Raw genomic sequence first — 224,068 nt, 5'->3', positions numbered from 1 at the left:
CGCGCACCAGCGCGCGGGCGCGGTCATGCCGCCCCAACTGCCGTAATGCCGCCGCCGACTGCAGTTGCAGGAATGGCACGCGCCGCGTGCGTCCGCGCTGCCGGCACAGTGCCGCGAGCGCATCGAGCCGGGTCAGCGCCAGTTCGAGGTCGCCGGTCCGGAGCCAGAGGCAGATGCGGGCGCGCTCCGCCGCCACGCGGATTTCCGCGAGCGTTCCGGTCTCCACGCCGGCGTGGCGGGCATCCAGCGCCTCGAGCGGCTCCAGCACGCTGCGCGCCAGCGCGAGTTCCCCCTGGCGCAGCCGCCACTGCAATTGCTCCAGCAGCGAATACGCCAGCATGCGATCGAGCCCCATGCGCTCGGCATGGTCCTGCAGTTGCTCCAGGTAATCGAACGCATCCAGTGGCCGCCCCGTCAGCCAGCGCGCCCGCGCCAGCACCAGCATCATGCGCAGCCGTGTATCCGGGATGGAAACCTGCTCCATCACGTCCAGGCGAGGCTCCAGCAGCGCGAGCGCCGCCGCCGCCTCATTCAGTTCATACAGCACCTCGCTCAGCAGGGCCGCGGCCAGGGTGCCCGCGTCGGCGCAGTGCGGGCCACGGCGCTCCGCTTCAAACAAGACGTCGCGATAGATCCGCTCGGCCTGGATCATCTGCCCCTGCACCGCGTGGGTCAGGCCGACCAGGCAGCGGCCCGCGAGCAGGCCGATGGCGGTGCCGTGGATGGGCTGGCCATCGACCAGCGGAACGGCCTCTTCGAGCTGGACGCGCCGCGCCTGTTCGTAGTCGCCGCGATACAGATGGAACCACGTCAACAGGCTGCGGCGGCCGGTCAGCGCGATGCCATCCGCATCCGGCGGCGGTGCCAGCAGATCGGGCAGCACCGCCATGGCCGCGGCCGTGTCATCGCACTGCACGGCGTACAGGCCGCGCAGCAGCGTAAGCCGGTAGCGCACCACCGGTGGCGCGTCGGCCAGCTCGGCCTGTAACCGTGCCAGGCTCTGCGCACACTCCGGCAGGCGCTGCTGATAAAGCTGCGCCCAGGCCAGCCACAGCCGCAAGCCCGGGCGCTGCTGCACGGCGGTCTCCGGCAGCAGGCGCACCAGGCTGACCAGGCGCCGCAGTTCGCCGCCAACGAACAGGCGCGTGGCGCAGGACTCAACCAGTTCGGCGGCCTCATGCCCGGCATCCGCTTGCAGCGCGTGCTGCACGGCCTCGTGCGGCATGTTCCGTTCGGCGAAGAAGCGCCAGGCGATCGCATGCAAGGCATGGCGCTGTGCCTCGGGCAGCGCCTCCAGCCGCGCCACGAGCACGCTGCGCAGCAACGGATGCAGACGCCACCAGCCATCCGGGTAATGCGGGCCGGCCGGCATGATGAACAGGCCCTGGCTTTCCATGGTTTGCAGCCGCTGCGCGGATTCGGCGACATCGGCCGGCCGCCCCAGCAGGGCCGCGCAGAGTTCGGCGTTGAACGGTTCCGACAAGGCGCAGTGCAACAGGAACTCGGCCGCGTGCGGCGGCAGTTGCCCCAGCACCTCGTGTTCGAAATAGCGGGCAAAGGCCTGCGGATCGCGCACCGGTTCGCCGCGGCGGCCGTGGCGCAGATCCAGGCAAACCAGCTTCAGTCCGGCGATCCAGCCGTCGGTCTGCTCGTGCAAGGCGCGTGCCTCACGCTCATCGATCTTTCCGAGCTGGCTGGCAATGAACTGCGCCGATTCCTCGGGCGTGAAGCGCAGCTCATCCAGGCCCAGCTCCATCAGCTGCTGCTGGGCACGCCAGCGGCCGAGCGCAACCAACGGAACACTGCGCGTGGCGAGCGCGCATTGCAGGTTCCCCGGGCCATACTCGAGCAGCAGTTCCACGCCCTTCAGCACCCCGGCGTGCCAGAGATGATGCGCGTCATCGAGGATGATCACGAGTTCTCTCGGGTGCACGGCAATCGCCCGCACCAGCGAGATCACCAGGGCCTCGACCGACCCTTCCTGGCTGCTGCGGCTCGCAAGCACGGCGGCGTTGGTCACCAGCCCGGGATCCACCTTCTTCAGCGAGGTCAGCAGGACATCGAAGAAGTGCGCCGGATCGTCGTCATCCGGGGCCAGCGCAACCCAGGCAACGTCGACGCCCGCGGCCACCAGTTCGCGCCGCCAGGCAATCAGCAGGCTGGTCTTTCCGCTTCCCGCGGGACTTTGCAGCACGACGCAGCGTCGACCGCGTGCCTGCGCCAGGCGCTGCAACAGCCGCGTGCGCGGAACAGCAGGCCCTGGGGTTTTCGCGGGGGCGCGGGGTCTGTCTTGCATCGATCGATCTATGGTGTGAAACCGCCCCTGCCCGTTGGGGGTGGGGGTTCAACGCAGCGAACACTGCTGTACTGAGCGTACCCAACCTGACTCCCGCGCAATGATAACGACTTCCTCTCTGTTGCAGCAATTGCGCCCGCGCGTGGTCGCAGCGCCGAACGTGCGGCGCACGCAAGCCGGGAACCGTGCTTTCTTCGTAGTCCAGCAAGGATTGAGCGGGAGGAACGGCTCCGTCACGCATGACGATGCGTGAGCCGTACGTTGTACCGAGTGGAAGCCTGTGTGCAGGATGCTCGCACTGCCATGCCGGGTCACGGCTGCGCGCAGGAATGCCGCGGCCGTTTCACCGAGGCGGGCATTTCGGGCTGCGTTGGGCTCACCGACCAGCGCGGCGGCAACGATGGCCTGGAAATGCATGGCGTTGTACGTTGCCGCCTTGATCGCCAGTTCGGCGCGCGGCTTGCGCTCGGCCGGATAGGTATCCAGCAAATCCGCGCTAGCCGTGCCCGCACCACCAGAGCGAGCTTCCACGCGAGGTTGTTGGCATCCTGAACGCTGATGTTGGCGCCAAAGCCCCCCAAGGGGAATGCCAGTGCGCGGCGTCGCCGGCAAACAGCACTCGCCCAGCGCGCCAGTCGCGCAGCCAGTGGTGTAGTCGAAGCGATAAGTCTCGACGATCTCCACGGGCAACTCGGGCATGCCTAGTGCGCCACGAATGCGTGCCTTGACGTCATCCGGCGTTGGCAGACTCTCTTCATCGTGCCGGAAGCTATAGCGCCACAACCCGGAGCCGGGATGCTGGCTGCCGAACCAGCCCGCATGGCGCGGATCCAGGATGACGCTATGGAAGTAGGCGTCGCGGCCGAGCGTATCGTCCAGATCCGCGCGTAACCCCGTGAGAGTCTGGTTACCGAAGGTCGGTCCGTGGTCTTCGCCTGCGCCGAGCTGGCTACGCACGAAACTTCGGGCGCCGTCGCAAGCCACAAGATAGCGACAGGCAATCCGCTGTGTATCGCCAGTGGGGCCGCGTACAGCCAGTGTCACCTTCTCTCCGTCTTGAGCCACACCAGCAACGGTAGCGCTGAAGTGCAGCTTCACCGTCGGCCAGCTCAAGGCCTGCCGGCGCAGTGCCGCCTCGTAATCGGACGCCGGCACCTTGCGCGGCGCCACCAGCGAGAGCGCCTGCCACTTGCGCGCGTAAGCTTCGTCCGATTCCACGGACTGGCGGACCTCCGCCACAGCCCCGTCGGCCACGCCAGATAGTAGCCCTGGCCGTTTGACCGGCTCACCGGCCAGCCCGCCCCGTCCAACTGCTGCCAAACGCCCCATTGGCGATACAGCTCCGCCGTGGACCCATGGACGGATTGCCCCTTCGGCAGCAGCGTCGTGCCGGGCCGTTTGTCGAATAACGCCACGCGAATGCCGGCCCTGCCCAGAAGGTGGGCCATCGCGAGCCCTACCGGCCCCGACCGCAAATGGCAACTTCGCAGGAATCACCGGCCGGCAAGTCATCGTTCATGCGGGCCGCGGTCATGCCAGAGCTGGAGTCGGGCCGTAGACGACAACTTCGGTATCGGCGTCCACGCCCCACGTGGCAAGCGTCCGAGTCAGGTCCGCCAGATCGGGCAGGGGAAGATTGCCGCTCGAGGAAGTAGCCGTTCGCCCGCTTCGGTCGGTGAAACGCTGCGCGTCGTCCGGGTCAGCAGCGCATTGCCCAGAGGATCGGACTCTGCCCTCGTGGTCTGCCAGCGCCGCCAAGCTCGAGGATACCTTGCGCGCAAGACGCTCAGCCATCGTTTCTTCGTGCCCAAGCTCCGAATAATCTCGCGCTTGCCGCTGTGCTGCTCGATGAGGTCTAGGGGGGTTTTGCGGTGGAAGTAGCAGACGCTGCCGCGAAACTGGATGGTCGTTGCCATTCGGGTTCTCACAGGTATCGGTGTAACACCTGCGCGGCATAGGGTGCCGCCTGAACCCCGCCCAGAAAAAACAAAACCCCGGAAGACCGCGATCTTCCGGGGTTCGCCGCCAATACAGATGTAGTGGCGGAGACGGAGGGATTCGAACCCTCGATCCAGGTTTTGGCCCAGATGCTCCCTTAGCAGGGGAGTGCCTTCGACCTCTCGGCCACGTCTCCCAAACTTGCGTTGTCCGAGGGAGCCGAACAACGAAGCGCAAATTCTAGCGATGCCTTCGTGATTGGTCAACGAAAAATCGATAACTCAACACAAAAAATTTCGGCGCCGCCAGAAATAACTAACGAACGGATCAGGCTTGTTCCAGTTCGAATGCCTTGTGCAGCGCGCGCACGGCGAGTTCCATGTACTTCTCGTCGATCAGCACAGAGATCTTGATCTCCGAAGTGGAGATCATCTGGATGTTGATGCCCTCTTCCGACAGCGTGCGGAACATCTTGCTGGCGACGCCGACGTGCGAGCGCATGCCCACGCCGACCACCGAGACCTTCGACACCTTCGGGTCGCCCGACACGCTGGCCGCGCCAACGTGCGGCTTGACGCTGTCGGTCAGCAGCGTCAGCGTGCGCTGGTAGTCGCCGCGCGGCACGGTGAAGGTGAAGTCGGTCTTGCCGTCCACCGACTGGTTCTGGATGATCATGTCGACGTCGATATTGGCGTCGGCGACCGGGCCCAGGATCTGGTATGCAATGCCCGGCTTATCCGGCACGCCCAGGACGGTGATCTTGGCTTCATCGCGGGCAAACGCGATGCCGGAGATGACTGCGGCTTCCATGTTGGAATCTTCCTCAAAAGTGATCAGCGTGCCCGAGTTGATTTCGTTCTCGAGCGGCATGAGCGGGTCGGTCAGCGACGACAGCACGCGGGTCTTCACGCGGTACTTGCCTGCGAACTCCACCGAGCGGATTTGCAGCACCTTGGAGCCCAGGCTGGCCATTTCCAGCATTTCCTCGAAGGTGATCTTGTCCAGGCGGCGGGCGTCCTCGACCACGCGCGGATCGGTCGTGTACACGCCATCCACGTCGGTGTAGATCAGGCATTCGTCAGCCTCGATGGCGGCGGCAATGGCCACGGCCGAGGTGTCCGAGCCGCCACGGCCGAGCGTCGTGATGTTGCCGTTGTCGTCGATCCCCTGGAAACCGGTGATCACCACCACGCGGCCGGCATCCAGGTCGCCGAGGATACGCTCGTCGTCGATGGATTCGATGCGCGCCTTGGTGTGCGACGAATCGGTCTTCACCGGCACCTGCCAGCCCGTGTAGCTGACCGCGTCGATGTTCTCGCCGTGCAGCGCAATGGCGAGCAGCGCGACGCTGGCCTGTTCGCCAGTCGAGGCGAGCATGTCCAGCTCACGCGGATTCGGCTCGGCCGAAATCTCCTTGGCGAGTCCAAGCAGGCGATTGGTTTCGCCCGACATGGCCGAAGGCACCACGACTACGCGGTGACCGGCGCGGTGCCACTTGGCAACGCGCTTGGCGACATTCTTGATGCGTTCCGTGGAACCCATCGAAGTGCCGCCGTATTTGTGAACGATGAGAGCCATCTTCTTGTCGACGCCAGCGATTGTGCAAAGCTTTCGAAAATACACGAACCGAGCGCATCAGGCAAGGCAAAACGGCGCGGGCTCAGGAAGGAAAGTGATGTGGGCGGCCAGCGTCGGGCTGCTCTCTGCCTTCGCCGCCTGCCGACTGCACCCACTCGACACGCCAGCGCGGCGCGTGCGGCGCTTCGCCCCAGCGGCGATGCATGCCAAGCCCCCCTGCCATGACCAGCACGTCGCCGGCCCACAGCAGCGGCAGCCAGCTCCGTCGCCAGCGCGGCACGCCAGCCTCCTGGTAGGCCTGCTTGAGCGCACGCGCGGGACCGCCGGGTCGAAGCACGATGCGTTCGCCGCCATGGCGCGCAGCGAGCCGCAGGGGCTGCCGCAGCACGGCTTCGGGCACGCCGAAGGTATCGTCGCGCGTGAAATGCAGTTCGCCGCGCCAGGCCGGCACCACGATGCGCGCCTCGCCAGACCATGAGAACGCCTGCGGCACGGGCAGCGTCTCGGGCTCGGGCCTGCAGGCCAGGACCCTGCCCTGGAACCTGCGCAGCACCAGGCCATCATGCGCAATCGCCGGCTCGCCGCCACCGTGGTCGAGCAATTGCCCGCGCATGGCGGCCAGCCGGGCGGTCGACGGCGCACGGGTGCCGAGATCGCGCAGCCAGAGACGCAGCACGGCATCGGCATGGGAAGCGGGCAAGGCGCGCAGGCCTTGCAGGTCCAGTTCGGCCAGCGTGTCGGCATCGCGCGCTGGCACCACCAGGCGCGCCAGCGCGGCGCCCGCCAGGTCGTCGAGCATGCTGGCGGCCTGTGCAAAATGGACAGCAGCCTGCGCGACGTTTGCGCGCAGCCCGGGGAAGGCCTGCTCCAACAGCGGCAATTGCGCGCGCAGCGCGTTGCGCGCAAAGCGCGTGCTGTCGTTGGATGGGTCATCGATCCACGCCAGATCATGCGCGGCGCAATAGCCATCGATGTCAGCGCGCGGCACGTCCAGCCATGGCCGCAGCAATACGATGTCAGCGTCTTCGTCCAGCCGCCGCATGGCGGGCATACCGGCCATGCCCGCCACCCCCGCACCGCGAAACAGCCGGAGCAGTACGGTCTCGACCTGGTCATCAAGATGGTGGGCAAACAGCAGCAGCCCCGCACCGCTGGCGCGGCACATCTCGCCGAGCGCCTGGTAGCGTGCGCGGCGCGCGGCGGCCTCGATGCCCTCGCCCGTGCCGGCCTGTACCGAGACACGCCTGACGAAATAGCCCAGTTGCCATTGCGCGCACAGCTGCGCGCAGAAGTTATCCCAGTCGTCCGCCTGCGACTGCAGGCCGTGATGCACGTGCAGGGCCACCACACGGGCCGGCAGGCTCCATGCGGACACTGCGTCCTGCGCGGCATGGAGCAGCGCTACCGAATCGCGGCCGCCCGACAACGCCACGGCCACCACCATTTCCGCAGGACCGGACGCCGCGCCACCAGAAACAACAAAGGCCGCACTGGCCTGGAGGGCCTGTGCGACCTTGTCGGTCAGGCGGTCGGACAGGTCAGTCCTGGACGCCGGTTTCCTTGAACTTGCCATAGGCGAGCAGGCGTTCGTAGCGGCGCGCTTGCAGCTCCTTCACGCTCACGCCCTGGAACTGGCGCAGCGATTCGGCCAGCGAACGCTTGAGCATGGCAGCCATGCCCTTGACATCGCGGTGCGCGCCGCCCAGCGGCTCGCTGACGATCTTGTCGATCAGGCCCAGCGCCTTCAGGCGGTGGGCGGTCAGGCCCAGGGCTTCCGCGGCTTCCGGCGCCTTCTCTGCCGTCTTCCACAGGATCGAGGCGCAGCCTTCCGGCGAGATCACCGCGTAAGTCGCGAATTGCAGCATCTGCACGACATCGCCGACGGCAATGGCCAGCGCACCACCCGAACCGCCTTCGCCGATGATCGTGGCGATCAGGGGCACCTTCAGGCCGGCCATGACGTAGAGGTTATGGCCGATCGCTTCGGACTGGCCACGCTCTTCCGCATCGATGCCCGGGAACGCGCCCGGCGTGTCCACGAACGTGAAAATCGGCAGGCCGAATTTGTCGGCCAGTTCCATCAGGCGCTTGGCCTTGCGATAGCCCTCAGGCTTGGGCATGCCGAAATTGCGCAGCGCGCGCTCTTTCGTGTCACGGCCCTTCTGGTGGCCGATGACCATGCACGCCTGGCCATTGAACCGAGCCAGGCCGCCGACGATGGAAAGATCGTCGGCAAAGGTGCGGTCGCCATGCAGCTCGTGGAAATCGGTGAAGATTTCACGCACGTAGTCGAGCGTGTACGGGCGCTGCGGATGGCGGGCGATCTGCGCAACCTGCCATGGAGTCAGGTTGGCGTAGATGTCCTTGGTGAGCTGCTGGCTCTTGCCGGCCAGCCGCGAAATCTCTTCGGAAATATCGACAGCCGAATCGTCCTGCACAAAACGCAGTTCTTCGATCTTTGCCTCGAGTTCGGCAATGGGCTGCTCAAAATCCAGGAAGGTGGTTTTCATAAAATCACACGTACCTGTCTGTGAAGGGGCGCATTCTACCGGAATTTAGCCGCTATCTTTGCGCCGGGCAGATAGCCTTTACTGCACCTGCAGCTACTTTTTCTTACGGCTATGCCTAATACGTCACTGGCAACGGGTCGAGACTACGCCACATGTACCAGGTAGCCACTGTCCGCCAGGGTTCCCAGTTTGCCGCGACTTCACGCGCCTCGCTACGGGTCACCGGCTCGCCGCTGAAGTAATTGGCCGAGATGGCGTTGATCAGCCCGACGTCATCGAGGGGCAGCACGTTGGGCCGCATCAGATTGAACATCAGGAACATCTCGGACGTCCAGCGGCCGATGCCGCGAATCTGCGTCAGCTCTGCAATGACGGCTTCGTCGTCCATCACCGCCCATTCGCTCACGTGGACGCGGCCAGCCTTGAAGTGGTCCGCCAGGTCGGTAATGTATTCGGCCTTGCGACGCGACAGCCCGCATGCGGCCAGCTTTTCCGGCCCGGCGCGCAGGAACTGCGCGGGCGTCAGCTTCGGACAGGCGGCGACCAGCCGCTCCCAGACCGATTGCGCCGCCTTGACGGAGATCTGCTGCCCCACCACCGAGCGCGCCAGCGTGATGAACGGATCGCCGCGCGACACCAGGTGCGCCGGGCCGTACGTCGGGATCATCTTGCGCAGGATGCGGTCGCGCTTCATCAGGTCGGCACAGGCCTCATCCCAGTACGCCGGGCGTACGGCATCGACGACGGTCTCGACCGGCAACGGCAACGCCTCCGCTTCCGGCAGCACGACCTTGCCATCCTTCGCGCTGCCCTTGGCGGCACGCGAAGTGGCGGTCCTGGCCGGCGTGGCGGGCTTGCGCGCGGCAGCGTTCAAGCACGCCTCCATTCGGTCGCACCGCCCGGCTTGTCTTCCAGCACGATGCCCGCGGCGAGCAGTTCCGCGCGGATGCGGTCGGCTTCGGCGAAGTCGCGCCCGGCCTTTGCGGCCTTGCGCGCAGCGATCAGTGCCTCGATCTCGTCGGGCGCGGGGCCGTCGGCCTGATTGCCGCGCTGCAGGAAGGTGTGCGGGTCGCGCTCGAGCAGGCCGAGCGTGCCGGCCAGTCCCTTGAGCTGGCGGGCCGCCACGGAGGAGCCGGTCCGGTTGATCTCGCTGGCGAGGTCGAACAGCACCGACACGGCGATCGGCGTGTTGAAGTCGTCGCCCATGGCCTCGGCAAAGCGCTTCGCGTGCGGCTCGTCCCAGTCCACGGCATAGCCGCCGGGCTGGGTGTCCTTGAGCGCCGTGTAAAGGCGGGTCAGCGCGTGGCGGGCGTCGTCCAGATGGGCATCGCTGTAGTTCAGCGGGCTGCGGTAGTGGGCACGCAGGATAAAGAAACGCACGACTTCCGGGTCGTACGCTTTCAGCACCTCGCGGATGGTGAAGAAGTTGCCGAGCGATTTCGACATCTTCTCGTCATTCACGCGCACAAAGCCGTTGTGCATCCACACGTTGACGAACGGCTTGCCGCTCGCGCCTTCGGACTGGGCGATCTCGTTCTCGTGGTGCGGGAACTGCAGGTCGGCGCCGCCGCCGTGGATATCGAAATGCTCGCCAAGCAGCGTGCAGGCCATGGCCGAGCATTCGATATGCCAGCCCGGGCGGCCCATGCCCCACCGCGAGTCCCACTTGCTCTCGGGCGGCTCGCTGGCCTTGGCCGATTTCCACAGCACGAAGTCCAGCGGATCCTGCTTGGCATCATTGGCCGTCACGCGTTCGCCGGCGCGCAGGTCTTCCAGCGACTTGCCGGACAGCTTGCCGTAGCCATCGAACTTGCGCACCGAATAGTTCACGTCGCCATCGGCCGCCTGATAGGCAAGGCCTTTCGCTTCGAGCTTGCCGATCAGGTCGAGCATCTGCGGCACGTAGTCGGTCGCGCGCGGCTCATGGTCCGGGCGGACAATGCCCAGTGCGTCGGCATCCTCGTGCATGTACTGGATAAAACGCGTCGTCAGCTGGCCGATCGTCTCGCCATTCTCGGCCGCGCGCCGGATGATCTTGTCGTCGATATCCGTGATGTTCTGGACGAAAGTCACCTCGTAGCCCGCAGCGCGCAGCCAGCGGTGCACCATGTCGAACACCACCATCACGCGCGCGTGGCCGACGTGACAATAGTCGTACACGGTCATGCCGCAGACATACATGCGGACCTTGCCGGGTTCGATGGGCACGAATGGCTGTTTCTCACGCGCGAGCGTGTTGTAGATGTTCAGAAGCTGCATGAAGCAATGAGTGTGATGTGAGGTGCCTGCCGGCACGCTGTCGTCCGGCCCCTGGACTGCGTCATCGGGGGCCGGCGCGATGGTGCACGCGCAAACACCGGAGCCCCGTATCTTACCGGAAGCGTCATGCCGCCACGCACTGCGAACGCAGCCGCTGGCGCCGCCCCGGTGCGCCCGCATGCACGTGCTTCGTGCCAGCGGTGCCGCTTTGCTAGAATGCCGCGGAGTATAACGGACCCTCCTTCAATGAGCCTGACCCTGCCCACCGAGCGCCTCGCCCCAGCGCGCCGCGCCATGACTGCACTGGCCGTCCTTGCCGCGCTGGCGGGGGCCGCCCATGCGCAGAACGGCCCGCTGTCGCTGGCCGCCCCTACCGCGCCGCCATCGGGCCCGCGCTCGGCCGATCCGGGCATGGACAAGGCCGAACGCGCCGCCGCCGGCAAGCGCTACGACGAAGCCATTTCCGGCTACGACCGCGTGCTGGCCGCCAACCCGCGCAATGCGCAGGCCCGGTTCGAGCGCGCCTGGGCCATGGCCAAGGCCGGCCGCGAGGACGAGGCGATCCAGGCCTTCGCCGAAATGGCGCAGGACTTCCCCGAACTGCCGGAGCCGCACAACAACCTGGCGCTGCTCTACGCGAAGCGCGGTGACCTGAAACGGGCAGAAGCGGAGTTGCTGCTTGCCACCGAGGTCAAACCCGGCTTCGCCATCGGCTATACCAACCTGGGCGACGTCTATCGCCGACTGGCCGAAGAGGCTTATGCCGAGGCCCTGCGCCGCAACCCCGGCGACACCCGCGCCGGCACGGCGCTGCGTCAGTTGCGGCCGGCCGCAAATGCGACAAACCCGGCAAGCCCGGTGTCTCCGGCTCCGATGCACGCGCCCGCGAGCGCTCCCGCCGCTCGCTGATACCGCGACCGTCCACTTTCTGTTCCGTCGCCGGGACACCAACGCCCGGCGCAATTCTCAAGACTACCGGAGCCGCAGTCATGATCCGTTCCCGCCGCATCCTCCTGGCCGGCCTGAGCGCCGCCGCGCTGGCCCTGTCCGCACTGCCGTCGATGGCGCAGCAGGCGCAGAAGGCCGAACGTGTGCAGTTCGTCACCAGCCAGGGCAAGTTCACCGTCGAAGTCTATCCCGACGCGGCGCCCAAGACCGTCGCCAACTTCATGGAATACGTGAAGAGCGGCTTCTACACCGGCACCATCTTCCACCGCGTGATCAACGGTTTCATGGTGCAGGGCGGCGGTTTCGACCGCGAGATGAAGCAGAAGCCGACGCGCGCGCCGATCCCGCTGGAAGCCCAGAACGGGCTGAAGAACAAGGCCGGCACGGTGGCCATGGCACGCACCGGCGACCCGAACTCGGCCACGGCCCAGTTCTTCGTCAATGTGGTAGATAATCCGAATCTCGACTACCCGCAGCCGGACGGCAACGGCTACGCAGTATTCGGCAAGGTGGTGGACGGCATGGATACGATCGAGAAGATCAAGAACGCGCCCACCACGGCCTACGGCCCCATGCGCAATGTGCCGGCCACGCCCATCGTGATCGAGTCGGCCAGCGTCATCCAATAAACACTACCGAACAGAGGAAAGCCCATGTCCAAGGTCCAGCTTCACACCAACCAGGGTGTCATCACTATCGAACTCGACGCCGAGAAGGCTCCGAAGTCGGTCGAGAACTTCCTGTCGTATGTCCGCAAGGGCCACTATGACAACACCGTCTTCCACCGCGTGATCAAGAACTTCATGATCCAGGGCGGCGGCTTCGAACCCGGCATGAAGCAAAAGGGCACCGACGCGCCGATCGAGAACGAAGCCGGCAACGGCCTGAAGAACGACAAGTACACCGTGGCCATGGCACGCACCAATGCGCCCCACTCCGCCACCGCCCAATTCTTCATCAACGTGGTCGACAACGACTTCCTGAACTTCAGCTCGCCGACGCCGCAGGGCTTCGGCTATGCCGTGTTCGGCAAGGTCGTTGATGGCACCGACGTGGTCGAGAAGATCAAGGGCGTGCGCACCGGCAGCTCGGGCTTCCACCAGGACGTGCCGCTGGAAGACGTCGTGATCGAAAAGGCCGTGGTCGTCGAGTAAGCACGCGACCATGCCTCACGATTGCGGCTTCATGCAACCTCTCCTGCCGGCAACCCTACCCTTCAGGCCGCGCGCATGACCGCAATCCCCACCACGCCGGTGGCCGGTCCCCTCGAGGTACAGGCGCCGGCGTGGTTCATTTCCGACCTGCACCTGACGCCGGGCATGCCCCGCACGCTGGCCGCGTTCGAGCGCGTGCTGGAGCGCGCCGCCAATGAGGCCCGCACGCTTTTCATCCTGGGCGACTTCTTCGAGTTCTGGGTCGGTGACGAAGAGACCGACTCGCCGTTTGCCACGCAGGTGGCAATGGCGCTGCGCACGCTGGCCGGGCGCGGCGTGCCGGTCTACCTGATGCACGGCAACCGCGACTTCCTGCTGGGCAAGCGCTTTGCCGACGCCGCGGGCGTAACTTTGCTGCCCGACCCGTCCGTCATTCTCTGCGCCGGCCAGCGCGTCGTGCTGAGCCACGGCGACATGCTGTGCACCGACGACGAGCGCTACAACCGCTTTCGACGCTGGACCCGCAAGCCCTGGGTGCAGCGCCTGTTCCTGGCCCTGCCGCAGTCGGCACGGCTGGCCGTGGCGCGGCGCCTGCGCGCCGACAGCGAGGCCGGACGCCTGCGCCAGCTTCAGCAAGGCCTGCCGACCCAGGTCGTGTACGGCGATGCCACGCCGGCCGCGGTCACGGCACTGCTGGAAGCCTGCAACGCACGGCTGCTCGTGCATGGCCACACGCACCGCCCCGCCCGGCACCAGGACGTCTCGGGCGTGCGCTGGGTGCTTACCGACTGGGATCTCGATGGCAGCCATCCGCGCGCCGCGGTGCTGCAACTGGACGACGGCGGCTTTCATTTGCTGCCGCAGACGGCATAAGGGGCAGCCCAGGCTGCCCCTCTTTGTTTTCCCGATTCCTCGCTTACTTCATCAGCCTGCGCAGTTCGCTCGCGTCGAAGCGGTCGTTCGGCGTGTTCTCGAGATGCTCGCCGAGGCGATCCAGCGCGGCCAGCACGGCCTCGATGCGATCGTTCTGTTTGGCCGCATTGTCGATCAGCCCCTTGAGCGCGAGCGAGACCGGATCATCCGCATTGGGCGTGATGCCATACGCGGAGAACTCCTGCTTGGCGCCTTGCTGCGATGATGGCGCATCGGCCAGGATGATGCGGGCCGGCACGCCCACGGCAGTCGCGCCAGGCGGCACGGGTTTAAGCACGACGGCATTGGAGCCAACACGCGCGCCGTCGCCCACCTCGAAGCCGCCGAGCACCTTGGCACCTGCGCTCACCACGACATTGGCGCCCAGCGTCGGATGGCGCTTCTGCCCCTTGTACAACGATGTGCCGCCGAGTGTCACACCCTGGTAGATCGTGCAGTCGTCTCCGATCTCCGCGGTTTCTCCGATCACCACGCCCATGCCGTGGTCGATGAAGACGCGCCGGCCGAGCTTGACCGCGGGGTGAATCTCGATACCGGTGAGAAAGCGTGACCAGTGCGAAATCCAGCGCCCCAGCCAATGGAACCCGGCATGCCAGCAGGCGTGGGCGAAGCGGTGGAACACCACGGCGTGCAAGCCGGGATAGCAGGTCAGGACTTCCAGGCGGCTGCGCGCGGCGGGATCGCGCAGCATGATGGTGTCGATATCTTCCTTCAGGCGAGAGAACATCTTGGTCGTGTCGTGTTGCCGCGCCGTGCGCCGGCCACGACGGCATCTGCCGTGGGCGCGGTCGCCGGCGTGGTCATTGGCCGGTGAAAACGGGATCAGGGAGTGTAAGAGATTTGCTGCCCCGATGCCGTGAGGGTCATTGGCTTCGACGCGTGTTCAACATCGCTCCGAGAGGTGTGCGCGGCCGGCCCCAGGACAGCGCGCGCCATGGGGCATCGCTGCGGGGAAATGCGGGATTTGGGCCGGGTTGTGCGCCACTGTTCAGTGTTCCTCTTGGCGGGTCGGCGCGGCCGGCCCGGGTTGTTCTGGCTTGCTGATACTCGTACCACTTCGCACCGCCACCAGCATGTGCTTGGCGATACCGCGCACGATATTCACTTCCTCGCGCTCCAGCCCCGCACGGGCCAGCAGACGCCGCAGGCGCGTCATGAGCTTGCGTGGATTGCCGGGATCGAGAAAGCCGATCGCTTCGAGCCCCTGCTGCAAGTGCCCGAACATCGATTCCACCTGTTCCGCCGTGGCGGGCTCACCAGCATAGCCGATATTGCCACCGTCGTCCGGCGTGCCCTCGGCGCGATCCAGCAACGCCAGGCGCATCTCGTACGCGATCAGTTGCACCGCCTGGGCCAGGTTGAGCGAGCTATAGGCAGGATTGGCGGGGATATGCGTCACCGCCGCGCAGCGCTCGACGACTTCGTTGGGCAGGCCATAGCGCTCGTTGCCGAACACGAACGCAATCTCATCTTCGGCGCGCGCCCCGAGTGCCTTCGCGCCGCGCGCAGCGGCGTCACGCGGCAGCACGCGCGGCGGCCCAAACTCACGCAGCCGCGCGGTCATGGCGATGGTTTGCGTGGCGCCCGACAGCGCGGCCTCGATGCTGTCGACGATCACCGCGCCGGCCAGCACGTCATCGGCGCCGCTGGCCATGGCAACCGCGTCGGGATGCTCGCGCACGGCCGGCTCGCGTGGTGAAACCAGCACCAGGCTGCCAAAGCCCATGGTCTTGATGGCGCGCGCCACCGAGCCCACATTGCCCGGGTGGCTGGTCTCCACCAGCACAAAGCGCACGCGGGCGAACATGGCGTCCGCGGTGGTGGTCGGTGCGGCCGCTCCGACGGCCTGGCTCGTCTCGTTTGCCGGGTTCATATACAATTCAGCTTCTTCTTCGGCGCGGCGCCGATATTTTGCTTGCTCGCGAGACGCTTGCAGCACATATGGCGACGCCCCACGTTCTTCTACAATTCGTTGTGTTGTCAGCTGCCGGGCTCGGCGCGCGCATCCGTTCGCGCTGCCGCAAGGTTCCGGCCGGCCTGGAGAGATTCATGCATCCGATGCTCAATATCGCCATCAAGGCGGCCCGCAAGGCGGGTTCCATCATCAACCGCGCGTCGATCGACGTCGATCTGGTGCGCGTTTCGCGCAAGCAACACAACGATTTCGTGACCGAGGTCGACAAGGCTGCCGAAGCGGCCATCATCGAGATCATCCGCACGGCCTACCCCGAGCACGCCATTCTAGCGGAAGAGTCCGGCCAATCCTGGGCCGAGGGCGAAGACAACCACGAATACACCTGGGTCATCGATCCGCTCGACGGCACCACCAACTTCATCCATGGCTTCCCGCAGTACGCGGTATCGATTGCCCAGCTGCATCGCGGCGTGCCGTCGCAGGCAGTGGTCTATGACCCGACCCGCGACGAACTGTTCACCGCCTCCAAGGGCGCGGGCGCATTCCTGAACAACCGCCGCATCCGCGTGACGCGCCGCGACAAGCTGGCCGACTGCCTGATCGGCACCGGCTTCCCGTTCCGCGACATGGAAGGCGTGGAACAATACCTGGAAATCTTCTCGCTGATGACGCGCAGCTGCGCCGGCCTGCGCCGCCCGGGTGCCGCCGCGCTGGACCTGGCCTACGTGGCCTGCGGCCGCCTGGATGGCTTCTTCGAAAGCGGCCTGAAGCCATGGGACATGGCCGCCGGCATGCTGCTGATCTCGGAATCGGGCGGCCTGGTCGGCAACTATGCCGGCGAAGCGCGCCAGATGGAACAAGGCGAAGTGCTGGCCGGCAACCCGAAGGCGTTTGCCCAGATGGTCCGCCTGCTGTCCCCGTACTCGCTGGACAACGCGAAGCCCGCGACGATCTGATCGTTTTCGTTTGCGCGCAAGACGCCCGCCAACCGGCGGGCGTTTTTGTTTTGCGCCCTGCCGGCGACGTCCGGGCCACGATGATCCAGATCAAGACCACCGCACCCTGGGTTACTCAGAATAGGTAATTCGATGCACCTGTTTGAGGAGGCCCCATATGTTCCCCGAGTACCGCGACCAGATTTCCTTGCTGAAGACGCAGGACGCCCATTTCGCACGGCTGTTCAACCTGCACAATCAGCTCGACCACGAAATCAGCAACATGGAAGCCGGCATCGTGCGCGGCACGCCGCTGGAGATCGAACGCCTCAAGAAGGAAAAACTCCAGCTCAAGGACCAGCTCTACGCCATCCTGCGCAAGGCGCAAGCCTGACATGGCAGGAACCCTCCACGACGACACCTCGCCCGGCACGGTTCGCGCCGCCGCACGCGGCGACGTGCTGCCCACCAATACGGCCCGCTCGGCCGAACGCAATGAAGTGAACGATGCCGTCGACGCGGCCGTGCAGCTCGCGGCCAGCAGCCTGCAAGACATCATGTCCCGGCAGGACAACGACGGCGTGCTCGACGCCATCCGCACGCTGATGGATGGCCTGTCGCCGGACGAGGCCGGGCAGTTGCGCAGCCTGATCCTCGAAGGCGACCCGGGCGCCTGGCAAGCCGGCAGGAAGCGGCACCCCGACGAAGAACTGTCGGCCGGCTGGCGCGAAGGCGCCTATCCGTACCAGAACCTGATGTCGCGCCGCAATTACGAGAAGCAGAAGTACCGCCTGCAGGTGGAACTCCTGAAGCTGCAGGCCTGGGTGCGCGAGACCGGCCAGCGTGTGGTGATCCTGTTCGAAGGCCGCGACGCGGCCGGCAAGGGCGGCACCATCAAACGCTTCATGGAACACATGAATCCGCGCGGCGCGCGCGTGGTGGCGCTCGAGAAGCCCACCGATTCTGAGCGCGGCCAGTGGTACTTCCAGCGCTACGTCCAGCACCTGCCCTCGGCCGGCGAAATCGTCCTGTTCGACCGCTCCTGGTACAACCGCGCCGGCGTCGAGCATGTGATGGGCTTCTGCACGCCGCAGCAGTACCAGGACTTCCTGCAGCAGGCACCCGAATTCGAGCGCCACCTGGTCCGCAGCGGCATCCACCTGTTCAAGTTCTGGTTCTCCGTCAGCCGGCAAGAGCAGCGGCGACGCTTCAAGGAGCGCGAAATCCATCCGCTCAAGCAATGGAAGCTCAGCCCGGTCGACATCGCCTCGCTCGACAAGTGGGAAGCCTACACCCGCGCCAAGGAAGCGATGTTCGCCCACACGGACACAGCCGACGCACCGTGGACCGTGATCCGTTCCGATTGCAAGAAGCGCGCGCGGCTGAACGCGTTGCGATTCATCCTGTCGCGCTTTCCCTATGCCAACCGCGACACCACCGCGATCGGACAGGCCGACCCGCTGATCGTCGGACGCGCGATCGCAAACTGATCCCCATCCCTCTCACTCTTCCGTCATAGAAAAAAAAAGGCAATCCATGTTCAAGCACGTCCTGCTCCCGGTTGATGGCTCCGAGCTTTCGCACAAGGCTGTTTCCGCCGCCATCGAATTCGCACGCGCGACCGGCGCCCGGCTGACGCCATATATGTGCGTGGAAGAATATCCCTACGTCCTGTCGACCGATTCCAGCCACGAAAAGCGGGACGTATTCAAGCAACGCGTGGAAGCGGCTGCCAGGCAGGAACTGTCGCGCATCGAGGCCACGGCAGCACTGGCCGGCGTGCCTTGCACCGGCCACGTCTCCACGGCGGCCGCACCATTCCGCGGGATCATCAACAGTGCAGAGGATCTCGGCTGCGACGTCATCTTCATGGCCTCGCATGGCCGCAGCGGCATTGCCGGCCTGCTGCTCGGCAGCGAGACACAGAAGGTACTGACGCACAGTGCGGTCCCCGTGCTGGTGTTCCGCTGATACGGCCGCCGCGCTCTTGACGGCACCGGCTTCCATGGCCGCGCCCGGCATAGCGGTTGCCATGCCGGGCCTCACCACGATTTCCCGACCTCGCCCAATGCGGCCACAAGCCCGCCTGCGGTAAACTCCCTGCTTTGGCCGCCCGCACACAATGCGGGCCACATCCGCACGCCACGGAACCCCATGCCGACGAAGAGACGGCAACGACCCGCAACGCCGTACGCCACGGGTTGCCCGCGTTGCCGCGCGGCCACGCCAGACAAGGGAATGCAGGAGAAAATCGAATTGAATCAGGAAGTTGCAAAACCCCTTGCGGAGAAGCACACCCCCATGATGGCGCAATACCTGCGCATCAAGGCGGACCATCCGGAAACCCTCCTCTTCTACCGGATGGGGGATTTTTATGAGCTGTTCCACGACGATGCCGAAAAGGCGGCGCGACTGCTCGACATCACGCTGACCGCGCGCGGCAGCTCCAACGGGGTGCCGATCCGCATGGCCGGCATTCCGTTCCACTCGGCGGACCAGTACCTCGCCAAGCTGGTCAAGCTCGGCGAATCCGTGGCCATCTGCGAACAGATCGGCGATCCGGCCGCGAGCAAGGGGCCGGTGGAGCGCAAGGTGGTGCGCATCGTCACCCCTGGCACGCTGACCGATGCCGCGCTGCTGCCGGACAAGATCGATACCTTCCTGATGGCCGTGCACCAGCAGACCACGCGCCGCGGCGTCAGCAAGACCGGCCTGGCCTGGCTCAACCTGGCGAGCGGCGAATTGCGGCTGATGGAATGCGAAGCGGCGCAACTGGCGCGCGAACTCGAACGCATCCGCCCTGCCGAGCTGCTCTATGCGGATGGCATCGACCTGCCGGTCGTTGCGTGCGCACGCACGCGCCTGCCGGAGTGGCACTTCGACCAGGATGCCGCCACGCGCCGCTTGCTGGAGCAGCTTGGCGTGGCCAGCCTGGAACCGTTCGGCTGCGCCGGCCTGGGCGCCGCGATCGGCGCGGCCGGCGCGCTGCTGAACTATGCGGCCACCACGCAAGGCCAGTCGCTGCGCCATGTACGTGAAATCAAGGTCGAACGCGAATCGGAATTCGTCGGACTGGACTCCGCCACGCGCCGCAACCTGGAGTTGACCGAAACCCTGCGCGGCGGCGAATCGCCCACGCTGTTCTCGCTGCTCGACACCTGCGCCACCACCATGGGCAGCCGCGCGCTGCGCCATTGGCTGCATCATCCGCTGCGCGACCCCGCCCTGCCGCGCGCGCGCCAGCAGGCTATCGGCGCACTGATCGACCACGGTATCGAGGACCTGCGCAGCGGGCTACGCAAGCTGGCCGACGTGGAGCGCATCACTTCGCGCCTGGCGCTGCTGAACGCGCGCCCGCGCGACCTGTCGTCACTGCGCGATACGCTGCGCGCGCTGCCCCACGTGAGTGCCTGCCTCCCCGTCGAACCCGACAGCTCGCTGCTGTCGCTGACGCTGGCCGAACTTGGCGTGCCCCAGGCCTGCCTGGACCTGCTCGCCGCCGCTGTCACAGAGGAGCCTGCCACGGTCATCCGCGACGGCGGCGTGATCGCGCGCGGCTACGACGCCGAACTGGACGAGTTGCGCGATATCTCGGAAAACTGCGGCCAGTTCCTGGTGGATCTGGAAGCGCGCGAGCGCACGCGCACGGGCATCGCCAACCTGCGCGTGGAATACAACCGCGTGCATGGTTTCTACATCGAAGTCACCAACGGCCAGGCCGACAAGGTGCCGGACGACTACCGCCGCCGGCAGACGCTGAAAAATGCCGAGCGCTACATCACGCCCGAGCTGAAGGCCTTCGAGGACAAGGCGCTGTCGGCCCAGGACCGTGCGCTGGCACGCGAGAAGCTGCTCTATGACGGCCTGCTCCAGGCGCTGCTGCCGCATATCGGCGAACTGCAGCGCGTGGCCGGCGCGCTGGCGCGCCTTGACGTGCTCGCGGCGCTGGCCGAGCGCGCCCAGACGCTGGACTGGTCCTGCCCCGAGCGCGTTGCCGAAAACGTGATCGATATCGTGCAGGGTCGCCACCCGGTCGTGGAAGGCCAGCTTGCCGCCGAATCGGTACCCTTTATCGCCAACGACTGCCAGCTCAACGAGGCGCGCAAGCTCCTGCTGATCACCGGTCCGAACATGGGCGGCAAGTCGACCTTCATGCGCCAGACCGCGCTGATCGTGCTGCTCGCCTGCGTGGGTGCCTACGTGCCGGCGCGGCGTGCCGTGATCGGCCCGGTGGACCGGATCTTCACGCGCATCGGCGCGGCGGACGACCTGGCCGGCGGACGCTCCACGTTCATGGTCGAAATGACCGAGGCGGCGGGCATCCTGCACCACGCCACGCCTGCCAGCCTGGTGCTGATGGACGAGATCGGCCGCGGCACCTCGACCTTCGACGGGCTCGCGCTGGCATGGGCCATCGCCCGCCACCTGCTGTCGCACAACCGCAGCCACACGCTGTTTGCCACCCACTATTTCGAGCTCACGCAGCTGCCGCAGGAATTTCCGCAGGCGGCCAACGTGCATCTCTCGGCCGTGGAACATGGCGACGGCATCGTCTTCCTGCATGCGGTGCAGGACGGCCCGGCCAGCCAGAGCTATGGCCTGCAGGTCGCGCAACTCGCCGGCGTGCCCCAACCCGTGATCCGCGCGGCGCGCAAGCACCTGGCATGGCTCGAGCAGCAATCTGCCGAGGCTACGCCCACGCCGCAACTGGACCTGTTTGCGCCGCCGCCGACCCCGGAGCTCGACGATGACGACGACTACGCCGAGGCTGCAAGCACAGTGCGCGCTGGCACGCTGGCCCCGGAGCAGGCCGCCGTGCTGGATGCACTCGCAGACCTCGATCCGGACAGCCTGACGCCCCGTGCTGCCCTGGACGCGCTCTACCGGCTCAAGCTGCTGGCGGACGAGGCTGTCGACGCCGCATGAACGCTTCGGGCAGCCGGCCTCGCGGCCGGTCTTTCCTGCTTGCCGCCCTGCTGCCTTTGCTGGCGGCGATGTCGGTGTCCGCTGCGCAACCGGCGCGCCGCACGGCCAGGCCCGCGCCTCAGCCCGCGACCATCCGCATCGCATTGCTGTCGGACCTGCCGCAGTGGCCGGCCGCCGAAGAGCGCGTCACCGCCTTGCTCGACCTGCTGGCCGAGCGCAAGCTCGACCTGGTGGTCCACGCGGGCGGCATCAAGGGTGATACGGAATCTTGCGGCGATACGGTGCTGCAGGCCAGGCAACACCTGCTCGACCAGTCGCCGCTGCCGCTGGTGTATGTGCCCGGCGAAACCGACTGGGCGGAATGCCACCATCCGGTCAATGGCAACTTCGATGCCGTGGAACGGCTCAACCGCCTGCGCGAACTGTTCTTCCCGGAAGATGCCACGCTCGGCAAGCATCCACGCGCCGTGGTGCGGCAGTCGGACCAGGCCATGTTCCGCAGTTTCCGCGAGAACGTGCGGCTCAGCATCGACAACGTCCTGCTGGTGGGGCTGAACCTTCCCGGCGACAACAACCACTACCGCAGCGAAGGTGGGCGCAATGGCGAATTCGAGGACCGGCGCGAAGCCAACCACCAGTGGCTCGCACGCGCGTTCTCGCTCGCACAGCAGCGGGGCATGGCCGGCATCGTCATCATCGCGCATGCCGATCCGCAGTTCGGCAACGGCTGGGAAAAGCGCGGCAAGCCGACGCTTCTGGACGGCTTCATGCGCCGCCGCCCGCGCGACGGCTACCTGGAGTTCAAGCGGCAATTGCGCGAACTAGCCGGGCGTTATCGCGGACCGGTGCTGCTCGTTCATGCCGGCAGCAATGGCTTCCACATCGACAAGCCGCTGCGCGATGCGGCAGGCAAGCCAATGCCGAACTTCACGCGTGTCGCATTGCCGCCCGGCTCGGCTGCGCAATGGACCGAGCTGATCGTGACGCCCCAGGCATCGTCGCCATTCACCGTGGTGCTGAAGGACGGCGTCAGCAACTAGCGGTAGCCGCTGAAACGCAAAAGAGCCGGAATATCCGGCTCTTTTGCTGAGATCAAGACGCTCGAAGCGTCAGTGCAGCGTGTGCGGCGTGTCGTCGTCATCTTCGTCGACCACCTCGACACCCGAGGCGCCGTGCGCGTGGCCGTGCTCCACTTCCTCGGCCGTGGCTTCACGCACTTCCGACACCTTCAACCAGAAACGCAGCGCCATGCCGGCCAGCGGATGGTTGCCGTCGAGCACTACCTTGTCTTCGGCCACGTCGGTCACGGTGTAGATGACGGAGTCTTCTTCATCGCCATCTTCGGGCATGCCTTCGAACTGCATGCCGACTTCGAGCGGCTCGGGGAAACGGTCGCGCGGCTCGACCTTGACGAGGTCGGCGTCATAGTCGCCGAACGCGTCTTCGGGTTCCAGCTGCAACTGGGTTTCGAAGCCACTGTCGTGGCCGTCGAGTGCTTCCTCGATCTTGGGGAACGTGCCATCATAGCCGCCGTGCAAGTAGACCATGGCCTCATCCGATTCCTCGATCAGATTGCCTTGCGCATCCGACAGCTTGTACATCACGGACACCACCGTGTTCTTAGCGATTTTCAATTCTTGACTCCATGAACGATTCCGCATTATACGCGCACGCCCTGCCACCTGGCCCCGTCGATCCAGATGCACCGCTCGGCCTTCTCGGTGGCATGACGCCCGCTGCATTCATGCGTGATATCTGGCAACGCAAACCGCTTCTGATTCGACAGGCGTTCCCTGGAATCGTGCCGCCTGTGTCGCGCGAAGCGCTTTTGTCACTGGCCGACCGGACCGAAGTCGAATCGCGCCTGGTGACGCACTTTCGCAACAGATGGAAGCTCGAGCAAGGCCCCTTTGCCGCCGAAAACCTGCCGTCCCTCAAGGCGAAACAGTGGACCCTCCTGGTGCAAGGTGTCAACCTCCACGACACGGCCGCGGCCGACCTGATGGGCCAGTTCCGGTTCGTGCCTGACGCCCGGCTGGACGACCTGATGATCAGCTACGCCACCGATGGCGGCGGCGTGGGTCCCCACTTTGACTCGTACGACGTGTTCCTCCTGCAGGTTTCGGGCCGGCGCCGCTGGCGCATCTCGTCGCAGACCAGGCTTGACCTGCTGCCGAACCTGCCGCTGAAAATCCTGGCCGACTTCAGCGCCGAAGAGGAATGGGTACTGGAACCCGGCGACATGCTGTACCTGCCGCCGCAGTATGCCCACGATGGCATTGCCGAGGGCGAATGCATGACCTGCTCGATCGGCTTCCGCGCCCCCGCCTATCGCGAGCTCGCCGGCCATTTCCTGGCGTGGCTTTCGGAAACGGTGGAAGACAACGAAGACCTGGGCGGCCGCTATGCGGACGCCGGCGAACGCGCGGCAAAGCATCCGGCCCAATTGCCCGCGGGCATGGCAAAGGCTGTCGCGCAGCGTCTGAAGGCCCTGCAATGGAACAGCGCGATGGTGTCGGAATTCATCGGCACCTACCTGTCCGAACCCAAGCCGACAGTCGAGTTCGCGGAAGTGCCCGATATTCCAATGCGCCAGTACGCAAAGCTCGCACGCATGCACGGGGTCGTATTGGCCCCGGGTTCGATTGCGCTCTATGACGGTACGCATTTCTTCCTGAACGGCGAAGCTTATGAGCCTCCGCCCGATCTGGCACGTTGGTTGCACAAGTTGGCCGATTATCGGCAACTCACCGCTGCGGAAATCAAGGCATGCGCGGAACTGCCGGACCTGCTCGACACATTCCATCATTGGACGCTGGAGGGCTGGTTGCAGTTGTCACCTGCCGCACTGTAATAATGCGTAACATTGCAATTCCGCAAATTTCGACGCTACACAAGCCGGGAAAACGCGGATATAATCGTCGGCTGGCTAGTACTGTGTACCACTGCATTTGTCGGCACCGGGAGAGCCTCTATTTTGCAGTTCAAGAGCGATAATTACCGGTAATTATTCATCGCCTGTTTTTTTGGTTATTACAAGTTAAAGGACGAACAATGAAGAAGTCTCTCCTGATCGCATCGCTGCTGGCCGCTGTTGCTCTCGCCGCTTGCGGCAAGAAGGAAGAAGCCGCCGCTCCGGCCGCTGACACCGCTGCTCCGGCTGCTGCGGCTCCCGCCGCTGAAGCTTCGGCTCCTGCTGCTGAAGCCCCGGCCGCTCCGGCTGCTGAAGCTTCGGCTCCGGCTGCTGACGCATCGGCTCCGGCCGCTGACGCTTCGGCCCCGGCTGCCAAGCAGTAATTGGTTCGTACCAACGAAAAAACCGACCTTCGGGTCGGTTTTTTCGTTTCTGCGCCGCTCGCAGCGGCACCCTCAACTCATCACCCTCACCTCATCCGCGGACTGATTGCCAGTCCAGCCCGGCCTCCTGGTCCGCCACCAGCACATCCGTCGGCAAGGCGCCAAGTGCCGATGCCAATGCGGCCCTGGCCAACTCCACCGTGTTGTTCTGCTTGCTGAGATGCGCCGCGACTACGCGGTTTAGTCCGCCATGGACAACCTGCGCAAGAATGCTGGCCGCCACCTCGTTCGCCAGATGACCGAAGTCGCCGCCAATGCGCCGCTTCAGTGACGCCGGGTAGACCGAGTTGCGCAGCAGCTCGCGGTCGTGGTTGCATTCAAGCACCAGCGCGTCGACGCCCGACAGGCGCGCCGTCACATAAGGCGTTTCCATGCCGATATCGGTAAGCACACCCAGACGCGCGTCTCCGTTCGAGAGCACGAACTGCAAGGGCTCGCGCGCATCGTGTGGCACCGTGTACGGCAACACCTGCAGGCCTCCGATGCTGAAGACGTGATCGGCAGCACAGACGCGCACGTCGGCCGCGTTGGCGCCTCGCAAATGGCAGGTCGCCAGCCATGTGCCGTGGCTGGTGTGTACGGTCAGGCCATGACGCGCCGCGAAGGCGTAGGCCGAGCCGACATGATCGCCGTGCTCGTGCGTCACCAGCACGGCGTCGAGCTGGTCCGGCGTGACGCCCAGGCGCTCGAGGCGCCTGGCGGTCTCGCGGATGCCGAAGCCGCAGTCCAGCAGGATGCGGGTGGTGGTGGTTCCCTCGCGGGATTCGACCAGCAGCGAGTTGCCCTCGCTGCCGCTGCCAAGAAAGGCAAAGCGCATCATGCTTGCGCCCGTCTCATTGCATGCGGTGCAAAGCGGGCCGGGCGGCCCGTTCGATTTCCCTGCACGCCAACGATCAGTGGAGTTGCTCGTCGAGCAGCGAGAGGATGCGCTTGCCGACTTCGCCGTTTTCCGGCTGGCCAGCTTCGTTGAGCACCGTCACGAGCGTGCCCGACCCGGTGCCCTTGAGCGCCACGCGGTATTTCTTTGCGGTCTTCGGATCATCCGGCTTGGTGAACAGCTTCGAGAAGAAGCCACGGCTGTCAACGCTGGTCCGCGGATCGACATAGCGCACGTAGTACAGTCCCTGCGCGCGGTCGCGGTCTTCCACGGTGAAGTTCACGCGATCAAGCGACAGGCCGACCGAGCGCCAGGCGCGGTCGAACGGCTCGGGCAACTGCAGCGCCGGAGCGCCGTTGACTTGCGCCAGGTAGGACTTGCCTGCGGCCGAGGACGTATCGCCCGCGGTTGCCGCGGCGCCGGTAGCTGCCGCTGCGGCACCGGCCGCTGCGCTGTTGCCAGCCGGCGTCGGGTTCTTGGCCATCTGGTCGGCCTGCTCCTTCTGCACGCCCAGGCGTTGTGCCAGGCGCGAGAGGAATTCGGCTTCCAGCTCCGGATCAGCCGGACGCGGCGTCCAGACCGTGGTCGACTTGTCGACACCGGTCAGCTGCTCCTGCGCGCCACGATGGCTGATGAAGACTTCGAGCGTGCCGTTCTGCGCGCGCTCGACGCGCGTGCGGAACTTGTCGCGCTCCGACGTCGAGTACAGGCCATCGAACACCTTGCCGATGGTATTGCGGATGATGTCCTGCGGAATCTTGGCGCGGTTTTCCGCCCAGTCGGTTTCCATGATGCCGGTCTCAGGCGAATCCTGGACCAGCAGGAAACCGCTTTCCTGCCAGAAGCCACGCAGCGACTGCCACAGCTGGTCGGCGCGCATGCCGTTGCTGATCACCAGCCAGCGCTGGTTGCCATCACGCTCCATGCGCACGCCCTGCGCCGAAGGCAGGACATTTTCGGTCGGCGAGGCTTCGCGGGTCTTGGTCGACTGGCTGTAGTTCGACAGCGTCGACGTGCCGTTCTGGTCGGGCACCGAGTAGCGGCGATCGCCGTCGAGCTTGGTCAGGTCCGGCGGGATATCGAGCGACGGCGTCCGCTTGGAGGCCGACGACTTGTAGTCGATCTTGTCCGGCTGCATCGCTTCATTGATGCTGCTGCAGCCCGTGATGACGCCTGCGGCAAGCACGGGCACAACCAGTGCGGCGCGGCGGACTTGCATCGCGCCACGGCGGTTAAGCTTGAGTTTCATTGACACGCAATCCTAATTGATAGAGCGGCACGGGTGCGCCGGAAATCAGCCCAGCAGGCCGGTGGCGGCCAGTGCCTTGCGCACGGTCTCGTGGTTGGACTCGGACAGCGGCGTGAGCGGGAGGCGGATGCCGCCTTCCATCTTGCCCATCTGCTGCAGGGCCCACTTGACCGGAATCGGGTTGGCCTCGATGAACATGGCCTTGTTCAGCTCGATCAGTTCCATGTGCAGCCGGCGCGCGGTAACTACGTCGCCCTTGAGTGCGGCCGCGCACATCTCGTGCATCTTGCGCGGCGCCACGTTGGCCGTGACCGAGATATTGCCCTGGCCGCCCAGCAGGATCAGCGCCACGGCGGTCGGGTCGTCGCCGCTGTAGATCGCAAAGCCTTCGGGCGCGTCCTTGATCAATTGCGCGGCGCGATCGATGTTGCCGGTCGCTTCCTTCACCCCGACGATGCCAGGCACCTGCGCCAGGCGCAGGATGGTGTCGTTGTTCATGTCCGCAACCGTGCGGCCCGGCACGTTGTACAGCATCACGGGCAGGTCGACCGCCTCGGCGATGGTGCGGAAATGCCGGTACATGCCTTCCTGGGTCGGCTTGTTGTAGTACGGCACGACCTGCAGCGAGGCATCGGCACCGACCTTCTTGGCGAAAGCCGTCAGTTCGATGGCTTCATTGGTCGAGTTGCCGCCGGTACCGGCGATGATGGGAATCCGCTTGCCAGCCTGCTCCACCGCCACGCGAATCAGCTCGCAGTGCTCGTCCACCGTCACGGTGGGCGATTCGCCGGTGGTGCCAACGATCACGATGGCATCGGTGCCCTCGGCCACGTGCCAGTCGACGAGGGCCCGCAGTGCCGGATAGTCCAGGCTGCCGTCCTCATGCATCGGGGTGACGATGGCAACAATGCTGCCGGTAATCTGTGTCATAACGTTAGGGAATTCGGGATGCGAATAACAGGATTGTACCGGAACCGCCGGCCGCTCCGACCGATGTTCCGACAAGCGGTTACATCAAGCGTATCAACTTGTGAAGCCGCATTCTCGCGGACCGGCGAGGCGTCACTTCATGCCGGCAGCCGGTAGCGTGGCGGGGCGCTGCCAGCCGCCGTTTCCGGCACCTCGCGCACGGCACACAGGCGTTGCACAAACGCTGTTTTGGGCACTTCAAGAAAGCCATCCTCATACCCGATCACACGCAGCCCGCGCGTGCGGGCTACTTCCAGCAATTCGCCGGGCTGAAGCAGGAAATCGGGCCGGGAAGGCTTGCCGACGGTCTCATTGCCGCTGGCAAAGGTTTCGTACAGCAGCACGCCGCCGGGCGCCAGTGCATCGACAAGAGCGGGCCATAACGGGCGGTGCAGGTAATTGGTGACGATGACCGCATCGAACGGTGCCTCGTCGGCGAGCGGCCAGGCGCCCTGTTCGAGGTCTTCCACGCGGCCGGCAACAGACGCAGGAAGCGCCGCAACGGCTTCGATATCGCGATCGACACCGACCACGGCATGGCCTCGTCCGGCAAACCAGCGCGCATGCCGGCCACTGCCGCAGGCAAGGTCGAGCACCCGGCCAGCCGGGCGCACGAGATGGGCCCAGCGCGTGACCCATTCAGACGGAGCGCCGGTCGGCGCGTGAGCGAACATGGACCGCGCTCCTACTGCAGCAGCATGATGATCGGCCGCAGCATCAGCTCCACTACCGAGCTGAGCAGGTTGATCACCGGCCGCATCCAGACCGAGGTGATCACGCCGGCGGCCACGAGGGCCATGACGACGAAAATGCCGTACGGCTCGATGCGCGACACCGAGTAGGCCACGCGCGGCGGCAGCAGCGCGGTCAGCACGCGGCCGCCATCGAGCGGCGGAATCGGGAACAGGTTGAATGCGGCTACCACCAGGTTGACCAGCACGCCCGCGCGCGCCATTTCGCTGACGAACGGCTCGGACACATGCGCCCACGCCAGCCCGATCGCGATCAGCGCCCACAGGAAGGCCTGCACCACATTGCTGGCCGGCCCGGCCAGCGCCACCCACATGCCGTGCCAGCGCGGATTGCGCAGCCGGCCGAAGTCGACCGGTACCGGCTTGGCATAGCCGAACACGAACTGTCCGTTGGTCAGCAGGTACAGCAGCAACGGCACGGCAATGGTGCCGATCGGATCGATGTGCCGCGCCGGGTTCAGGCTGACGCGCCCCAGCGCGTAGGCCGTGGTATCGCCGAAGTGCTTGGCCACGTAGCCGTGCGACGCCTCGTGCAGCGTGATCGCGAACAGCACCGGCAGGGCGTAGACCGCAAAGGTCTGAATCAGGGAAGAATCCATGGGGCTTATTGTACCGGGCGGGCTGACTGGCAGATCACTCGGCGGCGGGAATTCAGAGTCCGAACCGTGCGATATCGCCCCTGCCTGCGCGCACCAGCTCCGGCTCCCCGCTGGTCAGGTCGATCACGGTCGTGGGCTGGGCCGGCGCCGGTCCACCGTCGACGACGAGGTCCACCATTTTTTCGAGCCGGGTCCGGATCTCCGACGGATCGTTCAGCGGCTCGTCGTCGCCCGGCAACTGCAGCGTCGCCGTCAGCAGCGGTTCGCCGGCTTCGGCCAGCAGCGCGAGCGGAATGGCGTGATCGGGCACGCGCACGCCGATGGTCTTGCGGGCTGGGTGCGACAGCCGGCGCGGCACTTCCTTGGTCGCCTCGAGGATGAAGACGTACGGCCCCGGCGTGGCACCCTTGATCCAGCGGTACTGCCGGTTGTCGACGCGCGCAAAGCTGCCCAGTTCGGACAGGTCGCTGCACATCAGCGTGAGGTGGTGCTTGTCGTCGATGCCGCGCAGCCGGCGCAGGCGCTCCACGGCTGCCTTGTCGTCAAGCTGGCAGCCCAGCGCGTAGCTGGAATCGGTCGGCAACGCGATCAGGCCGCCCTGGCGGATGATCTGCACGGCCTGCTTGATGAGTCGCGGCTGCGGGTTAAGCGGGTGGATCTCGAAGTACTGTGACATGGCCGGGCTCAGGTGCGTGTTCGGACAGGATTCGCGGCCGGCGGCCAGGCATCTTCGCCCGCGCCAGCCCGGCGGTCTGGGCCGGCTACCAGTCGTGCCATACCGGCGTGACCGTGGACGGCAACGGTGGCAGCGCACCCAGTTCCACGCGCCCTTCCCCGGGGCCGTGGAAGTCCGAGCCGCGCGATGCCAGCAAGCCGTAGTGCCGGGCCACCGTGGCGTAGCGCTGGTACTGGTCCGGCGTATGGCTGCCGGTCACCACCTCGACCGCGCCGCCGCCCAGCGCCGTGAACTCGTCGAACAGCGCGTCGTGCTGGGTGTCGGTGTAGTTGTAGCGGCCCGGGTGGGCCATCACGGCAATGCCGCCAGCCGCGCGGATCCAGCCAACGGCCTCGGACAGGTTTGCCCAGCGGTGCCCCACGTAGCCAGGCCGCCCTTCGGACAGGTACTGGCTGAAGACGTCGCTGATCGTGGCGCAGTAGCCCTGGTCCACGAGCCAGCGGGCGAAATGCGTGCGCGAGATCAGGTCCGGGTTGCCGACATGCTTAAGCGCGCCCTGATAGGCGCCTTCGATGCCGATCTTCGCCAGAGCGTCGCCGATATCGCGGGCCCGCCGCGCGCGGCCAGAGCGCGTGTCGGCAAGGCCGTCGATCAGCTCCGGACAGAACGGGTCGATCTGCAGGCCGACGATATGCACGGTCTGCCCGGCCCACGTCACGGAGATCTCGACGCCCGGGACATAGCGCATGCCCAGGGCCTCGGCGGTAGCGCGCGCCACCGCCTGGCCACCGACCTCGTCATGGTCCGTGAGCGACCACAACCGCACACCGCCGGCATGCGCGCGTTCGGCAATGGCGCGTGGCGACAATGTGCCGTCGGACACGGTGGAATGGCAGTGCAGGTCTGCGTTGAGTGTATGGGGGTCGGGCATGGAGTCATTCTACTCCCGTATGTGCGTTCGGGCTGGCTCGATCCCAGCCACGCAAAGCCCTTGCCAGCAACGCTGGCGTCGGCGGCGTGGCGCCAGCGGCGCGGTATAGTCGGGTTTTGGATTCCCGCCGCACCCAGCCAATGTCCACCGACAACACCACCGCCCAGCCCGGCACCGCCGACACCATCATCACCGACGTGCTGATCGTCGGCGCAGGCCCGGTCGGCCTGTTCGCCGCATTCCAGGCCGGTGTGCTCGGCCTGAAATGCGAACTGATCGACGTCCTGGATCGCGCGGGCGGCCAATGCACCGAGCTGTACCCCGAAAAGCCGATCTACGACATCCCGGCCGTGCCGGGCTGCCTGGCCCAGGACCTGGTCGATCGCCTGCTGGAGCAGTGCGCGCCCTTTGCCTTCCCGATGCACTTCAACCAGCGCGCCGAAAGCGTGGCCGAGGTGCCGCCCGTTCAGGGCGACGGCCACGCCCGCCTGCTGGTGACGACCGACGCCGGAAAGCGCTTCGACGTTGCCGCCGTGCTGGTCTGCGCCGGCGCCGGCGCCTTTGCGCCGCAGCGCGTGTCGCTGCCGGAGGCGCCGGCACTGGAAGACCGCCATGTGCACTACGCGGTGCGCGATGTATCGCGCTTCGCGGGCAAGCGCGTGGTCGTCGCAGGCGGCGGCGATTCCGCGCTCGATTGGGCGCTCGCGCTGCGCAAGGTGGCGGCTCGCGTCACCCTGCTGCACCGGCGCGAAGGCTTCCGCGCCGCCGACGGCACGGTGGCCGAGATGCGCGCCGCCGTAGCGGACGGCGAGATGGATTTCGTCGTCGGCATGCTTGGCGCCCTCAAGACGACGGGCGAAGGCAACGCTGCCGCCCTCACGGAGATCGAGGTGCGCAGCCGCGATGGCGTCCAGACGCTGCCCGTGGACGAACTGGTGGCGCTCTACGGACTGGTCTCCGAGCCCGGCCCGATCGCGCAGTGGGACATGGACATGCGCGCCGGCCGCATCCTGGTGGATACCACCACCTACGAAAGCTCGCGGCGCGGCATCTTCGCCGCCGGCGACATTGCCTACTACGCCAACAAGCAGAAGCTGATCCTGTCAGGCTTCCACGAAGCGGCGCTGGCCCTGCGCAAGGCCTATCACTACGCGTTTCCCGAGAAGTCGCTGGTGCACGTGCACACCAGCAACAACGCCGCGCTCAAGGAAAAGCTCACGCACGCCTGAGGGTTACGCGTTCAGGTGCAGAACGACTCGATCAGCGCCGCCACTGCGGCGGGCTGGTCATGGTGCAGCATGTGGCCCGCATCATCGATCACCGCCTCGCGGAAATCGCGGAACGCGCGGAAACGCTCGCGGAATTCCTCAAGCGACTGCTTGTGGGCGATATGGCGCAGCGTTTCCGAATCGCGGGCTTCCACGTGAAGCACCGGCGCGCTCACCTGCGCCCAGATCGCCATGATTTCCTCGAGCCGGTACAGCACCGGATTCACCAGCTTGTGCGCGGGATCGCCGAGGATTTCCCATTGCCCGGCTTCGTTGCGGCGCGACCAGTGCTCGGCAAGGAACGCGGCGCGATCGTCCGGCAGGCGCGGATTGGTCTTCTGCAGCCGCGCCGCCACGCCGGCGACATCTTCGTAGGCGCGCAGCTCCGGCCGTTCGCGCAGTTCATCGAGCCAGCGCGCATAGCGTTTCGGCGCCTGCTCGGGGCGCGTCTGCGTCATGCCAAACCCTTCGAGATCGACCACGCGGCGCACGCGCTCGGGCCGGATGCCGGCGTACAGGCAAGCCACGTTGGCGCCCATGCTATGCCCCACCAGGTCCACCTGCCCTTCGGGCTGGTAGTGGTCGAGCAGCGCTTCCAGGTCGGCAAGGTAGTCGGCAAACCAGTAGGAATGCGTGCCCGGATAGCGCGTGGGCCAGTCGCTTTCGCCAAAGCCGCGCCAGTCGGGCGCGATCACGTGCCAGTCGCGCTCCAGGCAGTCGACCAGGAACTGGAACGATGCCGCCACGTCCATCCAGCCATGCAGCATGAACAGCTTGGGCGCGCCAGGTGTACCCCACTCGCGCACGTGGCAGCGCAGCCCACGCAACGTGATAAATTCAGAACGCGAGGTTTCCTTGATTGTCATTTGTCTCCCCTGGTTGCGGACGTTCCCAGCCTTGCCCGGACCCGGGAGCCGGCGCGGAAGCCCGCTTAGAATCGAACGATCGTTCGCAGAATTATAACGAGACTGACAAGGAGACAGCAGCATGGCAGCAGCGGCCCTGCCGGCAAGCCGGCGCGACGACTACCAGGCGCTCTACGACACCTTCCGCTGGGCGGTGCCCGCGCACTTCAACCTGGCCGAAGCGTGCTGTGGCCGCTGGGCACGGGACCCGGCCACGGCCGACCGCATCGCGGTCTATACCGAGCATGAAGATGGGCGGCGCGACGCGTTCAGCTTTGCGCATCTCCAGGCGGAAGCCAACCGGCTATCGGGGGCATTGCGCGAACTGGGCGTGCAGCGCGGCGACCGCATCGCCATCGTGATGCCGCAGCGCATCGAGACAGCCATCGCCTACATGGCGATCCCCCAGCTCGGCGCCATCGCCACGCCGCTGTCCATGCTGTTCGGGCCCGAGGCGCTGGCTTACCGCATCGGCCACAGCGAGTCCGTGGTGGCAATCGCCGACGAGACCTCGATCGACAACGTGCTCGCGGCGCGGCCGGAATGCCCGACACTCGCCACCGTGATCGCCGCCGGCGAAGCGCTCGGGCGCGGCGACCACGACTGGGACGTCCTGCTGGCCGCGCAATTGCCGACGTTCACCGCTGAGCAAACCAAGGCAGACGAAGCCGCCGTGCTGATCTACACCAGCGGCACCACGGGTCCGCCCAAAGGCGCGCTGATTCCGCACCGGGCGCTGATCGGCAACCTCCCTGGCTTTGTCTGCTCGCAGAACTGGTATCCGCAGGACGACGACGTGTTCTGGAGCCCTGCCGACTGGGCCTGGACCGGCGGACTCTGGGATGCGCTGATGCCGGCGCTCTACTTCGGCAAGCCGATCGTGGGCTACCAGGGCCGGTTCTCGGCCGAGCGCGCGTTCGAGCTGCTGGAACGCTACGGCGTCACCAACACCTTCCTGTTTCCCACTGCGTTGAAGCAGATGATGAAGGCCTGTCCCGAGCCGCGGCAGCGCTATACGCTGAAGTTGCGCGCACTGATGAGTGCGGGTGAAGCCGTCGGCGAAACCGTCTTCAGCTGGTGCCGCGATGCCATGGGCGTGGTCGTCAACGAGATGTTCGGCCAGACCGAAATCAACTACATCGTCGGCAACTGCACGGCCCAGCATGACGACGCGTGCCTGGGCTGGCCAGCGCGGCCGGGCTCGATGGGGCGGCCCTACCCCGGCCATCGCGTACAGGTCATCGATGACGAAGGCCGGCCGTGCGCACCCGGCGAGGACGGCGAGGTGGCGGTCTGCACTACGGACATCCACGGCCATACCGACCCCGTCTTCTTCCTTGGCTACTGGAAGAATGAAGCGGCCACGGCGGCGAGATATGTCGAGCGCGACGGTCTGCGCTGGTGCCGCACCGGCGACCTGGCCCGCATCGATGCCGACGGCTACCTCTGGTACCAGGGCCGGGCCGACGACGTGTTCAAGTCGTCGGGCTACCGCATCGGCCCGAGCGAGATCGAGAACTGCCTGCTCAAGCATCCTGCCGTGTCGAACTGCGCGGTGGTGCCTTCGCCGGACACCGAGCGCGGCGCCGTGGTCAAGGCCTTCATCGTGCTGACGCCTTCGGTCGCGCGCTCGTTCGACAGCGACGCGGCGCTGGTGACCGCGCTGCAGGAACACGTGCGCGGCCAGCTCGCGCCTTACGAGTATCCCAAGAAGATCGAGTTCATCGACCAGTTGCCGATGACGACTACGGGGAAGGTTCAGCGGCGGGTGTTGAGATTGCTGGAGCAGGAGCGTGCGGCCGGCAAAGGCTAACCCGCCGAAGCCTCCAGCCACGCCAGCTCATCCTCGTCGAAACCCGCGGCGCGGCGCGCATCAAGGTTGAACGGACCGCGCAGCTTTGGCGCGCGATGCTGCTGTGCCAGCGCGGCATAGGTCGATACCGGATCGAGCCCGCGTTGCGCACACAGCCATCGGTACCAATGGTTGCCGATGGCCACGTGCCCGACTTCATCGCGCAGGATGATGTCGATGATGGCGGCGGCCGCATGGTCGCCCACCCCGGCCAGCTTGGCGCGCACCGGTGGCGAGGCATCGAGGCCGCGCGCCTCGAGCGTGCGCGGCACCAGCGCCATGCGCGCCAGCACGTCGCCGGCGGTGCGGTCGCACATCTCCCACAGGCTGTTGTGGGCGGGGAAATCGCCGTAGCCAAATCCCAGCGTGCCGAGGTGGTCCGCCAGCAAGGTGAAATGCAGCGCCTCTTCGTCGGCCACGCGAAGCCAGTCGCGGTAGTAGTCCGCCGGCATGCCGGGAAAGCGCCAGACCGCATCGAGCGCCAGATTGATGGCGTTGAATTCGATGTGGCATAGCGCGTGGATCATGGCGGCGCGCCCCTCGTCGGTATGCAGCGAGCGGCGGCGCTGGACTTGTTGCGGCGGCACCAGTTCGGGTCGTGGCGGGCGGCCCGGAATGCCGAGCGTCGCGTCCGCGGCGATGTGATCTTCCGCCCCCAGACGAGCGGCATCGGCCTGAGTGAAGTCCCGGAACAGCGCGCGGGCGGCATTGGCCTTGTCGCGCGCATCGGTCAGGCAAAGCACGCCGAGTGCCCACAGGCGCAGCGTTTGTGCGGGATCAGGCAGTCGGGCGGCGGGTGAAATTTCTGGCATAGGCGTAAAATCCGGTCTGCCGCCATTGTAGAGCCCCGCCGGTCACCTCCCGGCCGTGCATGCGGCGTGCCGGCACAAGGCCGGACGCGGCCATTCCCCTGGCTCTTTAAAGGCCGGCGGCAATCCCCAGATAACAACCTTCGTGCAGGAGACTCCATGGCGCTGTACCAGCTCGGCGAACTCGTTCCCAATATCGACCAGGACGCCTACGTGGCCCCCGAAGCCACCATCATCGGCAACGTGACCATGAAGTCGCGCGCCAGTGCCTGGCCGGGCGTCGTGATCCGGGGCGACAACGAACCGATCGTGGTCGGCGTGGACACCAACATCCAGGAAGGCTCCGTGCTGCACGTCGATCCGGGCTGCCCTCTGACGCTGGGCGACAAGGTCTCCATCGGCCACCAGGCCATGCTGCACGGCTGCACGGTCGGCGAAGGCTCGCTGATCGGCATCCAGGCCGTGATCCTGAACCGCGCGGTGATCGGCAAGGAATGCCTCGTCGGCGCGGGTGCCGTGGTGACCGAAGGCAAGGTATTCCCGGACCGCTCGCTGATCCTTGGCGCGCCGGCCAAGGTCGTGCGCGAACTGACCGACCAGGACGTGGCCAATCTCTACCGCAATGCCGAGACCTACGCCACGCGCCAGGCCATGTACAAGCAACAGCTCAAGCGGATCGACTGATCGACAGACAAGCGCCGCGCGAGCTACAACCGATTGACAGACAGATTATTGTGACCGATACGACCACCCCCGACACCCTGCAGAAGTTCCTGTTCGACGCGGCCCCCGTGCGCGGCGAACTGGTGCGCATGGAAGCCACCTGGCGCGAAGTGCTGAGCCGCCACGCCTATCCCGCGCCCGTGCGGCGCGTGCTGGGCGAGATGATGGCTGCCGCCGCGCTGCTGTCGGCCAACCTCAAGTTCAACGGCGCGCTCGTCATGCAGCTGCATGGCGACGGCCCGGTGCGCATGCTGGTGGTGGAGTGCCTGTCCGACCTGTCGATGCGCGCCACGGCCAAGCTGGCCGAAGGCGCGCAGATCGCCGACGACGCCACGCTGACCGATCTCGTCAATGTCCACGGCCATGGCCGCTTTGCCATCACGCTCGACCCGAAGGACAAGCTGCCGGGCCAGCAGCCGTATCAGGGCATCGTGCCGCTGGCTGACGCCCATGGCCCGCTGGCCAGCATGAGCGCCGTGCTGGAGCACTACATGCAGGCCTCCGAGCAGCTCGACACGCGCCTGTGGCTGGCCGCCGATGACCATGCCGCTGCCGGCATGCTGCTGCAGAAGCTGCCGTCGTACGGCGGCACGCAGGAAGTCGGCGAAACCGGCTCCGCGCTTGGCGAGCACGGCCGCGCGCAAGATCTGGACACCTGGGACCGCGCGTGCCAGCTCGGCAACACGCTGAAGGCCGACGAGCTGCTGGCCGAAACGCCGGACACGCTGCTGCGCCGCCTGTTCTGGGAAGACCTGCAAGCGGCCGGCCTGCGCGTCTTCGAACCGCTCACGCCGCACTTCCAGTGCTCGTGCTCGCGCGCCAAGGTGGCGGGCATGCTGCACTCGCTGGGCCAGGAAGAGATCGAAAGCATCGTCGCCGAGCGCGGCGATGTGGAAATCCACTGCGATTTCTGCGGCCAGCGCTACGAATTCGATGCGGTGGACTGCGCCCAGCTGTTCACGCCGTCGCACGTCGCCACCGGCGCCGGTGAGGGCGCGCATCACCATCATTGATCCGGAACCGGCCCGCGGGCCGGACCTGCAGCGGGCATGTCGGCTGCGAACCACGCTGCAAGGCGCAAGTCCAACAGCTAAGCTGTTATCGATGGCGCCGTCTCCGCCGAGCCGGCGCGACACTCCGACCCGCCAGTCCTCGCCGCCATGCCCGCCGCCCGCATTCCCTGCTCCCTGCCTGTCCTGCCAGCGTTGCTGGCTGCCGCGCTGCTGGCCGGCGGCTGTGCCGCGCCGGTGCCGCGCGATATCAATGGCACGCCCGCGACTGCCCGCCTGGCCCCGGATGCGGCTTCAGGCGCCCCGCTCAGCGTCGAACAGTTGCAGCAGCTCGACGCCCTGAACCAGCAGATCCTGCACGACCAGGAGGCGGCCATCGGCCGCCAGCAGGCCGCCGAGGCGGCCTACCGCGCGTACGCCTATCCGACGACAAGCTGGAATCTGTTCTATGGAGGCTGGGGCGGCGGCCACTGGGGCGGTGGCGTGGGCATCAGTTCGCCCGGCTACTGGGGCGGCTACCCGTACGGGTGGTAATCCTCGTTGGCAAAACCGCCCGGCGAGGCGGGCGGTCAACAAGCCGGCGCTCAGTGGCGGCCTGTGGCGGCAGTCGAATTCGGCGGCGGCGGCAGCGGCGGCGTGGCGCTGACCTTTGGCGCCGGTGCAACGAACTGCACGAACACCTCGCCGTCCTTCACCATGCCCAGTTCATAGCGGGCGCGCTCTTCGATGGCGCCCGTGCCGTCCTGCAGGTCCTTCACTTCTCCTTCCAGCTTGGCATTGCGCAGCTTCAGCGTCTGGTTGCGGGTGGCCTGCTCCTGCACCTGCCGGTTGAGTTCCCAGACCCGCAGCCAGCCGCCCTTGCCGAGCCAGAGCGGATACTGGATGGCCAGCAGCAGTACGAACAACAGCAAAGAAATCAGGCGCATGAGGCGTGGCGGACGGAAATTTCCGCACAATGATGTGCGAACTCGGGCCGGAAGGCAATGGCAGCCAGATTTCGATACAAATCCGGATACAAAAAACGGCGGCGGCACGGGTAAATCCGTGCCGCCGCCGTCAGGGCGCATCAAGCGCCCGCCAGGGTTCAGCGCAGGTTGTAGAACGCGCTCTTGCCCGGGTAGCTGGCGATATCGCCGAGGTCTTCCTCGATGCGCAGCAGCTGGTTGTACTTCGAGATACGGTCCGAACGCGACAGCGAACCGGTCTTGATCTGGCCGGCGTTGGTGCCCACGGCGATGTCGGCGATGGTGCTGTCTTCGGTTTCGCCCGAACGGTGCGAGATCACGGCGGTGTAGCCGGCGCGCTTGGCCATCTCGATGGCGGCGAAGGTCTCGGTCAGCGTGCCGATCTGGTTGATCTTGATGAGGATCGAGTTGCCGATGCCCTTCTCGATGCCTTCCTTCAGGATCTTGGTGTTGGTCACGAACAGGTCGTCACCGACCAGCTGGACGCTCTTGCCCAGCTTGTCGGTCAGCGTCTTCCAGCCATCCCAGTCGCCTTCGGCCATGCCGTCCTCGATCGACACGATCGGGAACTTGTCGCACAGGTTGGCCAGGTAGTCGGCGAACTGCGTCGACGACAGCTTCAGGCCTTCGCCTTCCAGCACGTAGACGTCTTCGGCTTCGTGGTAGAACTCGCTGGCGGCGCAGTCCAGCGCCAGCAGCACGTCTTCGCCCATGCGGTAGCCGGCCTTTTCGACGGCCTGGACGATGGTGTTCAGGCACTCCTCGTTCGACGAGAAGTTCGGGGCGAAGCCGCCCTCGTCGCCCACGGCAGTGGACATGCCCTTGTCCGACAGGATCTTCTTCAGCGCGTGGAAGACCTCGGCGCCGCAGCGCAGGGCTTCACGGAAGCTGGTCGCCGACACCGGCATGATCATGAATTCCTGGATGTCCAGGCTGTTGTTGGCGTGCGCGCCGCCGTTGACGATGTTCATCATCGGCACCGGCATCTGCATGGCGCCCGAACCGCCGAAATAGCGGTACAGCGGCAGGCCGGCTTCTTCGGCGGCGGCCTTGGCCACGGCCATCGACACGGCCAGCATGGCGTTGGCGCCCAGGCGGCCCTTGTTCTCGGTGCCGTCCAGGTCGATCAGGGTGCGGTCCAGGAAGGCCTGCTCGGAAGCATCCAGGCCCATGATGGCTTCGGAGATCTCGGTGTTGATGTGCTCGACGGCCTTCAGCACGCCCTTGCCCAGGTAGCGGCCCTTGTCGCCGTCACGCAGTTCGATGGCTTCGCGCGAACCGGTCGATGCGCCCGACGGCACCGCCGCACGGCCCATCACGCCGGATTCCAGCAGCACGTCGCACTCGACGGTGGGGTTGCCACGCGAGTCGAGAACCTCGCGACCGATGATATCTACGATTGCACTCATGAATTCCTCTCTGACTGTTGATTCTTGCTGCTGCGGATTACTGCAACCTGCTTGTGTCCCGGTCGTGTCAGGGCGATGTCACGCGCCCGGAAAAGGCAAAAAGGGCTTGCCGGCTCAGGCCACGCCCTCGACCACGATCATGTTCATGCGCGCCGCGTGCTCGCGTGCCTTGCGGGCCGCGAGGTAGGCCTCTCCGTCATGGAAGGCCCTGGCGGCATCGGTGCTCGGGAATTTCAGCACGACCACTCGGGTCGGCGCCCATTCCCCTTCAAGGTTTTCGGCCTTGCCGCCGCGCACCACTACTTCAGCACCATGGATCTGCATGGCCTTGCTGGAGAGCACCTTGTATTCCTCGTACTGCTGGGGATCGGTTACGTCGACGTACGCGATGATATAGCCCGCGGCCATGCTGTATCTCCGGATGTTTTGTATGGTCTTTCGATACGGCTTGTCACGGCCGGCCCAGCGGCGGTGACAAGCCGGGGCCTGCTCAGGCGCAGGCGGGCCAGCCGAAGTTGTCTTCGAGGAAGCCGGCGCGCTTGGTCAGCGCGTCGAGGTCCCTGAGCACGGCCAGCAGTTCCTTCATGCGCGACAGCGGCACCGCGTTCGGGCCATCGGACATGGCCTTGCTCGGGTCCGGGTGCGTTTCCATGAACAGTCCGGCGATACCGGTGGCCACGGCGGCACGCGACAGCACCGGCACAAACTCGCGCTGGCCGCCGGAACTCGTGCCCTGCCCGCCCGGCAACTGCACCGAGTGGGTGGCGTCGAACACCACGGGCGCGCCGGTCTCGCGCATGATCGCGAGCGAGCGCATGTCCGAGACCAGGTTGTTGTAGCCGAAGGACACACCGCGCTCGCAGGCCATGAAGACGTCGTCCGGCAGGCCGGCTTCGCGTGCGGCGTCGCGGGCCTTGTCGATCACGTTCTTCATGTCGTGCGGCGCCAGGAACTGGCCCTTCTTGATATTCACCGGCTTGCCGCTCTGGGCGCAGGCACGGATGAAATCCGTCTGGCGGCACAGGAAGGCCGGCGTCTGCAGCACGTCGACCACGGCCGCCACCGGCTTGACCTCGTCGATCTCGTGGATGTCGGTCAGCACCGGCACGCCGATCTCGCGCTTCACGGTCGCCAGGATCTCCAGGCCCTTTTCCATCCCCAGGCCGCGGAACGACTTGCCTGATGAACGGTTGGCCTTGTCGAACGACGACTTGTAGATGAACGGGATGCCCAGCTCGCCGGTGATCGCCTTCAGCTCGCCGGCGGTATCCAGCGCCATCTGCTCGGACTCGATCACGCACGGGCCGGCGATCAGGAAGAACGGTTTGTCGAGGCCAGCCTCGAATCCACAGAGTTTCATGACAGTCTCCTGCTCGGCGCCCGGCTTCAGGCGCCCTTGCGCTGCTGACCGGCCAGCGCGGCTTCGACGTAGGCCTTGAACAGCGGATGGCCGTCACGCGGCGTGGAGGTGAATTCCGGGTGGAACTGCACGCCGACGAACCACGGGTGCATCGACTCCGGCAGTTCCATCATCTCGGGCAGGTTCTCGGTCGGGGTGCGCGCGGAGATCACCATGCCGGCGTTTTCGAGCGTCGGCACGTAGTGGTTGTTGACCTCGTAGCGGTGGCGGTGACGCTCGTTGACCTCGGCACCGTAGATCGACGACGCCTTGGTGCCTTCGTTCACCGGCACGCGTTGCGCGCCCAGGCGCATGGTGCCGCCCAGGTCGGAATCCGCCGAACGCTGTTCGACCTTGCCTTCGCGGTCGACCCATTCGGTGATCAGCGCGACCACCGGGTGTTCGGTTTCCAGGTTGAACTCGGTCGAGTTGGCGTCGGCCATGTTGGCTACGTGGCGCGCAAACTCGATCACGGCCAGCTGCATGCCCAGGCAGATGCCCAGGTACGGCACCTTGTTCTCGCGGGCGTACTGGATTGCGCGGATCTTGCCTTCCGTGCCGCGCTTGCCGAAGCCGCCCGGCACCAGGATGGCGTCAAGCGGAGCCAGCACTTCCAGGTGGCCCGATTCCAGTTCCTCGGAATCGATATATTCGATGTTCACGCGCGTGGCAGTGTGCATGCCGGCGTGGCGCAGCGCTTCGATCAGCGACTTGTACGACTCGGTCAGGTCGACGTACTTGCCGACCATGCCGATGGTGATCTCGTGCTGCGGGTTTTCCTGCGCGTTCACCAGCTTCTGCCACATCGACAGGTCGGCCGGCTTCGGATCCAGGCGCAGCTCTTCGCAGATCAGGCGGTCGAGGCCCTGCTCGTTGAGCATCTGCGGGATCTTGTAGATGCTGTCGGCATCCCACACCGAAATCACGGCGTCCTGCGGGATGTTGGCGAACAGCGAAATCTTGGCGCGCTCGTCGTCCGGGATCGGGCGGTCGGCGCGGCACAGCAGCGCCGTCGGCGAGATGCCGATTTCGCGCAGCTTCTGCACCGAGTGCTGGGTCGGCTTGGTCTTCAGCTCGCCGGCGCTGGCGATAAACGGCACCAGCGTCAGGTGCACGAACGCGCAGCGGTTGCGGCCCATGCGCAGGCTCATCTGGCGCGCGGCTTCGAGGAACGGCAGCGATTCGATGTCACCCACGGTGCCGCCGATTTCCACCAGCGCCACGTCGGCCTTGCCGTCGTGCGAGGCCGCAGCGCCCTTCTCGATGAAGGCCTGGATCTCGTTGGTGATATGCGGGATCACCTGCACGGTCTTGCCCAGGTATTCGCCGCGGCGCTCCTTGCGGATCACCGATTCGTAGATCTGGCCCGTGGTGAAGTTGTTCGACTTGCGCATCTTGGCCGAGACGAAGCGCTCGTAGTGGCCGAGATCGAGGTCGGTTTCCGCACCGTCTTCCGTGACAAACACCTCGCCATGCTGGAAGGGGCTCATCGTGCCGGGATCGACGTTGATGTAGGGATCTAGCTTGAGGAGGGTGACTTTGAGGCCGCGCGACTCGAGAATGGCCGCGAGCGAAGCAGCAGCGATGCCCTTGCCGAGAGAAGAGACGACGCCACCGGTGACGAAGACGAATTTGGTCATAAACCGAGCTTGCCGGGGAAATCGGGATTATACATGAGACCCCGTTCCCCGCAGGCCCGGAAATTGTGACACCGGCAGGTCGACAACGCGTCTGCGGCGCATTCGCCGCTTGTGCTCAGCGGCCTTCGCGCCGCATCCCGGCGATCAGTTCGCGGATCAGTTGCGCCGTTTCCCCGGGCCGCTCCATCGGGTAAAGATGGCCGCCCTCGATGAAGCGCAGATTCTCGCCGACCAGCTTGCGCGTGGCGGACAGCCCACATTGCCGCACCTCGCGCGAACGCGTGCCGGCCACGAATCCGACCGGCACCGGCGCGCCGCGCGCCACCTTGCGGCCCAGGCTGGTCGGCAGCGTGCGATAGATCCAATATTCCACCTCGCGGTTGAAGCGCAGTTGCCGCTCGTCGTCCTTGCCGGTGGGCTCGGTCCCATGCAGCGCATAGTCGCGCAGCATGTCCTGGTCCCAGATCGCGAAATTGGGCTTGGCGCGGAAATGCTCCCACACCGCCTCCGTATCCGGCCAGTGCGTGCGCCGGTTCCTGGTCACCGCGGCCGGCCCCGGCTTCTCGTCCATGCCCAGCAGCTGCGCGGTCTTCAACAGCGATGCACGCCAGCCCGCGATGATCGGCGAATCGAGCATCACCACGCCACGCACCCATTCGGGGCGCCGCAGCGCGGCCATCAGCGACAGGAAGCCGCCCAGCGAATGCCCCACCAGCCACACCGGCTCGCGGTACTGGTGCTGCAGCGAATCGAGCAACTCTTCGACAAGATGCGGCCAGCCGCGCGTCACCGGGTACTCGGCCCGGTGGCCGTAGCGCTCCACGGCGCGGAATTCGAAATCGCCTTCCAGCTCGGCGAACAGCTTCCGGTACGTCGGCACCGGAAAGCCATTGGCATGGGAGAAATGAATGATCTCGCGCATTGTCTGGCCCACTCAGTCCTGGGTGCGCGAGCGCTCACGCGTGGCACGCACCGGTTGCCCCCAGAGGTCGGCCTCGCCCGTGCGCGCCAGCGGGAATTCCGCTTCGCGCTTGGCATCCCATTCGGGGTCGCTGATCTCGCCGAACACCTGGCGCAGGCGATGTCCCCAGGTGTCGCGGATCATACGGAAATACGCGTTGCGCTCGTCGATATTGACGAAGTGCGTAACCTGCAGCGTGTCAGCTTCGTAGACCAGCAGATCGAGCGGCAGGCCAACCGAGATATTCGATTTCAGCGTCGAATCCATCGAAATCAGCGCGCACTTCGCCGCCTCGCCAAGCGGCAGCGAAGGGTGCACCACACGGTCGATAATCGGCTTGCCGTACTTGGCTTCACCGATCTGGAAATAGCAGTTCTCGGGCATGGCCTCGACGAAATTGCCGGCCGCGTAGACATTGAACAGCCGCACGCGCTCGCCGCCGATCTGGCCGCCAAAGATCAGGCTGACGTTGAAATCGATGCCGGCATCGCGCAACGCATGGGCATCGCGCTTGTGCACCTGGCGCACGGCATCGCCGACGATGGACGCGGCCTCGAACATATCGCGCGCGGTCCACAGCGAGCGCTTCTCGTCGCGCGCCTCGGCCAGGCACTGGCGCACCGACTGGCTGATGGCCAGGTTGCCGGCAGTCAGCAGCACCATCACGCGGTCGCCGGGCTCTTCGAACACCGTCATCTTGCGCGCGGTGGATATCGCATCGACACCGGCATTGGTGCGCGAATCGGAAAGAAACACCAGGCCGGCGTCGAGCTGCATGGCAACACAATAAGTCATGGTCTTGTCGGGTTCACCTGGAACCGTGCGGGGTAGCAGCGGGAATTCTAGCGCCCCGCGGACGTCCTGCGGCACGGGCGCCGCCAGATTCGAGGCCGTGTTCGGATTTGGGGCGTACCAGCGGACACCGGCGCGCTCAGCCGTCAAACCGGTGCAACCGGTAGGCCAGCGGCGCCACCACGGACAGGTAGCCATGCACCGCGGTGCGCAGCATGCGCTGCATGACCTGAGGATCCGGCGGCAGCATTGAGGTCATCAGCGACTGGGAAACCAGGCTATAGGTCATCGCATGCGCGGCAAACGCGGCCTCGTCCATGGCGGCATCGACCGGCCAGTCGACCCCGGCGCCCAGTGCCCGCGTCCATAGCTGGACGAACTCCACGTAAAGACCCCGGAACGCCTCGACGCCGGACACCTTGCGCTCCAGCAGGAACAAGGCCGCCCACTGTTCGGGTTCGGCCAGCGGCGCCCCGCACTGGGCCTCCAGCAGGGCATTGACCCGATCGGGCAGCGCCTGCCCGCGCGTGGCTTCGATACTCGCGCTCATGGCCAATGCGATGTCCTTGATGCGCAGATGGATGCAAACCGCGGCCAGGGCCTCTTTGCTGGAGAAATATTCGTAGAAGCTCCCGATCCCCACGCCGGCCAAAGCGATCACCTGGCGGATGCTGACGTTGTCATAGCCCTTCTCCACCAGCAACTGCACGAACGCTTCACGGATGGCATGCGCGGTGGCGCGGGCGCGCGACTGCGCGGGCTTGCGGCGCTGCGGACGATCTGGGGCACTTGGGGCACTTGGGGGCGCTGGCTTCATGTCGGCAAAACCCGAACACCGTCGGGCAGGCTCGTTTTTATACTCGTTGGCCATGCTGGCTGCCCTGCCTCAAGGAAGAGATGGGGGCCATCCCATCGGAGACACGCACATGAACCAGGGCACGCACGAAGTCACCAACGTCGTGACAGAGCTGCACGATTATAACGTCTACACCACCGACATCGCCCTGCAGGAAGCCGTGCGGCGTGCCGGCGGCGCGGACCACGAAACCGAGCTGACGGCCTACGGCGCGCGCCTGGGCACTGCCGAAACGCTGCGCCTGGCCGAAGACGCCAATCACTTCAAGCCCGAGCTGCATACCCATGACCGCCAGGGCCGGCGCATCGACAGGATCGAGTTCCATCCGGCCTGGCACGGCGTGATGCGGCTGGCGCGCGAGCAGAACCTCGTGTCGCAGCCGTTCTCCGACCCCCGCCCCGGCGCATGGGCCGCCTATGCCGCGGGCTTTTCGATGCACGGGCAGATCGAAGCCGGCTCGCAATGCCCCAACTCGATGACCTTTGCCTGCATCCCCGTGCTGCAGAAAGAGCCGGAGCTGTTCGCGCAGTTGGCGCCCAAACTCTATTCGCGCCGCTATGATGGGCGCGACATCCCGCTCGAGCAGAAGGACTCCATCCTGGTCGGCATGGGCATGACCGAAAAGCAAGGCGGCTCCGACGTGCGCGCCAACAGCACGCGCGCGGAGCCAGTGCGCGGTGAGGGCCGCGGCGGCGAATACGAGATCACCGGACACAAGTGGTTCTTCTCCGCGCCGATGTGCGACGCGCATCTTGTCGTGGCACGCACCGAGAGCGGCCTGTCCTGCTTCTTCGTACCGCGCTATCGCCCCGACGGCAGCAAGAATGCCATCCACATCCAGCGTCTGAAGGAGAAGATCGGCAACCGGTCCAACTCCAGCAGCGAAGTCGAGTTCCACGGCGCGTGGGGCCGCATGATCGGCGAAGAAGGCCGCGGCGTGCCGACCATCATCGAGATGGCCACCTACACGCGCCTGAACTGCGTGATGGGAAGCGCCGGGCTGATCCGCCAGTGCCTGGTGCAGTCTCTGCACCACGCGCGCGGGCGCAGCGCGTTCGGCAAGCGCCTGGCAGAGCAGCCGCTGATGCGCAACGTGCTGGCCGACATGGCGCTGGAAAGCGAAGCCGCCACGCAGCTCATGATGCGCCTGACCGACGCCTTCGCCCTGGCTGCGCAAGATCCGCTGCAGCGCGCTTACCAGCGCATCGTGACGCCTGCCGCCAAGCTTTGGGTAGCCAAGCGCAGCATCGAATTGTCGGCCGAGGCGATGGAAGTATTTGGCGGCAACGGCTACATGGAGCAAAGCCCGGTGGGCCGGCTCTATCGCGAAGCGCCGGTGATCTCGATCTGGGAAGGCTCGGGCAACGTGATGGCGCTCGACATGCTGCGTGCGGTCAGCCGCGAACCCGATGCCATGCATGCGCTGCTCGCGGACCTGCACGGTGCATTTGCCGATGAAGCGCCATTGCGCGCGCAAGTGGCCGCGCTCGCCGACGCACTCGGCAAACCCGCCGAATCGCTGGAAGCCCAGGCACGCCGCCATGCCCAGCAACTGGTGCTGCTGGTGCAAGCGCGCCTGCTGCGCGAACATGCGCCGCAGGCCATGGCCGATGCTTTTATCGCCAGCCGCTTTGATGCGCAGTGGGGACGCATCTTCGGCATGCTGCCGGAAGGCACTCCGCACGAGTCGATCCTGGCACGCGCCTGGCCGGTATAAATCAACAACGAAAAAAATAGCGGAAGACAAGCCACCATGAATATCGTTGCGCTGTTTGACGGCAATGTCCGCAAGTACCCGGACAAGCCACTGCTGCGGTACGCCGGGCAATCGGTCAGCTACGCGGAAGCCGACGCGCTGTCGCGCCGCGCCGCCGCTGTATTGGCCGGCCAAGGCGTGCGAGCCGGCGACCGCGTCGCCATGATGTGTTTCAACACGCCGGGCTTTGTCGTGGCGATGCTGGGCGCGTGGCGACTGGGTGCGATCGTGGTGCCGGTCAACCACAAGATGCAGGCGCCGGAGGTCGATTACATCCTTGAACACGCCGCCGTGAAGGTATGCGTATTCGACGGTGCATTGGCACCGGTGATGGCACGGTTGCAAACGGCTGTCACGCTGTTGGCCACTGACAGCGTGCCGGAAGGCTATCGCAGCTTAGACGAGTTGATGGCCGCGGCCTTGCCCGCCGACATCAGCCGCGCCGTAGACGATGACATCGCCGAGATCCTCTACACCTCCGGCACGACCGGCAAGCCAAAGGGCTGCGTGCTCAGCCACCGCAACGTGTGCCAGGCCGCGCTGGCCACCGCGCTGGGGTTGTCGATGACGCGCGACGAGCGCACGCTGATGGCCATGCCGCTGTGGCATTCGTCGCCGCTCAACAACTGGTTCCTGGGCACCCTCTACGTGGGCGGCACCGTGATGCTGCTGCGCGAATACCACCCGCTGCATTTCCTGCAGGCCGCGCAGGACGAGCGCGCCACGCTGTATTTCGGCGCCCCGGTGTCCTACCTGCTGCCGCTGCAATCGGGGCTGGATGTCTCGTCATACGATCTTCGCTCGATCCGCGCGTGGATCTACGGCGGCGGCCCCATCGGCGCCGACACCGCGCGCCGGCTTGCCGACGCTTACCGGAGCGACCGCTTCTTCCAGGTCTTTGGCATGACCGAAACCGGTCCGTGCGGTACCGTGCTCTACCCCGAAGAACAGGTAACGAAGGCCGGCTCCATTGGCCGCGTAGCCACGCCCGGCGTCGACCTGCGCGTCGTCTGCGCCGACGGCAGCGAGGCCGGCACGAACGAGGTCGGGGAGATCTGGCTGAAAGCCGACTCGGTCATGCAAGGCTACCTCGGCAACAAGGCCGCCACCGACGCGGTGCTGCGGGACGGCTGGTACCGCAGCGGCGACCTGGCCCGGCGCGACGCCGACGGCTTCCTGTTCATCGTCGACCGCGCCAAAGACATGATCATCACCGGAGGTGAAAACGTCTACTCGAAGGAAGTCGAGGATGTGCTGCTCGCGCACGCCGACATTCAGGATGCCGCCGTGATTGGACGTCCGCATCCGGAATGGGGGGAAACGGTGGTGGGGATGATCGTGCCGAAGGCCGGCGCACAGCCGGACTCCGAAACGCTCAAGGCCTTCGTCGGCGAACGGCTGGCGCGCTACAAGGTGCCGCGCGAATTCCTGCTGTGCGAGCAGTTGCCGCGCACGCCTACCGGCAAGCTGATGAAGCATCTGCTGCGCACCAGCTAGGTGACGGACCGCACCCGCCCGGTGCGGCCCTGATCCCTTCAGTCGGTCAAGGGCGTGATAGCGATGTTCACCTGCAGGGTCTCGCCGCTGCCGCCTTCGAGAATGCCCCGTACCGGCGCAGCGGACTGGTAGTCTCGCCCCACTGCAAGCCGCACGTGCCGGTGATCCGTGACGCAACGATGCGTGACGTCGATGCTGCACCACAGATCCTGCCCTGCATCCAGGCAGACATCCGCCCAGGCGTGGCTGGCCAGTTCGGTGGCCGCCGGATCGTAGAAGTATCCGCTGACATAGCGCGCGGGAATGCCGAACGCGCGGCACGCGGCCACCATCACTTGCGCCTGGTCCTGGCAAACCCCGCTGCCAAGATGGAACGCCTCGGCCGCGGAGGTGCCGACGTGCGTGGTGTTGGCGGCGTAACGCACGTGATCGGCGATGCCGCCGGCCAGCGCCAGCAGCGCCGGCACCTCGTGTCCGGATGCCAGGAACGGCGCGGCGAATGCCTGCATCTCCGGCGGAGCGGCGGTCAGCGGCGTGCCGCCCACGAAGTACAGCGGCGAGACCCGCGCCTCGCCCGCAGCGGCCCCATCGCGGAAGGCATGGTGCCCGTCGCGCCCTGCCTCATCATGCGCCGTCGTGACGTGGACTTCACCGATCGCCGTGATGGCAATGGTATCGGCCGGGCCCTTGACGGTGAAGTTATGGACGATATTGCCGAAGCCATCGCGCGCTTCGGAAAGGTTGCCAGGTGCCTGGAGTTCCCAGCCCTGCACGGCCTGCAGCGGCCCCGAGCGCGGCGCGAGCCGCAATTCGTGCACGCTGCGCCGCACCGGTTCCGCGTAGTGATAGACGGTCTGGTGATGAATCTTGTATTTCACGGTGTTTGGAAGGCCGCCGCGACGACTGCTGCACATGGTGCTCTCCGCGGCATTCGTACCCTACTGGGAATTAGGCCGCCAGCGGCACCAGGAAATCACGGCTGATGCCGTTGCCGAGGTCGCCGATGCGCTCCAGGAAGCTGGTCAGGAAAGCGTGCAGTCCGACAGCAAAAATGTCGTCGATGCGGGCATATTTCAGGTCGGCATGGAGTTTACCAGCCTGGCGCTCGGTCTCTCCCGATTGCTGGTTGCAGACCACCGCCAGGATGGCCACCACCTCATCCATGCTCGACACCAGCGAACGCGGCATGTCCGGGCGCAGGATCAACAGCTCGGCCACGCGCTGCGGCGTGATCACCGCGCGGTAGACCTTGCGGTAGACCTCGAAGCCCGACACCGAGCGCAGCACCGCGGCCCAGTGGTAGAAATCGTTCTGCTCGCGGTTGGAATCGGTGTCGTCCGAGCCCGACGCCTGGAACTTCACGTCGAGGATCCGCGCGGTGTTGTCGGCGCGCTCCAGGAACGTGCCGAGCCGCATGAAGTGGAAGGCGTCGTCCTTCAGCATGGTGCCGAACTGCACCCCGCGCGCCAGGTGCGAGCGGAACTTGACCCACTCGAAGAAGCGCGACGGGTCTTCCTGCAGTTCCCCGTCTGCGATGATGCGCTGCACATCGAGCCAGGTCGTGTTGACGGTTTCCCAGACCTCGGTCGTGAGCGAGCCGCGTACCGCGCGCGCGTTCTCGCGCGCCGCGCGCAGGCAGCTCATGATCGACGAAGGGTTGGTCATGTCGCGCACCATGAAGTCGATCACGTCGTCGCGCGTCAGCAGCCCGTACTTGTGGTCGAAGGCGCGAGTGAGTTCCGAGATGTCTAGCATGGCCCACCAGCCCTGCTCCGCCACTTCCGCGGACTGCGGCAGCAGCGAGGTCTGGTAGTTGACGTCCAGCATGCGCGCGGTATTCTCCGCGCGTTCGGTATAGCGGGCCATCCAGAAAAGATGGTCGGCGGTGCGGCTCAGCATGGAGTTCTCCTCGCAATGCGGTGGCGTGGTAACGAAGGGCTCATCGCTCCAGCACCCAGGTGTCCTTGGTGCCCCCGCCCTGCGAGGAATTCACCACCAGCGAACCTTCGCGCAATGCCACGCGCGTGAGCCCGCCCGGCACCATGCGCACCTCGCGCCCCGACAGCACGAACGGACGCAGGTCGATATGACGCGGTGCGATGCCTGCTTCGACATACGTCGGGCATGTCGACAACGCCAGCGTCGGCTGGGCGATGTACTGCTCGGGGCGCGACTTCACCACCTCGCGGAAGGTATCGATCTCCGCGCGCGTGGCCGCCGGCCCGACCAGCATGCCGTAGCCGCCCGCGCCATGGGTTTCCTTGACCACCAGTTCCGCCATGTTGTCGAGCACGTATTGCAGGTCGTCCGGGCGCCGGCACATATAGGTCGGCACGTTGTTGAGGATGGCCTCCTCGCCCAGGTAGAAGCGGATCATGTCGGGCACGTACGGATAGATCGACTTGTCGTCCGCCACACCGGTGCCGATGGCATTGCAGATGGTCACGTTGCCCGCGCGGTAGACCGACAGCAGCCCGGCCGCGCCGAGCGAGGAATCGTGCCGGAACACGAGCGGATCGAGGAAATCGTCATCCACGCGGCGGTAGATCACGTCGATGCGCTGCGGCCCCTGCGTGGTGCGCATGTAGAGATGGTCGTCCTCGACGAACAGGTCGCTGCCTTCGACCAGTTCGACGCCCATCTGCTGCGCCAGGAAGGCGTGCTCGAAATACGCCGAGTTGTACATGCCCGGTGTCAGCACGACCACGGTCGGATCGGCGATGGCCTGCGGCGAAACCCCGCGCAGCATGTCCAGCAGCAGGTCGGGATAGTGGGCCACCGGCGCGACGCGGTTGCGCGCGAACAGGTCTGGGAACAAGCGCATCATCATCTTGCGGTTTTCGAGCATGTACGACACGCCCGACGGTACGCGCAGGTTGTCTTCCAGCACGTAGAACTCGCCCTCGCCCGCCCGCACGACGTCGATGCCGGCCACGTGCGCGTAGACGTCGTGGGGCACGTCCAGGCCCAGCATCTCGGGGCGGTACTGGGCGTTGTTGTAGATCTGGTCCGGCGGGATCACGCCGGCGCGGATGATGTCCTGCCCGTGGTAGATATCGTGGATGAAGCGGTTCAGCGCCGCCACGCGCTGGCGCAGGCCCTTGTCCAGGGTCGCCCATTCGCTGGCCGGGAAGATGCGCGGGATCACGTCGAACGGAATGGTCCGCTCGGTGCCGCTGTTGGCTTCATCCTTGTCGCCGTAGACCGCGAACGTAATGCCCACGCGCCGGAAGATCAGGTCGGCCTCGGCGCGCTTGTTGGCCATGGTGTTCTCGGACTGCCGCGCGAGCCAGTCGGAGAATTGCCGGTAGTGCGGTCGTACCAGGCCACCCGGCAATGCCTGTCCCGCCTGGATGACGGTATTGCTCTCGCCATCCCGCCAATCCAGCATCTCGTCGAAAAAACGCGCCGCCATGATGACCCTTCCCTCCGTGAAATCGGGGGGCGTCCTGGTCGCCTGGCCTGCCGGTCTCCCACCGGAATCGCCGCCCCTTGTTTTTTGGCTCTACAGACTGTCGAGTGAACTGGCCCTTTCAGCATACTTGTGCCAGCGAAAGCCGCAAGTTTCCGCGATGGCGCGGCACGGAAACGGGTGAAGCAAGATGCCTGCCAGGGTGACTGCAGGCGCGCGTGCGGGAGTGGGTCAGCGCGCGGTGGCGCGGTGGCGTCCGCCGTCGTCGAGGATGGCCTGCACCAGCGCCTCCGGCGTTTGCCGGATATCGAGCACCAGCGCACCTTCGGGTTCTTCGAGGGTATCGAGCTGGCTCTGCAGCAATGCGGGGTTGAAGAAGTGGTCCGTGCGAGCGGACAGGCGCGAGCCGATCACCGACGCGTCGCCCTTCATGTAGACGAAGGTCACGCCGCCGTCCGGCGGCGTCAGCCGGTCGCGATACACCTGGCGCAGCGCGGAGCAGGTGAACACGTGGGTCCGGCCCTCGGCCCGCGCGGCATCGATGGCTGCGCGCATGGCCGCCAGCCACGGCCAGCGGTCCTCGTCGGTTAGCGGGATGCCCGCGTGCATCTTGGCCTTGTTGGCGGCGCTGTGGAATTCGTCCGCGTCATGGAACGCGCAGCCCAGGCGTTGCGCCAGCATTTCGCCAACCGTGGATTTGCCGCTGCCGGAAACGCCCATCAGGATATAGATCATGTCTGCTCCATCGATCATGGTGTCGGATGGTTTGCCCCATCCTTGTCGGTAGCCTGGGCGCCGGCTGGCGGCGCGCAGGTGCCCGGCTGGCGGCTGGCACCGGCCGGGAGGAATCGAGTCAATCGGATGAAACGGGCCTTGGCCCGGCTATTGTGCGACGGAATGCGCCGCCGTGGCAGTTCCGGGCGCGACGGCCGCCGGCATGGCGTCGGCCTCGGACAGGTCGAGTGCGCTGCCGCCCTCTTCCGCCATGCGCGCGTGGCGCCGGAACAGGCCGAACAGGCCGCGGCCCATGCTGAACCGGGCGAAATCATCGGCCGGCGCTGGCGCGACGGGGCGCGCCGCGAATTCGGCCGGATCACCGAGCCAGGCAAGCGTGCCCGCAACGGCGTCCATGCGCACCAGGTCGCCGTCGCGCACGCGCGCCAGCGGTCCGCCGGCCAATGCCTCGGGGCCCATGTGGATCACCGCGGGGACCTTGCCGGACGCGCCGGACATGCGGCCATCCGTGACCAGCGCCACGCGGTGCCCCGCATCCTGCAGCGCACCCAGCACGGGCGTCAGGCGATGCAGTTCTGGCATGCCGTTGGCATTGGGCCCCTGGAAACGGACCACGGCCACCACGTCGCGGTTCAACTCCCCCGCTTCGAAGGCCGCTTGCAGGGCCTCCTGCGAATCGAACACGCGCGCCGGCGCCTCGACCACGCGGTGTTCGGGCGCCACGGCGGACACCTTGATCACGCCGCGGCCCAGGTTGCCCTGCATCAGGCGCAGGCCACCCTCGTCGGAGAACGGCTCGGCCGCCGTGGCGAGGACCTGCGCGTCGCCGCTGGTCTTGGCGCCATCGCGCCACTGCAGGACGCCGTCGACCAGCACCGGCTCCTGCGTGTAGCGCGCCAGGCCAGGGCCGGCCACGGTCTGCACGTCCTCGTGCACCAGTCCGGCCTCCAGCAGCTGGCGAATCACGTAGCCCACGCCGCCCGCGGCGTGGAAGTGGTTCACGTCCGCCGAGCCGTTCGGATAGACGCGCGCCAGCAGCGGCGTGATGCGGGACAGGCGGTCAAAGTCATCCCAGTCGATCAGCACACCCGCCGCGCGCGCCATGGCGACGAGATGGATGGTGTGGTTGGTGGAACCGCCGGTGGCCAGCAGGCCGACCATCGCGTTGACGATGGCGCGCTCGTCGACGATGCGCGCCATCGGCAGGTACTCGCCGCCGCGTGCCGACAGGGCCAGCGCGCGCTGCGCCGCCGCCGCGGTCAGCGCGTCGCGCAGGCCGCTGTCCGGGTGGACGAAGGCCGCGCCGGGCAGGTGCAGGCCCATGATTTCCATCAGGAACTGGTTGCTGTTGGCGGTGCCGTAGAAGGTGCAGGTGCCCGCGCTGTGATAGGCCTCGCACTCGGCTTCGAGCAGCGCGTCGCGGCCGACCTGGCCGGTGGCGTAGAGCTGGCGCACGCGCGCCTTCTCCTTGTTCGGCAGGCCGCTTGCCATCGGCCCGGCCGGCACGAATACGACCGGCAGGTGGCCGAACTGCAGCGCCCCCATCACCAGGCCCGGGACGATCTTGTCGCAAACGCCCAGCATCACGGCGGCGTCGAACGTGTTGTGCGACAGGGCCACCGCCGTGCTCATGGCAATGGCATCGCGCGAAAACAGCGACAGTTCCATGCCGGGGTTGCCCTGCGTGATGCCGTCGCACATCGCCGGCACGCCGCCGGCGACCTGCGCCACGGCGCCGACCGCGCGTGCCGCTTCACGGATCACGCCGGGATAGCGCTCGTATGGCTGGTGCGCGGACAGCATGTCGTTGTAAGCGGTCACGATGCCGAGGTTGGCCGCATGCTCGACGCGCAGCTTGAGCTTGTCGTGCGCCGGCAGCGCAGCAAAGCCGTGGGCCAGGTTGGCGCATGACATGCCGCGCAGCGGGCCCAACTCTGCCTGCGCCCGTTCGCAGCGCGCCAGATAGGCCTGCCGGCTGGCGCGGCTGCGCTCGGCGATGCGCCGGGTCACGGCAAGGATTTCGGCATGGACGGCGTGGGGCATGGCTGGACGTTCCTGTGGGCCTGTAGATTTTCTACATTATAGCGATACAAGAATCACGCAAGCAGCCTCCTTGAGATCACAAATATCATGAAATCCATGAAATACGGGAAATCCCTAGCGCAATTTCACAGCCACCCCTCGGCTCCGCAAAGCCACAACGCTGTAGAATATCTACATTCAGATCCTGCCAGCCACGCTCCGCCACCGTCATGCGCGACCGAATCCTTGCCGTCTACGACACGCTCCGTCCGTCCGAACGCCGCCTGGCCGACTATGTCGCGCGCCACGGCGCCAGCGTGATCCGGCTTTCCATGCCGGAACTGGCCGAGCGCGCCGGCGTGTCGCAACCCACCATCGCGCGCTTCTGCGCGGCGCTGGGCTATGACGGATTCCGCGAATTCAAGCTGCAGTTCGCGCAAAACGTAGGCGGCGGCACGCCCTTCGTCCACCAGGACGTGAAGCCGGACGATGGCCCGGCCGACATTGCCGGCAAGGTATTCGACCGCACCATCGCCACGCTCATGAGCGTGCGCAATGCGCTGTCGGCGGACCAGGTCGAGCACGGCATCCGCCTGCTGGCCGCCGCGCGCCGCATCGAGTTCTATGGCTGCGGCAATTCGGGCATCGTCGCGCTCGACATCCAGCACAAGTTCTTCCGCCTGGGCATGCCCACCACGGCTTACTCCGATCCGCATGTGTTCAGCATGTCCGCCGCGCTGCTCGGGCCCGGCGATGTCGCCGTGCTGGTTTCGAACAGTGGCCGTACGTGGGACATGCTGACTGCCGCCACGCTGGCCCGCTCCAGCGGCGCGAGCGTGCTGGCGCTGACGCATAGCGGCTCGCCGCTGGCCAAGCTGGCCGATGTCTGCGTGTTCTCCGACGTGGAAGAGGACAGCGAAGTCTATACGCCCATGACGTCGCGCATCTGCCACCTCGTGCTTGGCGACGTGCTGGCGGCCGGCGTGGCGCTGGAACGCGCGGATGCTGTCGCGGCGGGACTGCAGCGTGCCAAGGCCCATCTGCGCGAGCGCCGCATCGGCGGCGCGGAGCCCGCCCGGGCGCCGCAGGAAGCGGATGCGCCATCGCCACCGACCAGCCGCAAGACAGCCGCGCGGTCTCGCTCTCGCACCGCCCACTGACATACCCCGGCTATCGCGGCGCCTCCGGCGCGTCGCGCCAGTAGCGACGCTCCACCTGGCGGAACGCGGCCAGCGAATAGCCTTCGCCATGCGTGTCCATGTTGACCGCGCCGGTTTCGTCCGTGCGGTAGCGCTGGATGCCCGCATCGCCATAACGCGCCCACACCTCGCCACGCGGATGCTGGTAGCGGTTGCGATAGCCAAGCTGGAACACCGCCGCATCGGGCCTGACCGCCGCCAGCCACGCCGGACCCGACGATGTGCCACTGCCGTGGTGCGGCACGACCAGGACATCGGCACGCAGCAACTCCGCGGGCAGCCGCTCGGCTAGCTCGCGTTCCTCTGCGCGTCCGATATCACCGGTCAGCAACAGGCTGCTGCGGCCATTGCCCACCCGCAGCACGCAGCTGCGCGCATTGCTGCCCACCGCTGCATCGCGCGACTGCTCGACGGCTGGATGCAACACCGTGAACTGCACGCCATCCCATTCCCAGCGCTGGCCCGCATGGCACGGCGTCCATTCGGCCTCGCCAAGCAGCACGTGTCCCGCCGGGGCGGCCGTTGATTTCGCATCGACCGTCACCGCCTCCACGACATGCCGCGCGCCGCCAGCGTGATCGATATCCTCGTGGCTGACCATCAGGTGGTCTAGCTTGCGTACTCCAGCCGCGCGCAGGTAGGGCAGGATCACGTGCGTCCCCGCACTGCCGCCCGAGGCATAGGCTGGCCCGGCGTCATACAACAAGGCATGGGTGCGCGTGCGCACCAGTACGGCGGTACCCTGCCCCACGTCAAGCATCACCGCGCGGAAATCTCCGGGCGCAATGTCATCGCCGCGTGCAAACACCATGGGCAACGTCAACAGCAGCCCATGCAGCCTTATGCGCAAACCGAACGCCGCCGGCGCCAGCAGCGCGAAGGTGCCCGCAACGGCCAAAGCGGTCTCCAGCACGCCGGCCTGCGCGGTTTCCCAGACCGCCCATTCGAGCGAGGCCAGCCACCGCAGCAGCACCGCCAGCCATGCCAGCGCCTGATGCGCAATCGCCAGCAGCGGCCCGGCCAGGATGGGCGGCATCACCGCGCCCAGCAGCGCCAGCGGCGTGACCAGCATGCTGACCACAGGAATGGCGACGGCATTGGCTAGCGGGGAAATGACGGAAAACTGCCGGAACAGCAGCAGCGTGAGCGGAATTAGCCCAAGCGTGACGGCCCATTGCGTGCGCGCAGCGCTGGCCAGCGAGGCACGCATGCGCGGCCAGAAGCCGCTCACCGGCGTTTCGCGACGTGCCGCCGCCAGGAAGATCACGCCGACCGCGCCGAATGACAGCCAGAATCCCGGCTGCAGCACCGCCCACGGGTCCAGCAGCAGCGCGACGAACGCCGCCCACGCCAGCACCACCGACGCCGGCGGCGTGCGCGCGCCCCAGGCGGCAAGCGCGGCAATCGACAGCATCGCCACGGTGCGCAGTGCCGGGATCTGCAGACCGGCAATCAGCCCGTAGCCCAATCCTGCCAGCACCGCCGCCACGAGCCCCGCCTGCCGCGCCGGGCACCGCAACGGCAGCGGCCTGCGCAAGCGGCGCCCCAGGCCAAAGGAATGGCGCCACGCCCAGTGCATCAGCCCCGCGGCCATGCCGGCGATCATGGTGATATGCAATCCCGAAATGCTGATCAGGTGACCAGTGCCGGTTCGGTTGAACAGCAGCCAGTCTTCGCTGTCGATCCCGCGCTGGTCGCCGACGACCAGCGCCACCAGGACCGGCGCGAAGCGCGCGTCCGGCGGCAGCGCGGCACGAATACGGTCGCGCAGCGACGCACGCTGCGCCTCGATGCGCCACGCCAGCCGCTCATGGGCCGCATCCTGCGGGCCCTTGCGCACGCTGCGCACGTATCCCGTCGCGCCGTAGCCCTGCGCGAGCAGCCAGTACGCATAATCGAAGCCGTAAGGATTGGCCAGCCCGCGTGGACGGCGCAACCGCACCGTGAACAGGTAGCGCTGGCCCGGGCGTAGTTCAGGGGGCGCCTCGCGCCAGTTCAGGATGACGCGCTCCGGCACGCGTTCGCCGCGTGGCGCAGCTTCGATCGTGAAGGCAAAGCGTGCGCCTGGCGCAAGTTTGGCAGGCAAACCGGACACCACGCCTGACACCTCGATGTCGCGCGCCTCGCGCTCCGTCGCCAGCCAGTCGTCCATGCGCCATTGCGCGCGCCACGCGGACCAGCAAAAGCCCACGGCGCACCCCAGCAGCACCGCTGCCCCGCGCGCCAGCCAGCTTGCGGGGCGGCGCGGGAGCCGGGCTATGGCGAGCGCGCTCAGGGCAGCCAGCATAATCGCCGCCACGGCCAGCATGCCGGCCGCCGGCAAGGCGCCCTGCCGCTGCAAGGCCCAGCAGCCGGCCACGAAACCCAGCAGGATCAGGCGCACGAAGTTATCCCGGCAAGTCGAGAAGGTCCTTGTTGTACCTCCGCGTTGCCGGGAAAAGCTTGTCAGCGAGTCAGGAGTTGTTGTCGGCCGCGTTGCAGGGCGCCATCGCGTCGGCAAACGCGGCCAGGCGCGGCAGCGCTGCCACCGAGTTGCGCCACATGGCCTGCGCCAGCGCAGCGGGTTCCAGTCCGCGCAACTCGCCCAGCACGCCGGCGACGCCAGCCACTTCGGCGGGCGTGTTGCGAGCCTTGTGCTGCTCGCCGAACTGGTCATCGGACAGCCACGCGGGCGCGATGTCCGGCGCATCGGTCTCAAGCACCAGCGCCTCGAGCGGCAACTCGGCGGCCAGCCGGCGGATCTGCCGCGCGCGGCTGAAGGTCATGTTGCCGCCAAAGCCGAGCTTGAGCCCCTGGTCGATAAAGCGGCGCGCCTGCTCGTGGCTGCCGTTGAAGGCATGGGCAATGCCCTGCCGCACGCCCAGCTTGCGCAGCTGCGCGCCGACCTGGTCCTGCGACTTGCGCACGTGCAGCAGGACCGGCAGGTCGAACTCGCGCGCAATCTTCAATTGCTCGACATACAGCCAGGTCTGGTGTGCGGCATCGAGGCCGGCGACGAAGAAGTCGAGGCCGATCTCGCCGATGCCGACGAAACGCGGATCGCCGATCGACGCCGCGACCTCCCGGCGCAAGGCATCCACGTCCGCCTGCGCCGCGCCCGGCGAGCACAGCGGATGGATTCCCAGCGCATAGACACAGCGTGAATCGTCCCGCGCCAGCGCTCGCACCGCATCGAAGTTCGACACCGCCACGGCCGGCACCACGATGCCGGTCACGCCCGCGGCCGCGGCGGCGTCGGCCACCTGCCCGCGATCACGGTCGAATTCGCTGGCATCGAGATGGCAATGGGTGTCGATCCACATGGCTGCCGGAGGTATCAGCGCTCCTGGTGCAGGTGCCCGTCGCGCAGCCGCAGCACGCGGTCGCAACGGCTGGCAAGGTCCAGGTCGTGCGTCACGATGACAAAGCTCGTGCCCAGCGTGCGCGACAGTTCCAGCATCAGGTCGTACACGCCGCCCGCGGTGTGGTCGTCCAGGTTGCCGGTCGGCTCGTCGGCCAGCACGCAGGCCGGCTGCCCGACCAGCGCGCGCGCAATCGCCACGCGCTGGCGTTCGCCGCCGGACAGCTCGCCGGGGCGATGCTTCGCTCGGCCGCCCAGGCCAACGCGATCGAGCATGTTCTGCGCCGCGTCGCGCGCCGCCGACTGGTCCAGGCCACGGATGCGCATCGGCATGCCCACGTTGTCCAGCGCGGTGAATTCCGGCAGCAGGTGGTGGAACTGGTAGACGAAGCCGAGCGAGCGGTTACGCACGACATTGCGCTCGCGCTCGCGCAGCGCCGTGAACGGCTTGCCGTGCAGCGCCACGCGGCCCGCGTCGGGGTTGTCCAATCCGCCCAGCACATGCAACAGCGTGCTCTTGCCCGAGCCGGAGGCACCGACGATGGCCACCTTTTCGCCGGCGTCCACGCGCACGTCCACGCCCTTGAGAACTTCGACGTCGAGTCCGCCCTGCTGGAAACGCTTGAACAGGCCTTCGCCCATCAGCACCGGCGTGCCCGTGCGCGCCTGCGCGGTCACGGGGGAGGAATGCGATTGCAGCATGGCTTCACTCATAGCGCAGCGCCTCCGCCGGATTGACGCGGGCGGCGCGCCAGCTTGGGTAGAGCGTGGCCAGCGTGGCCAGCACGAAGGAAATGATGCCGATGGTGGCGATATCATTCACACGCGGGTCCGAAGGCAGTTCGCTGATGAAATAGATGTCGCGCGGCAGGAACTGCACGTGCAGCAGCCGCTCGATGAAGGGCACGATCACGTCGATATTGGTGGCGATCAGCGTCCCGCCGGCCACGCCCAGCAAGGTGCCGATAAAGCCGATGGCGACACCCTGCACGATGAAGATCTTCATGATCGAGCCCGGCTGCGCGCCCATGGTGCGCAGGATGGCGATGTCGGCCTGCTTGTCGGTGACCGTCATCACCAGCGTCGAGACCAGGTTGAACGCGGCCACGGCGATGATCAGCGTCAGGATGATGAACATCATGCGCTTCTCGGTCTGCACCGCGGCAAACCAGTTGCGGTTCTGCTTGGACCAGTCGCGCAGATAGAGCTCGCCGGACAGCGTGCCGGCCAGCTCATTGGCCACCTGCGGGGCCCGCTGCATGTCCACCAGCTTCAGGCGCACGCCGGTCGGGCCGCTCATGCGGAACAGGGTCTCGGCGTCGCGGATGTTCACCAGCGCCAGCGCGCTGTCGAATTCGAAATGGCCCGACGAGAACACGCCCACCACGGTGAACTGCTTCAGCCGCGGCAACACGCCGGCCGGCGTGATGGTGCCCTGCGGGGCCAGCAGCGTAATCTTGTCGCCGACCTGCACGCCCATCGCATTGGCCAGTTCGTTGCCCAGCGCGATGCCGAACTCGCCCGGCTGCAGGCTTTCCATATGGCCAGCCTTGAACTGTTTGCCGATGTCCGACACCTTCGGCTCCTCGGCCGGATCCACGCCGCGCAGCAGCACGCCGCGCACCGCGTCCTCGCGCGTCAGCATGGCCTGGGCCGCCACATAGGGGGCAGCGCCGATGACTTCCTTGTTCTGCATGGCTTCGGCCGCGGTGCGCTGCCAGTCGGGCAGCGCCGACGGGCCGATCACCTCGATATGCGACAGCACCGACAGCATGCGGTCGCGCACTTCCTTCTGGAAGCCGTTCATGACCGACAGCACCACGATCAGCGCGGCGACGCCGAGCGCGATGCCCAGCATCGAGATCATCGAGATGAACGATATGAACGTATTGCGGCTGGCGCGCTTGCTTGCGCGGGTATATCGCCAGCCAATCTGCCACTCGTAGGGAAATTTCAAGAGGGTTCCTGTTGTTTCGGAAAGGCGCCTGTGCCCGGAGACTGCCCGGTAGCCGGGAGCCCCGCACCACACTCGAGGCTGGCGCCGGCCAGCCGGAAGTTTACAATCTCGCCACCATGATGAGCCACCTGACCCTGATTGTGCCCTTTTCCGTCCCGCCCGGCGCCGGCGACGACGCCACGGACGATGTCGTGCCCGGCGCGCTGCTGCGGCAGTTGGAGTTGCCCGCGCTCGGAAAGTTGCTGACGCGGGCCACGCCCGGCCAGCGCGAGCGGCACGACGACCCGTGGCTGCGCAGCCTGCCGCACGAGCGCTGGCTGGCCGGCAAGGCCGGACTGGACACGGCCAGGGTGCCGATGGCGCCCTATATGCGGCTGGCCGACAGCGGTGGTGCCGCCCCGGCGGATCGCGAAGCCTGGACCTGCCTGGAACTGGTGCATATCCATGCCGCCCGCGACCATCTGGTGCTGATCCACCCCGACCAGTTGCGCGTGCGTGACGCCGAAGCCGCGTCGCTGCACGCCGCCATCGAGCCACTGCTGAGCGAAGCGGACATCACCCTCGAAGCGCCCTGTGCGGCACGCTGGTACTTGCCGGAAGCCGTGTTTGGCCCGCTCGACGCCACCACGCCGCTGCGCGCCACCGGCCGCAATATCGACATCTGGCTGCAGGAAGGCGCGCGCGCGCGCGACTGGCGCCGGCTGCAGAACGAAATCCAGATGACCTGGTTCGACCACCCGGTCAACCAGGCACGCGAGGCGGCAGGCGAACTGTCCATCAATTCCGTCTGGCTGTATGGCGGGGGCACGATGCAGCCCGTGCCCAGGCTGGCCGACACCGTCCTGGCCAGCGATCCGTTCCTGGCCGGCCTCGGGCTGGTCGGCGGCAGCCGCATCGCGGCCGTCCCCGCCGGATTTGCCGGCGTGCAATCCGATGGCGCAGTCATGGCGATGCTGGACAGCGCCACCGAGGCGCATATCGCCGAAGACTGGGGCCTGTGGATCGAACGCATGCACGCGCTCGACGCCGATTGGTTCGCCCCGGCCTTGCAGGCGCTTGGCGACGGCGGCATCGAGGCCATCACGCTGGTGCTCGGCGGCGAGAACCACTTCGCCGAATTCACCGTGCGCCGGGCCGACCTGCGCAAGTTCTGGCGCGGCATGGGCCAGCGCGGTGACTGGCGCGCGCTGCTGTCCGACCTCGCCTTCACCGCCTGACCCCGAATAAAGAAAAAGCAGATCGCCCATGACCCGGATTGCCATCCGCCCCTACTCCACCGAGCATGCCAGCACCCTGGCGGCCGCCGGCCTGCACCCGACCCTGGCCCGCATCCTGTCCGCGCGCGGCGTGGCCCAGGCTTCCGAACTTTCTACCGAACTGCCGGAACTGCTGCCGCCCACGGCCATGAAGGGCATCGGCCATGCCGCCGAATACCTGGCCGACGCCATTGCGGCGCAAAAGCGCCTGTTGATCGTGGCCGACTATGACTGCGATGGCGCGACGGCCTGCGCCGTCGGTGTGCGCGGGCTGCGCATGCTCGGCGCGCGCGTCGAATTCATCGTGCCCAACCGCTTCGAGTACGGCTATGGGCTGACGCCGGAGATCGTGGCACTGGCCGCGAAGCAGCAGCCGGACGTGATCGTGACGGTCGACAACGGCATTGCCAGCGTCGACGGCGTGGCGGCCGCCAACGCGCTGGGCATCGACGTGGTGGTGACCGACCACCATCTTCCCGGTGCGGAGTTGCCCGACGCCGCGGTCATCGTCAACCCGAACCAGCCGGGTTGTGAATTCCCGAGCAAGAACCTGGCGGGCGTGGGCGTGATGTTCTACGTGCTGCTGGCGCTGCGCGCCGAACTGCGCAAGCGCGGCGTCTACACGCAGCAAACCCAGCCGCCGCTGCAAACGCTGCTGGACCTGGTGGCGCTGGGCACGGTGGCCGACGTGGTCAAGCTCGACGCCAACAATCGCATCCTGGTCGCACAGGGCCTGAAGCGGATGCGTGCCGGCCGCATGCAGCCGGGCGTGGCGGCGCTGTTCCGTGCCGCCGGCCGCGAAGCCATGCGGGCCAACACCTTCGACCTTGGCTTTGGCGTGGGTCCGCGGCTGAATGCCGCTGGCCGCCTGGCCGACATGTCGCTCGGCATCGAATGCCTGCTGACCGACGATGCCAACCGCGCGTGGGAGATCGCCCAGGAGCTGGACAGCATGAACCGCGAGCGGCGCGACATCGAAGCCGGCATGCAGCAGGAAGCCCTGCAGATCCTGGAGCAGCCGCTGGCCGGCCTCGATCCGTCGGCGCGCTTTACCGTGAGCGTGTTCAACGACACCTGGCACCAGGGCGTGATCGGCATCGTCGCCTCGCGGCTGAAGGACAGGTTCCATCGTCCGACCATCACCTTCGCGCCGGGCGACGAGGCCACGGTCAAGGGCTCGGGCCGCTCGATCCCCGGCTTCCACCTGCGCGATGCGCTCGACCTGGTCTCCAAGCGCTGCCCGGGCCTGATGATCAAGTTCGGCGGCCACGCCATGGCGGCCGGCCTCACCGTGCGCGCCGAGCGCTTCGCCGAGTTCCAGGACGCCTTCGAGGCGGTCGGCCGCGAATGGCTGACGGACGACCAGCTCGCGCGCGTGATCGAAACCGACGGCGATATCGAGGAACAGTGCTTCAGCCCCGAGTTCGTTAGGCTGCTCGAACAGCAGGTCTGGGGTCAGGGCTTTCCGGCCCCAACCTTCTGCGGCGAGTTCGACGTGCTGCGCCAGAGCGTACTCAAGGGCAAGCACCTCAAGCTGCAGCTCGGGCGCGGCCGGCAGCGCTTCGACGCGATCTGGTTCAACCACGCCGACGAGCTCGGCGCCAGCGCGCAAGTGGCCTACCGGCTCGACAACAACACCTTCAACGGCACCACGCGCGTACAACTCGTGATCGAGCACGCGCAGTAACCTGCGCCGCGCTAGCCGCGCGCCGGCAGGTAGTTGGCCGGATCGACCGGCTTGCCGTTGCCGCGCACCTCGAAGTGCAGCTCGCTGCCGCTGCCGCCCATGCTGCCGACGTCCTGGCCGGCGGTGACGCGCGCGCCTTCGCTGACCAGCGGCTTGTCGAGATTGCCGTACACGGTCAGCCAGTCGTCGTTGTGCTTGACGATCACCAGCATGCCGTAGCCGCGCAGATTGCCGACGTGGATGGCCCAGCCCGATGCGGCAGCCTTTACCGTGCCGCCGGGCGGCACCGCGATGGTCAGGCCCTTGCTGGCGGGCGGCGAGAACCGAGACGTGACCTTGCCGTCGGACGGCCATTGCAGCCGGATGGCGCTGGCCGGTGCCTTCGATTGCCCGCCGGTGTCCGCGCGCGGCGTATCCGTCACAGTTTGCGGTGGCGTGCCGCCCGAAGAAGAAGCGGTCGTACCAGATCCCGGCGGCTTGACGCGGATCAGCTGGCCCACTTCGATGCGATCGGCGCTGGGCAGGTTGTTCCAGCGCACCAGGTCGCGCACGGTGCGGCGCTGCTTGCGGGCGATGGAATACAGCGTGTCGCCGCTCTCTACGCGGTAAAAGCCTTCGGGCGCGGGTTCCGAGGACATCGTGCCGCAACCGGCGGCCAGCGCGGTGCAAGCCGCTGCGATCATCCATCCGAGCATCCGGCGTCGGCCGGCGGTTTCGTGTCTTGTTGGCGTCATTCGTCCCTGTTGAGTTGGTCTTCGGGGGGCGGCTGGCGAAGCCTGGAGCGGCTCTATTATCGCCGCCTGTGCGGCACGGCCCGCCGGGTAGACCATCGGCAGGGGCTTCCGTTCGCGGCGCAAAGGGCCGCCAGCGCCCCTCGCGGCACCGGAATACGCCCCGATTCCGCTATAATTCGAGGTTTTCGAAGCGCAGGATCATCATGGAAGCAGAACGCCTCAACGCCATCTCCGGTGCCATCTCCGATCTCCGTTCCCGGACGGAAGATCTACGGGGGTATCTTTGACTACGATGTCAAAGTAGGAAGGCTGGAAGAAGTCAACGGCTTGCTGGAAGACCCGGACGTCTGGAACAACCCCAAGCGCGCCCAGGATCTCGGCAAGGAAAAGAAAGCCATCGAGGGCGTCGTAAGCGTCCTCGGCAAGCTCACGGACGACCTGACCGGTGCCGATGAGCTGTTCGAACTCGCCAAGGAAGAAGGCGACGACGAAACGCTGGAATCGATCGAGACCGACGTCAAGGGCTTCGAGGAAATCGTGGCTGGCATGGAATTCCGCCGCATGTTCGCGGGCGAAATGGACCAGGCCAACGCGTTTATCGACATCCAGGCCGGCGCCGGCGGCACCGAAGCGTGCGACTGGGCGTCGATGCTGCTGCGCCAGTACCTGAAGTACTGCGAGCGCAAGGGCTTCAAGGCCGAGGTGCTCGAAGAGTCCGAAGGCGACGTGGCCGGCATCAAGAGCGCGACGATCAAGATCGAGGGCGAATACGCCTTTGGCTACCTGCGTACGGAAACCGGCGTGCACCGCCTGGTGCGCAAGTCGCCGTTCGATTCGTCGGGCGGGCGCCATACCTCGTTCTCGTCGGTGTTCGTGTATCCGGAAGTCGACGACTCGTTCGAGGTCGAGGTCAATCCGGCCGACCTGCGCGTGGATACCTATCGCGCGTCGGGCGCCGGCGGCCAGCACATCAACAAGACCGATTCGGCCGTGCGGATCACGCACATCCCGACCGGCATCGTGGTGCAGTGCCAGAACGACCGTTCGCAGCACCGCAACCGTGCCGAGGCCATGTCGATGCTGAAGTCCCGCCTGTACGAGCACGAAATGCGCAAGCGCCAGGCCGAGGCCGACAAGCTCGAAGCCGGCAAGACCGACGTGGGCTGGGGCCACCAGATCCGCTCCTACGTGCTGGACCAGAGCCGCATCAAGGATCTGCGCACCAACGTGGAAATGTCCAACACCCAGAAGGTGCTGGACGGCGACCTGGACCCGTTCATCGAGGCCAGCCTCAAGCAGGGACTGTAAGGCCGCTGCCATGCCCGCCTCGCGGGCATGGCGCCGGACCGCATCCGCCAACCATGCACCGCCCGCCGCGGGCGGCGCTCCGAACGGGGCACCATGAGCGAAGCAGACCACCTCTACATCATCACCGGCGCCTCGCGCGGGCTCGGCGCGGCACTGACCAATGCGCTGCTCGTGCCGGGCAACCGCCTGGTATGCGTGGCACGCAGCCGCAACCTGGAACTCGAGCGCGTTGCCACCATGAGCGGCGTGCCGGTGGCCTGGCACCTGCAGGACCTGTCGCAGCCGGCGTCGGCCGCCGGCTGGCTGTCCAGCGTGCTGGAGAGCCAGGATCCGCCGGCCAGCGCCACGCTGATCCTCAATGCCGGCGTGGTCGAACCGATCGGCCCCGTGTCGCGGCTGCAGGAAAGCACCCTGCTGCCGCACCTGCTGACCAACCTGGCCTCGCCGATGATCATGACCGGCGCGTTCCTGGAACGCACCGAGAAGTTCGACTGCCCGCGCAAGGTGCTCGCCATCTCGTCCGGCGCGGCACGCCGCCCCGTCGAGGGCTGGAGCGCTTATTGCGCCGGCAAGGCCGGGCTCGACATGTTCATCCGCTCGGTCAACGCCGAGTACGCCGGCACCCCGGCACCGCGCACGGTTCGTGCCGTGGCGCTGGCGCCGGGCGTGGTCGACACCGGCATGCAGGACACCATCCGCAATGCCGACTTTGCCCAGGTGCAACGCTTCCGCGACCTGAAGGCGAACCAGCAGCTTGCCTCCGCCGAAGACACCGCCGGCCGCATCCTTGCTTACCTGCATCGCCCGGATTTCGGCAGCACCGAGCTGGACGACCTGCGCAATTACTGAAGCCATACTGAATCCGCGCGCGGCACGCCGCGCGCGCCCCGACAAGACATCATGACCGAACCCACCCGCGCCCCGGGCGCACCGACCGCAGAAGCACCGGCCGCCGACGAAAACAAGATCATCGCGGAGCGGCGCGAGAAACTGGCGGCCCTGCGCGAGCAAGGCGTGGCCTTCCCGAACGATTTCCGTCCGACGCACCAGGCCGCCGCGCTGCACACCCAGTACGGCGAGACCGACCAACCCGCGCTGGAAGCCGCGCCGGTCGAAGTGGCCATCGCCGGCCGCATGATGCTCAAGCGCGTGATGGGCAAGGCCAGCTTCGCCACCGTGCAGGACGGCAGCGGCCAGATCCAGTTCTACATCACGCGCGACAAGGTCGGCGAAGACGTCTACGCCGCCTTCAAGCACTGGGACCTCGGCGACATCATCAGCGCGCGCGGCGTGCTGTTCCGCACCAACAAGGGCGAACTGTCGGTGCAGGTGCAGGAGCTGCGGCTGCTGTCCAAGTCGCTGCGCCCGCTGCCGGACAAGTTCCACGGCCTGGCCGACCAGGAGATGAAGTACCGCCAGCGCTATGTGGACCTGATCGTCTCGCCGGAAACCCGCAACACCTTCCGCGCACGCACCAACGCGATGTCGTCGCTGCGCCGCCACATGGCCGACGCCGGCTTCATGGAAGTGGAAACGCCGATGCTGCACCCGATCCCGGGCGGCGCCGCGGCCAAGCCGTTCATCACGCACCACAACGCGCTGGACATGCAGATGTTCCTGCGCATAGCGCCCGAGCTGTACCTGAAGCGCCTGATCGTCGGCGGCTTCGAGCGCGTGTTCGAGATCAACCGCAACTTCCGCAACGAAGGGGTGAGCCCGCGCCACAACCCCGAGTTCACCATGATGGAGTTCTACGCGGCCTACACGGATTACCGCTGGCTGATGGACTTCACCGAGAACCTGATCCGCCAGGCCGCCATCGACGCCAGCGGCACCGCGGTGCTGAACTACCAGGGCCGCGAACTCGACCTGTCCAAGCCGTTCCATCGCCTGACCATCTGCCAGGCCATCCAGAAGTTCGCGCCGCAATACACCGACGCGCAGCTGGCCGATGTCGAGTTTCTGCGCACCGAACTGAAGAAGTTCGGCGTCAACACCAGCGCGCCGCAATTCCTCAACGCCGGCATCGGCACGCTGCAACTGGTGTTGTTCGAGGAAACCGCGGAAAGCCAGCTGTGGGAGCCGACCTTCATCATCGACTACCCGGTGGAAGTGTCGCCGCTGGCGCGCGCCTCGGACACGGTGCCGGGCATCACGGAGCGGTTCGAGCTGTTCATCACGGGCCGCGAGATTGCCAACGGCTTCTCGGAGCTGAACGATGCCGAAGACCAGGCCGACCGCTTCCGCAAGCAGGTCGAGCAGAAGGACGCCGGCGATGAAGAGGCGATGTACTACGACGCGGACTATATCCGCGCGCTGGAATACGGCATGCCTCCGACGGGCGGCTGCGGCATCGGCATCGACCGCCTGGTGATGCTGCTGACCGATAGCCCGAACATCCGCGACGTCATCCTGTTCCCGCACCTGCGGCGCGAGGACTGAGCACTGTCAGTACGGATGCAGTTCTGGCCAGTGAAGCCCCGCCTCTTTGGCGGGGTTTTTCTTTGGCGTGCGGGACGGTCCAAAGGTGTGTGGAGGGCATGATCACCGGAATATTCCGAAACAAAGAGGCCCTGCGGCTGCTCGGCAACCGTTTCTGCACTTTGCTATGCTTTCTAAGCGCCCCCCGGCACATCGGAACCCCCAAAGATGCAATGCGCCAACCGCAGGACCCTCCGGATCTGGCAACGCGTCACGCCCCTGGCTGGCGGCCTTCTGCTCGCCATGTTCCAGCACGCGGCGCATGGGCAGGAACTCGTGCTGCTGGGAGGCGTTCACACCAACCCGCCGATCCACACCGACGACGACCGCAGCGGCGTCTATGCCTACAGCTACCAGCAGAACCTCACGGACCGCTGGTATGCGACTTACACCTACCTGAATGAAGGGCACGTCAGCGGCCACCATCGCGACGGACATGCGGCCCAGCTTTGGTGGCGCTGGCTGACGCCCGGCCGCCAGTTCGCGTTCTCAGCCGGTGCCGGACCTTACCTGTATTTCGACACAGCCGATGAACAGCCCGACGGCAGCTACAGCAATCATCATGGCCTCGGGCTGCTGGCCAGCGCGGCGGCTACCTGGTATGTGAGCGGCGGCCCCTGGATGGTGCAGGCGCGATACAACCGCGCGCAAACCTGGTCGAGTTTCAATTCCAACACGGTGCTGCTGGGCGTGGGCTACCAGCTCGACCACGGGCGACGCGACGGCCCCTTTGTCGCGGGCACGCGCACGGGCACCCTAACCGGTGATGAACTGACGGTCTTGCTAGGCGGTAGCATCGTCAACAGCTTTGCTTCGGAAACCGGATTCGCCGCGGCCGTGGAGTATCGGCACGGGTTCTGGCGCGGCATCGAAGGCACGCTCAGCTATCTGGCGGAGGGGAGTTCCGAGCAAGTCCAGCGCCGCGGCGTGGCGGCGCAAGCGTGGCTGAGCGGCGGCTTCTATGGGGACCAGCTCACCCTGGGCATCGGCGCTGGCCCGTACTACGCGACCACGCTGCAGGTCCGCGGGCCAGGCGCGGACAGCTCGCCTTCCCGCTGGGCCGGGCTGCTGACGCTGTCGGCCAGCTACCGGCTCAGCCAGCACTGGCTTGGCCGGCTGTCATGGAATCGCGTCATGACGGGCTACGACCGCGACGCCGATATCTTCGTGGCAGGCGTCGGGTATCGTTTCTGAGGGCGGCGCGATGGACCGGCCTCAGAAGCCACTCAGTTGGCTTCCTCGATCCACGCCGCCTGGATCGCTTCGAGGATCTTCTCGCCCGAGCGCTCGGGCAGGTCGCTGAAGCCGTCCAGTTCCAGCACCCATTTGCGCAGATCCGTGAAGCGGATCGTTACCGGATCCACGTCGGGAAACTTGTCATACAGGGCCGCGGCGATATCGTAGGTGTCGGTCCACTTCATGGGGTTCTCCGGGCCTCAGTGGCCTTCCTTCGCGTGGTTGATGGTGTACTTCGGGATCTCGACGGTCAGGTCTTCATCGGCGACGATGGCCTGGCATGACAGGCGCGAGTTGGGCTCCAGGCCCCAGGCCTTGTCGAGCAGGTCTTCTTCCTTCTCCTCGGCCTCGTCGAGCGAGTCGAAGCCCTCGCGCACGATCACGTGGCAGGTCGTGCAGGCGCACGACTTCTCGCAGGCGTGTTCGATGTCGATGTCGTTGGCCAGCAGCGCGTCGCAGACGCTGGTGCCGGTCTCGGCTTCGATCACCGCCCCTTCCGGGCAGTATTCGGCGTGGGGCAAAACGATGATCTGTGGCATGTCGTGTCCTGGTATGGATGCTTGGCGATGCGAGGGCCGGTGATCAGCCGAGTTCCTGCACCTTGCGCCCGGCCAGCGCGCTCTTGATCGAGCGGTCCATGCGCCGGGCAGCGAATTCGTCGGTGCCGCGCGACAGTGTCTCGACCGCGGCCTTGATGGCGTGGTGATCCTCGCCGGTGGCAATGTCGCGCACCGAGGCAATCAGCGCCTCGACCGCGGTACGTTCGTCGGCCGACAGCAGGTCGCCGTCGGTCTGCAGCGCGCGCGTGGTGGCTTCGACCAGGCGGTCGGCCTCGACGCGTTCCTCGGCCAGCGCACGGCTCTTCATGTCGTGCTCCGCTTCGCGGAAGCCTTCCTGCAGCATGCGCGCAATGTCGTCGTCGGCCAGGCCATACGACGGCTTCACGGTCACCGACGACTCCACGCCCGAATGCGTTTCACGCGCGGTGACCGACAGCAGGCCATCCGCGTCGACCTGGTAGGTCACGCGGATGCGCGCCGCACCGGCCACCATCGGCGGGATGCCGCGCAGCTCGAAGCGCGCCAGCGAACGGCAGTCGCTGGCCAACTCGCGCTCGCCCTGCAGCACGTGGATCGCCATGGCGGTCTGGCCGTCCTTGAAGGTGGTGAATTCCTGCGCGCGCGCCACCGGGATGGTGCTGTTGCGCGGAATGATCTTCTCCACGAGACCGCCCATGGTTTCCACGCCGAGCGACAGCGGAATCACATCCAGCAGCAGCCAGTCCTCGCCCGGCGCATGGTTGCCCGCCAGCAGGTTGGCCTGCATGGCGGCGCCGAGCGCGACGACGCGGTCCGGATCGAGATTGGTCAGCGGCGGCTGGCCAAAGAAGTCGCCCACCGCCTTGCGGATGGCCGGCATGCGCGTGGCGCCGCCAACCAGCACGACGCCCTGGACCTCGTCCGGCGCCACGCCCGCATCGCGCAGCGACTTGCGCACCGGCGCCAGCGTCTTCTGCACGAGGTGCGCGGTAATGGTGTCGAAGACCTCGTCGGTCAGCATCAGATGCACGATCTCGCCGGAATCGAGTACAGCGTCGATCACCGTGCTGTCGCCTTCCGACAGGGCTTCCTTGGCCGCGCGCGCGCGCACCATCAGCAGGCGCGTGTCCTGCGCCGACAGCGGCTGCAGGCCGGCCTGCTCGACAATCCAGCACAGCAGGCGCTGGTCGAAATCGTCGCCGCCCAGCGCGGAATCGCCGCCGGTCGACAGGACTTCGAACACGCCCTTGGTCAGTTTCAGGATCGAGATATCGAAGGTGCCGCCGCCGAGGTCATAGACCGCGTAGATGCCCTCGGACGCGTTGTCCAGGCCGTAGGCGATCGCCGCCGCGGTGGGCTCGTTCAGCAGGCGCAGCACTTCCAGTCCGGCCAGGCGCGCGGCGTCCTTGGTAGCCTGGCGCTGGGCTTCGTCGAAGTAGGCCGGCACGGTGATGACGGCGCCGACCAGGTCGTCGCCGAGCGAATCCTCGGCGCGCTGGCGCAGCGTCGCCAGGATCTCGGCCGAGACTTCCACGGGGCTCTTCACGCCGGCGACGGTCTTGATCTGCACCATGCCGGGCGCATCGACGAAATCGTAGGGGCTATGCTCGTTGTGGGCTACGTCCTTCAGGCCGCGGCCCATGAAGCGCTTGACCGAAACGATTGTGTTCTTCGGGTCGCGTACCGCTTCGTCCTGCGCACGGTAGCCGATATGCGTCGTGCGGTCCGCCAGGTAGCGCACCACCGAAGGCAGCAGCGCGCGACCGCGATCGTCGGCCAGGACTTCGGGGATGCTGTTGCGCACCGCCGCCACCAGCGAGTTGGTGGTGCCAAGGTCGATGCCGACGGCCAGCCGGCGTTGATGGGGCGCCGGCGACATGCCGGGTTCGGAAATCTGGAGCAGTGCCATGATGTTTCTTCGCTTTCTCGTGCGCGAGGTTGAGCGCCGCGCAGGCGGCTTTCGCGACGGGCGCCATTGTCACATGGCCCCGCCAAACGTGCCGGGACTACTCTTCCAGCCGGTCGATCGCTTCGCTGGTGTCGTGTTCGATCTTCTCGATGAACATCAGCTGCCGTACCGCCGCGCCGGCGGCCTCGTTGTCGCCGGCGTCCAGCAGCGCGCCAAGCGCCGCGTGCCGCTCGCGCTTTTCCTTGCGCAGCGCGCGCAGCAGGCCATCCAGGCGTTCGATGCCACGGGACTCGACGGCGTCCTGCAAGTCCTCGCGCCATTCCATCTGCTGCATCAGGAACGCGGGCGACATGGCGGTGTTGTTCTCCGCCTGCACGTCCACGCCGCGCAGTCCCAGCAGGTAGATCGCGCGCTTGAGCGGCTGGCGCAGCGTGCGGTAGGCCTCGTTGGCATGCGCGGCCCACTGCATCGCCACGCGCCGCTCGGCCTCGCCGGCGTTGGCGAAGCGGTCCGGATGCGCCTGCGACTGCACGGTCCGGTATGCGGCATCCAGCGCCGCCTCATCCACGCCGAACTGCACCGGCAAGCCGAACAGCGCAAAAAAATCGTCTTTCAACAGCTTCCCCAACAAAAAGGAGCGGTCGCGCCGCCCCCTTGTGCATTCACGTCAACCGCCGCGCGTACGTCCCTGTTCAGTTGCACGGGCCCAATCGGCGGGTGGTTCGTTGCGATCGCATTTCAGGCAGTTCACGGTTGCGCCAAGCCGGGCCGCCCTGCCCTGCTCCGTGGTCGTCCACGGCCGCAGTTGCCAGGGCGGGTTGTGGCGCATGTGCTGCCCGTGCCCGCAATCGAGTTCGGCGACCCAGTCGCCTTCCTCGTCCCGGTGGAAGCCGACGATGCAGCGTTCCATCCGGCCCCGTCCGCGCCGGCGCTCAAACCGTGAAGGACTCGCCGCAGCCGCACTCGTCCTTCACGTTCGGGTTGTTGAAGCGGAAACCTTCGTTCAACCCTTCGCGCGCGTAGTCGAGTTCGGTGCCGTCGATGTACGGCAGGCTCTTGGCGTCGACAATGATCTTGAGGCCATGGGTCTCGAACACCTGGTCTTCAGGGTGCAGCTCGTCCACGTATTCAAGCTTGTACGCCAGGCCCGAGCAGCCCGTGGTCTTCACGCCAAGGCGCAGGCCCACGCCCTTGCCGCGGCGTTCCAGGTAACGGGCCACGTGCCTGGCGGCCTTCTCGGTCATCGTGATCATCGTTGCGTCTTCCTTCTGCGTTCGGAACTCAAGCCACTCAGGCGGCCTTCTGGTCGGCGCCCGGGTGCTTCTTCTTGTAGTCCTCGACGGCGGCCTTGATCGCGTCCTCGGCCAGGATCGAGCAGTGGATCTTCACCGGCGGCAGCGCCAGTTCTTCGGCGATTTGCGTGTTCTTGATCTCCAGCGCCTGGTCGACGGTCTTGCCCTTGACCCACTCGGTCACGAGCGAGGACGAGGCAATGGCCGAGCCGCAGCCATAGGTCTTGAACTTGGCGTCTTCGATCACGCCCGATTCGTTCACCTTGATCTGGAGCTTCATCACGTCGCCGCAAGCCGGAGCGCCGACCATGCCGGTACCCACGGTGTCGTCGCCCTTATCGAAGGAACCGACGTTGCGGGGGTTTTCATAGTGGTCAAGAACCTTGGTGCTGTATGACATTTTGCTTACCTCGTGCTTAATCTTTTATGGGGTCGTGCTGGCGGGCGGCGCTCAGTGCGCGGCCCACTGGATCGAATTCAGGTCGACGCCGTCCTTGAACATTTCCCACAGCGGCGACAGGTCGCGCAGCTTGCCGATCTTGTTCTTGAGCAGTTCGACGGTGAAGTCGATTTCCTGCTCGGTGGTGAAGCGGCCCACCGTGAAGCGGATCGAGCTGTGCGCGAGTTCGTCGTTGCGGCCCAGCGCGCGCAGCACGTACGAGGGCTCCAGCGAGGCCGAGGTGCAGGCCGAGCCCGACGACACGGCAATTTCCTTGATCGCCATGATCAGCGACTCGCCTTCGACGAAGTTGAAGCTGACGTTCAGGTTGTGCGGCACGCGATGTTCGAGGCTGCCGTTCAGGTAGACCTCTTCCATCCCCTTCAGGCCGTTCCACAGGCGGTCGCGCAGCATGCGGATACGCTCGTTCTCGGTCGCCATTTCTTCGCGGGCGATGCGGAAGGCTTCGCCCATGCCGACGATCTGGTGCGTGGCCAGCGTGCCCGAGCGCATGCCGCGCTCATGGCCGCCGCCGTGCATCTGCGCTTCGATGCGCACGCGCGGCTTGCGGCGCACGTACAGCGCGCCGATGCCCTTCGGGCCGTAGGTCTTGTGGGCCGAGAACGACATCAGGTCGCACTTCAGCGTGCTCAGGTCGATCTGCACCTTGCCGGTCGCCTGCGCGGCGTCGCAATGGAAGATGATGCCCTTCTCGCGGCAGATCGCGCCGATCTGCTCGACGTCCTGGATCACGCCGATCTCGTTGTTCACCAGCATCACCGACACCAGGATCGTGTCCGGGCGCAGCGCCTGCTTGAACACTTCGATGTCGACCAGGCCGTCGTCCTTCACGTCGAGGTAGGTCACCTCGAAGCCCTGGCGCTCCAGTTCGCGCGTGGTGTCCAGCACGGCCTTGTGCTCGGTCTTCACCGTAATGAGGTGCTTGCCCTTGCCTGAATAGAAATTCGCGGCGCCCTTGATCGCCAGGTTGTTCGACTCTGTCGCCCCGGAGGTCCACACGATTTCACGCGGATCGGCGCCGACCAGCGCGGCCACCTGTTCACGCGCCTCTTCCACCGCACGCTCCGCATCCCAGCCATAGGCGTGGCTGCGCGACGCGGGATTGCCGAACTGCTCGCGCAGGTACGGAATCATCTTGTCCGCCACGCGCGGGTCCACCGGTGTCGTGGCCGAGTAATCCATGTAGATGGGGAAATGTGGGGTGCTCATCGTTATGACTGCCTTTTATTCAGGGGGACCGCTGATATTTCGCTTCGCTGCTTGCCTGCCGGGCGCTTCAGGACTGCGCCAGGCTGAAAACCGAATTCACCACCCGGGCGCGGACCGGCTTCTCTGCCGCCTTGTCCGACTTGCCGCGCGCGGCGGGTGCTGCCTGCTGCACGGCGGCGTCTTCACGCATGTCGTGCAGGACAGCCGGCTGCTTGGCGCGCTGCTGGTCCACGAGGTTCTTGAGGGATACGGAGTCGAGGTATTCGACCATCTTCTGGTTCAGCGTCGCCCACAGTTCATGGGTCATGCAACGCCCGGAGCCGTCATCTCCGTTACAATTGCCCTTTCCACCGCACTGGGTGGCATCGAGCGGCTCGTCCACGGCGATGATGATGTCCGCCACGGTGACGTCTTCCGCCTTGCGCGCGAGGCTGTAGCCACCGCCCGGGCCGCGCACGCTTTCGACGATCTCATGCCGGCGCAGTTTGCCGAACAGCTGTTCCAGGTAGGACAGCGAGATCTTTTGCCGCTGGCTGATGCCCGCGAGCGTGACGGGTCCCTGGTCCTGGCGCATGGCCAGGTCGATCATCGCAGTGACCGCAAAGCGGCCTTTGGTGGTCAGTCTCATGATGCAGGGCTAATTGCAGGGCTAATACTTGATCGTTTCCGTCAAGTATAAAGGTACCCGACTAATTCAGTCAACTACCCCTACGGCACTGCATCATGCCCCGCGGCCTCCGGCGACCGGCTCAGCGCCTGCCATCCGGGGCGGCACGATCAGCGACATCGGGTGCTGCAGGATGCGGCGCCGCACGGCCGCGCTGAGGTCAGCCCGATCCATCCGCTTCAGGTGGCGTGACCGCAGCGCCATATTGAAGGCCAGCGCGAAGCTCACCGCCACGTTCAGCACGCCCATCAGCGCGATGCCTGCGACCGCGAGCCATAGTGAGGGCAGCCGCAGCGCATCAAGGCCCAGCACGCCTAGCGCGGTGCCCACCGACCCCGTTGAAAGCGTCACGTGACGCACTTCCATATGGGGGCCGAAGAAGCTCAGGATTTCCGGGCCCAGCCCCAGCAGCAAACCCAGCGACACATTGGCGCTGATGCCTGACATATTGCGCTTCCAGAAATCCGCGAACCGCTGCGCTCCGCGCTCGCCCAGCACATAGCGCAAGCGGCGGTTATAGGCCATGACGTCGTGCACCTTGTGCAGCGCGAACCAGTTATCGGCCCAGCCCGCGATCAGGCTCGACAGCCACAGCAGCACGCCCGTAAATACCGCATAAATGGGGGTCGGCCCCAGGATCGAGAACGATTCGATGGTGGCAATGGCCTTTGCCGGCGTGATCAGGTTGGCGCCGAGGATCTTGTTGGCCAGCCACTGGATCGCCAGCGCGACGGGAAACACCACCGCCAGATTGCCGAAGATCGCGGCCGCATTGGACCGGATCATCGCGATCGTATCGTCGACGAATATCTCGCGCCCTTCCGGCCGCCCGGCTGCATCGAGCCGGTGCGCCAGCGCGGGCCCGGTCATGGCGGGTTGCTTCGTGGCCAGCGTGAAATGCGCGAAATGGATGACGAGGAAGCTGCCCGCGTAATTGAGCGAGGCGAGCAACCCTTCGATGAACTTGTCCAGGTGCAGGCCGTAGATCAGGAACTTCAGGTACACGGTGGCAACGGTGATCAGCCCGCCACCGGCCGCCGCGCGCATGAGTTCGCCATATTCCTTGCGGTCGCGCGTGATGTAGTGCTCGCCGGTCTCGGCCGAGCGCTCCACCACGCGGCGCGCCAGTTGCGCGAATGACGCGCCGGCCAGGTCGGACACGCTGCGGCGTGCCTGCGTGGAGCGGATCAGTTCCGCCACCAGGTGCGCATGCATGCCGGGACGCCACGGCTCGACCCATGTCGCGAGAAGCAACTCGATACGTGCGAGCTGGACCTTCATGCGCTCGATCTGGAACACGACCTCGACCGAAACTCCGTTCTCTTCCAGATCCGCATAGACCTGGAGCGCGGCGGCGTGGCAACCGTCCAGCAGCGCACGGAAGTAGTTCAGGCGCTGGCCGAAGGCCTCGTCCGCATGGGTCAGTCCAGGCTCGCACAATGCCTGGATGGCGCTGTCGAGCGGGTAGAACGGCGTGTCTTCCACCCTGCCGCGCAGCCGCGAGCGCACCGACTGGCTCAGGCCGGTGGCACGAACCTGGCTGACCAGCACGGCGATGCTGGTGAACAGCATGCTTTCGAGCGCTGCCCAGTAGCGGGCCATCGCCTGCGCGCCCGCATCGGCGTGCTCGTCATCAACCAGGTCCGCGCGTAGCACGCGCGCCAGTCGGGCGAGCAGTTCGTCATCCAGGGATTCGACCCAATCGGCATCGTGCTGCCCGACAAACAGCAGCGCAAACAGCGCCGCCATATCGCTGTGGTTGGGCGGCGGCGGCAGGAAGCGCGCCTGCAGGCGGTGGACCATCTCGCTGACGAAGCCCGGATGGGAAGCCACGCCCGTGTCGCAGAACAGTGCCGTGGGATCGTTGTCGCGCACGATGCTGCGCACCGTAGCACCGAACCGTTCGGCCCAGCTGGAATGCCGCTCGAGCACCTGCAGCAGGTAGCGCATGCGCACATGTTCGCGAAAGCTGCCGGTGCCGCGCCCGGGGCCTTCGCCGCCATCGATCTCCACGCCTGCCATGCCGTCGCGACGGATCCAGAAGCCCAGTTCGATCAGCCATCGGTTGCGGTCCGCCAGCGGCGCATCCGGATCCGCAGCCGTCAGGATGGCGTCGAGTTGAAGGCTGGCATTGCGCGACTCGCGCCATTTCCGGAACAGGGTTCGCAGCATGAATTCTCACAGGGATGGCGGGACGGCGCGCGCCGCATGTCAGGCAGTCTCGCCGCGCAGACGTTGGCGCAGCATGTCGACGATGCCGTCGCAGGCATCTTCGACGTAGTCGAGCACGCGCTCGAAACCGTCGCCTTCGCCGTAGTATGGGTCCGGCACTTCGTCAGCGTCGTGACGGGTCGCAAAGCTCATCAGCAGCCGCAATTGCTGCGCATTGGCCTGCGGGCATAACGCGGACAGGCGTTCGAGATTGTCGTGGTCCATGGCCAGCACCAGGTCGAAACGCGAGAAATCCGGCAAACCGACCTTGCGGGCCCGCAGCGCCGAGAGATCATAGCCGCGCCGCTGCGCGTGACGCTGGGTGCGCAGGTCCGGCGCGCGGCCCAGGTGGTACTCATGGGTGCCGGCCGAATCGAGTTCGACCAGGTCCGCAAGCCCTGCCGCGGCGAGTTTGGCGCGCAAGACGCCTTCCGCCGTGGGCGAACGGCAGATATTGCCCATGCAGCACATCAGGATGGCGAATTTCTTCATGGCTTTCTGCCTCGGAATGGGCGAAGCGCCGCGCACGCAGCACCAGCCGGCGCCAAGCACCGGCTCGTCGTACCACATGGAGGCCTTGACTGCGAAGGGCGCGATTTTAGCGCCACCGGCCAGCGGCAGGCCGCTAGAGCCGTTTGGCCAGCCGCTCTCCGTGCGCAAAGCCGGCGATTTCCGCGGCTTCGGCAGACTTGTAGTGGTCGGTGATCAGGGATTTTTCGACCAGCGTCGACGCGGCGCGGATATTGCAGCCGGCACGACAGGCGCGGACGGTGTATTCCCACTCGCTTTGCGAGCGCAGCCGTACCTGGACCTGCACTTCATGGGTTTCGTAGACCTTCTTCTTCCATTCGCCGATTTCGGCCATAACGGTCTCCAGGAATGAATGGGCGTGCCGGCGGGCTGCGTCGTGCAGGGCTAGTTGACCTCGCCGGCGTCGATGGCGCGCATGGCGGCGGCTTCGGCCATGGCGACCGCGGCTTCGGGCGTCGGCGCCTTGCCGGCCAGCGCCTCGAAAGTCGGGCCCGAAGGCTCGCCGAAGGCGTCGGCAATCCTCAACTGCGCGGCAAAGCCGCCACCCGCTTCGGGAACCGCGCTCGCGACCACCGTATAGCCACCATATTCGAACTGCCGCTCCATGTCGGACTCCAGCGCGTTCACGGCAGCTTGGCTGCCAGGACTTCGATCTTCTGAATCGGGGGCGCACCAACGAACAGTTCCGGCGCCCTGGCGATCAGCGCTGCCGCCACCTTGCCGGCCAGATGCGCATCGCGCGAAGCCTCGTCGGGAAAGGCATCGAAGATGCCAAACCGCGATGGCCCCAGCCGCAGCGCGAACCAGGCCGTGGTGCCAGCCTCCTGCTCGACCACCGGCAAGCCGTCTTTCAGGAACTGCTCCACTTCGGCTTCCTTCCCGGGCACGGCTTCGAGCGGCACCCACAGTGCTAGCTTGACCATGGCGCATCTCCTGATCTGGCAAGACGCTTTTCACTATAGGCCAGCACGCAGCCCTGTCGCGCCGCGAAAGCGCTACACCGGCGGCTGCAGCGCCTCGTCGCCGCTGGCGCCGAACAGCTGCGCCTTGAGCTTGGCGAGCTGGTCGCGCACCTGCGCCGCCTTTTCGAATTCGAGATTCTTGGCGTGATCCATCATGAGCTTTTCAAGGCGCTTGATTTCCTTGGAAACCTGCTTCTCGCTCATGTCCTCGTAGCGCGCACGCTCCTGCGCCGCCTGCAGTTCGGCCTTGACTTCGCCGGCATCGTAGACGCCGTCGATGATGTCCTTGATCCGCTTGACCACGCCGCGCGGCGTAATGCCGTTGGCCTCGTTGAAGGCCATCTGCTTGGCGCGGCGGCGCTCCGTTTCATCGATGGCGCGCCGCATCGAATCCGTCATGCGATCGGCGTACAGGATCGCCGTGCCGTTCACGTTTCGGGCCGCGCGGCCAATGGTCTGGATCAGCGAACGCTCGGCGCGCAGGAAACCTTCCTTGTCCGCGTCGAGGATGGCCACCAGCGACACCTCCGGGATATCCAGCCCTTCGCGCAGCAGGTTGATGCCCACCAGCACGTCAAACGTGCCAAGGCGCAGGTCGCGGATGATTTCCACGCGCTCCACGGTGTCGATGTCCGAGTGCAGGTAACGCACCTTGACGCCGTTTTCCGACATGAACTCGGTCAGCTGCTCGGCCATGCGCTTGGTTAGCGTGGTCACCAGCACGCGCTCGCCGGCCTCCACGCGCAGGCGAATCTCGGACAGCAGGTCATCCACCTGCGTCCCGGCCGGGCGCACGATGATGGTCGGGTCGACCAGCCCGGTGGGGCGCACCACCTGCTCCACCACCTGCCCCGCATGCTCTTGCTCGAACTGGGCCGGCGTGGCGGAAACGAACATGACCTGCCGCATCTTGCGCTCGAACTCGCCAAACTTGAGCGGCCGGTTGTCCAGCGCCGAGGGCAGCCGGAAGCCATACTCGACCAGCGTGGTCTTGCGCGCGCGGTCGCCGTTGTACATGCCGTTGAGCTGGCCGATCAGCACGTGGGATTCATCGAGGAACATCAGCGCGTCCGGCGGCAGGTAGTCGACCAGCGTCGGCGGCGGATCGCCGGGCTTCGCGCCCGACAGGTGGCGCGAGTAGTTCTCGATGCCTTTGCAGAACCCCAGCTCGGACAGCATCTCAAGGTCGAAGCGCGTGCGCTGCTCCAGCCGCTGGGCCTCGACGAGCTTGCCTTCCTTCTGGAAGAACTCGAGCCGCTCGCGCAACTCGGCCTTGATATCTTCGATCGCGCGCAATACGGTTTCGCGCGGTGTCACGTAGTGGCTGGACGGGTAGACGGTGAAACGCGGGATCTTCTGGCGCACGCGGCCGGTCAGCGGGTCGAAGAACTGCAGCGACTCGACTTCGTCGTCGAACATCTCCAGCCTGACCGCCATCTCGGCGTGTTCGGCCGGGAAGATGTCGATGGTATCGCCACGCACCCGGAAGGTGCCGCGCTGGAAATCGGTCTCGTTGCGCGTGTATTGCATGGCGATCAGCCGCGCGATCACGTCGCGCTGGCTGACCTTGTCCCCGGCGCGCAGCGTCAGGATCATCTGGTGGTATTCGCTCGGGTTGCCGATACCGTAGATGGCCGACACCGTCGCGACGATCACCGTGTCGCGGCGCTCCAGCAGGCTCTTGGTGGCCGACAGGCGCATCTGCTCGATGTGCTCGTTGATCGACGAATCCTTCTCGATGAACAGGTCGCGCTGCGGGACGTAGGCCTCGGGCTGGTAGTAGTCGTAGTAGCTGACGAAATACTCGACGGCGTTGCGCGGGAAGAACTCTCGGAACTCGGAATACAACTGCGCCGCCAGCGTCTTGTTGGGCGCAAACACAATGGCCGGGCGGCCCATGCGGGCGATGACGTTGGCCATGGTGTAGGTCTTGCCCGAACCGGTCACCCCAAGCAGCGTCTGGAACGACAGGCCGTCTTCCACGCCCTCCACCAGTTGCCGGATCGCCTCGGGCTGGTCGCCGGCCGGCGGGAACGGCTGGTAGAGCTGGAACGGCGAGCCCGGAAAAGTAACGATTTTGTCTTCGTCCAGGGCCGGCGCGACTTCGGCAAGGTTTGACATAGGCGGCTAGGGGAAAAACCTGAGAAAAGAGGGGCGGATACGCTAGAATCTTGGGGTTGCACAGCCCGCTTCAAGCCGTCAACGCCAGCAAGCAGGTCTGCCGCACGCCCCCCAGCGCAGTCCGAAGCATTCTACGCCTTCCCGTTTTCTTACATTGCCGACCACGAGAGTCCAAATGAGTTTGTTTTCTGCCGTCGAGATGGCCCCGCGCGACCCGATCCTGGGCCTGAACGAAGCCTTCAATGCTGATACCCGCGCCACCAAGGTGAACCTGGGCGTTGGCGTGTACTTCACCGACGAAGGGAAGATTCCCCTGCTGCGCGCCGTGCAGGAAGCGGAAAAGGCGCGCCTGACCACCGCCACGCCGCGCGGCTACCTACCGATCGAAGGCATCGCCGCCTATGACCAGGCCGTGCAGTCGCTGCTGTTCGGCAAGGAATCGCCGCTGATCACCGAAGGCCGCGTTGTGACGGCACAGGCACTGGGCGGCACCGGCGCACTGAAGATCGGCGCCGACTTCCTGAAGCGCCTGTATCCGACCTCCAAGGTCGCCATCAGCGACCCGAGCTGGGAAAACCACCGCGCGCTGTTCGAATCGGCCGGCTTCGAAGTGGTGAACTATGCCTACTACGACGCGCCCAGCCACGGCCTGAACTTCGCCGGCATGCTGGAATCGCTGAAGTCGTACCCGGCCAACACCATCATCGTTCTGCACGCCTGCTGCCACAACCCGACCGGCGTCGACCTGTCGGCGGAGCAGTGGAAGGAAGTGGTCGCGGTGATCAAGGAACGCAACCTGATCCCGTTCCTGGACATGGCCTACCAGGGCTTTGCGGATGGTATCGACCCGGACGGCGCGGCCGTGCGCCTGTTCGCAGATTCCGGCCTGCCCTTCTTCGTGTCGAGCTCGTTCTCGAAGAGCTTCTCGCTGTACGGCGAACGCGTCGGCGCCCTGTCGATCGTCACCACCAGCAAGGACGAAGCCCAGCGCGTGCTGTCGCAAGTCAAGCGCGTGATCCGCACCAACTACTCCAACCCGCCGACGCACGGCGGTACCGTGGTCGCCACCGTGCTGAACAGCCCGGAACTGCGCGCCATGTGGGAACAGGAACTGGCCGAAATGCGCGACCGCATCAAGCTGATGCGCCACGCGCTGGTCGACAAGCTGGCCGCCAAGGGCGTGAAAACCGATTTCTCGTTCGTGAAGTCGCAGCGCGGCATGTTCTCGTACTCGGGCCTGAACTCGGCGCAAGTGGACCGCCTGCGCAACGAGCACGGCATCTACGCCGTCGGCACCGGCCGCATCTGCGTGGCCGCGCTGAATAGCCGTAATATCGACGCCGTGGTCGACGCGATCGCCGCAGTGCTGTAAACGCCGCAATGTCGGGTACTGTTGGCATACCGACAGTCCTGGCACGGTGTGTGCAACAACAAAAGGCAGCTACGGCTGCCTTTTTCTTTTGTCATGCCGTTTTGTCATGCGGAATTAAGGCCTTTGGGCTATTGTCTTTTCCCATTACCGCCGTACCTTAGGGTATATGCTGCACAGCACGATCGTTTGGTTGCGTGCATAATCGGCACGCAAGTCCACGATAGTGCCCCTCCAGAAAGACGTATTACCAGGCCATACCGCCATGCTCTACCAACTGCATGAGTTCCAGCGTTCGATGCTGCACCCGCTGACCGCGTGGGCACAGGCGACCGCCAAGACTTTCACCAATCCCCTCAGCCCGTTGTCGCTGGTTCCCGGCGCACCCCGCCTGGCAGCCGGATATGAGCTCCTGTACCGGCTCGGCAAGGAATACGAGAAGCCCGCGTTTGACATCCGGTCGGTGCGCTCGAATGGCCGCGATATCCCGATCGTCGAGCAGACCATCCTGGAAAAGCCGTTCTGCAAGCTGGTCCGCTTCAAGCGCTACGCCGACGATCCGGACACCATCAAGCTGCTGAAGGACGAGCCGGTGGTGCTGGTGGCCGCGCCGCTTTCGGGCCACCATGCCACGCTGCTGCGCGATACCGTGCGCACTTTGCTGCAGGACCACAAGGTCTATGTGACCGACTGGGTCGATGCCCGCATGGTGCCGGCCGAACATGGTCCGTTCCACCTGTCGGACTATATCCACTACATCCAGGAATTCATTCGTCACATCGGCGCGGACAAGCTGCACGTCATTTCGGTGTGCCAGCCGACGGTGCCCGTGCTGGCGGCGATCTCGCTGATGGCCTCGGCCGGCGAGAAGACGCCACGGACCATGACGATGATGGGTGGCCCGATCGATGCCCGCAAGAGTCCGACCGCGGTCAATTCGCTCGCGACCAACAAGTCGTACGAGTGGTTCGAGAACAACGTCATCTACACCGTTCCGGCCAACTACCCGGGCCATGGCCGGCGCGTCTATCCCGGCTTCCTGCAGCATGCCGGTTTCGTGGCGATGAATCCGGACCGTCACCTGTCGTCGCACTATGATTATTACCTGAGCCTGCTCCAGGGTGATGCCGACGACGCGGAAGCGCACGTGCGCTTCTACGACGAGTACAACGCCGTGCTCGACATGGCGGCCGAGTACTACCTCGACACGATTCGCGAAGTCTTCCAGGAATTCAGGCTGGCCAACGGCACCTGGGCCATCGACGGCGATCCGGTGCGCCCGCAGGACATCAAGGACACCGCGCTGCTGACAGTGGAAGGCGAACTCGACGACATCTCGGGCGCCGGCCAGACTGCCGCGGCGCATGATCTGTGTGCGGGCATCGCCGATGCTGACAAGTTCCACCTGTCCGCGACCAAGTGCGGCCACTACGGGATTTTCTCCGGCCGCCGCTGGCGCGATGAGATCTATCCGCAGTTGCGCGACTTCATCCGCAAGTACCGGTGACCGGTACACTGCCACGCAATAACGCCCGCAGTTGCGGGCGTTATTCATTTGAAGGCGCGCGGCGGACTCAGCGCCGCAGGTAGCTCAGCAGCATCTCCGTGTGCAGCTCGGCAAACCGCTCGTGCTCGTCCTGGGACGCCACGTCACGGCCGATCACCGCGCTGATCGTGTAGCAGTTCGACAGCACGTAATAGCCCAGCGCCGAGATGGTCAGGTAGAACTGCGGGACATCGACGTTGTCGCGGAACAGCCCCTGCTGCTGGCCGCGACGGATGATGTCCGCCAGCACGTTGACGATCGGATTGACGAGTTGATGCAGGTGCGCCGATTTCTTCAGGTGGCGCGCCTCGTGCAGGTTTTCGCTGTTGACGAGCCGGATGAACTCGGGGTGCTGGTAGTACCAGTCCCAGACGAAGCGGGCCAGCGTGCGGACCCCCGCGACGGGATCTTCGTCCGTGATGTGCAGTTGCTCCTCAGCAGCCCGGAACTCCGCGTACTGCTTCTCCAGCACGGCAAGGAAGAGCCCTTCCTTGCTGCCGTAGTAGTAATACAGCATGCGCTCGTTGGTCTCGGCGCGGCGCGCGATCTGGTCGACGCGGGCGCCGGCCAGGCCGCCCTTGGCAAATTCCTCCGTGGCCGCCGCCAGGATGCGGCGGCGCGTGCCCTCTGGGTCCCGTTTGGTTCTGGTCTCGTTTGACATGGGGTAAGGGTCGATGTTTGCGCGGATTATGGCACAGCCGTGCGCGCTTCTGGCCGGCTGGCCGTCGCGCATGATGGCCGGTTTTGCCCGATCGCGAAATCGGGGATAATCCGTGCGGCGCATGGCCCGCAGAGGCCGGCGCGCGACTCCTTCGGCAGCCCGCCGTCGCCGCAAACGTTTCCCTTCCCGCCATTCTTGCTGTTGTCGTGAGTTCCTCCCACACCCTCGCAGACCGCCTCGAGGCGCTGCTGCCGCAAACCCAGTGCACCAAGTGCGGCTTCAACGGTTGCCGTCCGTACGCCGAAGCCATGGCCAGCGGCGAAGCCGCCAGCAACCGCTGCCCGCCCGGCGGCGCGGAGGGAATCCGCCGCCTGTCCGCGCTGCTCGGCACCGCGCCGCTGCCGCTCGACCCCGAACGCGGCGTCGAGCAGCCGCGCGCCGTGGCGCGCATCGACGAAAGCCTGTGCATCGGCTGCACGCTGTGCATCCAGGCCTGTCCGGTCGACGCCATCGCCGGCGCTGCCAAGCAGATGCACACCATCATTCCGGAACTCTGCACCGGTTGCGACCTCTGCGTGCCGCCCTGCCCCGTCGACTGCATCGACATGGTGCCCGTCACCGGCCAGCGCACCGGCTGGGACGCCTGGACGCAGGAACAGGCCGACGCCGCCCATGTACGCTACGTCGCGCGCAAGCAGCGGCTGGTGCGCGAGCGCGAGGAGAACGACGCCCGCCTTGCTGCCAAGGCCGCCGCCAAGCTGCAGGCATTGCAGGCCGAAGCGGCCCAGTCGGACACCGAGCGTGCGGCGCAGGAACGCAAGCGCGCCATCATCCAGGCGGCGATCGAACGGGCGCGCCAGAAGCAGCAGGCCGCCGCCCGGCCCGGCAAGGACATCGCCCCGGACAACGACAACAACACCAGTCCAGCAAAACCATGAACGCAGCCAAGTCCCGTGCGCTGTTCGAGACCCTGCGCGAGGTCAACCCCGCGCCGGCCACCGAGCTGGAATACAGTTCTCCATTCGAGCTGCTGATCGCCGTGCTGCTGTCGGCCCAGGCCACGGATATCGGCGTCAACAAGGCCACGCGTAGGCTGTATCCGGTGGCGCATACCCCGCAGCAGATGCTCGACCTCGGCGAGGAAGGACTCATCGGGTATATCAAGACCATCGGACTCTACAAGACCAAGGCCAAGCATGTGATCGAGACCTGCCGCATCCTGGTCGAGCGGCACGGCGGCAAGGTGCCGCAGGACCGCGCCGCACTGGAGGCGCTGCCCGGCGTGGGCCGCAAGACTGCCAACGTGGTGCTCAACACCGCGTTCGGCGAGCCGACCATCGCCGTCGACACGCATATCTTCCGCGTGGCCAACCGGACCGGGCTGGCCCCGGGCAAGAACGTGCAGATCGTCGAGGACAAGCTGCTCAAGGTGGTGCCCAGGGAGTTCCTGCACGATGCCCATCACTGGCTGATCCTGCACGGCCGCTACGTGTGCAAGGCGCGCAAGCCCGAGTGCTGGCACTGCGTGATCGAGCCGCTGTGCGAGTTCCGCGACAAGACCGAGGCCCCGCGCGGCTGAGCGTCGCGCAAATTAAAAAGACCCGCCGAGGCGGGTCTTCTTCATGGCGGCAGGAGGTACCGTCTTACACCACGCAGCAGGCTTCGTCGAACGACAGGCGCGGCAGGCGCGGGAACAGCTTGTCGCTTTCGCCGTAGCCCAGGTTGCACAGGAAGTTGACCTCCCACTTGCCGTCGGGGAAGAACGTGGCGTTGACCTTGTCGGCATCGAAGCCGCCCATCGGGCCGCAGTCCAGGCCCATGGCGCGCGCGGCCAGGATGAAGTAGCCGCCTTGCAGCGAGCTGTTCATGAGCCCATCGCGGGCGATCTTGGCGTCGTTGCCGGCATACCACGAGCGGGCATCGGCATGCGGGAACAGCTTGGGCAGCTGGTCATGGAAGGCCTTGTCGAAAGCGATGATGGCCGTGACGGGCGCGGAACGGGTCTTGTCGACGTTGCCGGGGGACATGCACTCGACCAGGCGTGCCTTCTCGGCGGCGCTCTTGACGAAAACGATGCGCGCCGGGCAGGTGTTGGCGGCGGTCGGGCCGAACTTCATGGCTTCATAGACCTGGTGCAGCACGGCATCATCCACGTGACGATCCTGCCATACGTTGTGCGTGCGGGCTTCGGTGAACAACTGGGCCAGGGCTGCCTGATCGATCTGGGACATGCGCTCGTTCCTGTACTTTGGGTGAAAGAAGAAGGCGAATTGTACCCAAGCGCCGGGCTAGGCTAGTGCAGCCGCTTTGATCAGGAAATTCAATTCTCTTGCGTCTTCGGTGGTGCGCTGGCACGACGGGTCAGCCACAGCACGCCGGCGAGGATCAGGCCGCCGCCCACCGCTTGCGCGCCACTGATATGTTCGCCAAGCAACGCCGCGGCCAGCACCACCGTGACGACCGGCTCCAGCGTGGACAGCATCGACGCCTGCGCCGCGCCGAGCCGCTGGAGCCCGGCAAAGAAGGTCAGGATGGCCAGCACCGTGGACAGCAGCGCGATGCCGAGCATGGCCAGCCACCCGCCCGCCGTCGCGGGAAATTGCGGTGGCACGCCCGCGCCAAGGCGCAGCACGCTGATCGAGCCGTAGACCAGTGCCGCCGCGGTACAGATCACCGTAGTGGTGGCGATCGCATTGACGCCCGCCGTCACGCGCGCGCCGACAATGATGTAGACGGAATAAATCACGGCAGCGGCCAGTCCGAGCGCAATGCCCAGCGGACTGCCCTCCCCGCCCCCGACGGTGAGCCCCGCGCCCGCCGAGCACAGTACCAGCGCAATGACCGCGGCGGTCGTCAGGCGTTCCTTGAGGAAAATGGCCGCCAGGATCGTGACGAAGAGCGGATACAGGTACAGCAGCAAGGCCACCAGGCTCGCCTGCGCATGGTTGAGTGCACTGAAAAAGCAGAACGACTGGCCGACATAGCCGATGCCGCCCATGGCCGCCAGCGCCAGCACGCGCCGCCACGGCGGCAGCCGGATGCTGCGCCCGCGCATCACGAACGCCAGCGCGACGGCGGCCAGCGTGAAGCGCACGGTCAGCAGGCCATAGACATCGGCACCCGCCTCGTAGGCGAACCGGGCGAAGATCGCCATCGCGCCGAAGGCACTCGCGGACAGTGCGATCAGCAGCACGCCCGCGAACTTTTCGCGGACGCGTTCGGAGACAGCGGACGAGGAAACGGTCATGGAGAACGTCGGACGGCGGCCCAATTGGCCAATCCCGCATTCTAATGGCGCTGGCGCCACCGGCAGCACGGCCGCGAGTGCTCGTTTACAATGACGCCACCATGTTTAATCCCTCCCGTGAAGAAGTCCGCCGGTTCTTCTGCGATGCCTGGCAGAAGCAGCTTTCCGGCGGCGTCCTGACCCCGCTGGAAGCCATTGCCGTCGACTGGATCGGCGAGCACCCGGAATACCAGGCGCTGCTGACCGATACCGAAGGCGCGCTGGCGCAGGACTTTACGCCCGAAAAGGGCCAGACCAACCCGTTCCTCCACCTGGCCATGCACCTGTCGATTTCGGAGCAGGTGTCGATCGACCAGCCTCCAGGCATCCGCCAGGCCTACGAGACGCTGACACAGCGCCTGGACTCCCCGCACGAAGCCCAGCACCAGGTCATGGAATGCCTGGGCGAGATGCTATGGCAGGCACAACGGACCGGCCGTCCGCCGGACGGTGTGCAATACGTCGAAAACGTGCGGCGCCGCGCGTCGCGCTGATCCACGCCAGCGCCGCCAGAAGACAGAGCCGGCGTCCTGCGTACAATTCGTCACAACCGCCAGCGGCTAGCGTGGTAGGCTTGCCCGCATTGCCATCCGCCTGCGCCGAAGTCCAGCCGGACTCGGCGCTTCCCCGATATGCCCGAGACGTCTCAGCCCGCACAGGGCAAGCGCGCCCATGGAGCCGGCGCGAAGTGGAAATGGTTTTGCCTGCTGCTGGCTTGCGCCTCGCCCCTGTCAGGCCGCGCCGCGGTCTCGATGCTGCAGCCGCCCCGCGTTATCGACGGCGCCCGGCCGCTCGCACTGACGCTGCTGATCAGCGCCGAGACCGGCACGCGCCGGTACCAAATACCTGACACGCTTGAAGTCACCGCCTCGGGCGATCTCCAGGCGCCGGTGAAACTCATCCTGCGACGCCATGAACCTGGCCCTGCCATCGTTTCCCTGCGCAAGGGCGAAAACCGGACCATCCGCTATGCCGTTGACCTGCCGCCTGGCTTGCGCGGCACGATTCGCCTGGACGCCACCGGCATCGACGCCGCGCCGGTACTCGTCACGCTGAACCAGCAGGCAACGTCCGGCCAGCCGGCTGCGACGCCGCTGGCTGCCGCCGCCTCCGCGCCCGCGCATGAAGCCGGGCCCGCCGAACACACGCCGGCGCCGGTAGTAGCCGTCGCCTCGGCCGAGCAGCCCGCCCCGGTTCCGGCCGACCTGCGCGACAGCGCGCGCCTGTCGTTCAACGACCCGATGTACTTCATCGCCGGCGCGCACGACGGCGGCAATGCCAAGTTCCAGCTCAGCTTCAAGTACCGCATCCTGGAAGGCAAGGATCCGGCCTCGCGGCGTTTGATCGACAACCTCTACTTCGGCTACACGCAGTTTTCGCTGTGGGACCTGTCGCAGGATTCCAAGCCGTTCCGCGACACCAACTACCGGCCGAGCTTCTACTATTACCTGTCCGACACGGGCGTGCATAACGCAGCCATCAGCCGCCTGTCGCTGGCTACGGGTCTCGAGCATGAGTCCAACGGCCGCAACGGCGACGACTCGCGCAGCATCAACACCGTCTTCTTCAAGCCGACCTTCTATTTCGGCGACCAGAACAACTGGCACTGGCGCGTCGCGCCCAAGCTATACGCCTACCTGGAGAAGAACGACAACCCCGACATCGCGCATTACCGCGGCTACATGGACCTGGACCTGGCCTACGGCAAGGCGGATTCGTGGGAGTTTGCCGCCACGGTGCGCAAGGGCACGCGCAGCTGGTACGGCAGCGTCGACGCGCGCGTGACCTATCCGCTGGCGCGGCTCATACCGGGCACCGCCGGATACCTGATGGCCGGCTATTTCGCCGGCTATGGTGAAAGCCTGCTCGACTACAACCAGAAGGTGCCCTGGCAGTTCCGGCTGGGCTACGCACTGTCGCGCTAGCCGGCGAGCGGCTTGCCTTCCGACTTCAGGCGCGCGTTGGCCACCGCCGCGGCGAACTGGCCATGGCCGTGCCAGCCGGTCGCGCGGCCCAGCTTCTTGCCGTTCCGGAAAAACATGAAGACCGGAATGCCATGCAGGCCGAAACGCCGCCCGAGTTCCGGATGCGCATACACATTGGCATGCAGCCAGTGCAGGTCCAGGGCGCGGATCGGCCCGGGGTTGGCGAGCATGGCCTGCTTCGCCATTTCGCAGTTGAAACAGTCCACGCCCCAGAAGAACACGCACACCAGCTTGTCGCCCGCCGCGGCGATGGCGGTGTCGATCGAGGCCTCGTCCACGGCTTGCATGCCGAATGCATCAAAGGCGCGATGGTCCAGGTGCGCTTCGGATGATGGCGTGGTACCGGGTGCTGCGTCGCTCATGGCTTGCCTCCGTGAATGGCAAGACGCCCCGGGGCCAGAGTGGCGCCGGGGCGTCGAGGATGGTGTCCAGCGACCGTTCAGCCGCACCCGCGATCCCTGCTTACTTGGGTGCCGAAACCGTTACCAGCGCCGGGCGGAGCACGCGGTCGGCTATCATATAGCCGCGTTGGAGCACCGTCACGACGGTGTTGGCGTCCTGCTCGGAAGGCACCATCGAGATAGCCTGGTGGCGGTGCGGGTCGAACTTGTCGCCGACCGGGTTCAGTTCCACGATCTTGCCGCGCTCGAAGGCAGCGGCCAGCTGGCGCGCGGTCAGTTCGACGCCTTCGCGCAGCTTGGCGATATCGCCCGAACCGTCAGCCAGCGCAGCCTGCAGGCTGTCCATCACGGGCAGCAGGTTGTCGGCGAAATTCTCGATGGCGAACTTGTGCGCCTTGGACACGTCCTCCTGCGCCCGGCGGCGGATGTTCTCGCTTTCCGCCACGGAACGCACGTACATGTCGTAGTGCTCGCGCGCCTTGGCTTCCAGCGCGGCAAGCTGTGCCGCCACATCGTCCACGGCGGCAGTCTCCGGCGCGGCGGCCGCGGCGTTGATGGCCGCTTCGGCGGCGGACTCAGGCGTCGGGGTGGATGGCGTCTGCTTCTGTTCTTCCATGTCGATCCGTATCAATGCATTGTCGCGGCCGTCCGGTCAGGCCGCGGTGGGTAAATCGGCGTGTGTCCCGCTGATCTGGTGGCAACCCGACTTTTTTCAAGGGTGGTTGCAAAGAGACCCTGAAACACACCGTTACAAACGACCCCCTTGTGCAATCGCCCGCTTATTGCTTTGTTGCACTGCACTCACTAACATTCTTATCAAGAAAAATGACAAAAATAACGGGGGTCTGGAGTTGAATCACATTTGTGCCTCTTCCGAAAGGTTGGCCATGCACAAGCTTCCCATCGTGACGCTCTGCCTGCTTGCCGCGCTGTCATTCATGACAGTCTTCATCTGCCTGTCCGGCGCCATGACGCCGCGCGATACGGAGTATGGCAGCGGCAAGGCCGTCTTTAAGCATTACCTCGTCCAGTACGTCGGCGTCAACCAGTAGCACTACGCTGCCTGGCGTTAATCCTTCAACGCGGCCGTACCGGCGTTTGCCGGTCGGCCGCGTTGTCGCGTTCAGCGCCTGAAATCATCAATGCGCCGCCGGTCCTTTTTGGTAGGACGGCCCTGCAACTGCGACGACGGTTCTGGCTGGAAACGCCGCTGCTCGGCTTCGGTTTGACGACGGGCCTGGCTGGCCTCGGTTTCCGCATAGAGCGTCTGTGCCACCGGCGCCGGGCCGCGCGCCTGCGCAATGCCCTTCACCATCACCTCCCAGCGTTGCTGATGGGCCTCCAGCACGACCATGTCGCCCGGCCGGACTTCGCGGGAATTCTTGCACGGCTGGCCGTTGACCGTGACCTTGCCGCGCTCGACGGCCTCTGCCGCGAGCGAGCGGGTCTTGAAGAAACGTGCGCACCAGAGCCATTTGTCGATACGCAGGCGCGCATCGGGTTCGAAACTGACGTTCATGCTGCCGCTCCACGGGTCTGCGCGCGACTGCGGCGCGCTTCCAGTTCATGCGGATGCGGCACGTTCAGCGGCCAGCCCTGCAGGTGCTGCAAGGCAATCTCCGCCAGCGCCGCGATCCAGGCCTGGGCATCGTTCATGCACGGGATGAAGTGGAACTGCTTGCCGCCCGCCACCATGAACTCGGTCTGGCCCTCCATGGCAATCTCTTCGAGCGTCTCGATGCAGTCGGCGGGAAAGCCCGGGCAGAACACATCGACCCGGCCCGCGCCGACCTTGCCCAGTTCCGCCAGCGTCGGCGCCGTATAGGGCTGGAGCCATTCGGCCTTGCCGAAACGAGACTGGAACGTCACCTGATACTGACCCGGCTGGAGGCCCAGCGCGTCGCCCAGAAGGCGCCCGGTCTTGAGGCACTCGCAATGATAGGGATCGCCCAGTTCCAGCGTCCGGCGCGGCACGCCGTGGAAGGACAGGATCAGCTTGTCGCCGTGCGCGAAATCCGGCATGCCGTGCTGCGCCCAGTACGCGCCAACCTGCTGGTGCAGCGCCGAAATATAGGCAGGATGGTCATGGAAGTGCTTCACCAAGCGAAGCTCGGGCTGGTTACGCCACAGGCCAAGCACGCGGAACACCTCGTCGAACGCCGTGGCCGTGGTGGTGCCCGAGTATTGCGGATACATCGGCAGCACCAGCACCTGCTCCGTGCCCTGGCGGCGCAACGCTTCCAGCACGGATTCGACCGACGGATTGCCATAGCGCATCGCGCAGGCGACCGTGACCTCGTAGCCCTGCTGGTTCAGCAGGCGCTGCAGCGCATGCGCCTGGCGCTCGCTATATACCAGCAGCGGCGACCCGGTCATATGCGCCTCGCGCAGCCAGATCGACTCGTACTTGAGCGCCGAGGCGCGCGAGCGCAGCGGCAGGATCACTCCATGCAGCAGCGGCAGCCAGGCCAGGCGCGGGATCTCGACTACGCGCGGATCGGAAAGGAACTCCTTCAGGTAGCGCCCCACCGCCTTCGGGGTCGGTGCGTCGGGCGTGCCCAGGTTGACCAGCAGGATGGCCGTGCGCGGCGCCTGGCCGTGCTGATAGACCGGTTCGGGAGAAAACGTCATGTCGCTTCCGATGTGGCCGGGCGGCAGGATGCCGCCGGGCTGTGGAAATGGGGACGCAGACTGTGTGACCCGCTGGACGGGCCCTAGTTCTGGCTCAGTGCGCTCGACAGCAGCCGTGCCGTGATGTCGACAATCGGGATGACCCGCTCATAGGCCATGCGGGTCGGGCCAATCACCCCCAGCGTGCCGACGATCTGGCCATCCACCTCGTACGGCGCGGTGATCACGGCCATGTCTTCGAGCGGCACCAGCTGGCTTTCGCCGCCGATGAAAATCTGCACGCCCTGCGCGTGGCTGGACACGTCCAGCAGCTGGAGCAGGCTGGTCTTGTGCTCGAACACGTCGAACAGCCGGCGCAGCTTGTCCATGCTCGACGACAGGTCTTCCACCTCCAGCAGCTTGCGCTCGCCGCTGATGTAGACGTGGTCGTCCTCTTCTTCCATGGCGCTGCTGCCGGCCTCGACCGCCGCCTGCATCAGTTGCGACATGTCGCGCCGCAGGTCGCGCAACTCCACGCGCAGGTGGTCGCGCACGGCGTCAAAGCTCATGCCCGCGTAATGCGCGTTGAAGAAATTCGCCGCTTCGATGAGCTGCGCGGGGGTGTACGGCAGTTCCGTCTGGATGATCCGGTTCTGCACATCGCCCTCCGGGCTGACGATGATCAGCAGGATGCGCTTGTCCGACAGCCGCATGAACTCGATCTGCCGGAACGACTGCGCGCGCCGCGGTGTCATGATCACGCCGGCAAAGTGCGAGAGGTTGGACAAGGTCCGCGCGGCCGCCGTGATCACGCGCTGCGGGCCAAGCTGCTGCTGGCCGCCGAGCTGGCCCTGGATCTGCCCGGCCAGCTCCGTCATTTCCATGCCGCCGCGTTCGATCGGCTTGACGGTCAGCATGGTATCGACGAACAGGCGATACCCGCGCGGCGTGGGAATCCGTCCCGCGGAAGTATGCGGGCTTGAGATAAAGCCCATTTCCTCCAGATCGGACATCACATTGCGGATGGTGGCCGGCGACAGGTCCAGCCCGGAATACCGGGACAGGGTCCGGGAGCCGACCGGCTGCCCTTCGGCAATGTAGCGCTCAATCAGGGTCTTGAGCAGCGTTTTCGAACGTTCATCCATGATGCCCCGATTTTACGCAAGTTTTACCGCTTCGGGCGTCCGGGCGGCCCCCGCCACATGGCGCGTCCGCCCCATGCTGGCAACGGTCACGGCGGTATGGTCTAATCCCCGCATGTCTGCCCCCCCCAAAACCAGCGCCCTGCGCACCCCGTTCAAGACCGTGGCCCTCGTGGGCCGGTACTCGACTGCCGGCATCGAAGGTCCGCTGGAGGAGCTCGCCTCGTACATTCTGCGCAATGGCCAGGATGTCGTGTTCGAGCGCGAGACCGCGCAGGCCACGGGGCTGACCGGCTATCCGGCACTGACTGCCGAGGAAATCGGCCGGGAGGCCGACGTCGCCGTGGTGCTGGGCGGCGACGGCACGCTGCTCGGGCTTGCCCGCCAGCTTGCCGGCCACAACGTGCCGCTGATTGGCGTCAACCACGGCCGGCTCGGCTTCATGACGGATATCCCGCTCGAAGACGTGCAGACGGTGCTGCCGGACATGCTCGAAGGCCGCTACGAGGCCGAGACCCGGCTGCTGCTGGAATCCAGCGTCGTGCGCGACGACAGCCGCATCTTCTCGGCGCTGGCCCTGAACGACGTGGTCGTCAACCGTTCGGGCATTTCCGGCATGGTCGAACTGGCCGTGTCGGTGGACGGCTACTTCATGTACAACCAGCGTTCGGACGGCCTGATCGTCTCGACCGCCACGGGTTCGACCGCCTATGCGCTGTCCGCGGGCGGCCCAATCCTCCATCCGACGCTGTCAGGCCTGGTGCTGGTGCCGATCGCCCCGCACTCGCTGTCCAACCGGCCCATCGTGCTGCCGCAAGATGCCGAGGTGACCATCGAGGTGGCGACCGCGCGCGACGCCAGTGTCAACTTCGACATGCAGTCGCTCACGTCGCTGCTGCCGGGCGACCGCATCGTCGTGCGGCGCTCGAAGAAGACCATCCAGCTGCTGCACCCGGTGGGCTACAACTACTACGCCACGCTGCGCAAGAAGCTGCACTGGCACGAGTACCCGACCGAGGATAACCGCCTTTGAGCGGGCCACCCCCTCGCACCGATCCAACCCTTTCACCGCCACGATGCTGCGCAGCCTGTCCATCCGCGATTTCGTCATCGTCGATACGCTCGACCTCGATTTCCAGTCCGGCTTCACGGTCTTCACCGGCGAAACCGGCGCCGGCAAATCGATCCTGATCGACGCGCTGGCGCTGGTGCTGGGCGAACGCGCCGACGCCGGCATCGTGCGAGAAGGCGCCACGCGCGCCAGCATCAGCGCCACCTTCTCGACGCACGCGGCCCTCGACGCCTGGCTCGACGAGCGTGAACTGGGCGGCGAGGACGACGGCGGCATGCGCACAGTGCTGCTGCGGCGCACGGTCGACGCCGGCGGCCGCAGCAAGGCCTTCATCAACGGCGCCGCCGCGACGCTGGCCCAGTTGCGCGAGGTCGGCGACCAGCTGGTCGATATCCATGGCCAGCATGCCCACCAGCTGCTGCTGCGCCCCGACGCCCAGCGCCTGCTGTTCGACGCCCATGCCGGGCTGACCCAGCAGGCCGGCGCCGTGGCCGAGTCCTGGCGCGCGTGGCGCGCCTGCGTGCGCCAGCGCGAGGCGGTCGAGCACCAGTCGCGCGAAATGCAACTCGAACGCGAGCGGCTCGAATGGCAGGTCGGCGAACTCGACAAGCTCGCGCCGCAGCCCGGTGAATGGGAAGAGATCCAGGCGGAGTACAACCGCCTGTCCCACGCGGCCGGCCTGATCGACGGCAGCCGCGCCGCGCTCGATGCCCTGTCCGAAGCCGATGGCTCGGTCCTGTCGGCGCTCAACGCCATCGTGCACCGGGTTCAGCAGCTTGCCGACGTCGATCCGGCCCTGCGCGACGTGCTCGCCGCGCTGGAGCCGGCCCAGGTGCAGGCCGAGGAAGCCGCGCATTCGCTCATGCGCTATGTCGACCGCCTCGAACTCGACCCCGAACGGCTCGAAGCCGTCAGCGACCGCATGCAGGCGCTGCACGCCACGGCGCGCAAGTACCGCCTGCCGCCTGAGCAGCTGGCCGATGAACTGCTGGCGCGCCGCCAGCAGCTCGACGACCTGCAGTCGGCGCAGGACATCAACAAGGTGCTCGCGCGCGAGGCGGCCGCCAAGGCGGCCTACCTGACGCTGGCCCAGCACCTGAGCCTGGCCCGCAAGGAAGCGGCCAAGGCCTTGTCCACCGCCGTTACCGATGCCATGCAAGGCCTGTCGATGGCGGGCGGCAGCTTCGTTGCCGCGCTCAATCCGCTGGAGGAAGGCCAGAGCTATGGCCTGGAGCAGGTCGAATTCCTGGTCGCCGGCCACGCCGGCGTCAGCGCCCGGCCGCTGGCCCGCGTCGCCTCCGGCGGCGAACTGGCCCGCATCAGCCTGGCGATCTCGGTCATCACCAGCGAAGCATCGCCCACGCCCACGCTGATCTTCGACGAAGTCGATACCGGCATTGGCGGCGCGGTGGCCGAAGTGGTCGGCCGGCGCCTGCAGGAACTCGGGCGCGCGCGCCAGGTCCTGTGCGTGACGCACCTGCCGCAGGTCGCAGCGCAGGCCGGGCATCACCTGCTGGTCAGCAAGGAAACCACGGGCGACGGGTCCGTGTCGGTCACGCGCTCGCGCATCCGCGCGCTCGACGCCGCCGGCCGCGTGGTGGAAACCGCCCGCATGCTCGGTGGCGCGACGGTGACCGCCACCACGCTCCAGCACGCCGAGGAAATGCTCGCGCAAGGTGCGCGCGCGAGCGGCGGCAAGGAAGGCCGGCGCTCGCGGCGCAGCGCCGGTTGAACCGGCGCTCGAAGGCCGCTGGCAACCGCCCTCGTCAACTATTCACGTATTCACAGGAGCAAACCATGACCCGCCCTCTGCCGTCCGCCGGTCGCCGGCGCGCCTTCGTGCCGGTGTTCGCCGCCGGGGCGGTCGCCATCGCGGCATTGTTGGCGCTGACCGGCTGTCAGGCGCAGCCCAAGGCATCGCAACCTCCGCGCGGCACCATTTCGGCGGATCGGGTGGTCGGCGACATCATGGTCCGCTTCACGGCGCCCGACGTGAATGTCTCCGAGGAAGCCGGCAAGCTGCTCGACAAAATCGAAGGGCCGATCCGCTATGTGGTCAAGCGCCCGCTGTCGGGCGGCGTGTGGCTGGTGACGGCCATCAGTGCCTCGCCGGATGCCACCATGGACCAGGCCCTGGCGACATTGCGTGCGGCACCGCGCATCGGCACGGCGGAGCCTGACCGTATGCTCAAGCCCAACCACACCATGCCCGTCAGCCGCGACATGCCGGCGAGCTGAGCGGCCGAAGCATCGTTGTCCGGGGCAAGCCTTCATCGAGCTTGCGGAATCCGAACGGATCGTATTCGCTACATAGCACTGTCCCGGGCGCTGGCCGCAATGCCGCCATGCACCCCGGGACGCACCGGGAGGCGTTCATGCCGCACCTGTCGCACCGCGTTTCCAGGCGCAGCCGCGCCGCTGTCCTCCGATGGCCCGCTGCCGCGCTCGTGGCGCTGTGCTGGGCGATACATGCCCCGGCCACCCTAGCGGCCGACGGCGTTCAGGCGGCGCCCGCCTATACCGGCAATGTCATCGTACGCTGGCGTGATGCCAGTCTCACGCCGAGTGCGTCGGGCGCAATGGGGGATGCCAAGCAAGGCACCCCTGCCGGAGAAGAGCGCCTGCAGCAGTTGCGCAGCCACTCGGGCGTCAACCTCGCCGTGCGGCGCAGCATGGCAGGCAATACTGACCTGCTGGGCGCGGCCGACGGCAGCCACCCCGATCCGGAGGCATTGGCTGCCACGTTGCGGCAGGATCCACGCGTCGCCGACGCCGTGCCCGACCGCTGGCTGCACCTGCACGACACGATTCCCAACGATCCCGAATTCGCCTCGGCCCAGCCGTACATGATGGGCACCGGCACCGCCATCGGCGGCGCCAACCTGCCGCGCGCGTGGGACCGCTCGCGCGGCAGCGCGGGCATCGTGGTCGCGGTGCTCGACACCGGCTACCTGCCCCATCCTGACCTGGCCGCCAAGCTGGTTGCCGGCTACGACTTCATCAGCAGCACTACCGTCTCCAATGACGGCGACGGCCGCGACAGCGATCCCACGGACGCCGGCGACAATGTGCCGAAGGACTTCCTCTGCCCGGGCAGCTCCACGCCGACGACCACGGCCACGTCCAACTCCTGGCATGGCACCCGCGTGGCAAGCGTGCTGGGCGCCCTGACCAACAATGGCGTGGGCATCGCCGGGGTCGACTGGAGCACGCGCATCCTGCCCGTGCGGGTTGCCGGGCGCTGCGGCGCCCTGCTCTCCGACACGGTCGACGGCATGCGCTGGGCTGCCGGCATTAGCGTGCCCAATGTGCCGGACAACGTGAACCCCGCACGCGTGATCAATATCAGCCTCGGCGGCGGTACCTGCACCAGCATCGAACAGCAAGCCATCAACGATGTGGTCGGGCGCGGCGTGTCGGTGGTCGTGGCGGCCGGCAACAGCGGCGGGGCGCTGGAAGCGCCAGCCGACTGCAGCGGCGTCATCGCTGTGACCGCGCACGCCAACGACGGCGAAAACGCCAGCTTCGCCAACGTGGGGCCGCAGGTCACGATCAGCGCGCCGGGCGGCGGCTGCGGCAACTCGAAGGTGCAGAACGGTGCCTGCACGACGCCCGTGTCGTTCATCCGCACGCTATCCAATGATGGCAAGACGTCGCTGGGCGCATACAACATCATCAACTCACAGGGCACCAGCTTCGCGGCGCCGATGGTATCGGGCGTGGTCTCGCTGATGCTGTCTGTCAACGGGACGCTGTCACCGGCACAGGTCACGGCCGCGTTAAAGAGTTCAGCACGGCCGCATCCGTCCGGCACTTTCTGCACGACCAACCCAGGCGTGTGCGGCGCGGGCCTGCTCGATGCCGCCGGCGCGCTGACCGCGGCGGCCAACACCACCGCGGCACCGCCGGCCCCATCGTCGGGCGGCGGTGGCGGCGGCGCGATGAAGCCCTGGCTGGCGGCCCTGCTCGGCGTGGCCGGATTGCTGGCGTTCTCGCTGCGGCGCCGCGGCTGAGCGCCGTCAGCCTCGATCCGGGGCTGGCGCGCGCCGGCCCCGCCACCAGTCCTGCAGCAGCCAGCATGCCAGGCCCGCCACGGCACCGGCCGCATGCGCGGCACGGACTACGCCAAAGCCCCAGGACGGATCGAACACCACCGGCGCCAGCCACGATTGTTCCAACCACACCTTGGCGATCACGCCAAGGCTCAGCAGCACCCCTATCGCCCGCGGCAAGCCGGGCACGCGCATCACGCTCAGTGCCGCCCACAAAGCCAGTCCGTGCAGTGCGCCGGACAATCCGCCATACCAGCCGATCGCCGGCACGCGCAGCTGCGCCACCTGCACCGCGATGCCGCAGAGCACCAGCACCAGCAGGGCTTCACGTGCACGCACCGCACGGCCGGCCACCAGCAGCAGGCCCGCGGCCGCGCAGGCATCGGCAAGCCAGTGGCGCCAGTCCAGGTGTACCCACATGGCCGTCACGAGCCGCCACCACTCGCCGCCCCGCACGGCGTCGCGCAGGTAGAGGCCGTGCGCGTGCAGCCATGGCACGAAGCTCATCAGGGCCGACAGCCCCCAGACCACGGCGATGGCGGCCAGCATGCCCGGCCATGCTGCGCCGGGCCGGGCCGGATCAGGCGGCACCGAACACGGCCTGCCAGAGCGCCGTGACGCGCGCGGTCAGCTCCGCCACCTGCGCGGCCGGCACGCGAGCCTGGTCCTGCCCGTCCAGCCGCAGCTGGTGCTGCAGCGCGCGGAACTGGCGGTAGGCGTCGCCGACCTGCACCGCCAGCGTGGCGTCGATCAAACCGAGTTCGCCGGCTTCGCGCAGCAGCGCGATATTGCCGGCGTTGCGCGTGAGCTGCGGGTGGGTCCCGCTATGCAGCAGCACCAGATATTGCACGGTGAATTCGATATCGACCATGCCGCCGCGGTCATGCTTGAGATCGAACAGCGGCGTCGGGTTCGGATGCCCTTCCGCCACCTTGCCGCGCATCTGCACGATCTCATCGCGCAGCGCGGCGGCGTCGCGCGGCTGGCGCAGGATCTCGTCGCGCAGCGCCTCGAAGCGCGCGCCGATCGACGCATCGCCCGCGCAGAAACGCGCGCGCGTGAGCGCCTGGTGCTCCCAGACCCACGCGGTGTTATCGCCTTCGCGCAGCTGGTAGCGGCGGAACGCATCGAAGCTGGTGACGAGCAGGCCGGCCGCGCCGTTCGGGCGCAGCCGCATGTCGACGTCGAACAGCGAGCCGGCCGCCGTATGGCTGGTCAGCCAGGTGATGAGCCGCCGCGCATAGGCCGCGTACACGTCGGGCGCGCGCTCGTGCTCGTCTTCATACAGGAAGATGATGTCCAGGTCCGACGCATAGCCCAGTTCCTTGCCGCCCAGGCGGCCATAGGCGATCACCGCGAAGCGCGGCGTCTCGCAATGGCGCGTGGCGAGCTGGCGCCAGACCGTTTCCAGCGTGGCCTCCAGCATGGCGTCGGCCAGGTCGGACAGCCGGTCCGCGATCTGCTCGACCGTCAGCAGCCCCTGCAGGTCCTGCAGCAGGATGCGGAAGGTTTCGACATGATGCTCGCGGCGCAGGACATCCATCTGCTGCTCGATCTGCCCGTCCGCGTCGAGCAGGCGCTCGGACAGGCGCCGGCGGAACGCGGGCCAGTCGGGGGCGCCGGCCAGCGCATCGCTGTCGAGCAATTCATCGAGCAGTTGCGGATGGCGCGTCAGGTAGGTGGCCGCCCAGCGCGACGCGTGCAGCGTATGCGCGACGCGGTCCATGGCCTGCGGGTATTCCGACAGCAGCGAGAGATACGAGGCGCGGCGGCTGATTGCCTCGAGGAAATCGATAAAGCGCGTGATGGTGCTGTCCGCGTCCTCCTGCCTGGCTGCAAGATCCAGCGCGCGGTTCACGAGCTGGTCGAAGCGCACGCGGCTCGATTCCGACAGCGCACGGTAGCGCAGCGACGTGGCGATGGCGCGCAGCCGGTCCAGCAGGGCCGGGCAATTGGTATAGCCAGCTTCCTGCAGGCGCTGGCACGGCGACACCTCGGTATCCGGGCCGCTCTGGTCCGGCGCCTCCTGCGTATTGCGCGCCTGCTGGTCTTCCAGCACGATGCCGGGCCACAGGGCCTCGCACGGCGAAGCGTCGGGATCGGAGAACGTGGCCTCGAACTGCTGCGCCACCGGCTCCTGCAGCGCGGCCAGCTTGCCCAGCAGTTCGGGCCAGTCGGCACAGCCCATCATCTGCGCCACGGCGAACTGCTCTTCGGGCGCGGTCGGCAGGTGGTGGGTCTGGGCGTCGTCGCGATACTGCAGGCGGTGTTCGAGCTGGCGCAGGAAGCGGTAAGCATCGGCCAGCTGTGCGGCCTGGGCTGCGGGCAGCAGCCCCCGGTCGACCGCAACCTTCAGCACTTCGAGCGTGGGCCGCACGCGCAGCGCCGGGTCCTGCCCGCCGCGGATCAGCTGGAACACCTGCGCCATGAATTCGATCTCGCGGATGCCGCCGCGGCCGAGCTTGATATTGAATGAGCGCTGGTTGACGCCATGCCCGGGCAGGCCGCCGCTGCGCTTGGCGGCTTCGCTGCGGATCTGCGCGTGCAGCGAGCGGATCGCGGCGATCACGCCATAGTCCAGGTAGCGCCGGAACACGAAGGGCGTGGTCAGGCGCGCCAGCAGGTCCGCGGTGCGCTGCGCGTGCGCCGTGTCGAGCGCCGACACCACCCTGCCCTTGATCCACGCGTAGCGTTCCCACTCGCGGCCCTGCACCACCAGGTACTCTTCCAGCATGCCCAGGCTGCATGCCAGCGGACCGGCATCGCCGTTTGGCCGCAAGCGCATGTCGACGCGGAACACGTAGCCGTCGCCGGTCACGTCGGCCAGCAGGTTGATCAGGCGCCGGCCCAGCCGGATGAAATACTCATGGTTGGACAGGCTGCGCGAGCCGCCACGGGTCTCGCCGTCCTCGTCATACAGGAAGATCAGGTCGATGTCCGAGGAAACATTGAGTTCGCGCCCGCCAAGCTTGCCCATGCCGACCACGACGAGTTCCTGCACTTCGCCGCTTTGCTCGCCGACCGGCCTGCCGAAGGTGGCGGCCAGGTCGTCGCCGAGCATCGCCAGGCCGTGCTGGATGCAAAGCTCGGCCAGATCGGTCATGGCCCCGGTGACCTCGGCCAGCGTCGCCTGGCCACGCAGGTCGCGCTCGATCGCCACGCACATGACCTCGGCGCGCAGGCGCCGCAGCGCGCGCTTGACGGACTCTTCCAGGTCGGCCGACGGCTCCTGCAACGCCTTCAGGCGCTCGCTCATCCAGGCCCGCGACAGCGGCTCGGTTGCGGACGCCGCAACGATGCCGGCCAGTTCCGGCCGGGCCAGCAGCACGCGGCGCACGTAATGCGAGCTCGCCGCCGAGTACAATACGTGGCCCTCGAAATCGACCGGTTCCGGCCCAGTGGCAGCGGTAGTGGCGAATGCGCCGCAAGCCATGTCGCACAGCGGCTGGCCGGGCGTGGCGCCTGCGTCATTCTGGCCGGGTTGGATTTCAGCGGCATTGCCTACGGCGGAACTCGTCGGATCAGAGGCAGTCATTCCAGTAGCTTGAAATGCGTGAACAAGTGCGGCAGCGCCCGCTGCACCCTTCGCGTGTCAGGTGTTTGCAACATACCAAGGCCGGGCGCCAGATTGGAGAGCGGCTAGTATTGTCGGATAATCTGCGCATGTCCAGCCGCGCCCCAAACCCTGCTGACGGCTCCACTCCCAACGCGGGCGCGGGTAGCCAGGAAGCCGTCGCCAGCCTGGCCGCTTCCATTGCCTCCCCGTCGATTGCTGCGCCGGTCTCGCCGGCGGCGCGCGCGCGCGCGTTTGCACGCGGCTGTGCCGCGTCGGTGCGCGCGGCCGTGCGCCATCCGGTGTGGCGCGGCCTGGGCCGCACCCTGCTGCGCCTGGTGCTGGTCCTGGCTGCGCTGGCACTGGTGGCGGGCCTGATGATCCGCTTCGTGCTCTGGCCGCAAGCCGCGGCGGCGCGGCAATGGCTGGAAGACCGCGGCTCGCTGGCGCTCTCGGCCAAGCTGACCATCGATTCGCTGGATACCTACTGGAATGGCTGGCACCCCGCCTTCCGTGCCCACGGCCTGAAGGTAGTCGATCCCCAGCAGCGCACGCTGCTCTCGGCCGGATCGCTGGATGGCCAGCTTGCATGGCGCTCGCTGTTCAGCATGAACCTGCAGTTCGAGACGCTCAGCGCAACGCAGACCGATGTACTGGTACGCCGCACGCCCGAGGGCAAGCTGCTGGTCGCCGGCATGGCGGTCGACACCACCGGCGGCAACACCGACGACAACCGCTTCCTGGACTGGCTGATGGCCCAGGGCAATCTGGACCTGCGCGACGGCAAGCTGCGCTGGCTCGACGAAAAGGGCCACCTGCCGCAACTGGACGTGGCCCAGATCCATTTCAACGCGCGGCGCAGCGGCCAGCGCCACGAGATCAGCCTGGAAGCGCAGTCCGAGGCGCTGGCGCCGCGGCCGCTGGTGCTGCGCGCCAGCCTGCGCCACGACTACCTGCACAGCGCCGGCAACTGGCGCCATTGGTCCGGGCAGGCAAGCTGGGACATCACGCAACTGCAGCTTCCGGTCGTGCAGCGCTACCTGACCGTGTTCGAGCGCGTGACGGGCGGCAGCTTCAGCACGGACGGCTCGCTGGAGTTCCATGGCGGCCGCATTGTGCGCAGCCAGGCACGGCTGCGCGGCAGCGGCATCGACCTGCAGCTTGCGGGCGCCAGCGAAGCGCTGCAGCTTGCCAATGCCCAGGCCTTCCTCCTGCATCGCAGCGAGCGTGACGGCAGCAACCTGCTGACCATCGACACCCTGCTCTGGCAACCGCGGCCCGCAGCCGGACCGCCTTCGGCCAACGACAACGCGTGGCGCGAAGGCATGCGCAAGGTCACGCTGGGCTGGGCCATGGACAACAAGGGGGAGCTGCGCATGTTCTCGCTGAAGGCCCCTACGTTGGACCTGAACACCGTGCGTGCGCTGGCCACGTCGATGCCGGTCGATACCGCGGTGCTGCGCCAGCTGCGCGCGTTGCAGCCGGCCGGCCATATCGACAACCTGAACGTGGCCTGGAACCGCGACCGCGCGGGCATGCTCGAACGGCGTCCGGGCAAAGCCCACTACGCCGTGCAGGGCACGCTGCGCAACGTCTCGGTCAACGGCCAGCCGGCGGTACCGGCGGTCGGCGCCAACGGCAAGCCCAACCTGGGCACGCCGGGCTTTGCCAACTTGTCGGGCACGTTCAGTTTCGATGACCGGCAAGGCGCGGTCCATTTCGAAGGCGCCAGCGCCGCGCTGGTGCTGCCCGGCATGTTCGACGAGCCCCGCCTGCCCTTCGACGAGATTGCCGGCGACGTGCACTGGACCCGCCGGGACGGCAAGATGACGGTGAACGTGGAGAACATCCGCTTCGCCAATGCCGACACGGCCGGCACCGTGAGCGGTTCCTGGCGCACGGGCGGCGACAGTGAAGCGGGCATCGCCGACCTGGGCGGCGAACTCAGCCGGGCGCAGGTGGCACGCGTGCCGCGCTATCTGCCGCTGGGCATCCCCGCCGGCACGCGCCATTACCTGGCCGGCGCGTTGGCCGGCGGCGAGGCGGCTGGCGTGCGCTTCGTGCTCAAGGGCGACCTGACGCATTTCCCGTTCCATGCTCCCCATGAGAAGGCCGGCGACTTCCGCGTGGAAGTACCAATCCGCCAGGTCAAGTACCAGATCGCGGCACACGAGGCCAACCCGGGTGGCGCGCCGCTGTGGCCGACCTTTGCCGAGATCGACGGACAGGTGCTGTTCGAGCGCGGCGGCATGTCGTTCCTGGCGCGGCGGGCCGCGGTCCAGGGCATCGCCGGCGTCACGCTGCAGGATGTCAACGGCCGCATCGACGACCTGAGCGACCGCGGGCGCCTGGAAATCGACGGCGGCGCCAGCGGCGCGGTGCAAGGCTTCCTGCAGTACATGGCGGCCTCGCCGGTGCGCGAGTGGACCGGGCACGTGGCGGACAATTCGCGCGCGCAGGGCAACGGCGAACTCAGGCTCAAGCTCGACATGCCGCTGACCAACGCCAATGCCACGCGCGTCGAGGGCACCTTCCGCTTCCCCGGCAACGATGTCGTGCTCAACGCGCAAACCCCGCAACTCGGCGGGGCCAGCGGCATCATCGCCTTCAATGAGCGCGGCTTCCAGCTCGTCAATATGCGAGCACGCTTCCTCGGCGGCGAAGTCCGCCTCGGCGGCGGCTCGCAGCCCGACGGCGGCGTGCGCGTCACCGCCAACGGCAACGCCACGGCGGCAGGCATGCGCGAAGCGGCCTCCGGCTCCGCCGTCGCGGCGCTGGCGGCCAGGCTCGAAGGCAACACGGGCTACAGCGCGGTGTTCGGCGTGCGCGAACGCCAGATGCAGGTGCAGGTCAGCTCCGACCTGAACGGCATGGCCATCAGCCTGCCCGCGCCGCTGGCCAAGCCCGCCGCACAGGAGATGCCGTTGCGTTTCGACCTGCGCCCTGCGCCCGGACGCACCGGGCTGGACGAGATGGTGGTCCAGCTGGGCGGTGCGCTCAACGCCCGCTACCTGCTGCGCCCCGAAAGCAACGGCGGCGACACCGAGGTGGTGGCCGGCGGCATCGGCCTGCAGCAGGCGGCGCCGCTGCCCGCCAGCGGCGTCACGGCAGCGGCCACGCTCGACCAGTTCGATTTCGATGGCTGGCGCGCCGCGCTCGCCAGCCTGGGCGGCATGCAGAGCGACGGCAGCCGCCGCGCCAGCCCGCCCGCGTTCCTGCCCGAGCGCATCAACGCGCGCATGCGCACGCTCAGGGCCGCGGGCCGCACCATCGACGACGTCACGATCGAGGCCATGCGCGAGGCCAGCGGCTGGGACGTGAACCTGGACTCGCGCCAGATCGCCGGCAAGATGCAGTGGCGCGCCGAGGGCCCGGGCTCCGGCGCCATGCGCCTGCGCCTGAGCCGCCTGAACGTGCCAGACGCGAGCGACGAACACAACGTTGTCGACGCCATCGCCAGCAGCATCGACACGCTGCCGTCCATCGATCTGGTGGCCGAGCAGTTCGTGCTGGGCGGGCATGATTTCGGCAAGCTGGAGGTCGTGGCCCGCAGCAGCAAGAGCGGCGATGAACCGGTCTGGACACTCGAACGGCTGCTGATCGACCAGCCGGGCGCCACGCTGACCGGCAGCGGCACGTGGCGCGTGCCGCGCCGGCTGCGCGACGGTGACCCTGCCAACGCGCCGCGCCGCACGGCACTGACGTTCTCGATCGATATCCGCGATGCCGGCGCCACGCTGGAGCGCCTGGGCCTGCCGCACACGCTGCGCGACGGCAAGGGCAAGCTCGAAGGACGCGTGGCCTGGCGCGGCTCGCCCATGTCGATCGACTACCCGACGCTGGCCGGGCGGCTTTCGCTCGACTTGGAGAACGGACAGATCCTGAGTGTCGATCCCGGCGCGGCGCGCCTGCTCGGCGTGCTCAGCCTGCAGGGCCTGCTGCGCTTTGCCACGCTCGATTTCCGCACGCTGTCCGGACGGGGGCTGCTGTTCGACCGGATTTCCGGGTCCGGCACGATCGAGAACGGCGTGGGATCGATCCGGGACTTCGAGCTGAAGAGCCCGCAGATCATTGCGAGCATGTCGGGCTCGGCTAACCTGCTGCGCGAGACACAGGACCTGGACGTCCTGGTGGTGCCGCGCATCAATGCCACCACCACGTCGGTGGCGGCGGCCTTTATCAACCCGGTGCTGGGCATCGGCACGCTCGCCGCGCAATTGCTGTTCGCCGACGAGTTCTCCAAGGCGTTCACGCAGCACTACCGCATCACCGGCAGCTGGGCCAACCCGGAGATCGGCAAAGTGGGGGACAATAAGGCGCAACACCCGACGTACCAGAACCGCACCGAGCCGGCCTTCTAGCCCTGAGGCCCGAGCCCCGGCGTTGTCAGAGCGTGCCGTCCAAGGAACCGATCCATGCAAGCCCCTGCCCCGTTTCGTGTTGCCGCCATCCAGACCGTGACCGGCACGTCGGTCGATGCCAACCTCGCCCGTGCGGAAACGCTGATCGCAGAAGCCGCGCGCGGCGGTGCCGAACTGGTGCTGCTGCCCGAGTACTTCTGCATGATGGGCCAGCGCGAAGCCGACAAGATCGCCATCCGCGAGCAGGACGGCGACGGCCCGGTGCAGCGGTTCCTGGCGGATGCCGCGCGACGCCACCGCATCTGGCTGGTAGGCGGCACCTTGCCGATGTGGTGCGGCGACGATGCGCGTGTCTACAACACCTCGCTTGCCTTCGACCCGCGCGGTGAACGCATCGCCCGCTACGACAAGATCCACCTGTTCGGCTTTACGCGCGGCACGGAAAGCTATGACGAATCGCGCACCATCCTGGCAGGCAGCACGCCGGTCAGCTTCGACGCGCCGTGCGGACGCGTGGCAATGTCGGTGTGCTACGACCTGCGCTTTCCCGAACTCTACCGGAGCCTTGCAGGCGACGGCGGCGCGAGCTTGATTCTGATGCCGGCCGCCTTCACCTACACCACGGGACAGGCGCACTGGGAAATCCTGCTACGCGCCCGCGCCATCGAGAACCAGTGCTATGTGCTCGCCGCCGCACAGGGCGGCAAGCACGAGAACGGCCGCCGCACCTGGGGCCACTCGATGCTGGTCGATCCGTGGGGCGAGTTGCTGGCCGTGCTGCCCGAGGGCGAAGGCGTCGTCACCGGCGTGATCGACCCCGCGCGGCTGGCCGAAGTCCGGCAGAACCTGCCCGCACTGCGACACCGGGTGCTGTAGCATTGGCGAAAGCCCCCGCCTCAACCTGAATACATGGCGCCGCCCCCATGCCGGCGCCCAGCAAGAAAGAAAAGGACTGTTCATGAACGCCGGCGATCTCGGAATCCGCAACCTTGCCACCGCGCAGCAACTGCTGCTGGCGCCGTATGGCCTGGACGAAGCCAGGCTGCAGCGCGTGCTGGCCGACATCTTCACGCACAAGGTCGACTACGCCGACCTGTATTTCCAGTACACCCGCAACGAGGCGTGGAGCCTCGAGGAAGGCATCGTCAAGTCGGGCAGTTTCAGCATCGACCAGGGCGTGGGCGTGCGCGCCGTCTCTGGCGACAAGACTGCCTTCGCCTACTCGGACGACATCAGCCTGCCGGCCCTGTCGCAGGCCGCGGCGGCCACGCGCACCATCGGCCGTTCCGGCAGCGGGCGCGTCAAGGTGGCCAGCGAACTGGCCTCGCAGACGGGCCGCAACCTGTACACGCCGAACGATCCGCTCGACTCGATGGCGGCCGCCGAGAAGGTGGCGCTGCTCGAACGCGTCGAGCGCATGGCGCGCGCCAAGGACCCGCGCGTGGTGCAGGTCATGGCCGGACTGGCCGGCGAGTACGACGTGGTGCTGGTAGCGCGCAGCGACGGCGTGCTCGCCGCGGACGTGCGTCCGCTGGTGCGCGTCTCGGTCACCGTCATCGCAGAACAGGACGGCCGGCGCGAGATCGGTTCGTCCGGCGGCGGCGGCCGCTACGCCTATGGCTATTTCACCGATGCCCTGCTGCAGCAGTACGTGGACGAGGCCGTGGCTTCGGCGCTGGTCAACCTGGAAGCGCGCCCTGCGCCGGCCGGCGCGATGACCGTTGTCCTCGGCCCGGGCTGGCCCGGCGTGCTGCTGCACGAAGCGGTCGGCCACGGCCTGGAGGGCGACTTCAACCGCAAGGGGTCGTCGGCCTTTGCCGGCCGCATGGGCGAACGCGTGGCGGCCAAGGGCGTGACCGTGGTCGATGACGGCACGCTGGCCAATCGCCGCGGCTCGCTCAACCTGGACGACGAAGGCAACCCGACCCAGTGCACCACGCTGATCGAGGACGGCATCCTGCGCGGCTATATCCAGGACACGCTCAACGCGCGCCTGATGAAGATGCCCGTGACCGGCAACGCCCGCCGTGAAAGCTATGCCGCGCTGCCGATGCCGCGCATGACCAACACCTACATGCTCAATGGCGACCGCGATCCGCAGGAAATTATCGCGAGCGTCAAGAAGGGCCTGTATGCCGTGAACTTCGGCGGTGGCCAGGTCGATATCACCAACGGCAAGTTCGTGTTCTCGGCGAGCGAGGCCTACATGATCGAGGACGGCAAGATCACCTATCCGGTCAAGGGCGCCACGCTGGTCGGCAATGGCCCGGAATCCCTCAAGGACGTCACCATGATCGGCAACGATATGCGACTGGACTCGGGCGTCGGCGTGTGCGGCAAGGAAGGCCAGAGCGTGCCCGTGGGCGTCGGCCAGCCGACGCTGCGCATCGAAAACATGACGGTGGGCGGCACCGCCTGAGCGTGGCGGCCGCGCCAAAGGGCATGACGAAGCCCGGCGCGGCACTTGCCAACCCATGCAAAAGGCGCTATAAAGATGCTTCGCGGTCGCGCAGGTGATCGCCGCACCCCGAAATTCTGACGGTGTCCGCGCAATTTCCTGCCCCTCTGTCACGCAGCGCAGCATAAATGCCGCGCTTCGAAACAAAATCGAATTCACGCTGACCCCAGCCCTGCCCTTCTCCGCCATGTCCGCTAAGTTTTACTTTTATTTTTTTAGCGAACCCACACCGCTGGCGGATAGGGAGGGACAGCTGTAAGCGCCCCGAACCGAAAAGAAAAAGCCGCCAGCAAGACTGGCGGCTTTTTTTATACCTGCGTTTTTCCCTGCTTCGCCCAGACAACATCCACGACCTCACAAGACCGGACTCATCATGCTGAAGAACACCGACGACCTGCGCATCCGTGAACTCAAGGAACTGCTGCCGCCCGCGCACCTGATCCGCGAGTTCGCCTGCTCCGAAAAGGCTTCGGACGTGATCTACGCCGCGCGCCAGTCCATGCATCGCATCCTGCACGGCATGGATGACCGCCTGATCGTCATCATCGGGCCCTGCTCGATCCACGACACCAAGGCCGCGCTCGAATACGCCAAGCTGCTCAAGACGCAGCGCGAGCGCTTCGCCAACGAGCTCGAAGTCGTGATGCGCGTCTACTTCGAGAAGCCGCGCACCACGGTCGGCTGGAAGGGCCTGATCAACGACCCGTACATGGACGGCAGCTTCAAGATCAACGACGGCCTGCGCACCGCGCGCGAGTTGTTGCTGAACATCAGCGAGATGGGCGTGCCCACCGGCACCGAATACCTGGACATGATCAGCCCGCAGTACATCGCCGACCTGGTCAGCTGGGGCGCGATCGGCGCGCGCACGACCGAATCGCAAGTGCACCGCGAACTCGCGTCGGGACTGTCGTGCCCCGTCGGGTTCAAGAACGGCACCGACGGCAACGTCAAAATCGCCGTCGATGCGATCAAGGCCGCGTCGCAGCCGCACCATTTCCTGTCGGTGACCAAAGGCGGCCACTCGGCGATCGTGTCGACCTCGGGCAACGAGGACTGCCACATCATCCTGCGCGGCGGCAAGGCGCCGAACTACGATGCGGCCAGCGTGCAGGAAGCCTGCGACGCGATCGCCAAGTCCGGCCTGGCGGCGCGCCTGATGATCGATGCTTCGCACGCGAACAGCAGCAAGAAGCATGAGAACCAGATCCCGGTATGCGAGGACATCGGCCGCCAGCTCGCCGCCGGCGACGACCGCATCGTCGGCGTGATGGTCGAATCGCACTTGGTCGGGGGCCGCCAGGACCACGTCCAGGGTACGCCGGTGGAAGGCCTGACCTATGGCCAGTCGGTGACCGATGCCTGCATCGGCTGGGACGACTCGGTCAAGGTGCTGGAAACGCTGGCCGAAGCCGTCAAGGCCCGCCGCCTGGCAAGCGGCAGCGGCAACTGATATCGCTCGCCTGATCGATGACCGGTGTATGTGCCGCCTGCGGCGCTACATCCGGCCGTCGTTCGATGCGCCACCGCAGATATCGACCATGTCGGTGGTGACCTCTGCATAAGCCAGCATCTTCCCTCCGTAGCCATCCATGAACGCGCGGGCGCCCGCAGCATCGCGGAAGCTCGCAATCGCCGGGCCCATCGGCCCGCGGCGCTTGCTGCCGAAGACGTACACGCCGGTGGTGGCGTCGAACCAGTGGCCGCGCGGACTTTCCCACTCCGCAAGCGCCATGTCCTGCACGAACACCGCGCGCAGCGGCCTAGCCTGTTCGGGCTTAAGCAGCGTGTGGAACATCTCCACCGTGTCGCAGAACCAGTGCGGCCGGGTATCGCCGGCATAGAAGATCTGGGCCTTGGGACCGGGATAGTCGGCCAGCAGCATGCCATCGAGGTCGCAGGTGCTGGCGGATTCGATTTCGGCCGGTTGCACGGGCCCTTCCTGTACCTTGCTGCACGCGGCCAGGACGGTCAATCCACCGGCGGCAAGCAAGAAGCGACGGCGCATGGTTTTCATCAGCGGAACCTCCGGGCGGCACGGACCAGCGGCACGGCAATCCACGCCAGCATGGCCCCGCTCATCAGCCATGGGTCGGCTAGAGATGGCGAGACAATGCCGGCAACGCCGCTGAGGCCGCGCAGCTGGTCCAGTGAAAAGACATTGAGAATGCGGAAGATGTCGGCCGGGTTCAGCAACAGCAGCCAAGCCAGCCAGTCTCCGCTGAACAGGCCAACGGCAAAGCCACCCGATGCGCCGGGCTGCCCGCTGCTCGCTACCAGCAGCCCAAGCAGCAGCAGGTCGAATACCAGCACGAAGAAGAACCACAGCGCGATGGCCATGCCCGATGCACGGGTACGGTCCCGGCTGAGCACGGACAGCAACAGCGCCAGACTCAGGAATGCGAGTCCGAGCAGGACGGCGCTTAGCACGAAGCCAAGATACGGGTAGAGCCCCTGCCATCCGAAGCGCTCGTACAGCAAGCCTGCCATCAGCGCAAATCCCGCGATGGTGGAGGAGGCCAGTGCCCCGGCCAGTCCGAGGTATTTGCCGAGCAGCAGCTCGCCCCGCGTCAGCGGCAAGGCGAGCAGCAGGTCAAGCGAGCCCCGTTCGCGTTCGCCGACGATAGCGTCGAAGCCGAGCAGGAGCGCGATCAGCGGCACGAGGTAAATCACCAGGCTGACCTGGCTGGTGACCACGAATTCGATTGAGCGCGGCCCCAGCGTGCCCTGCTCCGCGCCACCGAAATAGCTGATCGCCACCGAGAACACCGTAAACACCAGCGCTACCGCGAGCACCCAGCGATTGCGCACGCGATCGCGGAATTCCTTGCCCGCCAGCGTCGCCACCTGTCGAATTTCAAAGCTGATCATGCCTGTCTCCCCAGCCCGAGGAAGAGATCTTCCAGCGACGGCTCATGGATGTGCAGGTCGAGCCAGCGGCCCAGCGGTTGCAGCGCCGCCAGCACGGCCATCTTGGCCTGGGGCACGCAGCGCACCGTCAGGTCCTGTTCGGTCGCGCCCTCCTGGATCTCCAGCGCCAGCCCCGGCTCTGCCTGCAAGCGGCGGATGGCAGCAAGCCTCACGCCCGACTCCAGCCGCAATGCCAGGGTGACGGGCAGTCCAAGTTGCGCGCGCAGCGCCGCGACGCTTCCGACCGCCTGCATGCGCCCAGCCGCCATCACCGCGAAGCGGTCCGCGCGCTGCTGCAGCTCGGCCAGGATGTGCGACGTCAGCACGATCGTCACGCCTTGCGCGCGCAGCCCCAGCAGGATTTCGTAGAAGTCGCGGATCGCGGCCGGATCCAGCCCATTGGTCGGCTCGTCGAGAAACAGCACGCGCGGCTGGCCCAGTAGCGCCTGTGCGAAGCCGAGCCGTTGCCGCATCCCCTTGGAATACTCGCGCACGGGGCGCTTCGCCGCGTCCGCCAGGCCGACGCGCGCCAGCATCGCTTCGCATGCGTCTGGCGATACGCCCTTGAGCCGGGCAAAGAAGTGCAACGTCTCGCGCCCGCTGAGGTTGTCGTACAGCACCAGGTTTTCGGGCAGGTAGCCAATCCTGCGCCGCGCCGCCCGGAATTCGCGCCCGGCCACCGACGCCCCGGCTACCACCAACTCGCCTTCGCTGGGCGGCACCAGCCCGAGCATCATCTTGAACAAGGTGCTCTTGCCCGCGCCGTTGTGGCCGATCAGCCCGACCAGTTCGCCCTGGCCGACGACGAAATCGACGTTGTCCACCACCCGGTGCGCACCGTAGCATTTGCTGACCCCGCGCAGCGCAATGGCGGGCGCGGCCCGGTCACTCTCCTTGATACGGCTTGTCACGCCATTCACTCCAGTTATTACGGGCTGGCCGCATGCGCGGATAGGCATCGACGACGCTGGGCACGCGCAGGACCGGGAACTGCTTGCCGGCAAGGCGCAACGCCTGCAGCGCGGGGCTGCCAAGCAGCAGCCGCATGGCGGGATAACGCCAGCCCAGGCGATCGACCAGATCGTTGGCCTCGTAGGGCATGTCGCCGATACCGTCGCCGTCCCGGTCCCAGCCCAGGTAATTGCTCCAGTAGTTGCCCTGTCCCTTCTCCGCGGGCGAGCGCCCGCCCCAGGCTTCGTCCCGCGCACCCACGTAGCGGACTTGCTCGCGATTGCCGATCAGGTCGTTGCCCTGCACGACGTTGCGCGTGGACCCCGCCGACAGGTGCACGCCGATAGCGTTGTTGACGATCAGGTTGCCGCGCAGCTGCGCATACTCCACGTCGTAGATGAAGAAGCCGCGCTGGTTGCCGGCCACGACATTCCCTTCGATGACCGAGTCCTGCAAGGTGCGCAGCATGATGCCGTGGTCCGCATTGCCCCACGTGCGGTTGTTGCGCACGACCTGGTCGCGCACCTCCATCAGCGCGAGGCCGCCGCGGTTGTAGTAGCTGTCGTTGTCCTCCCACAGGTTGTAGTAGGAGTTCATATAGTGCGTGCCATAGCGGCTGTGGTGCAGCCGGTTGCCGCGGAACACCGCGTGATGCGAGACATCGACATACAACGCGTCGCGCACGAAGCTGATGTTGTTGCCGAGGATCCTGGCGCCGCGCGTGTTGTAGAGCTGCACGCCATTGCCGCGCTGCGCCGAGTTGTAGTCGCGCTTGCCGGTGATGGTGTTGCCCTCGATGCGCACGTCGTCCGCCTTCTCGATCCACAGCCCGAACAGGTTGTAGGTGAGATCGCAATGCCGCACCACCGTACGGTGCGCGCCGGGGCGGATGTAGATGCCGGCGTTCTGGTCCTTCAGGCTGTCGCCCGAGTCGCGCACGATCAGGCCTTCCACGACGACATCCGGCGCGGTGATCCGCAGCGTGTCGCCGCGCAAGGCGCCGCTCAGCGTCGGCCGTCCGACGCCGCGCAGCGTGAGTGCCTTGTCCACGATGAAGTTGCCCTCGTGGAATCCCTTCGCGATCTCGATCACGTCGCCGGGGCGCGCGGCATCGATAGCCGCCTGCAGGTTTTGGTCGGGCAGCACGTGCCAGGTCGTCGCCGCTTGCGCGCCGCACATCAAAAGGCCGATCCCCAGCAGGGCAAGGAATCGCTTCATCCCGACAGCATCCCCGCGCCTTTCAGCACCAGGAACAGCACGGCGCCGATCAGCAGGTTCTTGAAGCCGACGTAGCACAGCATGTCCATGATCGACGCCTTGCGGTAGCCTGCCCGCCACCACGGCCCTTCCTTGACGTAGGCGCGCCCTTTCAGGCGGATCAATGCTTCGTAGACACTCCAGCCGAACCACCAGCCGATCACCGCGCCCGACGAAAGCCGCCCTGCCGCAGCCAGCATCCAGGCTACCGACGCCGCCAGCGCGATGGCCAGTCCCGCGACTTGCAATGCGCGCGCCGAGCGCCAGCCCTCTGCGCTCCACGGCCAGAGATGATCGCGCAGCTCCTCCGCGAGCCAGCGCCAGCCGCGCTTGCGCGAGTACGGTGGCGTGACCGGATCGGTGGCCATGCGCGGGTCCGCACGCAGCGGCTTGCCGGCGGTCGCCGCGATCGGCACGGGTTCGATCGGAATGAAGTAGCCGTCGCGGCCAATCGGCGTGATCAGCAGGCCGTCGCGCGTGCGGCGCTTGCGCTCCTTCGCCAGCGGCGGGCAGCCCGAGGCGTCGGTATAGAGCACCATGCAGTCGAGGCAATGCAGGCACTCGCGATGATCGATGCGGCCGTCCGCGTCAATCGCCATCGACCCGCAGCCATTCGCGCACGCCTTGCACTGGTTGCAATCGATCTTGCGGCGCAGGCCGAACCAGCGGAATGTGCTCGGCATCGCCAGGGCCGCGCCCAGCGGGCAGATGTACTTGCAGTACGGACGCTCGACGAACAGCGACAGGCCCAGCAGAGCGCTGACAAAGAGCCCGTACGGCCACGCGCGATGGCTGATGCCGACCAGGAACGTGGTCTTGAACGGCTCGACTTCCGCCAGCACTTCCGCCAGCCCCATCGAGAACATCGACACGGCCAGCAGCCCGAAGAAGATGCCGTACTTGAGCCACTTCAGCCGGTCGTGCCAGGCGCGCGGCAACTGGCGCTGCCAGCGCTTCAGCCCGACCAGGCGGCCAAGCTTGAAGATCGCCTCCGACAAGGAGCCGAACGGGCACAGCCAGCCGCAGAACAGGCCCCGACCGAACAGGAACACGGTCAGGATGATAAAGACCCAGAAGCAGAAGATGAAGGGATCGCTAAGGAACAGTGCCCAGTTCCACTGGAACAGCAGCGCGTGGAACCATGTCAGCACCTGCGTGACCGACGGCTGCGCCATCGCACCGAAGCCGACGAAGACAATGCTGATGGCCCATGCCGCGTACTTGAACGCGTTGACCGGCCATTTGTTCTTGTGGGTCGCGCGGCGAGTCAGCCGGTCGCGCAGCGCGTAGACGACCGTGACTGCACAGAGCAACGCGATGAACAGCACGATCTGCGGCAGGCGCGCCCGCCATACCTTATGCCAGGCGGCTTCCGACGCCTCCACTTTGGGGCGGCCGCCCTGCAGCAACGCGTCAGGCAGCCAGTAAGGCGCATCGAAGCTGGCGAAGCTGCGCACGCCGGTCGCACGGTCGACGCGGTTGCCCAGGAACGAAAGCTTCCACGGATATGCAGCCGAGAACGCCGGCTTGCGAATCACGAAGATGGCCGACTCGGTGTACGTCGGCGCGCCCTGCGCGGCAATGCCGTAGAGGTTCAGATAGTCCAGGTCCCTGAACGTAAAGGCATCCGCGCCCTGCCGGACCTGCACGCGGTCGTAGATGCCGCCGCGCACGAAGCCCGAGCCCTTGAACGACTCGGTGCCTGCCGTGCGAATGATGAAGATCGCCTGCTCTCCCGCGCCCAACTGGCTGCGCAGGCCTTGCCATGCCGCATCGCCGAGAATGCTGCGCCCGAGGTCCGGATGGTTCAGGTCGCCAAACCAGAGTTCGATGAACGGGCCCGAAGCCGCCGGCAGCCCGACCTGTGCTGGCCGGACCAGCAGGCGCTGCACCGCGCCCGATTCGGCCATCTCGGCCCAGGTGTACCGTTTGCCGATGGCCACAAAGCTTGCGGGCTCGCGGTGGGAAGGCGCGAGAATGCCGACCTGCCGCGCAACGGTTGCCGCCGATGTCGTCAGCACCTGGTTCTGCGCAATCACCGTCACCGTGGCGCCGGAAATCGCATCGACGCCGACCACGCCCTCATCGGGGCGCGACTGGCCGACTTCGATCTTGTCCGCAACGGATTTGCCCAGGTACTGCTTGTTGAAATCCAGCAGCGCCGATTCCGGAATGCCGAGCAAGAGGATCGGCTCCGAGTGCTTCAACACCTTGATGCCGACATAGCGCCCTTTCGTGTCCATGCCGATCAGCGTGACCACGGGCTTGCCGGAATAGGCGGGCGTATCGGTGATGTCGGTGGACAGCATCACATAGCCCAGCAGCGTCTTGGCACCGTCTGGCGCGCTGCCGTAGGCTTCCACATAGGGCGGCTGGCCCTTGCGGTGGGAAAAGCTGGTCGCGCCGGGCAGCACTTCGGCGCATGGCAGCAGCGCGCACAGGTCCGGCGCTTCCGCCAGGCCCGGCGGCAGTGCCGCTTCATAGGCTGCGGCACGTGCGGCCGGAGCGCATGACAGCAGCAGCAGCCATGCGGTGATCAGCAAGACGAGCCATTGGCCCGGCGTGCGCATTGTCTTGTTCGCGAACATGGGGATGCCGTTCGGGGGATGGGGGCGGCAGTGTTCTGCCCGGGGCCGCGCGCCACGCAGGCGCGGCCCCGGATGTCGAACGCTTTCCGGCTCAGGCTTCAACGATCATGCGAGTGCGCATTTCCAGGTGCAGCGCATGGCAGAAGTGGGTGCAGTAACACCAGAACACCCCGGGCTTGTCGGCGATGAAGGTCACCGACGCCGTCTGCAACGGATTGACGATGAAATTGACGTTGTACTTCGGTATCGCGAAGCCGTGCGTCAGGTCTTCGATCTTGTCGAGGTTGGTCAGGATCAGCGTGACCTCGTCGCCCTTCTTCAGCTTGAACTCGCGCAGGCTGAATGCGGGCGCCTGCGACGTGATCTTGACCGTCACCTTGCGGCCATTGCGGAACACGCCCGAGTCCTTCGGGTCCTTGACCGCGTTGGGGAAATCATCGAGCGCATAGACCTGCTTCGGGTGCAGCAGCTCACGCTTGAAGATGATGAAGTCATGCGGCTCGCTATGCACCGGATGGTCGGCGAGCAACACCATCTTGTCGCCCGAGATATCGATGAACTGTTCGTTCTCAGGATGCAGAGGCCCGACCGGCAGGAAGCGGTCCTTGGAGAACTTGCAGCCCACGCCGAGAAACTTGCCGTCCGCCGCGATGGTTTCCGATTGCGAAGCGTTCAGGTGTCCCGGCTGGTATTGCACGTCAAGCCGGTCGATGACGTACTTGGCATTCTTGTCGCCCTTGTGGAAGCGGATGGCCGCGTCGATGTTCCACTTCACGATCTGGCTGTCGAGGAACAGCGTGGTGTAGGCATTGCCGCGGCCATCGAAGGCGGTATGCAGCGGCCCGAGGCCAAGTTCGACCTCGGCGACGATGGCATCGTCGAGCTTTTCGAGTTTGCCGTCGAACCAGTCCAGTACGCGCGCGAGTTCGATCACGGTACCGGTCGGCGATAGCTTGCCCGCGCAGATGAAGTACTTCTGGTCCGGACTGGCATTGACGCCGTGCGGGTTCTTGGGCACGGACACATAGGCGGTCAGCGCGGTCTTCGGATCCTGGTTGGCCGCGTGCGTGCCATCGACGACCGGGACTTTCGAGTCGCCGATGTGCTTGAACTTGCCGTCCTTGATCGCGGCCTCGATGCGCGCCACGTTGAAGAACAGGCAGGCATCGCGCTCCGCGGACATCATGTCCTCGTAGTGGACGCCCATTTCGGTGTTGTACTGGTTGGTCGCGGCCAGCTTGCCGTCGTAGGACGACGCCACCAGATCGCAGTTGCCGTCGATCAGGACCTGCCAGCGCACCTCCATCGATTCCGCGTCGACGCATGTGAACAGCGAGCGGTACTTGCTTGCGTCTTCGGTCGGGACATTGGGCAGCGGAATGGAAAATTCGCCGCCGCAGAACACGCGCGTGGTGTAGTTGATCTTCTCGTCGACGGGATCGCGCTTGTCCGGGAAGATGCCGTGGAAGCCCTGCACATTGGGCAGTTCCGTGATCTTGTCGCAGACCATGTAGTCCAGGCGGATACGTGCGAGGCGCGCGTTGATCTTATCGTTGATCCACGCATAGCGGCCGTCGTAATTGCCGTCCTTGTACGAAGCATGCACGTGGTGCGTATCGCCGACGGTGTACTTCAGCGCGCCGTCAGGCCGCGTTCCCATGACCGCACGCGATTCGTTGGTGATGCCCCAACCGACCAGCGCGTCGGGCACAAAGCACGGAATGCGATGGATCTCGCGGCCCGAAGGCAGTCCGAGCACGCGCATGTCGCCGGCGTGGCCGCCGCTCCAGAGGCCGTAGTACGTATCGAGTTCACCCGGCTTCAGATGAATGCTCGCTGCCTCATGCGGTGCGGCGGCGGCGCTGCCGCTGGCCGCCGCCGGTGCCGCCCCGTTCCCGTTACCGCCCTTGTCCGTGCATGCCGCAACACCGGCCAGGCCGGCCAGCGCCGCGGTGCCGATGAAGCGCCGCCGCCCGGGCGCCGTCGGCGTATCCGGTTGCGACACGTGCTCCTGCAATTGCCTGCTCATTTTCGATTCCTCGATCCGTCATTGCAAACGGCGGATGAATTTCCGCCGACTCTTCTTCTGTTGTATCCGGATCGGAATCTTCAATTCACTTGCGCCTTGTGGAATTGACCATCGTCATGGAATTGCCAGATGTGCATCTGAAATGCATCTTTAAAAATGCAGAGCGGACAGAATAGGCGGCGCGAGAAATTGTTCGCCTTTCTATCGAGCCGAAGGAACTGCCATGTTTAAAAAACCCCTCCTGATATTGTTGTCTTCAGTCGCCGCCATTGCCATGACTGGCTGTGGCAAGCAAGACAATGCGGCACCCGCTGCGCAATCAGCCCAGCCGGCGGCCGTCGCCGCAGCCGCTGCGCCGGCAGCGGGAACGCCATCGAATGGCGGTGAAGAGAACGCATTTGGCAAAAGCACGTTCGGCCAGGTCTGCGCCATGTGCCATGCGGCCGGCGTGGCCGGCGCACCCAAGCCTGGCGACAAGGCCGACTGGGCACCACGCATCGCACAGGGCAATGACGTGCTCTACAAGCACGCGCTCGAAGGCTTCACCGGCAGCAAGGGCATGATGCCCGCGCGCGGCGGCAATCCTTCCCTGCCGGATGACAAGGTCAAGGCCGCGGTCGACTACATGGTCGCCCGTTCGCGCTGAAGCCGATCATGCAGAAGCCCCGAATCATCGATGCCGGGCGTCGGCGCACCCTGCGCGGTCTGGGCGGGCTGTCCCTGCTGGCCACCGGCATGTTCGTGCGGCCGGCACTGGCCGACCCCGCGGTGCATCGCGTATCGCGGCCGCTCATGGGCACGCGTGTCGATATCGTGGTCCAGTGCGCGAGCGCATCGATGGCCCGCGCCGGCATGACGGCCGCCCTGGCCGAGATGGCTCGCCTGGAGCAGCAGATGAGCCGCTATCGTGCGGGCAGCGAAGTGGCCCAACTGCAGCGCTGCGCGGGACGCCGCGCAGCACGCGTGTCCCCGGAATTGTTTGCGTTGCTGCGCACTGCCGCAGACCTTTCCGCACGCAGCGGCGGCGCTTTCGATGTAACGATCGGCGCCTACGCGGGCTGGCACTTCGAATCGCCTGACGTTCATGTTCCTGATGCCGGCGAGCTTGCGCGCGAACGCCCGCTGGTGGACTACCGCCAGGTCATCCTCGACGAAACGCGCGGCGAAGTGTTGCTGCGCCGGGCCGGCATGCGCCTGGACCTGGGCGGTATCGCCAAGCTGCCAATCCTGGATGCAGGCATGCAGACGCTGCGGCGCCACGGGGTCCATGACGCCATGATCAACGGCGGCGGCGATGTCATCGTGAGTGGCCTGTTGCAGGGACGGGACTGGCGCGTGGGCGTGCGCGATCCTCATGCACCGGAACGGCTGCTGGGCGTGCTATCGCTCAGCAATGGGGTGGTCGCCTCATCGGGCGACTATGAACGTTGCTTCTTCCGCAATGGCCAGCGCTACCACCACGTCCTGAACCCGCGTACCGGCATGCCGGCCGACGGGCCGCATGGCGTCACGCTGGTCGCCTCTTCGGTCGAGGCCGTCAACGGACTGGGCGCCGCGATCATGGTGGCCGGCGAGGCTGCCGGAAGGCGATGGCTGGAGCCGATGCGCGGCGTCGACGCGCTGATTGTTGGCGCCGGGCGACCCTGGATGTCGGGCGGCATGTCCCGTCGTCTTCGCATGGCATAGGGAGCGCTGCCTCCAGACGCAAAAAAGCCGCCCCCCTCACGGGAAGCGGCTTTTGGCGACTACAAGGCGACTAATCGCGGGGAGGTCCTTTACTTCTTCAGCACCAGGTCGCCCGGCAGCGACTCGATGTAGGCAGCGATGTCCTTCAGTTCATTGCGCGTGAACGGGCGCGGCTTGCCGGCCTTGTCCGTGACGGCCGGGTTGGCGTTGACCTGGCCGGCCATGATCGCGTTGGAACGGCCCACCTGCGGCACGCCCGACACCTGGTACGACATCAGCGCGTGGTAGAGATAGTCGGCATGCTGGCCAGCCAGCTTGGGATAGTCCGGAGAAATCGGGGCATTCAGGCCAGCGCCGTGGCAGGCCACGCAATTGCCCTTCTCAACCAGCGCCTTGCCGGCGGAGAGGTCAGCTGCCGAAGCAGTGGCTGCGGAGGCACCCAGCACGAGTGCGCCAATCGCGAACGAAAGCGTCTGAAGCGTCTTCATGGTTGCGGTGTCTCTCACTTCAAGGTGTTGTTCTGCGTACCGGCCTTCTGCTGCGAGTAGTAGGCCGCCAGGTTGGCGATGTCCTGGTCGGTCAGCGACGCGGCAATGCTGCGCATGGTCGGATGCTTGCGATCGCCCTTCTGGTAGCCCTTCAGTGCGTTCTCGATGTACTTGGCGCTCTGGCCGCCGAGCATCGGGACTTCATAGACTTCCGGGAACGACGCACGGTAGCCCGGAATGCCGTGGCATCCGATGCACATTGCAACCTTGTCCTTGGCAGCGTCTCCATTGCCCTTGACTTCCTGTGCCAGCGCTGCCGTTGCAGCCGCGCCCAGCACCACCATCGTGAGGAGCTTTTTCATTGTCTTAGCGGATTGGAAGTTAAACCGTGCGTGACCTGCCCTGCCGGGCGGAGACGGTCTCAGAATGCTTCTGCGGGAAGCCTGGCAGTCGGTGGGGTTGCCGGCTGGCAATCCATCAGACCGTCGCATCCGGTTCGTTGCCGGGATGTGGAACACCATTCTGGGACCACCTCTCGCAATCACCGCGACCCGTCGGACCGCAGGGACTTCTGAACGCGGACTGCCGGATGCTGGAGAACTGGACGTGGGGGCGCGTCAAACCGCCGCATTGTACAGCAGGCGGCACCTGGCAGTCCAGCCGACGACCGGGGAGCAACCCTAATGTCAGCCAGCGCCAACACGAACCGCAAAGGTCTTTTATACTGACCCATCCAGGAATTACGAACGACCGTTCGCGGAACCTGCCGCAGCGATGCCATGGCACCGCTCAGGCCGGTCCGGTTTCCATAATGAAAGCGCGCGTGACAGCGCGAAGAGACTGCACTAAACACGCCGGCCCGGCCTCATCAGGCCAGAATCCCGGCCGTCCACTTCAGGTTGCCTCATGCCAAACACCGCCAACGCTTCCGCCCAAGCCACCTCCGCCCAGCAGGTCAAATTCGAGGGGAGTGACCAGTATGTCGCCACGGATGATCTCAAGCTGGCCGTCAATGCCGCGCGCACGCTGCAGCGTCCGCTGCTGATCAAGGGCGAGCCGGGCACCGGCAAGACCATGCTGGCCGAGGAAGTGGCCGCGGCGCTGGGCATGCCGCTGCTGCAATGGCATATCAAGTCAACCACCAAGGCGCAGCAGGGCCTGTACGAGTACGACGCCGTATCGCGCCTGCGCGATTCGCAGCTTGGCGATGACCGCGTGCACGACATCCGCAACTACATCGTCAAGGGCGTGCTGTGGCAGGCCTTTGAAGCGGACGAGCAGGTGGTGCTGCTGATCGACGAGATCGACAAGGCCGACATCGAATTCCCGAACGACCTGCTGCGCGAACTCGACCGCATGGAGTTCTACGTCTACGAGACGCGCGAACTCGTCAAGGCCAAGCATCGTCCGCTGGTGATCATCACCTCGAACAACGAGAAGGAACTGCCGGACGCGTTCCTGCGCCGCTGCTTCTTCCACTACATCAAGTTCCCGGATGCCGAGACGATGCAGCAGATCGTCGACGTCCACTATCCCGGCATCAAGCGCGAGCTGGTGGCCGCCGCGCTGGAATCGTTCTACGAGATGCGCAACCTCCCGGGCCTGAAGAAGAAGCCGTCGACGTCGGAACTGATCGACTGGCTCAAGCTGCTGATGGCCGAGGACATTCCGGCCGAGGCGCTGCGGAGCCCGGACAAGAAGGCCGCGATCCCGCCGCTGCATGGCGCGCTGCTCAAGAACGAGCAGGATGTGCACCTGTTCGAGCGCCTGGTGTTCATGAACCGCGCCAACCGCTGATGAGCGACTTCATCCAACCCGTCACGCTGTCGGGCCAGCACGCCACGCTCGAGCCGCTGCGGGCCGAGCACGCGCAAGGCCTGCGCGCTGCCGCCGAAGACGGCGAGCTGTGGAAGCTCTGGTACACCACCGTGCCCGCGCCCGATCGCATGGAGGCCGAGATCGCGCGGCGCCTTGGCCTGCAGCAGCAAGGCTCGATGCAGCCGTTCGCGGTGCGCGACGCCAATGGCGAGCTGGCCGGCATGACGACGTACATGAACATCGACGCGGCCAACCGGCGCGTGGAGATCGGCTCGACCTGGTACGCACACCGCGTGCAGCGCACGCGGTTGAACACCGAGTGCAAGCTGATGCTGCTGCGCCATGCGTTCGAACAGCTCGATTGCATCGCCGTCGAGTTCCGCACGCATTGGATGAACCACCAGAGCCGCACGGCCATTGCGCGCCTGGGCGCGAAACAGGACGGCGTGCTGCGCAACCACCTGCGCATGCCCGATGGATCGCTGCGCGACACCGTGGTGTTCTCGATCATCGCCAGCGAATGGCCGGCGGTGCGCAATCACCTGCAATTCCAGCTGGAGCGGCCGCGCTGATGCGCGCCGCCTGCTGCCACTGATCGCGAGGCACCATGCTGATCGATTTCTTCTTCTCGCTGCGCCACGCCAAGCTGCCGGTCTCGGTCAAGGAATACCTGACCATGCTGGAAGCCCTCAAGGCCCAGGTCATCTCGCCGTCGATCGACGAGTTCTACTACCTGTCGCGCATGACGCTGGTCAAGGACGAGAAGCACTTCGACAAGTTCGACCAGACCTTCGGCGCCTATTTCAAAGGCGTGGAAAGCCTGGTCGACTGGAAGTCCGACATTCCGCTCGACTGGCTGCAGAAGACGCTCGAGCGCGAGCTTTCGGCCGAGGAAAAGGCCAAGATCGAGGCCATGGGCGGACTCGACAAGCTCATGGAACGCCTGAAGCAACTGCTCGACGAGCAGAAGGAAAAGCACGAGGGCGGCAACAAGTGGATCGGCACCGGCGGCACCTCGCCGTTCGGTCATGGTGGCTACAACCCGGAGGGCATCCGCATCGGCGGACCGTCCAAGGGCAACCGCACGGCCATCAAGGTATGGGAAGCGCGCACCTACAAGGACTATGACGACCAGGTCGAACTGGGCACGCGCAACATCAAGGTGGCGCTGCGCCGCCTGCGGCGTTTCGCGCGCGAAGGAGCCGACACCGAACTGGACCTGGACGACACCATCCACGCCACGGCCGCCAACGCCGGTCTGCTCGACATCAAGCTGCGGCCCGAGCGCCACAACAAGGTCAAGGTGCTGATGCTGATGGATGTGGGCGGCTCGATGGACGACCACATCAAGCGCGTGGAAGAGTTGTTCTCCGCCACCAAGACCGAGTTCAAGCACCTGGAGTACTACTACTTCCACAACTGCCTGTACGACCACGTGTGGAAGAACAACCGCCGCCGCCATGCGGAAAAGCTGGCGACGTGGGACCTGCTGCACAAGTACACGCCCGACTACAAGATCATCTTCGTCGGCGACGCCACCATGAGCCCGTACGAGATCCTGCAGCCCGGCGGCTCGGTCGAATATAACAATGCCGAGGCCGGCTCGGTGTGGCTGAACCGCATGACCGAGCAGTTCCCGCACTTCGTCTGGCTCAACCCGGAACCGGAAGGCCTGTGGCAATACCGGCAGTCGATCACGGTCATCAACCAGCTGATGAAAGGTCGCATGTATCCCGTCACGCTGGCGGGACTGGAATCGGCGATGAAGGTGTTGTCGAAGTAAGGAAGAAGAAGAGGCGCGGCACAGCGCCTCTTCTTCATTGCGCGCCCACAGTCAGCCGCGCGCGTCGGCGCCTTCCATCAGCCAGGCACGGAAGGTCTGCAGCGCGGGCAGATGCTGCTTGTGCTCGGGATAGCAAAGGTAGTAGCCCTTGTTGCTCAGCACGCGCGCCGGATGCGCGATCACCAGCGCGCCGTTGGCCAGTTCTTCCTCGATCAGGCAACGCGGAATCAGCGCGATGCCAAGACCCGACAGCGCCGCCTGCGTGAGCAGCGAGAACTGGTCGAAGCGCGCGCCGGCCCACGCGTCGCGCGGGGGAACGCCAAGTTCCGCGAACCAGTCCGGCCAGGCTTCGGGCACTGTGGTGTGGTGCAACAGCGGGTACTGCAGCAATGCTTCCGGCGACCTCGCTGGTTCGCCAAGCAAACCGGGCCGGCACACCGGCACGATCTCGCGCCCGATCATGTAGTCCGCCACGCTGCCCGGCCACACGCCCACGCCGAAGCGGATGGCCGCATCCAGTTCGGGCTCCGCAAATACGTAGCCTTGTGCGTGAGGGATGAACTCGAGCTTCACTTCAGGATGGCGCGCGAAGAACTGTGGCAGCCGCGGGATCAGCCACTTGGCGCCGAGCGTCGGCATGCTGGCGATATGGAGGATCCCGGCCTGCTGCTCGCGACCCGCGGCCTCGACCGTGGCGGCCTCGATCTCGTCCAGCGTCGGCCGGATGCGGTCCAGGTAGCGCACCCCGGCCGGGGTCAACTCCAGACGCTGCCGCACCCGTTCAAACAGTTCCACGCCGAGCATGGCTTCCAGGCTGCGCACTTGCTTGCTGACAGCCCCTTGCGTCACATGCAGGTCGCGCGCGGCGGCAGTAAAACTGTTGTGGCGGGCAGCCGCCTCGAACGCCTGCAACTCGGTCATCGACGGCATCATACGCCGCATACATCACCTCAACTTCACGACCAAATGGAATGACCGTGCGATTTTAATTCGTTTGCCGAGGCCTTGCTGGCGCGAGCAGAATCGGGAAACCGTTCTTCTCCCCATTCGCTTCCTTCCTCTTTCGCAATCACCATGCAACGTCGACAAGTCTTCCGCGTTCTCGTCGCGGCCTCGGCCGCTTTTGCCGCCTGCGCCGCGCTGCCCGCCGCCGCCCAGAACCAGTACCCGAGCAAGCCGATCACGCTGGTGGTGCCCTTTCCGGCCGGCGGCACGACCGATATCGTGGCGCGCATCGTCGCCGACAAGCTGAGCCAGCAGCTCGGCCAGACCGTGGTGGTGGACAACCGCGGCGGCGCGGGCGGCAGCATCGGCACCGCCTACCTGGCCAAGGCCGCGCCGGACGGCTACACGCTCGGCATCGCCACGGCATCGACGCACGGCATCAATCCGGCGGTGTACCCGCGGCTCTCCTATGACGCCACCAAGGACTTCACGACCATCACGAACCTGGCCTCCGTGCCCAACGTGATGAGCATCCACCCGTCGGTGAAAGCCACCGACATGAAGTCGTTCATCGCGCTGGCGCAGTCGCAGCCGAACAAGCTGGCCTATGGCTCGGCCGGCAATGGCAGCGTCTCGCACATGATGGGCGAGCTGTTCAAGATGAGCAGCAAGACCGAACTGCTGCACGTGCCTTACAAGGGCGTGGGCCCCGCGCTGAACGACGCGCTGGCCGGCCAGGTCCAGGTGCTGTTCGACAACCTGCCGTCGTCGCTGCCGTTTATCGAAGGCGGCAAGCTGCGTGCGCTGGCCGTGGCTGCGCCTAAGCGCGTGGCGGCACTGCCGAATGTGCCGACCTTCGCCGAACTGGGCCTGCCCGAAGTGAACGACGCCGCGTGGTTCGGCCTGATCGCCCCGGCGAACCTGCCGGCCGAGCTGCAGGGCAAGCTGAACGCGGCAGCGATCAAGGTGCTGGCGTTGCCCGAGGTGAAGGCTAAACTGGAAAAGCTGGGCGCCACGCCGGTGGGCAACTCGCCTGCGCAATTTGCCGCGCAGATCAAGAGCGAAGTGGCCAAGAACAAGCGCGTGGCCGCCGCGGCCAAGATCTCCCTCGACTGATTGCCGCCGCACCATGACCGAAGCCGACCGAAATAACGCGGACAGTCCGTACCAGCTTTACCAGCCGGAAGGCCCGGCGAGCGCGCTGTTCCTGGATTCGCCGCATAGCGCCACCACCTATCCCACGGACTTCCGCCCCGATGCAAGCCTGCCCCTGCCGCTGCTGCGGCAGGCCGAAGATACCTTTGTCGACGAACTCTACGCGGGCGCCCCGGCACGCGGCATTCCGCTGCTGTGCGCGGGCTTTCCGCGCAGCTACCTGGACGCCAACCGCGGACTCGAGGAAATCGACGAAGCCCTGCTCGACGCGCCGTGGCCCGGCGCGAAGCAAGTCACGGCCAAGACCCGTCTCGGCAAGGGCCTGGTCTGGCGCGTGCTCGACACCGGCGAAGCGATCTACGACCGCAAGCTGAGCGTGGAAGAAGTGCAGGCGCGCATCAACCGCTGCTACCTGCCGTACTACGCGCAACTGCAGAAGCTGGCCGATCATGCCGTGGCCGCGCACGGGGCGGCATGGCACATCAACTGCCATTCGATGCCGAGCCAGGCGGCGCAATACGCCACCGAATTTCCAGGGCTGCAGCACCCCGATTTCGTGATCGGCGACCGTGACGGCACCACCTGCGACAAGCGCTTCACCGACCGTGTCGAAGGCGTGCTCAAGGACATGGGCTATGACGTCTGGCGCAACCACCCATACAAGGGCGTGGAGATCGTGCGCGTGGTGGGGCAGCCGCAGACCGGCCGCCACAGTCTGCAGCTCGAGATCAACCGCAAGCTCTACATGGACGAAGCCGGGCTGACCCACACGGCTGGCTTTGCCAGGCTGCGGCACAACCTGAACGCCATGCTCGACGACCTGCTGAAGTTCACGCGGTCCATGCCTGCCCGCGCCCTGCCCTGAGCCGCGGCGCAAGATGCCCGGATGCAGCGCGCTGCATCCGGGTTCATCTCAGTTGCACAACGTAAGGGCTTTCTGATAAAGCCACGCAATGATTGGTGCAAAACAAGAATGGGTAACAAAGTTTAGGAACTTCCCAAGATAGGTTTCCTCTATCATGGCAATCCTTTGCGAACCCATGCTTGCCGGAATGGCAAGACAGACACCGTGATCCGACGAATTTCCAAACTGATCGGCAGCCGCCTCAGCATGCTGGCCGCCGCAGTCACCGGTGCGTTGGTGCTGGCGGGCTGCGCCAATATGCCAGCGGATGGCACCGATGCCGCCAGCCAGTCCGCGGCCGCCGCGGCACCCGCCCGCCCCGCCGCCGCGCCCGCTGCCCCGGCAGCGCCTGCCACTGCCGCAGCCACCGAACCGACCAAGACCATCACCCTGCCCGACCGCGGCCGCGTCAGCCTTGCCGAATACCGCGCGAAGATGCGCGAGCAACTGATGAAGACCGAGAGCGCCACCAGCGACGTCGCCGACTGCGCCGCGCATGCGAGCTGGGTCGTGCCGCGCTCGGCCACCTACGATGCGCTCAAGATCCCTACGGGCGCGCTCGCCAGCGGCCAGGCCACGGTGGAACCGTGGAACGGACGCTTCTCGCCAGGCAAGCAAGCTGTGCCGGTCAACTCCGTGGTGACATTCTCCGCACTGGCCCACAAGCGCCGCGGCGAGGAGCCATGGCAGCAGGTCAAGGTCCGCTGCGGCTATGACGATGGCATGATGCTGGCCTATGAACTGCTGGACAGCAGCGGCGCCACGATCTCGGAACCCGCGGCGGCACCGGCCGTGCAGACCTCCCGCCATGCGTCGTCCGGCAAGAGCCACAAGGGCGCGAAGGGCAAGTCGAAGGGCTCCTCAACGGCATCGGCCAAGAGCAGCGCGTCCGGCAAGTCTTCGGCGAAGGCGTCTTCCTCCTCGTCGAATTCGTCCGGCAAGAGCACGAGCAAGAAGAAGCACTAAGCCGACGGGACCGGCCCATGAAAGAAGGGTTCTTCGGCGAATTGCGGGGCGTCGTTCTTGACGGGCGGGGCTGTTTCGCCGGCGTAGCCGGCGACCTACTTTCTTGTCCAAGCGACAAGAAAGTAGGCAAAGAAACGCGTCGCTTGCCCTAACGTGCGAATATTGATCGTAGCGTGCGAAGAATTTCGTACGGGTATGAGCTTCAGAGTCTGCCCCGCTGCCTGCCGCGTGGTGCGCGTCCGTATGCAGGCTCTCCGGCAATGATTGAACCAGCCCCGAACCTGTCCGTGGCTCGACACTGCCCGCGATATCGCATCATCGCCTTCGGCTGCTGCGCGGCTCAGTAGCCGGTTAGTCGGAGGCATCAACGGCGCAGGTGCTGGTGCTTCCCTTTCCCCTCTGCCATTCCCCTTTGGTTTTCACCGTGCGCTCCCATTCTGTCCTCGGACAGAATGGGACTCGCCGGCTACGCCGGCGAAACAGCCACGCCCGCCAAGAGCGACGAGCCTTTGTCGCTCCCAGCGGCAGTCTCAGCCCAGAAACTCCAGGACAGCCTCCAGCATCGCCGTGCCAAGCAGCGCGCTGCGCGCACCATTCCAGCCAACCACGGCATCGGGCAGGTCGGCGTTGTCCTTGAACGGCATTTCGAGCGTCAGCGACAGGCAGCCGAAGGTGTGGCCGATGTACTTGGACGCCAGCTTGAGCGCGTCGGCGTTGTACTTGCTGGCCGCATAGCCGTGCACGTCCTGGAAGTCGGGCGTGACGCGCTTGAAGGCTTCGATGAAACGCGCCTGCTCGTCGCGCTGCTTCTCGGTAAAGCTCGGCAGCATCTCGCTGCCGGCGACGAAGTTGTAGGGCAGGCCCTCGTCGCCATGGATGTCGAAGAACAGGTCGCAGCCGGTGGCTTCGATCGCGCGGCGCACGTGCCAGACCTCGGGGCTGGTGTCGAGGCTCGGCGTCATCCATTCGCGGTTCAGGTTGGCGCCGGCGGCATTGGTGCGCAGGTTGCCGCGCGCCGAGCCATCGGGGTTCATGTTCGGCACGATATGGAACACGGCGCGTTCGAGCAGCCGGCGCGCGATCGGGTCGTGCGCCCACATGCCGCTGCCCGTCAGGCGCTGCAGCACGCCTTCGCAGAACCATTCGGCCATGCTTTCGCCCGGATGCTGGCGCGCGATCATCCAGATGGTCTTCTTGCCGGGGCCCGGCTGGCCCACGGTGACGCGGGTCAGGTCGCGGCCATCGACGGTGCTGCCGAGGTGCGACAGCTTCGCCAGCGGCGAGCGCTGGCACGTCGCCAGCAGCGACAGGTGCCGCTCTTCCGGATAGGGCTCGAAGTACGCCAGCCACACGCTGTCATGCTCGGGCGTGAATTCGACGGTGAGCACCTGGCCGTCGTAGCGCGTCGGCACGCGGAACCAGTTGGCGCGGTCATACGATGCCACCGCGCGGTAATCGCGCCAGCCATCCGGATAGGTACACTCGCCGGCATTCAGGAACTGCAGCCGGCACGCCTGCCCCGCCGCACCCTGGAGGCGAAAGTGGAACCACTGGCGGAATTCCGCGTGGGAATCGGCGCGGATGCGCAGGCGGATATCGTCGGCATGGTCGAGCGCTTCGACTTCGATCGCGCCGGAATCAAAGTGGGTCGAGATATGCAGGGCGGAAGGCATGACGGGCAGCTCCGTGGATAGGTTCAGTCTTCGAGGCGGCGGCGGAACACCCAGCGGCCGTCGTCGGAAGCGGTGGCATCGAACGCATAGCCGTCTTCGGCAAAGCGCTTGAGCGCGGCCGGCTCCGTGACGCGATGCGTGACCGCATAGCGTGCCATGGTGCCGCGCGCGCGCTTGGCGTGGAACGAGATGATCTTGTAGCGGCCGCCCTTCCAGTCCTCGAACACCGGCGTGATGATGCGCGCATTCAGCACCTTCGGGCGCACCACCTTGAAATACTCTTCCGACGCCAGGTTGACCAGCGTGGGCGCGCCCTCGTGCTTGAGTGCGGCCATGTCGCCGTTAAGCAGCTGCGTGACATCATCGCCCCAGAACGCATAGAGGTCCTTGCCCGCGGCGTTATCGAGGCGCGTGCCCATTTCGAGGCGGTAAGGCTGCATCCGGTCCAGCGGACGCAGCACGCCGTACAGGCCGGACAGGATGCGCACATGCTTCTGCGCGAAGCCGAGGTCTTCGTCCGACAGGCTCTTCGCATCGAAGCCGTCGTAGACGTCGCCGTTGAAGGCCAGCACCGCCTGCTTGCTGTTGGCGGCGGTGAACGACTCTGACCAGTCCGCGTAGCGCGTGACGTTGAGCACCGCGAGCTTGTCGGAGATGTCCATCAGCGCACCCACGTCCTGCGGCGCGAGCTTGCGCAGGCGCTCGATCAGCGCGGCGGAACGGTCGATGAAACGGGGCAGCGTATGGGTCTTGATGCGCGCGGGTGTCTCGTAGTCCAGGGACTTCGCGGGAGACAGGACGATGAGCATGGCAAAATTGCGGGAAACACAAAGCCAAGATTGTAGCGAATGACCAACCCGACTTCCGGCAACACTTCCCGCGACACTGCCGCGCCCAGCCACGCCGACATCACACCCGCCGCCAGCCCTGCCCCGCGCGTGGTGCTGGATTCCAATATCTGGGTCGACTTGCTGGTGTTCGGCGACCCGCACTGCACGCCGATCCGCGCGGCACTGGAAGCCGGCACCATCGCCCCGGTGATCCGCGCCGACTGCCGCGAAGAACTGCGCCGTGTGCTGGCCTATCCGCAATTCGCGCGCTTTGCCGTCGATATCGACGCGGCGCTCGCGGTGGTGGACCGCTTCAGCACGCTGGAGCCGCTGCCCGCGCAGGAAGAAGCCGACGCCATCCGGCTGCCGCGCTGCAAGGACACCGACGACCAGAAGTTCGTCGAGCTTGCGCACTTCTCGCGGGCCGCCTGCCTGGTGTCGAAGGACAAGGCCGTGCTCAAGCTCCGCACCCGCCTGCGCCGCTCGAGCGGCGTGGAAGTGATGACGCCGCCCGCGTTCGGCCAGTGGCTGGCCGCGCTTCCGGCCGCAGCCTGATCGCGCCGAATCCCTTTAGAATGGCCGCTGTTGCCGCCGCTGTTGCCACTTTGGCCCGACCCTGCAGGCCGTTTTCCGCCATCGCACCTCAACGTTGCAGCCCATGTCCGCAGACTCCACCCTCGCCCCACTGACGCCGCCCGCATCGCGCCTGCCCTCGGTCGGCACCACGATCTTCACCGTGATGTCGGCGCTGGCCGCCGAGAAGAACGCTGTCAACCTGGGACAAGGATTTCCGGATTTCGATTGCGATCCGCGCATCGTCGATGCCGTGACCGACGCCATGCGCGCCGGCCACAACCAGTACCCGCCGATGGCCGGCGTGCCGCGCCTGCGCCAGGCCATTGCCGACAAGATCGCCACGCTGTACGGCCATCGCTACAGCTGGGAAAGCGAGATCACCGTCACGGCTGGCGCCACGCAGGGCATCCTCACGGCCATCCTGTGCGCGGTGCATCCTGGCGACGAGGTGATCGTGCTGGAACCATGCTACGACAGCTACTTGCCTGCCATCGAGCTGGCCGGCGCGACCGCCGTGCCCGTCACGCTCGAAGCACCGTCGTTCCGCGTGCCGTTCGACCGCCTGGCGGCAGCCATCACGCCGCGCACGCGGATGATCCTCATCAACACGCCGCACAACCCGACGGGGACGATCTGGCGTGCTGCCGACATGGACAAGCTGGCGCAACTGCTTGCCGGCACCGACATCCTGCTGCTGTCGGACGAGGTCTACGAGCACATGGTCTATGACGGCCAGCCCCACGCCTCGGTCTCGCGCCATCCGGAACTGGCACGGCGCAGCTTCGTGATTTCGAGCTTCGGCAAGACCTACCACGTGACAGGCTGGAAGGTCGGCTACGTGGCCGCACCCGCGGCGCTGTCGGCGGAATTCCGCAAGGTCCACCAGTTCAATGTGTTCACCGTGAATACGCCGGTACAGCACGGCCTGGCCGACTACATGGCCGACCCGGCGCCGTACCTCGAACTGTCCGCCTTCTACCAGGCCAAGCGCGACTACTTCCGCGCCGGGTTGGCCAACACGCGCTTCAAGTTGCTGCCGTCCGAAGGCACGTATTTCCAGTGCGTGGATTACTCCGCGATCTCCGATCTGAGCGAAGCCGACTTCTCGATGTGGCTGACGCGCGAGATCGGCGTGGCGGCGATCCCGGTCTCGGCCTTCTACACGCAGCCGCGTGAATCAGGCGTGGTGCGCTTCTGCTATGCCAAGAAGGAAGAGACGCTGGCACTGGCATTGGAGCGCCTGGCGAAGCTCTGAGAGCCGTACAGCAGAGACAGAGACGGGATCGTTACGCCGAACTCAAGCAGCGCATCCTCAGGCGGCGCGACGCGAAGGATCGACCCCTTCCAGGCGCACGCTGCGCTCCAACGGGAAGATGACGCGGAACACACTGCCCCGCCCCACTTCGCTGCTCACGCGCAGTTCGGCATGGTGGCGCGAGACCACATGCTTGACGATGGCCAGGCCAAGGCCGGTGCCGCCGGTATCGCGCGAACGGCTGCGATCGACACGATAGAAGCGCTCGGTCAGGCGGGGAATATGCTCAGGCGCAATGCCGAGACCGGTATCGGCCACCGAGAACACGGCATGCCCGTCCTCCCAGCCGAGCCGGATCGTGATGCGCCCGCCGGCCGGCGTGTAGCGCACGGCATTCGAAACCAGGTTGCCCAGCGCCGACATCAGTTCCATCTCGGTACCGCGCAGGCCGACGGTAGGGTCGATCTCGGAAACGATCTCGTGGCGCTCCTGCGACAACGCTTCCGCGTCGTGCACCAAATGGCTCGTCAGTTCACGGACCGGCACCAGGTCCTGCCCGGGCGCGTTCCCGTCGCTTTCAAGCTTGGCCAGGGCCAGCAGGTCCTCCACGATGCTTTGCATGCGCATGGACTGCACCAGCATCATGTCGACATAGCGCCGCCGGTCTTCCTCGGACACCGGCAAGTCCCGCACGGTCTCCAGAAAGCCGGTCAACACGGTCAGCGGCGTCTTCAGCTCATGCGATACGTTGGCCACGAAGTCGCGCCGCATGGCCTCGGTGTTCTCCAGCTTGGTGATGTCCTGCGTGATGACCAGCTTGCGGTTGTCGCCATAGGGCAGCACCTGCACCGAGATCACGCCCTGCTTGTGCTCGCCCATGTCGCGCATCGACAGCGGCTCGTCGAAACGCTGGCGCGTCAGGTAGTGGACGAACTCGGGACGGCGGATCAGGTGCGTGATGCGCTGGCGCACATCGCGCCGCGCGTTCAGGCCGAAATGCTGCTCGGCCACGTCATTGCACCACTCGATCTGGTCGGCATCATCGAGCATCAGCACGCCGTTTGGCGAGGCCTGGATGGCCTGGATAAAGCGCGTGTGCTGCTGCTCGACCTGCAGGACCTGCAGGCGCCAGCGCTTGACCAGCCTGTGCAGGCGATAGTAGACCTCGCCCCAGAGACCGAGCGCACTGGGAATCTCGCCATACGCCGGCGCGTCCAGGACCTTCCACAGCCGGTTGATCTGGTAGAGATGGAAGGCCACCAGGCATACCAGTGAAGCACTCATCACGGCCAGCGCAGGCACCGCGCCCGCCACGAAATAGGCTCCGACGGCAACCACCACCAGGCTGATCAGGATGGCCGCGGAGCGGGCCCAGATGACATTCATGCGCGCAAAAGAAACTCAGGAGCCCGGAGTCCGGGCAGATGGCCGCAGAGCCGCCGTTTTGCGGCAGAGTTTGCCACGAATTCGTGACGACTGGCCATGCAGCGCTGGCCAGGCGCGCATTCAGTTGCCCGGCGTACGGGCCAGCCGATAGCCGCTTCCCCGCACCGTTTCGATCATATTGCTATAGCCGCCGGGCGTCAGCGCCGCACGCAGGCGCTTGATATGCACATCGACGGTACGCTCTTCGACGAAGACATGGTCGCCCCAGACGTGGTCGAGCAGTTGCGAGCGGCTATGCACGCGCTCCGGATGGGTCATCAGGAAGTGCAGCAGGCGGAACTCGGTCGGACCGAGATCGAGCTTGATCAGGCCTGCGTTGTCTTCACCGGTCACACGGTGCGTGGCCGGATCCAGCCGCAGGCCGTTGATCGCCACCACATCATCGGTAAGCTGCGGCGCACGACGGCGCAGCACGGCCTTGATGCGCGCAAGGAGTTCCTTGGGCGAGAACGGCTTGGTGACGTAGTCGTCCGCACCGGCCTCAAGGCCCATCACCTTGTCCTGCTCCTCGCTGCGTGCGGTGAGCATGATGATGGGAATCTGCTTGGTGCGTTCGTTGGCACGCAGCTCTTTGGCGAAGATTGCGCCTGACTTGCCCGGAAGCATCCAGTCCAGCAATACCAGGTCGGGCAGCACGTCGCTCATCAGCGACAGCGCCTGCTCGGCGTTATAGGCACGGATCGGATAGTGCCCCGCGTGCTGCAGGTTGACGGCGATCAGCTCGGCGATCGCCGGTTCGTCTTCGACAACGAGAATACTGCTTGGCATGTGTGTGTTTCTCCGGAGGTGCGGCTCAGCTCAGGGCTTCGCGCTCCATGTCCTCACGCGATACGTGGCGGACATCGGTCCCCTTGACGATATAGATGATGAACTCGGCAATGTTCTTGGCGTGGTCGCCGATGCGCTCGACCGCCTTGGCCACGAACAGGAAGTCCAGCGCGACCGAAATCGTTCGCGGGTCTTCCATCATGTACGTAATCAGCTTGCGCACAAAGCCGCGGAATTCCTCGTCGATGGCCTTGTCGTCCTTGACGATGCTCGCGGCCGCCACGGTATCCAGGCGGGCAAAGGCGTCCAGCGCCTGGCGCAGCAGCGAGATGGCCATCTCGCCCGACAGCTTCACTTCGGCGTAATTGATATTATGCGCCGCCGCGTCTTCCATGATGTGCTTGGTGCGCTTGGCGATCTTCTCGGCCTCGTCCCCTGCGCGCTCCAGGTTCGTGATGGTCTTGGAGATCGCCATCACCAGGCGCAGGTCGCGCGCAGTCGGCTGGCGGCGCGCGATGATGTTGCCGCAGTCGGCGTCGATCTCGACTTCCAACGCATTGAGCTGCTGCTCGCGCGCGATGACCTGGTCGGCCAGCGCGCCATCGAAGTCGGCCAGCGCGCGCATGGCGAGCTGGATCTGCGACTCGACCAGGCCACCCATCTGCAGCAGCTTGGTGTTGATGGCATTGAGGTCGGCGTCGAATTGCGTTGACAGGTGCTTTTCAGGCATGTTTATCTCCAGACCGCGAAGGGTTTCCGGGGAGTTGGCGTGGCACGGCGGCCGGCATCAGCCGAACCGGCCGGTAATGTAGTCTTCGGTTTCCTTGCGGTGCGGCTTGATGAAGATCTTCTCGGTCTCGCCGAATTCGATCAGTTCGCCCAGGTACATGTAGGCGGTGTAGTCCGAGCAACGCGCGGCCTGCTGCATATTGTGGGTCACGATCACCACCGTATATTCGTCTTTCAGCTCGGCGATCAGTTCCTCGATGCGGCCCGTGGAGATCGGGTCCAGCGCCGAGCACGGCTCGTCGAGCAGCAGGACTTCGGGGCGGATGGCAATGCCGCGCGCGATGCACAGTCGCTGCTGCTGGCCGCCCGAGAGGCCATAGCCGGACTGGTGCAGCTTGTCCTTGGCCTCGTTCCACAGCGCGGCCTTGGACAGTGCCCACTCAACGCGGTCATCCATTTCGGAACGCGACAGCTTCTCGAACAGGCGCACGCCAAAAGCGATGTTGTCGTAGATCGACATCGGGAACGGCGTCGGTTTCTGGAACACCATGCCGACCTTGGCGCGCAGCAGCGCGATGTCCTGGCGGCTGGTCAGCAGGTTCTCGCCGTCCATGTTGATCTCGCCCTCGGCACGCTGCTCGGGGTAGAGGCCGTACATCTTGTTGAACGTGCGCAGCAGCGTGGACTTGCCGCAGCCCGACGGGCCGATAAAGGCCGTCACCTTGCGGTCCGGAATCGACATGTTGATGTTCTTCAAGGCATGGAACTGGCCATAGAAGAAGTTCAGGTTGCGCACGTCGATCTTGGAGCGCACGGCGTCGGGAATATCAATGACAGTCGAGGTCATGCTGGTTCTCGCTTGGAATTCAGGTCCGGTCCGATTCCGGTTCTGGAATCGCGCGCCGGTCATTATTTCTTGAACAGGATGCGCGCCAGGATATTGAGCGCGAGCACGCCGATCGTGATCAGGAACACGCCTGCCCAGGCCAGTTGCTGCCACTCCGTGAACGGGCTCATGGCAAAGCGGAAAATGGTAACGGGCAGGTTCGCCATCGGCTTGTTCAGGTCGCTGGTCCAGAACTGGTTGGACAGCGCGGTGAATAGCAGCGGCGCGGTTTCGCCGGCAATACGCGCCACGGCCAGCAGCACGCCGGTCACGATGCCGGCATACGAGGACTTGACCGTGATCGACAGCACCATCTTCCACTTCGGCGTACCGAGCGCGAAGGCGGCTTCACGCAGCGCATTCGGCACCAGGTTCAGCATGTTCTCGGTCGTGCGCACCACGATCGGAATCTGCAGCAGCGCCAGCGCGCACACGCCCGCCCAGCCGGAAAAATGGCCCATGCGGGTCACCACCAGTGCGTAGACGAACAGGCCGATCACGATCGACGGCGCCGACAGCAGGATGTCGTTGATAAAGCGGATCAGGCTGGCCAGCGGCGAGGACTTGCCATACTCGGCCAGGTAGATGCCTGCCAGGATGCCCAGCGGCGTGCCGAGCAGCGTGGCCAGCGCCACCATCACGAAGCTGCCGTAGATCGCGTTGGCCAGGCCGCCACCGGCGGTATTCGGCGCCGGCGTCATCTGCGTGAACAGGTCCAGCGACAGGCCGCCCACGCCCAGCGTGACGGTGGTGAACAGGATCCACGCCAGCCAGAACAGGCCGAAGATCATGGCGCCCAGCGAGGCCGTCAATGCGATCAGGTTCATGCGGCGTCGGCGCGCTTGCAGGCGCGTGCGCACGGCATCGGCGTCGGGCCGCACGGCCGGGATCGATGCGGAAGACACGGTGTGGCTGGCCTGGTTCATTTTCCACCCTCATTCTTTGCCAGTCGCAGCAGCAGCAGCTTGGACAGCGCCAGCACCACGAATGTGATGAAGAACAGGATCAGCCCCAGTTCCATCAGCGCCGCCGTGTGCAGGCCTGCACCGGCTTCCGCGAATTCGTTGGCCAGTGCGGACGTGATGCTGTTGCCCGGTGAAAACAGCGATGCGTTGTCGAGCAGGTTGGTATTGCCGATCACGAAGGTGACGGCCATGGTTTCGCCCAGCGCTCGGCCAAGGCCGAGCATGACGCCGCCGATCACGCCGGCGCGGGTATAGGGCAGGACCACGTTCCACATCACTTCCCAGGTGGTGCAGCCCACGCCGTAGGCGGATTCCTTGAGCAGCACCGGGGTGACTTCAAACACGTCGCGCATCACCGAGGCGATGTACGGAATGATCATGATCGCGAGGATGACGCCCGCGCACAGCAGGCCGATGCCCAGCGGGGCGCCCTGGAACAGCTTGCCGATCAGCGGGAGCTGGCCGACCGTGGCGGCGAGCGGCTTCTGGAAGTACTCGCCGAAGAGCGGCGCGAACACCAGCAGGCCCCACATGCCGTAGACGATCGACGGCACGGCGGCCAGCAGTTCGATCGCGGTGCCCAGCGGGCGGCGCAGCCAGGCCGGCGAAAGCTCGGTGAGGAACAGCGCGATGCCGAAGCTGACCGGCACGGCAATGATCAGTGCGATCAGCGAAGTCACGAGCGTGCCGTAGATCGGCACGAGCGCGCCATAGACGTCTGCGGGGGGATCCCACTCCGCAGTCCAGAGGAAGCGACCGCCGAATGTCTGGATCGAAGGCCAGGCGCTGATCGCCAGCGACACGATGATGCCGCCCAGCAGGAGCAGCGTCACGATGGCGGCCCCGCGTGTCAGGCCGCCGAACAGGATGTCGCCAATGCGGCTGGGCGGCCGTACGGCAGAGAGATCGGACGAAGTCGCCATGGTGCAGAGAATACGGTCGATGATTTGGCAGGCGCCGGCGGCACGCCGCCGGGCCACTCAGGCAGCCGCGGCACATGCCGCGGACGCCTGCCATGCAAGCGGACAGTGGCTTAGTACAGCGCCTTGCCCGAAGCGTCCTTGACGCTGGTCTTCCAGGTGGTGCGGATCTGGTTCACGACCGCTTCCGGCAGCGGCACGTAATCCAGGTCGGCGGCCATGTTGCCGCCGCTCTTGTAGGCCCAGTCGAAGAACTTCAGCACTTCAGCACCCTGCGCCGACTTTTCCTGGTTCTTGTGGACGAGGATGAAAGTCGCACCGGCGATCGGCCATGCGGTCTTGCCCGGCTGGTTGGTCAGGATCTGGTAGTAGCTCTTGCTCCAGTCCGCGCCGGCGGCGGCGGCCTTGAAGGCGTCGTCACCCGGCTGGACCACGGCACCCGACGCGTTCTTCATGTTCAGGTGGGTCATCTTGTTCTGCTTGGCGTAGGCGTATTCGACATAGCCGATTGCGCCGTTCAGACGCTGCACGAACGCGGCCACGCCTTCGTTGCCCTTGCCGCCGGTGCCACCGCCCGGCCAGTTGACCGTGGTGCCCTCGCCCACCGACTTCTGCCAGTCGGGGCTCACCTTCGATAGGTAGTTGGTGAAGATGAAGGTCGTGCCCGAGCCGTCAGCGCGGCGCACCGGCAGGATGTCCTGGCTCGGCAGCTTGGCGTGCGGGTTCAGCGCCTTGATGGCCGGATCGTCCCACTTCTTGATCTTGCCCAGGTAGATGTTGGCCAGCACTTCGCCGGTGATGGTGAGTTCGCCCGGCTTCACGCCTTGCAGGTTGATCACCGGCACCACGCCGCCGATCACCGTCGGGAACTGGACCAGACCCTGCTTGCTCAGGTCCTCGTCCTTCAGCGGCGCGTCGGAAGCGCCGAAATCGACCGTCTTGGCGCCAATCTGCTTGATGCCGCCCGACGAACCGATGGATTGATAGTTGACCTTGTTACCCGTTGCCTTTTGGTAGGCATCGGCCCACTTGGAATACACGGGCGCCGGGAAGGAAGCGCCTGCACCGGTAATTTCCGCCGCGAACGCAGTACCCGCTACGACCATCGAAACGATGCCTGCCACGGCAGTCTTGACCAGCTTCATATGTCCTCCAGAGAACATTGGTTGGGAATGACAAATTTTTGACAAGACGAACTCTAAGCCGCGCATATGACAATTCCATGACATCTTCAAATCTTCTTGGAAGCCAATGTGAGCGCGGTTCGGGCTCGCCGGGCCACTCCCTACCAAGGTGCGGACATGCAGTCGGTTAATTGCGCTATCGGGCAAAAAAAAGCGCCGGGACATGCCCAGCGCCTTGGTATGGCCGAATTCGGTTAGCGAGACTCAGGCACGCAGGGCCTCGGCCAACGTCTGCGCGGCGCGCTCGGCGGTTTCGGCCTGCTCGGCCTCGACCATCACGCGGACCACGGGTTCGGTGCCCGACGCACGGATCAGCACGCGACCGCGGCCAGCCAGTTCGGGCTCCACCAACGCTTGCGCCGCCTTCAGGCCGGCATGTGACTGCCAGTCAAACCCCTTCTCGACACGGACGTTGATCAGCTTCTGCGGGAACAGGCTGACACCCTCAAGCAGGCCCGCCAGCGTCTTCCCGCTGCGGCGCAGCGCTGCCAGCACCTGGAGCGCGGAGACGATACCGTCACCGGTGCTGTGCCGGTCCAGGCAGAGCAAGTGGCCTGAGCCCTCGCCGCCCAGGATCCAGTTGCGCTTGTTCAACTCTTCAAGCACATAGCGGTCACCGACCTTCGCCCGCACAAATTCCACGCCAATACGCTTGAGCGCAAGTTCCACCGCCATATTCGTCATCAGCGTACCGACGGCGCCTTCCACGGCCTGACCTTCGGCCATGCGGTCGCGCACGATCAAGTACAGCAGTTCGTCGCCGTTGTAGAGGCGGCCTTCGCTGTCCACAACCTGCAGCCGGTCGGCATCCCCATCGAATGCCAGACCCAGGTCGGCACCGTGTTCACGCACTGCCTCCACCAGTTTTCCCGGCGCGGTGGCCCCGTATCCGTCATTGATATTGCGGCCGTCGGGCTGATTGCCAATCGCCACGACATCCGCGCCAAGCTCATGGAAGACATGCGGAGCGATGTGGTAGGCGGCACCGTGCGCGCAGTCCACGACCAGCTTGAGGCCGCGCAGGTCCTGGCTGTTCGGGAAGGTGCTCTTGCAGAATTCGATGTAGCGTCCCGGGGCGTCGTTGATGCGCCGTGCACGCCCGAGGTCATCGGATGGCGCGCAGACCATCGGATCATCCATGGCGGACTCGATCTGGGCCTCGACCTCGTCGGGAAGCTTGTCGCCGTCGGCCGAGAAGAACTTGATGCCATTGTCGTAATACGGATTGTGGCTGGCCGAAATGACCACGCCCGCCGACAGCCGCAACGCGCGCGTCAGGTAGGCGATGCCGGGGGTCGGCAGCGGCCCGGTCAGCAACACATGCACGCCGGCCGAGGTAAAGCCAGCCTCCAGCGCTGCCTCCAGCATATAACCGGAGATCCGCGTGTCCTTGCCGATCAGGACGGTCGGCCGCCCCTGCGCGGTGCGGGCGCCATGGGCGAGCACCTTGCCAGCGGCGTGTCCCAGCCGCATTACAAAATCCGGGGTGATCGGCAGCTCGCCAACCTTGCCCCGTACGCCATCTGTCCCGAAATACTTGCGCGTCATTCGATTCGTCCTTTCTTTCTTGCTCTGTCTGGCAACTATTGCTGCGAACCCTGCGATGGCTGGTCGCCAGTCGTCACAGCCTCATTCCGTACGGCCCACCAGGTCTGGAGGGCATCCACCGTATCCTGTACATCATGCACGCGCACGATAAAGGCGCCGCGCTCTGCCGCACAGACTGCCGCGGCAATGCTCGCCGCCACACGCTGCATCGGCGGCCGGCCGCCCAGGATCGCGCCGAGTGTCGACTTGCGCGACAAGCCCACCAGCAGCGGCAGCCCAAGCCTTTCCAGTGCGGGCAACTGTCCCAGCAGGCGCAGATTATGATCCGGAGTCTTGCCGAAGCCAAATCCCGGGTCCAGCGTGATGCGCGCGGGGTCGACGCCGGCCTTGCGCAAGTCAGCCACGCGTTCCTCGAGGAAGTCACCCACCTCGGCCACCACGTCGGTGTAATACGGATTCTCCTGCATGGTCTGCGGATCCCGCTGCATATGCATCACGCACAAGCCAGCCTGCCCTTCGGCAACCGCCTCGATGGCACCGGGCATGCGAAAGCCCCAGATATCGTTGATCAGATCCGCACCGGCCGCCAGCGATGCGCGCATCACCTCCGGCTTGTAAGTGTCAATCGACAGCGGCTTGCCGCAATCGCGCAATGCCTCGACGATCGGAATCACGCGGGCCAGTTCCTGGTCCAGCGGCAAGGCCGCCGAACCCGGCCGGCTCGACTCGCCGCCGATATCAAGGATGTCCGCGCCTTGCGCAATCAGCTGCTCGGCATGCCGCAGCGCCGCGTCCCGCGTGGCATGCTTGCCGCCATCCGAGAAGGAATCGGGCGTGACGTTGAGGATGCCCATGACAAGCGGGCGACGACTCAATGCGAAGCGATAGCGGCCGCACTGGAAATACGGGGATGGCGAGGTCTGCTGCAAGGTAGGAAGGCGCAATGGGAAAAGGGTGGTTCTACGCGCGTGCCGCGCAGAAACAAGAAAGCCGGTGCTAAGGCACCGGCTTGTCGGAACTACCAGGCAATCAAAGTCCTGTGAACAGCGATCCGTGCCGTCAGGCTGCGGCGGGCGCGTTCGAAGGCGCCACCGGCGAGCCACCGGACGGGGCATTGCCGCCGCCGTTCGGACCCGACACACCGCGCGGAGGACGCGGCGGCTTGCCAGCCATGATGTCGTTGACCTGATCGGCGTCGATCGTTTCCCACTCCATCAGCGCGGCCGTCATGGCCTCGACCTTGTCGCGGTTCTCTTCGAGCAGGCGCTTGGCCAGCGCGTACTGATCGTCGATGATGCGGCGGATCTCGTAGTCAACCTTCTGCTGCGTGGCTTCCGACACGGTCTTCGACGACAGCTTGCCGAACATGCCGTCCTGCTCGGTATCGACGTAGACCATGGCACCGAGTTCGTCGCTCATGCCGAAGCGGGTCACCATGTCGCGGGCGATCTTGGTCGCGCGCTCGAAGTCATTGGACGCGCCAGTGCTCATGGCATTGAGGAAGACCTCTTCCGCCGCACGGCCACCGAAGAGAATCGCAATCTCTTCGAGCATGTTGTCCTTGTACTTCGAGTACTTGTCATGCTCCGGCAACTGCCAGGTCACGCCCAGCGCCCAGCCACGCGGCATGATCGTGACCTTGTGGACCGGATCGGCCTTCGGCAGCAGCTTTGCCACCACCGCATGGCCGGACTCGTGGTAAGCCGTGGCCTTGCGCTCTTCCTCGCGCATGACCGTCGACTTGCGCTCCGGACCCATGTAGATCTTGTCCTTGGCGTCCTCGAAGTCCTGCATGTCGACCACGCGCTTGCTGCGGCGGGCGGCGAACAGCGCGGCCTCATTGACCAGGTTGGCCAGGTCGGCACCCGAGAAGCCCGGCGTACCACGCGCAATGATCGAAGCATCCACATCGTTGCCGATGGGCACCTTGCGCATATGGACCTTCAGGATCTGCTCGCGGCCACGGATGTCCGGCAGCCCGACATAGACCTGGCGGTCGAAGCGGCCCGGACGCAGCAGCGCCTTGTCGAGCACGTCGGAGCGGTTGGTCGCGGCGATCACGATCACACCCGAATTGGCCTCGAAGCCGTCCATCTCGACCAGCATCTGGTTGAGGGTCTGTTCGCGCTCGTCGTTACCGCCGCCCATGCCGGCGCCGCGATGGCGGCCGACCGCGTCGATTTCATCGATGAACACGATGCACGGCGCCTGCTTCTTGGCGTTCTCGAACATGTCGCGCACGCGGGCAGCGCCCACGCCAACGAACATTTCAACGAAGTCGGAACCCGAGATGCTGAAGAACGGCACCTTGGCTTCGCCGGCAATGGCGCGTGCCAGCAGCGTCTTGCCGGTACCCGGAGGGCCAACCAGCAGCACGCCGCGCGGAATGCGGCCGCCCAGCTTCTGGAATTTTTGCGGGTCCTTCAGGAAGTCGACCAGTTCGACGACTTCTTCCTTGGACTCGTCGCAACCGGCGACGTCCTGGAACGTGACGGCGTTCTGGTTTTCATCGATCAGGCGTGCGCGCGATTTGCCGAACGAGAAGGCTCCGCCTTTCCCGCCGCCCTGCATCTGCCGCATCATGTAGAACCAGAACACGATGATCAGCAGGGTCGGTCCGAGGTAGTACAGCGCCTGGACCAGCACGTTGGGTTCGTCGTCCGCCTTGCCGGTCACCTGGACGCCGTACTTCATCAGGTCGCCGACCATCCAGATGTCGCCCGGCGAGATGATGGTGTACTTGGCGCCCTCTTTCGGCGACACCACGAGGTTGCGGCCCTGCACGTCGACACGCGACACCTTGCCGTTCTTGGCGTCATCCATGAACTGCGAATAGGTGACGCCGTCCTGTGCACGGGGCTTGTCGAACTGCTTGAAGACGGTAAACAACACCAGCGCGATCACGAGCCAGATTGCCGCCTTTTGAAACAGGTTGTTATTCAAGGCCGAACTCCTTTGCAATTGCCTTGCCAACGGATAGCTGCATTGTAATGCAGCACCCGCCCCGAAGGGGTAACACCGAAAACTATGGAGCCAATAGCCCCCCGAGGCCAGACGCCCCCGGCTTTCCGCCGGATCCGTCAATTCATGACTTTGAGGTAACGCCCAAGGATAAATGTTTCAGAGGATTTGTCACGCGACGCCTTGGGCTTGCGTGCCGCGACCACCTTGAACTGCCGTTTGAATTTCTCGACGATCTGGCTGTAACCACTGCCGTGGAAGCACTTTACCAGTAATGCGCCGTTCGCCTTGAGATGGGCCTGGGCAAAATCCAATGCCAGCTCGCACAGATACTCGATGCGGGCGGCATCAGCAAAGGCCACACCGGACAAGTTGGGGGCCATGTCGGACAATACAAGGTCGATCTTTGCACCGCCGGAAGCTGCCAGGACCACTTCCTCAAGCTGGCGGAACACTTCTTCCTCGCGAAAATCGCCCTGGATAAACGTGACGTCCGCGACCGCCTCCATTGGCAGGATATCGATGGCTACCACTGCGCCATCCGGCTTGCCATCGACCGCCCGCGGAGAGGCCGCCAGCTTGTTGCGCGCGTACTGGCTCCAACTGCCGGGCGCGGCGCCCAGGTCGACAATGACCTGGCCTGGCCGGATCAGGTTGTCCTGCTCGTCGATTTCCTTGAGCTTGTAGGCCGCGCGGGCGCGATATCCCTCGCGCTGCGCCATCTTCACATACGGGTCGTTGATGTGATCGTGGAGCCACGACTGGTTGAACTTGTTCTTCGACTTGCCTTTGGCCATTCTGATTACGCCTGTTTCCTGTTTGCCGGCTCCCCGCGAAGCGGGCACGCCGCAATTTCTTGCCTGTTTTGCCGTTTTTTGCCGCCAACCTGCATTGATTTGGCGGATAATACGCGCCAATCGCATGCCAGCGGTGGCCACTTCGGGCCGCCATTGCCCGTTCGGGCCGTTGGCAGCACTTATTCCTGCGCCGTCAGCGCCTATTTATGTCCGCACTTCAACTTATTCCAGCCCAGCGCTCCGAACTCCGCTCCCGTGCCCACGGCCTCAATCCGGTCGTGATGATCGGGGCGGAAGGCCTCACGCGCGCGGTGCTGGCCGAAATCGACCGCAGCCTGGCATCGCACGACCTGATCAAGATCCGCGTGTTCGGCGACGACCGCGAAGCCCGCATCGCCATCTATGAATCCATTTGCGATGAACTGAGCGCCGCACCGATCCAGCATATCGGCAAACTGCTGGTGATCTGGCGGCCGGGCGAAGCCCGCCTCAAGGAAAATCAGCCTCAGGATCTCGGCCGCCACACGCCGATCCGCCGTGGTGGCGCCGCGCCTCGTACCGTGACGGTGAAGAAGCCCAGCGGCGCACCCAACCGCCGTCCGACCCGCAAGGATGTCACGGTGCTGGGCAATGAACGCGTCACGGCCGGCGGCAACGTCAAGCGCTCGCGCGCCCGCCCCGCCAGCCCGAAGAAAAAGGCGCTGGCCTGAACGAAGGCGGCCCGAGCGGGCCGCCTATTTCGCATCCATTCGCCGGCTATTCGCCGGATGAACGCGGCGCCGAAGCGCGCCACACCAGCGCCAGCGCCAGCAGGCTCTGCACCAGGTAGAAGGCGCTGGAAACGCCATGCAGCATGCCGAACTGGGCGCGGAACGGCGACTCCGACACGCCGACACCGAGTGCGGTCGCCTTCTCCTTGAGGCTGCCCATGAAAGGCTGGGTGCCGAAATAGCCCACCAGCACGCAACACAGCATGGCCAGTACCAGCCAGCGCAGCGCCCGATATCGGTTGGCACCGCGCCGGATCAGCACGTTGCAGAGTACAAGCTGCAAGACGCCGATGGTCACGCCGAGGACAGCCTCGGTCTGGAACAGATGGCCGGCGATCATGCCCGCCATTTCGCGGCTTGGCAGAACCGAGAACAACGTCGGCGCCACCATGTAACCCACCGTCCACAGGCTGCCGGCCCAGACAACCGTCAGGAGCAGGAAGATGCGGTGGGGCAGCGGCGGCAGGCTTGAGTAGGAGGTAGAGAACACGATCCGCTTGGTCCAGTCGGTCGGGTACCGACTTCAGATGTAGCGGACGGTGATGACTTCGTACTCGCGGTCACCGCTCGGCGCCAGGACGGTCGCAACGTCGCCCTCGAACTTGCCGATCAGCGCACGCGCGATGGGCGAGCTGACGGAGATCTTCCCGCTCTCCAGGTCAGCCTCGTCATCGCCGACAATCTGGTAGCTCACCGGGCTGCCGGACTCGAGGTCTTCCAGGTCGACCGTGGCACCGAACACGATGCGGCCATCCGTATCCAGTTGGGTCGGGTCAATGATCTGCGCCGTGGACAGCTTGGATTCGACTTCCAGAATGCGGCCTTCGATGAATGCCTGCTTTTCCTTGGCAGCATCGTACTCGGCATTTTCGGACAGGTCGCCCTGCGCGCGGGCTTCGGAGATGGCATTGATCACTGCCGGACGCTCGACAGCCTTCAGGCGTTGCAGTTCTTCCTTCAGCAGTTCGGCGCCACGCTTGGTAATCGGAATGGTGCTCATGTCTTCGATCAACAAAAAAATGAGCCGCAGCGGAGCTGGAACCATGCCCGGCGCTTGGTCCAGGGCACTTCCGCTCAAACCGCGGCTTCGGATGGGAAAGGCGCCCGGGGAAACCGGGCGCCGATCGATGAATTCGACGTAGTTTAGGACAAGATGGCCGCCGGCAGCAACACCGGCGGGCCGTCAGCCCTTGACGGAGCGCAAGCGCCCCGCCAGCTCATATTGTTACCCCAGCGTCGCATGCAGGCCCTGCAGGTCATAGACCTCCAGGCTCTGCATGTGCTTCAGGCCCTCCACCGCAGCGCTCGCGCCGGCGATGGTGGTGTAGTAAGGCACGCGGTTGGCCAGCGCCGAGATACGGATCGAGCGCGAATCGGCAATCGCGCCGCGGGTCTCGTCCACCGTGGTGAACACCAGCGCCAGTTCGCCGTTCTTGATCATGTCCACGATATGCGGACGGCCGTCCTTGACCTTGTTGACCACCCGGACCGGGATGCCGGCGGCTTCGATGGCCGAGGCCGTGCCGCGCGTGGCAACGATCGGGTAGCCCATGTCGTGCAGCATGCGGGCCACGGCAACGGCGCGTACCTTGTCGCTGTCCTTCACGGTGATCAGCACGGTGCCCTTTTCCGGCAGGCGCGAACCGGCGGCCAGCTGGCTCTTGAAGAGCGCTTCGCCGAACGACTTGCCCACGCCCATCACTTCACCGGTGGAACGCATTTCAGGTCCGAGGACCGGATCGACGCCCGGGAACTTGTTGAACGGAAACACCGCTTCCTTGACGCTGTAGTACGGCGGCACCACCTCGTCGAGCACGCCCTGCGAGTCTAGCGACTGGCCGGCCATGCAGCGCGCAGCGATCTTGGCGAGCTGCATGCCGGTCGCCTTCGATACGTACGGCACGGTACGCGAGGCACGCGGGTTCACTTCCAGCACGTAGACGGTGTCGACACCGTTGTTCTGCTGGATCGCGAACTGCACGTTCATCAGGCCGACAACGTTCAGGGCCTTGGCCATGGCGGCGGTCTGGCGCTTCAGTTCGGCCACGGTTTCCGCCGACAGCGAGTACGGCGGCAGCGAGCAAGCCGAGTCGCCCGAGTGGACGCCAGCCTGCTCGATGTGCTCCATCACGCCGCCGATGAACACGCGCTTGCCATCGGACAGCGCGTCGACGTCGCATTCGATCGCATCGTTCAGGAAGCGGTCCAGCAGCACCGGGGAATCGTTCGACACCTTGACGGCCTCGCGCATGTAGCGTTCGAGGTCGCGCGGCTCGTGCACGATTTCCATCGCGCGGCCACCCAGCACGTACGACGGGCGCACCACCAGCGGGTAGCCGATTTCCTCGGCCAGGCGCAGCGCTTCGTCCTCGGCACGCGCGGTGCGGTTGGGCGGCTGGCGCAGGCCAAGTTCCTGCAGCAGCTTCTGGAAGCGCTCGCGGTCTTCCGCGGCGTCGATCATGTCCGGCGTGGTGCCGATGATGGGCACGCCGTTGCGCTCCAGGTCGAGCGCGAGCTTCAGCGGGGTCTGGCCGCCGTACTGCACGATCACGCCGACCGGCTTCTCGATCGCGACGATTTCCAGCACGTCTTCCAGCGTCACTGGCTCGAAATACAGGCGGTCCGAGGTGTCATAGTCGGTCGACACAGTTTCCGGGTTGCAGTTGACCATGATGGTCTCGTACCCGTCTTCGCGCAGCGCCAGTGCGGCGTGCACGCAGCAGTAGTCGAACTCGATGCCCTGGCCGATCCGGTTCGGGCCGCCGCCCAGCACCATGATCTTCTTCTTGTCGGTCGGGCTGGCCTCGCACTCGCCATGCTCGGCCTCGTAGGTCGAGTACATGTAGGCGGTGTTGGTGCCGAACTCGGCCGCGCAGGTGTCCACGCGCTTGTACACCGGACGCACATTCTGGGCGATGCGCGCTTCGCGCACGGCCTTGGCGTCGGTCTTCAGCAGCTTGGCCAGGCGGCGGTCCGAGAAGCCCTTCTGCTTCACGTAGCGCAGCTCGGCCGTCGACAGGCTTGCCAGCGTGCGCGCCTTGATCTGCCCTTCGGTCTTGACGATGTCCTCGATCTGGGCCAGGAACCACGGGTCGATCGCGGTCTCGGCATACACCTCTTCCAGAGACATGCCCAGGCGGAATGCATCACCCACGTACCAGATGCGGTCCGGACCGGCCTCGCCGATTTCCTCGACGATCTCGTCGCGGTCGGTGGACTTCTCGTCCAGGCCGTCCACGCCGACTTCCAGGCCGCGCAGGGCCTTCTGGAACGATTCCTGGAAGGTACGGCCCATGGCCATCACCTCGCCCACCGACTTCATCTGGGTGGTCAGGTGGCTGTCGGCCTGCGGGAATTTCTCGAAGGCGAAACGCGGCACCTTGGTGACCACGTAGTCGATCGACGGCTCGAACGAAGCCGGGGTCGCGCCACCGGTGATCTCGTTCTTCAGCTCGTCCAGCGTGTAGCCGACGGCCAGCTTGGCAGCGACCTTGGCGATCGGGAAGCCGGTGGCCTTCGAGGCCAGCGCCGACGAACGCGACACGCGCGGGTTCATCTCGATCACGATCATCCGGCCATCCTTCGGATTGATCGAGAACTGCACGTTCGAGCCGCCGGTATCGACGCCGATCTCGCGCAGCACGGCCAGCGAGGCGTTGCGCAGGATCTGGTATTCCTTGTCGGTCAGCGTCTGGGCCGGGGCCACGGTGATCGAGTCACCGGTGTGGATGCCCATCGGGTCCAGGTTCTCGATCGAGCAGATGATGATGCAGTTGTCCGCCTTGTCGCGGACCACTTCCATCTCGTATTCCTTCCAGCCCAGCAGCGATTCCTCGATCAGCAGCTCGCGCGTCGGCGACAGGTCCAGGCCGCGCTTGCAGATCTCTTCGAATTCTTCGCGGTTGTAGGCAATGCCGCCGCCGGTGCCGCCCAGCGTGAAGGAGGGGCGGATCACGATCGGGTAGCCGCTGGTGCCGGTTTCCGTGGCGATTTGCGACTGCACGCCCATGGCTTCGTCCATGGAGTGCGCGATGCCGGACTTGGCCGAGCCGAGTCCGATCTTGGTCATCGCATTCTTGAACTTCTGGCGGTCCTCGGCCTTGTCGATGGCTTCCGGCGACGCGCCGATCAGCTCGACCTTGTACTTGTCCAGCACGCCATGGCGATGCAGGTCCAGCGCGCAGTTCAGCGCGGTCTGGCCGCCCATGGTCGGCAGGATCGCGTCCGGACGTTCCTTCTCGATGATGCGCTCGACCACTTCCCACGTGATCGGCTCGATATAGGTCACGTCGGCCGTGGCCGGATCGGTCATGATGGTCGCCGGGTTCGAATTGACCAGGATGACCTTGAAGCCTTCTTCACGCAGCGCCTTGCAGGCCTGCGCGCCGGAATAGTCGAACTCGCACGCCTGGCCGATGATGATGGGGCCGGCGCCGATAATCAGGATGCTCTTGATGTCTGTGCGTTTTGGCATTGCACTATCTCTTTTTTGGCCGGCCGCCCGTTCGGGACGGCCGCGCCGGAATATCAGGAATCCCGCGGGATTCGAAAAATCAGCTCAGGGTGGCCGTGGCCAGCTTCGCGCCGAAGCCGATGAACATGGCGCCCACTCCGCTCGACACGCCCGCCGACAAGCGGCGGCGGCGGCGGAACGCGGCGGCCAGTTTCACGCCAACGAAGATCAGCGTCGTCAGGTACAGGAAGCTGAAGATCTGCACGACTACGCCCAGTGCGAGGAACGCCAGCGCCGGATAGCCGAAGCCGGGGTCGACGAACTGGATGAAGAACGAGATAAAGAACAGGATGGCCTTGGGGTTCATCAGGCTGATGATGAGCGCCTTGCGAAACGGGTTCGACTGGTCGACGGGCATGGCCGCGGCCGCATTGATTGCCTGCCCCGCCTGACCTGCCTTGGACCAGTTGCGTACCGCCCCGCGCAGCATGTTGAACCCGATCCAGCCCAGGTACGCCGCGCCGATGTACTTCACGACGTAAAACAGCGCCGGGCTGGCCTGGAGCAGCGAGGCCACGCCTGCCGCCGACAGCACCATCAGCACCGCATCGCCGAGGAACACGCCGCAGGCACCCTTGTAGCCGGTGCGCACGCCGCGCTGCGCCGCCACGGACAGCACGTACATCGAATTCGGCCCCGGCAGCAGCACGATAAAGATCGTGCCCAGCACATAGGTCCAGAAGTCGGTGATGCCGAAAGCGGTATGCATGAAGGCGTTCATGGCGTGTCCTTGTTCCCTGCTCGTCCCTGTTTCTCGATTCTCGAATGGCTCCGCGCTTACTTGCGCGCGTCCGCCATCATCTTCGTGAAGCGGTCGAACAGGTAAGCCACGTCGTTCGGGCCCGGCGACGCTTCCGGGTGGCCCTGGAAGCAGAACGCCGGCTTATCGGTCAGCGCGAAGCCCTGCAGCGTGCCGTCGAACAGCGACACGTGCGTCACGCGCGCGTTGGCCGGCAGGGTTTCCGCATCGACCGCGAAGCCGTGGTTCTGCGACGTGATCATCACGCGGCCGTCATCCATGTCCTTGACCGGATGGTTGGCGCCGTGGTGGCCGGCCTTCATCTTCAGCGTCTTGGCACCGATGGCGAGAGCCATGATCTGGTGGCCCAGGCAGATGCCGAAGGTCGGGATGCCGCGCTCGATGAATTCGCGCGTGGCCTGGATGGCGTAGTCGCACGGTTCCGGGTCGCCGGGGCCGTTGGACAGAAACACGCCATCCGGATTCAGCGCCAGGGCGTCGGCCGCGCTGGCCTGGGCCGGCAGCACCGTCACCTTGCAGCCGCGCTCGGCCAGCATGCGCAGGATGTTGAACTTGACGCCGTAGTCATAGGCGACCACGTGGAACTGCGGCTTGTCCTGCTTGCCGTAGCCGTCGCCGAGCGCCCATTCCGACTGGGTCCACTCGTACGGTTCCTTGACCGACACCACCTTGGCCAGGTCCATGCCGGCCAGGCCGGGGAACGAGCGGGCCAGGTCGATGGCCTTCTGCACATTGTCCTCGCCAGCCAGGATGCAGCCGTTCTGGGCGCCCTTCTCGCGCAGTATTCGGGTCAGCTTGCGGGTATCGATGCCCGCGATCGCGACGACCTTTTCCTGCTTGAGGTAATGGCCGAGCGTGTGCTCCTTGCGGAAATTCGATGCCAGGATCGGCAGATCCTTGATGATCAGGCCGGCGGCATGGACTTTCGTGGCTTCAATATCCTCACGGTTGACGCCGTAATTCCCGATGTGCGGATACGTCAGCGTGACGATCTGCCGGGAATAGCTCGGGTCGGTGAGGATTTCCTGGTAACCGGTGATGGCGGTGTTGAACACCACTTCGCCGATGGTATGGCCGGATGCGCCAATGGAATAGCCACGAAAGACCGTGCCGTCTGCAAGCGCGAGAATGGCGGACGGAAAAGACGGTAACACGGGTAGGCTCCTGCTGGACTCACCCCGTGCCCGACCTGATCAACGCCTCGTGCCCCTGGAAGAGATCCGGTACGGCCGCAGTGGCAAGGCTGCCATGGCGGCGCGACTCGGCCGCATCGTGCTCTTTGCATCACATATTTCAATGCCGGCAACGCTGCGCGGACGGGGGCGGCGGAAGGTGGAAAGCGGTTGGCGCTAGGGTGAAGGGTTCTGAAAGCGAAACTTTCGGATTATATCCCGCACCGGGCAATTTCTCAAGTTTTCAAGGACTTGCGTGCGGCACGGGCTCTGCCTGCGCCGCCCCGTCCGCGCCCTGCCACCCCAGCATCCGCCTTATGCAGCCGGCGGCACCACCGCCGTGACCTCGATCTCTACCTTGGCGCGCGGCTCCACCAGGTCCGCGACCTCCACTGCCGTCATCGCCGGAAAATGCCGGCCGATGCTGTCCCGGTAATGCTGGCCGATAACCGGGTAGGCCGCGACGTATTCCGCCTTGTCCTTCACATACCACGTCATGCGCGTGATGTGCTCCGGCTTCGCGCCGCCCGCCGCCAGCACGGCGACGATATTGCGCAAGGTCTGGGCCACCTGCAGGCCGAAGTCGTCGGTCTCGAACTCGCACTGGCCGTTCCAGCCGATCTGGCCTCCGACAAAGATGAGCCGGCTGCCGGCCTGCATCTCCGTCATGATGCCGTTGGAATAGCCGCGCGGTGCGGCCCAGTCGGGCGGCTGCAGAATCTTCATGATTGCGTCCTGATTGTCTCGGTTACTCGAATGGCTTGGATTTTTCAGATGTCCCGGCCGGCGGTTGCGGCCAGGCTGGCATCCAGGTACTGCGTCATGGCTAGCCGCACAGGGTCGGGCAGCGGCCTTGGCGCGATCTTGTCCGTATTGACGCAGACCAGCCGCTGCGTCACTTCCAGCCGCAAGCCGCCGTCGGGGCCGATGAACCGAACCTGCACCGTGAAGCTCGATTGCCCGAGCTTCAGCACGCGCAGTTCACGCGTGAGCGATTCGCCCAAGCGGCTGGGCGCGACAAAGCGGCAATGCAGATCGGCGGTCGGTACGCCGGCATGCCCCGCACCGTGCATGGCACTGAAAGGCCAGTCCAGCTCCTGGGCAAACCAGTCTTCGATGAAGTCGTTAAGCATCTCGAAGTAGCGCGGATAGAACACGATGCCGGCGGCATCGCAATGCCCGAAGCGCACCAGCACGGTGTTGCGGAACACGGCGCTCATGGCTTGGCGACCCCGCCGCCATTGCCCTGCTCCGCCAGCTGGCGCAGCCGGAAGCGCTGCAGCTTGCCGGTCTCCGTGCGCGGCAGCGCCGGCACGAAGACGATGCGCCGCGGATATTTGTATGGCGCAATCTGGCGCTTCACGTAGTCCTGCAGCGCAGCGCGCGTCGCGTCGCTGGCCTCCACGCCTTCGCGCAGCACGACATAGGCCGTCACCACCTGGCCGCGCTCCGCGTCCGGCGCGCCCACCACGCCGCATTCCGCCACGTCCTTGTGCTGCATCAGCGTGCCTTCCACCTCGGGGCCGGCGATGTTATAGCCGGCGGAGATGATCATGTCGTCGGAACGGGCCTGGTAGAAGTAGTAGCCGTCCTCATCCATGTAGAACGTGTCGCCGGGCAGGTTCCATCCGGCCTTCACGTAGTTGGCCTGGCGCGGGTCATCCAGGTAGCGGCAACCCGTCGGGCCGCGCACCGCCAGCTTGCCCACCGTCCCCGGCGGCACCGGCTGCATGTCCTCGTCGACGATCTGCGCGATGTAGCCCGGCACAACCTTGCCGATCGCGCCCGGCCTCACCTCGGCACCCGCGCTCGAAATGAAGATATGCATCATCTCCGTGCCGCCGATGCCATCGGTCATCTCGATGCCCGTGGCGGCCTTCCATGCCTGGCGCGTGGCATCAGGCAGCGCCTCGCCGGCCGACACGCTTTTCTTCAGGCTGCGCAGGTCGTAGCGCGAAGCCAGCGCGGCCATCTGGCGATAGAAGGTCGGCGCGGTGCACACGATGGTCGCGCGGAAGTCCGCAATCAGTTCCAGCAGCGCATCCGGCGTGAGCTTCTCGGCCAGCACGGTGCTGGCGCCGATGCGCCACGGAAAGCAAAGGATGCCGCCCAGGCCGAACGTGAAGGCAATCGGCGGCGTGCCGCAGAAGATGTCATCCGGCTCAGGCCGCAGTACGTGGCGCGGGAACAGGTCGCACATCGCCAGCACGTCGCGGTGGAAGTGGACCGTGCCTTTGGGCTGGCCGGTCGTGCCGCTCGTGAAGGCGATCAGGCATACGTCGTCGGCCGCCGTGTCGCAGGCATTGAAGGTGTCGGGCTTGCCGGCCATCGCAGCTTCCAGCGAACCCTCGCCTTCGCCGTTGAAGTACAGCGCCTGCGTCAGGCTCGGGCAGTGAAACTCGCCACCGGCTTGCCGGTTCGCCTCAAGGTCCTCGCGCAGCCGCACATCGCACAGCGCCGCGGTGACCTGTGCCTTGTCGATGATCTGCTTGAGTTCCTTCGCGCGCAGCAGCGGCATGGTCGGCACGGCGATCAGCCCCGCCTTGATGGTCGCCAGCCAGCTCGCCGCCATCATGACGTTGTTCGGTCCGCGCAGCAGCACGCGGTTGCCCGGCACCAGGCCCATGTCCTCGGTCAGCACATGGGCGATGCGGTTGCTCAGCGCCGCGAGTTGCGCGTAGGTGATGGTCTCGATGCCGCCATCGCGCCGGTGACGGATCGCTACGCGTTCGCCGCGGCCTTCGCGCACGTGCCGGTCAATCAGTTCCACGGCGCAGTTCAGGCGCTCGGGATAGTCCGTATCCGCGTTGAAGCGGAATTCCGGCCACGCCTGCGGCGGGGGCAGCCGGTCGCGGGCGAAGGTATCGAGATGGGCGGTGGTCGCCATGACTTGTCTCCTGTCTGCTGTGTCGCTGACTTGATGGGTGCCGTGCTCAGCCTGCCGCCGCAAGCGTTTCGCGCGCGATGATCAGCTTCTGCACTTCGGTCGCGCCTTCGTAGATGCGCAGCGAGCGAATCTCTCGATAGAGCCCCTCCACGCGCGTGCCGACCCTGACGCCGAGGCCGCCGAACATCTGCACCGCGCGGTCGATCACCTGCTGCGCATTTTCCGTGGCCACCATCTTCGCCATGGCCGCCTCGCGCGTGGTGCGCACGCCCTTCACATCGCGCAGCCAGGCCGCGCGATAGGTCAGCAGCGCCGCCGCATCGATGGCCGTCGCCATGTCGCCGATGGCGGCCTGCGTGAGCTGCAGGTCGGCCAGCACGCCGCCGAACATCGGCCGCGCGCGGGCACGCGCAATGGCTTCGTCGAGCGCGGCACGGCCAAAGCCGAGCGCGGCGGCCGCCACCGAGGCGCGGAAGATGTCCAGCGTCATCATCGCTACCTTGAAGCCTTGCCCGGGCTCGCCGAGGCGGTTGGCTACCGGCACGCGGCAGTTATCGAAGCGCAGCGTGGCGAGCGGATGCGGCGCCATCACGTCGATCCGTTCGGCGATGCTCAGGCCCGGCGTGTCGGCATCGACCACGAAGGCGGAGATGCCGCGCGCGCCCGGCGCTTCGCCGGTGCGCACGAACACGCAGTAGAAATCGGCAATGCCGCCGTTGGAGATCCAGGTCTTGGCGCCATCGATCACATAGTGGCTGCCATCGGCATCGAGCCGCGCGCTGCATTGCATCGCCGCCACGTCGGAACCGGCGTCCGGCTCGGACAAGGCGAAGGCTGCAATGGCCTCGCCGCGCGCCACGCGTGGCAGGTAGCGTTCGCGGATCTCGGGGGTGCCGGCTAGCGAAATCGCGCCGGAGCCAAGGCCCTGCATGGCGAATGCAAAATCGGCCAGGCCATCATGGCGCGCCAGCGTTTCGCGCAGCAAGCACAGCGAACGCGAATCGAGCTTCGGCAAGGCGCCGCCATGCTCGGCCGGCACGCAATAGCGCAGCCAGCCGGCTTCACCGAGCTGGCGTACCAGTGCGCGGCAGGCCGCGTCGGTATCGCCGTGATCCACATTCAGGCTGGCCGCACACCAAGCGTCCAGGTCGCGCTCCAGCGCACGATGCGAGTCGTCGAGCAGCGGCAGGTCGAGATAGGTCTTGTCGGACATCGGGAATCCCTTTGGTTCGCGCTTCGGTCGCTCTCAATCGCCTTCGAACACCGGCTTGCCCTTGGCGACAAAGGCCTCGTAGGCACGTCGGAAATCGCGCGTCTGCATGCAGATGGCCTGCGCTTCGGCTTCCGCCTCGATCGCTTCATCGAGACCCATATTCCACTCCTGGTGCAGCAGCTTCTTGGTCACGCCGTGCGCGAAGGTCGGGCCCGCGGCGAGTTGCGCGGCGAGCGCGTGCGCCTCGGCCACGACCTTGTCCGATGCATGCAGCGCGTTGAAGAAGCCCCACTGCAGGCCTTCTTCGGCCGTCATCACGCGGCCGGTGTAGAGCAGTTCGCTGGCGCGGCCCTGCCCGATCACGCGCGGCAGCAGCGAGCATGCGCCCATGTCGGCGCCGGCCAGGCCCACGCGCACGAACAGGAATGCGGTTTTGGCCTGTGCCGTCCCCACGCGCATGTCGGAGGCCAGCGCCATCATCGCGCCTGCGCCGGCGCAGATGCCGTCGATCGCGCTGATCACTGGTTGCGGGCAGGCACGCATGGCCTTGACCAAGTCGCCGGTCATGCGCGTGAAGTCCAGCAGTTCGGGCATGCTCATCTTCGTGAGCGGGCCGATGATCTCGTGCACGTCGCCGCCGGAGCAGAAATTGCCGCCGGCGCCCGTGACCACCACGGTCTTGATGTCGCTGGCATAGCACAGCGCGCGGAACAGGTCGCGCAGCTCGGCGTAGGAATCGAACGTCAGCGGGTTCTTGCGCTCCGGACGATTCAGCGTGATGGTGCCCACCTTGCCGTCGTCCGAGACGGACCACAGGAAGTGTTTCGGCTTGTAGTCCGCGAAGCTGCGCTTGTGGTGGCGCATGTCGAGTGCGATATCGGTCATGTTCTCTCTCTGTCGGTTCGGTGGGCAGCGCGATCCGCCGCCGTGTTCGCTGGCGCTGCCGCGCTTATCCTGTCATCACTTCGCCGCCCGCCACGGCGATGGCCTGTCCCGTGATCGCGCTGGCCGACGGGCGGCACAGCCATGCCACGGCGTCCGCAACTTCGTCGGGCTGCACCAGGCGGCGCTGCGGATTGCGCGCGGCCAGCTCGGCGCGTGCCTCGGCTTCGGTACGACCGGTCTTGTCGATGATATTGGCCACGGCATCGCGCACGATGTCGGTCTCCGTATAGCCCGGGCACACCGCGTTCACGGTCACGCCGCTGCGCGCGGTCTCCAGCGCCAGCGCGCGCGTCAGCCCGATCACGCCGTGCTTGGCCGCGCAATAGGCGCTGACGTAGCCGTAGCCAACCAGGCCCGCAGTGCTGGCCACGTTGACGATGCGCCCCCACCCTGCCGCCGTCATGACGGGCAGCGCGGCTTGCGTGCACAGGAAGGTGCCGGTCAGGTTGACGTCCAGCATGCGCTGCCACTGCGCCAGGCTGGTCTTGCCGAACGGCGCGCTGTGCGCCTGGCCGGCGTTGTTCACCAGCACGCCGACCGGGCCGCTCCTGGATTCGGCCGCGGCGAACGCGGCGCCGACACTGTCGGCATCGCTGATATCCGCCGGCACCGTCGCCAGTACGGCGCCGGCGGCCAGCAGCGGACGAAGCTCGTCGGCGGCACGCTCCAGCACCTGTACGTCGCGGCCCACCAGCGTGACGCTGGCGCCTTCGGCCAGCAGCCGGCGCGCAATCGCGGCGCCGATGCCGCGCCCGCCGCCGGTCACCAGCGCGTGCCGGCCTTGCAGGGAATCGACCGCCATCATCAATGCTCCACCACACCGCGAGCCAGGGCCGCGGCGCGTTCCAGGTTGGTTTCGAGCTGGCGCTTGCCGGCTTCATATTGGCGCGGCCAGCTGACGTCGCGATAGCCAAGCTTGGCGGCCTCATGCAGCGTCCAGGCCGGATCGGCCAGGTGCGGGCGCGCCACGGCACACAGGTCGGCGCGGCCGGCCGCGATGATGCTGTCGACATGGTCGGCCTCGAAGATCGCACCCACCGCAATGGTCGGGATATCCGCCTCGTTGCGGATGCGGTCGGCGAACGGCGTCTGGTACATGCGGCCGTACACCGGCGCCTGGTCGGGACTGACTTGCCCGGACGAGCAATCGATCATGTCGGCGCCGGCCGCCTTGAAGGCCCGCGCGATCTCCACGGCGTCGTCCGGCGTGATGCCGCCCTCGACCCAGTCGTGCGCGGAGATGCGCACCGACATGGGCTTGTCCTGCGGCCACACCGCACGCACCGCAGCAAACACTTCGAGCGGATAGCGCAGGCGGTTGGCCAGCGTGCCGCCATACGCGTCGGTGCGCTGGTTCGACAGCGGCGAGATGAACGCCGACAGCAGGTAGCCGTGGGCGCAGTGCAGTTCGAGCCAGTCGAAACCGGCGTCCGCGGCACGGCGCGCGGCCCCGACGAAGTCATCGCGCACGCGGTCCATGTCGTCGCGCGTCATCTCGCGCGGTACCTGCGATTCACCGGGCAGGTACGGGATCGGCGACGCCGACAGCAGCGGCCAGTTGCCCTGCGGCAGCGGATGATCCATGGCCTCCCAGCCGAGCTGCGTCGAGCCCTTGCGCCCGGCATGGCCGAGCTGCATGGCGATGCGCGCATCGCTGTTGGCATGGACGAAATCGACGATGCGCTTCCAGGCATCGCGCTGCGCATCGTTCCACAAACCCGGGCAGCCCGGCGTGATGCGCGCATCGGGCGACACGCAGGTCATCTCGGCGACCACCATGCCTGCGCCGCCGAGTGCGCGCGAGCCGAGATGCACCAAATGGAAATCTCCCGGCACGCCGTCGACGCTTGAATACATCGCCATCGGCGATACCACCACGCGGTTCTTCAGCGTCACGCCGCGTACGCGGAAAGGCGTGAACATGGGCGGCACCGGCTTGTCTTCACGCAGGCGCAGCGTCTCGGGCGGCACGCCGGCCTGGGCTGCCAGCCAGTGCTCGAACTTCTGCACATAGCCAGCGTCGCGGGCACGCAGGTTCTCGTGCGAGATGCGCTGCGAACGCGTCAGCAGCGAATAGGCGAACTGCTCGGGTTCCAGCGCCGCATAGCGCTCGACATTCTCGAACCACTCGGTGGAATTGCGCGCGGCGTTCTGGATCTTCAGCACCTCGACGCTGCGGGTGGCCTCGTAGCGCTCCAGCGCCGCCGGCAAGGCATCGTGCGCGGACGGGCCGGCGCTGGCGATCTCCATGGCCAGGTCGATGGAATCTTCCAACGCGAGCTTGGTGCCGGAGCCGATCGAGAAGTGCGCCGTATGCGCGGCATCGCCCATCAGCACCACCGGCACGCGGCGGCCGTCGGACAGCGTATTCCAGTGCACCCAGTGCTTGCAGATCACGCGCGGGAAGCGAATCCAGTTCGCCGAGCCGCGCAGGTGGGTGGCATTGCTGATCAGCTTGTTGCCATCGAGGTATCTGGCGAAGAGCTTCTCGCAGTACGCCACGCCGTCTTCCTGACTCATCTGCTCGATGCCGGCAGCGCGCCAGACTTCTTCCGGCGTCTCCACGATGAACGTGGAGGTGTTGTCGTCAAAGCGGTACGCATGGGCCTGGAACCAGCCGTGCTCGGTCTTCTCGAAGGCAAAGGTAAAGGCGTCGAACAGCTTGTGCGTGCCCAGCCAGACGAAGCGGCACTGGCGCGTGTCGATATCGGGCTGGAAGGTTTCGGCGTAACGCGTACGGATGCGGCTGTTCAGGCCGTCCGAGGCAATGACGAGGTCGGCCCGGTACTGCATGGCCAGCGCCTGGTCGTCGGTGACTTCGGTCTCGAACACCAGTTTCACGCCGAGCGCTTCGCAGCGCGCCTGCAGGATATTGAGCAGCCGCTTGCGGCCGATGCCGATAAAGCCATGGCCGCCCGAGCGGATGGTGCGCCCGCCAATGTGGATGTCGATGTCGTCCCAGTGGTTGAAGGCCTCGTTGATCTCGACGGCGCTGACCGGGTCGGCCTGCTTCAGGTTGTCCATGGTGGCGTCGGAGAACACCACGCCCCAGCCGAAGGTGTCGTAGGGGCGGTTGCGCTCCACCACAACGACTTCGTTGTCGGGGTTCTGCAACTTCATCAACAGGCCGAAGTACAAGCCTGCCGGGCCGCCGCCAATACAAAGCACTCGCATGTGTGGTCTCCTGCCGCGCTGCCCGCGCGGGCGCGAGCACATCTAAATCATGTCTAAATATTTTATGCTTCAAATATTAGTCTGCATGCGAGGCCCTTGCAAGCTGAATTTGCGAGTGCACCGACAGGCGCACACCGCAAAATGTCGCCAAGCCGCCGGCGCTCAGCCCTTCAGAGCTGACACCAACTGCTCCAGCGCGGTCGGGTCCTCGATCGTGGTCAGATCACCCGGATCGCGCCCTTCCGCCACGGCCTGGATGGCGCGCCGCAGCATTTTTCCGGAGCGCGTCTTGGGCAATGCGTTGACGAACAGCACGCGCGCCGGCCGCGCCACCGCGCCAAGCTGTTGCTCCACCGTCTTCATCAGTTCGCCCTCGAACGCGAGTCGCGCCTCGGGCGTCGCGGTGCGCGCGGCGTCACGGGCAATGCAGAAGCCCATCGCCACTTGCCCCTTGAGCGCGTCCTGCACGCCCACGACGGCGACCTCGGCCACGCCTGGGTGCGATGACAAACTCTCCTCGATCTCGCGCGTGCCCAGCCGGTGCCCGGCTACGTTGATGACGTCGTCGGTACGGCCGAGGATGAACACGTAGCCATCCTTGTCGCGCACGCCCCAGTCGAACGTCGAATAGCACAGCCGGTTCGGGACTGCAGACCAGTAAGTCCGCACGAAGCGTTCGTCGTCACCCCACACGGTGCTCATGCAGCCAGGCGGCAACGGACCGTCGATGGCCACCACGCCCTTTTGCCCGGGGGCGCATTCTTCGCCTGTATTCTCGTCCACGATGCGCAGGTCATAGCCATAGGCCGGCACGCCCGGGGAGCCGAGCTTGGGCGGCAGCACCGCGATGCCGCGCTGGATGGCGATGATCGGCCAGCCCGATTCCGTCTGCCAGTAGTTGTCGACCACCGGTTTGCCGATGCCTTCCTGGATCCAGCGCGCGGTCGGCTCGTCGAGCGGCTCGCCGGCCAGGAACAGCAGCCGCAGGCTCGATAGATCGTATTTCGTCAGGAAGGCAGGGTCCTGCTTCTTCAGCACGCGGATCGCCGTGGGCGCGCTGAACATCAGGTTGACCTGGTACTTCTCGACCAGTCGCCAGAGGATGCCGCCATCGGGGCGGATCGGCGTGCCCTCGTACATCAGCGTGGTCATGCCGGCCAGCAGCGGGCCATAAACGATATAGCTGTGCCCGACAACCCAGCCGATGTCCGACGCCGTGAACATGGTGTCGCCAGCCTTGCCGCAGAAGATGTACTCCATCGAGGTCGCCAGCGCCACCGCGTAGCCGCCGGTGTCGCGCTGCACGCCCTTGGGCTTGCCGGTAGTCCCTGACGTGTAGAGCACGTAGGACGGCTCGGACGATTCCAGCCAGACGCATGGCACCTCGGTACCGGCAACGCGTTCGCGCCAGGCCGCGTAGTCTTCGTCGCGGCCCGCCACGCGCGGCATGTCGGCGAGCTGGCGGTCGACCAGCAGCACCTTCTCGGGCTTGTGGCCGGAAAGCCGGATGGCCTCGTCGAGAAGCGGCTTGTACGGCACCACCTTGCCGGCCCGCGAGCCGGCGTCGGCGCTGACGATCACACGCGGCTGCGCGTCGTCGATGCGGGCAGCCAGGCTGACCGAGGCAAAGCCGCCGAACACCACCGAATGGATCGCGCCGATGCGTGCACAGGCCAGCATGGCGAACGCCGCCTCCGGAATCATCGGCATATAGACCAGCACGCGGTCGCCCTTGCGCACACCGAGCCCTTGCAGGGTGGCCGCCATGCGGCTGACCTCGTCGTGCAGCTGGGCGTAGGTAAAGGTGCGCTCCTGCTCGGTCTCCGTGGACACCCAGACCAGCGCCGGCTGTTGCGCGCGCGTGGCAAGGTGCCGGTCCACGGCGTTGTGGCACAGGTTCGTGCGTCCGCCGACGAACCAGCGCGTAAAGGGCGCGCGGCTGTTGTCCAGCACTTGTCCGAACGGGGTTTCCCAGTCGATGCGCTGTGCCTGTTCGGCCCAGAACCCCTCGGGGTCGGCCAGCGAACGGGCATGCACGGCATGGCTTGCCGTCATGGCAGGTCTCCTCCGCGTCGTGCGGATAGTTATCATCCTGCTAGTTTGCCACCGGCACGGCATCCTGTGCGCCCCCGGCAGGACGAGCATGCGCCACATCGCACAGCGACGCCCGGGCAACAAAAAACGGGGCGTGCCGCCGGCAACGCCCCGATTTACCGCTCATGCCGCGCCCTAACGCGTCTTGGCGGCCTTGGAACTGCCCTTGGACGACGCCTTCACCGTCGGTGCAGCCTTGGCCGCCGAAGCCCGCGACGCCCCCGAACTCTTGCTGGCTGCCTGCCGTGGCGCAGCTTCCACCGTCATGCGCTTGCGCCCTGCGGCCTTGCCCCGCGCGGACGACGACACGCGCACCACTTCGGGCTTGTCGGCAGCCGGCTCTGCACGCGCGGCCCTGGCCGCCCCGCGGGCGCGGACCGGCACCATCAGCACAAGACTTTGCCCCGCCACCAGCTTGGTGCCGGACAGCTTGTTCCACGATTGCACCTGGCCGGTCGACACGCCGTAGCGCCGTGCCACCGAGGTGACGGTATCCCGGCGGCCGGCGCGCACCACCACGCGGCGCGCATCGGGCAGGTCGGGCTCCATCGCCAGCATGGCGCTGTCGGCCAGCGTCGCGCTGATGTCCTGGTCGTGGGGGCCCGAGCGCGGGATCATCACCGTCGAGCCGGCCTTCAGCCGCATGCCGCGGGGAATGCTGTTGATCTCGCGCAGCGTGTCCGGGTCAATGTTCAGGCGCGCCGCCAGCGCTTCCACGCGCTCGCGGTTGTCCACCGTCACCGCGGTCCAGCTCGACAAGCCGCCGCGATAGGTGTTCAGGTTGTACTGGAAGCGTTCGGCGTTATCGAACGGCAGCAGGATCTGCGGGTTCGAAGCGCCCAGGATGACGGGCTGGTTGAACGACGGGTTCAGCGCCTTGAATTCTTCCAGCGACATATTGGCCAGCTTGGCCGCGAGCTTGACGTCGATATCGCGGCTCGTGGTGACCGTGACGAAGTATGGATGGTCCGGGATCTCGGGCAACCGCACGCCGTAGGCCGCCGGGTTGGCAATGATGTTCTTCACCGCCTGCAGCTTGGGCACGTAGTAGCGCGTCTCGTTGGGCATCGTCAGGCTGGCGTAGTCCGTCGGCAGGCCACGCGCCTGGTTGCGCGCGATCGCGCGCGACACCGCCCCTTCACCCCAGTTGTACGCCGCCAGCGCGAGGTGCCAGTCGCCGAACATGTCATAGAGGCGCTGGAGATAATCGAGCGCCGCGTCGGTCGAGGCCAGCACATCGCGGCGCTCGTCCCGGAACATGTTCTGCTTCAGGTTGTAGGACTTGCCGGTGCTCGGGATGAACTGCCACATGCCCGCGGCCTTGGCGCTCGATTGCGCCTGCGGATTGAACGCGCTCTCGACAAACGGCAGCAACGCCAGCTCGGTCGGCATATTGCGCCGCTCCAGTTCCTCGACGATGTGATACAGGTAGCGGCTCGACCGGGCCACCATGCGCTCCATGTATTCCGGGCGTTGCGCGTACCACTGGGTGCGGTCATCCACCAGCGTGCCTTCCAGGTCCTGCATGGCGAAGCCCCGGCGGATGCGGTCCCAGATATCGGAGGACGGCCCGCGCAGCCAGTCCAGGCCGGGCTGATCAGCGTTGATCTTGACGCCGCCAGGCGCGACGGTCTTGTCGGCGCTGAGCGAGTTCAGCGGATCCTTGCCGCTGCGCGAGGAAGTCAGGGCGGTCGGGACGCCGGACGCATCGGCGCCGGGCGGTGTGGGCGTGCTGGCGCAGGCAGCCAGCAGCGCCACGCTTGCAAACACCGCCAGTAATCGACCAAATTTCATTAAATTCTCGAATTGTGACGCTAAAAGGTTGCGTGATGCTAAAAAAAACAGGCTTTCGCGTCAATGAGATTTTCCAGTGAGCGCAGGCGCCGGTCGCGCCGCAAACCGCAGCGAACCTGCTGTGATGCCGTTCAGCGGAAATTGTCCTTCCACCCGCGCAAGGCGCCGAAAGCCTCCGCATCGCCGGCCACGCTGCCTCCCTGCGCCTGCACTGCAGAACGCACCGCGGGCTCGCGCGAACGCATGAACGGATTGACCTCGCGCTCCAGCGCAATGGTGGACGGCACGGTCGGCTGGCCTTGCGCGCGCAAGGCCTCGACGCGCGCATCCCAGGCCGCCAGCGCCGCATTGCCGGGCTCGACCGCGCGCGCAAAGCGCACATTGCTGCGCGTGTATTCGTGCGCGCAGTAGACACGCGTTTCGCCCGGCAGCGAAGCCAGCTTGTCCAGCGACGACAGCATCTGCGCCGGGGTACCTTCGAACAGGCGGCCGCAGCCAGTGGCAAACAGGGTATCGCCGCAGAACACGACCGGACCGGCGCCGGGCAACTCGCCGACGTAGGCGACGTGGCCTGCGGTATGGCCCGGCACATCGAGCACGCGCAGTTGCAGCGCGGGCGCCTGCAACGTCACCGTATCGCCTTCGCGCACGGCCTGCGTGCGCGCGCCGATACGCTCGCCTGCCGGCCCGATCACGGGCATAGGCTCGCCGTCGGGGCCGGTCGGGTGCGCCGCGAGCAGTTCAGCAACGCCACCCTGGTGATCGCCATGGTGATGGGTGATTACAATAGCGCCCAGAGCGAGGCCCTTGTCCACCAGGAACCGCTCCACCGGCGCCGACTCGCCGGGATCGACCACGGCGGCAGTGCGGCCGTCGTGGATGGCCCAGATATAGTTATCCTGAAATGCCGGGATCGGCTCCACCTTCAACATGCGTGTACTCCTATGGCTGACCGTCCGATTGTAAGCTGGGAAGACTGGCTGGCTTCGCCTCCCGGGCAATACATGCTCCGGTGGGAGGCGCAGCAATACGACCGGATCGTGACGGATATTTTCGGCTATCACGCGGTCCAGATGGGCCTGCCCGTCATCGATACCCTGCGCGAAAACCGGATGCCGTTCTCGGCGCTCGCGCTCGATCCTGCCAGCGGCCCGCACGGACCGCGCGCGGCGCACCCCGATGCGCGCCAGCTGCTGTGCCGGTTCGATGAACTGCCATTCGATACGCAGAGCATAGACCTTGCCACCCTGCCCCACGTGCTCGAATTCGCCGAGGACCCGCACGAAGTGCTGCGCGAGATCTCGCGCGTGCTGATGCCCGAGGGCCGCGTCGTGGTGACGTGCTTCAACCCGATGAGCCTGTGGGGCGCGCGCCAGGGCCTGAACCGCCTGGGCGCCATGCCGTTCCTGCCCACCGACGCGCAATCGATCGGCTTTGTGCGCATCAAGGACTGGCTCAAGCTGCTGGGCTTTGACATCATTCGTGGCCGCTTCGGCTGCTACTGCCCGCCCTACCGCACCGACCGCTGGCTGCAGCGCGCCAATTTCATGGAAAAGGCCGGCGACCGCTGGTGGCCGATCTTTGGCGCGGTGTACATGATTTCCGCGGTCAAGCGCGTGCGCAATATCCGCCTGGTCGGCCCGGCCTGGAAGACCGCCAAGGCCGCGCTGACGCCCGTAGCCTCCCCGGTGGCCACTCCGACCGGCACGCACGGCAAGACGCCCGGCGACGACTGCTGATTCCGGCACGCACATCAACCCTGCGGCAGCCCTGGAGGGCTGCCCTGACGAACGACACATGCAAGAAGTTACGATTTATTCCGATGGCGCCTGCAAGGGCAATCCCGGCCGTGGCGGCTGGGGCGCAGTACTGGTGGCCGGCGCCAGCGAGAAAGAGCTGTTTGGCGGCGAGCCCAACACCACCAACAACCGCATGGAGATGACCGCGGTCATCGAAGCGCTGCGCGCGCTCAAGCGCCCTTGCATCGTGCGCGTGTACACCGACTCGCAATACGTGCAGAAGGGCATCAGCGAATGGCTGCCAGGCTGGAAGGCTCGCGGCTGGAAAACCGCTGACAAGAAGCCGGTGAAGAACGCGGACCTGTGGCAAGTCCTCGATGACCTGGTGCAGCCGCACCAGATCAGCTGGCACTGGGTACGCGGCCACAATGGCCACCCGGGCAACGAGCGCGCCGACGCGCTGGCCAATCGCGGCGTCGAATCGCTTAACGCCTGAGCCGGCCCGCCGCTCCGCTAGAATGCCCGCCATGCGACAAATCGTACTCGACACCGAAACCACCGGCCTGAATGCCGCCAGCGGCGACCGCCTGATTGAAATCGGGTGTGTCGAACTGGTCAACCGGCGGCTCACGGGCCGCCACCTGCACTTCTACGTCAATCCCGAGCGCGATATCGACGAGGGCGCCGTGGCTGTCCACGGCATCACCATCGACTTCCTGGCCGACAAGCCGAAGTTCGCGGAGATCGTCAACGACGTCCGCGACTTCGTGCAGGGCGCCGAGCTGATCATCCACAACGCCCAGTTCGACCTTGGCTTCCTGGACATGGAGTTCCGCCTGCTGGGACTGCCGCCGTTCCGGGGCCACGCCGCCAGCGTGATCGACACCCTGCTCGAAGCGCGCCAGATGTTCCCCGGCAAGCGCAATTCGCTCGATGCCCTGTGCGACCGGCTTGGCGTGAGCAACGCGCACCGCACGCTGCACGGCGCCTTGCTCGATGCCGAACTGCTGGCCGAGGTCTACCTTGCCATGACGCGCGGCCAGAACTCCCTGGTCATCGACATGCTGGACGGCACGGAATCCGCGGATGGCTCTGTCGCCGATTCGGACCTCTCGCACCTCGTCCTGCCCGTACTGCGCGCCAGCGAAGAAGAAACGACCGCGCATATCGGCGTGCTCAAGCAGCTGGACAAGGCAAGCGGCGGCAAGACCGTCTGGCAGGAAGCCGCTATGGCGTAAGTGGCCCGCCACCCTCCTCAGAAAAAAACTGGCGCAAGGGCTTTACAAGATACAAGAAGGTCTGCATAATCTCGTTTCTCAGCTGCACGACGAAAGTCAACGCGAAAGCGACGCGGCCTGGGGTGGTTAGCTCAGCGGTAGAGCACTGCCTTCACACGGCAGGGGTCACAGGTTCAATCCCTGTACCACCCACCAGATTCAGGAAAGCCAGCCTTGTGCTGGCTTTTTTCATTTCTCCCCGCCCTCCCCGCTTCTTCCGCAACACCCCCGTTTCGATTAAACGGCACCGTCTCATTCCGGCATGATCGCCGCGCCGATACGGTAGTCGGCTCCAACAACCAGCTGGAGCCGCCGCCTCATGCCGCACGTTTCACCCCGACCTCTTTCGCAGGTGCCCGCCATGCAAGCGGCATTTACCTGGTCCGGGCATTCCCCCGTATCACCCGGCTGGTTCGAAGTCCGCCCCGTACGCGTGCCTCGCGACGCCAGGCCGGTCTATGACGAAGACCTCGACTGCATCACCGGCTACCACCGTATCTTTGGCCGCACGGCCTTGACCTACGACCTGCTGGGCAGCTTCGTGGCGATCGACGAATCATTGGAAGCCAGCCCCGTTCGGCCCACCCTGCCCCATCTCGCCATCGGCGCCTTGTGGCAGCCGGCGGCCCAGGGCATGACGCGCGCCGGCTTCCACGCCGAAGGCGCCGCGCTCGATGCGCGCACATGCGGCAAGCTGCGCGAGCGTTTCATCCGGCTGTCCCGCCTGCCGCTGCATTTCTCCCTGGAGGCTTTGGCGGACATGGAGCAGGCCGAGCGCTTCGTGCCTTTGCATATCCTGAGGCTCGCGATCCGTTGCGGCTGCCGCGATGCGCCGGAGTGCGGCGACGAAGCCACCGTGCGCTATACCGCCGGCATCACGCGCCGGCGGGAACCCGCGCTGCTGGAGCTGGTGATCCGGCTCGCCGACCGGGTCATCCTGCGCATCCGCCAGTGGCCCGTCGGCGCGCGATCATGACCGTCGCCGCGAAGACCGTCGCGCAGTTGCCACCATTGCGCCGGCAGAGTGCAGCAAGCCCCACAATGCCCTACCGCATCCGTCGGCGTCCATCGCGATGATGACGACAACTGCTACGCTGCGCCTGGGTTCCGTACAAAAGGGCGGGGTCGTCAATCCATATCCCTGGGACCGGAAACGGGTCAGTGCGCAGAAGAACAAACACATCATGCGTCACTCAATAAAACTGCGGATGGCGGTGGCAACCGCCATGGTGGTTACGTTGATCATCGTGCTGCGGGCCTTCGCTTCGCAGTACTACGCTTACTACGGCCTGAAGGCGGTGCAGCAGAGCCATCAGGACGCCATGGTCAGGATGGTCGCGGAGGAGCTCGACGAGAAGTTCGAGAACCGGGCCACCATCCTGCGCCACATGGCCCACCAGTTCGCGCCTGCGCTGGGCAATCGCCCGGCCGAACTCAAGCGCATCGCCAGGCAGATGCCCGACCTGTCCGCCGACTTCAACGCCGTGTTCCTGGCCGGCCCTACCGGCGATTTGATTTTCAGTACAGCGGTGCCGGACGGCCTGCACATCAACCTGGGCGACCGCGACTATTTCCGCGCGATCGCCAACGGCGCTCCGCTTGCGGTGTCCGACCTGCTGCAGGGCAAACTGACCAAGGCGCCCGGCGTGGTACTGGCCGTTCCGCTGCGCGGGCCTGACGGCGAATTGCGCGCGGTGGTCGGCGGCGTCATCAACCTGTCGCTGAACAATTTCCTGCAGGAACTGGCACGCAGCCCGGTTGGTATCACCGGCACCTTCTGCCTGGTTTCCGCCGGCCCCAAGCCGCGCTACGCCATGCATCGGGATGCCGCGAAACTGCTGACCCCGGCCAGGGCCGTCGGCGAGAACTGCGGCGCCGAGCAGCCCGAATCGTTCTGGGAGCCCATCCGCCCGCGCCAGCCGGTCATTGCGCGCTATCTGCTGGAATCCAATGGCTGGGAACTGGTGGCAGTGCTGCCGGCCACCGAGGCCTACGCCCCGCTGATCGAGGCGCGCCGCCGCGTGCTTGCCATCGCCGCGGTGTCGCTCGCGGTCGCAGCCGCGTTGATGTGGCTGGTGATGGTGTGGCTGCTCGCGCCGCTGCAGCGGCTGCACCGCGCGGTGCGCCGCGTCGCCGCCAACCCCGCCGCCGCCTCGGAACTGCCGGTCGGCCGCGACGACGAGATCGGCGAACTGTCCACGACGTTCGCCGATGTCATGCACCAGCTTTCCGAGCGTGAAGCGGCACTAAAGGCCGCCAAGGACCACGCCGCCGAGAGCGAGAAGCGCATCGAGGCGATTGCCAACCACGTGCCGGACTTTGTCTCGTTCGTCGACATGAACGAGCGCTTTGTTTTCGTCAACCAGGCCTATGCGCGCCATTTCGGGCTGCCGGCGCAGCAGATCATCGGCCTGTCGCTGCGGGAGCTGTGGGGCACCCAGGCCTACCTGGCCTCGCGCCCGTACCTGGAGCAGGCCTTTGCCGGCAAGGCGGTGAAGTTCACGCGCGAAAGTCCGGACGGATCGGAATGCATGCAGGTCACCTGCCAGCCGGCCTGGAACGACGCGCAAGACACCATCCACGGGCTGCACCTGTTCGCGCGCAATGTCACGAGCGAGCGCCAGAAGCTGCGCAGCCTGGAAGCGCAGACCATGTCCGACCACCTGACCGGCCTGCTCAACCGCAAGGGCTTCGACCGGCGTTTTGCCGAAGCCCTGGCACGCGCCGACACCGGCGGGCGGGCGGCAGCGCTGCTGCTCGTCGACCTGGATGACTTCAAGGCCGTCAACGATGGCTACGGGCACGCTATCGGCGACCGTCTCCTGATTGCCTTTGCCCAGAGCCTGACCGGCAGCGTGCGCAAGGAAGACGCCGTGGCCCGCATTGGCGGTGACGAATTCGCGGTGATCCTGGAGAACGTCAACGATATCCGCGCGGTCGAGCGAATCGCCAACGCCATCGTGCAGACGGCGCTGGCACCGCTCGTCATCGATGGGCAGGCGCATGCCGCCACCGTCAGCGTCGGCTCGGCCATTCACCGGCCCGGACAAGGCATGTCCGTCAGCGAACTGTTCATGCGGGCCGACATGGCGCTTTATGAAGCCAAGCGCCACGGCAAGGCGCGCTATGCCGCGCCGCTGGCGGACACGCCCGCGTAGCGAAGGTCAGCCGGGGCCTGCCAGGTGCCGGCAGGCCCCGCTACAAGCCATCAGCGCACGCGCCCTTCCTTCCACGCCTGCAGCAGCTTGTCGTAGGCGATGGTCTCGCCCTTCGGCTTCTCGTTGTCGAGCTTCTTCCATGGCGCGTGCTCGGTTGACAGCCACTTCGTCGGTTCGCTCTTGGTGTTGAGCTTGGGCGCGCAATGGCTCATGCCCGCGCGCTGCAACCGGCCCATGACCTGGTCCATCTCTTCGGCCAGGTTGTCCATGGCGGCTTGCGGCGTCTTCTCGCCGGTCACCGCCGTGGCCACGTTCTTCCACCAGAGCTGCGCGAGCTTCGGATAGTCGGGCACGTTGGTCCCGGTCGGCGTCCACGCCACGCGCGCCGGGCTGCGGTAGAACTCGATCAGCCCGCCGTACCGGGCCGCGTTCTGCGTCAGGTAGTCGTGATGGATATCACTGTCGCGGATGAACGTCAGGCCGACCAGCGACTTCTTCAGCGACACCGTCTTGGCCGTCACAAACTGCGCATAGAGCCATGCCGCGGCCAGCCGGTTGGGATCGGTGTTCTTGAAGAAGGTCCACGAACCCACGTCCTGGTAGCCGTTCTGCATGCCCTGCTTCCAGTACGGGCCGTACGGCGACGGCGCCATGCGCCATTTGGGCGAGCCATCGGCATTCACCACGGGCAGGCCCTTCTTGGTCATGTCGGCGGTAAAGGCCGTGTACCAGAACACCTGCTGCGCGACCTGGCCCTGCGCGGGCACCGGGCCCGCTTCGGAGAAAGTCATGCCCATGGCCTGCGGCGGCGCGAACTTCTTCATCCAGTCGATGTACTTGGTCAGCGCATAGACCGCCGCCGGGCTGTTGGTCGCCCCGCCGCGCGACACCGACGCGCCCACCGGCGTGCATTTGTCCTCCGCCACGCGGATGCCCCACTCGTCGACCGGCATGCCGTTCGGCAGGCCCTTGTCGGCCGTGCCCGCCATGGACAGCCACGCGTCGGTAAAGCGCCAGCCGAGCGAGGGGTCCTTCTTGCCGTAGTCCATGTGCCCGTACACCTTCTTGCCGTCCAGCTCCTTCACGTCATTGGTGAAGAAGTTGGCAATGTCCTCGTACGCGGACCAGTTGGTCGGCACGCCCAGGTCATAGCCGTACTTGGCCTTGAACTTGTCCTGCAGGTCCTTGCGCGCAAACCAGTCGGCGCGGAACCAGTACAGGTTGGCGAATTGCTGGTCGGGCAACTGGTACAGCTTGCCGTCCGGCGCGGTGGTGAACTTGGTGCCGATGAAGTCCTTCACGTCCAGGCCGGGATTGGTCCATTCCTTGCCGGCGCCGGCCATATAGTCCGACAGCGGCAGGATGGCACCGTAGCGGTAGTGGGTGCCGATCAGGTCGGAATCGGAAATCCACCCGTCATAGATGGACTTGCCCGACTGCATCGAGGTCTGCAGCTTCTCGACCACGTCGCCTTCCTGGATGATGTCGTGATTCACCTTGATGCCGGTGATCTCCTCGAACGCCTTGGCCAGCGTCTTGGACTCGTACTCGTGCGTGGTGATGGTCTCCGACACCACGTTGATCTGCGTGACGCCCTTGGCCTTGAGCTTGGCGGCCGCATCGATGAACCACTTCATCTCGGCCTGCTGCTTGTCCTTGGACAGCGACGATGGCTGGAACTCGTTGTCGATCCACTTCTTCGCCTCGGCCTCGCCAGCCCAGGCGTGGCCGCATGCCAGCGCGGCCGCGCAGGCTAGGACCGTCATTCCTGACTTCACGTGCACGTTCATCGGTGTCTCCTCGAGAGTCCCCTCCCCGTTTGCTGTCCGCGCGCGGCCCCGGGGAAGGGTCAAGCCGCATGTCCCACGAATCGTGATGCGGGCCGGCCCTCAGCCCTTGCGCATGACCAACAGCAAGACCAGCATCGACAGGCCAAAGCTGATCCAGATGGACGGTTCCTCGGCCAGCGAAAACCACTGCATCATGCTTTCGCCAAGTCCCACCCAAGCCAGGTTGATCCATGCGGCGCACATGAGGCCGATAAACAGCCGGTCGCCGCGCGTGGTGGCAATCGGCAGGAAGCCTTTGCGCAGCACCGCGGGCGAGCGGACTTCCCATGCCGTCATGGCCACCAGCATGACAACGATGCAGGCAAAGAACACGGCCACCGGCGTGGTCCAGACCATCCAGTTCAGCATGGCGATCTCCTCATGGATCGGTGGCTAGACGCGGCCCATCGCGAAGCCCTTCGCGATGTAGTGGCGCACGAACCAGATCACGATGCCGCCCGGCACGATGGTCAGCACGCCGGCCGCGGCCAGCACGCCCCAGTCCATGCCCGACGCCGATACCGTGCGCGTCATGGTGGCCACGATCGGCTTGGCGTTGACCGAGGTCAGCGTGCGCGCCAGCAGCAGTTCCACCCAGCTGAACATGAAGCAGAAGAACGCGGCCACGCCCACGCCGGCCTTGATCAGCGGCAGGAAGATGGTCAGGAAGAAGCGCGGAAACGAATAGCCGTCCACATAGGCGGTCTCGTCGATCTCGCGCGGCACGCCCGACATGAAGCCCTCCAGGATCCACACCGCCAGCGGCACGTTGAACACCAGGTGCGCGAGCGCCACGCCAAGGTGCGTGTCCATCAGCCCGATGGTGCTGTAGAGCTGGAAGAACGGCAGCAGGAACACCGCCGGCGGCGTCATGCGGTTGGTCAGCAGCCAGAAGAAGACATGCTTGTCGCCGATGAACTGGTAGCGCGAGAACGCGTACGCCGCGGGCAGCGCGACCGTGATAGCGATCACGGTGTTCATGGCGACGTAGATCAGCGAATTGATATAGCCCGAGTACCACGAGGCATCGGTGAAGATGGTCTGGTAATGCTCCAGCGTGAATTGCGCCGGCCACAGCGACAGCGTGGAGAGGATCTCCTCGTTGGTCTTGAACGACATGTTCACCATCCAGTAGATTGGCAGGATGGCGAACAGCAGGTAGAGCAGCAGGAACGTGGTGCGCCACGCCGTGGCGCGGTGGCGGGCGTCAGCCATGGGGCATGTCCTCGCTGCCGGCGGTGCCCGCGCGCTGCATCCAGTTATAGAGGATGAAGCACATGAGCAGGATGATCAGGAAATAGACGATCGAGAAGGCCGCGGCCGGGCCCAGGTCGAACTGGCCGACCGCCTTCTGCGTCAGGTACTGCGACAGGAACGTGGTGGCGTTGCCCGGGCCGCCGCCGGTCAGCACGAAGGGCTCGGTGTAGATCATGAAGCTGTCCATGAAGCGCAGCAGCACGGCGATCATCAGCACGCCGCGCAGCTTCGGCAGCTGGATGTAGCGGAACACGGCGAAGCGGCTCGCGCCGTCGATCTGCGCGGCCTGGTAGTAGGCATCGGGGATGGCGCGCAACCCGGCATAGCAGAGCAGCGCCACCAGCGGGGTCCAGTGCCAGACATCCATGACCAGCACGGTCATCCACGCATCGAAGGCGCTGCCGGTGTAGTTGTAGTCAAACCCCATGCCGTCGAGCGCGGCGCCGAGCAGGCCGATGTCGGTGCGCCCGAAGATCTGCCAGATCGTGCCCACCACGTTCCACGGGATCAGCAGCGACAGCGCGATGATGACCAGCACGGCCGAGGCTTTCCATCCCTTCGCGGGCATCGACAGCGCCAGCAGGATGCCCAGCGGGATCTCCACCGCCAGCACCGCCAGCGAGAAGCCCAGCTGGCGCAGCAGCGCATCATGCAGCTCGCCGTCGCGCAGCACGGTGCGAAACCACTCGGTGCCGACGAACACGCGCCGCTCGGGCGAGATGATGTCCTGCACGGAGTAGTTGACGATGGTCATCAGCGGCAGGATGGCCGAGAACGCCACGCACAGCACCACCGGCAACACCAGCAGCCACGCTTTCTGGTTGATGGGCTTCATGGCTGGCTCCATGGCACCAGCACTTCGTTGACGTAGTAGCAGGTATGGCGGTTGAACACGGACAGCCACGCCGTATCGCCAGGCCGCAGCGCCGCGGCTTCCGGCCCGAGGCGCGCGCGCAGCGTGCCAACCTGCCCGCCGGCTTCCTGCACGGAGCCGGTCACCAGCCAGTAGGTGCCGATGTCCTGCGCGCGTTCCACGCGCACCGGCACCGCCTGCGTATCGGCGTTGCCGGCCAGTCGCAGGTACTCGGGCCGCACGCCGACGCGGAAACTGCCCGCATCCTGCAACGCGCCGGCCACCGCATCAGGCAACGCCGGCATATAGCGGCGCCCCGCCATATCGACAGCACCATCGCGCCAGTTCGCCGGCAGGAAGTTCATGCCCGGCGAGCCGATGAAGTGCCCGACAAAGGTATGCGCTGGGCGCTCGAACAGCGCGTCTGCCGGCCCGACCTGCACGGCCTTTCCGCGCGACATCACCACCACCTGGTCGGCAAAGGTCAGCGCCTCGGTCTGGTCATGCGTCACGTAGATCAGCGTCAGCCGGAACTCGTGATGGATCTCCTTGAGCTTGCGCCGCAACTGCCATTTGAGCTGCGGATCGATCACCGTCAGCGGCTCGTCGAACAGGATCGCCGACACGTCCTGCCGCACCAGTCCGCGGCCCAGCGAGATCTTCTGCTTGGCGTCGGCCGCCAGCCCGCTCGCGCGCCGGTCCAGCGCGCCCGACAGGTCCAGCATCTCCGCCACGCGCCCTACCCGTTCGCGCACCTGTGCCGGCGGCACGCCGCGATTGCGCAGCGGGAAGGCCAGGTTCTCGCCGACGGTCATGGTGTCGTAGATCACCGGGAACTGGAACACCTGCGCGATATTGCGCGCCTGTGGCGAGTCGTCGGTCACGTCTCGGCCGTCGAACAGGATGCGTCCCTGCGACGGGCGCAACAGGCCGGAGATGCAGTTCAGCAAGGTCGTCTTGCCGCAGCCGGACGGCCCCAGCAGCGCGTAGGCCCCGCCGTCCTCGAAGCTGAACCGCAGCGGCAGCAGCGCGTAGTCCTCGTCGGATTGCGGGTTGGCGACGTAGGCATGGGCGAGGTCCAGGTCGATACGCGCCATGTCAGCCCCTTGCTGCCGCACCGGGTGGCAGGACATCGGCCGCCAGGCCCGCAGGCCGCCTCGGCGCACAGAGGCGCCGGCCCTCCTCATCAAAAACGTAGAGCTGCTCCGGTACGAGATGCAGCATCAGGGGCGCGCCCAGCCGCAGGTCGAATACGCCGGCGAACTGCGCGACCAGGTTGCCCACCGGCGTGTCGGCGTGCACGAACGTATCGGAGCCGGACAGCTCCGCCAGCGCCACGCGGCCCGGCACCGGCACCGATCCCGGCAAACCTTCCAGGCGCAGCGCCGCCGCGCGCACGCCGACGGTAACGGGGCCGCCGTAACGGCCGGCTTCGGGCACGGGCACCGAGATATCGTCCGAGAGCGTGACCCAGCCGCCCTGCAGCGTGCCTGCGACCAGGTTCATGGGCGGGTCGCTGAAGGCCCGCGCCACGCGCAGCGAATCGGGATAGTGGAAGACGTCCGGCGTCGGGCCGTACTGCAGCAGTTCGCCGGCATCAAGCACGGCGGTGTAGCCGCCGAGCAGCAGCGCCTCAGCGGGCTCGGTGGTGGCGTAGACCACGGTGGCATCGCCCTGTGCGAACAGGTGGGTCAGTTCTTCGCGCAGTTCCTCACGCAGCTTGTAGTCCAGGTTGACGAGTGGCTCGTCCAGCAGCATCAGCGGCGCGCCCTTGGCCAGCGCGCGCGCCAGCGCCACGCGCTGCTGCTGGCCACCCGACAGTTCGGACGGGTAGCGGTCCAGCAGATGATCGATATGGAGCCGGACAGCCAGCGACCGCACGCGCGCGGCGATGTCATGGCGATCCGCCTGCCGCCGCAGCCGCAGCGGCGACGCGATGTTGTCGAACACGCGCATCGACGGATAGTTGATGAACTGCTGGTACACCATCGAGACATTGCGCTCGCGCACGGGCACGCCGGTCATGTCGGCGCCATCCACCAGTACGCGGCCCGCGCTGGGCCGGTCCAGGCCGGCCATGACGCGCATCAGCGACGTCTTGCCGGCCTGCGTGGCGCCGAGCAGCACCGTCACCGCGCCCGCGGCGGGCGCCAGCGACATCGGATACAGGCAGGCTTCCGAGCCCGCCTGCTGCGCAATGCCCTCGAGACTCAGCTGCATCCGAGCTCCATGTTCGAAACGCTCTTTGCATCACAGGAATTCGCGCGCCTCACGCGCACGGGACTTGGCTTTATGCTCGTTTTAGTAAATGAACGAACATAAAACAATAGTGCAGCGCATCATTTGTTTTCGTTTGTGATTGAACTAGACTTCCGGACATGACCCTCAATCCGCGCCAAACCGCCCTCCTCGATGAAGTCCGCAACCAGGGCTTTGCCTCGATCGACGCGCTTGCGCGCAAGTTCGGCGTAACGCTGCAGACCGTACGGCGCGACGTCAACCTGCTGGCGGAGAGCGGCATGCTGGCCCGCTTCCACGGCGGGGTGCGGGTCGAGGGATCGACCACGGAGAACATCGGCTACCGGCAGCGGCAGGTACTCAACGCCGAAGGCAAGATACGGATCGCGCGCGCGGTGGCCAAGGCGGTGCCCGAAGGCTGCTCGCTGATCCTGAACATCGGCACCACGGTCGAAGAAATTGCCCGCGCGCTGATGCATCACCGCGGCCTGCGCGTGATCACCAACAACCTGAACGTGGCCGGCATCCTGGCCGACAACCCGGACTGCGAAGTCATCGTGGCCGGTGGCGTGCTGCGTTCACGCGACCGCGGCATCGTGGGCGAGGCCACGGTGGAGTTCATCCGCCAGTTCAAGGTGGATATCGGGCTGATCGGCATCTCGGGGATCGAGGCCGATGGCACCTTGCGCGACTACGATTTTCGCGAGGTCAAGGTGGCGCGGACCATCATGGAGCATGCGCGCGAAGTGTGGCTGGCGGCGGACGCCAGCAAGTTCCATCGCCAGGCGATGGTGGAACTGGCGCATTTGTCGCAGGTGGACAGGCTGTTCACCGACCAGCCGCTGGCGGTCCCGTTCGGGCAGATCATCGCGGACAGCGGAGTGAACTGTGTGGTGGCGGACCAGGACTGAGGCCGCCGCCACGGCGGCGCGCGACGGTGTCCGCGTGCCGGCCGGCACGATGCGCGCCGGCGGCAAGCTGCGGGAATTACTTGAAGACGACGGTCTTGTGGCCGTTCAGCAGGATGCGGTGTTCGGCATGCCACTTGACCGCGCGCGCGAGCGCCACGCATTCCACGTCGCGGCCGACCGACGTCAGCTGCTCCGGATCCATGCTGTGGTCCACGCGCGCGATTTCCTGCTCGATGATCGGGCCTTCGTCGAGGTCGGCCGTCACGTAGTGCGCGGTCGCGCCGATCAGCTTCACGCCGCGGTCATGGGCCTGGTAGTACGGCTTGGCGCCCTTGAAGCTCGGCAGGAACGAGTGGTGGATATTGATGGCACGGCCGGCCAGCTTGCGGCACAGGTCGTCGGACAGCACCTGCATGTAGCGCGCCAGCACCACCAGGTCGATGTTCTGGTCGCGCACGACTTCGAACACGCGGCCTTCCTGCGCGGCCTTCTGCTCGGCCGACGCGTTCATCAGCGGCAGGTGGAAGAACGGCACGTCGTAGGACGCCGCCAGCTGGTAGAAGTCGCGGTGATTCGACACGATGGCCGCGATCTCGACCGGCAAGCCGCCCACCTTGGCGCGGAACAGCAGATCGTTCAGGCAGTGGCCGATCTTCGACACCATGATCATCACGCGCGGCTTGGCGCCCGCGTCGTTCAGCTCCCACTGCATGCCGAACTGATCGCCCACCGGCGCGAACGCGGCCTTCAGCGTGTCCAGCCCCGGGCCGCCGGCCGGCGGGGTGAAATGCACACGCATGAAGAAGCGGCCCGTGAATTCATCGCCGTACTGGTCGGAATCGACGATATTGCAGCCGTTCTGGAACAGCAGGCCCGATACGGCATGGACGATGCCCGGCTGGTCCGGGCACGAAAGAGTAAGAATGAATCCGGTGTTGCTCATCGTGAATTGTTCTGTCGGGTGCGTGCGGCACGGGGCCGCGAGGGCGCAGGCGGGGCCGGGGGCCCGGCGTCAGGCGGAATCGCCCGCGGATGGCAGCCAGCCGCGCCGGCGGAGGGCATCCAGCGTCACCAGTGTCGCATCGACCGTCATGGTGCCGGCCGACATGATAGCAAGCAATGCGGCGGGATCGATGCGGCGGTGTTCGGCCACCTCGCCATCCTGGTTGCGCGGGATGAAGTCGGCGGGCAGTTCCAGGTCATAGGCATGGACGTGTTCCCACTGCACGCCTTCGGGAATCTCGCGCAGCACTTCGATGTGGCCGTGCGCCTGCACGCCACGGGCCAGCGCAGCCGGGATGCCCGACTCTTCCTCGCATTCGCGCACCAGCGTGGCCAGCGGGTCGCTGCCGTGCGGCATGCCGCCGGCCACCAGGTTGTCCCACATGCCGGGGTCGACCGCCTTGGCCTGGCTGCGGCGCGAGATCCAGAAAGCCGGCTCGCCGCGGATCACGCCGTTCATGTGCGAGGCGAACGTGAGCAGGCCAAGGAAGCGCGCCGCCGCGCGCTCCACCACGGCCAGCGCCGGGGCGTCGAGCGCCGGCGTCACGGCGAACAGTTCGTTGCGCCAGCCCCGCACGTGGCCGGCATCGGCAAGCTGCCGGGCCAGCGCTTCGAGCGCGGCGCTGCGTACCGTGAAATCGCCACGGCCCGGCAACAGGTCGACGGCGCAACCGGCGGGCGTGTCCTCCTCCGGCCCCAGCACGCAGCCCATGCCGCGCAGGATGTCGGCATGCGCGCGCGGCAACCAGCCGACCTGCTGACCCGACACCATCAGGCGCAGCTTGGTGGTGCGGTCGAACGGGCTGCGCGCGGCAATGGACGCGTCGATGGCGGCAAGGGTGTCGGTAGGCATCGGCAGACGCAGGTTGAGGTATTTCAGGGACGAAATCAGGGAAGAAGGGCATGAACCAGCAGACCACGGAGGCCGGGCGGCAGTTCGTACTGGCGCTCGACCAGGGCACCAGCAGTTCGCGCGCCATCCTGTTCGACCACACCGGCAGTGTGGTGCGACTGGCCCAGCGCGAATTCCGCCAATATTACCCACATCCCGGCCACGTCGAGCATGACCCGTATGAAATCTGGCAGTCGCAGCTGGCGGTCGCGCATGAGGTCCTGAACGGCTCGGGCATCTCGGCTTCCCAGTTGCGCGCGGTCGGCATCACCAACCAGCGCGAGACCACGGTGCTGTGGGACCGCAAGACCGGCGAACCCGTGGGCCGCGCGCTGGTCTGGCAAGATCGCCGCACCGCCCAGATGTGCGAGGCGCTGCTGGACGCCGGCCATGAACGGATGATCCGCGAGAAGACCGGGCTGGTCATCGACGCCTATTTCTCGGGCACCAAGCTGCGCTGGATGCTCGACAACATCCCCGGCGCACGCGAACGCGCGCAGCGCGGCGAACTGGCCTTCGGCACCGTGGACAGCTGGCTGATCTGGCAGCTCACGGACGGTGCCCGCCACGTGACCGACGTGTCCAACGCATCGCGCACGATGCTGTTCAACATCCACACCTTCCAATGGGACGACGCGCTGCTGGCGTTGCTCGACATCCCACACGCGGTACTCCCCGAAGTGGTGCCGTCCAGCGGCGAAGTGGCCCGCACGGTGCCGCGCCTGTTCGGCCTGGAGGTGCCCATTGCCGGCATCGCGGGCGACCAGCAGGCGGCCACCTTCGGCCAGGCCTGCCTGTCGCCAGGCATGGCCAAGAACACCTATGGCACGGGCTGCTTCCTGTTGATGAACACCGGCGACCAGCCCGTGGTGTCGCGCAACCGGCTGCTGACGACGATCGGATGGCAGATCGGCGACCAGACCCAGTACTGCCTGGAAGGCGGCGTTTTTATGGGCGGCGCCACCATCCAATGGCTGCGCGACGGCCTGAAGATCATCGAGAGCGCGCCCGAGGTCGAGCCGCTAGCGCGGCAATGCGATGACACCGGCGGCGTGGTGCTGGTGCCGGCCTTTGCCGGCCTGGGCGCGCCGCACTGGGATGCGTTCGCACGCGGCACGCTGGTCGGCATGACCCGCGGCACCGGGCGCGCGCAGATTGCGCGCGCCGCGCTGGAATCGATCGCGCTGCAAAGCGTGGACGTGCTCGACGCCATGCAGAAGGATGCCGGCATCTCGCTGGCCGAACTGCGCGTGGACGGCGGCGCCTCGCGCAGCGACCTGCTGATGCAGATGCAGGCCGACCTGCTCGGCACGACCGTGGTGCGTCCGCGCGTCACGGAAACCACGGCACTCGGCGCCGCCTACCTGGCCGGGCTGGCCACCGGATACTGGAGCGATGCCGGGGAGATCGCGACGCAATGGCAAGTGCAGCAACGGTTCGAGCCGAACCTGTCCGGTGACGCGCGCGCGCACCGGCTGGCCCGTTGGCACCGCGCCGTGGAACGCGCCCGCGACTGGGCGCGCGAAGACGACGAAGCCGCCGGCGCCGCGACATCCTGATTGCCACGCCAGCCTCCCAACCTCCAACCCGAACGCGTCATGCAGAAAGTCCCGACCCCGATCCAGCCGCCGTCCCGCGCCGCCCTGCTGGCGAGCCTGGAACGGGAGCCGCGCTGGGATGTGATCGTCATCGGCGGCGGCGCAACCGGCCTCGGCACGGCCGTCGACGCGGCGTCGCGCGGGTACCGCACGCTGCTGGTGGAAGCCGCCGACTTCGCCAAGGGCACGTCGAGCAAGGCCACCAAGCTCGTGCACGGCGGTGTGCGCTACCTGGCGCAGGGCAATATCAGCCTGGTGCGCGAAGCGCTGCATGAGCGCGGGCTGCTGGCCCGCAACGCGCCGCACCTGGTCTGGCCGCTGGGCTTTGTCGTGCCGGCCTACCAGTTGTTCGACCAGCCGTTCTACGGCATCGGCCTGAAGCTCTATGACATGCTGGCCGGCAGCCTGAACCTGGACGGCAGCCGCTGGCTGAACCACCGCGAGGTGCTGGACGCCGCGCCGGCGCTGGCCGAGCACGTGGGCGGGCGCCCGCTGCGCGGCGGCAACCTGTACTTCGACGGCCAGTTCGACGACGCCCGCCTGGCCATTGCGCTGATGCGCACGCTGTTCGACGTGGGCGGCACCGCCATCAACTATCTGCCGGTGACCGGTCTGTCGCAGCAAGGCGGCGTGGTCAATGGCGTGACCGTGCGCGATGCGCTCGGCGACGCCACCTTCCGCCTGCGCGCCGACTGCGTGATCAACGCCACGGGCGTCTGGGTGGACGCCATCCGCCAGATGGAAGACGGCCACGCGCGCACCATGGTCGCGCCCAGCCAGGGCGTGCACCTGACGCTGCCGCGCGCCTTCCTGCCCGGCGACCGCGCCGTGCTGATCCCCAAGACCGATGATGGCCGCGTGCTGTTCGTGGTGCCGTGGAACGGGCACACGATCGTCGGCACCACCGACACCCCGCGCAAGGACCTGCCGCTGGAGCCCGATGCCAGCGCCGACGATGTCGACTTCATCCTGGATACCGCCTCGCGCTACCTGGCGCGGGACCCGGGCCGGGCCGATGTCACCAGTGTCTGGGCCGGCCTGCGGCCGCTGGTCAGGGCGACCGGCGAGGCTTCGACCGCTTCACTGTCGCGCGAGCACACCATCGTGGTGTCGCGTGCCGGTCTGATCACGGTCACCGGCGGAAAATGGACCACCTACCGCAAGATGGCCGAAGACGTCATCGAGACGGCCATCCAGCGCCAGATGGTGCGCGCCGCGCCTTGCGTGACGGCCGAGCTTGTCCTGCATGGCGGCAACAGCCTGCCCGCGGACCTGCCGGCGCCCAATTCGGTCTCGCCGGATCGTTACTATGGCAACGAGTTGCCGGCATTGCAGGCCCTGCCCGGTTATGAGAGTTTTTTGGCGCCCACGGCAGGGTTGACCGAAGCCCACGTGCGCTTTGCCGCGCGCCATGAACTGGCGCGGCGGGTCGAGGATGTGCTGGCCCGGCGCAACCGGGCGCTGTTCCTGGATGCCCGCGCGGCCGTGGAGGCCGCGCCGCGCGTGGCGGCGATCCTGGCGGAAGAGCTGGGCCACGACGACGCCTGGCAGGCCGGCGAAGTGGAGAGCTTCCGCAAGCTCGCCGCCGGTTACATGCTCGCCTGAGCCAGCGGCCGCTGTCCCCAATGCTCGATTCCTGACAGGATCACGAATGACTCACCGACCGACACGACTTGCCCTCCCCGCCCTCCCCGCCCTCCTGCTGGCCGCGAGCGCCAGCGCGGGCGCCTACGCTGCCGGCGCCCCAGGCATCGACAGCGTGCGATTTCCCGAGGTCCGCACCGTGCGCTACCAGTGCGACGGCGGCAAGCCGCTGACCGTGCGCTACTTCAACAGCACCGACAACCAGGCGGCCATCCTGCGGCTGGAGGGCAAGCCCGTGCTGGCCGTGAGCGTGGTCAGCGGTTCCGGCGCGCGCTATGTGGGCGGACGCTATGAATGGTGGACCAAGGGTGACGAGGGCACATTGCGCGACCTGATGCAGACGGACGCCAATCCGCCCATGCTGGGCGGCTGCCGCGCCATGCGATAGCGCGGCCTGTCATCGCCGGCCATTTGAGGCAGCGGCAATCCGGGCGATAATGCGGGCCATTGCCATACGGAGAACACCATGGACGAACTTGAAGAACTGTCCGACCTGCCCATGCCACGCTTCATCTGGGGCTTCGCGATCGCCGCCGGACGCGGCGGAGAGGTCCTGCACGACGAGTTCGAGTACCTGACCCATACGCGCACCCCGCGCTTCACGTGCCGCGTGGTCGAACTCGAAGACATGCCGGCCGACAGTGACGAAGGCGGCATCGACGGACGCATCGTCCACCCTGACGATCCGCGCCGCATGTTCTACATCACCGATGCCGGCATGGCGCTGGTCAACTTCGCGATGTTCGACAAGATGCCGGACCGCCAGAAGTTCAAGAAGATCTGCGACGAAGCGATCGCCAACTGGATGTTGCGCCGCGAATTCCTCGGCGACGAGGAAGACGAGGACGACGACGAAGAGTAAGGCCAGCGCGCAGCGCGGTCTGGACTGCGGCCCGCGCCGCGCTAGCGCCCTTCCCTCACCTCGATGAGGTCCGCCGCGACGCGCTGGATTTCCGCATACACCGGGATGGCCTCGAGCGGGCCCGTGCATCCGACGGCTGTTGCCTGGCTGGCATCGGCGCCTGGCGGCAGGAATACAAAGGCCATCCCGGGCCGCCAGCCCGGATGGTTGCGCAAGCTGTCGTTAAGGATGTCGAGATACTGGGCACGCGTGAAAACATGCTTGGCCATGGTCCGTCTCTCCGTGTCGGCTGCAGGCGGGCCGGACGGCCCCCAGTCGCGTCGAACTACCGTTGCGGGGATCGTAGCATGGCATCCCGCACGGCTCTCATCGTGAAGGCTGTGGCCCGGGCCTGACATCCGCCATCAGCTCAGCACTCGCCCTTCTTGGCGTGGCCCGGCGGGCAGTGATACCCCTTATCCTTCTTGCCCTTGCCGCGGTGATCATCCCAGCGGCCCGGCACCAGCACCCAGCCGTCGCGCGACTGGATTCAGCGCGGAGACTCGTAGACGTAGCCAGCGCGCTCGCGTTCCCAGCGTCCCTGCTTCCATGCATGCTTGTGGTGGTGGTCGTCCCAATCCCAGTAGCCCGGCGCCCAGACATAGCCGGGACGCGGTGGGGGGACGACCTCATAGACCGGTGCCGGCGGCGGCACGCCAATGGCAATGTTGACCGAGACCTGGGCCTGCGCGGCGGAACCAGCGGCCAGTCCGCCGCAAATGAAGGCCGCAAGCAGGACCGCGCGCGGCAGGACGCGAAAACGATTCGTCATGGAAACCCTTTCTTTTTGTGGATGTGACGCAAGTCTAACGCCCACGGGCGTCCACCCGTTGTAAGAAAGGGTATCCAGGCACAGGCGACCGTCGTGCCGCGGCACGACGGCGTGGTGGACTAGTGGTCCGCCGCCATGGCCTTCAGTTCGGCATCGCCTGCGACGCGCGCCGCGTCCGATGTGGTGAACGTATCGTCGGAAACAATGGTGCGCCGGATCTGCTGGGCATTGAAATCGACCAGTGAAATGATCCAGACATAGCGGCCCGCCTGGGGCGCGGTCTGCACGAAAGCCTTCAGGCCGGAACGGGACTCGCTCGTCATGATCCACCTCCTCGCAATGCGTGTCTGGGAAGACTAGCACAGCAGGCCAACAGTTCCCCGAGCCCGTGGCGCCCCGCGCTATCAGCCGCCTAGTCGCCCCAGCGTGGCTACCGCGACATTGATCAGGCCCAGCACCAGGTTGATGCCGACCGCCTGCCGGATCCGGTTGAGCGCGGCGCCGGCAACGGGCCATTCGCCAGCTTCCACGGCACGCCGCAAGACCGGATAGGGGCCGAAAAAGACAAAGACGAAGATCGCCGCCATGACCACGCCGATGCCTGCCATCAGGTGCCAGTTCGGCGGTGCCGAGGCCATGCCGACCTGGGCCATCATGGCCCCGCCGCTGAGCAGGATCAGCACCAGTGCCAGCCATACCCAGCGGAAGAAGCGGTCAAAAACGCCGTGCCAGAGACGCAAGCGCGACGGCGGTTCCAGCACCTGGCCGGCGACCGGCCGCAGGCATAGGTAAGCGAAGAACATGCCGCCCACCCAGACGACAGCGGCCATCACATGCAGGAACAGGAGAATCGGCAGGAAGTTCATCTTTGCTGTGCGAGAGCGGGCGCTGCGCGCCGAAGCCTGCATTCTATGCGCCACGCGCATTCGTGCGCACACGATACGGCGCGACTTCCTGGAATTCAGGATTGCCGCGATCGTGCCGATAACTCGCTCTGGCAATCCGGGAACCGCCCTCTCGTCCATCCCGGACCGTTCAAGACCAGAAGACGGGAGCCGTCTCAGACAACCCGATCAGGCCATACGCACACTCGCCCACCTCATGGCTCGCGCCCCAGCCATCCGCTCCAGGCGGAATCCAACCTTCCTTCGTTACTGCCTGCGGCCGCTGATGGTCGCCGTGCTTGCCATCGTCCCCGCCGTGCTGCCCCCGGGCGTCACCGCGCAGCCGGCCCCGCAACGCGTCGACATGGTGGCGCGCGTGGTCTTCAGCCTGCTCGGCTATGCGCGCTGGCCGGCGGAGCGAGAGTCGATCCGCCTGTGCGTGGACAACGCCAGCCGGTATCCGGCGCGCCTGCTTGAGGGCGCTACCCTGGGCAACGGCAGGCAGGTGCGCCCGCGCGAGGTCGACGTCATGGCGGATCCGCTCGCGAGCCAGTGCGACGCGCTCTATCTTGGCGCCATGACCGACGTCCGGCGCCAGCGCCTCGCCGCGGAACTGACGGGCCGGCCGGTGCTGGTGATCAGCGAAGAAGACTTCGAGTGCGAGACCGGCAGCATGTTCTGCCTGAGTATCCGCGAGAGCCAGGTGTCGTTCCGCGTGAATCTCGATGCGCTCGGCCGCAGCGGTGTCCATGTCCATCCCGCCGTGCTGCAACTGGGCCGGCGCAGGGGCGCATCGTCATGAAGCCCGGATCGCGCCTTGCCAATGCTGCCAATGGCCGGCAACGCCCTACCCTCTACGGCGCGCTGCGCCGCATCCATCTTGGCGTGGCGCTGCTGGCGGTCTGCACGGCCGGGCTTTCCCTGACAGCACTGGGCCTGACCGCACTGCGGGTCTATGCCGACCACAACCTGCGGCTGGTGGCGCGTTCGATTGCCTATACGCTCGAAGCACCCGTGGTCTTCCACGACAAGGCCGCCGCCGGCGAGACCCTGGCCCTGATCGCCGCATCCGAAGACGTATCCCGCGCCACCGTGCTCGATCCGGACCACCGCGTCCTGGCGGACTGGCATCGTGCGGGCCACGAACGCCGTGACGGCTTGCGCCACGCGATCGGGGAATTGCTCGGCACCGGCGTGATCGAGCAGCGCATCCTGCATGACGCCAAGCCGGTCGGCACGCTGCGCATAACCGGCGATCCGTCCAACCTGCTGCACTTCCTGCTGCAGGGCGCGCTCGGCCTGCTCGCCTGCCTGCTGCTGACGGCGGTAAGCGCGCACTACCTGTCGAGCCGCATGCTGGTGCAAATCATCGAGCCGCTGCGCAACCTGATGCGCGTGGCCCACGCCGTGCGTTCGGAGCGCGATTTCGCCCAGCGCACGCCGCCTGCCCGCATCGAGGAACTCAATGCGCTGGGCGATGACTTCAACGGCCTGCTCGACGAACTGCAAACCTGGCAAAACCAGATGCAGCACGAGAACCGGTCGCTCGCCCATCGTGCCAGCCATGACTCGCTGACGGGCCTGCTCAACCGGTCCGCGTTCGAAGAACTGCTGGAGCTCGCCGTGCGCGCGGCAGCAGCGAGCGCCGGCCATGCGGCGGTGCTCTACCTCGACAGCGATGACTTCAAGGGTATCAATGACCGTTTTGGCCACGCTGCCGGCGACGCCGTGCTGGTGGCCCTGGCGCAACGCATCCGCGCCAGCGTGCGCGAAGGCGATGTCGTCGCCCGGCTGGGCGGCGACGAGTTCGCGGTGCTGACCACTTCCTTGCGCGCGCCGGCAGACGCGATCCAGATTGCGGAGCAGATCCTGCAACGGGTCCCCGAGCCCGTCCTGTTACCCGATGGCAGCCGCATCACGGCTTCGCTCAGCATTGGCATGGCCGTGTTTCCGGTGCATGCGCAGGGCAGCCAGGGGCTGCTGCATGCGGCCGACGCGGCCATGTACGGCGCCAAGCGCCAGTCCGGCGGAGGCTGGCAGAGTGCCGAGCCACGCCTGGAGGCCTGCCAGGACCAGCGATGACGCCAACCTGTCCTCAGTCGCCAAACGGATTGGGCGCTCGATTCTCCACGGCGTCCGACAAGTCGAACTCGTCCCGCACCTTGTCGACCGCGGCGCGGATGCCGGCCTCGTAGCCGGTGCCCCGGCCGAGCCCCTTCATATCCCAGTTCCGTCCGCGCGCATCGCGCGGGTGAGGCTCAGGCATCGGTACGCGGATCTTCGCACCGTCCTCTCCGATTTCATCGATCTGCTGGACTCGCCGGCTCACCTCGTCCTGCAAGGCGCGCCGGCCGCGCTCGCGCTTGGCCATCGCTGTCTCCCGGAAGCGGTTGGGCAGTCATGCTAGCACGGGCAAACCCGTGGGCTCAAAGCGCGGATTTGGCGGCCTGGTAGGCGTCGTAGAGCTTGCGGAAGACCGGTCCGGGCGTGCCTGACCCAATCGCCCGGCCATCAATGGAAACGACGGGAAGAAGCTCCTTGCTTGCCGACGACAGCAATACCTCGTCGGCACCGAACACCTCGTCACGCGAGATGCGGCGCGCCTCCAGCGAAATATCGAGCGCCGCGCACAGTTCCTCCATCAGGCCATAGCGAATGCCTTCCAGGATGAGGTTGTCCTTGGGCGGGGCCGACACCCGCCCTTTGCTGACCACCCAGACATTGGATGAAGACGCCTCGGTGAGCCAGCCATCGCGGAACTGGATCGCCTCGGTGACCCCGTGTTCCGCAGCATGCTGTGCGGCCAGCACATTGCCCAGCAACGAGGTCGACTTGATCTGGCAGTTGAGCCAGCGGCGATCCTCCATCGTCACGCACGGCACGCCCTGGGCCACGGCCGACGCCGGCGGCAGCGACATCGGATTGGTCATGATCAGCACCGTCGGTGTCACTTCAGCAGGGAACGCATGCATGCGCCGCGCCACGCCACGCGTTACCTGGATGTACACCATCTGGTCGGACAAGCCGTTCGCCTCGACCACACGGGCAATCAGCGCCAGCCATTCGGACTCGCTGTGCGGATCGGGGATGCCGATGGATGCCAGGCTGCGTGCCAGGCGCGCGAGGTGCTGGGCGCCGCGAAACGGCTTGCCGTTGTAGATCGGGATGACTTCATAGATCCCATCGCCGAAGATAAAGCCGCGGTCCAGGACCGGGATGCAGGCTTCGGACAAAGGGGTCAGTTCGCCGTTGAGATAGACGGTGGAGTCGGACATGGTGCGAATGGCTTGGAGAGGAGGTCCGATTCTTCCACAGGGAGCGGAGCCAACCTATGCAATTACCGCATAAGGCAACCATCTCCGGCCGTCAAAATAGCGACGCCAGCCTGGGGTGGCACTCGAACGGCGAGAATTCCGTCACCCGATACACTGCCACACCGAACTGATGAAACGGATCCGCCGCGAGCAGCGCGTGAAGCTCATCGTGCGACAAGTCTCCCCGCACCAGGATCACGCTGCCATTCCCGGAGGCCTTTGGTCCGTAGGCCAGGAAGCGGTCCTGCTCGAACATCCGGTTCAAGTAGTCCTGGTGCGCTTGCAGATTCCTCCAGAACTTTTCGGCGGGATGCGGGTACGTCAGTTCAACGAGGTACAAGTGCTTTAGTGCCAAAGGAGGCTTCTTTCCGTGCCGTTGCTGTTTCTGCCAGGGCATGGGAAAGCCGTTTGTCGACGCATTTTTCTCAGCCCTTCGCTGTCAGCGGTATCGCGGTGCGCGGCAGGGCGTGCCGGCGAGCGGCTTGCGGGTCGGGACACGCGCTAAGCACGACGATCAACGCCCGGTGCTGGCGCTCCGCGGCCATCGCACAGCGCAAGGCGGCCAGAAGTTCGCATGCCGGCGTGGCGTCATAACCTTCGGCGCGCAGTGCTTTGACGAGCGCAATCTGGCGCCGGATCCGCTGGCGGCCTTCGCGGATGTAGCGAGTGCTGCGGTCGAGATCCAGAAGCCTGGTTTCAAGGTCAAGCATGTCTCTCTCCCGCAATTCGGTTTTCCCTTGAGGATAGGCACAAGTCACTCCAAACGGCACGCGGTGCGTGGCGCCAAAATGCTCGCTTTCAGGACATCCGAATATGCAGTCATCTTCCTATACAGTATTTCGCTACCCTGCTGAGGAGATTGGCATGCCTTCGCGAACGGTTCGCGTATTGCCGGCTGTATTGGGTTGGTCGATGCAGGCAGATGGCCTGCCCGCACCGCTTCATTTCGCCACGCTTGAAGCTGCCATTGCCGCGGGATGGTACTACGCGCGAAAAGAGCAGGTCGAGCTGGAGATTTGCCGGGAGGACGGGACGGTCCGCCTGCGAAGCACTGGCACGGATGCGCCGATCGGGCCCGCGCTGAAGGACAAAGCCATTCCGAACGATCACCGCCCGTGCCCCGGAGTCGAATCTTGAGCTCTATCACAGCCGTACCGTGCCTCTTGTGCGGCGATCTGGCGCGGCGCTGGTATGACCGTCGCGATCCCCTGCAGGGCGACCGGATGTATCGCTGCGCCCGTTGCGGCGGCCGCTTTTCCGTCACTGGCGAGGCGTCGTCCCTGATAGGCGACGGCCAGTGGGACACGGCTGAACTGATGGACACCGTGAGGCGGCGCATTGCCGTGGGCGAACTGCCTCGCATCGAAAACATCGACGGCATGCCGAGCGTCAGGCCGGTCGGCCGCCAGGCATCCTGAATTCCGCATGAGGCCAGGGCCGCATACGCCCCCGGATTCCTGAGCACTTACCCCGGTTTACCCCTGATTATCGGCAAATTACGAATGCAATCGGTTATGATTCTCATTTAATACATGTGCAGAGGCGTCTTCCCAACGAAGCTGCGCCAGCACAGGAAGACATCTGCTGGCCCGCCCGATGGAATTCAACTTCGAGCTGTTTCCGGTCCTGACCACGGACGACAATCCGCGCACCGGCGCAAAGGTCCTGCGCTTGCTCTCGTCCATTCGGGACACCCGGTCCATGGGCAAGGCCGCCGCCGCCAACGGATTATCGCAACGGCATGGCTGGACGCTGATACGGAGCTGGGAAAAGGCGCTGGGGCAGCCACTCATCGTCGGTGCGCGCGGCAATGGCTCGATGCTGACCCCGTTCGCGATGCGGCTCCTGCACGCCGAATGGCGCTTCCGGCAGGCTACGCAACCGGCCCTTGAGGCGGCCATGGCGGAATTTGCGGCGACGCTGTCGGAAGACGACGAGGAGCCGAGTGCGATGGCGATCGTCCCGCTCCAGGCAAACAAAAAGGGCCGGGGTCAATGACCCAAGCCCTTGTTTGGGACTTTGTCGTTAGCGACTGCTAACCGGCAAAGCCTTGCAGAATCCTGGCGGAGAGAGGGGGATTCGAACCCCCGATAGGCTATTAACCTATACACGCTTTCCAGGCGTGCGACTTAAACCGCTCATCCATCTCTCCGGGAAGTCCGCGATTATAGCAGAGGTCGCCGACGAGTCCAGCGATTCCTGATCCGGCGTCTACCCCTTTCGCAGGTAAGTCACCAGGCGATCGATCACAGGTGCGTTCCTCGGCGTCACCAGGCTGACCAGGATGGCCACCGCAAAACCCGCCGGGACGCCAAAAGCGCCGGACGCGATCGGATCCACGCCAAACCATCGATCGCCGAAAATCCCCGTCATGCGGGTGAAGAACGGATAGTTGACGAAGATGTAGTAGACCGAGATGCCAAGGCCCGCGGCCATGCCTGCCACCGCGCCGGCGGCAGTGGTGCGGCGCCAGAAGATGCCCAGCACCAGCACCGGGAAGAAGCTCGACGCGGCCAGCGAGAAGGCGGCGCCGACCAGGAACAGGATGTTGCCGGGACGCAGCGATGTGACGTACGAAGCGAACAGCGCCACGCCGAGCAGCACGATCTTGGCCGTGGTGACGCGCCGCTGGTGGCTCGCCTGCCGGTCCACCATGTGATAGAAGACGTCATGCGACAGCGCATTGGCGATCGTCAGCAACAAGCCGTCCGCGGTGGAGAGCGCAGCCGCCAGCGCCCCGGCGGCGATCAGCCCCGATATCACGTATGGCAGCCCTGCGATCTCGGGCGCCGCCAGCACGATCATGTCCGGCTGTAGCAGGATTTCCGCCCACTGCACGATACCGTCGCCGTTAACGTCACGCAGCGCGAACACGGGGGGATCGACCTTGCGCCATTGCACGACCCACTGCGGCAGTTCGGCATAAGGCGTGCCGACCACGTGCTGGAAGAACTCGTATTTGACCAGCGCCGCCAGCGCGGGGGCCGATACGTATAGCAAGGCGATGCAGAATATGGCCCACGCCACCGAGTTGCGCGTCTCCTTCACCGACGGCGTGGTGTACAGCCGCGTGAGGATATGGGGCAGGCTGGCCGTCCCCACCATCAGGCAGAACACCAGCAGCACGAAATTCAGCCGCTTGTTCCCGCGCTCCTGCTCGGACGCCGAAGGATAAGGCTCCGTCGACGGCGTGGAAGGCTTGCTGCGCGAGAGCGCGTCTTCACGCATCTGATTCCATTGCTGCTTCGCGGCGGCCGCATCGACCGGGAAATCGATGCGTTCGCGTTCCAGCGCCTTGATCTCCCGCAGTGGCGCATTGCGCTCGCGCAGGTCCAGGAGCCGCGCATCGAGCGCCGCGCGCTCCTCGCCGAACGATTCCGGCAGGCGCGCAATACGGTCCTGCATCTGAATGGCCTGCTGCTGGTAATACTCTCGCACCGCCTGCTCGGCCGGCTCCCGTTCAATCTGTCGTTCGCGCTGGTCAAGCATGGTCAGCATCGGGCCATAGCTAAGCTGCGGCACCATTTCCTGATGATGCTTCCACGCGATCATTGAGACCGTGACCAGGAAGGCGACGATCATCATGATGTACTGGGCCACCTGGGTCCACGTCACGGCGCGCATGCCGCCCAGGAACGAGCAGACCAGGATGCCGGCAAGCCCGAAGAAAATGCCGACTGCGAAATCGACGCCGATAAAACGCGTGACTACCAGGCCAACGCCCTGGATCTGCGCGACAAGATAGACGAACGAGCACAGCGATGCCGCCAGCACGGCAATGGCGCGCACAGGCAGGTTGCCGCCCGGCTTGCCATTGCCGTACCGCGCTGCCAGGAAATCGGGAATCGTGTAGCCGCCGTACTTGCGCAAGTACGGCGCGAGCAGGAATGCGACCAGGCAATAGCCGCCCGTCCACCCCATCACGTAGGCCAACCCTTCATAGCCGGACGCAAACAGGATGCCTGCCAGTCCGATGAACGATGCCGCGCTCATCCAGTCGGCCGCGATCGCCATGCCGTTGAACATGGCAGGCACCCGCCGCGCGGCTACGTAGTATTCGTTGAGGTCCGATGTGCGGCAGATCAGGCCGATGCAGGCGTAGATCGCGATCGTGATAAAGAGAAAGACGTAGCCAAGCCAGAGCGCATCGGCATTGGATTTTTCGAGCAGCCCCATCATGCCGACGAAGCCGAACAAACCCAGTGTGAACAAGCCGTAGTACAGCATCAGCCGGCGGCGGAAACGCGACTGGGCGTCGGGCATAGGCGGCGGTCGGACGATTAAGGGGGATTTACAGTGAAGAACCCGCCGGCGCGCTGAGCGCGGCGGCGGGTCCTGTCCGGCTGGCGGTTACCGGTTGATCCGGTTACTGCGCCTGCTTCAGTTGATCAAGAATCGCAGGGTTCTCCAGCGTCGAGGTATCCTGCGTGATCTCCTCCCCCTTGGCCAGCGAACGCAGCAGGCGCCGCATGATCTTGCCCGAGCGCGTCTTCGGCAGGTTATCGCCGAAGCGGATGTCCTTGGGCTTGGCGATCGGGCCAATCTCCTTGGCCACCCAGTTGCGCAGCTCCGTAGCGATCTGCTGCGCCTCGGCATCGCCCGGACGCGAACGCTTGAGCACTACGAACGCGCAGATGGCCTCGCCCGTGGTGTCGTCCGGGCGGCCCACCACGGCGGCTTCGGCGACGATCGGGTTGGCCACCAGCGCCGACTCGATTTCCATCGTGCCCATGCGATGGCCCGACACGTTCAGCACATCATCGATACGGCCCATGATGGTGAAGTAGCCGGTGTCCTTGTCGCGGATCGAGCCATCGCCCGCCAGGTACAGCGTGCCGCCCAACTCTTCGGGGAAGTAGCTCTTCTTGAAGCGTTCCGGATCGCCCCAGATGGTGCGGATCATCGCCGGCCACGGGCGCTTGACCACCAGGATGCCGCCGGCGCCATTCGGCACATCCTGCCCCGTCTCGTCGACGATGGCCGCCATGATGCCCGGCAGCGGCAGCGTGCACGAACCCGGCACCAGCGGTGTCGCGCCAGGCAGCGGCGTGATCATGTGGCCGCCGGTCTCGGTCTGCCAGAAGGTATCGACGATCGGGCAGCGCTCGTTGCCGATGTTCTTGTAGTACCACATCCAGGCTTCGGGATTGATCGGCTCGCCTACCGTGCCGAGCAGGCGCAGGCTCGACAGGTCGTATTGCTTCGGGTGGATTTTTTCGTCGGCCTCCGCGGCCTTGATCAGCGAACGGATCGCCGTCGGCGCAGTGTAGAAGATGCTGACCTTGTGGCGCGCGATCATGTCCCAGAAGCGCCCGGCGTTCGGATAGGTCGGCACGCCTTCGAAGATGATCTGCGTCGCGCCCGCGGCCAGCGGGCCATAGGCGATGTAGGTGTGCCCCGTGACCCAGCCGATGTCGGCGGTACACCAGAAGAGATCGTCGGGCTTGATGTCGAAGGTCCACTGCATCGTCATCAGCGCCCACAGCAGGTAGCCGCCGGTGCTGTGCTGCACGCCCTTGGGCTTGCCCGTCGAGCCCGAGGTGTAGAGCACGAACAGCGGGTGCTCGGCGCTGACAGGCACGGCTTCGCAGGTATCGAGCTGGCCGGCGGAGACGTCTTCCATCGAGCGGTCGCGGCCTTCCACCCAGTTGACCTTGCCGCCGGTGCGGCGATAGACGATCACGTCCTTCACCGCTTCGCAGCCGCCGAGCGCGAGGGCATCATCGGCTATGGCCTTGAGCGGCAGCGCCTTGCCGCCGCGCATCTGCTCGTCGGCGGTGATCAGCGCCACGGCGCCGACGTCGACCAGCCGCTCCTGCAGCGACTTGGCCGAGAAGCCGCCGAACACGACCGAATGCGTGGCACCCAGCCGCGCGCAGGCCTGCATCGCCACCACGCCTTCGACCGACATCGGCATGTAGATCACCACGCGGTCGCCCTTCTTGATGCCGAGCTTTTTCAGGCCATTGGCAAAGCGGCAGACCTGCGCGTGCAGGTCCTGGTAGGAGACGCGCCTCACGGTGCCATCGTCGGCCTCGAACACGATTGCCGTCTTTTCGGCGTTGCCATTCTCCAGATTGCGGTCCAGGCAGTTGTACGACGCGTTGAGTTCGCCGTCCTCGAACCACTTGTAGAACGGGGCATTGCTCTCGTCGAGCACCTTGGTGAACGGCTTGTTCCAGTGCAGCAGGTCGCGCGCGCGGCTGGCCCAGAAGCCTTCGTAGTCGCGCTCCGCCTCGTCGCACAACGCGCGGTAGGCGTCCATGCCCGAGATCGTGGCTTGCCGGACGAAGGACTCGGGCGGATTGAAAACGCGATGCTCTTGCATCACCGATTCGATAGCGGACATAAGACGGGTCTCCTGATTTTTGACTGAACGGCTCGGCTGCAAATTACGCCCGGCGGCTTACTTAAACCTGACGCTCTCCCGCGCTACGGCTGGGCCCGGAACCTTGCTGCAAAGCAACAAGCCTGCGTGCCGATAGCCATGGCAAGGAATGTGCAGCCTTCTTCATTAGGCTAGCACAGCTATAATGCCCCGGGCCCGATATTCGGGCGCCTCAGCGTCCACAACGCGCCCTATTCCGGCACCTGCTGAACAATCGCAGTTTGCCCGCACCCGGCCCGCACAAGGGGCTTCGTGCTCACTCCCGAGGCAGCATCCGTGTCCGTCTACCCGTTCTTCCTGATCGCCTCGATGGCACTCGTCGGCAGCAACGTCGGCCTGGGCAAATCCATCATCGCCCATGTGCCGGTGCTGCTGTTCGCGCTGCTGCGCTTTGTCATCGCCATCGTCTGCCTGTCACCGTGGTACCGGCCATCGCGCATGCGCCAGGTGTCACGCGCAGAGTGGCGCAACCTGTTTCTGCAGGCGTTCTTCGGCACCTTCCTGTTCACGCTGCTGATGCTCAATGGCGTGCGCCTGACCAGCGCCATGGCCGCGGGCGTGATTACGAGCACGATCCCGGCGACGGTGGCCATCCTGTCCTGGTTGTGGCTGCGTGAACGGCTGTCGCGCCGGACCGTGGCGTCGGTGCTGCTGGCCGTGGCCGGCGTGGCGGTGCTCAACGTAGCCCGCGGCGGTTCGCATGGCGCCGGCAGCGGCGGCAGCCAGGCCCTGCTCGGCAACCTGATGATCCTGGGTGCCGTGGTCTGCGAATCGATCTACGTGATCCTGTCGCGTCGGCTGACGCAGACGCTGGCGGCCATCGAGATCTGCGCCTACACCCACCTGATTGGCGGCCTGCTGATGCTGCCGCTCGGTTTCATTCCGCTGCTGGATTTTGACCCGTCCACCGTGCCCACGCAGACCTGGCTGATGCTGCTGTGGTACGCACTGTCCGCAAGCGTATTCTCGTTCTGGCTGTGGATGAAGGGCATCCGCCATGTACCGGCCCAACTCGCGGGCGTATTTACGTCGGTGCTGCCGGTGGCGGCAGCCGCCTACGGCATTGTCTTTCTGGGCGAGACACCGGGCTGGCCCCACGCCATCGCGCTGGGCTGCGTGCTGGGCGGCATCCTGCTGGCAAGCTGGCCCGGGCCGATGGCGCGCCGGGTGTTGCAGGACAGGGCCTGAATCGTTTCAGGGCGTCACAGTCACGCGGCACGCAACATGGGCGCGGTACAATCCAGACCCATTTCGAATGTCTGGTAACAAAGACCTAGCTGATTGCCCATGGCCCAATCCTCGATGCGCCCGATCCCCCGCCTTATCTTTGCCTCCCGCTGGCTCCAGTTGCCGCTGTACCTCGGCCTGATCGTCGCGCAGGGCGTCTACGTCTATCACTTCATGGTCGAGGTGTGGCACCTGCTGTCGCACGTGACCGAGTACGACGAGAACAAGATCATGCTGGTGGTGCTCGGCCTGATCGACGTGGTGATGATCTCCAACCTGCTGATCATGGTGATCGTGGGTGGCTACGAAACGTTCGTCTCGCGCCTGGGGATCGACGACCACCCCGATGAGCCCGAGTGGCTCGACCATGTCAACGCCGGCGTGCTCAAGGTGAAGCTGTCGATGGCGCTGATCGGCATCTCGTCGATCCACCTGCTCAAGACCTTCATCGACGCAGAGCAGCGCACGACCCACACCATCATGTGGCAGGTCGCCATCCACCTGGCCTTCCTGCTCTCGGCCGTGGCGATGGCCTGGGTGGACCGGATGGTTTCCCACCCCGCCGGCGCACATGCCAAATCTCCATCACACTGAAGCGGCGAGCACCGTTGGATTACGCTGACCGCGGCCTTGCGCCGCGGTTTTCATTTGAGGCCACCCTTACGTTTCAATATGACGAAAAATGCACGCAGCACACTGTAGACGCCTGTATGCAGACCGGCAGAGCGCCCTCGCTCAGTGTATGATTTCGCCCTGTGTTTCACCGCTGCCACCCCCCATAAAATGACCGTCATCAAGCAAGAAGACCTCATCCAGAGCGTCGCCGACTCCCTGCAGTACATCAGCTACTACCATCCGATGGACTACATCACCAGCCTGGGCCGCGCCTACGAGCTGGAGCAGAGTCCCGCTGCCAAGGATGCGATCGCGCAGATCCTGACCAACAGCCGCATGTGCGCCGAAGGCAAGCGCCCGATCTGCCAGGACACCGGCATCGTCACGGTCTTCGTCAAGGTCGGCATGGACGTGCGCTGGGATGGCGCCACCATGAGCCTGACGGACATGATCAACGAAGGCGTGCGCCGCGGCTACACCCATCCGGACAACGTGCTGCGCGCGTCGATCGTCAGCCCGCCCGAAGGCGCCCGCAAGAACACCAAGGACAACACCCCGGCCGTGATCCACTACGAGATCGTGCCGGGCAACACCGTGGACATCCAGGTCGCGGCCAAGGGCGGCGGCTCGGAGAACAAGTCCAAGTTCGTGATGCTGAACCCGTCCGACTCGATCGTCGACTGGGTGCTGAAGACCGTGCCGACCATGGGCGCCGGCTGGTGCCCGCCGGGCATGCTTGGCATCGGCATCGGCGGCACCGCCGAGAAGGCGATGGTCATGGCGAAAGAATCGCTGATGGAGTCGATCGATATCCAGGACATCATCGCCCGCGGCCCGAAGGACTGGATCGAGGAACTGCGCGTCGAGCTGTACGAGAAGGTCAACGCGCTGGGCATCGGCGCGCAAGGCCTGGGCGGCCTGGCGACCGTGCTGGACGTCAAGATCATGGCCAGCCCGACGCACGCCGCATCCAAGCCGGTCGCGATGATCCCGAACTGCGCCGCGACCCGCCACGCGCACTTCACGCTGGACGGCAGCGGCCCAGCCAAGCTCGAAGCGCCGGACCTGTCGCAATGGCCGAAGGTCGAGTGGGCACCGAACACCGAAACCTCGAAGCGCGTCGACCTGAACACGCTGACGCCGGAAGAAGTCGCCTCGTGGAAGCCGGGCCAGACCCTGCTGCTCAACGGCAAGATGCTGACCGGCCGCGACGCCGCGCACAAGCGCATCGCCGACATGCTGGCCAAGGGCGAGAAGCTGCCGGTGGACTTCAAGAACCGCGTGATCTACTACGTCGGTCCGGTTGATCCGGTGCGCGACGAAGCCGTCGGCCCGGCCGGCCCGACCACCGCCACGCGCATGGACAAGTTCACCGAGATGATGCTGGCCGAGACCGGCCTGATCTCGATGATCGGCAAGGCCGAGCGCGGTCCGGTCGCCATCGAGGCCATCAAGAAGCACAAGTCGGCCTACCTGATGGCCGTGGGCGGCGCCGCTTACCTGGTAGCCAAGGCGATCCGGGAAGCCAAGGTGGTCGGCTTCGAAGACCTCGGCATGGAAGCCATCTACGAGTTCGACGTCAAGGACATGCCCGTGACGGTCGCCGTGGATAGCCAGGGCACGTCGGTGCACAAGACCGGCCCCGCCGAATGGCAGGCCAAGATCGGCAAGATTCCGGTCGCGGCGCTGTAAGATTGCGCGCTTGCATGAAAAAGCCGGGTTCTCCCCGGCTTTTTTTCCACCCCTGCCCTTCCGCTTGCCCAACGTGAACCCCGCTCCCATCGGCGTCTTCGATTCCGGCCTCGGCGGCCTGTCCGTGCTGCGCGAGATCCGCGCATTGCTGCCTCAAGAGTCGCTGCTTTACCTGGCCGACTCGAAGTACGCACCCTATGGCGAGAAACCTGAGTCTTTCGTGCAGGCACGCACGCTGCAGGCATGCGAATGGCTGCTGGCGCAAGGCTGCAAGGCGCTTGTGATCGCCTGCAACACCGCCACCGGCCACGCCGTCGAATTGCTGCGCCAGACACTGCCCGTGCCGATCATCGGCGTAGAACCCGGCCTCAAGCCTGCGGCGGCAGCCAGCCGCAGCAAGGTGGTAGGTGTACTGGCCACGGCCAATACGCTCAAGAGTGCAAAGTTCGCGCGGTTGCTGGCATCGCTCGACGGGGAAAGCCAGTTCATCTGCGAGGCGGGGCTCGGCCTGGTGCCGCTGATCGAGCAAGGCGACATCGACGGGCCTGACATACGCGGCCGGCTGGACAATTACCTCACGCCGATGCTGGAGGCTGGCGCTGACACGCTGGTGCTCGGCTGCACCCACTACCCGTTCCTCTCGGACACCATCCGCGGCATGGTCGGCGACCAGCTGGCACTGGTTGATACTGGCAGCGCCATTGCGCGTCAGCTGGCGCGCAAGCTGGGGGAACACGCCCTGGCCAGCGCCCCCGATGCCATGCCGCTGGACCGCTTTGCCTCGACCAAGGATGCCGCCCACCTTAGGCAGATGGCGGCCGCGCTGCTGCATATCGAAGCGCAGGCGGAGACAGTGACCATCGAACCCGCCCCCGCCTTCTGACGCCTAGCGCAAAAAGCCGAGCGGACGGTGCGTCCGCACGTCCGGCTTGACCGCGTGCTCGTGCCGCAACTGCGCGAGGAATTCTTCCGGCGTCAGTGAATCGCCAAGCAGCACGCACTGGCGCTTGACCGTGGCGAAGTCGCCGGGCGTCAGGCAATCCATCGCATCGAGCTCTTGCCGCATGGCATCCGTCAGCCGGGCCTCGTCACCATCCAGCGCTTCATCGACGAACATCGTGGCGCGCTGGCCGGCCTTCAGCGGCAGGAAGCGGATCTTGAACGAGAACCTGCGCAAGGCAGCCTCATCGATGCGGTCGAACAGGTTCGTCGTGCAGACAAAGATGCCGTTGAAGCGCTCCATGCCCTGCAGCATCTCGTTGACTTCCGACACCTCATAGTTGCGCACGGCCTGCTGGCGGCTTTGCATGAAGCTGTCGGCTTCATCGAGGAGCAGCACCGCGCCGTCTTCCTCGGCGCGGGCAAACATGGCGGCAATCTGCTGCTCGGTCTCGCCGACGTACTTGCTCATCAGGTCCGAGGCGCGCCGGATCATCAGCGGCATGTCCAGCGCCGCGGCAATGTGCTCCGCCAGCGCGGTCTTGCCCGTGCCAGGTGGCCCATAAAAGCACAGCGTGCCGCGTTGCCGCACGCGTAGCGCTTCAATGATCTTTGCCACGTCGTAGCGTGTTTCCAGGTGCAGGTTGTCCAGCCGATAGTGGGTCACCACGGGCCTGACCTCGGCCTCCGGCCGCAGCCCCATGGCGCGGTCGGCGTGCTCGAGCTGGCGCAGGATCAGCGCCTCGACGGGCTCGTCCACGTCCGGCCGCGCGAGCTGCACGAAACGCGCGGCCGACTGCACTTGCGCCGGCGTCAGCGTCTTGCGTCCCGCCAGCGCGGTGATGAAGCCGTCGCTGACGTCCAGCCCGCCCAGGTGCTTGCGGATGATGTTCTCGCGCACCAGCGGCGGCGGGATCTTCAGTTCGAGGTGGAACTGGAAACGGCGCAGATAGGCGGGGTCGATCTGCCGGATTGAATTCGAGATCCAGATCACGGGGACCGGATTCTGCTCAAGCGTCTGGTTGACCCAGGCCTTGCCGTTCACCGAAGCACGCGCATCCTCCTGGCCGAACAGGCTCATCAGCTCGCGCGAACTGCCGGGGAACACGTCCTCGACTTCGTCGAACAGCAGCGCGGTGCGCGGGCGCCCGCGCAGGAAGGCCTGCGACACCTGCAACGAGCGATAGCGGTCCTTGCCCGAAAGGCTGTTGCCGTCGCGGTCCAGGCAATCGACCTCATACAGCTCGCAGCCGGCTTCGCCCGCCAGCAAGCGCGCGAACTCGGTCTTGCCGGTGCCGGGCGGGCCGTAGATCAGCACATTGACGCCCGCTGCGTGCTGGCGCGTGGCGTTAGACAGCAGCGCGGAAAGGTAGCGCGCGTCGGTGTCGACATGCGGATAATCGGCAACGGTCAGCGTGGGCGGCGCGGCCGGGCGCGTGAACACCGCCATCATCTCGGCCTCGTTGGCATAGTTGCCGAGCAACACATGCAGCAGGCGGTCGGACAGGCGCATCAGGTCGCCCAGGTCGGTCACGCTGTTCTCGGGCAAGGGCTGCTCGATCAGGTTCAGCGTCTCCAGCCGCGAACCTGGCCGCAGCGACGCGGCCACGTCCGCCGGGCTCGCGCCGGTCAGCCCGGACAGGATCTGGAACGCCTCCTGGCTATGCGCCACCTTGCAGTCCACCATCACGGCGCGCAGGTCGCGCTTGTACTTGGCCAGCGCCGCGAACAGCAACAGCTTGCGCTCGTGCTCGGGCAGGTCCAGCACATGGCTGAGCATGTCGATATTGCGCACCAGCAGCACGCGCTCGCCATCGAGCCGCGATGCGATGGCCGACGCCGAGGCATCGAACACCGCGAACATGTCCTTGGCGTGGTGCTTGACGTACTCGTCGAGGTAGTAGAACAGCGCGCTCTCGTCGAAAGCGCTGTTCCACTGGCCATGGCGCTCCAGGAACTCCTCGGGCGTCAGGCGTCCCGCCCCTTTCCACGCCGGCATGTCGGCGCAGCGGGCCGACAGAAAGCGCTGCACGCGCAGCACGACACCATACGGCCACACCATTTCCTGCGCGCTGACCGTCAGCACGTCATTGATATTGCTGCGCAGGTTGAACCGCGGCCCCAGCGCACACACGACCCGCAGGGCAAACTGGGCGCACATCCAGTCCAGCGCCGAACTCGCCGACAGGCCCGGCCCGGGGCGCAGTATCTTGGAGCGGTCCTCTTCAGCAAAACGTGTGAAGTCCATGGCCTCATCCCCGTGCCCCCGATTGCGACGCCGCAACAGGGGTACCACCCCGCTCGCACTCTTTCCATATGCTAGCGCGCTTTGCGGCTTGCGACGCATTCCGAACGCCTCGCCATGCCCGCCATTGTTGTGCCGCCCTCCCCCTCGAAACGCTGTCTGGATTTGGGGGTATAACTGCCCTTTGGACAAATTTCCAGCTGCGGCGCACAAATCACAACAAATAAGAATCATTATCGTTTATACTGCTCCACTGACACGCCGCCCGAGAGTGGCGCTCCCCGGCAACCGTATTGCAGGAGCGTTTATCATGGAATTGCTTGTTAGCTTGCTGGTCGGATGTGGTATCTCGCTGATCCTGTTCTATCGCAAGTGACTCTGTGCCGGTCGGCAGACACTGTTGTTCACCTCATGTTCGATCAACGCTTCCTCAAGATTACGCTCGCCGTCCTGCTGTTCCACGCCGGCCTGCTTTACCTGATCCAGAGCGGCCTGGGCCGCAAGATGACCGAGGCGGTGATTGCCCCGGAAATCATTGCCCGCATCATTCCGCTCGAGCAGCCCAAGCCGCCCGCGCCGGAGCCGCCCAAGCCGAAGACGGAAACGCCGCCCAAGCAGGTGAAGGTCACCACGCCGCGGCCGACGCCGCCGCAGCCCAAGCCGGTACCGCAACCGGTCGCCGCGCTGCCGCCGTCGCCCACTGCGATCGAAGCGCCACCGACGCCGCCTGCCCCACCTGCTCCCGCAGCGCCTGCTCCCGAACCAGCGCCCGTCTCCTCCGCGCCGCGTGCCGTGGGGATCGGCGAGATCCAGTGCTCGCCGCCGCAGCCAAGCTATCCGTCCCAGTCACGCCGCATGGGCGAGACCGGCAAGACCGTGGTGCGCCTGACAACGGATGAAACCGGCAAGGTCGTCAAGACGACCGTAGTATCCTCCAGCGGATCGTCACGCCTGGACCAGGCTGCCGTCGACGCCGTCCAGCGCATGCGCTGCAAGCCGTACCTGGATAACGGCCGCGCCATTGCCGTGACCGCGCAGCAGCCGATTGGATTCGAACTGAACTGATCTCAACCTACAACGTACTCACCAGGAACCAACATGCAGGACCTCGGACTTTCCCACCTCTGGTCGCAAGGCGATTTCGTCATGCGTGCGACGGCCATCATTCTGCTGATCATGTCGCTCTTGTCGTGGATCGTGATCCTTACGAAGGCGTGGGATCTGGTTCGCCTCAAGAAGATGGCCCACGGCGCGGAAAAGCGCTTCTGGCACTCCGACGATTTCGACCACGCCCTGGAAACGCTGGGCGCCAGCGACGCCAACCCGTTCCGCACGCTGGCCATCGCCGGCAAGGACGCCGCCCAGCACCACCGCGCCAGCCAGCCGCAGCTGCATGACGTGATGGACATTTCGGACTGGCTGACGCGCTCGCTCAAGAGCTCGATCGACGAAGCCGTTGCGCGCATGCAGTCGGGCCTGGCGGTACTGGCTTCGGTGGGTTCCACCGCACCGTTCGTGGGCCTGTTCGGCACCGTGTGGGGGATCTATCATGCGCTGATCGGCATTGGCGCCTCGGGCGTGCCGACGATCGACAAGGTTGCCGGCCCGGTGGGCGAGGCCCTGATCATGACGGCCTTCGGCCTGGCCGTGGCCATTCCCGCGGTGCTCGGCTACAACGCGCTGACGCGCGGCAACAAGGCGGTGATCTCCAAGCTGAACCGCTTTGCCCACGACCTGCACGCCTACTTCGTGACCGGCGCGCGCGTCCGCCCGACCGGCACCCGCGCCGAAGACAACGCCGTGCGGCTCGCCGCGGCACGGCAGTAACACCCTCGCATCAAGGAAGTCATCATGGCATTTGGCACCCTCGACGGCGACGATGACGAGGTGATGAGCGAAATCAACATGACGCCGCTGGTCGACGTCATGCTGGTCCTGCTGATCATCTTCATCATCACGATCCCGGTCATCAATCACGCGGTAAAGATCGACCTGCCGCGCGCAAGCAATACGCCGAACGATTCCAAGCCGCAGAGCATCAATGTCTCGATCGATGCCCAGGGCAAGGTCTACTGGAACCAGACTGAAGTCGACGAGACCACGCTGGCGAACAACATCGCCCTGGCCGCCCAGCAGGAGCCGCAGCCCGAACTGCACCTGCGCGCGGACCGCGACGTGCGCTATGAACGCGTGGCCGAAGTCATGGCCGCCGCGCAGCACGGCGGACTTGGCAAGATCGGCTTCATCACCGAACCGAAACAGTAGGCATGGCCTGACCTGGCTATGCGGAATGAAGGGCATCCCACGGGATGCCCTTTTTCTTTGACACGGCCGACGCGCCAAATATGTAACGATTGATCGGCACTATTGAAATGATAACGGTTCTCATTTATGCTTCTTTCATCGCAAGCACGGACCTCCGGTGACGCCATGCGCCCGGCGTGCAAGCCAATCCCCTCATTGCCGAACGGAGCCAGATGATGAGCACCCTTTCCCTGCCGCTGTCGCAACCCCGTGAAGTTACCCGCCGCCGCCTGTCGCTGCGGCGCGTGGAAGTGGCCCCGCAGGGCCGACGCGATACGCCTGCGGCATCCGCCCTGGACTCGGTGAAATCCGCCGTGGCGGCCATTCCGGCCCGCCTCGAAGCGCTGGTGCGCGACAGCCTGTCGAATTCGCCCGTGGCCGAGCCTGTCGCGCTCGAAACCATCATGCGTGGGGCCACGACGCTGCCGATCCGCCATAACGGCGACATCTACACGCTGCGCGTCACGCGCTATGGCAAGCTGATCCTGACAAAGTAAGGGAATGACCCGGCGCCGGCACTGCAGTGCGGGCCGTCACAGGAAGTGAAAGGCGGCAGGTCGAACGGCCTGCCGATGGCAAGGCAACGCGCTTGCCAGCCCCGCATCCACGCGGGGCTTCCGATGAGATGGGATCAGCGAATCAGAGACCCAGCGCCGCGATACCAGCACGGGCGATCTGGGCGTCTTCTGTCGACTTGACACCCGAAACACCTACCGCACCCACGACCTGCTCGTTGCAGACGATGGGCACGCCGCCTTCCAGCATGCCCTGCAGCGTCGGGGCAGTCATGAAGGAATAGCGACCGTTGTTGATCATGTCTTCGTAGATCTTCGACTCGCGGCGACCCAGGGCCGAAGTGCGGGCCTTTTCCGTCGCGATATAGGCCGAGATCGGCGCCGTGCCGTCCAGGCGCTGCATGGCAAGCATGTGGCCACCATCGTCCACCACCACGATCGAGACGGCCCACTGGTGCGCCTTTGCCTCGGCCTCTGCTGCGGCCATGATCTTCTTCACGTCTTCTGCCGTCAGCACGGTCTTTTGCTGCATACCACTCTCCAATGTTCATACGGTGTGAGGCGGAAGTATAGCGCCGCGCCAATGTCCCGGTCACCGCGCGCGGTGTGGCAGCGAGGGACAAACACAATTGCCCAAAACAACATGACCCGCACATCAGGCGGGTCATGTTGTCGATCCGCCGACGTCGCGAGACGCCGGCAACAGTCATGCGTCAGGCGCCGTCGGTAAATGGATCGGGCTTGCTGGTGCGGGCACCGTCGGTGAACGGATCCGGCTTGCTGATCCGGGCGCCGTCGGTATAGGGATCGGTCTTGCCCACGCGCGCGCCGTCGGTGAACGCATCCACCTTCCCGATCTTGGCACCATCCAGGAACGGATCGAGCTTGCCGGTACCGGCAAATGACGGCAGCGACACGGCGGAAAGCGCCACCAGGGCGGCGGCGGCCGCCAAACTACGCTTGATATTCATGAGATTCCCCTTTTTCTGACGGACAGGCGACGCGAGGGACACGATTTTTTTGTGTGACATCGCGGCGTCACAGATACAGTTTAGGTGGAAACCCTAATAGTGAAATCCCCAAGTCTTTGAGCGATCTGTTCAGAAAATTTGATCACATGAACCACACAAGGAACTTGCCAGGAGCGGCCTGCCACTTGTCTTGAGCGAACCGGACAAAATAAAAGAGCCCCGAATCGGGGCTCTTCCTTTCAAAGATCTTGGAGGGCTGGCTATCAGCGCCAACGGCCATGACCGTGGTACCCACGGGGGCCGTAGTACGGACGCGGGCCATAGTAGCGCGGGCCGTAGTAACGCGGACCCGGACCGTAGTATCGCGGACCGTAATACACCGGAGCCGGAGCGTAGTACACCGGAGCGGGCGCCACCACGACCGGCGGAGCGGGCGGATAGTACACCGGAGCCGGAGGATAGTAAGCCGGCGCGCCGACAACCACGCCAGGCACACCGATCGCAACGCCAACGCTCACATGGGCCATTGCCGCACCCGACGCAAGGCCAGCGACGATACCGAATGCTGCGAGCCACCAACGTTTCATTTCCCGCCTCTCTGTCCCGGATTCCTGATGACTCTATTTTAGTAGTTCGGAAATTTCCAAGTGCAACGGTGCTCACGACATTGTTACGAGCCGTAACAGACGGATCACTTTTGCTGGAGAACCGGCTTTGAGAAGGAGCGCTCGCAACCCGCACTTGCATCCCGGATGCGCAACCACCACAATGTTGGCCTTTCCGCGCGGCCGTGGAGAAATTGGTAGACTCAGCAGACTTAAAATCTGCCGCCCTTACGGGCTTACGGGTTCGAGTCCCGTCGGCCGCACCAGCCCCAGGCCGGCTGCGGCCGCCGCCTCATCCCCGCCCTTCCGCTCAGGCCATCAGGTAGCAGAGCGCCGCGCCGCCGGCCATCAGGAAGACAAAGATCACGCCAGCCAGGGCAAGCGGCTTGCGCCCGGCGCGCAGCAGGTCGCCGATCCGCGTGTGCAGGCCGATAGCCAGCATGGCGCAGGCCAGCATCCAGTTGTCCAGCGCAGTCAGGCCGGCCTTCCATTCCTGCGGGACGACGCCCGCCGAATTCACCGCCATCACGGCGACGAAGCCAACCGCGAACCACGGCACCGACTTCAGCAGGCCGCTCAGGCGCGGACCGCCGCCTTGTGCCTTGGCATCCTTGCTCGGCCACAAGGCCATCACCAGCAGCACCGGGCCGAGTGCCAGCACGCGCACCATCTTGGTCACGACGGCGGCGTCCGCGGTCGTGTCGCCGATCATCTTGCCCGCCGCAATCACCTGTGCGACTTCATGCAGCGTCGCGCCGGTGAAGATGCCGAACATGCGCTCGGTGACATTCCAGTGGTAGGTGCCCGTCACCAGCTCGAACAGGTACGGATAGAGCAGCATACCGACGGTACCGAACAGCACCACCGTGGCCACCGCGACGGCCGTCTGCTTGTCGTCGGTACGCACCACGGACGACACCGCGATTGCCGCGGCGGCGCCGCAGATGGCGCTACCCGAGCTGACCAGGATGGCTTCGCGGCGGCTCAGGCCGAATACTTTCGTACCGATCAAGGTGCCGAACAGCAGCGTGCCGAGCAGCATGGCGAGCGGCACGACGATGCCGGACAGGCCGAGCGCGGCAATCGAGGCAAAGGTCAGTCGCAGTCCATACAGGGCCACGCCCAGGCGCAGCAGGTGCTGACGCGCGATCTGCATGCCGGGCGCCAGCGGTTGCAGCCAGTGCTTGGGCATGGTGTTGGCGGCGATCATGCCGGCAAACATGGCCAGCGTAAGGGCGCTGAGGCCGTAGCGCGAGACGGCGGGATGGTCGGCCAAAACCATGGCGAGCCATGCCACGCCCCCAAGGGGCAGCAAAGGCAGCAGACGCTGATGCCACGGCAGCACGGCGGCTGGCGCAACAGCCTGGGCGGAATTGGTAGCGGACACGGATGACATGGCGGCAGGTGTTTGATTAGGTGTATGGAGCGTACCTTCCCCCTCTCAATCTGCAAAACGGGTAATATCGGTATGAATTACCTGAAATGTCGATATGGACCAGCGCCCCCTTCGCCTGACGTTGCGCCAGCTCCAGGTCTTCGTCTCCGTGGCTCAGCACGGCAGCACGGTGGCGGCCTCGGAAGCCCTCTCAATGTCCCAGTCGGCCGTCAGCGCCTCTCTGGCGGAGCTGGAGCGGGCGCTCGACGGCCCACTGTTCGACCGCGTGGCAAGGCGTCTCAGCATCAACGAGACCGGTCGGCAGTTCTTTCCGCGCGCCTTGTCATTGCTCGACCAGGCGCAGGAGCTTGAGCGGTTCACGACACAGACTGGGGTGCAGCTGCGCATTGCCGCCAGCAATACGATCGGCAGCTATATCCTGCCGGCGCTGATGGCTGGCTTTCGCGCTTCGCAGGGCGGCCCGTGCCAGCTGGATCTGCGCATCGGCAATACGCGCGACGTCTTACGCTCGGTGATGCAGTTCGAGGCCGACATCGGGCTCGTCGAAGGCGCGAGCCATGAACGCGAACTGCGCAGCATGCCGTGGTGCGATGACGAGATGGTCGTAGTGGTTGGCCCATCCCATCCGCTTGCCGCGCCGAATGCGCCCCTTGATGGCCTGCGCGATGCCGAATGGATCGTGCGCGAGCCCGGCTCCGGCACCCGTGAGATCATTGAAGAAAGACTGATGCCCCTGCTGGGCGAGCTGCGCTTCGCGCTCGAGCTGGGCAACGCCGAGGCGATCAAGCGTGCGGTGATGAGTGGCTTCGGCGTGAGTTGCCTGTCGCTGCACGTGGTTCACGACGAACTGGAGCGCGGCACGCTGATAGCGGTCCGGCAGGGTCTGCCCCGCATTGTCCGCCCACTGCAATTGGTGGTGCACCAGGACAAATTTCCGACGCGGGGATTGCTGGCCTTTACCGAGTATCTGCGGTTCAAGGCTCAACAGGTCGGGGCGAAGGCGTAGACGATCAGGCGGCGCACAAACGAAAAACAGCGCCCATCGGGCGCTGCTTTTTTTCAACTGGAGGCGGAGGTCGGAATCGAACCGGCGTACACGGCTTTGCAGGCCGCTGCATAACCACTCTGCCACCCCGCCAGGTGACGTGCTGTTGAATTGTATCCGCATCGACTGATGCTGCCTGCGGCTACCAACCCAAACAAAAAGGGAAGCGCTGCTTCCCTTTGGGGATGGAGCGGGAGAAGAGTCTCGAACTCTCGACCTCAACCTTGGCAAGGTTGCGCTCTACCAACTGAGCTACTCCCGCGTAAAACTTTTACCACTACGAGTCCGACTACAAGCCATCGCTTGTTACCGCACCCGGAATTAACCTGGAGCGGGAGAAGAGTCTCGAACTCTCGACCTCAACCTTGGCAAGGTTGCGCTCTACCAACTGAGCTACTCCCGCATTGCACTGCTTCACGCCCACCATCAAGGCGAACACACAATTGACTGCAAATAACAGCTTCTTGCGTTAAACCAGCTTATCTCGCCGCTTTCGTTTGCGTCGTCAGCAGCGAGAACAAGATTATTGCAAAGGATAGATCTGCTCGTCAACACTTTTTTGCGCGCGGCATCATTTTTGTGTGCGCGCCTCACCAAGAACGCCGGCGCGCTCGCGGATCTGCGGCCAGGCCAGCTTCATGTAATAGAACATCGACCACAGCGTCAGCACCGCGGCCACGTAGATCATCCAGGTGCCCACCACCTGCGCGTCGATGCCGAACAGCCGGTCACTGAAGAGCAGCATCGGGATTGCGATCATCTGCACCGTGGTCTTCAGCTTGCCAAGGAAGTTCACCGCCACGCTCTTGGAGGCGCCGATCTGCGCCATCCACTCGCGCAAGGCGGAGATCGTGATCTCGCGGCCGATGATGACCAGGGCCACCAGGTCCGCCACCCGGCCCAGCGCCAGCAGCGACAGTAGTGCCGCGGTGACCATCAACTTGTCGGCGACGGGATCCAGGAACGCACCGAATGCCGAGGTCTGGTTCCAGCGCCGCGCCAGGAAGCCATCCAGCCAGTCCGTGACCGCGGCGATGATGAAGAAGGACGCCGCGGTGACGTTCTTCGTGTGCATCGGCAGCCATGCTTCCGGCAGGTAGTACACGCCCACCACGAGGGGAATCATGGCAACGCGTAACCAGGTCAGCAGGATCGGGATATTGAAGGGCATGGGGCTTGGAGACCGACGGGGCAATGACGAATTCCGCGATTGTCGCCGATTTCGGCGTCAATGCACGCCCGGCGGGGTAAATCGCGGGGCGCGGAGCATCAATGAAGCTGGCGGTAGATCTCCTCGGCAAGGCTGCGCGAAATGCCGTCGACACTGGCCAGTTCATCAATACTGGCCGCCATCACGCCACGCAGGCCGCCAAAGCGGGTCAGCAGCTTCTGCCGCCGGCGCGCCCCGACGCCCTCGATCTCTTCCAGGCGCGAGGTCGTGCGTGCCTTGGCCCGGCGCGCGCGCATACCGGTGATGGCAAAGCGGTGCGCTTCGTCGCGGATCTGCGCGACCAGCATCAGCGCCGCACTGCCCTGCCCGAGTTCGAGCGATGGCCGGCCATCGGCGAACACCAGGGTTTCAAGACCGACCTTGCGGCCCTCGCCCTTGGCAACGCCCACCAGCAGCCCGATATCGAGCCCCAGCTCCTCGAACACCTGGCGCGCCACCTCGACCTGCCCCTTGCCGCCGTCGATAAGCACCACGTGTGGGAGCGGCGACGAGGCCTCGCCGGCGGCATCCAGGCCACCCTCCTCCTGCATCTGCTCGACCAGCTTCTGATACCGGCGCGTCAGCACCTGGCGCATGGCCGCGTAGTCATCGCCCGGCGTGATGTCCTGGATGTTGTAGCGGCGGTATTCGCCGTTCTGCATGTCGTGATGGTGGAACACGACGCAGGACGCCTGCGTGGCCTCGCCCGCGGTGTGGCTGATGTCGAAGCACTCCACACGCAGCAATGCCAGGTCTTCCAGGTCGATGCCGATCGTCTCCGCGAGCGCACGCGTGCGCGCCTCCTGGCTGCCCTGTTCCGCCAGCCGCCGCGCCAGCGCCAGTGCCGCACCCTGCTGCGCCATCTCCAGCCAGGCCTTGCGCTGGCCCTGCGGCTGGCGCACCAGCGCGATCTTGCGCCCCGCATGAAGCGCCAGAGCGTCCAGCAATGCGGCATCGTCGGGGACGTGGCTGACGACGATGATCGGGGGCGCCGCCTGGTCCAGGTAGTGCTGCGCCATGAACGCCGACAACACGCGCGCCGCAATGCGCTCCACGCCTGGCGGCCCGGCCGGTGCCGGTTCGCCTTCCGCGCTTTCCGCGCCGCCTGCTGCCTCGTCGCTGTCCTCGACAATCATTGCCGCCTCGTCGGCATGCGCGGGGAAATAGGCCTTGTCGCCAAGATGGCGGCCGCCGCGCACCATGGCCAGGTTGACGCACGCGCGTCCGCCTTCCACGACCGCTGCCAGCACGTCGATGTCCCGCGCCTGGCCGACCTCTTCCACCGCCTGCCGCTTGAGCACGGTCGACAGCGCCGCGATCTGGTCGCGCACCGCTGCGGCCTGCTCGAACTCCAGGCGGGTAGAGTGCTCTTCCATCTTCGATTGCAGCCCCTCCAGCACCTCTGTTTCGCGGCCTTGCAGGAAGCGCGCCGCATTGCCGACGTCACGCGCGTAGTCCGCCTCGTTGATGGCTCCCACGCACGGTCCCGTACACCGGTGGATCTGGTGCAGTAGGCAAGGCCGCGTTCGGTTGTTGAAGACGGTGTCTTCACAGGTACGCAGCTGGAACACCTTCTGCAGGATCTGCATGCTCTCGCGCACGGCGTAGGCACTCGGGAACGGACCGAAGTACTGGTGCTTGCGGTCCGTCGCGCCACGGTAGTAGGCCATGCGTGGAAAGCGATGGCCGGTCAGCTTGAGGAAGGGATAGGACTTGTCGTCGCGGAACAGGATGTTGTAACGCGGCGCCAGCGCCTTGATCAGGTTGTTCTCGAGCAGCAGGGCCTCGGCCTCGGTACGCACCACGGTGGTATCGATTCGCGCGATCCTGGCCACCATCATGGCGATACGTGGCGACAGCTGCGTCTTGTTGAAGTAGCTCGATACCCGCTTCTTCAGGTCGCGCGCCTTGCCGACATAAAGCACATTGCCGGCGCTGTCGATATAGCGATACACGCCGGGCAAGCCCGGCAGGCGGGCGATGACGGGCTTGGGGTCGAAGGGTTCTGCCGGTGCCGCTTCGGGCGGCAGGGCCGAAGCGTCAGGAAGCGGGTCGGACATGGGGGACGATGACCAATTCGATGTGGCCGGCTCGCGATTCGCGGCAACGGCTCTAAAATCCGAAGTTTAGAGCAATTCACTGCCCTCCCTCGCTTTGCCCGCCCGCCCTGCCTTGCCTGCCACCTCCGACATGCCAATCCGTTCCTGGGACATCTTCTGCACCGTCATCGACAATTTCGGCGATATCGGCGTCTGCTGGCGGCTGGCGCGCCAGCTTGCGCAGGAACACGGCCATGCGGTGCGCCTTTGGGTCGACGACCTGCAGAGCTTTGCGCGGCTTGCGCCCGCGCTGGACACGGCAGCGCGGCAGCAGCGCCTGTCCGGCGTGGAAATCCGCACCTGGCGCCCCGGAGGCGATGCCGATGACCGCGCCCGCTTTGGCAACCTTACCGTGCACGACGCCGTCATCGAGGCCTTTGCCTGCGACCTGCCGGAGGTTTTCCTTGCCCGCATGGTGGCACGCGAGCACGCCCCGGCATGGATCAACCTTGAATACCTGAGCGCGGAGTCCTGGGTGCGCGAGCACCACGGCATGCCTTCGCCGCATCCGCGACTGCCGTTGACGAAGCACTTCTTCTTCCCCGGTTTCGAGCATGGGACCGGCGGCTTGCTGCGCGAATCGATGCTGGGCGCACAGCGGGACACCTTCCTGGCCGGACCGGCCGCCAAGGCCGCCCTGTGGCACCGGCTGCGCGCGACGCCCGATAGCAGCGCGCTCAAGGTCAGCCTGTTTTCGTACAAGAACCCTGCGCTCCCCGCGTTGCTGGAGCAATGGCGCGATGGCTCGGAGCCGATCCAGTGCCTGATTCCACAAGGCATGGCGGCCGATCAGCTTGCAGCGTGGTCAGGGGAAAGCGCAGCGCCGGGCAAGGCGCTGGTACGGGGCAACCTGCAGGTCAACATCGTGCCGTTCGTACGGCAGGAGCACTACGACGAAATGCTATGGGCCTGCGACCTCAATTTTGTGCGCGGCGAAGACTCGTTCGTGCGTGCGCAGTGGGCGGCGCGGCCGCTGGTGTGGCACATCTACCCGCAGGATGAGGACGCGCACCGCGACAAGCTCGACGCCTGGCTCGCGCTGTTCAGCCGCAGCGGCGTGGACGCCGCCGCGGCCACGACCCTGGCGGATTTCTGGCACGCCTGGAATGCGTACGGCAACGCACCCGATTGGACCGCCTTGCGCAGCAAGCTGCCCGTGCTGGCGCAAGCCGCGCGCCAATGGCAGGCGCGCCTGCTCGGCTTGGGTGACCTGGCGGCAAATCTCGTGGCGTTCTGTGAAAATCGGGTAAAATAGCGGGTTGATTTGATGGCGACCGGGCCGGGTAACCAAGGCTCCCAGACCAGACGGCGGCGCTGCCATGCGCACGCCGCGGCGCGGGGACCTGAGCGAACGCTGAGCACGGGGTCAAGCGCGCGTGGGCACGGGCCCACCAGGCGCCAGAAGCGGCAAGGCGACAGGGCTTCCTGCTGGCCGCGCCTGCGCCACACCTCGCCATACCAATTTCCGAGACTTTCTTTTTCAGGAAAACAGTTCAGATGAAAATCGCACAGGAACTCCGCGTCGGTAACGTGTTCATGATGAACGGCGTCCCGATGGTTGTGCAGAAGGCCGAGTACAACAAGTCGGGCCGCAACGCCGCCGTGGTCAAGATGAAGTACAAGAACCTGCTCACCGAAGCCCCGGGCGAGTCGGTGTTCAAGGCCGACGACAAGTTCGAAGTCGTGATGCTCGAGCGCCGCGAATGCACCTACTCGTACTTCGCCGACCCGATGTACGTGTTCATGGACGCCGACTACAACCAGTACGAAGTCGAGGGCGACAGCATGGGCGATGCGCTGAACTACCTCGAAGACGGCATGGCCGTGGAAGTGGTGTTCTACAACGAGAAGGCCATCTCGGTCGACATGCCGACCACGCTCGTGCGTGAAATCGTCTACACCGAGCCGGCTGTCAAGGGCGACACCTCGTCGGGCAAGGTGCTGAAGGGCGCCAAGATCAACACGGGCTTCGAACTGCAAGTGCCGCTGTTCTGCAACATCGGCGACAAGATCGAAATCGACACCCGTACCGGCGAATACCGCAGCCGCGCCAACTAAGCGCACACCTCGCCCCGCCGACCAGGAGGGGCCGGAAACAAAAAAAGGCAGCCTCGCTGCCTTTTCTATTGTCTGCCGCAAACAACGCGGCTACCCCGCTCACGCGATCAGTTCGTGGTCCTTCAGCAAACGCAGCGCGGCGCGATATTCGCCTTCCTGCTGCAGCTTGTTCCAGTCGAGCGGCTTTCGGCGTGCGAACAGCTTGCGGATGCGGCGCTGCGAAGTCTTGTCGATGCCGCTATCGAGTTCGGCCAGCAACTGGTCGGCACGCTCGGGGTGGTTGCAGATCAGCACCATGTCACAGCCCGCAGCCAGCGCAGCGCGCGCGGCCTGCGTGACGTTGCCGGCCACGCTGGCCCCTTCCATGCTCAGGTCGTCGCTGAAGATGACGCCCTCGAAGCCCAGTTGAGCGCGCAGGATGTCCTGCAGCCAGAACGGCGAGAAGCCCGCCGGATTGGGATCGACCTTCGGGTAGATCACGTGTGCCGGCATGACGGACGACAGCGACAAACCCATCCAGTCATACGGGCGCGCGTCCTGCCCGAGGATCTCTTCCAGCGGCCGTTCGTCCATGGGAATCGCGACATGCGAGTCCGCTTCCACGTAACCGTGGCCGGGAAAATGCTTGCCGCAGTTGCTCATGCCGGCCAGCAACAAGCCATGGTTCAGGTGCCCCGCCAGCATGGTGACCACGCGCGGGTCGGCGTGGAAGGCGCGGTCGCCTATCACGGCGCTGCGGCCGTAGTCGAGGTCCAGCACCGGCGTAAAGCTCAGGTCGATATCGCAGGCGCGCAGTTCAGCGGCCAGCACGTAGCCGCAAGCCACCGCGGCCTTGGTAGCGGCCAGCACGTCGCGGTCCCACAGCTCGCCCAGCTTGCCCATGGCAGGCAGGTGCGTGAAGCCGTCGGTCTTGCAGCGCTGCACGCGGCCGCCTTCATGGTCGATGCAGATCAGCACGTCGTCGCGAATGGCGCGAATGGCGCGCGTCAGCGCCAGCAGTTGCGCGCGCGATTCGAAATTGCGCGCGAACAGGATCACGCCGCCGGTCAGCGGATGTGCAATGCGGCGCGCGTCTTCGGCGTCGAGCTGCTTGCCGACAACGTCAAGCACCACCGGTCCCGGCCGTTTGCCGGAGAGCTTCTTGGTCATGGATAAGGTTCGAGGCTAGGCTGGAGTTTCCGGAGTGGCCGCATGGCCGCCCCGCTCGGCGATTGCAAAAGCAACCGCATAGGCGTGTTCATCACTGACACTGACACGTATCGTCAGGCCGCGTTCCCGGATCCATTGGGCGAGCTCGCCATGGCATACCGGTGTCGGCTCGCCCGACGGCAGGTTCATCAGTTCCATCGCGCGCCAGGTCATCGGCCAGCGCATGCCGAGCCCGATCGCCTTGGAGAAGGCTTCCTTGGCGGCGAAGCGCGTTGCCAGGAAAGCCAGGCCGCGCCGCTCGGAGCGCGCCTTGCGCGCGTGGTACTTGACCAGTTCATCCGGCCCCAGCACCTTCTCCGCGAAACGGCCGCGCGTGCGTTCCATCACGCCTTGCACGCGCGCGATCTCGATAATATCGGTGCCGACGCCGTAGATCACGCCGGGCCGCCCGCAACGGGATAGCGGGTACCCAGGCGCGCAGCCACCATGATGGCCTTGATCTCGCGCACGGCGTTCTGCCAGCCGGCGAACACGGCATGCGCGACAATCGCGTGGCCGATGTTCAGCTCCTTAATACCCGGCAACGCGGCAATCGGCTGCACGTTGGTGTAGTGCAGGCCATGGCCCGCATTGACGACCAGGCCATGGCGGATGCCGGCATCGACGCCATCGGCAACGCGGCGCAATTCGATAGCCTGCTCGTCAGGCGTGTGCGCGTCGGCGTAGCGGCCGGTATGGAGTTCGATCACGGGCGCGCCACAGGCAGCGGCCGCGGCAATCTGGTCGGCATCGGCGTCGATGAACAGCGACACGCGGATACCCGCCGAGGCGAGTTGCCTGCATGCCGCGCTAACCTGTTCAAAACGCCCCGCTACATCGAGGCCGCCTTCGGTGGTCACCTCTTCGCGCCGTTCGGGCACGAGGCACACGTCCTGCGGACGGATCTCGCAAGCGATGTCGAGCATCTCCTGCGTGATCGCGCATTCGAGATTCATGCGCGTGGTCAGTAGCGGGCGCAGCGCGCGCACATCGGCGTCGCGGATATGGCGGCGGTCTTCGCGCAGGTGCAGCGTGATCAGGTCCGCGCCGGCCTCCTCGGCCTGCAGCGCGGCCTGGATCGGATCGGGATACACCGTGCCGCGCGCATTGCGCAGCGTGGCAACGTGGTCGATATTGACGCCAAGGTCGATGACGCCCGGATTTGCGTGGAAGATCATGCTTGCGGAATCAGCAGTGGGCCGGTAGCCCGGCGGGTCAAAGGTAGTGCAGGTCGATCAGGATCTGCCGCGTCTTGAGCGGCGCACCCTGCAGATAATAATGCAGAAGGAAGCGCATCAGCGCGCGGCTTTGCAGTGCGGTCTGCGCGCGCCCGTAATCATCCTCCGACATGTCGAGCAAGGTCTGGCCCGACACCACGGGCCACGACGACGGGTCGCTTGGCTGAGCCCTGCGCACGCCGCGCTCGGGCTGGTAGACATAGTCGAGTCCGGGCTGCACGCGCTCGCCGGTGCTCAGGCACTGGTCGAAGGCCACGGCGAAGCCCGTTTCCTGCAGCAGCACGCGCTCGAAGCTGCGCAGCACCAGCCCGGCCGGCTCCCCATAGGCAAGGCGCGTGAGCGTAGCCATGTAGTGGCGGAACAAGGCGGGATGGCCGTCCTCGCGCGGACAGAACCGCATCAGCAGTTCATTGAGGTAGAACGCGGACAGCAGCGCGTCGCCGGCCAGGGGCGGCATGCCGCCAACCCATTCCGCGCGCGTCAGCGTCTTGACCTCGCCACGTCCGCTCCACGACAGCGAGATCGGATGAAAGTGCTGCAGCACCGGGCGCAGCGACGAATGCGGCCGCTTGGCGCCCTTGGCAACCATCGACAGCCGGCCGTGGTCGCGGGTGAATACATCGAGGATCAGGCTGGTTTCGCGATACGGCCAGGCGTGCAGGACAAAGCCAGGCTGCTCCGACACGCGCGCTTCGCTGCGCGCCGGAACGATGCGCATCGCCCGATCCATCATGGCGCGGCCGGCGGCGTCGGACATGCCGGGCAGCGCCCGGTTGTCCAGCAGCTCGGCGGCTTCATCCACGACCGGATCGGCGCGGCGGACCTTGCCCGGCCCGCGCGCGAAGTCAGGCATTTTGCTCACTCGTAGCCGTAGGCGCGCAGTCCGGCTTCGTTGTCGGCCCAGCCGCTCTTCACCTTGATCCACATTTCCAGGTAGACCTTGCCGTCGAAGAGCTTTTCCATATCGAGGCGCGCCTCGGTGGAAATCTGCTTGAGCTTGCTGCCCTTGTTGCCGATGATCATGGCCTTGTGCGCGTCGCGCTCGACCAGGATGGTGGCAAACACGCGGCGCAGGCGCCCTTCCGTCTCGAACTTATCGATGATGACGGTGCTCGTGTACGGCAGCTCGTCGCCAGTCCAGCGGAACACCTTCTCGCGGATGATCTCTGAGGCGAGGAAGCGCTCGCTGCGATCGGTCATCGCATCGGCGTCGTACATCGGCTCGCCTTCCGGAAGGTAGGGCCGGATGATCTCGAACAGGCGCGCAATGTGGTCGCGCGTCTTGGCCGACATCGGCACCACTTCGCGGAACGGAAACAGCTGCCCCATCTTTTCCAGGAAGGGCATCATCACCCCGGCACGGTCGTCGGTGATGCGGTCGAGCTTGTTCGTGACCAGCAGCACGGGCGTGTTCTTGGGCAGCAGGGCCAGCACCTTTTCGTCATCGGCGCCGTAGTAACCGGCTTCGACCACGAACAGCACCAGGTCCACCGACGACAGCGTGGAAGTGACCGCGCGATTGAGCGAGCGGTTCAGGGCGCTGGCGTGACGCGTCTGGAATCCGGGCGTGTCGACGAAGACATACTGCGCGTCGTCGGTGGTCTGGATGCCGACGAGCCGGTGGCGCGTGGTCTGCGCCTTGCGCGACGTGATGCTGATCTTCTGGCCGACCAGCGCATTCATCAGCGTGGACTTGCCGACATTGGGGCGGCCGACAATGGCCACGGTGCCGCAGCGGAACGCCTTGGCTGGGGTATCCGCAGCGGGCTGCTGCGGACGGTTCGATTCGGTCATTCCTTCAACCTGAGAGACAACTGTGGGTCCGGTGGCACCGGCTGCTTGCGCGTCTTGCCCGTGCGCTCGGCCCGGCTGCGCTTGAGCAGCTGCGGCACCAGCTTCTGGACTTCATCGAGCGCCAGCTTGGCCGCCGCCTGCTCCGCCGCCCGGCGCGAGGCGCCGGTGCCGAACACCCGGACTTCCAGTTTAGGCACCATGCACTCGACTTCAAACTGCTGGCTGTGCGCGGCGCCATGCGTGGCGATTACGTTATATTGCGGCAAGGCGATCTTGTGGCCTTGCAGGTATTCCTGGAGCAGCGTCTTGGCGTCCTTTCCCAGCGTGCGGGGGTCCACCTGCTCCAGGATGGGGATATACAGCTTGCGGATCAGCGCGCGCGCGGCCTCGAAGCCTGCATCGAGGAACACGGCGCCGACGATGGCTTCGAGCGCATCGGCCAGAATCGAAGGACGCCGGAAACCGCCGCTCTTCAATTCGCCCTCGCCCAGGCGCAGCGCGTCGGAGAGCTGCAGCATCTGGGCGATCTCGTACAACGCCTGCTGCTTGACCAGGTTGGCGCGCACGCGCGACAGGTCGCCTTCATCCAGCTTGCTGAACATGCCGAACAGCATGTCCGCCACGGCGCAGTTCAGCACCGAATCCCCCAGGAATTCCAGGCGTTCGTTGTGCTGGGCGCTGTGGCTGCGGTGCGTCAGCGCCTGCTGCAGCAACTCAGGCTTGCTGAATCGGTAGCCGAGACGTTGCTGCAAGGCGTCGAGGTTCATATCAGTGCTGCGTTCCCGAATAGCTAATCAGTAGACTCAGTGGACCGTAGACGGGAACTTCGGTCCGGTAGGCAAAATCGACCGACTGGATCCTTCCGTTCTCGTCTTCGCGGATCTGGAGGTCTTCCCCCCGCACCGCGGCAATCCGGTCGATGGTTGCCTGTTTATCAAAATACTCGACCACTTCCCGCTTGTTGGTGGCCTTCTGCTTCGCGTAACTGGCGGCCCGCTTGACGGAGAAATACTCCGTCAGGCTCGGTATCGCCCGGAGTGCCGGCAACGCGACGCCGATCACGAAAAAGACCACGACCAGCAGTGTCCAGAGGGAAAACCCCTCCGTCCGCCGTCGGCCCAGGCTGGCCCGCTCCCGGCCAACATTGCCGGCCCGGCCTCTTTGCCCCATCTGCCCCATCTGGCCCATTTGACCCATCTGACCCATTTGCGCTTCCCCTCTTCTGGTTGAGCGTTCCTGCGCCGCGCGGGTGTGTTATTTGAAGGCCCCGACGCGTCCGAAATTACCGAGATTCATCCAGATCACAAACGCCTTGCCAACGATATTCTCGTCCGGCACGAAACCCCAATAGCGGGAATCCAGGCTGTTGTCGCGATTGTCACCCATGACGAAATAGTGACCTGCAGGCACCTTGCAGGTCACACCCTGCTGATTGTAAGTGCAGTTTTCCCGGAACGGGAAATCCGGATCCGCGCCGGCAACAAACGCGGGTCGGTCCGCATCGTTCAGGATGCCGTGCTCCACGCCACCGGGCAGCTTTTCCGTGAAATGCTTGGAATAGGACAAGCGCTCCTCATCCAGATAATCGGGCAGCGGCGTGTAGTCGGCCGGCTTGCCGTTGATGGTCAGGTGCTTGTTCGAATATTGAACCTCATCGCCCGGCAGACCGATCACGCGCTTGATGTAATCGAGCGACGGGTCTTTCGGATAGCGGAACACCATGACATCGCCGCGCTGCGGCTCGCCAATGTCCATGACCTTCTTGTTCACCACCGGCAGGCGAATGCCATAGTCGTACTTGTTGACCAGGATGAAGTCACCGATCAGCAGCGTGGGAATCATCGAGCCGGACGGAATCTTGAACGGCTCGACCACGAAGGAACGCAGCACGAATACCGCCAGGATGACCGGGAAGAAGCTGGCCGAATACTCGAGCCACCACGGCTGGCGCAGCTTTTCCTCAGCCAGGCGCTTGCGTGTCGAGTCGATATCGCCCGAGCCGAAGCGGCCCTGCAGGTCGGACTGGTGCGAATCGAACTCGGCCAGCGCCAGGCGCGCCGATGCGCGCCGCTGCCGCTCAAACACAAGCTTGTCCGCGATCCACGCGATACCCGTGATCACCACCAGCACAAAAAGGATCAGTGCAAAATTCATGACGGCTTCTGGTTCTTGGATGTCCTGCTACAGCTTCTTCTTATGCCGCCGCGCCCTCTGCGCCGCGGTCCCGTTCCTGCGTGCGCAGCCGCTTACTTGTCGTCAACCTGCAGGATGGCCAGGAACGCCTCCTGCGGAATCTCGACGGTGCCAACCTGCTTCATGCGTTTCTTGCCGGCCTTCTGCTTTTCGAGCAGCTTCTTCTTGCGCGAGATATCGCCGCCATAGCACTTGGCCAGCACGTTCTTGCGCAGCGCCTTGACGTTTTCGCGCGCAATGATGTTCGAGCCGATTGCCGCCTGGATCGCCACGTCGTACATCTGGCGCGGAATGATCTCGCGCATTTTCGCGGCCACTTCGCGGCCACGGTATTGCGAATTCGAGCGGTGCACAATGACCGACAGCGCATCGACCTTGTCGCTGTTGATCAGGATATCGACCTTGACCACGTCGGACGGGCGGTATTCCTTGAACTCGTAATCCATCGAGGCGTAGCCGCGCGACACCGACTTCAGGCGGTCGAAGAAATCCATCACGATTTCCGCCATCGGGATCTCGTAGGTCAGCTGCACCTGCTTGCCGTGGTAGCTCATATTGATCTGCGTGCCGCGCTTCTGCGTGCACAGCGTGATCACCGAGCCGACATACTCCTGCGGCATGTACAGGTTGACCGTGACGATCGGCTCCAGGATGGCCTCGATCCGGCTCGGGTCGGGCATCTTGGCCGGGTTCTCCACCGTCACCGTGGTGCCGTCGCGCATCTGCACCTGGTACACCACAGTCGGCGCCGTGGTGATGAGGTCCATGTCGAATTCGCGCTCGAGGCGCTCCTGCACGATTTCCATATGCAGCAGGCCAAGGAAGCCGCAGCGGAAACCGAAGCCCAGCGCCTGCGACACTTCCGGCTCGAACATCAGCGAGGCGTCGTTCAGGCGCAGCTTCTCGAGCGATTCGCGCAGCGCCTCATACTGGTTGGCTTCGACCGGATACAGGCCGGCGAACACCTGCGGCTTGACTTCCTTGAAGCCCGGCAGCGGCGCCGCGGCCTTGCGCGCCACGGTCGTGATGGTGTCGCCGACCTTGGCGGCCTTCAGCTCCTTGATGCCGGCAATGACGAAGCCCACTTCGCCCGCAGTCAGGGCTTCACGCTGCACGGACTTCGGCGAGAACACGCCAACCTGCTCGACCAGATGCTGGGCCCCGGTGGCCATCAGCAGCACCTTGTCCTTCGGGCGCAACGTGCCATTGACGACGCGCACCAGCATGACCACGCCTACATAGTTGTCGAACCACGAGTCGATGATCAGCGCTTGCAACGGTGCGCTCGCATCGCCTTCGGGCGGCGGCACCTTGGCGATCAGCGCCTCGATCACGTCTTGCACGCCCTGGCCGGTCTTGGCCGAGCACGGCGTGGCGTCCTGCGCGTCGATGCCGATGACGTCTTCGATTTCCTGGATGGCGTTGGCCGGATCGGCCTGCGGCAGGTCGATCTTGTTCAGCACTGGCACCACTTCCACGCCGAGCTCGATCGCGGTGTAGCAGTTGGCCACGGTTTGCGCCTCGACACCCTGCGAAGCGTCGACCACCAGCAGCGCGCCTTCGCAGGCCGACAGCGAACGGCTCACTTCGTAGCTGAAGTCGACGTGCCCCGGGGTGTCGATCAGGTTCAGGTTATAGACCTTGCCATCGCGCGCCTTGTAGCTCAGCGCGGCCGTCTGCGCCTTGATGGTGATGCCGCGTTCCTTCTCGATGTCCATCGAGTCGAGGACCTGGGCCTCCATTTCGCGATCGGACAGCCCCCCGCACAGCTGAATGATCCGGTCGGCCAGGGTGGATTTCCCATGGTCGATATGGGCGATGATCGAGAAATTACGGATATGGTCCATCTAATCTTCAGGCAAGCGCCGGCGTCTTCGCCCCGGCGGCAGCGGATTCGTGAACGGCCAAGCGCGGGCGCCCCCCTTGGGAACGCCCGCGTCGGAAGGCCGCGGGTCTTGGGGCGCTGATTTTGCGCCAAACTGGAATTTTACCGGATTTTCAATGACTTCCGGGCCACGAATGGGCGAATCGCCAGGCTCTTGTGCACGTCCGGATGTGCTGATTGCAGCCTATACCTCGGCCCCGAGCCACGTGCGGACGGCGGCGGCGTCGAGGAAGTAGTGGCAAAGCTCGCAGGGTCCTTCCGGCCCTGTTGCGACCAGCACGGGCACGCGCTCGCCAAAACGGGACTCCAGTTCCGGATCGTCATCCACGTCCACCTCGTGGAGGATGAACGGAAATTCGCGCCGGAATGGCTCCAGCGCGTCCCGCATATCCGTGCACAAATGGCAATAGGCCCTGCCGTACAACGTGAGCTGGCGCATGTCGT

General features: G+C 65.8%; 212 protein-coding genes, 7 tRNA genes and 3 pseudogenes (1 of these 222 cut by a window edge). 80 read left to right on the top strand and 142 right to left on the bottom strand.

What is annotated here, in order from left to right; translation table 11 throughout:
• From ACIGJB_RS06020 to cysS, 11 genes and pseudogenes are all read right to left on the bottom strand, one after another.
• Positions 1-2,296, bottom strand: partial view of a winged helix-turn-helix domain-containing protein gene (locus tag ACIGJB_RS06020; protein ID WP_483731827.1) — the 5' portion only. Its footprint begins 383 nt before the window's first position; only the first 2,296 of its 2,679 coding nucleotides appear in the window; the start codon lies at positions 2,294-2,296; its stop codon lies beyond the left edge, outside the window.
• A 48-nt stretch (positions 2,297-2,344) separates the two neighbouring features.
• A complete protein-coding gene (locus ACIGJB_RS06015; protein ID WP_483731826.1) occupies positions 2,345-3,514 on the bottom strand; it encodes an FAD-dependent monooxygenase in 1,170 nt (389 codons plus the stop codon).
• Entirely contained in the window at positions 3,406-3,744 is a 339-nt protein-coding gene (locus tag ACIGJB_RS06010; protein ID WP_483731825.1) for an FAD-dependent oxidoreductase, read from the bottom strand. Before ACIGJB_RS06010 ends, ACIGJB_RS06015 begins: the two co-directional genes overlap by 109 nt.
• 189 nt (positions 3,745-3,933) lie before the next feature.
• Positions 3,934-4,038, bottom strand: a pseudogene (locus tag ACIGJB_RS06005) (LysR family transcriptional regulator); the annotation flags it as partial.
• A gap of 99 nt (positions 4,039-4,137) precedes the next feature.
• Positions 4,138-4,212 (bottom strand): annotated as a pseudogene (locus tag ACIGJB_RS06000) (hypothetical protein); the annotation flags it as partial.
• 124 nt (positions 4,213-4,336) lie between these two features.
• A tRNA-Ser gene (locus ACIGJB_RS05995) sits at positions 4,337-4,430 on the bottom strand.
• A gap of 131 nt (positions 4,431-4,561) precedes the next feature.
• Positions 4,562-5,812, bottom strand: a complete 1,251-nt coding sequence (locus ACIGJB_RS05990; RefSeq protein ID WP_483711071.1) for an aspartate kinase — start codon at positions 5,810-5,812, stop codon at positions 4,562-4,564.
• An 82-nt stretch (positions 5,813-5,894) separates the two neighbouring features.
• A complete protein-coding gene (tilS, locus tag ACIGJB_RS05985) occupies positions 5,895-7,385 on the bottom strand; it encodes a tRNA lysidine(34) synthetase TilS (protein WP_483731824.1) in 1,491 nt (496 codons plus the stop codon).
• Complete coding sequence (locus tag ACIGJB_RS05980) at positions 7,351-8,322, bottom strand: acetyl-CoA carboxylase carboxyltransferase subunit alpha (RefSeq protein ID WP_483711069.1); 972 nt, start codon at positions 8,320-8,322, stop codon at positions 7,351-7,353. The genes tilS and ACIGJB_RS05980 overlap by 35 nt, the downstream gene beginning before the upstream one ends.
• Positions 8,323-8,437: 115 nt before the next feature.
• Entirely contained in the window at positions 8,438-9,208 is a 771-nt protein-coding gene (locus ACIGJB_RS05975) for a DNA-3-methyladenine glycosylase family protein (protein WP_483731823.1), read from the bottom strand.
• Complete coding sequence (gene cysS, locus ACIGJB_RS05970) at positions 9,193-10,581, bottom strand: cysteine--tRNA ligase (protein WP_483731822.1); 1,389 nt, start codon at positions 10,579-10,581, stop codon at positions 9,193-9,195. The genes ACIGJB_RS05975 and cysS overlap by 16 nt, the downstream gene beginning before the upstream one ends.
• Before the next feature lie 246 nt (positions 10,582-10,827).
• Here cysS and ACIGJB_RS05965 point away from each other — a divergent pair, with 246 nt between their 5' ends.
• The 4 genes from ACIGJB_RS05965 to ACIGJB_RS05950 all read left to right on the top strand — a co-directional run bounded on the left by ACIGJB_RS05965 (position 10,828) and on the right by ACIGJB_RS05950 (position 13,556).
• Positions 10,828-11,490, top strand: coding sequence for a tetratricopeptide repeat protein (locus ACIGJB_RS05965; RefSeq protein WP_483731821.1), 663 nt, complete (start codon positions 10,828-10,830; stop codon positions 11,488-11,490).
• Between the two features lie 80 nt (positions 11,491-11,570).
• Positions 11,571-12,158, top strand: a complete 588-nt coding sequence (locus tag ACIGJB_RS05960) for a peptidylprolyl isomerase (protein WP_483731820.1) — start codon at positions 11,571-11,573, stop codon at positions 12,156-12,158.
• 24 nt (positions 12,159-12,182) lie between these two features.
• Complete coding sequence (locus tag ACIGJB_RS05955) at positions 12,183-12,683, top strand: peptidylprolyl isomerase (protein ID WP_483711064.1); 501 nt, start codon at positions 12,183-12,185, stop codon at positions 12,681-12,683.
• 75 nt (positions 12,684-12,758) lie between these two features.
• Positions 12,759-13,556 carry a UDP-2,3-diacylglucosamine diphosphatase gene (locus ACIGJB_RS05950; protein WP_483731819.1) on the top strand — a complete coding sequence of 266 codons (798 nt, stop codon included), beginning with the start codon at positions 12,759-12,761 and terminating at the stop codon, positions 13,554-13,556.
• 43 nt (positions 13,557-13,599) lie between these two features.
• On the opposite strand, the gene cysE is transcribed toward ACIGJB_RS05950, so the two are convergent.
• Entirely contained in the window at positions 13,600-14,343 is a 744-nt protein-coding gene (gene cysE, locus ACIGJB_RS05945) for a serine O-acetyltransferase (protein WP_483711062.1), read from the bottom strand.
• Positions 14,344-14,604: 261 nt separating this feature from the next.
• Positions 14,605-15,489, bottom strand: a complete 885-nt coding sequence (locus ACIGJB_RS05940) for an RNA methyltransferase (protein ID WP_483731818.1) — start codon at positions 15,487-15,489, stop codon at positions 14,605-14,607.
• Positions 15,490-15,665: 176 nt separating this feature from the next.
• Here ACIGJB_RS05940 and ACIGJB_RS05935 point away from each other — a divergent pair, with 176 nt between their 5' ends.
• From ACIGJB_RS05935 to ACIGJB_RS05910, 6 genes are all read left to right on the top strand, one after another.
• Entirely contained in the window at positions 15,666-16,487 is an 822-nt protein-coding gene (locus ACIGJB_RS05935) for an inositol monophosphatase family protein (RefSeq protein WP_483731817.1), read from the top strand.
• A gap of 157 nt (positions 16,488-16,644) precedes the next feature.
• Positions 16,645-16,860, top strand: coding sequence for an HP1242/YdcH family protein (locus tag ACIGJB_RS05930; protein ID WP_483731816.1), 216 nt, complete (start codon positions 16,645-16,647; stop codon positions 16,858-16,860).
• A 1-nt stretch (position 16,861) separates the two neighbouring features.
• Positions 16,862-17,956 (top strand): polyphosphate kinase 2, encoded by a 1,095-nt coding sequence (ppk2, locus tag ACIGJB_RS05925; RefSeq protein WP_483731815.1) that lies wholly within the window; start codon positions 16,862-16,864, stop codon positions 17,954-17,956.
• A gap of 46 nt (positions 17,957-18,002) precedes the next feature.
• Entirely contained in the window at positions 18,003-18,437 is a 435-nt protein-coding gene (locus tag ACIGJB_RS05920) for a universal stress protein (RefSeq protein WP_483731814.1), read from the top strand.
• 330 nt (positions 18,438-18,767) lie between these two features.
• A complete protein-coding gene (mutS, locus tag ACIGJB_RS05915; RefSeq protein WP_483731813.1) occupies positions 18,768-21,392 on the top strand; it encodes a DNA mismatch repair protein MutS in 2,625 nt (874 codons plus the stop codon).
• Positions 21,389-22,432, top strand: a complete 1,044-nt coding sequence (locus ACIGJB_RS05910) for a hypothetical protein (RefSeq protein ID WP_483731812.1) — start codon at positions 21,389-21,391, stop codon at positions 22,430-22,432. The genes mutS and ACIGJB_RS05910 overlap by 4 nt, the downstream gene beginning before the upstream one ends.
• Before the next feature lie 69 nt (positions 22,433-22,501).
• Here the strand turns inward: ACIGJB_RS05910 and ACIGJB_RS05905 are convergent, their stop codons facing one another.
• Positions 22,502-23,026 (bottom strand): FKBP-type peptidyl-prolyl cis-trans isomerase, encoded by a 525-nt coding sequence (locus ACIGJB_RS05905; protein ID WP_483711054.1) that lies wholly within the window; start codon positions 23,024-23,026, stop codon positions 22,502-22,504.
• Positions 23,027-23,037: 11 nt separating this feature from the next.
• On the opposite strand from ACIGJB_RS05905, the gene ACIGJB_RS05900 reads away from it, so the two are divergent.
• The gene (locus ACIGJB_RS05900; RefSeq protein WP_483731811.1) at positions 23,038-24,246 is read left to right on the top strand and encodes a JmjC domain-containing protein; all 1,209 of its coding nucleotides are present in this window, start codon (positions 23,038-23,040) and stop codon (positions 24,244-24,246) included.
• Between the two features lie 200 nt (positions 24,247-24,446).
• Positions 24,447-24,689: a hypothetical protein gene (locus ACIGJB_RS05895; protein ID WP_011297289.1), complete on the top strand. Its 243-nt coding sequence runs from the start codon at positions 24,447-24,449 to the stop codon at positions 24,687-24,689.
• Between the two features lie 91 nt (positions 24,690-24,780).
• Here the strand turns inward: ACIGJB_RS05895 and ACIGJB_RS05890 are convergent, their stop codons facing one another.
• The 7 genes from ACIGJB_RS05890 to ACIGJB_RS05860 all read right to left on the bottom strand — a co-directional run bounded on the left by ACIGJB_RS05890 (position 24,781) and on the right by ACIGJB_RS05860 (position 30,802).
• The gene (locus ACIGJB_RS05890) at positions 24,781-25,569 is read right to left on the bottom strand and encodes an MBL fold metallo-hydrolase (protein ID WP_483731810.1); all 789 of its coding nucleotides are present in this window, start codon (positions 25,567-25,569) and stop codon (positions 24,781-24,783) included.
• Between the two features lie 73 nt (positions 25,570-25,642).
• Positions 25,643-26,875, bottom strand: a complete 1,233-nt coding sequence (bamC, locus tag ACIGJB_RS05885) for an outer membrane protein assembly factor BamC (protein WP_483731809.1) — start codon at positions 26,873-26,875, stop codon at positions 25,643-25,645.
• A 45-nt stretch (positions 26,876-26,920) separates the two neighbouring features.
• The gene (dapA, locus tag ACIGJB_RS05880; RefSeq protein ID WP_483731808.1) at positions 26,921-27,805 is read right to left on the bottom strand and encodes a 4-hydroxy-tetrahydrodipicolinate synthase; all 885 of its coding nucleotides are present in this window, start codon (positions 27,803-27,805) and stop codon (positions 26,921-26,923) included.
• Positions 27,806-27,942: 137 nt separating this feature from the next.
• Positions 27,943-28,518 carry a class I SAM-dependent methyltransferase gene (locus tag ACIGJB_RS05875; RefSeq protein WP_483731807.1) on the bottom strand — a complete coding sequence of 192 codons (576 nt, stop codon included), beginning with the start codon at positions 28,516-28,518 and terminating at the stop codon, positions 27,943-27,945.
• Positions 28,519-28,529: 11 nt separating this feature from the next.
• Positions 28,530-29,195 carry a site-2 protease family protein gene (locus tag ACIGJB_RS05870; RefSeq protein ID WP_483731806.1) on the bottom strand — a complete coding sequence of 222 codons (666 nt, stop codon included), beginning with the start codon at positions 29,193-29,195 and terminating at the stop codon, positions 28,530-28,532.
• A gap of 52 nt (positions 29,196-29,247) precedes the next feature.
• Positions 29,248-29,871, bottom strand: a complete 624-nt coding sequence (locus ACIGJB_RS05865; RefSeq protein WP_483731805.1) for an L-threonylcarbamoyladenylate synthase — start codon at positions 29,869-29,871, stop codon at positions 29,248-29,250.
• Positions 29,872-29,956: 85 nt separating this feature from the next.
• Complete coding sequence (locus tag ACIGJB_RS05860; RefSeq protein ID WP_483731804.1) at positions 29,957-30,802, bottom strand: 3',5'-nucleoside bisphosphate phosphatase; 846 nt, start codon at positions 30,800-30,802, stop codon at positions 29,957-29,959.
• Positions 30,803-30,942: 140 nt separating this feature from the next.
• Between ACIGJB_RS05860 and ACIGJB_RS05855 the strand changes: the two genes are divergently transcribed.
• A complete protein-coding gene (locus ACIGJB_RS05855; protein ID WP_483731803.1) occupies positions 30,943-32,031 on the top strand; it encodes an NAD(P)/FAD-dependent oxidoreductase in 1,089 nt (362 codons plus the stop codon).
• A gap of 11 nt (positions 32,032-32,042) precedes the next feature.
• Here the strand turns inward: ACIGJB_RS05855 and ACIGJB_RS05850 are convergent, their stop codons facing one another.
• Positions 32,043-32,936, bottom strand: coding sequence for an alpha/beta fold hydrolase (locus tag ACIGJB_RS05850; RefSeq protein WP_483731802.1), 894 nt, complete (start codon positions 32,934-32,936; stop codon positions 32,043-32,045).
• Between the two features lie 121 nt (positions 32,937-33,057).
• Between ACIGJB_RS05850 and ACIGJB_RS05845 the strand changes: the two genes are divergently transcribed.
• Positions 33,058-34,788, top strand: a complete 1,731-nt coding sequence (locus tag ACIGJB_RS05845) for an acetate--CoA ligase (RefSeq protein ID WP_483731801.1) — start codon at positions 33,058-33,060, stop codon at positions 34,786-34,788.
• On the opposite strand, the gene ACIGJB_RS05840 is transcribed toward ACIGJB_RS05845, so the two are convergent.
• A complete protein-coding gene (locus ACIGJB_RS05840) occupies positions 34,785-35,639 on the bottom strand; it encodes a ferritin-like domain-containing protein (RefSeq protein WP_483731800.1) in 855 nt (284 codons plus the stop codon). The genes ACIGJB_RS05845 and ACIGJB_RS05840 overlap by 4 nt on opposite strands.
• Positions 35,640-35,795: 156 nt before the next feature.
• Between ACIGJB_RS05840 and ACIGJB_RS05835 the strand changes: the two genes are divergently transcribed.
• From ACIGJB_RS05835 to ACIGJB_RS05825, 3 genes are all read left to right on the top strand, one after another.
• Entirely contained in the window at positions 35,796-36,320 is a 525-nt protein-coding gene (locus ACIGJB_RS05835; RefSeq protein ID WP_483731799.1) for a gamma carbonic anhydrase family protein, read from the top strand.
• 50 nt (positions 36,321-36,370) lie between these two features.
• Positions 36,371-37,372 carry an Hsp33 family molecular chaperone HslO gene (gene hslO / locus ACIGJB_RS05830; protein WP_483731798.1) on the top strand — a complete coding sequence of 334 codons (1,002 nt, stop codon included), beginning with the start codon at positions 36,371-36,373 and terminating at the stop codon, positions 37,370-37,372.
• Between the two features lie 147 nt (positions 37,373-37,519).
• Positions 37,520-37,903: a hypothetical protein gene (locus ACIGJB_RS05825; RefSeq protein ID WP_483731797.1), complete on the top strand. Its 384-nt coding sequence runs from the start codon at positions 37,520-37,522 to the stop codon at positions 37,901-37,903.
• Positions 37,904-37,953: 50 nt separating this feature from the next.
• Here the strand turns inward: ACIGJB_RS05825 and ftsB are convergent, their stop codons facing one another.
• The 8 genes from ftsB to ACIGJB_RS05785 form a co-directional block, all read right to left on the bottom strand.
• A complete protein-coding gene (gene ftsB, locus ACIGJB_RS05820) occupies positions 37,954-38,295 on the bottom strand; it encodes a cell division protein FtsB (protein ID WP_483711038.1) in 342 nt (113 codons plus the stop codon).
• A 158-nt stretch (positions 38,296-38,453) separates the two neighbouring features.
• Positions 38,454-39,743 (bottom strand): phosphopyruvate hydratase, encoded by a 1,290-nt coding sequence (gene eno, locus ACIGJB_RS05815; RefSeq protein ID WP_483711037.1) that lies wholly within the window; start codon positions 39,741-39,743, stop codon positions 38,454-38,456.
• 114 nt (positions 39,744-39,857) lie between these two features.
• The gene (locus tag ACIGJB_RS05810) at positions 39,858-40,151 is read right to left on the bottom strand and encodes a DUF1330 domain-containing protein (protein ID WP_483731796.1); all 294 of its coding nucleotides are present in this window, start codon (positions 40,149-40,151) and stop codon (positions 39,858-39,860) included.
• Between the two features lie 82 nt (positions 40,152-40,233).
• Positions 40,234-41,103, bottom strand: a complete 870-nt coding sequence (kdsA, locus tag ACIGJB_RS05805) for a 3-deoxy-8-phosphooctulonate synthase (RefSeq protein WP_483731795.1) — start codon at positions 41,101-41,103, stop codon at positions 40,234-40,236.
• Between the two features lie 26 nt (positions 41,104-41,129).
• Positions 41,130-42,782, bottom strand: a complete 1,653-nt coding sequence (locus ACIGJB_RS05800; RefSeq protein WP_483731794.1) for a CTP synthase — start codon at positions 42,780-42,782, stop codon at positions 41,130-41,132.
• A gap of 115 nt (positions 42,783-42,897) precedes the next feature.
• Positions 42,898-43,704 carry an alpha/beta fold hydrolase gene (locus ACIGJB_RS05795; RefSeq protein WP_483731793.1) on the bottom strand — a complete coding sequence of 269 codons (807 nt, stop codon included), beginning with the start codon at positions 43,702-43,704 and terminating at the stop codon, positions 42,898-42,900.
• A 12-nt stretch (positions 43,705-43,716) separates the two neighbouring features.
• Positions 43,717-44,538, bottom strand: a complete 822-nt coding sequence (locus ACIGJB_RS05790; protein WP_483731792.1) for a proteasome-type protease — start codon at positions 44,536-44,538, stop codon at positions 43,717-43,719.
• A gap of 136 nt (positions 44,539-44,674) precedes the next feature.
• Positions 44,675-45,352 carry a TetR/AcrR family transcriptional regulator gene (locus ACIGJB_RS05785; RefSeq protein WP_483731791.1) on the bottom strand — a complete coding sequence of 226 codons (678 nt, stop codon included), beginning with the start codon at positions 45,350-45,352 and terminating at the stop codon, positions 44,675-44,677.
• Between the two features lie 109 nt (positions 45,353-45,461).
• Between ACIGJB_RS05785 and ACIGJB_RS05780 the strand changes: the two genes are divergently transcribed.
• Positions 45,462-47,108 carry an acyl-CoA dehydrogenase family protein gene (locus tag ACIGJB_RS05780; protein WP_483731790.1) on the top strand — a complete coding sequence of 549 codons (1,647 nt, stop codon included), beginning with the start codon at positions 45,462-45,464 and terminating at the stop codon, positions 47,106-47,108.
• Positions 47,109-47,144: 36 nt separating this feature from the next.
• A complete protein-coding gene (locus ACIGJB_RS05775) occupies positions 47,145-48,644 on the top strand; it encodes a class I adenylate-forming enzyme family protein (RefSeq protein WP_483731789.1) in 1,500 nt (499 codons plus the stop codon).
• A gap of 38 nt (positions 48,645-48,682) precedes the next feature.
• Here ACIGJB_RS05775 and ACIGJB_RS05770 read toward each other — a convergent pair whose 3' ends face one another.
• From ACIGJB_RS05770 to edd, 5 genes are all read right to left on the bottom strand, one after another.
• The gene (locus tag ACIGJB_RS05770) at positions 48,683-49,522 is read right to left on the bottom strand and encodes a transglutaminase family protein (protein ID WP_483732262.1); all 840 of its coding nucleotides are present in this window, start codon (positions 49,520-49,522) and stop codon (positions 48,683-48,685) included.
• Between the two features lie 70 nt (positions 49,523-49,592).
• A complete protein-coding gene (locus ACIGJB_RS05765; RefSeq protein ID WP_483731788.1) occupies positions 49,593-50,543 on the bottom strand; it encodes an alpha-E domain-containing protein in 951 nt (316 codons plus the stop codon).
• 40 nt (positions 50,544-50,583) lie between these two features.
• Entirely contained in the window at positions 50,584-52,059 is a 1,476-nt protein-coding gene (locus tag ACIGJB_RS05760) for a circularly permuted type 2 ATP-grasp protein (protein WP_483731787.1), read from the bottom strand.
• A 228-nt stretch (positions 52,060-52,287) separates the two neighbouring features.
• On the bottom strand, positions 52,288-52,791 hold the full coding sequence (locus ACIGJB_RS05755) for a gluconokinase (RefSeq protein WP_483731786.1): 504 nt from the start codon (positions 52,789-52,791) through the stop codon (positions 52,288-52,290).
• Between the two features lie 147 nt (positions 52,792-52,938).
• Positions 52,939-54,834, bottom strand: coding sequence for a phosphogluconate dehydratase (edd, locus tag ACIGJB_RS05750; RefSeq protein WP_483731785.1), 1,896 nt, complete (start codon positions 54,832-54,834; stop codon positions 52,939-52,941).
• A 209-nt stretch (positions 54,835-55,043) separates the two neighbouring features.
• On the opposite strand from edd, the gene ACIGJB_RS05745 reads away from it, so the two are divergent.
• Positions 55,044-55,973, top strand: a complete 930-nt coding sequence (locus ACIGJB_RS05745) for a MurR/RpiR family transcriptional regulator (RefSeq protein WP_483731784.1) — start codon at positions 55,044-55,046, stop codon at positions 55,971-55,973.
• 10 nt (positions 55,974-55,983) lie between these two features.
• On the opposite strand, the gene ACIGJB_RS05740 is transcribed toward ACIGJB_RS05745, so the two are convergent.
• From ACIGJB_RS05740 to ACIGJB_RS05725, 4 genes are all read right to left on the bottom strand, one after another.
• Entirely contained in the window at positions 55,984-58,395 is a 2,412-nt protein-coding gene (locus tag ACIGJB_RS05740) for a DNA internalization-related competence protein ComEC/Rec2 (protein ID WP_483731783.1), read from the bottom strand.
• A 70-nt stretch (positions 58,396-58,465) separates the two neighbouring features.
• The gene (locus tag ACIGJB_RS05735) at positions 58,466-59,314 is read right to left on the bottom strand and encodes a TatD family hydrolase (RefSeq protein ID WP_483731782.1); all 849 of its coding nucleotides are present in this window, start codon (positions 59,312-59,314) and stop codon (positions 58,466-58,468) included.
• Between the two features lie 14 nt (positions 59,315-59,328).
• Positions 59,329-60,066, bottom strand: a complete 738-nt coding sequence (gene lolD, locus ACIGJB_RS05730; RefSeq protein ID WP_483731781.1) for a lipoprotein-releasing ABC transporter ATP-binding protein LolD — start codon at positions 60,064-60,066, stop codon at positions 59,329-59,331.
• The gene (locus tag ACIGJB_RS05725; RefSeq protein WP_483731780.1) at positions 60,059-61,309 is read right to left on the bottom strand and encodes a lipoprotein-releasing ABC transporter permease subunit; all 1,251 of its coding nucleotides are present in this window, start codon (positions 61,307-61,309) and stop codon (positions 60,059-60,061) included. The genes lolD and ACIGJB_RS05725 overlap by 8 nt, the downstream gene beginning before the upstream one ends.
• A 116-nt stretch (positions 61,310-61,425) precedes the next feature.
• On the opposite strand from ACIGJB_RS05725, the gene ACIGJB_RS05720 reads away from it, so the two are divergent.
• A complete protein-coding gene (locus ACIGJB_RS05720) occupies positions 61,426-62,526 on the top strand; it encodes a hypothetical protein (protein WP_483731779.1) in 1,101 nt (366 codons plus the stop codon).
• A gap of 28 nt (positions 62,527-62,554) precedes the next feature.
• Positions 62,555-64,252 (top strand): single-stranded-DNA-specific exonuclease RecJ, encoded by a 1,698-nt coding sequence (gene recJ / locus ACIGJB_RS05715; RefSeq protein ID WP_483731778.1) that lies wholly within the window; start codon positions 62,555-62,557, stop codon positions 64,250-64,252.
• A gap of 11 nt (positions 64,253-64,263) precedes the next feature.
• On the opposite strand, the gene ACIGJB_RS05710 is transcribed toward recJ, so the two are convergent.
• The gene (locus ACIGJB_RS05710) at positions 64,264-64,986 is read right to left on the bottom strand and encodes a peptidoglycan DD-metalloendopeptidase family protein (RefSeq protein WP_483731777.1); all 723 of its coding nucleotides are present in this window, start codon (positions 64,984-64,986) and stop codon (positions 64,264-64,266) included.
• Between the two features lie 203 nt (positions 64,987-65,189).
• Between ACIGJB_RS05710 and prfB the strand changes: the two genes are divergently transcribed.
• The 4 genes from prfB (at position 65,190) to ACIGJB_RS05690 (ending at position 69,969) form a co-directional block, all read left to right on the top strand.
• A protein-coding gene (gene prfB, locus ACIGJB_RS05705) for a peptide chain release factor 2 (RefSeq protein ID WP_483731776.1) occupies positions 65,190-66,294 on the top strand; the annotation gives its coding sequence in 2 pieces (ribosomal slippage) (positions 65,190-65,270 and positions 65,272-66,294; 1,104 coding nt in all).
• Between the two features lie 93 nt (positions 66,295-66,387).
• A complete protein-coding gene (locus ACIGJB_RS05700; RefSeq protein WP_483731775.1) occupies positions 66,388-67,143 on the top strand; it encodes an SDR family oxidoreductase in 756 nt (251 codons plus the stop codon).
• Between the two features lie 51 nt (positions 67,144-67,194).
• Positions 67,195-68,736 carry a lysine--tRNA ligase gene (gene lysS / locus ACIGJB_RS05695; RefSeq protein ID WP_483731774.1) on the top strand — a complete coding sequence of 514 codons (1,542 nt, stop codon included), beginning with the start codon at positions 67,195-67,197 and terminating at the stop codon, positions 68,734-68,736.
• A 207-nt stretch (positions 68,737-68,943) separates the two neighbouring features.
• Positions 68,944-69,969 carry a hypothetical protein gene (locus ACIGJB_RS05690; protein WP_483731773.1) on the top strand — a complete coding sequence of 342 codons (1,026 nt, stop codon included), beginning with the start codon at positions 68,944-68,946 and terminating at the stop codon, positions 69,967-69,969.
• Between the two features lie 32 nt (positions 69,970-70,001).
• On the opposite strand, the gene iscX is transcribed toward ACIGJB_RS05690, so the two are convergent.
• The 15 genes from iscX to uvrB all read right to left on the bottom strand — a co-directional run bounded on the left by iscX (position 70,002) and on the right by uvrB (position 81,912).
• On the bottom strand, positions 70,002-70,196 hold the full coding sequence (gene iscX / locus ACIGJB_RS05685; protein WP_224078270.1) for a Fe-S cluster assembly protein IscX: 195 nt from the start codon (positions 70,194-70,196) through the stop codon (positions 70,002-70,004).
• A 15-nt stretch (positions 70,197-70,211) separates the two neighbouring features.
• On the bottom strand, positions 70,212-70,550 hold the full coding sequence (gene fdx / locus ACIGJB_RS05680) for an ISC system 2Fe-2S type ferredoxin (RefSeq protein WP_483731772.1): 339 nt from the start codon (positions 70,548-70,550) through the stop codon (positions 70,212-70,214).
• A 43-nt stretch (positions 70,551-70,593) separates the two neighbouring features.
• Positions 70,594-72,459 carry a Fe-S protein assembly chaperone HscA gene (gene hscA, locus ACIGJB_RS05675; RefSeq protein ID WP_483731771.1) on the bottom strand — a complete coding sequence of 622 codons (1,866 nt, stop codon included), beginning with the start codon at positions 72,457-72,459 and terminating at the stop codon, positions 70,594-70,596.
• A gap of 97 nt (positions 72,460-72,556) precedes the next feature.
• A complete protein-coding gene (gene hscB / locus ACIGJB_RS05670) occupies positions 72,557-73,075 on the bottom strand; it encodes a Fe-S protein assembly co-chaperone HscB (protein ID WP_483731770.1) in 519 nt (172 codons plus the stop codon).
• Positions 73,076-73,126: 51 nt separating this feature from the next.
• Positions 73,127-73,369, bottom strand: a complete 243-nt coding sequence (locus tag ACIGJB_RS05665; RefSeq protein ID WP_483731769.1) for a DUF3565 domain-containing protein — start codon at positions 73,367-73,369, stop codon at positions 73,127-73,129.
• A gap of 22 nt (positions 73,370-73,391) precedes the next feature.
• Positions 73,392-73,712, bottom strand: coding sequence for an iron-sulfur cluster assembly protein IscA (gene iscA, locus ACIGJB_RS05660; RefSeq protein ID WP_483711010.1), 321 nt, complete (start codon positions 73,710-73,712; stop codon positions 73,392-73,394).
• 37 nt (positions 73,713-73,749) lie between these two features.
• A complete protein-coding gene (gene iscU, locus ACIGJB_RS05655) occupies positions 73,750-74,151 on the bottom strand; it encodes a Fe-S cluster assembly scaffold IscU (RefSeq protein ID WP_483711009.1) in 402 nt (133 codons plus the stop codon).
• Positions 74,152-74,202: 51 nt separating this feature from the next.
• Entirely contained in the window at positions 74,203-75,426 is a 1,224-nt protein-coding gene (locus ACIGJB_RS05650) for an IscS subfamily cysteine desulfurase (RefSeq protein WP_483732261.1), read from the bottom strand.
• 61 nt (positions 75,427-75,487) lie between these two features.
• Positions 75,488-76,048 (bottom strand): Fe-S cluster assembly transcriptional regulator IscR, encoded by a 561-nt coding sequence (gene iscR, locus ACIGJB_RS05645; RefSeq protein WP_483731768.1) that lies wholly within the window; start codon positions 76,046-76,048, stop codon positions 75,488-75,490.
• Between the two features lie 93 nt (positions 76,049-76,141).
• Complete coding sequence (locus ACIGJB_RS05640; protein WP_483731767.1) at positions 76,142-78,259, bottom strand: site-specific recombinase; 2,118 nt, start codon at positions 78,257-78,259, stop codon at positions 76,142-76,144.
• Positions 78,260-78,298: 39 nt separating this feature from the next.
• Complete coding sequence (locus ACIGJB_RS05635; RefSeq protein ID WP_483731766.1) at positions 78,299-78,790, bottom strand: low molecular weight protein-tyrosine-phosphatase; 492 nt, start codon at positions 78,788-78,790, stop codon at positions 78,299-78,301.
• Positions 78,791-78,923: 133 nt separating this feature from the next.
• Positions 78,924-79,163: a hypothetical protein gene (locus ACIGJB_RS05630; protein WP_483711005.1), complete on the bottom strand. Its 240-nt coding sequence runs from the start codon at positions 79,161-79,163 to the stop codon at positions 78,924-78,926.
• A gap of 50 nt (positions 79,164-79,213) precedes the next feature.
• Positions 79,214-79,435 (bottom strand): hypothetical protein, encoded by a 222-nt coding sequence (locus ACIGJB_RS05625; RefSeq protein WP_483711004.1) that lies wholly within the window; start codon positions 79,433-79,435, stop codon positions 79,214-79,216.
• 17 nt (positions 79,436-79,452) lie between these two features.
• Positions 79,453-79,752: a putative quinol monooxygenase gene (locus ACIGJB_RS05620; RefSeq protein WP_483731765.1), complete on the bottom strand. Its 300-nt coding sequence runs from the start codon at positions 79,750-79,752 to the stop codon at positions 79,453-79,455.
• Positions 79,753-79,824: 72 nt separating this feature from the next.
• Entirely contained in the window at positions 79,825-81,912 is a 2,088-nt protein-coding gene (gene uvrB / locus ACIGJB_RS05615) for an excinuclease ABC subunit UvrB (RefSeq protein WP_483731764.1), read from the bottom strand.
• Positions 81,913-82,087: 175 nt separating this feature from the next.
• Between uvrB and ACIGJB_RS05610 the strand changes: the two genes are divergently transcribed.
• On the top strand, positions 82,088-83,284 hold the full coding sequence (locus ACIGJB_RS05610) for an amino acid aminotransferase (RefSeq protein WP_483731763.1): 1,197 nt from the start codon (positions 82,088-82,090) through the stop codon (positions 83,282-83,284).
• A 262-nt stretch (positions 83,285-83,546) separates the two neighbouring features.
• The gene (locus tag ACIGJB_RS05605; RefSeq protein ID WP_483731762.1) at positions 83,547-84,788 is read left to right on the top strand and encodes a polyhydroxyalkanoate depolymerase; all 1,242 of its coding nucleotides are present in this window, start codon (positions 83,547-83,549) and stop codon (positions 84,786-84,788) included.
• Between the two features lie 67 nt (positions 84,789-84,855).
• On the opposite strand, the gene ACIGJB_RS05600 is transcribed toward ACIGJB_RS05605, so the two are convergent.
• A complete protein-coding gene (locus tag ACIGJB_RS05600; RefSeq protein ID WP_483731761.1) occupies positions 84,856-85,488 on the bottom strand; it encodes a TetR/AcrR family transcriptional regulator in 633 nt (210 codons plus the stop codon).
• A gap of 206 nt (positions 85,489-85,694) precedes the next feature.
• On the opposite strand from ACIGJB_RS05600, the gene rsxB reads away from it, so the two are divergent.
• The gene (gene rsxB, locus ACIGJB_RS05595; RefSeq protein WP_483731760.1) at positions 85,695-86,426 is read left to right on the top strand and encodes an electron transport complex subunit RsxB; all 732 of its coding nucleotides are present in this window, start codon (positions 85,695-85,697) and stop codon (positions 86,424-86,426) included.
• Positions 86,423-87,067: an endonuclease III gene (gene nth / locus ACIGJB_RS05590; protein WP_483710997.1), complete on the top strand. Its 645-nt coding sequence runs from the start codon at positions 86,423-86,425 to the stop codon at positions 87,065-87,067. Before rsxB ends, nth begins: the two co-directional genes overlap by 4 nt.
• A 64-nt stretch (positions 87,068-87,131) precedes the next feature.
• Here nth and ACIGJB_RS05585 read toward each other — a convergent pair whose 3' ends face one another.
• Both ACIGJB_RS05585 and ACIGJB_RS05580 read right to left on the bottom strand, forming a co-directional pair.
• Positions 87,132-87,719, bottom strand: a complete 588-nt coding sequence (locus ACIGJB_RS05585) for a malonic semialdehyde reductase (protein WP_483731759.1) — start codon at positions 87,717-87,719, stop codon at positions 87,132-87,134.
• An 89-nt stretch (positions 87,720-87,808) separates the two neighbouring features.
• Complete coding sequence (locus tag ACIGJB_RS05580) at positions 87,809-88,735, bottom strand: DMT family transporter (protein ID WP_483731758.1); 927 nt, start codon at positions 88,733-88,735, stop codon at positions 87,809-87,811.
• 101 nt (positions 88,736-88,836) lie between these two features.
• On the opposite strand from ACIGJB_RS05580, the gene ACIGJB_RS05575 reads away from it, so the two are divergent.
• Together ACIGJB_RS05575 and ACIGJB_RS05570 are read left to right on the top strand one after the other, a co-directional pair.
• Positions 88,837-89,268, top strand: a complete 432-nt coding sequence (locus tag ACIGJB_RS05575; RefSeq protein WP_483731757.1) for a DUF1841 family protein — start codon at positions 88,837-88,839, stop codon at positions 89,266-89,268.
• A 138-nt stretch (positions 89,269-89,406) separates the two neighbouring features.
• Entirely contained in the window at positions 89,407-90,699 is a 1,293-nt protein-coding gene (locus tag ACIGJB_RS05570; RefSeq protein WP_483731756.1) for a phospholipase A, read from the top strand.
• On the opposite strand, the gene ACIGJB_RS05565 is transcribed toward ACIGJB_RS05570, so the two are convergent.
• Complete coding sequence (locus ACIGJB_RS05565; protein ID WP_483731755.1) at positions 90,696-91,121, bottom strand: thioredoxin family protein; 426 nt, start codon at positions 91,119-91,121, stop codon at positions 90,696-90,698. The two genes, ACIGJB_RS05570 and ACIGJB_RS05565, sit on opposite strands and share 4 nt — an antisense overlap.
• 100 nt (positions 91,122-91,221) lie before the next feature.
• On the bottom strand, positions 91,222-91,776 hold the full coding sequence (gene grpE, locus ACIGJB_RS05560; RefSeq protein ID WP_483731754.1) for a nucleotide exchange factor GrpE: 555 nt from the start codon (positions 91,774-91,776) through the stop codon (positions 91,222-91,224).
• Between the two features lie 271 nt (positions 91,777-92,047).
• Between grpE and ACIGJB_RS05555 the strand changes: the two genes are divergently transcribed.
• Positions 92,048-92,212: a hypothetical protein gene (locus ACIGJB_RS05555; protein WP_483731753.1), complete on the top strand. Its 165-nt coding sequence runs from the start codon at positions 92,048-92,050 to the stop codon at positions 92,210-92,212.
• A 71-nt stretch (positions 92,213-92,283) separates the two neighbouring features.
• On the opposite strand, the gene ACIGJB_RS05550 is transcribed toward ACIGJB_RS05555, so the two are convergent.
• From ACIGJB_RS05550 to hrcA, 3 genes are all read right to left on the bottom strand, one after another.
• Positions 92,284-92,679 (bottom strand): RNA-binding S4 domain-containing protein, encoded by a 396-nt coding sequence (locus ACIGJB_RS05550; RefSeq protein WP_483710989.1) that lies wholly within the window; start codon positions 92,677-92,679, stop codon positions 92,284-92,286.
• Positions 92,676-93,791, bottom strand: a complete 1,116-nt coding sequence (gene hemH / locus ACIGJB_RS05545) for a ferrochelatase (RefSeq protein WP_483731752.1) — start codon at positions 93,789-93,791, stop codon at positions 92,676-92,678. Before hemH ends, ACIGJB_RS05550 begins: the two co-directional genes overlap by 4 nt.
• Positions 93,792-93,874: 83 nt before the next feature.
• Positions 93,875-94,915: a heat-inducible transcriptional repressor HrcA gene (gene hrcA, locus ACIGJB_RS05540; protein ID WP_483710987.1), complete on the bottom strand. Its 1,041-nt coding sequence runs from the start codon at positions 94,913-94,915 to the stop codon at positions 93,875-93,877.
• Positions 94,916-95,027: 112 nt separating this feature from the next.
• Here hrcA and ACIGJB_RS05535 point away from each other — a divergent pair, with 112 nt between their 5' ends.
• From ACIGJB_RS05535 to mprA, 4 genes are all read left to right on the top strand, one after another.
• Entirely contained in the window at positions 95,028-95,945 is a 918-nt protein-coding gene (locus ACIGJB_RS05535) for an NAD kinase (RefSeq protein ID WP_483731751.1), read from the top strand.
• Positions 95,946-95,988: 43 nt separating this feature from the next.
• Complete coding sequence (recN, locus tag ACIGJB_RS05530) at positions 95,989-97,716, top strand: DNA repair protein RecN (protein WP_483731750.1); 1,728 nt, start codon at positions 95,989-95,991, stop codon at positions 97,714-97,716.
• 65 nt (positions 97,717-97,781) lie between these two features.
• Positions 97,782-98,222: a hypothetical protein gene (locus ACIGJB_RS05525; RefSeq protein ID WP_483731749.1), complete on the top strand. Its 441-nt coding sequence runs from the start codon at positions 97,782-97,784 to the stop codon at positions 98,220-98,222.
• A gap of 137 nt (positions 98,223-98,359) precedes the next feature.
• A complete protein-coding gene (gene mprA, locus ACIGJB_RS05520; protein ID WP_483731748.1) occupies positions 98,360-99,997 on the top strand; it encodes an MprA protease, GlyGly-CTERM protein-sorting domain-containing form in 1,638 nt (545 codons plus the stop codon).
• A 6-nt stretch (positions 99,998-100,003) separates the two neighbouring features.
• Here mprA and rrtA read toward each other — a convergent pair whose 3' ends face one another.
• The gene (gene rrtA / locus ACIGJB_RS05515; RefSeq protein WP_483731747.1) at positions 100,004-100,585 is read right to left on the bottom strand and encodes a rhombosortase; all 582 of its coding nucleotides are present in this window, start codon (positions 100,583-100,585) and stop codon (positions 100,004-100,006) included.
• A 31-nt stretch (positions 100,586-100,616) separates the two neighbouring features.
• On the bottom strand, positions 100,617-103,469 hold the full coding sequence (gene glnE / locus ACIGJB_RS05510) for a bifunctional [glutamate--ammonia ligase]-adenylyl-L-tyrosine phosphorylase/[glutamate--ammonia-ligase] adenylyltransferase (protein ID WP_483732260.1): 2,853 nt from the start codon (positions 103,467-103,469) through the stop codon (positions 100,617-100,619).
• 230 nt (positions 103,470-103,699) lie between these two features.
• Between glnE and ACIGJB_RS05505 the strand changes: the two genes are divergently transcribed.
• The 4 genes from ACIGJB_RS05505 (at position 103,700) to aroG (ending at position 111,861) form a co-directional block, all read left to right on the top strand.
• Positions 103,700-107,950 carry a YhdP family protein gene (locus ACIGJB_RS05505; RefSeq protein ID WP_483731746.1) on the top strand — a complete coding sequence of 1,417 codons (4,251 nt, stop codon included), beginning with the start codon at positions 103,700-103,702 and terminating at the stop codon, positions 107,948-107,950.
• A 54-nt stretch (positions 107,951-108,004) separates the two neighbouring features.
• Entirely contained in the window at positions 108,005-108,826 is an 822-nt protein-coding gene (locus ACIGJB_RS05500) for a carbon-nitrogen hydrolase family protein (protein ID WP_483731745.1), read from the top strand.
• A gap of 82 nt (positions 108,827-108,908) precedes the next feature.
• The gene (gene tldD / locus ACIGJB_RS05495; RefSeq protein ID WP_483731744.1) at positions 108,909-110,369 is read left to right on the top strand and encodes a metalloprotease TldD; all 1,461 of its coding nucleotides are present in this window, start codon (positions 108,909-108,911) and stop codon (positions 110,367-110,369) included.
• 412 nt (positions 110,370-110,781) lie between these two features.
• On the top strand, positions 110,782-111,861 hold the full coding sequence (aroG, locus tag ACIGJB_RS05490) for a 3-deoxy-7-phosphoheptulonate synthase AroG (RefSeq protein WP_483731743.1): 1,080 nt from the start codon (positions 110,782-110,784) through the stop codon (positions 111,859-111,861).
• Positions 111,862-111,906: 45 nt separating this feature from the next.
• Here aroG and ACIGJB_RS05485 read toward each other — a convergent pair whose 3' ends face one another.
• The 6 genes from ACIGJB_RS05485 to nosZ all read right to left on the bottom strand — a co-directional run bounded on the left by ACIGJB_RS05485 (position 111,907) and on the right by nosZ (position 120,143).
• Positions 111,907-112,425, bottom strand: a complete 519-nt coding sequence (locus ACIGJB_RS05485) for a nitrous oxide reductase accessory protein NosL (protein ID WP_483731742.1) — start codon at positions 112,423-112,425, stop codon at positions 111,907-111,909.
• On the bottom strand, positions 112,425-113,279 hold the full coding sequence (locus tag ACIGJB_RS05480) for an ABC transporter permease (RefSeq protein WP_483731741.1): 855 nt from the start codon (positions 113,277-113,279) through the stop codon (positions 112,425-112,427). Before ACIGJB_RS05480 ends, ACIGJB_RS05485 begins: the two co-directional genes overlap by 1 nt.
• Entirely contained in the window at positions 113,276-114,229 is a 954-nt protein-coding gene (locus ACIGJB_RS05475; protein WP_483731740.1) for an ABC transporter ATP-binding protein, read from the bottom strand. Before ACIGJB_RS05475 ends, ACIGJB_RS05480 begins: the two co-directional genes overlap by 4 nt.
• Complete coding sequence (locus ACIGJB_RS05470; protein ID WP_483731739.1) at positions 114,204-115,487, bottom strand: nitrous oxide reductase family maturation protein NosD; 1,284 nt, start codon at positions 115,485-115,487, stop codon at positions 114,204-114,206. The genes ACIGJB_RS05475 and ACIGJB_RS05470 overlap by 26 nt, the downstream gene beginning before the upstream one ends.
• Positions 115,484-118,114: a 4Fe-4S binding protein gene (locus tag ACIGJB_RS05465; protein ID WP_483731738.1), complete on the bottom strand. Its 2,631-nt coding sequence runs from the start codon at positions 118,112-118,114 to the stop codon at positions 115,484-115,486. Before ACIGJB_RS05465 ends, ACIGJB_RS05470 begins: the two co-directional genes overlap by 4 nt.
• 91 nt (positions 118,115-118,205) lie before the next feature.
• On the bottom strand, positions 118,206-120,143 hold the full coding sequence (gene nosZ / locus ACIGJB_RS05460; RefSeq protein WP_483731737.1) for a TAT-dependent nitrous-oxide reductase: 1,938 nt from the start codon (positions 120,141-120,143) through the stop codon (positions 118,206-118,208).
• A gap of 223 nt (positions 120,144-120,366) precedes the next feature.
• On the opposite strand from nosZ, the gene ACIGJB_RS05455 reads away from it, so the two are divergent.
• Together ACIGJB_RS05455 and ACIGJB_RS05450 are read left to right on the top strand one after the other, a co-directional pair.
• Entirely contained in the window at positions 120,367-120,789 is a 423-nt protein-coding gene (locus tag ACIGJB_RS05455; RefSeq protein WP_483731736.1) for a c-type cytochrome, read from the top strand.
• A gap of 8 nt (positions 120,790-120,797) precedes the next feature.
• Positions 120,798-121,829, top strand: a complete 1,032-nt coding sequence (locus tag ACIGJB_RS05450) for an FAD:protein FMN transferase (RefSeq protein WP_483731735.1) — start codon at positions 120,798-120,800, stop codon at positions 121,827-121,829.
• An 89-nt stretch (positions 121,830-121,918) separates the two neighbouring features.
• On the opposite strand, the gene ACIGJB_RS05445 is transcribed toward ACIGJB_RS05450, so the two are convergent.
• Both ACIGJB_RS05445 and ACIGJB_RS05440 read right to left on the bottom strand, forming a co-directional pair.
• A complete protein-coding gene (locus ACIGJB_RS05445) occupies positions 121,919-122,317 on the bottom strand; it encodes a c-type cytochrome (protein WP_483710976.1) in 399 nt (132 codons plus the stop codon).
• 14 nt (positions 122,318-122,331) lie between these two features.
• Entirely contained in the window at positions 122,332-122,679 is a 348-nt protein-coding gene (locus tag ACIGJB_RS05440; protein WP_483731734.1) for a c-type cytochrome, read from the bottom strand.
• Between the two features lie 544 nt (positions 122,680-123,223).
• Between ACIGJB_RS05440 and ACIGJB_RS05435 the strand changes: the two genes are divergently transcribed.
• Genes ACIGJB_RS05435 through ACIGJB_RS05425 form a run of 3 tightly spaced genes read left to right on the top strand, consistent with a single transcriptional unit; the run spans position 123,224 to position 125,918 of the window.
• Complete coding sequence (locus tag ACIGJB_RS05435) at positions 123,224-124,114, top strand: AAA family ATPase (protein ID WP_483731733.1); 891 nt, start codon at positions 123,224-123,226, stop codon at positions 124,112-124,114.
• The gene (locus tag ACIGJB_RS05430) at positions 124,114-124,707 is read left to right on the top strand and encodes a GNAT family N-acetyltransferase (protein WP_483731732.1); all 594 of its coding nucleotides are present in this window, start codon (positions 124,114-124,116) and stop codon (positions 124,705-124,707) included. Before ACIGJB_RS05435 ends, ACIGJB_RS05430 begins: the two co-directional genes overlap by 1 nt.
• A 35-nt stretch (positions 124,708-124,742) precedes the next feature.
• A complete protein-coding gene (locus ACIGJB_RS05425) occupies positions 124,743-125,918 on the top strand; it encodes a vWA domain-containing protein (protein ID WP_483731731.1) in 1,176 nt (391 codons plus the stop codon).
• A 51-nt stretch (positions 125,919-125,969) separates the two neighbouring features.
• Here the strand turns inward: ACIGJB_RS05425 and ACIGJB_RS05420 are convergent, their stop codons facing one another.
• Positions 125,970-126,860, bottom strand: a complete 891-nt coding sequence (locus ACIGJB_RS05420; RefSeq protein ID WP_483731730.1) for a LysR substrate-binding domain-containing protein — start codon at positions 126,858-126,860, stop codon at positions 125,970-125,972.
• 132 nt (positions 126,861-126,992) lie between these two features.
• Between ACIGJB_RS05420 and ACIGJB_RS05415 the strand changes: the two genes are divergently transcribed.
• From ACIGJB_RS05415 to ACIGJB_RS05405, 3 genes are all read left to right on the top strand, one after another.
• The gene (locus tag ACIGJB_RS05415; RefSeq protein WP_483731729.1) at positions 126,993-127,979 is read left to right on the top strand and encodes a tripartite tricarboxylate transporter substrate binding protein BugE; all 987 of its coding nucleotides are present in this window, start codon (positions 126,993-126,995) and stop codon (positions 127,977-127,979) included.
• Between the two features lie 13 nt (positions 127,980-127,992).
• Positions 127,993-128,883 (top strand): N-formylglutamate amidohydrolase, encoded by an 891-nt coding sequence (locus tag ACIGJB_RS05410; RefSeq protein WP_483731728.1) that lies wholly within the window; start codon positions 127,993-127,995, stop codon positions 128,881-128,883.
• A gap of 204 nt (positions 128,884-129,087) precedes the next feature.
• Positions 129,088-129,888, top strand: coding sequence for a BspC domain-containing protein (locus ACIGJB_RS05405; protein ID WP_483731727.1), 801 nt, complete (start codon positions 129,088-129,090; stop codon positions 129,886-129,888).
• Between the two features lie 530 nt (positions 129,889-130,418).
• Here the strand turns inward: ACIGJB_RS05405 and ACIGJB_RS05400 are convergent.
• Both ACIGJB_RS05400 and yaaA read right to left on the bottom strand, forming a co-directional pair.
• Positions 130,419-131,561: a M14 family metallopeptidase gene (locus tag ACIGJB_RS05400; RefSeq protein ID WP_483731726.1), complete on the bottom strand. Its 1,143-nt coding sequence runs from the start codon at positions 131,559-131,561 to the stop codon at positions 130,419-130,421.
• 23 nt (positions 131,562-131,584) lie between these two features.
• Positions 131,585-132,370: a peroxide stress protein YaaA gene (gene yaaA / locus ACIGJB_RS05395; RefSeq protein ID WP_483731725.1), complete on the bottom strand. Its 786-nt coding sequence runs from the start codon at positions 132,368-132,370 to the stop codon at positions 131,585-131,587.
• Between the two features lie 39 nt (positions 132,371-132,409).
• On the opposite strand from yaaA, the gene ACIGJB_RS05390 reads away from it, so the two are divergent.
• Both ACIGJB_RS05390 and ACIGJB_RS05385 read left to right on the top strand, forming a co-directional pair.
• Positions 132,410-132,946: a putative toxin-antitoxin system toxin component, PIN family gene (locus ACIGJB_RS05390; RefSeq protein WP_483731724.1), complete on the top strand. Its 537-nt coding sequence runs from the start codon at positions 132,410-132,412 to the stop codon at positions 132,944-132,946.
• 103 nt (positions 132,947-133,049) lie between these two features.
• Positions 133,050-134,222 carry a pyridoxal phosphate-dependent aminotransferase gene (locus tag ACIGJB_RS05385; RefSeq protein WP_483731723.1) on the top strand — a complete coding sequence of 391 codons (1,173 nt, stop codon included), beginning with the start codon at positions 133,050-133,052 and terminating at the stop codon, positions 134,220-134,222.
• 57 nt (positions 134,223-134,279) lie between these two features.
• Here ACIGJB_RS05385 and phoR read toward each other — a convergent pair whose 3' ends face one another.
• The 11 genes from phoR to ACIGJB_RS05330 form a co-directional block, all read right to left on the bottom strand.
• Positions 134,280-135,608: a phosphate regulon sensor histidine kinase PhoR gene (gene phoR, locus ACIGJB_RS05380; protein WP_483731722.1), complete on the bottom strand. Its 1,329-nt coding sequence runs from the start codon at positions 135,606-135,608 to the stop codon at positions 134,280-134,282.
• Positions 135,609-135,728: 120 nt separating this feature from the next.
• The gene (phoB, locus tag ACIGJB_RS05375; protein WP_483731721.1) at positions 135,729-136,436 is read right to left on the bottom strand and encodes a phosphate regulon transcriptional regulator PhoB; all 708 of its coding nucleotides are present in this window, start codon (positions 136,434-136,436) and stop codon (positions 135,729-135,731) included.
• Positions 136,437-136,461: 25 nt separating this feature from the next.
• Positions 136,462-137,166, bottom strand: a complete 705-nt coding sequence (gene phoU, locus ACIGJB_RS05370) for a phosphate signaling complex protein PhoU (protein ID WP_483731720.1) — start codon at positions 137,164-137,166, stop codon at positions 136,462-136,464.
• Positions 137,167-137,223: 57 nt separating this feature from the next.
• Positions 137,224-138,012, bottom strand: a complete 789-nt coding sequence (gene pstB, locus ACIGJB_RS05365) for a phosphate ABC transporter ATP-binding protein PstB (protein WP_483708561.1) — start codon at positions 138,010-138,012, stop codon at positions 137,224-137,226.
• Positions 138,013-138,074: 62 nt separating this feature from the next.
• Positions 138,075-138,977, bottom strand: a complete 903-nt coding sequence (pstA, locus tag ACIGJB_RS05360; RefSeq protein WP_483731719.1) for a phosphate ABC transporter permease PstA — start codon at positions 138,975-138,977, stop codon at positions 138,075-138,077.
• Entirely contained in the window at positions 138,974-139,939 is a 966-nt protein-coding gene (pstC, locus tag ACIGJB_RS05355; protein ID WP_483731718.1) for a phosphate ABC transporter permease PstC, read from the bottom strand. Before pstC ends, pstA begins: the two co-directional genes overlap by 4 nt.
• A 110-nt stretch (positions 139,940-140,049) precedes the next feature.
• Positions 140,050-141,081: a phosphate ABC transporter substrate-binding protein PstS gene (gene pstS / locus ACIGJB_RS05350; protein ID WP_483731717.1), complete on the bottom strand. Its 1,032-nt coding sequence runs from the start codon at positions 141,079-141,081 to the stop codon at positions 140,050-140,052.
• 243 nt (positions 141,082-141,324) lie between these two features.
• Positions 141,325-142,668 (bottom strand): phosphoglucosamine mutase, encoded by a 1,344-nt coding sequence (gene glmM / locus ACIGJB_RS05345; RefSeq protein ID WP_483731716.1) that lies wholly within the window; start codon positions 142,666-142,668, stop codon positions 141,325-141,327.
• A 35-nt stretch (positions 142,669-142,703) separates the two neighbouring features.
• On the bottom strand, positions 142,704-143,522 hold the full coding sequence (folP, locus tag ACIGJB_RS05340) for a dihydropteroate synthase (RefSeq protein WP_483732259.1): 819 nt from the start codon (positions 143,520-143,522) through the stop codon (positions 142,704-142,706).
• 205 nt (positions 143,523-143,727) lie between these two features.
• Complete coding sequence (gene ftsH, locus ACIGJB_RS05335) at positions 143,728-145,611, bottom strand: ATP-dependent zinc metalloprotease FtsH (protein ID WP_483708567.1); 1,884 nt, start codon at positions 145,609-145,611, stop codon at positions 143,728-143,730.
• Positions 145,612-145,748: 137 nt separating this feature from the next.
• Positions 145,749-146,426 (bottom strand): RlmE family RNA methyltransferase, encoded by a 678-nt coding sequence (locus tag ACIGJB_RS05330; RefSeq protein ID WP_483731715.1) that lies wholly within the window; start codon positions 146,424-146,426, stop codon positions 145,749-145,751.
• A 206-nt stretch (positions 146,427-146,632) separates the two neighbouring features.
• On the opposite strand from ACIGJB_RS05330, the gene ACIGJB_RS05325 reads away from it, so the two are divergent.
• Entirely contained in the window at positions 146,633-147,136 is a 504-nt protein-coding gene (locus ACIGJB_RS05325) for a YhbY family RNA-binding protein (RefSeq protein WP_483731714.1), read from the top strand.
• A gap of 46 nt (positions 147,137-147,182) precedes the next feature.
• Here ACIGJB_RS05325 and ACIGJB_RS05320 read toward each other — a convergent pair whose 3' ends face one another.
• The 15 genes from ACIGJB_RS05320 to gloB all read right to left on the bottom strand — a co-directional run bounded on the left by ACIGJB_RS05320 (position 147,183) and on the right by gloB (position 166,680).
• A complete protein-coding gene (locus tag ACIGJB_RS05320; RefSeq protein ID WP_483731713.1) occupies positions 147,183-147,686 on the bottom strand; it encodes a DUF4149 domain-containing protein in 504 nt (167 codons plus the stop codon).
• A 33-nt stretch (positions 147,687-147,719) separates the two neighbouring features.
• Positions 147,720-148,196: a transcription elongation factor GreA gene (gene greA, locus ACIGJB_RS05315; RefSeq protein WP_483731712.1), complete on the bottom strand. Its 477-nt coding sequence runs from the start codon at positions 148,194-148,196 to the stop codon at positions 147,720-147,722.
• Positions 148,197-148,421: 225 nt separating this feature from the next.
• Positions 148,422-151,670: a carbamoyl-phosphate synthase large subunit gene (carB, locus tag ACIGJB_RS05310; RefSeq protein WP_483731711.1), complete on the bottom strand. Its 3,249-nt coding sequence runs from the start codon at positions 151,668-151,670 to the stop codon at positions 148,422-148,424.
• Between the two features lie 79 nt (positions 151,671-151,749).
• Positions 151,750-152,430, bottom strand: coding sequence for a leucine efflux protein LeuE (gene leuE / locus ACIGJB_RS05305; protein WP_483731710.1), 681 nt, complete (start codon positions 152,428-152,430; stop codon positions 151,750-151,752).
• A gap of 56 nt (positions 152,431-152,486) precedes the next feature.
• Positions 152,487-153,623: a glutamine-hydrolyzing carbamoyl-phosphate synthase small subunit gene (carA, locus tag ACIGJB_RS05300; protein ID WP_483731709.1), complete on the bottom strand. Its 1,137-nt coding sequence runs from the start codon at positions 153,621-153,623 to the stop codon at positions 152,487-152,489.
• A gap of 333 nt (positions 153,624-153,956) precedes the next feature.
• Entirely contained in the window at positions 153,957-154,367 is a 411-nt protein-coding gene (locus ACIGJB_RS05295; protein WP_483708575.1) for a RidA family protein, read from the bottom strand.
• A gap of 44 nt (positions 154,368-154,411) precedes the next feature.
• Complete coding sequence (locus ACIGJB_RS05290) at positions 154,412-154,861, bottom strand: acyl-CoA thioesterase (protein WP_483731708.1); 450 nt, start codon at positions 154,859-154,861, stop codon at positions 154,412-154,414.
• Complete coding sequence (locus ACIGJB_RS05285; RefSeq protein WP_483731707.1) at positions 154,858-156,528, bottom strand: AMP-binding protein; 1,671 nt, start codon at positions 156,526-156,528, stop codon at positions 154,858-154,860. The genes ACIGJB_RS05290 and ACIGJB_RS05285 overlap by 4 nt, the downstream gene beginning before the upstream one ends.
• Before the next feature lie 46 nt (positions 156,529-156,574).
• Positions 156,575-157,741 carry an acyl-CoA dehydrogenase family protein gene (locus ACIGJB_RS05280; protein ID WP_483731706.1) on the bottom strand — a complete coding sequence of 389 codons (1,167 nt, stop codon included), beginning with the start codon at positions 157,739-157,741 and terminating at the stop codon, positions 156,575-156,577.
• A 33-nt stretch (positions 157,742-157,774) separates the two neighbouring features.
• The gene (locus ACIGJB_RS05275) at positions 157,775-158,626 is read right to left on the bottom strand and encodes an enoyl-CoA hydratase family protein (RefSeq protein ID WP_483731705.1); all 852 of its coding nucleotides are present in this window, start codon (positions 158,624-158,626) and stop codon (positions 157,775-157,777) included.
• Positions 158,627-158,690: 64 nt separating this feature from the next.
• Positions 158,691-159,491, bottom strand: a complete 801-nt coding sequence (locus tag ACIGJB_RS05270) for an SDR family NAD(P)-dependent oxidoreductase (protein ID WP_483731704.1) — start codon at positions 159,489-159,491, stop codon at positions 158,691-158,693.
• Complete coding sequence (locus ACIGJB_RS05265) at positions 159,491-161,860, bottom strand: bifunctional salicylyl-CoA 5-hydroxylase/oxidoreductase (protein ID WP_483731703.1); 2,370 nt, start codon at positions 161,858-161,860, stop codon at positions 159,491-159,493. The genes ACIGJB_RS05270 and ACIGJB_RS05265 overlap by 1 nt, the downstream gene beginning before the upstream one ends.
• 162 nt (positions 161,861-162,022) lie before the next feature.
• On the bottom strand, positions 162,023-163,915 hold the full coding sequence (locus ACIGJB_RS05260; protein WP_483731702.1) for a propionate--CoA ligase: 1,893 nt from the start codon (positions 163,913-163,915) through the stop codon (positions 162,023-162,025).
• 174 nt (positions 163,916-164,089) lie between these two features.
• Complete coding sequence (locus ACIGJB_RS05255) at positions 164,090-165,748, bottom strand: transglycosylase SLT domain-containing protein (protein ID WP_483731701.1); 1,659 nt, start codon at positions 165,746-165,748, stop codon at positions 164,090-164,092.
• 131 nt (positions 165,749-165,879) lie between these two features.
• The gene (gene gloB / locus ACIGJB_RS05250) at positions 165,880-166,680 is read right to left on the bottom strand and encodes a hydroxyacylglutathione hydrolase (RefSeq protein WP_483731700.1); all 801 of its coding nucleotides are present in this window, start codon (positions 166,678-166,680) and stop codon (positions 165,880-165,882) included.
• 12 nt (positions 166,681-166,692) lie between these two features.
• Here gloB and ACIGJB_RS05245 point away from each other — a divergent pair, with 12 nt between their 5' ends.
• The 6 genes from ACIGJB_RS05245 to ACIGJB_RS05220 all read left to right on the top strand — a co-directional run bounded on the left by ACIGJB_RS05245 (position 166,693) and on the right by ACIGJB_RS05220 (position 171,922).
• Positions 166,693-167,487, top strand: a complete 795-nt coding sequence (locus ACIGJB_RS05245) for a class I SAM-dependent methyltransferase (RefSeq protein WP_483731699.1) — start codon at positions 166,693-166,695, stop codon at positions 167,485-167,487.
• A gap of 58 nt (positions 167,488-167,545) precedes the next feature.
• Entirely contained in the window at positions 167,546-167,983 is a 438-nt protein-coding gene (gene rnhA / locus ACIGJB_RS05240; protein WP_483731698.1) for a ribonuclease HI, read from the top strand.
• A 31-nt stretch (positions 167,984-168,014) separates the two neighbouring features.
• Entirely contained in the window at positions 168,015-168,725 is a 711-nt protein-coding gene (dnaQ, locus tag ACIGJB_RS05235; RefSeq protein WP_483731697.1) for a DNA polymerase III subunit epsilon, read from the top strand.
• Between the two features lie 120 nt (positions 168,726-168,845).
• Positions 168,846-168,920: transfer RNA gene (locus ACIGJB_RS05230), tRNA-Val, on the top strand.
• A gap of 205 nt (positions 168,921-169,125) precedes the next feature.
• Entirely contained in the window at positions 169,126-169,740 is a 615-nt protein-coding gene (locus ACIGJB_RS05225) for a hypothetical protein (RefSeq protein ID WP_483731696.1), read from the top strand.
• 250 nt (positions 169,741-169,990) lie between these two features.
• Complete coding sequence (locus tag ACIGJB_RS05220) at positions 169,991-171,922, top strand: sensor domain-containing diguanylate cyclase (protein ID WP_483731695.1); 1,932 nt, start codon at positions 169,991-169,993, stop codon at positions 171,920-171,922.
• Between the two features lie 50 nt (positions 171,923-171,972).
• On the opposite strand, the gene ACIGJB_RS05215 is transcribed toward ACIGJB_RS05220, so the two are convergent.
• The 6 genes from ACIGJB_RS05215 to ACIGJB_RS05190 form a co-directional block, all read right to left on the bottom strand.
• Positions 171,973-173,688, bottom strand: coding sequence for an ABC transporter substrate-binding protein (locus ACIGJB_RS05215; RefSeq protein WP_483732258.1), 1,716 nt, complete (start codon positions 173,686-173,688; stop codon positions 171,973-171,975).
• 123 nt (positions 173,689-173,811) lie between these two features.
• The gene (locus tag ACIGJB_RS05210; RefSeq protein ID WP_483731694.1) at positions 173,812-174,120 is read right to left on the bottom strand and encodes a DUF2160 domain-containing protein; all 309 of its coding nucleotides are present in this window, start codon (positions 174,118-174,120) and stop codon (positions 173,812-173,814) included.
• 24 nt (positions 174,121-174,144) lie between these two features.
• The gene (locus tag ACIGJB_RS05205) at positions 174,145-174,966 is read right to left on the bottom strand and encodes a carbohydrate ABC transporter permease (protein WP_483731693.1); all 822 of its coding nucleotides are present in this window, start codon (positions 174,964-174,966) and stop codon (positions 174,145-174,147) included.
• Complete coding sequence (locus ACIGJB_RS05200) at positions 174,959-175,843, bottom strand: carbohydrate ABC transporter permease (RefSeq protein WP_483708592.1); 885 nt, start codon at positions 175,841-175,843, stop codon at positions 174,959-174,961. The genes ACIGJB_RS05205 and ACIGJB_RS05200 overlap by 8 nt, the downstream gene beginning before the upstream one ends.
• Complete coding sequence (locus ACIGJB_RS05195) at positions 175,840-176,958, bottom strand: ABC transporter ATP-binding protein (RefSeq protein ID WP_483731692.1); 1,119 nt, start codon at positions 176,956-176,958, stop codon at positions 175,840-175,842. Before ACIGJB_RS05195 ends, ACIGJB_RS05200 begins: the two co-directional genes overlap by 4 nt.
• 1 nt (position 176,959) lies before the next feature.
• Positions 176,960-178,081: an ABC transporter ATP-binding protein gene (locus ACIGJB_RS05190; protein WP_483731691.1), complete on the bottom strand. Its 1,122-nt coding sequence runs from the start codon at positions 178,079-178,081 to the stop codon at positions 176,960-176,962.
• A gap of 158 nt (positions 178,082-178,239) precedes the next feature.
• Between ACIGJB_RS05190 and ACIGJB_RS05185 the strand changes: the two genes are divergently transcribed.
• Positions 178,240-179,010 (top strand): DeoR/GlpR family DNA-binding transcription regulator, encoded by a 771-nt coding sequence (locus tag ACIGJB_RS05185; RefSeq protein WP_483731690.1) that lies wholly within the window; start codon positions 178,240-178,242, stop codon positions 179,008-179,010.
• Between the two features lie 76 nt (positions 179,011-179,086).
• Here ACIGJB_RS05185 and purU read toward each other — a convergent pair whose 3' ends face one another.
• Both purU and ACIGJB_RS05175 read right to left on the bottom strand, forming a co-directional pair.
• On the bottom strand, positions 179,087-179,953 hold the full coding sequence (gene purU / locus ACIGJB_RS05180) for a formyltetrahydrofolate deformylase (protein ID WP_483731689.1): 867 nt from the start codon (positions 179,951-179,953) through the stop codon (positions 179,087-179,089).
• A 69-nt stretch (positions 179,954-180,022) separates the two neighbouring features.
• Entirely contained in the window at positions 180,023-180,865 is an 843-nt protein-coding gene (locus ACIGJB_RS05175) for an NUDIX hydrolase (protein WP_483731688.1), read from the bottom strand.
• A gap of 50 nt (positions 180,866-180,915) precedes the next feature.
• Between ACIGJB_RS05175 and glpK the strand changes: the two genes are divergently transcribed.
• From glpK to ACIGJB_RS05155, 4 genes are all read left to right on the top strand, one after another.
• Positions 180,916-182,463: a glycerol kinase GlpK gene (gene glpK, locus ACIGJB_RS05170; protein ID WP_483731687.1), complete on the top strand. Its 1,548-nt coding sequence runs from the start codon at positions 180,916-180,918 to the stop codon at positions 182,461-182,463.
• A 39-nt stretch (positions 182,464-182,502) separates the two neighbouring features.
• Positions 182,503-184,107: a glycerol-3-phosphate dehydrogenase/oxidase gene (locus ACIGJB_RS05165; RefSeq protein ID WP_483731686.1), complete on the top strand. Its 1,605-nt coding sequence runs from the start codon at positions 182,503-182,505 to the stop codon at positions 184,105-184,107.
• A 46-nt stretch (positions 184,108-184,153) separates the two neighbouring features.
• Positions 184,154-184,534 carry an MliC family protein gene (locus tag ACIGJB_RS05160; RefSeq protein ID WP_483731685.1) on the top strand — a complete coding sequence of 127 codons (381 nt, stop codon included), beginning with the start codon at positions 184,154-184,156 and terminating at the stop codon, positions 184,532-184,534.
• A gap of 78 nt (positions 184,535-184,612) precedes the next feature.
• Entirely contained in the window at positions 184,613-185,008 is a 396-nt protein-coding gene (locus ACIGJB_RS05155; protein WP_483731684.1) for a hypothetical protein, read from the top strand.
• A 41-nt stretch (positions 185,009-185,049) separates the two neighbouring features.
• Here ACIGJB_RS05155 and ACIGJB_RS05150 read toward each other — a convergent pair whose 3' ends face one another.
• From ACIGJB_RS05150 to ACIGJB_RS05135, 4 genes and pseudogenes are all read right to left on the bottom strand, one after another.
• Positions 185,050-185,277 carry a hypothetical protein gene (locus ACIGJB_RS05150; protein ID WP_483708602.1) on the bottom strand — a complete coding sequence of 76 codons (228 nt, stop codon included), beginning with the start codon at positions 185,275-185,277 and terminating at the stop codon, positions 185,050-185,052.
• Positions 185,278-185,417: 140 nt separating this feature from the next.
• Positions 185,418-185,819 (bottom strand): annotated as a pseudogene (locus ACIGJB_RS05145) (YXWGXW repeat-containing protein).
• 119 nt (positions 185,820-185,938) lie between these two features.
• Positions 185,939-186,142, bottom strand: a complete 204-nt coding sequence (locus ACIGJB_RS05140; RefSeq protein WP_483708604.1) for a hypothetical protein — start codon at positions 186,140-186,142, stop codon at positions 185,939-185,941.
• Between the two features lie 81 nt (positions 186,143-186,223).
• Positions 186,224-186,685: a CopD family protein gene (locus ACIGJB_RS05135; protein WP_483731683.1), complete on the bottom strand. Its 462-nt coding sequence runs from the start codon at positions 186,683-186,685 to the stop codon at positions 186,224-186,226.
• A 235-nt stretch (positions 186,686-186,920) separates the two neighbouring features.
• Here ACIGJB_RS05135 and yfiR point away from each other — a divergent pair, with 235 nt between their 5' ends.
• Both yfiR and dgcN read left to right on the top strand, forming a co-directional pair.
• Positions 186,921-187,505: a regulatory sequestration protein YfiR gene (gene yfiR, locus ACIGJB_RS05130; protein ID WP_483731682.1), complete on the top strand. Its 585-nt coding sequence runs from the start codon at positions 186,921-186,923 to the stop codon at positions 187,503-187,505.
• Complete coding sequence (dgcN, locus tag ACIGJB_RS05125; protein WP_483731681.1) at positions 187,502-188,785, top strand: diguanylate cyclase DgcN/YfiN; 1,284 nt, start codon at positions 187,502-187,504, stop codon at positions 188,783-188,785. The genes yfiR and dgcN overlap by 4 nt, the downstream gene beginning before the upstream one ends.
• Before the next feature lie 13 nt (positions 188,786-188,798).
• Here the strand turns inward: dgcN and ACIGJB_RS05120 are convergent, their stop codons facing one another.
• The 4 genes from ACIGJB_RS05120 to ACIGJB_RS05105 all read right to left on the bottom strand — a co-directional run bounded on the left by ACIGJB_RS05120 (position 188,799) and on the right by ACIGJB_RS05105 (position 190,727).
• Positions 188,799-189,074 carry a hypothetical protein gene (locus ACIGJB_RS05120; protein WP_483731680.1) on the bottom strand — a complete coding sequence of 92 codons (276 nt, stop codon included), beginning with the start codon at positions 189,072-189,074 and terminating at the stop codon, positions 188,799-188,801.
• A gap of 55 nt (positions 189,075-189,129) precedes the next feature.
• The gene (locus ACIGJB_RS05115; RefSeq protein ID WP_483731679.1) at positions 189,130-189,978 is read right to left on the bottom strand and encodes a D-amino acid aminotransferase; all 849 of its coding nucleotides are present in this window, start codon (positions 189,976-189,978) and stop codon (positions 189,130-189,132) included.
• A 91-nt stretch (positions 189,979-190,069) separates the two neighbouring features.
• Positions 190,070-190,414 (bottom strand): YciI family protein, encoded by a 345-nt coding sequence (locus tag ACIGJB_RS05110; RefSeq protein WP_483731678.1) that lies wholly within the window; start codon positions 190,412-190,414, stop codon positions 190,070-190,072.
• 28 nt (positions 190,415-190,442) lie between these two features.
• Complete coding sequence (locus tag ACIGJB_RS05105; protein ID WP_483731677.1) at positions 190,443-190,727, bottom strand: hypothetical protein; 285 nt, start codon at positions 190,725-190,727, stop codon at positions 190,443-190,445.
• Positions 190,728-190,881: 154 nt separating this feature from the next.
• Between ACIGJB_RS05105 and ACIGJB_RS05100 the strand changes: the two genes are divergently transcribed.
• The 3 genes from ACIGJB_RS05100 (at position 190,882) to ACIGJB_RS05090 (ending at position 192,015) form a co-directional block, all read left to right on the top strand.
• Complete coding sequence (locus tag ACIGJB_RS05100) at positions 190,882-191,154, top strand: DUF2188 domain-containing protein (protein ID WP_483731676.1); 273 nt, start codon at positions 190,882-190,884, stop codon at positions 191,152-191,154.
• Entirely contained in the window at positions 191,151-191,435 is a 285-nt protein-coding gene (locus tag ACIGJB_RS05095) for a hypothetical protein (RefSeq protein WP_483731675.1), read from the top strand. The genes ACIGJB_RS05100 and ACIGJB_RS05095 overlap by 4 nt, the downstream gene beginning before the upstream one ends.
• 178 nt (positions 191,436-191,613) lie before the next feature.
• A complete protein-coding gene (locus ACIGJB_RS05090) occupies positions 191,614-192,015 on the top strand; it encodes a winged helix-turn-helix domain-containing protein (RefSeq protein WP_483731674.1) in 402 nt (133 codons plus the stop codon).
• Positions 192,016-192,078: 63 nt separating this feature from the next.
• On the opposite strand, the gene ACIGJB_RS05085 is transcribed toward ACIGJB_RS05090, so the two are convergent.
• The 3 genes from ACIGJB_RS05085 to acs all read right to left on the bottom strand — a co-directional run bounded on the left by ACIGJB_RS05085 (position 192,079) and on the right by acs (position 196,366).
• Positions 192,079-192,169, bottom strand: a tRNA-Ser gene (locus ACIGJB_RS05085).
• Positions 192,170-192,228: 59 nt separating this feature from the next.
• The gene (locus ACIGJB_RS05080; RefSeq protein WP_483731673.1) at positions 192,229-194,280 is read right to left on the bottom strand and encodes a sodium:solute symporter family protein; all 2,052 of its coding nucleotides are present in this window, start codon (positions 194,278-194,280) and stop codon (positions 192,229-192,231) included.
• A gap of 103 nt (positions 194,281-194,383) precedes the next feature.
• On the bottom strand, positions 194,384-196,366 hold the full coding sequence (gene acs / locus ACIGJB_RS05075; protein WP_483731672.1) for an acetate--CoA ligase: 1,983 nt from the start codon (positions 196,364-196,366) through the stop codon (positions 194,384-194,386).
• A 348-nt stretch (positions 196,367-196,714) separates the two neighbouring features.
• Here acs and ACIGJB_RS05070 point away from each other — a divergent pair, with 348 nt between their 5' ends.
• From ACIGJB_RS05070 to murI, 4 genes are all read left to right on the top strand, one after another.
• Complete coding sequence (locus ACIGJB_RS05070) at positions 196,715-197,593, top strand: DMT family transporter (RefSeq protein WP_483732257.1); 879 nt, start codon at positions 196,715-196,717, stop codon at positions 197,591-197,593.
• A 99-nt stretch (positions 197,594-197,692) separates the two neighbouring features.
• The gene (locus ACIGJB_RS05065; RefSeq protein WP_483731671.1) at positions 197,693-198,226 is read left to right on the top strand and encodes a TIGR00645 family protein; all 534 of its coding nucleotides are present in this window, start codon (positions 197,693-197,695) and stop codon (positions 198,224-198,226) included.
• Positions 198,227-198,415: 189 nt separating this feature from the next.
• Entirely contained in the window at positions 198,416-199,939 is a 1,524-nt protein-coding gene (locus tag ACIGJB_RS05060) for a fumarate hydratase (protein ID WP_483708617.1), read from the top strand.
• Positions 199,940-200,012: 73 nt separating this feature from the next.
• Positions 200,013-200,822, top strand: a complete 810-nt coding sequence (gene murI, locus ACIGJB_RS05055) for a glutamate racemase (protein WP_483731670.1) — start codon at positions 200,013-200,015, stop codon at positions 200,820-200,822.
• Positions 200,823-200,825: 3 nt separating this feature from the next.
• On the opposite strand, the gene ACIGJB_RS05050 is transcribed toward murI, so the two are convergent.
• Positions 200,826-203,126, bottom strand: a complete 2,301-nt coding sequence (locus ACIGJB_RS05050; protein WP_483731669.1) for an AAA family ATPase — start codon at positions 203,124-203,126, stop codon at positions 200,826-200,828.
• Between the two features lie 408 nt (positions 203,127-203,534).
• Here ACIGJB_RS05050 and ACIGJB_RS05045 point away from each other — a divergent pair, with 408 nt between their 5' ends.
• The 4 genes from ACIGJB_RS05045 (at position 203,535) to ACIGJB_RS05030 (ending at position 205,924) form a co-directional block, all read left to right on the top strand.
• Entirely contained in the window at positions 203,535-204,188 is a 654-nt protein-coding gene (locus tag ACIGJB_RS05045; protein WP_483731668.1) for an energy transducer TonB, read from the top strand.
• 33 nt (positions 204,189-204,221) lie between these two features.
• A complete protein-coding gene (locus tag ACIGJB_RS05040) occupies positions 204,222-204,950 on the top strand; it encodes a MotA/TolQ/ExbB proton channel family protein (protein WP_483731667.1) in 729 nt (242 codons plus the stop codon).
• Between the two features lie 24 nt (positions 204,951-204,974).
• A complete protein-coding gene (locus ACIGJB_RS05035; RefSeq protein ID WP_483731666.1) occupies positions 204,975-205,388 on the top strand; it encodes an ExbD/TolR family protein in 414 nt (137 codons plus the stop codon).
• A gap of 215 nt (positions 205,389-205,603) precedes the next feature.
• Positions 205,604-205,924, top strand: a complete 321-nt coding sequence (locus tag ACIGJB_RS05030; RefSeq protein ID WP_483732256.1) for a hemin uptake protein HemP — start codon at positions 205,604-205,606, stop codon at positions 205,922-205,924.
• Positions 205,925-206,066: 142 nt separating this feature from the next.
• On the opposite strand, the gene ACIGJB_RS05025 is transcribed toward ACIGJB_RS05030, so the two are convergent.
• The 3 genes from ACIGJB_RS05025 to ACIGJB_RS05015 all read right to left on the bottom strand — a co-directional run bounded on the left by ACIGJB_RS05025 (position 206,067) and on the right by ACIGJB_RS05015 (position 207,500).
• Positions 206,067-206,474: a heme-binding protein gene (locus tag ACIGJB_RS05025; protein ID WP_483731665.1), complete on the bottom strand. Its 408-nt coding sequence runs from the start codon at positions 206,472-206,474 to the stop codon at positions 206,067-206,069.
• 181 nt (positions 206,475-206,655) lie between these two features.
• Positions 206,656-206,913, bottom strand: a complete 258-nt coding sequence (locus tag ACIGJB_RS05020) for a hypothetical protein (protein WP_483731664.1) — start codon at positions 206,911-206,913, stop codon at positions 206,656-206,658.
• Positions 206,914-207,176: 263 nt separating this feature from the next.
• Positions 207,177-207,500, bottom strand: a complete 324-nt coding sequence (locus tag ACIGJB_RS05015; protein ID WP_483731663.1) for a hypothetical protein — start codon at positions 207,498-207,500, stop codon at positions 207,177-207,179.
• Positions 207,501-207,697: 197 nt separating this feature from the next.
• Between ACIGJB_RS05015 and ACIGJB_RS05010 the strand changes: the two genes are divergently transcribed.
• Positions 207,698-207,784: transfer RNA gene (locus tag ACIGJB_RS05010), tRNA-Leu, on the top strand.
• A 44-nt stretch (positions 207,785-207,828) separates the two neighbouring features.
• Here ACIGJB_RS05010 and ACIGJB_RS05005 read toward each other — a convergent pair.
• Complete coding sequence (locus ACIGJB_RS05005) at positions 207,829-208,914, bottom strand: YeiH family protein (protein ID WP_483731662.1); 1,086 nt, start codon at positions 208,912-208,914, stop codon at positions 207,829-207,831.
• Between the two features lie 94 nt (positions 208,915-209,008).
• Here ACIGJB_RS05005 and ACIGJB_RS05000 point away from each other — a divergent pair, with 94 nt between their 5' ends.
• On the top strand, positions 209,009-209,920 hold the full coding sequence (locus tag ACIGJB_RS05000; protein ID WP_483731661.1) for a LysR family transcriptional regulator: 912 nt from the start codon (positions 209,009-209,011) through the stop codon (positions 209,918-209,920).
• Positions 209,921-209,978: 58 nt separating this feature from the next.
• On the opposite strand, the gene ACIGJB_RS04995 is transcribed toward ACIGJB_RS05000, so the two are convergent.
• The 5 genes from ACIGJB_RS04995 to uvrC all read right to left on the bottom strand — a co-directional run bounded on the left by ACIGJB_RS04995 (position 209,979) and on the right by uvrC (position 213,229).
• Positions 209,979-210,052: transfer RNA gene (locus tag ACIGJB_RS04995), tRNA-Cys, on the bottom strand.
• A 93-nt stretch (positions 210,053-210,145) separates the two neighbouring features.
• Positions 210,146-210,221: transfer RNA gene (locus ACIGJB_RS04990), tRNA-Gly, on the bottom strand.
• Between the two features lie 65 nt (positions 210,222-210,286).
• Positions 210,287-210,362: transfer RNA gene (locus ACIGJB_RS04985), tRNA-Gly, on the bottom strand.
• 168 nt (positions 210,363-210,530) lie between these two features.
• On the bottom strand, positions 210,531-211,130 hold the full coding sequence (gene pgsA, locus ACIGJB_RS04980; RefSeq protein WP_483731660.1) for a CDP-diacylglycerol--glycerol-3-phosphate 3-phosphatidyltransferase: 600 nt from the start codon (positions 211,128-211,130) through the stop codon (positions 210,531-210,533).
• A 98-nt stretch (positions 211,131-211,228) separates the two neighbouring features.
• On the bottom strand, positions 211,229-213,229 hold the full coding sequence (uvrC, locus tag ACIGJB_RS04975) for an excinuclease ABC subunit UvrC (RefSeq protein ID WP_483731659.1): 2,001 nt from the start codon (positions 213,227-213,229) through the stop codon (positions 211,229-211,231).
• 130 nt (positions 213,230-213,359) lie between these two features.
• Between uvrC and earP the strand changes: the two genes are divergently transcribed.
• Both earP and efp read left to right on the top strand, forming a co-directional pair.
• Complete coding sequence (gene earP, locus ACIGJB_RS04970; protein WP_483731658.1) at positions 213,360-214,523, top strand: elongation factor P maturation arginine rhamnosyltransferase EarP; 1,164 nt, start codon at positions 213,360-213,362, stop codon at positions 214,521-214,523.
• A 242-nt stretch (positions 214,524-214,765) separates the two neighbouring features.
• Positions 214,766-215,326, top strand: a complete 561-nt coding sequence (gene efp, locus ACIGJB_RS04965) for an elongation factor P (protein ID WP_483731657.1) — start codon at positions 214,766-214,768, stop codon at positions 215,324-215,326.
• 99 nt (positions 215,327-215,425) lie between these two features.
• On the opposite strand, the gene nagZ is transcribed toward efp, so the two are convergent.
• The 10 genes from nagZ to ACIGJB_RS04915 all read right to left on the bottom strand — a co-directional run bounded on the left by nagZ (position 215,426) and on the right by ACIGJB_RS04915 (position 224,063).
• A complete protein-coding gene (gene nagZ / locus ACIGJB_RS04960; RefSeq protein ID WP_483731656.1) occupies positions 215,426-216,475 on the bottom strand; it encodes a beta-N-acetylhexosaminidase in 1,050 nt (349 codons plus the stop codon).
• A 15-nt stretch (positions 216,476-216,490) separates the two neighbouring features.
• Positions 216,491-216,913, bottom strand: a complete 423-nt coding sequence (acpS, locus tag ACIGJB_RS04955; RefSeq protein ID WP_483708634.1) for a holo-ACP synthase — start codon at positions 216,911-216,913, stop codon at positions 216,491-216,493.
• Positions 216,910-217,692, bottom strand: coding sequence for a pyridoxine 5'-phosphate synthase (pdxJ, locus tag ACIGJB_RS04950; RefSeq protein WP_483731655.1), 783 nt, complete (start codon positions 217,690-217,692; stop codon positions 216,910-216,912). Before pdxJ ends, acpS begins: the two co-directional genes overlap by 4 nt.
• Before the next feature lie 37 nt (positions 217,693-217,729).
• Positions 217,730-218,605, bottom strand: coding sequence for a DNA repair protein RecO (gene recO / locus ACIGJB_RS04945; protein WP_483731654.1), 876 nt, complete (start codon positions 218,603-218,605; stop codon positions 217,730-217,732).
• Positions 218,606-218,610: 5 nt separating this feature from the next.
• A complete protein-coding gene (gene era, locus ACIGJB_RS04940; protein WP_483731653.1) occupies positions 218,611-219,546 on the bottom strand; it encodes a GTPase Era in 936 nt (311 codons plus the stop codon).
• Positions 219,543-220,313: a ribonuclease III gene (gene rnc, locus ACIGJB_RS04935; protein ID WP_483708638.1), complete on the bottom strand. Its 771-nt coding sequence runs from the start codon at positions 220,311-220,313 to the stop codon at positions 219,543-219,545. Before rnc ends, era begins: the two co-directional genes overlap by 4 nt.
• A 1-nt stretch (position 220,314) precedes the next feature.
• Positions 220,315-220,752, bottom strand: coding sequence for a DUF4845 domain-containing protein (locus ACIGJB_RS04930; RefSeq protein WP_483731652.1), 438 nt, complete (start codon positions 220,750-220,752; stop codon positions 220,315-220,317).
• Positions 220,753-220,800: 48 nt separating this feature from the next.
• On the bottom strand, positions 220,801-221,700 hold the full coding sequence (gene lepB, locus ACIGJB_RS04925) for a signal peptidase I (protein WP_483731651.1): 900 nt from the start codon (positions 221,698-221,700) through the stop codon (positions 220,801-220,803).
• 92 nt (positions 221,701-221,792) lie between these two features.
• Positions 221,793-223,586: a translation elongation factor 4 gene (gene lepA, locus ACIGJB_RS04920; protein WP_483731650.1), complete on the bottom strand. Its 1,794-nt coding sequence runs from the start codon at positions 223,584-223,586 to the stop codon at positions 221,793-221,795.
• Positions 223,587-223,808: 222 nt separating this feature from the next.
• The gene (locus ACIGJB_RS04915; RefSeq protein WP_483731649.1) at positions 223,809-224,063 is read right to left on the bottom strand and encodes a glutaredoxin family protein; all 255 of its coding nucleotides are present in this window, start codon (positions 224,061-224,063) and stop codon (positions 223,809-223,811) included.
• Between the last annotated feature and the right edge of the window lie 5 nt (positions 224,064-224,068).

The organism is Cupriavidus sp. C2SS-8b, assembly GCF_057073745.1.
The sequence above is the reverse complement of the archived record's forward strand: the minus strand, read 5'-3'. Positions and strand labels throughout refer to the sequence as shown.

Coding starts and splice junctions, on each gene's coding strand:
- ACIGJB_RS06010 (WP_483731825.1), bottom strand. CDS start 3,744: ATGGCCCACCTTCTGGGCAGGGCCGGCATTCGCGTGGCGTTATTCGAC.
- ACIGJB_RS05990 (WP_483711071.1), bottom strand. CDS start 5,812: ATGGCTCTCATCGTTCACAAATACGGCGGCACTTCGATGGGTTCCACG.
- tilS (WP_483731824.1), bottom strand. CDS start 7,385: ATGGCAAGTTCAAGGAAACCGGCGTCCAGGACTGACCTGTCCGACCGC.
- ACIGJB_RS05980 (WP_483711069.1), bottom strand. CDS start 8,322: ATGAAAACCACCTTCCTGGATTTTGAGCAGCCCATTGCCGAACTCGAG.
- ACIGJB_RS05975 (WP_483731823.1), bottom strand. CDS start 9,208: ATGGAGGCGTGCTTGAACGCTGCCGCGCGCAAGCCCGCCACGCCGGCC.
- cysS (WP_483731822.1), bottom strand. CDS start 10,581: ATGCAGCTTCTGAACATCTACAACACGCTCGCGCGTGAGAAACAGCCA.
- ACIGJB_RS05965 (WP_483731821.1), top strand. CDS start 10,828: ATGAGCCTGACCCTGCCCACCGAGCGCCTCGCCCCAGCGCGCCGCGCC.
- ACIGJB_RS05960 (WP_483731820.1), top strand. CDS start 11,571: ATGATCCGTTCCCGCCGCATCCTCCTGGCCGGCCTGAGCGCCGCCGCG.
- ACIGJB_RS05955 (WP_483711064.1), top strand. CDS start 12,183: ATGTCCAAGGTCCAGCTTCACACCAACCAGGGTGTCATCACTATCGAA.
- ACIGJB_RS05950 (WP_483731819.1), top strand. CDS start 12,759: ATGACCGCAATCCCCACCACGCCGGTGGCCGGTCCCCTCGAGGTACAG.
- cysE (WP_483711062.1), bottom strand. CDS start 14,343: ATGTTCTCTCGCCTGAAGGAAGATATCGACACCATCATGCTGCGCGAT.
- ACIGJB_RS05940 (WP_483731818.1), bottom strand. CDS start 15,489: ATGAACCCGGCAAACGAGACGAGCCAGGCCGTCGGAGCGGCCGCACCG.
- ACIGJB_RS05935 (WP_483731817.1), top strand. CDS start 15,666: ATGCATCCGATGCTCAATATCGCCATCAAGGCGGCCCGCAAGGCGGGT.
- ACIGJB_RS05930 (WP_483731816.1), top strand. CDS start 16,645: ATGTTCCCCGAGTACCGCGACCAGATTTCCTTGCTGAAGACGCAGGAC.
- ppk2 (WP_483731815.1), top strand. CDS start 16,862: ATGGCAGGAACCCTCCACGACGACACCTCGCCCGGCACGGTTCGCGCC.
- ACIGJB_RS05920 (WP_483731814.1), top strand. CDS start 18,003: ATGTTCAAGCACGTCCTGCTCCCGGTTGATGGCTCCGAGCTTTCGCAC.
- mutS (WP_483731813.1), top strand. CDS start 18,768: ATGATGGCGCAATACCTGCGCATCAAGGCGGACCATCCGGAAACCCTC.
- ACIGJB_RS05910 (WP_483731812.1), top strand. CDS start 21,389: ATGAACGCTTCGGGCAGCCGGCCTCGCGGCCGGTCTTTCCTGCTTGCC.
- ACIGJB_RS05900 (WP_483731811.1), top strand. CDS start 23,038: ATGAACGATTCCGCATTATACGCGCACGCCCTGCCACCTGGCCCCGTC.
- ACIGJB_RS05895 (WP_011297289.1), top strand. CDS start 24,447: ATGAAGAAGTCTCTCCTGATCGCATCGCTGCTGGCCGCTGTTGCTCTC.
- ACIGJB_RS05890 (WP_483731810.1), bottom strand. CDS start 25,569: ATGATGCGCTTTGCCTTTCTTGGCAGCGGCAGCGAGGGCAACTCGCTG.
- bamC (WP_483731809.1), bottom strand. CDS start 26,875: ATGAAACTCAAGCTTAACCGCCGTGGCGCGATGCAAGTCCGCCGCGCC.
- dapA (WP_483731808.1), bottom strand. CDS start 27,805: ATGACACAGATTACCGGCAGCATTGTTGCCATCGTCACCCCGATGCAT.
- ACIGJB_RS05875 (WP_483731807.1), bottom strand. CDS start 28,518: ATGTTCGCTCACGCGCCGACCGGCGCTCCGTCTGAATGGGTCACGCGC.
- ACIGJB_RS05870 (WP_483731806.1), bottom strand. CDS start 29,195: ATGGATTCTTCCCTGATTCAGACCTTTGCGGTCTACGCCCTGCCGGTG.
- ACIGJB_RS05865 (WP_483731805.1), bottom strand. CDS start 29,871: ATGTCACAGTACTTCGAGATCCACCCGCTTAACCCGCAGCCGCGACTC.
- ACIGJB_RS05860 (WP_483731804.1), bottom strand. CDS start 30,802: ATGCCCGACCCCCATACACTCAACGCAGACCTGCACTGCCATTCCACC.
- ACIGJB_RS05855 (WP_483731803.1), top strand. CDS start 30,943: ATGTCCACCGACAACACCACCGCCCAGCCCGGCACCGCCGACACCATC.
- ACIGJB_RS05850 (WP_483731802.1), bottom strand. CDS start 32,936: ATGACAATCAAGGAAACCTCGCGTTCTGAATTTATCACGTTGCGTGGG.
- ACIGJB_RS05845 (WP_483731801.1), top strand. CDS start 33,058: ATGGCAGCAGCGGCCCTGCCGGCAAGCCGGCGCGACGACTACCAGGCG.
- ACIGJB_RS05840 (WP_483731800.1), bottom strand. CDS start 35,639: ATGCCAGAAATTTCACCCGCCGCCCGACTGCCTGATCCCGCACAAACG.
- ACIGJB_RS05835 (WP_483731799.1), top strand. CDS start 35,796: ATGGCGCTGTACCAGCTCGGCGAACTCGTTCCCAATATCGACCAGGAC.
- ACIGJB_RS05825 (WP_483731797.1), top strand. CDS start 37,520: ATGCCCGCCGCCCGCATTCCCTGCTCCCTGCCTGTCCTGCCAGCGTTG.
- ftsB (WP_483711038.1), bottom strand. CDS start 38,295: ATGCGCCTGATTTCTTTGCTGTTGTTCGTACTGCTGCTGGCCATCCAG.
- eno (WP_483711037.1), bottom strand. CDS start 39,743: ATGAGTGCAATCGTAGATATCATCGGTCGCGAGGTTCTCGACTCGCGT.
- ACIGJB_RS05810 (WP_483731796.1), bottom strand. CDS start 40,151: ATGGCCGCGGGCTATATCATCGCGTACGTCGACGTAACCGATCCCCAG.
- kdsA (WP_483731795.1), bottom strand. CDS start 41,103: ATGAAACTCTGTGGATTCGAGGCTGGCCTCGACAAACCGTTCTTCCTG.
- ACIGJB_RS05800 (WP_483731794.1), bottom strand. CDS start 42,782: ATGACCAAATTCGTCTTCGTCACCGGTGGCGTCGTCTCTTCTCTCGGC.
- ACIGJB_RS05795 (WP_483731793.1), bottom strand. CDS start 43,704: ATGCGCGAGATCATTCATTTCTCCCATGCCAATGGCTTTCCGGTGCCG.
- ACIGJB_RS05790 (WP_483731792.1), bottom strand. CDS start 44,538: ATGACTTATTGTGTTGCCATGCAGCTCGACGCCGGCCTGGTGTTTCTT.
- ACIGJB_RS05785 (WP_483731791.1), bottom strand. CDS start 45,352: ATGAAGCCAGCGCCCCCAAGTGCCCCAAGTGCCCCAGATCGTCCGCAG.
- ACIGJB_RS05780 (WP_483731790.1), top strand. CDS start 45,462: ATGAACCAGGGCACGCACGAAGTCACCAACGTCGTGACAGAGCTGCAC.
- ACIGJB_RS05775 (WP_483731789.1), top strand. CDS start 47,145: ATGAATATCGTTGCGCTGTTTGACGGCAATGTCCGCAAGTACCCGGAC.
- ACIGJB_RS05765 (WP_483731788.1), bottom strand. CDS start 50,543: ATGCTGAGCCGCACCGCCGACCATCTTTTCTGGATGGCCCGCTATACC.
- ACIGJB_RS05760 (WP_483731787.1), bottom strand. CDS start 52,059: ATGGCGGCGCGTTTTTTCGACGAGATGCTGGATTGGCGGGATGGCGAG.
- ACIGJB_RS05755 (WP_483731786.1), bottom strand. CDS start 52,791: ATGATCTATATCCTGATGGGCGTTTCCGGCAGCGGCAAATCCACGGTT.
- edd (WP_483731785.1), bottom strand. CDS start 54,834: ATGCCCCACGCCGTCCATGCCGAAATCCTTGCCGTGACCCGGCGCATC.
- ACIGJB_RS05745 (WP_483731784.1), top strand. CDS start 55,044: ATGCGCGACCGAATCCTTGCCGTCTACGACACGCTCCGTCCGTCCGAA.
- ACIGJB_RS05735 (WP_483731782.1), bottom strand. CDS start 59,314: ATGTGGATCGACACCCATTGCCATCTCGATGCCAGCGAATTCGACCGT.
- lolD (WP_483731781.1), bottom strand. CDS start 60,066: ATGAGTGAAGCCATGCTGCAATCGCATTCCTCCCCCGTGACCGCGCAG.
- ACIGJB_RS05720 (WP_483731779.1), top strand. CDS start 61,426: ATGATGAGCCACCTGACCCTGATTGTGCCCTTTTCCGTCCCGCCCGGC.
- recJ (WP_483731778.1), top strand. CDS start 62,555: ATGACCCGGATTGCCATCCGCCCCTACTCCACCGAGCATGCCAGCACC.
- ACIGJB_RS05710 (WP_483731777.1), bottom strand. CDS start 64,986: ATGACGCCAACAAGACACGAAACCGCCGGCCGACGCCGGATGCTCGGA.
- ACIGJB_RS05700 (WP_483731775.1), top strand. CDS start 66,388: ATGAGCGAAGCAGACCACCTCTACATCATCACCGGCGCCTCGCGCGGG.
- lysS (WP_483731774.1), top strand. CDS start 67,195: ATGACCGAACCCACCCGCGCCCCGGGCGCACCGACCGCAGAAGCACCG.
- ACIGJB_RS05690 (WP_483731773.1), top strand. CDS start 68,944: ATGCAATGCGCCAACCGCAGGACCCTCCGGATCTGGCAACGCGTCACG.
- iscX (WP_224078270.1), bottom strand. CDS start 70,196: ATGAAGTGGACCGACACCTACGATATCGCCGCGGCCCTGTATGACAAG.
- fdx (WP_483731772.1), bottom strand. CDS start 70,550: ATGCCACAGATCATCGTTTTGCCCCACGCCGAATACTGCCCGGAAGGG.
- hscA (WP_483731771.1), bottom strand. CDS start 72,459: ATGGCACTGCTCCAGATTTCCGAACCCGGCATGTCGCCGGCGCCCCAT.
- ACIGJB_RS05665 (WP_483731769.1), bottom strand. CDS start 73,369: ATGGAACGCTGCATCGTCGGCTTCCACCGGGACGAGGAAGGCGACTGG.
- iscA (WP_483711010.1), bottom strand. CDS start 73,712: ATGATCACGATGACCGAGAAGGCCGCCAGGCACGTGGCCCGTTACCTG.
- iscU (WP_483711009.1), bottom strand. CDS start 74,151: ATGTCATACAGCACCAAGGTTCTTGACCACTATGAAAACCCCCGCAAC.
- iscR (WP_483731768.1), bottom strand. CDS start 76,048: ATGAGACTGACCACCAAAGGCCGCTTTGCGGTCACTGCGATGATCGAC.
- ACIGJB_RS05640 (WP_483731767.1), bottom strand. CDS start 78,259: ATGCTGCGAACCCTGTTCCGGAAATGGCGCGAGTCGCGCAATGCCAGC.
- ACIGJB_RS05635 (WP_483731766.1), bottom strand. CDS start 78,790: ATGAAGAAATTCGCCATCCTGATGTGCTGCATGGGCAATATCTGCCGT.
- ACIGJB_RS05630 (WP_483711005.1), bottom strand. CDS start 79,163: ATGGCCGAAATCGGCGAATGGAAGAAGAAGGTCTACGAAACCCATGAA.
- ACIGJB_RS05625 (WP_483711004.1), bottom strand. CDS start 79,435: ATGGAGCGGCAGTTCGAATATGGTGGCTATACGGTGGTCGCGAGCGCG.
- ACIGJB_RS05620 (WP_483731765.1), bottom strand. CDS start 79,752: ATGGTCAAGCTAGCACTGTGGGTGCCGCTCGAAGCCGTGCCCGGGAAG.
- uvrB (WP_483731764.1), bottom strand. CDS start 81,912: ATGTCAAACCTTGCCGAAGTCGCGCCGGCCCTGGACGAAGACAAAATC.
- ACIGJB_RS05610 (WP_483731763.1), top strand. CDS start 82,088: ATGAGTTTGTTTTCTGCCGTCGAGATGGCCCCGCGCGACCCGATCCTG.
- ACIGJB_RS05605 (WP_483731762.1), top strand. CDS start 83,547: ATGCTCTACCAACTGCATGAGTTCCAGCGTTCGATGCTGCACCCGCTG.
- ACIGJB_RS05600 (WP_483731761.1), bottom strand. CDS start 85,488: ATGTCAAACGAGACCAGAACCAAACGGGACCCAGAGGGCACGCGCCGC.
- nth (WP_483710997.1), top strand. CDS start 86,423: ATGAACGCAGCCAAGTCCCGTGCGCTGTTCGAGACCCTGCGCGAGGTC.
- ACIGJB_RS05585 (WP_483731759.1), bottom strand. CDS start 87,719: ATGTCCCAGATCGATCAGGCAGCCCTGGCCCAGTTGTTCACCGAAGCC.
- ACIGJB_RS05580 (WP_483731758.1), bottom strand. CDS start 88,735: ATGACCGTTTCCTCGTCCGCTGTCTCCGAACGCGTCCGCGAAAAGTTC.
- ACIGJB_RS05575 (WP_483731757.1), top strand. CDS start 88,837: ATGTTTAATCCCTCCCGTGAAGAAGTCCGCCGGTTCTTCTGCGATGCC.
- ACIGJB_RS05570 (WP_483731756.1), top strand. CDS start 89,407: ATGCCCGAGACGTCTCAGCCCGCACAGGGCAAGCGCGCCCATGGAGCC.
- ACIGJB_RS05565 (WP_483731755.1), bottom strand. CDS start 91,121: ATGAGCGACGCAGCACCCGGTACCACGCCATCATCCGAAGCGCACCTG.
- grpE (WP_483731754.1), bottom strand. CDS start 91,776: ATGGAAGAACAGAAGCAGACGCCATCCACCCCGACGCCTGAGTCCGCC.
- ACIGJB_RS05555 (WP_483731753.1), top strand. CDS start 92,048: ATGCACAAGCTTCCCATCGTGACGCTCTGCCTGCTTGCCGCGCTGTCA.
- ACIGJB_RS05550 (WP_483710989.1), bottom strand. CDS start 92,679: ATGAACGTCAGTTTCGAACCCGATGCGCGCCTGCGTATCGACAAATGG.
- hemH (WP_483731752.1), bottom strand. CDS start 93,791: ATGACGTTTTCTCCCGAACCGGTCTATCAGCACGGCCAGGCGCCGCGC.
- hrcA (WP_483710987.1), bottom strand. CDS start 94,915: ATGGATGAACGTTCGAAAACGCTGCTCAAGACCCTGATTGAGCGCTAC.
- ACIGJB_RS05535 (WP_483731751.1), top strand. CDS start 95,028: ATGTCTGCCCCCCCCAAAACCAGCGCCCTGCGCACCCCGTTCAAGACC.
- recN (WP_483731750.1), top strand. CDS start 95,989: ATGCTGCGCAGCCTGTCCATCCGCGATTTCGTCATCGTCGATACGCTC.
- ACIGJB_RS05525 (WP_483731749.1), top strand. CDS start 97,782: ATGACCCGCCCTCTGCCGTCCGCCGGTCGCCGGCGCGCCTTCGTGCCG.
- mprA (WP_483731748.1), top strand. CDS start 98,360: ATGCCGCACCTGTCGCACCGCGTTTCCAGGCGCAGCCGCGCCGCTGTC.
- rrtA (WP_483731747.1), bottom strand. CDS start 100,585: ATGCTGGCCGCCATCGCCGTGGTCTGGGGGCTGTCGGCCCTGATGAGC.
- glnE (WP_483732260.1), bottom strand. CDS start 103,469: ATGGCTTGCGGCGCATTCGCCACTACCGCTGCCACTGGGCCGGAACCG.
- ACIGJB_RS05505 (WP_483731746.1), top strand. CDS start 103,700: ATGTCCAGCCGCGCCCCAAACCCTGCTGACGGCTCCACTCCCAACGCG.
- ACIGJB_RS05500 (WP_483731745.1), top strand. CDS start 108,005: ATGCAAGCCCCTGCCCCGTTTCGTGTTGCCGCCATCCAGACCGTGACC.
- tldD (WP_483731744.1), top strand. CDS start 108,909: ATGAACGCCGGCGATCTCGGAATCCGCAACCTTGCCACCGCGCAGCAA.
- aroG (WP_483731743.1), top strand. CDS start 110,782: ATGCTGAAGAACACCGACGACCTGCGCATCCGTGAACTCAAGGAACTG.
- ACIGJB_RS05485 (WP_483731742.1), bottom strand. CDS start 112,425: ATGAAAACCATGCGCCGTCGCTTCTTGCTTGCCGCCGGTGGATTGACC.
- ACIGJB_RS05480 (WP_483731741.1), bottom strand. CDS start 113,279: ATGATCAGCTTTGAAATTCGACAGGTGGCGACGCTGGCGGGCAAGGAA.
- ACIGJB_RS05470 (WP_483731739.1), bottom strand. CDS start 115,487: ATGAAGCGATTCCTTGCCCTGCTGGGGATCGGCCTTTTGATGTGCGGC.
- ACIGJB_RS05465 (WP_483731738.1), bottom strand. CDS start 118,114: ATGTTCGCGAACAAGACAATGCGCACGCCGGGCCAATGGCTCGTCTTG.
- nosZ (WP_483731737.1), bottom strand. CDS start 120,143: ATGAGCAGGCAATTGCAGGAGCACGTGTCGCAACCGGATACGCCGACG.
- ACIGJB_RS05455 (WP_483731736.1), top strand. CDS start 120,367: ATGTTTAAAAAACCCCTCCTGATATTGTTGTCTTCAGTCGCCGCCATT.
- ACIGJB_RS05450 (WP_483731735.1), top strand. CDS start 120,798: ATGCAGAAGCCCCGAATCATCGATGCCGGGCGTCGGCGCACCCTGCGC.
- ACIGJB_RS05445 (WP_483710976.1), bottom strand. CDS start 122,317: ATGAAGACGCTTCAGACGCTTTCGTTCGCGATTGGCGCACTCGTGCTG.
- ACIGJB_RS05440 (WP_483731734.1), bottom strand. CDS start 122,679: ATGAAAAAGCTCCTCACGATGGTGGTGCTGGGCGCGGCTGCAACGGCA.
- ACIGJB_RS05435 (WP_483731733.1), top strand. CDS start 123,224: ATGCCAAACACCGCCAACGCTTCCGCCCAAGCCACCTCCGCCCAGCAG.
- ACIGJB_RS05430 (WP_483731732.1), top strand. CDS start 124,114: ATGAGCGACTTCATCCAACCCGTCACGCTGTCGGGCCAGCACGCCACG.
- ACIGJB_RS05425 (WP_483731731.1), top strand. CDS start 124,743: ATGCTGATCGATTTCTTCTTCTCGCTGCGCCACGCCAAGCTGCCGGTC.
- ACIGJB_RS05420 (WP_483731730.1), bottom strand. CDS start 126,860: ATGCGGCGTATGATGCCGTCGATGACCGAGTTGCAGGCGTTCGAGGCG.
- ACIGJB_RS05415 (WP_483731729.1), top strand. CDS start 126,993: ATGCAACGTCGACAAGTCTTCCGCGTTCTCGTCGCGGCCTCGGCCGCT.
- ACIGJB_RS05410 (WP_483731728.1), top strand. CDS start 127,993: ATGACCGAAGCCGACCGAAATAACGCGGACAGTCCGTACCAGCTTTAC.
- ACIGJB_RS05400 (WP_483731726.1), bottom strand. CDS start 131,561: ATGCCTTCCGCCCTGCATATCTCGACCCACTTTGATTCCGGCGCGATC.
- yaaA (WP_483731725.1), bottom strand. CDS start 132,370: ATGCTCATCGTCCTGTCTCCCGCGAAGTCCCTGGACTACGAGACACCC.
- ACIGJB_RS05390 (WP_483731724.1), top strand. CDS start 132,410: ATGACCAACCCGACTTCCGGCAACACTTCCCGCGACACTGCCGCGCCC.
- ACIGJB_RS05385 (WP_483731723.1), top strand. CDS start 133,050: ATGTCCGCAGACTCCACCCTCGCCCCACTGACGCCGCCCGCATCGCGC.
- phoR (WP_483731722.1), bottom strand. CDS start 135,608: ATGAATGTCATCTGGGCCCGCTCCGCGGCCATCCTGATCAGCCTGGTG.
- phoB (WP_483731721.1), bottom strand. CDS start 136,436: ATGCCAAGCAGTATTCTCGTTGTCGAAGACGAACCGGCGATCGCCGAG.
- phoU (WP_483731720.1), bottom strand. CDS start 137,166: ATGCCTGAAAAGCACCTGTCAACGCAATTCGACGCCGACCTCAATGCC.
- pstB (WP_483708561.1), bottom strand. CDS start 138,012: ATGACCTCGACTGTCATTGATATTCCCGACGCCGTGCGCTCCAAGATC.
- pstA (WP_483731719.1), bottom strand. CDS start 138,977: ATGAACCAGGCCAGCCACACCGTGTCTTCCGCATCGATCCCGGCCGTG.
- pstC (WP_483731718.1), bottom strand. CDS start 139,939: ATGGCGACTTCGTCCGATCTCTCTGCCGTACGGCCGCCCAGCCGCATT.
- pstS (WP_483731717.1), bottom strand. CDS start 141,081: ATGAAGCTGGTCAAGACTGCCGTGGCAGGCATCGTTTCGATGGTCGTA.
- glmM (WP_483731716.1), bottom strand. CDS start 142,668: ATGACGCGCAAGTATTTCGGGACAGATGGCGTACGGGGCAAGGTTGGC.
- folP (WP_483732259.1), bottom strand. CDS start 143,522: ATGGGCATCCTCAACGTCACGCCCGATTCCTTCTCGGATGGCGGCAAG.
- ACIGJB_RS05330 (WP_483731715.1), bottom strand. CDS start 146,426: ATGGCCAAAGGCAAGTCGAAGAACAAGTTCAACCAGTCGTGGCTCCAC.
- ACIGJB_RS05325 (WP_483731714.1), top strand. CDS start 146,633: ATGTCCGCACTTCAACTTATTCCAGCCCAGCGCTCCGAACTCCGCTCC.
- greA (WP_483731712.1), bottom strand. CDS start 148,196: ATGAGCACCATTCCGATTACCAAGCGTGGCGCCGAACTGCTGAAGGAA.
- carB (WP_483731711.1), bottom strand. CDS start 151,670: ATGCCAAAACGCACAGACATCAAGAGCATCCTGATTATCGGCGCCGGC.
- leuE (WP_483731710.1), bottom strand. CDS start 152,430: ATGAACGCCTTCATGCATACCGCTTTCGGCATCACCGACTTCTGGACC.
- ACIGJB_RS05295 (WP_483708575.1), bottom strand. CDS start 154,367: ATGAAGATTCTGCAGCCGCCCGACTGGGCCGCACCGCGCGGCTATTCC.
- ACIGJB_RS05290 (WP_483731708.1), bottom strand. CDS start 154,861: ATGAGCGCCGTGTTCCGCAACACCGTGCTGGTGCGCTTCGGGCATTGC.
- ACIGJB_RS05285 (WP_483731707.1), bottom strand. CDS start 156,528: ATGGCGACCACCGCCCATCTCGATACCTTCGCCCGCGACCGGCTGCCC.
- ACIGJB_RS05280 (WP_483731706.1), bottom strand. CDS start 157,741: ATGTCCGACAAGACCTATCTCGACCTGCCGCTGCTCGACGACTCGCAT.
- ACIGJB_RS05275 (WP_483731705.1), bottom strand. CDS start 158,626: ATGACCGATATCGCACTCGACATGCGCCACCACAAGCGCAGCTTCGCG.
- ACIGJB_RS05270 (WP_483731704.1), bottom strand. CDS start 159,491: ATGATGGCGGTCGATTCCCTGCAAGGCCGGCACGCGCTGGTGACCGGC.
- ACIGJB_RS05265 (WP_483731703.1), bottom strand. CDS start 161,860: ATGCGAGTGCTTTGTATTGGCGGCGGCCCGGCAGGCTTGTACTTCGGC.
- ACIGJB_RS05260 (WP_483731702.1), bottom strand. CDS start 163,915: ATGACGGCAAGCCATGCCGTGCATGCCCGTTCGCTGGCCGACCCCGAG.
- ACIGJB_RS05255 (WP_483731701.1), bottom strand. CDS start 165,748: ATGAAATTTGGTCGATTACTGGCGGTGTTTGCAAGCGTGGCGCTGCTG.
- gloB (WP_483731700.1), bottom strand. CDS start 166,680: ATGTTGAAGGTGGAGCCGATCCCGGCATTTCAGGATAACTATATCTGG.
- ACIGJB_RS05245 (WP_483731699.1), top strand. CDS start 166,693: ATGGCTGACCGTCCGATTGTAAGCTGGGAAGACTGGCTGGCTTCGCCT.
- rnhA (WP_483731698.1), top strand. CDS start 167,546: ATGCAAGAAGTTACGATTTATTCCGATGGCGCCTGCAAGGGCAATCCC.
- dnaQ (WP_483731697.1), top strand. CDS start 168,015: ATGCGACAAATCGTACTCGACACCGAAACCACCGGCCTGAATGCCGCC.
- ACIGJB_RS05225 (WP_483731696.1), top strand. CDS start 169,126: ATGCAAGCGGCATTTACCTGGTCCGGGCATTCCCCCGTATCACCCGGC.
- ACIGJB_RS05220 (WP_483731695.1), top strand. CDS start 169,991: ATGGTGGTTACGTTGATCATCGTGCTGCGGGCCTTCGCTTCGCAGTAC.
- ACIGJB_RS05215 (WP_483732258.1), bottom strand. CDS start 173,688: ATGACGGTCCTAGCCTGCGCGGCCGCGCTGGCATGCGGCCACGCCTGG.
- ACIGJB_RS05210 (WP_483731694.1), bottom strand. CDS start 174,120: ATGCTGAACTGGATGGTCTGGACCACGCCGGTGGCCGTGTTCTTTGCC.
- ACIGJB_RS05205 (WP_483731693.1), bottom strand. CDS start 174,966: ATGGCTGACGCCCGCCACCGCGCCACGGCGTGGCGCACCACGTTCCTG.
- ACIGJB_RS05200 (WP_483708592.1), bottom strand. CDS start 175,843: ATGAAGCCCATCAACCAGAAAGCGTGGCTGCTGGTGTTGCCGGTGGTG.
- ACIGJB_RS05195 (WP_483731692.1), bottom strand. CDS start 176,958: ATGGCGCGTATCGACCTGGACCTCGCCCATGCCTACGTCGCCAACCCG.
- ACIGJB_RS05190 (WP_483731691.1), bottom strand. CDS start 178,081: ATGCAGCTGAGTCTCGAGGGCATTGCGCAGCAGGCGGGCTCGGAAGCC.
- ACIGJB_RS05185 (WP_483731690.1), top strand. CDS start 178,240: ATGACCCTCAATCCGCGCCAAACCGCCCTCCTCGATGAAGTCCGCAAC.
- purU (WP_483731689.1), bottom strand. CDS start 179,953: ATGAGCAACACCGGATTCATTCTTACTCTTTCGTGCCCGGACCAGCCG.
- ACIGJB_RS05175 (WP_483731688.1), bottom strand. CDS start 180,865: ATGCCTACCGACACCCTTGCCGCCATCGACGCGTCCATTGCCGCGCGC.
- glpK (WP_483731687.1), top strand. CDS start 180,916: ATGAACCAGCAGACCACGGAGGCCGGGCGGCAGTTCGTACTGGCGCTC.
- ACIGJB_RS05165 (WP_483731686.1), top strand. CDS start 182,503: ATGCAGAAAGTCCCGACCCCGATCCAGCCGCCGTCCCGCGCCGCCCTG.
- ACIGJB_RS05160 (WP_483731685.1), top strand. CDS start 184,154: ATGACTCACCGACCGACACGACTTGCCCTCCCCGCCCTCCCCGCCCTC.
- ACIGJB_RS05155 (WP_483731684.1), top strand. CDS start 184,613: ATGGACGAACTTGAAGAACTGTCCGACCTGCCCATGCCACGCTTCATC.
- ACIGJB_RS05150 (WP_483708602.1), bottom strand. CDS start 185,277: ATGGCCAAGCATGTTTTCACGCGTGCCCAGTATCTCGACATCCTTAAC.
- ACIGJB_RS05140 (WP_483708604.1), bottom strand. CDS start 186,142: ATGACGAGCGAGTCCCGTTCCGGCCTGAAGGCTTTCGTGCAGACCGCG.
- ACIGJB_RS05135 (WP_483731683.1), bottom strand. CDS start 186,685: ATGAACTTCCTGCCGATTCTCCTGTTCCTGCATGTGATGGCCGCTGTC.
- yfiR (WP_483731682.1), top strand. CDS start 186,921: ATGGCTCGCGCCCCAGCCATCCGCTCCAGGCGGAATCCAACCTTCCTT.
- dgcN (WP_483731681.1), top strand. CDS start 187,502: ATGAAGCCCGGATCGCGCCTTGCCAATGCTGCCAATGGCCGGCAACGC.
- ACIGJB_RS05120 (WP_483731680.1), bottom strand. CDS start 189,074: ATGGCCAAGCGCGAGCGCGGCCGGCGCGCCTTGCAGGACGAGGTGAGC.
- ACIGJB_RS05115 (WP_483731679.1), bottom strand. CDS start 189,978: ATGTCCGACTCCACCGTCTATCTCAACGGCGAACTGACCCCTTTGTCC.
- ACIGJB_RS05110 (WP_483731678.1), bottom strand. CDS start 190,414: ATGCCCTGGCAGAAACAGCAACGGCACGGAAAGAAGCCTCCTTTGGCA.
- ACIGJB_RS05105 (WP_483731677.1), bottom strand. CDS start 190,727: ATGCTTGACCTTGAAACCAGGCTTCTGGATCTCGACCGCAGCACTCGC.
- ACIGJB_RS05100 (WP_483731676.1), top strand. CDS start 190,882: ATGCCTTCGCGAACGGTTCGCGTATTGCCGGCTGTATTGGGTTGGTCG.
- ACIGJB_RS05090 (WP_483731674.1), top strand. CDS start 191,614: ATGGAATTCAACTTCGAGCTGTTTCCGGTCCTGACCACGGACGACAAT.
- ACIGJB_RS05080 (WP_483731673.1), bottom strand. CDS start 194,280: ATGCCCGACGCCCAGTCGCGTTTCCGCCGCCGGCTGATGCTGTACTAC.
- acs (WP_483731672.1), bottom strand. CDS start 196,366: ATGTCCGCTATCGAATCGGTGATGCAAGAGCATCGCGTTTTCAATCCG.
- ACIGJB_RS05070 (WP_483732257.1), top strand. CDS start 196,715: ATGGCACTCGTCGGCAGCAACGTCGGCCTGGGCAAATCCATCATCGCC.
- ACIGJB_RS05065 (WP_483731671.1), top strand. CDS start 197,693: ATGGCCCAATCCTCGATGCGCCCGATCCCCCGCCTTATCTTTGCCTCC.
- ACIGJB_RS05060 (WP_483708617.1), top strand. CDS start 198,416: ATGACCGTCATCAAGCAAGAAGACCTCATCCAGAGCGTCGCCGACTCC.
- ACIGJB_RS05050 (WP_483731669.1), bottom strand. CDS start 203,126: ATGGACTTCACACGTTTTGCTGAAGAGGACCGCTCCAAGATACTGCGC.
- ACIGJB_RS05045 (WP_483731668.1), top strand. CDS start 203,535: ATGTTCGATCAACGCTTCCTCAAGATTACGCTCGCCGTCCTGCTGTTC.
- ACIGJB_RS05040 (WP_483731667.1), top strand. CDS start 204,222: ATGCAGGACCTCGGACTTTCCCACCTCTGGTCGCAAGGCGATTTCGTC.
- ACIGJB_RS05035 (WP_483731666.1), top strand. CDS start 204,975: ATGGCATTTGGCACCCTCGACGGCGACGATGACGAGGTGATGAGCGAA.
- ACIGJB_RS05030 (WP_483732256.1), top strand. CDS start 205,604: ATGAGCACCCTTTCCCTGCCGCTGTCGCAACCCCGTGAAGTTACCCGC.
- ACIGJB_RS05025 (WP_483731665.1), bottom strand. CDS start 206,474: ATGCAGCAAAAGACCGTGCTGACGGCAGAAGACGTGAAGAAGATCATG.
- ACIGJB_RS05020 (WP_483731664.1), bottom strand. CDS start 206,913: ATGAATATCAAGCGTAGTTTGGCGGCCGCCGCCGCCCTGGTGGCGCTT.
- ACIGJB_RS05015 (WP_483731663.1), bottom strand. CDS start 207,500: ATGAAACGTTGGTGGCTCGCAGCATTCGGTATCGTCGCTGGCCTTGCG.
- ACIGJB_RS05005 (WP_483731662.1), bottom strand. CDS start 208,914: ATGTCATCCGTGTCCGCTACCAATTCCGCCCAGGCTGTTGCGCCAGCC.
- ACIGJB_RS05000 (WP_483731661.1), top strand. CDS start 209,009: ATGGACCAGCGCCCCCTTCGCCTGACGTTGCGCCAGCTCCAGGTCTTC.
- pgsA (WP_483731660.1), bottom strand. CDS start 211,130: ATGCCCTTCAATATCCCGATCCTGCTGACCTGGTTACGCGTTGCCATG.
- uvrC (WP_483731659.1), bottom strand. CDS start 213,229: ATGTCCGACCCGCTTCCTGACGCTTCGGCCCTGCCGCCCGAAGCGGCA.
- earP (WP_483731658.1), top strand. CDS start 213,360: ATGCCAATCCGTTCCTGGGACATCTTCTGCACCGTCATCGACAATTTC.
- efp (WP_483731657.1), top strand. CDS start 214,766: ATGAAAATCGCACAGGAACTCCGCGTCGGTAACGTGTTCATGATGAAC.
- nagZ (WP_483731656.1), bottom strand. CDS start 216,475: ATGACCAAGAAGCTCTCCGGCAAACGGCCGGGACCGGTGGTGCTTGAC.
- pdxJ (WP_483731655.1), bottom strand. CDS start 217,692: ATGATCTTCCACGCAAATCCGGGCGTCATCGACCTTGGCGTCAATATC.
- recO (WP_483731654.1), bottom strand. CDS start 218,605: ATGCCTGACTTCGCGCGCGGGCCGGGCAAGGTCCGCCGCGCCGATCCG.
- era (WP_483731653.1), bottom strand. CDS start 219,546: ATGACCGAATCGAACCGTCCGCAGCAGCCCGCTGCGGATACCCCAGCC.
- rnc (WP_483708638.1), bottom strand. CDS start 220,313: ATGAACCTCGACGCCTTGCAGCAACGTCTCGGCTACCGATTCAGCAAG.
- ACIGJB_RS04930 (WP_483731652.1), bottom strand. CDS start 220,752: ATGGGTCAGATGGGTCAAATGGGCCAGATGGGGCAGATGGGGCAAAGA.
- lepB (WP_483731651.1), bottom strand. CDS start 221,700: ATGAATTTTGCACTGATCCTTTTTGTGCTGGTGGTGATCACGGGTATC.
- lepA (WP_483731650.1), bottom strand. CDS start 223,586: ATGGACCATATCCGTAATTTCTCGATCATCGCCCATATCGACCATGGG.
- ACIGJB_RS04915 (WP_483731649.1), bottom strand. CDS start 224,063: ATGCGCCAGCTCACGTTGTACGGCAGGGCCTATTGCCATTTGTGCACG.